This is a genomic window from Candidatus Contubernalis alkalaceticus (assembly GCF_022558445.1).
Classification (GTDB): Bacteria; Bacillota; Dethiobacteria; order SKNC01; family SKNC01; genus Contubernalis; species Contubernalis alkaliaceticus.
This window is the reverse complement of sequence record NZ_CP054699.1, coordinates 2,706,374-2,937,059: the sequence shown is the minus strand read 5'-3', so window position 1 is coordinate 2,937,059 and position 230,686 is coordinate 2,706,374. Positions and strand designations below refer to the sequence as shown.

At 40.5% G+C, this 230,686-nt stretch carries 198 protein-coding genes, 5 pseudogenes, 3 CRISPR repeat arrays and 6 riboswitches (2 of these 212 cut by a window edge); of the genes and pseudogenes, 166 read left to right on the top strand and 37 right to left on the bottom strand.

The features are described 5' to 3' along the window. The 5 genes from HUE98_RS14545 to HUE98_RS14525 form a co-directional block, all read left to right on the top strand. A protein-coding gene (locus tag HUE98_RS14545) for a TrmO family methyltransferase domain-containing protein (RefSeq protein ID WP_241421333.1) crosses the window boundary here: on the top strand, nt 1-427 show its final stretch. It extends 2,924 nt beyond the left edge of the window; only the last 427 of its 3,351 coding nucleotides appear in the window; its start codon lies beyond the left edge, outside the window; it ends in the stop codon at nt 425-427. Between the two features lie 111 nt (nt 428-538). Further along, the gene (locus HUE98_RS14540; RefSeq protein ID WP_241421332.1) at nt 539-1,414 is read left to right on the top strand and encodes an AraC family transcriptional regulator; all 876 of its coding nucleotides are present in this window, start codon (nt 539-541) and stop codon (nt 1,412-1,414) included. A gap of 259 nt (nt 1,415-1,673) precedes the next feature. Then, nucleotides 1,674-2,630: an alpha/beta fold hydrolase gene (locus HUE98_RS14535; protein WP_241421331.1), complete on the top strand. Its 957-nt coding sequence runs from the start codon at nt 1,674-1,676 to the stop codon at nt 2,628-2,630. Between the two features lie 324 nt (nt 2,631-2,954). Continuing rightward, nucleotides 2,955-3,224: a type II toxin-antitoxin system RelB/DinJ family antitoxin gene (locus HUE98_RS14530; RefSeq protein ID WP_241421330.1), complete on the top strand. Its 270-nt coding sequence runs from the start codon at nt 2,955-2,957 to the stop codon at nt 3,222-3,224. Then, nucleotides 3,217-3,489 (top strand): type II toxin-antitoxin system RelE/ParE family toxin, encoded by a 273-nt coding sequence (locus HUE98_RS14525; RefSeq protein ID WP_241421329.1) that lies wholly within the window; start codon nt 3,217-3,219, stop codon nt 3,487-3,489. The genes HUE98_RS14530 and HUE98_RS14525 overlap by 8 nt, the downstream gene beginning before the upstream one ends. A gap of 337 nt (nt 3,490-3,826) precedes the next feature. Here HUE98_RS14525 and HUE98_RS14520 read toward each other — a convergent pair whose 3' ends face one another. Next, entirely contained in the window at nt 3,827-4,864 is a 1,038-nt protein-coding gene (locus tag HUE98_RS14520; protein ID WP_241421328.1) for an NAD(P)/FAD-dependent oxidoreductase, read from the bottom strand. A gap of 672 nt (nt 4,865-5,536) precedes the next feature. Here HUE98_RS14520 and HUE98_RS14515 point away from each other — a divergent pair. From HUE98_RS14515 to HUE98_RS14495, 5 genes are all read left to right on the top strand, one after another. Beyond that, nucleotides 5,537-5,809 carry an NHLP leader peptide family RiPP precursor gene (locus tag HUE98_RS14515; RefSeq protein ID WP_241421327.1) on the top strand — a complete coding sequence of 91 codons (273 nt, stop codon included), beginning with the start codon at nt 5,537-5,539 and terminating at the stop codon, nt 5,807-5,809. Between the two features lie 196 nt (nt 5,810-6,005). After that, nucleotides 6,006-8,948, top strand: a complete 2,943-nt coding sequence (locus HUE98_RS14510) for an NHLP bacteriocin export ABC transporter permease/ATPase subunit (RefSeq protein WP_241421326.1) — start codon at nt 6,006-6,008, stop codon at nt 8,946-8,948. 139 nt (nt 8,949-9,087) lie between these two features. Beyond that, nucleotides 9,088-9,924 carry an NHLP bacteriocin system secretion protein gene (locus HUE98_RS14505; RefSeq protein ID WP_241421325.1) on the top strand — a complete coding sequence of 279 codons (837 nt, stop codon included), beginning with the start codon at nt 9,088-9,090 and terminating at the stop codon, nt 9,922-9,924. Nucleotides 9,925-9,983: 59 nt separating this feature from the next. Further along, a complete protein-coding gene (locus HUE98_RS14500; protein ID WP_241421324.1) occupies nt 9,984-12,185 on the top strand; it encodes an NHLP family bacteriocin export ABC transporter peptidase/permease/ATPase subunit in 2,202 nt (733 codons plus the stop codon). A 616-nt stretch (nt 12,186-12,801) separates the two neighbouring features. Next, nucleotides 12,802-13,197: a hypothetical protein gene (locus HUE98_RS14495; protein WP_241421323.1), complete on the top strand. Its 396-nt coding sequence runs from the start codon at nt 12,802-12,804 to the stop codon at nt 13,195-13,197. Nucleotides 13,198-13,351: 154 nt separating this feature from the next. Here the strand turns inward: HUE98_RS14495 and HUE98_RS14490 are convergent, their stop codons facing one another. From HUE98_RS14490 to HUE98_RS14480, 3 genes and pseudogenes are all read right to left on the bottom strand, one after another. Then, complete coding sequence (locus HUE98_RS14490; RefSeq protein ID WP_241421322.1) at nt 13,352-13,867, bottom strand: HAMP domain-containing protein; 516 nt, start codon at nt 13,865-13,867, stop codon at nt 13,352-13,354. Next, nucleotides 13,864-14,094, bottom strand: a pseudogene (locus HUE98_RS14485) (winged helix-turn-helix domain-containing protein); the annotation flags it as partial. The gene HUE98_RS14490 and the pseudogene HUE98_RS14485, both read right to left, overlap by 4 nt. Then, nucleotides 14,094-14,261 (bottom strand): annotated as a pseudogene (locus tag HUE98_RS14480) (ATP-binding cassette domain-containing protein); the annotation flags it as partial. The pseudogenes HUE98_RS14480 and HUE98_RS14485, both read right to left, overlap by 1 nt. A 1,225-nt stretch (nt 14,262-15,486) precedes the next feature. Here HUE98_RS14480 and HUE98_RS14475 point away from each other — a divergent pair. From HUE98_RS14475 to HUE98_RS14450, 7 genes are all read left to right on the top strand, one after another. After that, nucleotides 15,487-15,918, top strand: a complete 432-nt coding sequence (locus tag HUE98_RS14475) for a LapA family protein (protein WP_241421321.1) — start codon at nt 15,487-15,489, stop codon at nt 15,916-15,918. 562 nt (nt 15,919-16,480) lie between these two features. Then, complete coding sequence (locus HUE98_RS14470; protein ID WP_241421320.1) at nt 16,481-16,690, top strand: hypothetical protein; 210 nt, start codon at nt 16,481-16,483, stop codon at nt 16,688-16,690. A gap of 21 nt (nt 16,691-16,711) precedes the next feature. Further along, a complete protein-coding gene (locus HUE98_RS14465) occupies nt 16,712-16,939 on the top strand; it encodes a hypothetical protein (protein ID WP_241421319.1) in 228 nt (75 codons plus the stop codon). A 380-nt stretch (nt 16,940-17,319) separates the two neighbouring features. Then, the gene (locus HUE98_RS17700; protein ID WP_277623683.1) at nt 17,320-17,451 is read left to right on the top strand and encodes a hypothetical protein; all 132 of its coding nucleotides are present in this window, start codon (nt 17,320-17,322) and stop codon (nt 17,449-17,451) included. A 167-nt stretch (nt 17,452-17,618) separates the two neighbouring features. Next, nucleotides 17,619-18,029, top strand: a complete 411-nt coding sequence (locus HUE98_RS14460; protein ID WP_241421318.1) for a YtxH domain-containing protein — start codon at nt 17,619-17,621, stop codon at nt 18,027-18,029. A 19-nt stretch (nt 18,030-18,048) separates the two neighbouring features. Further along, nucleotides 18,049-18,504 carry a hypothetical protein gene (locus HUE98_RS14455; protein ID WP_241421317.1) on the top strand — a complete coding sequence of 152 codons (456 nt, stop codon included), beginning with the start codon at nt 18,049-18,051 and terminating at the stop codon, nt 18,502-18,504. 61 nt (nt 18,505-18,565) lie between these two features. Continuing rightward, on the top strand, nt 18,566-19,669 hold the full coding sequence (locus HUE98_RS14450; RefSeq protein ID WP_241421316.1) for an AI-2E family transporter: 1,104 nt from the start codon (nt 18,566-18,568) through the stop codon (nt 19,667-19,669). An 82-nt stretch (nt 19,670-19,751) separates the two neighbouring features. Here HUE98_RS14450 and HUE98_RS14445 read toward each other — a convergent pair whose 3' ends face one another. Further along, nucleotides 19,752-20,591 (bottom strand): YihY/virulence factor BrkB family protein, encoded by an 840-nt coding sequence (locus HUE98_RS14445; protein ID WP_241421315.1) that lies wholly within the window; start codon nt 20,589-20,591, stop codon nt 19,752-19,754. Between the two features lie 363 nt (nt 20,592-20,954). Between HUE98_RS14445 and HUE98_RS14440 the strand changes: the two genes are divergently transcribed. Together HUE98_RS14440 and HUE98_RS14435 are read left to right on the top strand one after the other, a co-directional pair. Then, the gene (locus HUE98_RS14440; protein ID WP_241421314.1) at nt 20,955-29,750 is read left to right on the top strand and encodes a GH36-type glycosyl hydrolase domain-containing protein; all 8,796 of its coding nucleotides are present in this window, start codon (nt 20,955-20,957) and stop codon (nt 29,748-29,750) included. Between the two features lie 373 nt (nt 29,751-30,123). Next, entirely contained in the window at nt 30,124-32,817 is a 2,694-nt protein-coding gene (locus HUE98_RS14435; RefSeq protein ID WP_241421313.1) for a cation-transporting P-type ATPase, read from the top strand. A gap of 253 nt (nt 32,818-33,070) precedes the next feature. After that, a CRISPR array of direct repeats spans nt 33,071-33,496; the repeat unit is 30 nt; unit sequence ATTTCCAGACTTCCTATGAGGAATTGAAAC. Between the two features lie 708 nt (nt 33,497-34,204). Here HUE98_RS14435 and HUE98_RS14430 read toward each other — a convergent pair. Beyond that, nucleotides 34,205-35,455, bottom strand: a complete 1,251-nt coding sequence (locus tag HUE98_RS14430) for an IS110 family RNA-guided transposase (protein WP_241421312.1) — start codon at nt 35,453-35,455, stop codon at nt 34,205-34,207. 32 nt (nt 35,456-35,487) lie between these two features. Here HUE98_RS14430 and HUE98_RS14425 point away from each other — a divergent pair, with 32 nt between their 5' ends. Both HUE98_RS14425 and HUE98_RS14420 read left to right on the top strand, forming a co-directional pair. Continuing rightward, on the top strand, nt 35,488-35,661 hold the full coding sequence (locus HUE98_RS14425) for a hypothetical protein (RefSeq protein ID WP_241421311.1): 174 nt from the start codon (nt 35,488-35,490) through the stop codon (nt 35,659-35,661). Nucleotides 35,662-36,083: 422 nt separating this feature from the next. Beyond that, nucleotides 36,084-36,452, top strand: a pseudogene (locus HUE98_RS14420) (helix-turn-helix transcriptional regulator); the annotation flags it as partial. Between the two features lie 167 nt (nt 36,453-36,619). Here HUE98_RS14420 and HUE98_RS14415 read toward each other — a convergent pair. After that, nucleotides 36,620-37,870, bottom strand: coding sequence for an IS110 family RNA-guided transposase (locus HUE98_RS14415; RefSeq protein ID WP_241421312.1), 1,251 nt, complete (start codon nt 37,868-37,870; stop codon nt 36,620-36,622). 32 nt (nt 37,871-37,902) lie between these two features. Between HUE98_RS14415 and HUE98_RS14410 the strand changes: the two genes are divergently transcribed. The 4 genes and pseudogenes from HUE98_RS14410 to HUE98_RS14395 all read left to right on the top strand — a co-directional run. Next, entirely contained in the window at nt 37,903-38,076 is a 174-nt protein-coding gene (locus HUE98_RS14410) for a hypothetical protein (protein ID WP_241421311.1), read from the top strand. Between the two features lie 422 nt (nt 38,077-38,498). Next, complete coding sequence (locus HUE98_RS14405; RefSeq protein ID WP_241421310.1) at nt 38,499-38,978, top strand: GyrI-like domain-containing protein; 480 nt, start codon at nt 38,499-38,501, stop codon at nt 38,976-38,978. Nucleotides 38,979-39,073: 95 nt separating this feature from the next. Beyond that, entirely contained in the window at nt 39,074-39,940 is an 867-nt protein-coding gene (locus tag HUE98_RS14400) for an SPL family radical SAM protein (protein WP_241421309.1), read from the top strand. 75 nt (nt 39,941-40,015) lie between these two features. Then, a pseudogene (locus HUE98_RS14395) lies at nt 40,016-40,543 on the top strand (MerR family transcriptional regulator); the annotation flags it as partial. A gap of 459 nt (nt 40,544-41,002) precedes the next feature. Here the strand turns inward: HUE98_RS14395 and HUE98_RS14390 are convergent. Together HUE98_RS14390 and HUE98_RS18180 are read right to left on the bottom strand one after the other, a co-directional pair. Then, nucleotides 41,003-41,488, bottom strand: a complete 486-nt coding sequence (locus HUE98_RS14390; protein ID WP_241421308.1) for a type II toxin-antitoxin system HicB family antitoxin — start codon at nt 41,486-41,488, stop codon at nt 41,003-41,005. Beyond that, nucleotides 41,482-41,610: a type II toxin-antitoxin system HicA family toxin gene (locus HUE98_RS18180; protein WP_318036560.1), complete on the bottom strand. Its 129-nt coding sequence runs from the start codon at nt 41,608-41,610 to the stop codon at nt 41,482-41,484. Before HUE98_RS18180 ends, HUE98_RS14390 begins: the two co-directional genes overlap by 7 nt. A 454-nt stretch (nt 41,611-42,064) precedes the next feature. On the opposite strand from HUE98_RS18180, the gene HUE98_RS14385 reads away from it, so the two are divergent. From HUE98_RS14385 to cmr4, 17 genes and pseudogenes are all read left to right on the top strand, one after another. Then, nucleotides 42,065-43,144 (top strand): TIGR02710 family CRISPR-associated CARF protein, encoded by a 1,080-nt coding sequence (locus HUE98_RS14385; protein ID WP_277623682.1) that lies wholly within the window; start codon nt 42,065-42,067, stop codon nt 43,142-43,144. Beyond that, entirely contained in the window at nt 43,102-43,572 is a 471-nt protein-coding gene (locus HUE98_RS17695; RefSeq protein ID WP_277623736.1) for a hypothetical protein, read from the top strand. The genes HUE98_RS14385 and HUE98_RS17695 overlap by 43 nt, the downstream gene beginning before the upstream one ends. A gap of 160 nt (nt 43,573-43,732) precedes the next feature. Next, a complete protein-coding gene (locus HUE98_RS14380; protein WP_241421307.1) occupies nt 43,733-43,885 on the top strand; it encodes a hypothetical protein in 153 nt (50 codons plus the stop codon). Nucleotides 43,886-44,068: 183 nt separating this feature from the next. Beyond that, nucleotides 44,069-45,079 (top strand): helix-turn-helix transcriptional regulator, encoded by a 1,011-nt coding sequence (locus tag HUE98_RS14375; protein WP_241421306.1) that lies wholly within the window; start codon nt 44,069-44,071, stop codon nt 45,077-45,079. Between the two features lie 660 nt (nt 45,080-45,739). Next, on the top strand, nt 45,740-46,873 hold the full coding sequence (locus HUE98_RS14370; protein WP_241421305.1) for a hypothetical protein: 1,134 nt from the start codon (nt 45,740-45,742) through the stop codon (nt 46,871-46,873). Nucleotides 46,874-47,271: 398 nt separating this feature from the next. Then, nucleotides 47,272-48,006 (top strand): CRISPR-associated endoribonuclease Cas6, encoded by a 735-nt coding sequence (gene cas6 / locus HUE98_RS14365; RefSeq protein WP_241421304.1) that lies wholly within the window; start codon nt 47,272-47,274, stop codon nt 48,004-48,006. 54 nt (nt 48,007-48,060) lie between these two features. Further along, nucleotides 48,061-50,154 carry a hypothetical protein gene (locus HUE98_RS14360; RefSeq protein ID WP_241421303.1) on the top strand — a complete coding sequence of 698 codons (2,094 nt, stop codon included), beginning with the start codon at nt 48,061-48,063 and terminating at the stop codon, nt 50,152-50,154. A gap of 3 nt (nt 50,155-50,157) precedes the next feature. Then, nucleotides 50,158-51,123, top strand: a complete 966-nt coding sequence (locus HUE98_RS14355) for a CRISPR-associated protein (protein ID WP_241421302.1) — start codon at nt 50,158-50,160, stop codon at nt 51,121-51,123. Between the two features lie 27 nt (nt 51,124-51,150). Further along, complete coding sequence (cas5, locus tag HUE98_RS14350) at nt 51,151-51,861, top strand: CRISPR-associated protein Cas5 (protein WP_241421301.1); 711 nt, start codon at nt 51,151-51,153, stop codon at nt 51,859-51,861. Further along, nucleotides 51,849-54,248: a CRISPR-associated helicase Cas3' gene (gene cas3 / locus HUE98_RS14345; RefSeq protein WP_241421300.1), complete on the top strand. Its 2,400-nt coding sequence runs from the start codon at nt 51,849-51,851 to the stop codon at nt 54,246-54,248. The genes cas5 and cas3 overlap by 13 nt, the downstream gene beginning before the upstream one ends. Nucleotides 54,249-54,306: 58 nt before the next feature. Continuing rightward, nucleotides 54,307-54,813 (top strand): annotated as a pseudogene (gene cas4, locus HUE98_RS14340) (CRISPR-associated protein Cas4). Nucleotides 54,814-54,828: 15 nt separating this feature from the next. Beyond that, nucleotides 54,829-55,821, top strand: coding sequence for a type I-B CRISPR-associated endonuclease Cas1b (cas1b, locus tag HUE98_RS14335; protein WP_241421299.1), 993 nt, complete (start codon nt 54,829-54,831; stop codon nt 55,819-55,821). Between the two features lie 120 nt (nt 55,822-55,941). Then, entirely contained in the window at nt 55,942-56,205 is a 264-nt protein-coding gene (cas2, locus tag HUE98_RS14330; protein WP_241421298.1) for a CRISPR-associated endonuclease Cas2, read from the top strand. Between the two features lie 376 nt (nt 56,206-56,581). Further along, nucleotides 56,582-61,422: a CRISPR direct-repeat array (repeat unit 30 nt; unit sequence ATTTCCAGACTTCCTATGAGGAATTGAAAC). A gap of 294 nt (nt 61,423-61,716) precedes the next feature. Continuing rightward, nucleotides 61,717-62,664, top strand: coding sequence for a type III-B CRISPR module RAMP protein Cmr1 (cmr1, locus tag HUE98_RS14325; RefSeq protein ID WP_241421297.1), 948 nt, complete (start codon nt 61,717-61,719; stop codon nt 62,662-62,664). Then, nucleotides 62,661-64,397, top strand: a complete 1,737-nt coding sequence (gene cas10 / locus HUE98_RS14320; RefSeq protein ID WP_241421296.1) for a type III-B CRISPR-associated protein Cas10/Cmr2 — start codon at nt 62,661-62,663, stop codon at nt 64,395-64,397. Before cmr1 ends, cas10 begins: the two co-directional genes overlap by 4 nt. Beyond that, nucleotides 64,372-65,520: a type III-B CRISPR module-associated protein Cmr3 gene (cmr3, locus tag HUE98_RS14315; RefSeq protein ID WP_241421295.1), complete on the top strand. Its 1,149-nt coding sequence runs from the start codon at nt 64,372-64,374 to the stop codon at nt 65,518-65,520. The genes cas10 and cmr3 overlap by 26 nt, the downstream gene beginning before the upstream one ends. Nucleotides 65,521-65,538: 18 nt before the next feature. After that, nucleotides 65,539-66,438: a type III-B CRISPR module RAMP protein Cmr4 gene (gene cmr4 / locus HUE98_RS14310; RefSeq protein WP_241421294.1), complete on the top strand. Its 900-nt coding sequence runs from the start codon at nt 65,539-65,541 to the stop codon at nt 66,436-66,438. Between the two features lie 344 nt (nt 66,439-66,782). Here cmr4 and HUE98_RS14305 read toward each other — a convergent pair whose 3' ends face one another. Beyond that, nucleotides 66,783-67,652 carry an IS3 family transposase gene (locus tag HUE98_RS14305; RefSeq protein ID WP_407080286.1) on the bottom strand — a complete coding sequence of 290 codons (870 nt, stop codon included), beginning with the start codon at nt 67,650-67,652 and terminating at the stop codon, nt 66,783-66,785. A 29-nt stretch (nt 67,653-67,681) separates the two neighbouring features. Then, nucleotides 67,682-67,969 carry a transposase gene (locus HUE98_RS14300; protein ID WP_241420515.1) on the bottom strand — a complete coding sequence of 96 codons (288 nt, stop codon included), beginning with the start codon at nt 67,967-67,969 and terminating at the stop codon, nt 67,682-67,684. 145 nt (nt 67,970-68,114) lie between these two features. On the opposite strand from HUE98_RS14300, the gene HUE98_RS14295 reads away from it, so the two are divergent. From HUE98_RS14295 to HUE98_RS14285, 3 genes are read left to right on the top strand one after another with little or no spacing between them, the layout of a single operon-like run. After that, on the top strand, nt 68,115-68,381 hold the full coding sequence (locus tag HUE98_RS14295; protein WP_241421293.1) for a type III-B CRISPR module-associated protein Cmr5: 267 nt from the start codon (nt 68,115-68,117) through the stop codon (nt 68,379-68,381). A gap of 14 nt (nt 68,382-68,395) precedes the next feature. After that, nucleotides 68,396-69,601 carry a type III-B CRISPR module RAMP protein Cmr6 gene (gene cmr6 / locus HUE98_RS14290; protein ID WP_241421292.1) on the top strand — a complete coding sequence of 402 codons (1,206 nt, stop codon included), beginning with the start codon at nt 68,396-68,398 and terminating at the stop codon, nt 69,599-69,601. Between the two features lie 3 nt (nt 69,602-69,604). Next, nucleotides 69,605-70,957 carry a TIGR02710 family CRISPR-associated CARF protein gene (locus HUE98_RS14285; protein WP_241421291.1) on the top strand — a complete coding sequence of 451 codons (1,353 nt, stop codon included), beginning with the start codon at nt 69,605-69,607 and terminating at the stop codon, nt 70,955-70,957. 871 nt (nt 70,958-71,828) lie between these two features. Then, nucleotides 71,829-74,683: a CRISPR direct-repeat array (repeat unit 30 nt; unit sequence ATTTCCAGACTTCCTATGAGGAATTGAAAC). Between the two features lie 746 nt (nt 74,684-75,429). On the opposite strand, the gene HUE98_RS14280 is transcribed toward HUE98_RS14285, so the two are convergent. Next, nucleotides 75,430-75,891, bottom strand: a complete 462-nt coding sequence (locus tag HUE98_RS14280) for an SPASM domain-containing protein (RefSeq protein ID WP_241421290.1) — start codon at nt 75,889-75,891, stop codon at nt 75,430-75,432. 280 nt (nt 75,892-76,171) lie between these two features. Between HUE98_RS14280 and HUE98_RS14275 the strand changes: the two genes are divergently transcribed. Continuing rightward, nucleotides 76,172-76,444, top strand: coding sequence for a Nif11-like leader peptide family natural product precursor (locus HUE98_RS14275; RefSeq protein ID WP_241421289.1), 273 nt, complete (start codon nt 76,172-76,174; stop codon nt 76,442-76,444). 227 nt (nt 76,445-76,671) lie between these two features. On the opposite strand, the gene HUE98_RS14270 is transcribed toward HUE98_RS14275, so the two are convergent. Then, nucleotides 76,672-77,049 (bottom strand): helix-turn-helix domain-containing protein, encoded by a 378-nt coding sequence (locus HUE98_RS14270; RefSeq protein WP_241421288.1) that lies wholly within the window; start codon nt 77,047-77,049, stop codon nt 76,672-76,674. A gap of 146 nt (nt 77,050-77,195) precedes the next feature. Between HUE98_RS14270 and HUE98_RS14265 the strand changes: the two genes are divergently transcribed. Then, entirely contained in the window at nt 77,196-77,360 is a 165-nt protein-coding gene (locus HUE98_RS14265) for a Spo0E family sporulation regulatory protein-aspartic acid phosphatase (protein WP_241421287.1), read from the top strand. A gap of 155 nt (nt 77,361-77,515) precedes the next feature. Here the strand turns inward: HUE98_RS14265 and HUE98_RS14260 are convergent, their stop codons facing one another. Then, on the bottom strand, nt 77,516-77,707 hold the full coding sequence (locus HUE98_RS14260) for a helix-turn-helix transcriptional regulator (protein WP_241421286.1): 192 nt from the start codon (nt 77,705-77,707) through the stop codon (nt 77,516-77,518). Between the two features lie 815 nt (nt 77,708-78,522). Continuing rightward, the gene (locus tag HUE98_RS14255) at nt 78,523-79,791 is read right to left on the bottom strand and encodes a D-alanyl-D-alanine carboxypeptidase family protein (protein WP_241421285.1); all 1,269 of its coding nucleotides are present in this window, start codon (nt 79,789-79,791) and stop codon (nt 78,523-78,525) included. Nucleotides 79,792-80,314: 523 nt separating this feature from the next. Here HUE98_RS14255 and HUE98_RS14250 point away from each other — a divergent pair. After that, complete coding sequence (locus tag HUE98_RS14250) at nt 80,315-81,157, top strand: CvfB family protein (protein WP_241421284.1); 843 nt, start codon at nt 80,315-80,317, stop codon at nt 81,155-81,157. A gap of 8 nt (nt 81,158-81,165) precedes the next feature. Here the strand turns inward: HUE98_RS14250 and HUE98_RS14245 are convergent, their stop codons facing one another. After that, on the bottom strand, nt 81,166-81,951 hold the full coding sequence (locus tag HUE98_RS14245; RefSeq protein ID WP_241421283.1) for an RNA polymerase sigma factor: 786 nt from the start codon (nt 81,949-81,951) through the stop codon (nt 81,166-81,168). Nucleotides 81,952-82,547: 596 nt separating this feature from the next. Between HUE98_RS14245 and HUE98_RS14240 the strand changes: the two genes are divergently transcribed. The 9 genes from HUE98_RS14240 (at nt 82,548) to HUE98_RS14205 (ending at nt 90,367) form a co-directional block, all read left to right on the top strand. Then, entirely contained in the window at nt 82,548-83,051 is a 504-nt protein-coding gene (locus HUE98_RS14240; RefSeq protein WP_241421282.1) for an RNA polymerase sigma factor, read from the top strand. Then, nucleotides 83,048-84,442, top strand: a complete 1,395-nt coding sequence (locus HUE98_RS14235) for a DUF4179 domain-containing protein (RefSeq protein WP_241421281.1) — start codon at nt 83,048-83,050, stop codon at nt 84,440-84,442. Before HUE98_RS14240 ends, HUE98_RS14235 begins: the two co-directional genes overlap by 4 nt. Nucleotides 84,443-84,785: 343 nt before the next feature. Then, complete coding sequence (locus tag HUE98_RS14230) at nt 84,786-85,418, top strand: accessory gene regulator ArgB-like protein (protein WP_241421280.1); 633 nt, start codon at nt 84,786-84,788, stop codon at nt 85,416-85,418. Continuing rightward, a complete protein-coding gene (locus HUE98_RS18175; RefSeq protein ID WP_407080265.1) occupies nt 85,411-85,566 on the top strand; it encodes an AgrD family cyclic lactone autoinducer peptide in 156 nt (51 codons plus the stop codon). Before HUE98_RS14230 ends, HUE98_RS18175 begins: the two co-directional genes overlap by 8 nt. A 422-nt stretch (nt 85,567-85,988) precedes the next feature. Next, on the top strand, nt 85,989-86,306 hold the full coding sequence (locus HUE98_RS14225) for an ATP-binding cassette domain-containing protein (protein ID WP_277623680.1): 318 nt from the start codon (nt 85,989-85,991) through the stop codon (nt 86,304-86,306). Nucleotides 86,307-86,405: 99 nt separating this feature from the next. Beyond that, on the top strand, nt 86,406-87,110 hold the full coding sequence (locus tag HUE98_RS14220) for a Yip1 family protein (protein ID WP_241421278.1): 705 nt from the start codon (nt 86,406-86,408) through the stop codon (nt 87,108-87,110). 161 nt (nt 87,111-87,271) lie between these two features. Beyond that, a complete protein-coding gene (locus tag HUE98_RS14215; protein ID WP_241421277.1) occupies nt 87,272-88,000 on the top strand; it encodes a LytR/AlgR family response regulator transcription factor in 729 nt (242 codons plus the stop codon). An 82-nt stretch (nt 88,001-88,082) separates the two neighbouring features. Further along, the gene (locus tag HUE98_RS14210) at nt 88,083-89,354 is read left to right on the top strand and encodes a sensor histidine kinase (RefSeq protein WP_241421276.1); all 1,272 of its coding nucleotides are present in this window, start codon (nt 88,083-88,085) and stop codon (nt 89,352-89,354) included. A 659-nt stretch (nt 89,355-90,013) separates the two neighbouring features. Next, nucleotides 90,014-90,367: an SdpI family protein gene (locus HUE98_RS14205; RefSeq protein ID WP_241421275.1), complete on the top strand. Its 354-nt coding sequence runs from the start codon at nt 90,014-90,016 to the stop codon at nt 90,365-90,367. 182 nt (nt 90,368-90,549) lie between these two features. Here the strand turns inward: HUE98_RS14205 and HUE98_RS14200 are convergent, their stop codons facing one another. Continuing rightward, entirely contained in the window at nt 90,550-91,869 is a 1,320-nt protein-coding gene (locus tag HUE98_RS14200) for a putative polysaccharide biosynthesis protein (protein ID WP_241421274.1), read from the bottom strand. A gap of 668 nt (nt 91,870-92,537) precedes the next feature. On the opposite strand from HUE98_RS14200, the gene HUE98_RS14195 reads away from it, so the two are divergent. Next, nucleotides 92,538-92,723: a hypothetical protein gene (locus HUE98_RS14195; RefSeq protein ID WP_241421273.1), complete on the top strand. Its 186-nt coding sequence runs from the start codon at nt 92,538-92,540 to the stop codon at nt 92,721-92,723. A gap of 143 nt (nt 92,724-92,866) precedes the next feature. Here HUE98_RS14195 and HUE98_RS14190 read toward each other — a convergent pair whose 3' ends face one another. Further along, nucleotides 92,867-94,438, bottom strand: a complete 1,572-nt coding sequence (locus HUE98_RS14190) for a histidine kinase N-terminal 7TM domain-containing diguanylate cyclase (RefSeq protein ID WP_241421272.1) — start codon at nt 94,436-94,438, stop codon at nt 92,867-92,869. 552 nt (nt 94,439-94,990) lie between these two features. On the opposite strand from HUE98_RS14190, the gene HUE98_RS14185 reads away from it, so the two are divergent. Further along, nucleotides 94,991-98,095 (top strand): EAL domain-containing protein, encoded by a 3,105-nt coding sequence (locus HUE98_RS14185; protein WP_241421271.1) that lies wholly within the window; start codon nt 94,991-94,993, stop codon nt 98,093-98,095. An 87-nt stretch (nt 98,096-98,182) separates the two neighbouring features. Here the strand turns inward: HUE98_RS14185 and HUE98_RS14180 are convergent, their stop codons facing one another. Both HUE98_RS14180 and HUE98_RS14175 read right to left on the bottom strand, forming a co-directional pair. Next, a complete protein-coding gene (locus HUE98_RS14180; RefSeq protein ID WP_241421270.1) occupies nt 98,183-100,420 on the bottom strand; it encodes an SLC26A/SulP transporter family protein in 2,238 nt (745 codons plus the stop codon). 258 nt (nt 100,421-100,678) lie between these two features. Then, nucleotides 100,679-101,611, bottom strand: a complete 933-nt coding sequence (locus HUE98_RS14175) for a CobW family GTP-binding protein (RefSeq protein WP_241421269.1) — start codon at nt 101,609-101,611, stop codon at nt 100,679-100,681. A gap of 228 nt (nt 101,612-101,839) precedes the next feature. On the opposite strand from HUE98_RS14175, the gene HUE98_RS14170 reads away from it, so the two are divergent. Together HUE98_RS14170 and HUE98_RS14165 are read left to right on the top strand one after the other, a co-directional pair. Further along, nucleotides 101,840-104,200, top strand: a complete 2,361-nt coding sequence (locus HUE98_RS14170) for an ABC transporter ATP-binding protein/permease (RefSeq protein ID WP_241423572.1) — start codon at nt 101,840-101,842, stop codon at nt 104,198-104,200. 103 nt (nt 104,201-104,303) lie between these two features. After that, complete coding sequence (locus HUE98_RS14165) at nt 104,304-104,891, top strand: hypothetical protein (protein ID WP_241421268.1); 588 nt, start codon at nt 104,304-104,306, stop codon at nt 104,889-104,891. A 143-nt stretch (nt 104,892-105,034) separates the two neighbouring features. Here HUE98_RS14165 and HUE98_RS14160 read toward each other — a convergent pair whose 3' ends face one another. Beyond that, nucleotides 105,035-106,150 carry a hypothetical protein gene (locus tag HUE98_RS14160; protein WP_241421267.1) on the bottom strand — a complete coding sequence of 372 codons (1,116 nt, stop codon included), beginning with the start codon at nt 106,148-106,150 and terminating at the stop codon, nt 105,035-105,037. A gap of 211 nt (nt 106,151-106,361) precedes the next feature. On the opposite strand from HUE98_RS14160, the gene HUE98_RS14155 reads away from it, so the two are divergent. The 16 genes from HUE98_RS14155 (at nt 106,362) to HUE98_RS14080 (ending at nt 118,836) form a co-directional block, all read left to right on the top strand. After that, a complete protein-coding gene (locus HUE98_RS14155; protein WP_241421266.1) occupies nt 106,362-106,706 on the top strand; it encodes a histidine triad nucleotide-binding protein in 345 nt (114 codons plus the stop codon). 135 nt (nt 106,707-106,841) lie between these two features. Then, nucleotides 106,842-107,021, top strand: coding sequence for a 30S ribosomal protein S21 (rpsU, locus tag HUE98_RS14150; protein ID WP_241421265.1), 180 nt, complete (start codon nt 106,842-106,844; stop codon nt 107,019-107,021). A gap of 11 nt (nt 107,022-107,032) precedes the next feature. Continuing rightward, nucleotides 107,033-107,476, top strand: coding sequence for a GatB/YqeY domain-containing protein (locus tag HUE98_RS14145; protein ID WP_241421264.1), 444 nt, complete (start codon nt 107,033-107,035; stop codon nt 107,474-107,476). Between the two features lie 64 nt (nt 107,477-107,540). Further along, nucleotides 107,541-108,851, top strand: coding sequence for an NfeD family protein (locus tag HUE98_RS14140; RefSeq protein ID WP_241421263.1), 1,311 nt, complete (start codon nt 107,541-107,543; stop codon nt 108,849-108,851). A 20-nt stretch (nt 108,852-108,871) separates the two neighbouring features. Further along, complete coding sequence (gene floA / locus HUE98_RS14135) at nt 108,872-109,861, top strand: flotillin-like protein FloA (protein ID WP_241421262.1); 990 nt, start codon at nt 108,872-108,874, stop codon at nt 109,859-109,861. 45 nt (nt 109,862-109,906) lie between these two features. After that, nucleotides 109,907-110,479, top strand: a complete 573-nt coding sequence (locus HUE98_RS14130; protein WP_241421261.1) for a hypothetical protein — start codon at nt 109,907-109,909, stop codon at nt 110,477-110,479. Between the two features lie 203 nt (nt 110,480-110,682). Then, a complete protein-coding gene (yqfC, locus tag HUE98_RS14125; RefSeq protein WP_241421260.1) occupies nt 110,683-110,958 on the top strand; it encodes a sporulation protein YqfC in 276 nt (91 codons plus the stop codon). A gap of 46 nt (nt 110,959-111,004) precedes the next feature. Next, complete coding sequence (gene yqfD, locus HUE98_RS14120; protein ID WP_241421259.1) at nt 111,005-112,261, top strand: sporulation protein YqfD; 1,257 nt, start codon at nt 111,005-111,007, stop codon at nt 112,259-112,261. 55 nt (nt 112,262-112,316) lie between these two features. Then, nucleotides 112,317-113,297: a PhoH family protein gene (locus HUE98_RS14115; protein ID WP_320415618.1), complete on the top strand. Its 981-nt coding sequence runs from the start codon at nt 112,317-112,319 to the stop codon at nt 113,295-113,297. A 25-nt stretch (nt 113,298-113,322) separates the two neighbouring features. Then, entirely contained in the window at nt 113,323-115,488 is a 2,166-nt protein-coding gene (locus HUE98_RS14110) for an HD family phosphohydrolase (RefSeq protein ID WP_241421258.1), read from the top strand. Beyond that, complete coding sequence (gene ybeY, locus HUE98_RS14105; RefSeq protein ID WP_241421257.1) at nt 115,457-115,930, top strand: rRNA maturation RNase YbeY; 474 nt, start codon at nt 115,457-115,459, stop codon at nt 115,928-115,930. Before HUE98_RS14110 ends, ybeY begins: the two co-directional genes overlap by 32 nt. Before the next feature lie 9 nt (nt 115,931-115,939). After that, nucleotides 115,940-116,302 carry a diacylglycerol kinase family protein gene (locus HUE98_RS14100; RefSeq protein WP_241421256.1) on the top strand — a complete coding sequence of 121 codons (363 nt, stop codon included), beginning with the start codon at nt 115,940-115,942 and terminating at the stop codon, nt 116,300-116,302. A 4-nt stretch (nt 116,303-116,306) separates the two neighbouring features. Beyond that, nucleotides 116,307-116,900, top strand: coding sequence for a DUF502 domain-containing protein (locus HUE98_RS14095; RefSeq protein ID WP_241421255.1), 594 nt, complete (start codon nt 116,307-116,309; stop codon nt 116,898-116,900). Between the two features lie 135 nt (nt 116,901-117,035). Beyond that, on the top strand, nt 117,036-118,082 hold the full coding sequence (locus HUE98_RS14090; RefSeq protein ID WP_241421254.1) for a DUF881 domain-containing protein: 1,047 nt from the start codon (nt 117,036-117,038) through the stop codon (nt 118,080-118,082). A gap of 21 nt (nt 118,083-118,103) precedes the next feature. Then, entirely contained in the window at nt 118,104-118,499 is a 396-nt protein-coding gene (locus HUE98_RS14085; protein ID WP_241421253.1) for a cytidine deaminase, read from the top strand. A 163-nt stretch (nt 118,500-118,662) separates the two neighbouring features. Beyond that, nucleotides 118,663-118,836 (top strand): indolepyruvate ferredoxin oxidoreductase subunit alpha, encoded by a 174-nt coding sequence (locus HUE98_RS14080; protein WP_241421252.1) that lies wholly within the window; start codon nt 118,663-118,665, stop codon nt 118,834-118,836. A gap of 123 nt (nt 118,837-118,959) precedes the next feature. Here HUE98_RS14080 and HUE98_RS14075 read toward each other — a convergent pair whose 3' ends face one another. Beyond that, the gene (locus tag HUE98_RS14075; protein WP_241421251.1) at nt 118,960-119,223 is read right to left on the bottom strand and encodes a hypothetical protein; all 264 of its coding nucleotides are present in this window, start codon (nt 119,221-119,223) and stop codon (nt 118,960-118,962) included. Nucleotides 119,224-119,387: 164 nt separating this feature from the next. Further along, nucleotides 119,388-119,571, top strand: a riboswitch (cobalamin riboswitch). 104 nt (nt 119,572-119,675) lie between these two features. On the opposite strand from HUE98_RS14075, the gene cobT reads away from it, so the two are divergent. The 17 genes from cobT (at nt 119,676) to HUE98_RS13990 (ending at nt 139,216) form a co-directional block, all read left to right on the top strand. Next, the gene (gene cobT / locus HUE98_RS14070; RefSeq protein WP_241421250.1) at nt 119,676-120,734 is read left to right on the top strand and encodes a nicotinate-nucleotide--dimethylbenzimidazole phosphoribosyltransferase; all 1,059 of its coding nucleotides are present in this window, start codon (nt 119,676-119,678) and stop codon (nt 120,732-120,734) included. Between the two features lie 421 nt (nt 120,735-121,155). Continuing rightward, entirely contained in the window at nt 121,156-121,632 is a 477-nt protein-coding gene (locus HUE98_RS14065; protein ID WP_241421249.1) for an NADH-quinone oxidoreductase subunit NuoE family protein, read from the top strand. Then, on the top strand, nt 121,613-123,469 hold the full coding sequence (locus HUE98_RS14060; RefSeq protein ID WP_241421248.1) for an NADH-ubiquinone oxidoreductase-F iron-sulfur binding region domain-containing protein: 1,857 nt from the start codon (nt 121,613-121,615) through the stop codon (nt 123,467-123,469). The genes HUE98_RS14065 and HUE98_RS14060 overlap by 20 nt, the downstream gene beginning before the upstream one ends. A gap of 12 nt (nt 123,470-123,481) precedes the next feature. Then, the gene (locus HUE98_RS14055; protein ID WP_241421247.1) at nt 123,482-124,168 is read left to right on the top strand and encodes a 2Fe-2S iron-sulfur cluster-binding protein; all 687 of its coding nucleotides are present in this window, start codon (nt 123,482-123,484) and stop codon (nt 124,166-124,168) included. A gap of 53 nt (nt 124,169-124,221) precedes the next feature. Then, nucleotides 124,222-125,805 (top strand): FMN-binding glutamate synthase family protein, encoded by a 1,584-nt coding sequence (locus HUE98_RS14050; protein WP_241421246.1) that lies wholly within the window; start codon nt 124,222-124,224, stop codon nt 125,803-125,805. Between the two features lie 342 nt (nt 125,806-126,147). Next, nucleotides 126,148-127,731: an FMN-binding glutamate synthase family protein gene (locus HUE98_RS14045; RefSeq protein ID WP_241421245.1), complete on the top strand. Its 1,584-nt coding sequence runs from the start codon at nt 126,148-126,150 to the stop codon at nt 127,729-127,731. Nucleotides 127,732-128,015: 284 nt separating this feature from the next. Continuing rightward, nucleotides 128,016-128,648, top strand: a complete 633-nt coding sequence (locus HUE98_RS14040; RefSeq protein WP_241421244.1) for a LysM peptidoglycan-binding domain-containing protein — start codon at nt 128,016-128,018, stop codon at nt 128,646-128,648. A gap of 166 nt (nt 128,649-128,814) precedes the next feature. Further along, nucleotides 128,815-129,009, top strand: a riboswitch (cobalamin riboswitch). A 91-nt stretch (nt 129,010-129,100) separates the two neighbouring features. Continuing rightward, on the top strand, nt 129,101-129,841 hold the full coding sequence (locus tag HUE98_RS14035) for an energy-coupling factor transporter transmembrane component T family protein (RefSeq protein ID WP_241421243.1): 741 nt from the start codon (nt 129,101-129,103) through the stop codon (nt 129,839-129,841). Nucleotides 129,842-129,845: 4 nt separating this feature from the next. After that, on the top strand, nt 129,846-130,652 hold the full coding sequence (locus tag HUE98_RS14030; RefSeq protein ID WP_241421242.1) for an ATP-binding cassette domain-containing protein: 807 nt from the start codon (nt 129,846-129,848) through the stop codon (nt 130,650-130,652). Nucleotides 130,653-130,932: 280 nt separating this feature from the next. After that, nucleotides 130,933-131,128, top strand: a riboswitch (cobalamin riboswitch). Between the two features lie 208 nt (nt 131,129-131,336). After that, nucleotides 131,337-131,813 (top strand): hypothetical protein, encoded by a 477-nt coding sequence (locus HUE98_RS14025; protein ID WP_241421241.1) that lies wholly within the window; start codon nt 131,337-131,339, stop codon nt 131,811-131,813. A 126-nt stretch (nt 131,814-131,939) separates the two neighbouring features. Next, entirely contained in the window at nt 131,940-132,572 is a 633-nt protein-coding gene (locus tag HUE98_RS14020; RefSeq protein WP_241421240.1) for a CbiM family transporter, read from the top strand. 36 nt (nt 132,573-132,608) lie between these two features. Then, on the top strand, nt 132,609-133,043 hold the full coding sequence (locus HUE98_RS14015; RefSeq protein ID WP_241421239.1) for a hypothetical protein: 435 nt from the start codon (nt 132,609-132,611) through the stop codon (nt 133,041-133,043). Nucleotides 133,044-133,175: 132 nt separating this feature from the next. Next, nucleotides 133,176-134,159, top strand: a complete 984-nt coding sequence (locus HUE98_RS14010) for a CobW family GTP-binding protein (protein ID WP_241421238.1) — start codon at nt 133,176-133,178, stop codon at nt 134,157-134,159. A 5-nt stretch (nt 134,160-134,164) separates the two neighbouring features. Next, nucleotides 134,165-135,784: a permease gene (locus HUE98_RS14005; RefSeq protein ID WP_241421237.1), complete on the top strand. Its 1,620-nt coding sequence runs from the start codon at nt 134,165-134,167 to the stop codon at nt 135,782-135,784. 6 nt (nt 135,785-135,790) lie between these two features. Then, entirely contained in the window at nt 135,791-136,606 is an 816-nt protein-coding gene (locus HUE98_RS14000) for a TIGR03943 family putative permease subunit (RefSeq protein ID WP_241421236.1), read from the top strand. A 74-nt stretch (nt 136,607-136,680) separates the two neighbouring features. Continuing rightward, on the top strand, nt 136,681-137,097 hold the full coding sequence (locus HUE98_RS13995) for a Fur family transcriptional regulator (protein WP_241421235.1): 417 nt from the start codon (nt 136,681-136,683) through the stop codon (nt 137,095-137,097). A gap of 490 nt (nt 137,098-137,587) precedes the next feature. Then, on the top strand, nt 137,588-139,216 hold the full coding sequence (locus tag HUE98_RS13990; protein ID WP_241421234.1) for an ABC transporter substrate-binding protein: 1,629 nt from the start codon (nt 137,588-137,590) through the stop codon (nt 139,214-139,216). Between the two features lie 200 nt (nt 139,217-139,416). Here HUE98_RS13990 and HUE98_RS13985 read toward each other — a convergent pair whose 3' ends face one another. Together HUE98_RS13985 and HUE98_RS13980 are read right to left on the bottom strand one after the other, a co-directional pair. Beyond that, nucleotides 139,417-141,342: a heavy metal translocating P-type ATPase gene (locus HUE98_RS13985; RefSeq protein ID WP_241421233.1), complete on the bottom strand. Its 1,926-nt coding sequence runs from the start codon at nt 141,340-141,342 to the stop codon at nt 139,417-139,419. Nucleotides 141,343-141,456: 114 nt separating this feature from the next. Then, nucleotides 141,457-141,876, bottom strand: coding sequence for a MarR family winged helix-turn-helix transcriptional regulator (locus HUE98_RS13980; protein WP_241421232.1), 420 nt, complete (start codon nt 141,874-141,876; stop codon nt 141,457-141,459). Nucleotides 141,877-142,267: 391 nt separating this feature from the next. On the opposite strand from HUE98_RS13980, the gene HUE98_RS13975 reads away from it, so the two are divergent. From HUE98_RS13975 to HUE98_RS13950, 6 genes are all read left to right on the top strand, one after another. Continuing rightward, on the top strand, nt 142,268-143,899 hold the full coding sequence (locus HUE98_RS13975; protein WP_241421231.1) for an ABC transporter substrate-binding protein: 1,632 nt from the start codon (nt 142,268-142,270) through the stop codon (nt 143,897-143,899). Nucleotides 143,900-144,060: 161 nt separating this feature from the next. Then, the gene (locus tag HUE98_RS13970) at nt 144,061-145,047 is read left to right on the top strand and encodes an ABC transporter permease (RefSeq protein ID WP_318036501.1); all 987 of its coding nucleotides are present in this window, start codon (nt 144,061-144,063) and stop codon (nt 145,045-145,047) included. An 89-nt stretch (nt 145,048-145,136) separates the two neighbouring features. Beyond that, nucleotides 145,137-146,045, top strand: coding sequence for an ABC transporter permease (locus tag HUE98_RS13965; RefSeq protein WP_318036500.1), 909 nt, complete (start codon nt 145,137-145,139; stop codon nt 146,043-146,045). A 28-nt stretch (nt 146,046-146,073) separates the two neighbouring features. Then, nucleotides 146,074-147,819, top strand: a complete 1,746-nt coding sequence (locus tag HUE98_RS13960) for a dipeptide ABC transporter ATP-binding protein (protein ID WP_241421230.1) — start codon at nt 146,074-146,076, stop codon at nt 147,817-147,819. Beyond that, the gene (locus HUE98_RS13955) at nt 147,761-148,006 is read left to right on the top strand and encodes a hypothetical protein (protein ID WP_241423604.1); all 246 of its coding nucleotides are present in this window, start codon (nt 147,761-147,763) and stop codon (nt 148,004-148,006) included. Before HUE98_RS13960 ends, HUE98_RS13955 begins: the two co-directional genes overlap by 59 nt. A 3-nt stretch (nt 148,007-148,009) precedes the next feature. Next, nucleotides 148,010-148,765, top strand: coding sequence for a prolipoprotein diacylglyceryl transferase (locus HUE98_RS13950; RefSeq protein WP_241421229.1), 756 nt, complete (start codon nt 148,010-148,012; stop codon nt 148,763-148,765). 149 nt (nt 148,766-148,914) lie between these two features. Here HUE98_RS13950 and HUE98_RS13945 read toward each other — a convergent pair whose 3' ends face one another. Then, nucleotides 148,915-149,874: an arsenic resistance protein gene (locus tag HUE98_RS13945; protein ID WP_241421228.1), complete on the bottom strand. Its 960-nt coding sequence runs from the start codon at nt 149,872-149,874 to the stop codon at nt 148,915-148,917. Between the two features lie 556 nt (nt 149,875-150,430). Between HUE98_RS13945 and HUE98_RS13940 the strand changes: the two genes are divergently transcribed. The 6 genes from HUE98_RS13940 to HUE98_RS13915 all read left to right on the top strand — a co-directional run bounded on the left by HUE98_RS13940 (nt 150,431) and on the right by HUE98_RS13915 (nt 157,013). After that, the gene (locus HUE98_RS13940) at nt 150,431-151,042 is read left to right on the top strand and encodes an MptD family putative ECF transporter S component (protein ID WP_241421227.1); all 612 of its coding nucleotides are present in this window, start codon (nt 150,431-150,433) and stop codon (nt 151,040-151,042) included. Between the two features lie 13 nt (nt 151,043-151,055). Beyond that, on the top strand, nt 151,056-151,271 hold the full coding sequence (locus HUE98_RS13935) for an MptD family putative ECF transporter S component (RefSeq protein ID WP_241421226.1): 216 nt from the start codon (nt 151,056-151,058) through the stop codon (nt 151,269-151,271). Between the two features lie 20 nt (nt 151,272-151,291). Then, complete coding sequence (locus tag HUE98_RS13930; RefSeq protein WP_241421225.1) at nt 151,292-153,100, top strand: ABC transporter ATP-binding protein; 1,809 nt, start codon at nt 151,292-151,294, stop codon at nt 153,098-153,100. Beyond that, nucleotides 153,097-154,890: an ABC transporter ATP-binding protein gene (locus HUE98_RS13925; protein ID WP_241421224.1), complete on the top strand. Its 1,794-nt coding sequence runs from the start codon at nt 153,097-153,099 to the stop codon at nt 154,888-154,890. Before HUE98_RS13930 ends, HUE98_RS13925 begins: the two co-directional genes overlap by 4 nt. Nucleotides 154,891-155,199: 309 nt before the next feature. After that, complete coding sequence (locus HUE98_RS13920; protein ID WP_241421223.1) at nt 155,200-155,451, top strand: hypothetical protein; 252 nt, start codon at nt 155,200-155,202, stop codon at nt 155,449-155,451. Nucleotides 155,452-156,077: 626 nt separating this feature from the next. After that, nucleotides 156,078-157,013 carry a hypothetical protein gene (locus HUE98_RS13915; protein WP_241421222.1) on the top strand — a complete coding sequence of 312 codons (936 nt, stop codon included), beginning with the start codon at nt 156,078-156,080 and terminating at the stop codon, nt 157,011-157,013. A gap of 170 nt (nt 157,014-157,183) precedes the next feature. Here HUE98_RS13915 and HUE98_RS17690 read toward each other — a convergent pair whose 3' ends face one another. Beyond that, a complete protein-coding gene (locus HUE98_RS17690; RefSeq protein ID WP_277623679.1) occupies nt 157,184-157,312 on the bottom strand; it encodes a hypothetical protein in 129 nt (42 codons plus the stop codon). Nucleotides 157,313-157,460: 148 nt separating this feature from the next. Here HUE98_RS17690 and HUE98_RS13910 point away from each other — a divergent pair, with 148 nt between their 5' ends. The 4 genes from HUE98_RS13910 (at nt 157,461) to HUE98_RS13895 (ending at nt 160,960) form a co-directional block, all read left to right on the top strand. Next, nucleotides 157,461-158,219 (top strand): hypothetical protein, encoded by a 759-nt coding sequence (locus HUE98_RS13910; protein WP_241421221.1) that lies wholly within the window; start codon nt 157,461-157,463, stop codon nt 158,217-158,219. 284 nt (nt 158,220-158,503) lie between these two features. Next, a complete protein-coding gene (locus tag HUE98_RS13905) occupies nt 158,504-158,647 on the top strand; it encodes a hypothetical protein (protein ID WP_241421220.1) in 144 nt (47 codons plus the stop codon). Next, nucleotides 158,640-160,130 (top strand): ABC transporter ATP-binding protein, encoded by a 1,491-nt coding sequence (locus HUE98_RS13900; RefSeq protein WP_241421219.1) that lies wholly within the window; start codon nt 158,640-158,642, stop codon nt 160,128-160,130. Before HUE98_RS13905 ends, HUE98_RS13900 begins: the two co-directional genes overlap by 8 nt. Before the next feature lie 23 nt (nt 160,131-160,153). After that, on the top strand, nt 160,154-160,960 hold the full coding sequence (locus HUE98_RS13895; RefSeq protein WP_241421218.1) for an energy-coupling factor transporter transmembrane component T family protein: 807 nt from the start codon (nt 160,154-160,156) through the stop codon (nt 160,958-160,960). 362 nt (nt 160,961-161,322) lie between these two features. On the opposite strand, the gene HUE98_RS13890 is transcribed toward HUE98_RS13895, so the two are convergent. Both HUE98_RS13890 and HUE98_RS13885 read right to left on the bottom strand, forming a co-directional pair. Continuing rightward, nucleotides 161,323-161,586 (bottom strand): type II toxin-antitoxin system RelE family toxin, encoded by a 264-nt coding sequence (locus HUE98_RS13890; protein WP_241421217.1) that lies wholly within the window; start codon nt 161,584-161,586, stop codon nt 161,323-161,325. Next, nucleotides 161,573-161,806 (bottom strand): hypothetical protein, encoded by a 234-nt coding sequence (locus tag HUE98_RS13885; RefSeq protein ID WP_241421216.1) that lies wholly within the window; start codon nt 161,804-161,806, stop codon nt 161,573-161,575. Before HUE98_RS13885 ends, HUE98_RS13890 begins: the two co-directional genes overlap by 14 nt. 333 nt (nt 161,807-162,139) lie before the next feature. Between HUE98_RS13885 and HUE98_RS13880 the strand changes: the two genes are divergently transcribed. The 19 genes from HUE98_RS13880 (at nt 162,140) to HUE98_RS13790 (ending at nt 180,165) form a co-directional block, all read left to right on the top strand. After that, nucleotides 162,140-163,162: an AraC family transcriptional regulator gene (locus HUE98_RS13880; RefSeq protein WP_241421215.1), complete on the top strand. Its 1,023-nt coding sequence runs from the start codon at nt 162,140-162,142 to the stop codon at nt 163,160-163,162. Between the two features lie 75 nt (nt 163,163-163,237). Continuing rightward, the gene (locus HUE98_RS13875; RefSeq protein ID WP_241421214.1) at nt 163,238-164,125 is read left to right on the top strand and encodes a transposase; all 888 of its coding nucleotides are present in this window, start codon (nt 163,238-163,240) and stop codon (nt 164,123-164,125) included. A 219-nt stretch (nt 164,126-164,344) separates the two neighbouring features. Then, nucleotides 164,345-165,022 (top strand): cytochrome c biogenesis CcdA family protein, encoded by a 678-nt coding sequence (locus HUE98_RS13870; RefSeq protein ID WP_241421213.1) that lies wholly within the window; start codon nt 164,345-164,347, stop codon nt 165,020-165,022. A 51-nt stretch (nt 165,023-165,073) separates the two neighbouring features. Then, entirely contained in the window at nt 165,074-165,676 is a 603-nt protein-coding gene (locus tag HUE98_RS13865) for a TlpA family protein disulfide reductase (RefSeq protein WP_241421212.1), read from the top strand. A gap of 915 nt (nt 165,677-166,591) precedes the next feature. Further along, the gene (locus HUE98_RS13860; protein ID WP_241421211.1) at nt 166,592-167,509 is read left to right on the top strand and encodes a metal ABC transporter solute-binding protein, Zn/Mn family; all 918 of its coding nucleotides are present in this window, start codon (nt 166,592-166,594) and stop codon (nt 167,507-167,509) included. 4 nt (nt 167,510-167,513) lie between these two features. Then, a complete protein-coding gene (locus tag HUE98_RS13855) occupies nt 167,514-168,287 on the top strand; it encodes a metal ABC transporter ATP-binding protein (RefSeq protein ID WP_241421210.1) in 774 nt (257 codons plus the stop codon). Then, a complete protein-coding gene (locus HUE98_RS13850; RefSeq protein WP_241421209.1) occupies nt 168,280-169,125 on the top strand; it encodes a metal ABC transporter permease in 846 nt (281 codons plus the stop codon). Before HUE98_RS13855 ends, HUE98_RS13850 begins: the two co-directional genes overlap by 8 nt. 233 nt (nt 169,126-169,358) lie before the next feature. After that, nucleotides 169,359-169,646 (top strand): DUF2325 domain-containing protein, encoded by a 288-nt coding sequence (locus HUE98_RS13845; RefSeq protein WP_241421208.1) that lies wholly within the window; start codon nt 169,359-169,361, stop codon nt 169,644-169,646. Between the two features lie 60 nt (nt 169,647-169,706). Further along, a complete protein-coding gene (locus HUE98_RS13840) occupies nt 169,707-170,318 on the top strand; it encodes a DUF3793 family protein (RefSeq protein ID WP_241421207.1) in 612 nt (203 codons plus the stop codon). 325 nt (nt 170,319-170,643) lie between these two features. Beyond that, the gene (locus HUE98_RS13835; protein ID WP_241421206.1) at nt 170,644-171,336 is read left to right on the top strand and encodes an NEAT domain-containing protein; all 693 of its coding nucleotides are present in this window, start codon (nt 170,644-170,646) and stop codon (nt 171,334-171,336) included. A gap of 31 nt (nt 171,337-171,367) precedes the next feature. Further along, nucleotides 171,368-172,501 carry an NEAT domain-containing protein gene (locus tag HUE98_RS13830; RefSeq protein WP_241421205.1) on the top strand — a complete coding sequence of 378 codons (1,134 nt, stop codon included), beginning with the start codon at nt 171,368-171,370 and terminating at the stop codon, nt 172,499-172,501. Between the two features lie 107 nt (nt 172,502-172,608). Continuing rightward, nucleotides 172,609-173,358, top strand: coding sequence for a class B sortase (gene srtB, locus HUE98_RS13825; protein WP_241421204.1), 750 nt, complete (start codon nt 172,609-172,611; stop codon nt 173,356-173,358). A 61-nt stretch (nt 173,359-173,419) separates the two neighbouring features. Next, complete coding sequence (locus HUE98_RS13820; RefSeq protein WP_241421203.1) at nt 173,420-174,190, top strand: nucleotide-binding protein; 771 nt, start codon at nt 173,420-173,422, stop codon at nt 174,188-174,190. Between the two features lie 32 nt (nt 174,191-174,222). Beyond that, the gene (locus HUE98_RS13815) at nt 174,223-175,170 is read left to right on the top strand and encodes an ABC transporter substrate-binding protein (RefSeq protein WP_241421202.1); all 948 of its coding nucleotides are present in this window, start codon (nt 174,223-174,225) and stop codon (nt 175,168-175,170) included. Between the two features lie 53 nt (nt 175,171-175,223). Further along, nucleotides 175,224-176,207 carry a FecCD family ABC transporter permease gene (locus tag HUE98_RS13810; protein WP_241421201.1) on the top strand — a complete coding sequence of 328 codons (984 nt, stop codon included), beginning with the start codon at nt 175,224-175,226 and terminating at the stop codon, nt 176,205-176,207. Next, nucleotides 176,204-176,992 (top strand): ABC transporter ATP-binding protein, encoded by a 789-nt coding sequence (locus HUE98_RS13805; protein ID WP_241421200.1) that lies wholly within the window; start codon nt 176,204-176,206, stop codon nt 176,990-176,992. The genes HUE98_RS13810 and HUE98_RS13805 overlap by 4 nt, the downstream gene beginning before the upstream one ends. A gap of 54 nt (nt 176,993-177,046) precedes the next feature. Beyond that, the gene (locus tag HUE98_RS13800; protein WP_241421199.1) at nt 177,047-178,366 is read left to right on the top strand and encodes a nitrogenase component 1; all 1,320 of its coding nucleotides are present in this window, start codon (nt 177,047-177,049) and stop codon (nt 178,364-178,366) included. Further along, entirely contained in the window at nt 178,350-179,624 is a 1,275-nt protein-coding gene (locus HUE98_RS13795; RefSeq protein ID WP_241421198.1) for a nitrogenase component 1, read from the top strand. The genes HUE98_RS13800 and HUE98_RS13795 overlap by 17 nt, the downstream gene beginning before the upstream one ends. Nucleotides 179,625-179,655: 31 nt before the next feature. Then, the gene (locus tag HUE98_RS13790) at nt 179,656-180,165 is read left to right on the top strand and encodes a flavodoxin family protein (protein WP_241421197.1); all 510 of its coding nucleotides are present in this window, start codon (nt 179,656-179,658) and stop codon (nt 180,163-180,165) included. On the opposite strand, the gene HUE98_RS13785 is transcribed toward HUE98_RS13790, so the two are convergent. Then, the gene (locus HUE98_RS13785; protein WP_241421196.1) at nt 180,166-181,251 is read right to left on the bottom strand and encodes an ABC transporter permease; all 1,086 of its coding nucleotides are present in this window, start codon (nt 181,249-181,251) and stop codon (nt 180,166-180,168) included. It lies immediately after the preceding gene. After that, nucleotides 181,248-182,162: an ABC transporter ATP-binding protein gene (locus HUE98_RS13780; protein ID WP_241421195.1), complete on the bottom strand. Its 915-nt coding sequence runs from the start codon at nt 182,160-182,162 to the stop codon at nt 181,248-181,250. The genes HUE98_RS13785 and HUE98_RS13780 overlap by 4 nt, the downstream gene beginning before the upstream one ends. A gap of 460 nt (nt 182,163-182,622) precedes the next feature. Here HUE98_RS13780 and HUE98_RS13775 point away from each other — a divergent pair, with 460 nt between their 5' ends. Next, nucleotides 182,623-182,832, top strand: a complete 210-nt coding sequence (locus HUE98_RS13775; RefSeq protein ID WP_241421194.1) for a hypothetical protein — start codon at nt 182,623-182,625, stop codon at nt 182,830-182,832. A 339-nt stretch (nt 182,833-183,171) separates the two neighbouring features. Here the strand turns inward: HUE98_RS13775 and HUE98_RS13770 are convergent, their stop codons facing one another. After that, nucleotides 183,172-184,884, bottom strand: coding sequence for an IS1634 family transposase (locus HUE98_RS13770; protein WP_241420966.1), 1,713 nt, complete (start codon nt 184,882-184,884; stop codon nt 183,172-183,174). Between the two features lie 565 nt (nt 184,885-185,449). Next, nucleotides 185,450-185,642: riboswitch (cobalamin riboswitch) on the top strand. A 131-nt stretch (nt 185,643-185,773) separates the two neighbouring features. Between HUE98_RS13770 and HUE98_RS13765 the strand changes: the two genes are divergently transcribed. The 19 genes from HUE98_RS13765 (at nt 185,774) to HUE98_RS13680 (ending at nt 206,693) form a co-directional block, all read left to right on the top strand. Beyond that, the gene (locus HUE98_RS13765; protein ID WP_241421193.1) at nt 185,774-185,929 is read left to right on the top strand and encodes a DUF2292 domain-containing protein; all 156 of its coding nucleotides are present in this window, start codon (nt 185,774-185,776) and stop codon (nt 185,927-185,929) included. A gap of 130 nt (nt 185,930-186,059) precedes the next feature. Beyond that, nucleotides 186,060-186,227: a hypothetical protein gene (locus HUE98_RS13760; RefSeq protein WP_241421192.1), complete on the top strand. Its 168-nt coding sequence runs from the start codon at nt 186,060-186,062 to the stop codon at nt 186,225-186,227. A 41-nt stretch (nt 186,228-186,268) separates the two neighbouring features. Further along, entirely contained in the window at nt 186,269-187,267 is a 999-nt protein-coding gene (locus HUE98_RS13755) for a TIM barrel protein (RefSeq protein WP_241421191.1), read from the top strand. Nucleotides 187,268-187,367: 100 nt separating this feature from the next. Then, a riboswitch (cobalamin riboswitch) is annotated at nt 187,368-187,567 on the top strand. 372 nt (nt 187,568-187,939) lie between these two features. Beyond that, entirely contained in the window at nt 187,940-189,127 is a 1,188-nt protein-coding gene (locus HUE98_RS13750) for an ABC transporter substrate-binding protein (protein WP_241421190.1), read from the top strand. A 52-nt stretch (nt 189,128-189,179) separates the two neighbouring features. Continuing rightward, complete coding sequence (locus HUE98_RS13745; RefSeq protein WP_241421189.1) at nt 189,180-190,208, top strand: FecCD family ABC transporter permease; 1,029 nt, start codon at nt 189,180-189,182, stop codon at nt 190,206-190,208. Between the two features lie 5 nt (nt 190,209-190,213). After that, nucleotides 190,214-191,419 (top strand): ABC transporter ATP-binding protein, encoded by a 1,206-nt coding sequence (locus HUE98_RS13740; protein ID WP_241423568.1) that lies wholly within the window; start codon nt 190,214-190,216, stop codon nt 191,417-191,419. 29 nt (nt 191,420-191,448) lie between these two features. After that, entirely contained in the window at nt 191,449-192,594 is a 1,146-nt protein-coding gene (locus HUE98_RS13735) for an adenosylcobinamide amidohydrolase (RefSeq protein WP_241423567.1), read from the top strand. After that, nucleotides 192,587-196,354 carry a cobaltochelatase subunit CobN gene (gene cobN / locus HUE98_RS13730; protein ID WP_241421188.1) on the top strand — a complete coding sequence of 1,256 codons (3,768 nt, stop codon included), beginning with the start codon at nt 192,587-192,589 and terminating at the stop codon, nt 196,352-196,354. The genes HUE98_RS13735 and cobN overlap by 8 nt, the downstream gene beginning before the upstream one ends. A gap of 18 nt (nt 196,355-196,372) precedes the next feature. Continuing rightward, on the top strand, nt 196,373-200,161 hold the full coding sequence (locus HUE98_RS13725; protein ID WP_241423566.1) for a cobaltochelatase subunit CobN: 3,789 nt from the start codon (nt 196,373-196,375) through the stop codon (nt 200,159-200,161). A gap of 1 nt (nt 200,162) precedes the next feature. Beyond that, nucleotides 200,163-201,212: an ATP-binding protein gene (locus HUE98_RS13720; RefSeq protein ID WP_241421187.1), complete on the top strand. Its 1,050-nt coding sequence runs from the start codon at nt 200,163-200,165 to the stop codon at nt 201,210-201,212. Further along, nucleotides 201,212-201,667 (top strand): AAA family ATPase, encoded by a 456-nt coding sequence (locus HUE98_RS13715; RefSeq protein ID WP_241421186.1) that lies wholly within the window; start codon nt 201,212-201,214, stop codon nt 201,665-201,667. Before HUE98_RS13720 ends, HUE98_RS13715 begins: the two co-directional genes overlap by 1 nt. A gap of 3 nt (nt 201,668-201,670) precedes the next feature. Further along, on the top strand, nt 201,671-202,459 hold the full coding sequence (locus tag HUE98_RS13710; protein ID WP_241421185.1) for a hypothetical protein: 789 nt from the start codon (nt 201,671-201,673) through the stop codon (nt 202,457-202,459). After that, on the top strand, nt 202,441-203,142 hold the full coding sequence (locus tag HUE98_RS13705; protein ID WP_241421184.1) for a vWA domain-containing protein: 702 nt from the start codon (nt 202,441-202,443) through the stop codon (nt 203,140-203,142). Before HUE98_RS13710 ends, HUE98_RS13705 begins: the two co-directional genes overlap by 19 nt. Before the next feature lie 60 nt (nt 203,143-203,202). Next, nucleotides 203,203-204,042, top strand: coding sequence for an ABC transporter ATP-binding protein (locus tag HUE98_RS13700; protein WP_241421183.1), 840 nt, complete (start codon nt 203,203-203,205; stop codon nt 204,040-204,042). Nucleotides 204,043-204,044: 2 nt separating this feature from the next. Then, nucleotides 204,045-204,776 (top strand): ABC transporter permease, encoded by a 732-nt coding sequence (locus HUE98_RS13695; RefSeq protein ID WP_241421182.1) that lies wholly within the window; start codon nt 204,045-204,047, stop codon nt 204,774-204,776. A 72-nt stretch (nt 204,777-204,848) separates the two neighbouring features. Continuing rightward, on the top strand, nt 204,849-205,799 hold the full coding sequence (locus tag HUE98_RS13690) for a hypothetical protein (protein ID WP_241421181.1): 951 nt from the start codon (nt 204,849-204,851) through the stop codon (nt 205,797-205,799). Nucleotides 205,800-205,806: 7 nt separating this feature from the next. Further along, nucleotides 205,807-206,214: a cob(I)yrinic acid a,c-diamide adenosyltransferase gene (locus HUE98_RS13685; RefSeq protein WP_241421180.1), complete on the top strand. Its 408-nt coding sequence runs from the start codon at nt 205,807-205,809 to the stop codon at nt 206,212-206,214. Between the two features lie 34 nt (nt 206,215-206,248). Beyond that, entirely contained in the window at nt 206,249-206,488 is a 240-nt protein-coding gene (locus tag HUE98_RS18170) for a radical SAM protein (RefSeq protein ID WP_407080264.1), read from the top strand. Beyond that, entirely contained in the window at nt 206,445-206,693 is a 249-nt protein-coding gene (locus HUE98_RS13680; RefSeq protein WP_241421179.1) for a hypothetical protein, read from the top strand. The genes HUE98_RS18170 and HUE98_RS13680 overlap by 44 nt, the downstream gene beginning before the upstream one ends. Nucleotides 206,694-206,801: 108 nt before the next feature. Here HUE98_RS13680 and HUE98_RS13675 read toward each other — a convergent pair whose 3' ends face one another. From HUE98_RS13675 to HUE98_RS13665, 3 genes are read right to left on the bottom strand one after another with little or no spacing between them, the layout of a single operon-like run. Next, nucleotides 206,802-207,536, bottom strand: a complete 735-nt coding sequence (locus HUE98_RS13675) for an ABC transporter permease (protein ID WP_241421178.1) — start codon at nt 207,534-207,536, stop codon at nt 206,802-206,804. Further along, entirely contained in the window at nt 207,533-208,501 is a 969-nt protein-coding gene (locus tag HUE98_RS13670; protein ID WP_241421177.1) for an ABC transporter ATP-binding protein, read from the bottom strand. The genes HUE98_RS13675 and HUE98_RS13670 overlap by 4 nt, the downstream gene beginning before the upstream one ends. After that, complete coding sequence (locus HUE98_RS13665) at nt 208,498-208,836, bottom strand: ArsR/SmtB family transcription factor (RefSeq protein WP_241421176.1); 339 nt, start codon at nt 208,834-208,836, stop codon at nt 208,498-208,500. The genes HUE98_RS13670 and HUE98_RS13665 overlap by 4 nt, the downstream gene beginning before the upstream one ends. 261 nt (nt 208,837-209,097) lie before the next feature. Here HUE98_RS13665 and HUE98_RS13660 point away from each other — a divergent pair, with 261 nt between their 5' ends. The 3 genes from HUE98_RS13660 (at nt 209,098) to HUE98_RS13650 (ending at nt 211,995) form a co-directional block, all read left to right on the top strand. Next, complete coding sequence (locus HUE98_RS13660) at nt 209,098-210,810, top strand: IS1634 family transposase (protein WP_241420768.1); 1,713 nt, start codon at nt 209,098-209,100, stop codon at nt 210,808-210,810. Between the two features lie 545 nt (nt 210,811-211,355). Then, nucleotides 211,356-211,667 carry a nucleotidyltransferase family protein gene (locus tag HUE98_RS13655; protein ID WP_241421175.1) on the top strand — a complete coding sequence of 104 codons (312 nt, stop codon included), beginning with the start codon at nt 211,356-211,358 and terminating at the stop codon, nt 211,665-211,667. After that, nucleotides 211,654-211,995 (top strand): HepT-like ribonuclease domain-containing protein, encoded by a 342-nt coding sequence (locus HUE98_RS13650; protein WP_241421174.1) that lies wholly within the window; start codon nt 211,654-211,656, stop codon nt 211,993-211,995. The genes HUE98_RS13655 and HUE98_RS13650 overlap by 14 nt, the downstream gene beginning before the upstream one ends. Nucleotides 211,996-212,004: 9 nt before the next feature. On the opposite strand, the gene HUE98_RS18225 is transcribed toward HUE98_RS13650, so the two are convergent. Further along, nucleotides 212,005-212,283, bottom strand: coding sequence for a hypothetical protein (locus HUE98_RS18225; RefSeq protein ID WP_241421173.1), 279 nt, complete (start codon nt 212,281-212,283; stop codon nt 212,005-212,007). A gap of 283 nt (nt 212,284-212,566) precedes the next feature. On the opposite strand from HUE98_RS18225, the gene HUE98_RS13640 reads away from it, so the two are divergent. The 7 genes from HUE98_RS13640 (at nt 212,567) to HUE98_RS13610 (ending at nt 218,919) form a co-directional block, all read left to right on the top strand. Continuing rightward, entirely contained in the window at nt 212,567-214,138 is a 1,572-nt protein-coding gene (locus HUE98_RS13640; RefSeq protein ID WP_241421172.1) for an ABC transporter substrate-binding protein, read from the top strand. 11 nt (nt 214,139-214,149) lie between these two features. Further along, complete coding sequence (locus HUE98_RS13635; protein ID WP_241421171.1) at nt 214,150-215,259, top strand: acetylserotonin O-methyltransferase; 1,110 nt, start codon at nt 214,150-214,152, stop codon at nt 215,257-215,259. A 44-nt stretch (nt 215,260-215,303) separates the two neighbouring features. Next, a complete protein-coding gene (locus HUE98_RS13630; protein ID WP_241421170.1) occupies nt 215,304-215,894 on the top strand; it encodes a class I SAM-dependent methyltransferase in 591 nt (196 codons plus the stop codon). Between the two features lie 249 nt (nt 215,895-216,143). Beyond that, the gene (locus HUE98_RS13625; RefSeq protein WP_241421169.1) at nt 216,144-216,692 is read left to right on the top strand and encodes an RNA polymerase sigma factor; all 549 of its coding nucleotides are present in this window, start codon (nt 216,144-216,146) and stop codon (nt 216,690-216,692) included. A 1-nt stretch (nt 216,693) separates the two neighbouring features. Next, nucleotides 216,694-217,173, top strand: a complete 480-nt coding sequence (locus tag HUE98_RS13620; protein WP_241421168.1) for an anti-sigma factor family protein — start codon at nt 216,694-216,696, stop codon at nt 217,171-217,173. Then, entirely contained in the window at nt 217,166-217,978 is an 813-nt protein-coding gene (locus HUE98_RS13615) for a hypothetical protein (protein WP_241421167.1), read from the top strand. The genes HUE98_RS13620 and HUE98_RS13615 overlap by 8 nt, the downstream gene beginning before the upstream one ends. After that, nucleotides 217,960-218,919, top strand: a complete 960-nt coding sequence (locus HUE98_RS13610; RefSeq protein WP_241421166.1) for a hypothetical protein — start codon at nt 217,960-217,962, stop codon at nt 218,917-218,919. Before HUE98_RS13615 ends, HUE98_RS13610 begins: the two co-directional genes overlap by 19 nt. Before the next feature lie 153 nt (nt 218,920-219,072). Here HUE98_RS13610 and HUE98_RS13605 read toward each other — a convergent pair whose 3' ends face one another. Beyond that, complete coding sequence (locus HUE98_RS13605) at nt 219,073-220,785, bottom strand: IS1634 family transposase (RefSeq protein ID WP_241420966.1); 1,713 nt, start codon at nt 220,783-220,785, stop codon at nt 219,073-219,075. 149 nt (nt 220,786-220,934) lie between these two features. Here HUE98_RS13605 and HUE98_RS13600 point away from each other — a divergent pair, with 149 nt between their 5' ends. Both HUE98_RS13600 and HUE98_RS13595 read left to right on the top strand, forming a co-directional pair. Then, a complete protein-coding gene (locus HUE98_RS13600) occupies nt 220,935-221,075 on the top strand; it encodes a hypothetical protein (RefSeq protein WP_241421165.1) in 141 nt (46 codons plus the stop codon). Nucleotides 221,076-221,398: 323 nt separating this feature from the next. Next, nucleotides 221,399-222,286: an SPL family radical SAM protein gene (locus HUE98_RS13595; protein WP_241421164.1), complete on the top strand. Its 888-nt coding sequence runs from the start codon at nt 221,399-221,401 to the stop codon at nt 222,284-222,286. Between the two features lie 27 nt (nt 222,287-222,313). Here the strand turns inward: HUE98_RS13595 and HUE98_RS13590 are convergent, their stop codons facing one another. After that, nucleotides 222,314-222,883 (bottom strand): TetR/AcrR family transcriptional regulator, encoded by a 570-nt coding sequence (locus tag HUE98_RS13590; RefSeq protein WP_241421163.1) that lies wholly within the window; start codon nt 222,881-222,883, stop codon nt 222,314-222,316. A 151-nt stretch (nt 222,884-223,034) separates the two neighbouring features. On the opposite strand from HUE98_RS13590, the gene HUE98_RS13585 reads away from it, so the two are divergent. The 5 genes from HUE98_RS13585 to HUE98_RS13565 form a co-directional block, all read left to right on the top strand. After that, nucleotides 223,035-225,113 (top strand): efflux RND transporter permease subunit, encoded by a 2,079-nt coding sequence (locus HUE98_RS13585; RefSeq protein WP_241421162.1) that lies wholly within the window; start codon nt 223,035-223,037, stop codon nt 225,111-225,113. After that, nucleotides 225,110-226,981: a hypothetical protein gene (locus HUE98_RS13580; protein ID WP_241421161.1), complete on the top strand. Its 1,872-nt coding sequence runs from the start codon at nt 225,110-225,112 to the stop codon at nt 226,979-226,981. The genes HUE98_RS13585 and HUE98_RS13580 overlap by 4 nt, the downstream gene beginning before the upstream one ends. Nucleotides 226,982-227,167: 186 nt before the next feature. Further along, nucleotides 227,168-227,355, top strand: a riboswitch (cobalamin riboswitch). A 265-nt stretch (nt 227,356-227,620) separates the two neighbouring features. Further along, nucleotides 227,621-228,508: a class I SAM-dependent methyltransferase gene (locus tag HUE98_RS13575; protein WP_241421160.1), complete on the top strand. Its 888-nt coding sequence runs from the start codon at nt 227,621-227,623 to the stop codon at nt 228,506-228,508. A 76-nt stretch (nt 228,509-228,584) separates the two neighbouring features. After that, a complete protein-coding gene (locus tag HUE98_RS13570) occupies nt 228,585-230,207 on the top strand; it encodes an ABC transporter substrate-binding protein (RefSeq protein WP_241421159.1) in 1,623 nt (540 codons plus the stop codon). Nucleotides 230,208-230,314: 107 nt separating this feature from the next. Then, on the top strand, nt 230,315-230,686 hold the 5' portion of the coding sequence (locus HUE98_RS13565; protein ID WP_320415617.1) for an ABC transporter permease. 636 nt of this gene lie beyond the right edge of the window; 372 of the gene's 1,008 nt are visible here — the first part of the coding sequence; the start codon lies at nt 230,315-230,317; its stop codon lies off the right edge, out of view.

Here is a 230,686-nt window from a genome sequence, read left to right as displayed (position 1 = left end):
GGAACTTGAAATTGGTGAAGTAAAAGAGTTGTTTAAATACGAAATAAAAATTTATGAAATTCTTAATATGTTGGACAAAGTAGGGCTTTCATATATCAAGCTAGGTCAAAGCGCTGCTACTTTGTCAGGAGGTGAGTCTCAGAGGATAAAGCTTGCAAAGGAGCTTTGTACCGGCAAGACAAAGGGTGCCATTTATATACTGGATGAACCTTCTTGCGGTCTCCATGACGAGGACGTAAAAAAACTTCTTTTTATCATTGATGAGTTGACGGCAAAAGGTGCGACAGTTATTGTCATAGAACACAATCCTTTACTTATCAGACAGGCAGACTATTTAATTGAAATGGGTCCTGTAGGTGGAGACCTTGGTGGATATGTTATGAGGAAAGGTTGGGGCAGAATAATTAAAAAAACTGTACATCCATAAAGGTGAATGGTTTTAAAAAGAAGGGTTTGAGATACCTCGCTTTTTTGTGCATAAATTGAGAGGACAATAGAATTCTAATCTCTTATACTTTAGATACAAGGAGTTGTTACGATGGAGTGGCTGGACAGGCTAAATCAATCAATAAGCTATATTGAGAATAACCTTGCAGATAAAATAGACTATGAACAGGCCGCAAAGATTGCCTGTTGCTCATCTTTTCATTTCCAGCGAATGTTTTCATATATAGCAGGGGTTTCACTAGCTGAGTATATCAGGCGAAGACGCATGACATTAGCTGCATTTGAGTTGCAAAACAGTGACATAAAGGTTATAGATTTAGCTTTGAAATACGGGTATGATTCACCAACCTCATTTTCACGTGCGTTTCAGAACATACATGGTGTATCGCCATCCGGCGCGAAAAATGAGGGAATTAGTCTCAGAGCCTATCCACGTATGACCTTCTTGATTTCAATTAAAGGAGATGTGGAAGTGAATTACAAAATTGAGAAAAAAGAAGCCTTTCGGATTGTGGGAGTTAAAAAGCATTTTGAGTTGGATATCGATGAAAACTTTAAGGAAGTGCCGCAATTTTGGGGTGAGGTATTTCAAAACGGCGTGTTTGTTGAAATCAGCAAATTATCGAATCAGGAACCATTAGGGGTACTGGGTGTTAGTACTTGTATGAATGGTAAAGATTTTGATTATTATATTGCTTCTGCAACAGACAAACTAATTCCAGAAAATATGTATGAATATGAAGTGCCAGAAACTACTTGGGCAGTATTTGAATGTATCGGACCTATGCCAAATGCTATACAGGACCTACAGAAGCGAATTATCACAGAGTGGTTGCCGACATCAGGGTATGAGTACGCAGATGCCCCGGATATAGAAGTGTACCCAGCGGGGGATATATCTTCACCAAATTATAAATGTGAGGTTTGGCTGCCGATTACAAAAAGTGAACTCGTTTCAGCAAGCTGAAACATCGGGGAATCAGGTGGAGACACTACTCCACCTGATTATAAGCCCCACCTACGCTAACGCTTAGAGGTTGGGGTCTTATACCCTAAAAAAAAGAGATAAAAAGTGAGTTTGTAGACTAAGCTTGGCTATTTGGCTGTTTATGGCAGCTAGAATAATCAAGCGTAGCCTTAAAATAGTATACAACGAGGATTTATGATGAGAGATAAAATAGATTGAAATAGCAAGATAAAGTGCGGTTGTGAGGAGGAAGATAAAAATGTTAAGAATACTAGGAATTATAATAATGATTATATTGTTCATAGCAGTCATTATTGTTTTTGCACTTAAAATTAACCATAATAATCAATTAAGAGAAGAAGCTCAAGAATATCTGCCACCAGGAAGAATTGTAGAAGTAAATGATAAAAAGTTACATGTATACACAGAAGGCGAAGGAGATATTACAATTGTTTTTATGGCGGGGCACGGCACCAGCAATCCAACATTGGATTTTAAGCCCTTATGGATGAGGATGATAGATGACTACAGGATTGCAGTAGTAGAGAAACCAGGTTATGGCTGGAGTGAGACATCAAATAGTCCAAGGGATATAGATACAATGCTTGAAGAAACCCGTAAGATGCTGGAGCTTTCAGGGGAGAAGGCTCCTTATGTACTCTTTCCCCATTCCATGTCAGGATTAGAGGCAATATATTGGGCTCAAAAATATCCTGATGAAGTAAAAGCAATTATTGGCTTGGACCCATGTACGCCTGAAACAATAAATCTAATTCCTGAACCTCAAAAAATACAGCTATATTTTATGTATTTTATATCAAGAATAGGCTTATCCAGATTTATACCGGAATCTGAAGTAGGTGAAAATTTGCCTCTAATGAAATCAAATGAAATATCAGAAGAAGATAAAGATCAATATTTAGCTGTTTTTTATAAAAGTTCTTTTTCAAAAGATATGTTAAGAGAAATAAATTATTTGAAAGATAATGCCAAAACAGTAGCAAAAAATGAAGTTCCTATCAACACCCCCATGTACTTTTTTATTTCCGATGACCAAGAGACTAGTGCGATGGGTTGGAAAGAAGCATTATCTGATTATCTTTCTAATATTACTTTTGGAAAGTATATGCAGCTTGCCACTGGTCATTATGTCCATTATGATAAAGCAGATATAATTGCTGAGGAGGCTAAAGCGTTTCTTGAAGGTATAAAGTAATACTGAGGGTGAACCTTGTTATCACTTTACCTATTAATTTTTTATATCCTCATCGTTTATGGACAGCTATACTTTTGTCAGCGGTTAATGGTTTTTGCCTTACAAATTAATAACAGCGTCTTTTTCACAAGAAAAGAAGCTGCTGACCAGCTGCAAATTTCAATGGATGCTTGATGCCCGGGAGATTTCGGTCCTTGCCCCTGGCAATTTTTAAAGAACTAAATGTAATGACAATGTAATTGCAATGTCATGAATTATTGTATATATTATTGACAATCTGTGAATAATAAAGTAAAATCAAAATACGAAAAGGAGATGATTATTATGGCCAAAACAACAAACCTTAACATACGCGTTGATGAAGAATTAAAACGCCAGGCAGAAGCTATTTTTTCTGAACTGGGACTCAATATGTCTACTGCTATGAACATGTTTCTGCGTTATTCCGTTCGCTACGGAGGTATTCCCTTTGACCTTCGTATTGAAAAGCCGAATGCTGAAACCATGGCTGCAATTGATGATGTCAACAACAACCGCAACATGAGCAAATCCTTTGACAGCGTCGATGCGTTGATGGAGGATTTGCATGCTTAAAATCAGATACTCCAGCCGTTTTAAAAAAGATTTCAAAACCATTATAAAGCGGGGTTATGATGTTAAGCTTTTTGAAGAAGTGCTACGCCTTCTGGTTGAAGAAAAGCCTCTCTCCGCAAAGTATCTTGACCATCCCCTTGTTGGCAGCTATGGCGGGCATCGCGAATGCCATATCACACCGGACTGGTTGCTCATTTATAAAATTGAAAAAGACATCTTAACCTTGTCACTTACGCGAATAGGAACCCATAGCGATTTGTTTTAATCCTCTAGGTAATGCCCGGGAGATTCTGTAAATTGACGAAGGCAAGTGCCTGAATCTCCGGTCATCCTGCGTTATTACGATGATAATTTCTCAAAGACAAAGGTTTCGGGTTACTATCTAAAACCCCTGTTTTTCTAACCAAGACAATGGTCATCCTTTTTTCTTCCAAATCCATCTATGTAAATCAAATTTTTTGTTTCTTTTTTCAATCTCAAAAATCCAGTCAAGTGGTTCATGATATCACTTTGCAGCATGAGGATGATAAAGCGTTAGTGCAAATGACAATAGCTGAAGTAATTTCATCGAGGTCAGCTTAATGCAAAGTTAATAATTATGATCATAATTTCATGTGGTTGAATGTCCCAGACATATGGGCAACAAAATTCCATTGTCGTTTCATATAATTTTTCAATGCAAAAGTGTTGTTCTGATAAAAAGTGTATAGCTCCACTAAATCTATATGGCTGTTCAAATCTATTTTCTCAATTGCCTTTGCAGCCGCATATCCACTTTCCATTCCTGCCGAAATGCCCTCGCCCATAGGGTTTAGAAATCCTGCTGTTTCACCTGCAAACAGCACTTTTCTGTTTCCGTATTCTATAGGACATCCAGGCATAATGTGTGGCATAAGCCATTTTTCTATTTTCTCCTGCTTTTCTATTTTTGCATTATGCTGTTTTCCCATATAGGTAATAAATTTGGAATAATAATCTTCAAGTATACTTGTATCTTTAACTGATACACCGAAAATGAGATAATCATCCTTTACATTAAACCATGCATCATATTCTGAAAGATGGGGTTGCAAATAGGCATAAAAATAGTGATGATCCAAATCAATGGAACCTTTATTGAAGGTTTGATAAGTCGTTATATAACTTTGGGGTGTACGAGTAAGTTTTCGCTTAACAGAGCCTACTGCACCATCACATAAAATAACTACTTTTGCCTTTTCGAAATATATAGAAGTGCCCTTGAGATTTACAAGAACACAGTTTTCTTGTTCCTTACATGACAGGGTGGCGGTTTCGTCGCGCAATTCGGCGCCGGCTTCGGCAGCTTTAGATGCTAGCCAGTAATCAAAGGAGCTGCGCCAAATATTTAACCCTTCCTGTTTAAAGCGGTACTCTCCTTTATCGCTGGTAAAAATCATGCCCCGGTTATCGGTAGGCTTACACATGGTAAACTCCGGCGTATCTTCGCCAAAGTATTGCCGGACCAAATCCATTGACTTCTTAATAAGGATACCCGAGCAGGACTTGTTTCTTGGCAGCTTGAATTTTTCAACCAATAATACTTTATATCCATTACAGGCCAACTCCCGTGCGGCTGTACAGCCTGTTGGGCCTGCGCCAATTATAACTACATCATACATCTTAGTTTCTCCTGTGGAAAATTATATAAAGAGTATGCAGCAAAATAACGAAAAACAAATCAGTCTCAGAGAATTATATCACAATTTACTGCTTTATCCCACAATCCCTGTTCAACAGCGTGTTTAACTTGTGATAATGATATAAGTGTAGATTCCGGCCCTTGCCCCTAGCAATTTCCAGAATCTCTCGAGTATTACTGGAGTAAAAAGCCCTAAAGAAATTCAGACCTTTGAAAAGCAAAAGTGTAATGAAGCGATCAAGTATCTTAAGAAACAGAAGAGGAAATGGTGGGTTTTTGCTTGTTCAAAAACAATAGTTATGTTATCAGCATCCCCGCTTTAGCTAGATTAATTTGTTTTTGTTTCTGTTTCTACAAATAGTATTGTCAATAAAAAATCAAAGACGGTACTGGATTCTTTATTCAGTACCGTCTTTATGATGTTTATGAGTATGAGTAAATATTAGAACATGCCTTTAAATGAGGGCTATTTTTTTCAAAACCATTTTTAGGCAGGATTATATGAGTATTAATAGAAATATTATATATCCTTTTTACTTGAACCAAAATAATTTAAGCTAAATATGAATCATCTGAGCAGCTTGACCCGAGATTTAACCAGTGCTTTGTAAAGTAAAGTATTATAGAAAAGCAATAATAGGAGGTTTTATCAATGAACAGAGAAGAAATGAATAAGAAAATGGGCCAGATTATTGCAAAGGCATGGTCCGACGCAGAGTTCAAAGCCAAGTTATTAGCACATCCAAAAGAGACGCTGAAGGAGGAAGGGGTAGAAATACCAGAAGGAGTCCAGGTGAATGCAGTGGAGAACACCGCCCGGCAGTTCCATTTGGTTATTCCACAGAAACTGGATGAATTGAGTGACCAGGACTTAGAAGGGGTTGCAGGTGGTACTTTTCTGTCTTTAGAACTACCGCTTTGGTAGATTGCCAGGCACTTTATGTGGTGGATTAATTACCTTAAAGTTAGACAGAAGTATAATCATTGAACAATAAATATGCATCGTCAAAGAGAAGCGTAATTGACAGTTTACGAAAAAGATCAGCAAATTAATATCGCTTCTGCAGTCATTTTTTAAAATGGCCGGAGATAACACATAAATTATAAGTGAGGATCAGCATTTGGCCAGGAATATAATTAACTCCAAAAACACCCCAGAGGATTTTATCTCTCTTTCCAGCAATCAGGCTTTGCTCCTGGACAGTTCCCAGGTGGTATGGATGGTCCAGGAGGGGAAAGCAGATGTGTATGCCGTTTCTCTCCGGGATAATATCCCGGTAGGAAGGCTAATACACCTGTTTCGGGCAGAAATGGGCCAGACCTTGTTCGGTCTTGATACCTTCCTGGGGGAAGGGGTAGAAATGGGCCTTTTGGTTACAGGCATACCGGATACTACCCTGATTCGCCGTTTAAGGTCTGAGCTGTTGAAAAAGGCTCGGGAGAAGAACAGCCAGCTTCTGGCTGAATCAGCCGCTTACATGGTGGAAAGCTGGGTAATGGATATGTCCTTGAGTATATTCCGCCGGGTGCCTCCTACCCGTTTTAAGCCCCTGGAACCAGGGGACCAACTTGACGTTAAAGAGGGCGAAGCCTTTCGCCCCCAGGGGAATATTCTCTGGATCCGCCAATGTACCGGGGCATCTCAAGCAGCCGGCAGGAAAGAAATGACCTTGTGGGCGGGAGAAGACTTTTATCCTCTTACCGGGGATACCTGGCTGCAGGCCGTGGAAGATGGACACATCCAGTGCCGGGATACCCTTGGCCTGGTGGATCTGAAGCTGCCGGACAAGGAGACTGCATTGTGGAAAGCTCTGGATTATTTTCACAGCTTTATTTTACCCTGTATTCATAACAACTTAAAAGATCAGGAAAAGCAGGAACGGGAAAGATTGATTAAGGGGGTTAGTAATAATCAGGAATATTTAAGCCAGGCCTTTGAATATCTGGAGAAAGCTGTTTCTTTAGAAGAAGTTTTATCCGGGGAAGCTCTGGCTGATCCCCTGGTGGAAGCCTGCCGTCGGGTGGGTTTATCCCTGGGGATTAAAATAAAAACTCCCCCCGCCTGGTTGATGACCGGCCAGCAAAAACCATCTCAACTGATAGTTGAGGTTGCCCAGGCCTCCAACATTCGCTGTCGAAGAGTACAGCTTACAGATAAATGGTGGAAAAAGGATAACGGCCCTTTGGTGGTTTTTCACAAAGAAACTGGTAACCCCCGGGCAGTTTTGCCTGTGAACAGCAATACATATCATATTTATGATCCCCAAACGGGACAGGAGGAGGTCTTAACCGAAGAAAAGGCCCAGGATATACATTCCCAGGCCTATATGTTGTACCCCTCTTTTCCGGACCGTTCCCTCACAACTCTGGACCTGTTAAAGTTCATTTACCGGAGGGCCTGGCGAAAGGATTTATGGTTGGCAGGCTTAATGGGTATTCTGGGTGGGCTGTTGGGCCTGGTGATGCCTTTTTTAACCGGGGTGCTCTTTGATGGGGTTATTCCTATGGCCGATAAAGGCGAGCTTATTCTTATGGCCCAGTTTCTCCTGGTGAGCGCCCTTGCAGTTTTCTTTTTTAACGTAGTCCAATTACTGGCGGTCTTGCGGGTGGAAAGCAGAGTTGATTTTTCTCTGCAGGCGGCTTTCTGGGACAGGCTTATGAAACTACCCCTGTCCTTCATTCAGCATTTTTCCGCCGGTGACCTGGGAAGCAGGGCCACAGGAATTATGATGATAAGGCATATGATTTCCGGAATGGTGATTAACTCGTTGTTTTCCGGTGTTTTCTCCTTATTAAATTTCATCTTAATCTTTTATTACCTCCCTTCCTTAGCCTGGATAGCCATTACCCTGGTTTTGGGTGCCAGTGTCATTACCATATTATTGGGATCAGCCCAGGCCAGGCTGCAGCATAGTGTAATGGAAATTGAGGGTAAAATATCCGGGCTGCTGCTGCAGGTATTTGGGGGGATTACCCGGTTTCGTATGGCCGGGGCAGAAAACAGGGCTTATTATCTGTGGGCTAAGCAGTTTGGTGAACAAAGGAAAAACCAATATAAGTCCCAGACTATTGGTAATTACTTGATGACTTTCAGTGCAGCTTTTCCCTTTATTGCGTCAACCGTCATTTATATTTCCTTCATAGCAGTCGCAGGGGGGGAAACTGTTTCTACCGGTATTTTTTTGGCTTTTAACGCCGCTTTTACCGGTATGGTAGTTTCGTTAATGTCCCTTTCCTCACAGGTGGTAGTCTTGATGCAGGCTGTTCCGCTGCTGAGACGGCTGCGTCCTATCCTGGAAGGGGAGCCGGAAATAGATGAAGCCCGCTTAGACCCGGGGGAGTTAAAGGGGGAAATAGAGGTAAGCCGGGTAACCTTTCGCTATAATCAGGAGGATTCACCGGTAGTTGATGATGTTTCTTTAAAGATCAAGGCCGGCCAGTTTGCAGCCATCGTGGGTGGCTCCGGCAGCGGCAAGTCTACTCTCTTTAAAATGCTTTTAGGTTTCCTTCGGCCGGAAAAGGGAACGGTATATTTCGACGGCCAGGACCTTTCAACCCTGGACCTGAGTTACCTGCGGAAACAGCTGGGTGTAGTGCTTCAAAATGATCGGCTGCTGCCGGGATCCATCCTGGAAAATATTTTAGGAGCTTCCAACCTGACTATTGATGATGCCAGGGAGGCGGCCCGTATGGCTGGACTGGCAGAAGACATACAAAATATGCCCATGGGTATGCACACCTTCATCGCTGAAGGAGGGTCTACCATTTCTGGAGGGCAGCAGCAGAGAATGCTTATCGCCAGGGCGGTGGTCAAAAAACCCCGTATTCTTTTGTTCGATGAGGCTACCAGTGCCCTGGACAATCGTACCCAGAGTATGGTAACCCAGAGCCTGGAGGGCCTTAAAGCTACTCGCCTGGTAATTGCCCACCGTTTAAGCACGGTCATGAATGCTGATATCATTTATGTATTGGAAAAAGGTAGGATAGTGCAAAAGGGCACTTATGCTCAGCTGATGGCGGAAAAAGGAGTTTTCCAGTCTATGGCCAAACGGCAGTTAGCCTGATTTGAGCCTTAAGTTAGTGTCGGGACATGGACTATAATTTTTTAATTCCAGGAAAAATATCAGTGTTTTGTTCACCTGCGGGAACACTAAAGGGTCTTTTGGAGGCAGGGCACATCTAAAGTTGAGGGGGAATTTATCCATGCAGCAGCCAGGCCTATATCGCAAAGAAGCTTTGAGAAAGCTTTCCTCGCCGGAACAGCTGGACAACATGCTGACCATAACCAGTCCCCGGAGCTGGATGGCTGTAGCAGCAGTGGGTCTCATTTTTTTGTCTTTATTGGTCTGGGGCTGCTTCGGCAGCGTTACCTCTCAGGTGGCCGGCCAGGGTATAATCATAAGGCCCGGGGGTATAGCCCGGGTGGCTTCCAGCACCGGTGGGCAGGTAGTTACTATTAATACTGTTTCAAAAGAAGGCGTTAATCAGGGGCAGATGGTCGTAGAGATAAGAAATTCTGAAGGAGAGACAATACCGGTCTACAGTAATTATGGAGGGCGGGTTTTGGAATTATTTATCCGGGAAGGGGACCTGGTCAGCCCCGGTTCACTGCTGTTCAGTATGGAAGTAGGCCGGGAGGACGATCTGGAAAAGATGGAAACTATACTTTTTGTGCCCGTTGAAGTGGGGCAGAAGATTTCTCCCGGGATGGAAGTTAACATAGCTCCGACAGTAGTAAACAAAGAAGAATTTGGCTTCATGGTAGGAAAGGTAAGGGATGTATCTGAGTTCCCTTCTACCTTTGAGGGCCTCTTGAATATTTTAGGGAATGAAGAACTGGCCATGAGACTGGCGGGCGAAACCCTGTCTGTCCAGGTTACAGTGGAACTGTTAACAGATGAAGATTCTCCCAGTGGTTACCGGTGGACCAGCGGTCAGGGGCCGGATATCTCCATTAACAGCGGAACTATTTGTCAGGGTTTTATTATTACCCAAAAGGAACGTCCAGCTGCTTTAGTCTTTCCAGCTCTTGAAAGGTAACATATCATTTTAGAACTATATGATGACTATAATCTATCCATGAGGGGGAGCAGTTTAAAATGATTAATCCCCACCACCTGAAAAACCACTATACAAGAAAGTTTTCTTCAAAGCGGGTGAAAACCCCCACGCTGCTGCAGATGGAGGCGGTAGAGTGCGGAGCAGCGGCCCTGGGAATAATTCTCAGGTATTACGAAAAATATATTCCCCTGGAGGAATTAAGGGTAGCCTGTGGGGTTTCCCGGGATGGCTCCAAGGCCTTGAATATAGTGAAGGCAGCCCGGAACTACGGCCTGGAGGCCAAGGGATACCGCAAAGAATTGGCAGAACTTAAAGAAATGGACATGCCTGTAATACTGCACTGGAATTTTAGCCATTTCCTGGTGCTGGAAGGAATAGACCGGGGCAGGGTATACCTGAACGATCCCGCCAAGGGCCCTTGTATTGTAAGCGAAGAAGAACTGGACCATTCCTTTACCGGGATAGTCCTATCCTTTAAACCCACCCCTCTATTTCAAAAAAGCCAATATCGCCCCAGTCTGTACGGTTCTCTAAAAAGCCGTCTCTCTGGGCTGAAGGTAGGACTGGTTCTAATTGTTATCCTGGGACTTTATCTAGTCATACCAGGTATTCTTATGCCGGCATTTACCAGAATATTTGTGGATGATATACTCCTGGCAGGCAGGCAGGAATGGCTTGTACCGCTTTTTTTCGGTATGGGGCTAACCATACTTGCCCAGCTAGCCCTATCCTGGTTTCGCCAGTATTACCTGCTGCAGCTGGAAAACAGATTGGCTATCAGCAGTTCAGGCAAGTACCTTTGGCATGTTCTACGGCTGCCGGTGGAATTTTATTATCAGCGGCTGATGGGGGAGCTGGGCAGCAGGGTCCAGGGAAACGATAGAGTTGCTGCCCTTCTTACAGGACAGCTGGCTTCTGCTTTCCTGGATTTACTGGTAATAGGTTTCTTTATGCTAATTATGCTGCAGTATGATATTTTACTGACGGGATTGGCCCTCTTTTTTGCCCTTGTGAACCTGGTATTTCTGGGCCAAATGTCCCGGAAAAGAAAAGATAACAGCAGCAGGCTCATGCAGGAACGGGGTAAAATGATTGGTTATTCCATGGTGGGGCTGCAGATGATTGATACCCTTAAAGCTACCGGCCAGGAAGCAGATTTCTTTGCCCGATGGGCAGGCTATCAGGCAAATGTAGTTAAATCTGAACAGGAACTGGGGCAGTCTGCTCTAATCCTGATGTCTGTTCCTCAGCTGCTGATGTCTTTGGCCGCCGCATTTATATTGGTTGCCGGTGGGTATCGGGTTATGGAGGGAATGCTTACCATAGGTATGTTGGTAGCGTTCCAGGGACTTATGATGAATTTCATGGAACCGGTAACCAGACTGGTAAATTTAGGGACCAGACTGCAGGAAGTGGAAGCCGATATGGCAAGGTTGGATGACGTGATGAATCATCCTTTGGACTCGCAGCTGGAGACACCAGAGGATGGGATGGAGCAAATAGAGGGTTCCCCCGCCAAGCTTTCTGGACAGGTAGAAATTCGAAATGTTACCTTTGGATATAATCCTCAGGCCCCCCCCTTGATCGAAGATTTCCATTTGAGCCTTACCCCCGGTTCCCGGGTAGCCCTGGTAGGAGCCTCCGGCAGTGGCAAATCCACTGTAGCACGCTTAGTTGCCGGTCTCTTTAAGCCCTGGAAGGGAGAAATCCTTTTTGACGGCCAAAAACGAACCCAAATACCCCGCCCGGTAATTAACAGTTCCGTGGCGGTAGTAGATCAAAATATCAGTATGCTGGAGGGCTCGATCCGGGACAACATTACCCTGTGGGACCACGACTTACCGGAGATACACGTTATACAGGCGGCTAAAGATGCAGGCATTGATGAAGTCATATCCCGGAAAAAGGATGGCTACGAGGGCACTCTGAAGGAGGGGGGACGGAATTTCAGCGGTGGGGAAAGGCAGAGGCTTGATATCGCCCGGGCTCTCAGCAATAATCCTACCATACTGATTCTAGATGAAGCAACCAGTGCACTGGATCCTCTCACGGAAAAGATTATCGATGAAAATATCCGAAGGCGGGGCTGCACCTGCATTATGGTGGCCCACCGTCTCAGCACAATCAGAGATTGCGACGAAATAATTGTCATGGAGCAGGGAAAAGTAGTTCAGCGGGGAACCCATGACCAGCTAATAACACAGGAAGGCCTTTATATGAAACTTATTAGCAGTCAATAACCGGGACAGGTCCCTTGTGTCTAAAACCAACACCTGGCAATTTCTAAGGGAAAGAAGAAAACTTTGAAAGATCTTACAGCTTTGTTCAGGAAATGGCCTTTTCCAGGCTGCATGTTTTCAAATATTCTCCCAGGGAAGGAAAGCCTGAAAAGCATTGATTTTCTCTTTGAAAGGAATCCCACAGGGGAAATTTATCTGGATAATTTTGGGTTAAATTTATTTAGCTGAGGGCTAAAATTTCAGTTTTTTTTCAGTCCTATTGGATAAACTCTCTTCAAGAATTAGTGAAGAGGGTTTTTTGCTGCGGAAGCGCGATGTGAAAAAAAGGGCTTCCTTTGCACTTAATTTATCAATGACCATTGGGATACCTATCTAGATTAACGTAGATATTGTAAAGAGAACGTATAATATAAACCCACAGAAAGGATGATGTACAAATGCAGAATCTCCGGGCATAATGATGAAAATTGAATGAATCTTCTGTTTGGTACAGTAAAACCATATTTATCTTTTATGGGAGGTTATGTAATATGTGTAAAATGATTAAAAAGGGTAGTATTTATCTAATCTTAACCTGCCTGTTACGGTACTTATTGGCTGTCAAAATAACACAAGTGTGGCCGAAAATAAGGAATCACCGGGAGCTGAACAAAACCAGCAGCAATCTGGCGGTTCAGAAGCAGAAAGACCTGATAATTCTTCTGGTACAAATCAGTGGCCATCCGACATCCCCGGTTATGTGCCTCAACTAAAGGGTGATTTTTCTTATATAAAAGAAGATAAGAGCACTGAATTATATTCTCAATATTACATGATTATATACGAAAACATTAAAGACACCGCTGATTCCTACGAAGAAAAACTTATCTCCAATGGATGGACCATTATAGTAAAAGATGATTTTGAATGCAGCTGGGTGATAAATGCCAGCTATGGAGATGACATAGCATATCTTACAGTTCACGTGGAGAAGGAAGATAGCAGTAGTTTTGCTTTCGGAATTGTGTGTTAATGTTTTAAGTATTTTCTTTAAAGGTCAATTTAGAATATGATCAGTTTAACTCAGGATGTAGTTTTTCTTTGGGGCAAAGCAGTCATCATCCAAGGGTATTATAGGAGCAAAAAACTCTTTTTTGAGTGAGATTGCTTTATTGAAAAAACTAAAGCTATTTGGAGGAGGCAGGGGTGACAGTGCTTAAAGAAAAAAAGGTAATATTGTGTATTGTCATAGTTTTGTTTTTGATTTTTGCACTATGCATTTCGGGGTGTTCCGGGGGTCCGCAAGGGAAAGAGGATACAGAGCCCGGCAATGGATCCCCGGTCAGCGGGAACAACTGGCCGAACTGGGTGCCGTCCATCATTCCCCCGATTTCATCTTTGCGCATGGAAGGCTTGATAACAATGTTAAAGTGACCCTTTGCAATTTTTTTTGTTGCTTTGGATAAGTCCACAATGGGAGCGGTTGCTCTCTTGGAAGAAAAGGAAATTAAAAAAACGCTGCTGATGATTGTTAGTACAGGGACAAGTAAACCTCTTAGCCGAAAGGCAACTTCGGGAGTTTCTACAAGAAGCTGGGGAAATAGGAAATGCCCAAACAAAAAAGTAAGGAGTGCGGCTGCAAATGAAGATGCCGTTACAATCACAAACATGGTGAGTGCAAAGCGTATATAGAGCTTTTTCATGATAGGAGCACCGCTTTGTAGCCCAGCCCGCGTACCGTCTCGATGGCAAAATTGTCGTAACCCGCAAACCGTTCCCGAAGCCTCTTGATATGGACGTCTACGGTGCGGGGGTCGGTTTCGCTGTCATACCCCCATATTTCATCCATCAATGCTTGACGTGTAAAAATCTTACCGGGATAGGACAGCAGCATTTGCAGTAGAAAAAACTCTTTTTGAGGCAAAACCTGGTATTTCCGCTCCTGTGCAGATCGTGGAACAGGAGTATGATTTCTTCGCCCGTTTTAGAATCTAAATTGCCCGTGGGTTCATCGGCCAGCAAAAGCGACGGGTTTGTGATCAGCGCGCGGGCAATTGCAACCCGTTGCTGCTGTCCACCCGACAGCTCCGTAGGTCTAAAGATTTTAACACATTCGTCAAAGTTATCGTCACTATAAGTGAGTGCCCGGAGATTCAGGCCCTTGCCTTCGGCAATTTACATAATCTCCTAAACCCCACATGCCGTGACCGGCACAATCTATAATGAAAATACAGAATAATTAAAATTTTAGAAGACGCAAGCATAAAAGTTTCCACTTATATGTCAAATGTATTTGGTGTTTCAGGGCGTAAAATATTGGAAGCATTGGTAAACGGTGAAACTATAGAACCCGCAATAGTAGCTGATTTGCCAATAGAAAGGCTGCGTTCAAAAATACCTGATTTAATAATGGCCTAAGTAGATTCTCCTAACCTCGTGGAAGATACATTTTCTACCGAGGTTTTTTGTATAATAAGAACAGGTCCTAACAGACCTTCAGATCAACCTTCAGGATTTTCTTCCCCGACCATCGCCGGAATTGTCCCGAAAGACGATTCCTTCCTGCTTTAGATCAGTTCATAAAATCCTGCGCTGTGGTTTCATGGCTTCCCGGCTCCGTTCCTGCTTGACCCTTCCCTTTGCCTTTCCACCATGTTGCGTTCATCAGGAATGAAATAAAATGAGTGAAAATTTAGAAAAGTGCTAATTGTTATCTGCGCACCATTTTTGATAAGATTTACAAGCAGGACAAACACCAAGTTGAGTTATTAGCCTCAAATTCCCAAAGCCATTTATTTTTGAAAATAGAGAGATACGCCATAATAATAAAAGTAAAGGAAACAGGTGTCTTTGTGGAACGGAAATATTTTAGCGGTAAGATAACTAAACGGCAAGGGGGGATCCAGATGACTAAACAAGTCGTTAACAGGAAAGTCAATAGAATAATACGCGAACCTCTAACCCCCCTCAGACGAGCGAATTTCCAGTTGCTTTTGTTGAAACTTGAGGTCAAATCATACACAAAAAAAAGGATGCTGGCGTGACTTGGTATACCGAACCTCCACTATTTTTCCTGCAAATAAAATATAACTTGCAGACAATTATTGGAGAAGGAAGGATGGATAAAATATGTTATGGGGAGCAACACTCATTCTCTTTACCTTATTCCTTTATCTCATGGTTGTCTCGTTCCGCAACCTGGTCGGAAGCATTAAAGGAGTGTATGAGGAAGCGAAGGATCAAGTAAACAAAGATGCGTATACCAAACTGGGAAAAGGCCATCAAAAATAAATACCGGAAATCGAGGAAAGGAGAACAAAAAATGAGAATAATATTCCTTTTGTTGGCGCTACTGGTTGGTTTGGTTATAGCTGTAGTGGCTATGATCAATAATGAAGTTGTTACTGTGAACTATCTTTTTGGCCAGGGGAGCCTTACTTTGTTTATGCTGATCCTGGGTTCCGCCTTTGCGGGGGCAATGTTTGTGGGCTTTTTGGGTATCTTTCGCAGCATCCATAACTATATGAATTCACAGGGTGATCGCGGCCACAAAAAAGAGTTGGAGCGACGCGTTAAACTTCTCGAGGGTGAGAAGGAAAAGCTGGAAGCCGAGTTGGGCAAGCAGCAGAAAGAACGTGAAGATGCTGCTGCGAAAGCGCATGGTGATTTAGTGGATGAGAAGAAAAAACTTGAAGAAGAGTTAAAAAAGCAGCAGAAAGAACGTGAAGATACTGCTGCGAAAGAGCGTGATTGATATAAATGGAACTGGTGAATTGGCTTCCCTGGTCTGAACTATGCCGAATTCGGCATAGTTCAGACTATGTTGAAAAAGAAACTATGAAGATTTGATTTGACTCGGAATATAAAAAAGAAATGGTTCGTCTGGTGGAGAAGCTAGGCAAGTGGAGTCACATATTTGGCCTCTTTTTGGCCTAAGTAGATTATCCTAACCTCGTGGAAGATACGTTTTCTGCCGAGGTTTTTTGTATAATAAGACCAGGGCCTAACAGACCTTCAGATTAATCTTCAGGATCTTCTTCTCCGACCATCGCCGGAATTGTCCCAAAAAAGACGATTCCTTCCAGCTTTAGATCAGTTCATAAATCCTGCGCTGCGGTTTCATGGCGTCCCGGCTCCGTTCCGGTTTGACCCTTCCTTTTGCCTTCCACCATGTTGCGTTCATCAGGAATGAAATAAATTGAGTAAAAATTTAGAAAAGTGCTAATTGTTATCTACGCACCATTTTTGATAAAATTTACAAACAGGACAAACACCAAGTTGAGTTATTAGCCTCAAATTCCCAAAGCCATTTATTTTTGAAAATAGCGAGATACGCCATAATAATAAAAGTAAAGGAAACAGGTGTCTTTGCGGACATTGGCGAGGATACTGTTTTTGTGGACGGTTCAAAAGATTTAACATCCGGTGTGGATGTTGAGCGAGTTGACGAAAAGATCAAGATAAGGAAGATGTATGCAGTTCTCGGGTATGGAGGCTTATTGCCTTGCTTTCTTGACAGAAGTTAAGATTCCAGAGGATGGTTCCCGATGACAAAAAACAGGGGTAATGGTGAAAGTGCCATGATATTAAGCGAACATACCGCACTTTTGTTATTATTTATTCTTATTTTACCCTTTGTACTGGTGGGTTGTCAGGCTGTGGTGAACCCAGAATATGATCACCTGCAAAAGGTAGATTATATCGGTAACACCATTTCGAATATATTTGAAAAAGCGGTTGGCTGGGCCACATCACTATATTCTTTATTGATATGAAGAAGGGTTCATTCGATTTTGTTCTCGGTCATGTAGGACTCTTTTTGACTGCGATAATCCTGGAGTACTGCCTGTGCAGGCGCCTTGAATTTGGGCTTTTTTATCCTCTTTCGCAGTATCCAGACTCATCTAAAATTTCGAGGAATACACCGTAATCAAGGGGAATTGCAGCGCCGTCTGCAACTCATGGAGAAAGATAAGATGAAGTTGGAAGCCGAGGTGGGCAGGTGGCATATGGAGCATGAAGCCTCTGTTGAGAAAAGAATGTCCACGAAGATGTATCTCATTTAGAAGACAACCCAGAGCCCTGTTAGGCATTTACAAGTAATGCAAAACATTAGAATTCTTTTCTGTCGATACTCATAATCACGCTAAAGAGGATGACCTATTATGACGGTAATAAAGCAGATTTCTGGGCATCTATACGTATTGTGGGCATCTTTGAAGGCATTTTTTCTCAGGTTCCTATCGATGGCGTGGAGACTACTGGGGTCTTTGAGCCTGTAACTTGATTGCGATGGTGGTCGTGGCCGTGATTGTCCGGTTGTGTTGAAGCTGATTATGCCGCGTAACGGCAGCCGTTTTGAAAGGACTGAGTAAATGGAGCTTGACAATCAAAAATAATTAAATATTGGATAGCTTATTTTATTTTCAGTATTAAAAAAGGAGGAGTAAGATTATGTTAAAAGATTATTTGCAAAAGGTTAAGGCCGAAAAAGAAAAGCAGGAGCGTAAAGAGGCTGCGGCTAAGGTGGCTGCCGGTTTTGCCGTGGGGGCTGCAGTGGGTTTAACGAGCGGGATACTTTTTGCACCAAAAGCAGGAGAAGAAACCCGAAATGAAATTAAGGGAAAAGCAGCCGATACATTAAACAAAAGTAAAGAGCAGCTTCAAGAGATTAAAGAAAATATTGCGGAGAAGGTTGAAGGTGTGAGGGATACCGTGACTAGAAAAGTTGAAGAGAAGAAACAAGAAAAAGAAATTATCGTAGAAGCATTTGCCGAGGCTAAAGATGAAATCAAAGATGCAGCGAAGGAAGCGAAGAAAGAGCTGCAGGAGGCAAAAGAAAAGATAGATAAAAAAGCAAAGTAAAAGAAGGTGAGATAAGAAAATGACGATATCATTTACGCTTCAGGAGTTTGGTATTTTTCTTGTACTCCTGGGGATGTTCATAGCCGGGATTTATGCTATTATCACGTTAAGCAACTTCAACAAAGTTGTGTCCGGTATAAATAAGCGTATTGTTGACAATGAGAAAAATATTCAGGATACCATTGATAACGTAACTAGCTCCATGAAGAACATTAATGAGATCAGCAGTTCGCTATATATGAACAAAGACCTTCTTGATGTGCAGATACCCGGAACAATCAACAATATTTACAGCCTGTCCACCACCCTTAAACATACCAGTGAAAAAGTAGATGATTCCGTTGATATGGTGAACGCCAGCTTAATGGAGACAGCCAGTACCGTACAGGAGAATACGGAGGATATTCTTAGTTATGTAAGAATTGTCAGTGAAGGCCTGAGGATATTTTTGGAGATGTTTAGTAAAAAACAGTGAAGGTAATTTAAGGATAGAGCAAGCGCTCTATCCTTAAATTACCTAAAGGAATGATGCGTATATGGACTTTATAAATGCCAAGTCATTTAGAGCAGCTGTCTGGATTCTTCTAATTTTTAGCATTGTTTATATTGGCAGAGAAGTTTCTTTCATTTTTATTCCATTAGTAGTAGTGGTAAGGCTATTGTTTTTACCTACATTTTTGGCACTTATCCTATACTATCTTTTTAGCCCTATTGTTAACTGGTTGGAGAATCGAAAAATTGCCAGGCCTCTGGCCATTGTTATGCTTTATGCAGTACTTGTTTTATTAGCTTTGTTTATGGTTTTAACCGTAGGGATAGTAGCTTATAATCAGTTGTTAGAGTTAATTGAGGCCTTCCCCACTTATATGGACCAAACAATCAATACGGTGGCATCTTTGGAAGATGGTGCCATATTTAAGCGTTTTCAGGCAGATGAAAGGATTTCCCTAGAGACTATTACGGAATCAGTGTCCGATGTGCTGCTCAATGCCCTGCCCAATCTGCAGGACAGTGTATCTGCTGTAATGAGCATTCTAGCTAATGCAGGTCTCATCTTTGTTCTCTTGCCTATTTTTCTATTTTATCTTTTAAAAGACGGTGACAAATTTGCAGGTTATCTGATGAAGCAGATTCCAGAGCGCTACAGAGAAGAAACAGTCAATACTTTTAGGGAAATTGACCGTGGGCTTTCCTCTTTTATACAGGGACAAATAATTGTCAGTGTGTCCGTGGGCGTCCTCATGTATATTGGGTTTTTAATAATTGGCATCCAACATGCACTAATTCTGGCCCTTTTTGCAGTTGTTACCAATTTTATTCCTTATTTGGGCCCGTTTATTGCTACAATTCCCGCTGTAATTGTTGGTTTTTTTACATCCCCTTTAATGGCATTTCTAGTGCTTATTGTGATTGTGGTAGTGCAACAAATTGAAAGCCTGTTTATCACTCCGCAGGTCATGGGCAAAAAGCTTTATATTCATCCACTGACCATTATTATTCTTTTGTTGTTGGCTGGCAGTATGGCCGGTCTTTTAGGGCTAATTTTCGCAGTACCCACTTTTGTTATTCTAAAGATTATTTCTGCCCACATATATGGTTTTTTGCGCAAAAGACTACCGGCTGCTAAAAGCAGCCGGTAGTCTTCATCTTTACACTGGTAAATGGCTAATAAATACAGAATAAGAAAAGCTTCCTAAAGGGGACCGAAAGGAAAAGCTTTTTTTATGCTGAAATATTATTATTTGATTCATGAAGCAGGTAATACAATGTGGCGTTTATTTCTCCTCCCAATAACACCACCACATTACTTATATAGATCCAGATCATAAATACGATAATTCCGCCGATACTGCCGTAGGTTCGGGAGAAATTACCGAAGTTGTTTACGTAAAAGGCAAAAGCCTGAGAGGCGGTAATCCAGGCCAAAGTCGAAAAAATTGCTCCCGGGTAAACATTTTTAAACTGTAATTGGCGATTAGGAGAATATAGAAACAACAGCGTGAAACTTACAAAGATAATAAAGAAGGGTATGGCATAACGCAATACCGACCATAAAACACTAAAGATTGCTGCAAGGCCTAGATACTGAAAGGCCAGTTCACCTATGACTCTACCAAAGACTAAAAAGCTTAGTGTAAACAAGATAACCAGCGCCATAGCAAATGTGGCAAAGATTCCGATGGCATTCAGTTTAAGAAAAGATCTGTGTTCATTTATGTTATAGGTCTGGTTTATACTTTTAATGAGAGCGGATATACCTCTGCTTGCGGTCCAAATCGTAGACAGGATGCTTAGAGACAGTAATGTGAAGTTATCTGCTGCCGCCACTTCTGAGACAATTTGTTCAATAATGGCAAAGGCCGCGTCAGGAAGTAACAGGGAAAGCTGGTGTAATGTATCCTGCTGTGTTAAAGGGGTATAGTCAATAAGGGTAATCAAAAATATCAGAAAAGGAAAAATCGACAGGATAAAAAAATAGCTCAGCTGTGCTCCCCTGGCAGTGGTTTCATTTTTCTGAACTCTTGTATACAGCAGCATGGGGTATTCCTTTATTCGAATCATACTTGTGCACCTCTATTATGAGACCTTATATATTAATTATATCATATGATTTTGTCTTAAAATAACAGAAAGTAATTAAGAGATTTTCTTTGTACCAACTTTGTCTCAGTTTGCAATTCCGCAAAGTCATTAATTTTCCTTCAACACTTGATTTATCGTGCCGGCCAAGAACTGGGTTCACAAAATTCATAAGGGTTCTGCCAGCACAGTGTCAGCATAATTTCCTTTTAGAACCTTCATCTATAAATATTATTTTTCTTAACCCTTACCCGCTTTATATAATGTTTACACACAGAAAGCTATCAAAGGTGTTGTTTTTTTTAACTTGAGTTTTTCATTATAAGATTTGAGGAGATGCAAAAAATGAGTTTTCCATACTTTAATTATACTTTTGAAATTGGTTTCGCACTTCTTTTGGCTATAATATTTTGGGCTGTTTTGCTTAAGATTCGAAAAACCAGGAATATTCATATCCGGGACGCCTCTTTGACAGTGGAAGAACTTGAGGATCATGCCAGGAATATGGGGTTAGAACATGCTGTTACTTCCAAAACAAACATACTGAATTGGCCTTTGACCCGGATGAATGATAATTATAGCTATATTCTTCGTGTCTACAAAGGATTAAACGATGATGTGATGGCGAAGCGAACAGTTCCGCCTGCTGCAGAATGGCTCCTTGATAATTTTTATATTATTGAAGAACAGGTAAAAAGCATCCGACAAGACCTATCAAAGAAGGAATACTTTGGTTTGCCGGTATTAAAAAATGGACCGTATAAGGGTTATACAAGAATCTTTGCCATAGCACTGGAACTGGTAGCCCAGATTGATGGTCAAATTGGTGAAAGTACGCTGCTCAAATATCTCAAGGCCTACCAATCTCACAATATTCTTTTTGAGAGGGAGATATGTATCATTCCCACAGTGATTAGACTGGCTCTCATAGAGAAGATAAGAATACTGAGTGAAAAAATAGAGGAAACACAAAAGCAGTGGAATTTAGCGGATAAAATCGTTGAAGAATGGTTGTCCGAAGATTCTGTTGAATTAGAAAATATTGTAAAGCTATTTGAAAACAATAAAGCAGCCATTGATGAAGCCAATCCATCCTTCGTGGAACACTTATTCTACAGATTAAGAAGATCAGGCCGCCGGTACTCAGATGTTCTAAGATATATTGACGAAAACCTTGATAAATTTAATACCACAGCAGAAATTATTGCTCAAAAAGAACATAATAAGCAGGCTGTTAGCACTGTCTCTATGGGAAACTGCATCGTAAGTCTTAAATATGTTTCAAACCTTAATTGGGTTGATGTGTTTGAGTCAACCAGCTTTTTGGAAAAGATCCTCAGGCAGGATCCCGATAGAACATATACGCTTATGGATACCAACTCCCGTAATTATTACAGGAGGCAAATTGCAAAGCTTGCAAAGGCGTATGGCGTTTCAGAACTTCAGATAGCAAGAGAAGCCATAGGCCTTGCTCAGGAAGCTTACGTAGAAAACATAAATAGAAAAGATGACGAGAACAAATATAGCAGAAGAGCCCACGTGGGATATTATCTAGTAGGGAAAGGGGTCAGAAAACTTGAAAGCGGACAACTTGAAAAGAGAACATTTTTCAGAAAGATAATACATTCAGTAAAAAATAACCCCGCTCTAATTTACATGGGTTCCATAAGCGCCCTCACCATGCTTGTCCTAATATTTCCCATAAACTATGCCCTGAAATTTCTAGATGCAAATTATCTGTTTTATGCAGTTATTGCAGGGTTAGCTGTTCTTATCCCTGCTTCAGAGATGGTTATTTCTATTGTGAATTGGTTGGTCTGTAAAGTAACAAAACCAGTAGTTTTCCCACGGCTTGAACTAAAGGATGGGGTTTTAGATGCCATGAGCACCATGGTTGTAATCCCAGCCCTGCTTCCAGATGCGAAACGGGTAACAGAACTATTGGGAAATATGGAAAATCATTACCTGGCAAATACCGAAGATAACTTATACTTCGCCTTAATTGGCGCATTTCAAGATGCAGCTGAATCAAGCAAAGATGAAGATGAGAGTGTTTTGCTGGAAGCCTTTGAGGGAATAAAGGCTTTGAATAAAAAGTATGCAAAAGAAGAACAGGACATTTTCTTTTTTTATAACAGATGCAGGAAATACAATGCAGGTGATGACCTCTGGACAGGATGGGAAAGAAAAAGAGGTGCATTAATAGAACTTAATGACATGCTACTTGGTTCAGACGAGACTAGTTTCTCCTTTTATTCCAACACATCCATTCCCACCCATATCAAATATATTATAACCTTAGATGCGGATACGGTTTTGCCCCTGGGGATGGCTAAAAAAATGATTGGCACCATGGCCCATCCTCTCAATATGCCTGTCATTGATCATAGGAAAGGTATTGTTACCGAAGGGCATGGTCTCATGCAGCCTAGAATTTCTTTTGATATGGACAGCTCCAACAGGTCCATCTTCTCAAGGATTTATACAGGGCAGGAGGGGATAGACCCCTATGCCAGTGCAATATCCGATGTGTATCAGGATCTTTTTGGAGAAGGGATTTTTACAGGTAAGGGTATTTATGATTTAAGAGTTTTTCAAAGTATATTAAAAGAGGCAGTACCTGATAATGCCATCCTCAGCCATGATTTATTGGAAGGCTCTTATGTAAGAGCTGCACTGGTCACAGACCTGGAACTGGTGGATTCTTATCCATCTAAATATAATTCTTATATGACAAGACTTTATAGATGGATAAGAGGAGATTGGCAGTTAATACCATGGTTACGGAGTAATGTTAATGATAGAAATAATAGGCTCATAAAAAACCCACTGTCATTTATTTCCATCTGGAAGATTGGGGACAACTTAAGAAGAAGTCTCTTGGCGCCTTCTATAATGGTTTTGATTTTTCTAGGCTTTAGTGTTCTTCCAGGAAGCAGCTGTTTTTGGACAGGCTTTGGTATTGCTGCACTTTTAGTCACTTTTGGCATAAGTTTATGGGAGCAGATGTTTGCTGGCGGGCTGAAATCAGACAAAATTAAGAGGCATATTCCAGGCTTCTTTGGACTAAAGGCTGCATTCTACCAATTCTTGCTAGCGATCATTTTTCTACCATATCAGGCAAAAAGGGCCTTAGATGCTATTGTGGTCACACTAGTCCGTGTCCTTATCACCAAGAAAAACATGCTGGAATGGGTAACCTCCGCCGATGCTGATAAGTATCAAAGCAGTTCTTTAAAAAGTTATTTATCTGCCATGTCAATAAGTGTTATTCAGGGTTTCGCCCTTGCTGTTTTGGCCTACTTTTTTAAGCCGGAAAGTTTACATTTAAGTTTAGTATTTTTGGTTATATGGGGGGTTTCTCCCTTTATTGCCTACGTTATCAGTAAAGACATTAATATTGAGCAGGAAAAGTTAGGTCAGGAAGCTTTGTTAGAGTTGGGTAAAATAACAAGAAAAACGTGGCGGTATTTTGAAGAGTTTGCAAACGCCAAAAACAATTTCCTTGCTCCAGATAATTTTCAGGAAGATCCTCCAAGAGGAATTGCCTATAGAACATCTCCAACCAATATCGGATTAGGGCTTTTGGCCTCTCTTTCGGGAAGAGATATGGGGTATACAGGGATACTGGAAACCTTTGAAGCAATTTCGAAAACGGTAACTACTATCGAAAAAATGGAGAAGTGGAATGGACATTTATATAACTGGTATGATACCAGAACTCTTGAACCACTAAAACCCCTTTACGTATCTTCGGTGGATAGCGGTAATTTTGTTTGCTACTTGATTACCCTGGCTCAAGGTTTGAAGGAGTATTATTCCAGACCTCTGGTGGATGCTGTCTTTGTCAAAGGAATTAATGATACTCTTCGAAATGGCCTCCAGGAGGCAGAAGAGCTTCCCGGTTTTTCCTGTTTTGATTTTGTGAAAAATGAGAGCGATATCAACCCAATGTCATGGAATCAGGCATTGGATGAGTTTATTGAGGGCACTGTGGTTACCCATATTAAGAAGCCAGCATGGAAAACCAAAGTGGAGCGAATGGCTGAAATTTTTAAAAAGGAACTGGAGATATTTGTCCCCTGGGTTTATATGACAGAAACTATGCCCGAAGATATGCTGTCAGAGGGTTTGTTGGTGGAGACAAATAAATTACTGGACATCCTAAAAACAAACGTATGTTTAAAAGATTTAGCTGAATTTAACAGTCGTGTGCTAACAAGAATTGACCAGTTATTAGAGGAAACAGAGAAAATGGAGGGGGTATCTTTTCAGGAAGGGCTGGCCTGGCTTCATGAATTAAGAAATGCTGTAATAGAATCTAACGACTATACTCTAGAATTTTTAGAAAAGTATTATCAATTAATTGAGCGAATAGATGTTTTGTCACAAGATACTAAGTTCACGTTTTTGTATGACCAGAGAAGGCAGCTTTTTTCCATTGGTTACAGTATCAATGACAAAAAGCTGACAAATTCATATTATGATTTATTGGCATCAGAAGCCAGACAGACCAGTTATATAGCCATAGCAAGAGGAGAGGTTCCCCCCAAGCATTGGTTTATGCTGGGGAGAGCTCTTACGGTGGTTGATCATTATAAGGGTCTCATTTCCTGGAGTGGAACCATGTTTGAGTATCTCATGCCGCTGGTTATCATGAGGAGCTATAGAAACACCCTGTTAGATGAAACTTACTCCTTTGTAATAAAAAGTCAGAAAAAGTATGGTAAGCAAAGAGGAATGCCCTGGGGGAGTTCAGAGTCTTCTTTTAATTTAATGGATATAAACCTTGATTATCAGTACAAAGCCATTGGAGTTCCCTGGCTGGGACTAAAAAGAGGTTTGATTGAAGATGCGGTAACTGCACCCTATGCCACCTTCTTAGCACTGATGGTAAACCCCGGGGATGCGTATAAAAACATTCAATATTTAAAAGCGGAGGGTTTAGATGGGCCCTATGGTTATTACGAAGCAGCAGATTATACGCCGGAACGCCTTGGTTCCCAGTCTGAAAGAGTAGTAATCAGAAGTTTCATGGCACATCATCAGGGTATGAGCTTATTGGCTCTGAATAACTATTTAAATAAATATACCATGCAGAAGCGGTTCTCCAGGGATCCCTATGTGAAGGCAGCAAGGCTTCTTCTACAGGAAAAAGTTCCTTTGAATGTGGTCTTTACCAAGGAGAACAAGGAAAAAGTAATTCCCCGTCAAGGAATGGTCTATGAGGATAAGGCCGCACATAGAAGATTTAGAGCGCCGAGCCTTGGTCTTCCCAAGGCCCATATTTTATCCAATGGCCTTTACTCTGTTATGCTAACGGACAAAGGAACAGGTTACAGCAGGAGCAAAACCGTTGACATATCAAGGTGGAGACAAGACCCTATTCTTGATAACTATGGAATGTTCTTCTATATCAAAAATATTGATAAAAATCAAAAGTGGTCTGCTGCCTATGCTCCCCTGCAGGTTCTCCCAGACAATTATGAGGTGGTTTTTTCGCCGGATAAAGCCACCTATAGACGGACAGACGGAGACATAGAAACCTTTACGGAAGTTGCAGTTGCCTCGGGGGAAATTGCGGAAATTCGAAGAGTCCGGCTCAAAAACAATGGAACCACTCCCTGTGTTATAGAGGTGACCAGCTATTTTGAACCTGTTTTGGCTCCCCAGGAGTGTGATCTGGCCCATCCTGCCTTTAGTAATCTTTTTGTGAGAACAGAATTTAATTCTGAGTATAAAGCGCTGTTGGCCAATCGGCGGCCAAGGAGCCCAGCAGAAAAAGGAATGTGGATTGCAGAAATACCAGTGATTGATGGGGAAATGGTAGGGGATATACAGTATGAAACCGACAGAATGAATTTTATTGGCAGAGGCCATACGCTCAATAATCCGACAATCATTGAGCGGGATAAACCTCTATCTAACACAGTGGGGGCAGTGTTAGATCCAATATTCAGCCTTAGGGCAAGAGTCAAGATTGAACCAGGAAAGGCAGCCCGAATTTCCTTTGTAACCACAATGGCCGATAATAAAAAGTCCCTTATGGAACTGGTAGAAAAATATTCAAAGGTAGAGACATGTGATGCTGCATTTTGGCTGGCGATTACCAGAAGTCAGGTCGAGACCAAGTATCTAAATATTAAGGAGTCACAGATGGAATTGTATCAAGAAATGATCTCTCATATCCTGTTTATCAGTCCCCTCAGGGTGCGGCACCAACAGCTCATCAAAGAAAACCGTATAGGGCAGTCATCTTTGTGGCCATATGCAATCTCTGGAGATAGACCCATCATTCTTTTGATTCTCAATAACATAGAGGAAGTAGAAATCCTCTATGAGGTGCTAAAAGCTCATGAATACTGGCGGTTGAAAGATTTGAGGGTGGATTTGGTAATTCTTTGCAAGGAGGAGAATAGTTACACCAATCCGTTGTTTTCGCTGATCAAAGAGGTTGTATATTCCAGTCAAACCCATGATGTTTTAAGTTCTTGCGGGGACGTGTTTATTCTGAATACAAATAATATGTTAACTCAGGAGATTAATCTTTTTTCTGCCACAGCCAGGATGACATTTAATGGCCAAGATGGCACCATGGAAGAACAGATCAAAAACGTATCTAGTATAGAGCTTCCGCCCTTAAGAGACACTGTTGAAAAGGATTCAAATGATGATCTGTTTACAGAATCTAAGGATGAGCCACTAGAACAACGGCTTTTCCCAGAGCCTACAGCCGATGAAAAGGAACTATCCTATTTCAATGGTTTAGGGGGTTTTGACAGGGAGGGCAAAGAGTATGTCATAAGGCTTGAACAGGGTCAAACAACTCCAGCGCCTTGGGCCAATGTGATTGCCAATCCGGAATTTGGGTTTATGGTTACGGAGTCTGGCGGGGGATTTACCTGGTGCGAAAACAGCAGAGAAAACAAACTCTCCCCATGGTCAAATAACCCAGTCATTGACAATCCCGGAGAAATATTTTATTTAAGCGATAAATCGGGGAAACCATGGTCCATTACGCCCCTTCCCATACGAGAAGAGGAAGCTTACACCATCAAACATGGATTTGGGTATTCTGAATTTGAACATGTGAGCCATGGGATATCACAAAGTTTGGTGCAGTTTGTGCCCGTAGAAGGTACGGTTAAAATCAGTATTATAAGTTTGCGCAATAACAGTCCCACGGCCAGAGATTTAAACATAACCTATTATGTAAGTCCTGTTCTGGGAGTAAATACGCAAGAAACTGCCAGGCATCTGGTAAGCGCCAAAACTAATCGAGGAACCTTAATCATTGAGAATCCCTATAATAGAGAATTTGCAGATCGGGTCTGCTTTATGGATACATCTATTGAAGAACGTTCTATAACGGGAGACCGAAAAGAGTTCTTTGGAAAAGGCAAAATAGAATCGCCAGAATCCTTAAAACGAAAGTATTTGTCTGGGACAGTCGGAGCGGGCTATGACCCCTGCGCTGCTATGCAGGTAGATATTGGAATGAAGGCCTATGAAACAAAGGAAATTGTTTTCGTATTTGGAATGGCTGGGAATTTGAAAAAAGTCCATGAATTAGTAGAAAAGTTTAATAGTGTACATGGGGCAAAGAAATCTTTAACTGATGTTAAGAAGTTTTGGCAAGATAAACTACAGGTTATCCAAGTAAAAACGCCTGATACAGCCATGAATATTATGCTGAACGGGTGGCTTATATATCAAACGATTTCCTGCAGAATGTGGGCAAGATCTGGTTTTTATCAAGCTGGCGGTGCCTTGGGATTCCGAGATCAGCTGCAGGATTGTTTAGCTATTGCTGCAATCTGGCCGCAAATTGCTAAGAAACAGATTTTACAGCATGCCCGGCATCAGTTTGTGGAAGGCGATGTTTTGCATTGGTGGCATGAACCCGCCGGAAAGGGTACCAGAACCCGGATTTCTGATGACTATTTGTGGTTACCCTATGTTACGGCAGAGTATGTCAGGATTACAGGAGATTTTGATATTTTGCATAATAGGATTTCATTTTTGGAAGAGGATATTTTAAAAGATCATGAGGATGAGAGATACTGTCAGCCCAAAATTTCTAAAGAGATTTCTTCCCTTTATGATCATTGTATTCGGGCATTAGAAAACGGTTTGAAATTTGGCGAACGGGGACTGCCATTGATGGGCGGGGGAGACTGGAACGATGGGATGAACACGGTAGGGATTGAAGGAAAGGGTGAGAGTGTATGGCTGGGATGGTTTTTACACACAACACTAGAAATGTTTATTCCAATCTGCCAAGAAATGGGAGAAGTTGACAGGTCAGATCGTTATCTTGCGTTAAGTGGAAGAATCGTTAATGCCATTGAAGAAAATGCCTGGGATGGCAATTGGTACAAACGGGCCTTTTTTGACAATGGGGCACCTCTGGGTTCGATAAACAATAGGGAGTGCAAAATTGACTCCATAGCTCAAGCCTGGGCGGTGATTTCAGGTGCGGGGAATGATGAAAGGGCTGCAAGAGCGATGGATTCCCTTGAAGATTACCTGGTAATGAGGGATGACGGTTTGATAAAACTGCTGACCCCTCCTTTTGATGAGGGGGATATGGAACCTGGATATATTAAAGGTTATCCCCCCGGGGTAAGAGAGAATGGTGGTCAGTACACCCATGCGGCTGCCTGGATTGTTACAGCATTTGCCATGCTGGGTGATGGAGATAAAGCCTGGGAACTTTTTGGGATGTTGAATCCCATTAACCATACCCGTACTGATAGAGAGTATGCCACCTACAAAGTAGAGCCCTATGTAATGGCTGCGGATGTATATGGTGAGCATCCCCACATAGGACGAGGAGGATGGACCTGGTATACTGGATCCGCAGGTTGGGTGTATCAGGCTGGCTTAGAAGATATCCTCGGATTCAGCAAAAATGGTGACCAACTAACCATAGAACCCTGTATCCCTAAGAATTGGACAGAGTATTCTGTGATATATCGATACGTAGAGACAACCTATGAAATCAATGTTAGAAATCCCAAAAGCCTAAATCAAGGGGTATTCAGTATATCTGTAGATGGAGAAAACCTGGAGGATAGTGTTATAAAGCTGTCAAATGATAAAAAAACACACTATATTGAGGTGCTTATGGGTTCCTGAGAAAAAGGAATTAGAATTTACTTTAGAACGAAAGAATTGTAAATCTTTTTTGAACAAAGCGCCCTGTATTTGCAGAGCGCTTAGAGATACGAAACTTCACGCTGCCAACATTGCTCGGAGATTTATGGAAGGATTACCCTTCCATAAATCTCCAAAAGGGTCTGTCCCTCAGCATGTTATCTTCCATCAGTTTAAGCAAGCACTAATTTCCTTATTGCTTGTTTAAAAACAATAGTTATCAGTATCGAAATCTCCGGGCATCAAAATATTGAATTTTTATGCTTGGTAAAAAAATCCATTATTTTGTGTTATCTAATATTATCGCCTTGGAATTACTGGTATAATACTATGGAACAGAAAAGGGGTACATATTATGGGACCAACAGAAAAAAACAGTATAGTCGATATAAAGTGGTATAGCATGGAAGCTGAAAGTGTGCTGAAAGAGTTGGATACTTCAACAGAAAAAGGTTTATCCGAGGGTGAAGTACAGAACCGTTTAAAAGAGTTTGGTAAAAACAAGATACCTGAAGCTAAAAGGCGGAGCGCGTTAATGCGCTTACTTGCGCAATTCCACAACACACTTATTTACCTGCTCATAGGGGTAGCAATTATAACCGCGATTATGGATCACTGGATCGACACCTTTGTCATTATTGCGGTAGTCGTGATTAATAGTCTTATTGGTTTTATCCAAGAAGGGAAAGCAGAGCAAGCACTTGAAGAAATCAAAAAAATGCTTTCTCTTGAGGCCATAGTAATTAGAAGTTCAAACAGGCAGAAAATAAGTGCTGAAGAGATCGTTCCTGGAGATGTAATCATTCTAAAATCTGGAGATAAGTTACCTGCAGACCTGCGAATTATCAAAGCCAAAAACTTAAGGGTTGAAGAATCGCCCCTTACAGGGGAGTCTACAGATGTAAATAAACACACAGAGCCCATCGTGGGAGATGTAGTCATAGGGGACAGGAAGAATATGGCTTACTCAGGAACCATGGTTACCTATGGGGAAGCCACAGGCGTGGTTGTAACTACTGGTGAAAACACCGAATTGGGAAAAATCTCGCGGATGATGAAAGAAGTGGAGGAAATTACCACGCCCCTTCTTCAAAAAATTGATCGCTTTGGAAAAGTAATATCAGTCATTATCGTATTTATAGCAGCTGCCTTTTTTGCCTTTGGCTATTATTTTAGGGATTACGCCTATGTGGAACTTTTCATGGCCACGATAAGCTTAGTTGTGGCGGCCATACCAGAGGGCCTTCCAGCCATCATGACAATTACTCTGGCCATTGGTGTGCAGCGAATGGCTGGAAGAAACGCTATCATTCGCCGTTTGCCTTCTGTTGAGACTTTAGGATCTGTTTCTGTTATCTGCTCAGATAAAACGGGGACACTCACGAGAAACGAAATGACAGCCAAGACGGTAATTACCGCAGATTCCTGCTATGAAGTTGAGGGTTCAGGCTATAAGCCGGAGGGAGAGATCTATAAAGAAAACGATCAAGTAGATGTTGAAAAAGAGAGCGTCTTGAATAAGCTTATTCAATGTGTGCGTGTTTGTAATGATTCTGACATTGTTAAAGATGATAGTGGTGAATGGAAACTTATTGGAACGGCTACGGAAGGCTCCCTGCTAACCCTTGCCTATAAATCCGGTCTTAAGGAATATACTCCAAAGCGCATTGATTATATACCTTTTGAATCAGAGAATAAATACATGGTAACCTTAAACCAAATTGAAGGGAAAAGCGTTGTGTTTGTAAAAGGCGCGCCCGAGAGATTACTTGCTATGTGCAGTAGGCAACTATCAGCGAATGGAGAAGAAGAGCTTAATCTGGACTACTGGGAAAAGAAGATGAATTCTGTAGCAGAGCAGGGCGAGAGAGTCATTGCCGCCGCGTTTAAAAATGTTGACACTTCTGTTCAAGATTTAAGTGATGATACACTATACAAAGAAGAACTGGTTTTTCTCGGTTTTATTGGGATTATTGATCCTCCCCGCGATGAGGCATACGCCGCAATCCAAGAATGTAAAAGCGCGGGTATACGTGTCATAATGATTACTGGCGACCATGCTGTTACAGCAAAGGCCATAGCTAAAAAACTAGATTTAGGCGAGGATAGAGAAGTAATAACAGGTACTGAAATTGGAAAGCTAGATGATGCTTCCCTTGCGCAAGTGGTTATGAAGCATGATGTTTTTGCCAGGGTAGATCCCGAACACAAACTGCGCTTGGTTAAGGCGCTGCAGGCTAATAATTTAATGTGTGCCATGACAGGGGATGGTGTGAATGATGCGCCCGCGTTAAAACAAGCTAACATTGGTATAGCCATGGGGATTAAGGGGACAGAGGTTTCAAAGGAGGCCTCAGAAATTATCCTGGTGGACGATAACTTCGCTTCAATAGTTAACGCTGTTGAGGAGGGACGTACGGTATATGATAATATTCGAAAAACCATCCTCTTCATCCTGCCAACAAATGGGGCAGAGGTTCTTGTTCTTATAGGTGCAATATTAGTGGGAGCTACCCTGCCGATAACTCCCGTACAGATCTTATGGGTAAACATGGTCACGGCTGTAACACTTGCCCTGGCCCTTTCCATAGAACCCATGGAAAAGAAGGTTATGGAGCTGCCTCCTAGAAATCACAAGGAACCCATCCTGGGCAGCTACTTTTTATGGCGTATTCTTTTTGTTTCTGTTTTAATCGCTGGATTAACCGCACTTGGATATTGGTGGTCAATAGTCAGCGGAAATGATCTTGACACGAATCGGACAATTGCTGTTAACATGCTGGTGGCCGGACAGTTATTCTACCTGTTTAACTGTAGGAAGATTAATGAAACCAGTATAAGTGGAGATTTTTTCAATAACAGGCATGCTTTTTTGGCAGTGCTGGTTTTAGTTTTGCTCCAACTGGTCTTTACCTATGCGCCTTTTATGAATGAACTCTTCGGTACTGCCCCAATTAAAGCCATCGAGTGGATGATACCCATAGCTGGAGGTTTTATGGTTTTCCTTATGGTTGAGGTGGAAAAATATTTTACCAGGAAAATATCATAATTTTGCTCAACCGTCGACCTTTTTTTCGGATGATTAGCTTCGTCTCGATTAAGTCCAGAATAATGTGTATAAATATTTTCACGAGGAAACTGACCTATACCAGATGACTTTTTTTCCCCAGGCAAGCTATTAGAAAAGTACGGTTAGGTATACGCTTTTGAATCCTTGTAACAATTGAAATTACAGATACAAAGTAGGTGTGTCTGTAATAACTTGTAAAGTCACGCTAGTTCAGAATTAGAATTGTTTATAAATTTCCAGACTTCCTATGAGGAATTGAAACCCCTGCAAAACATTAACAACCACGGCCCTTCTGCGGATTTCCAGACTTCCTATGAGGAATTGAAACAAAAACTCAGTAAAAGATTCTCGCAACGCCTCTGAATTTCCAGACTTCCTATGAGGAATTGAAACACACGCCGGGCACGTGTGAACACTTAACTGTACATACATTTCCAGACTTCCTATGAGGAATTGAAACAGATCCGCTTTTGGATTCGTGCTGCCTTTTAGCATTTATTTCCAGACTTCCTATGAGGAATTGAAACTAAATTCTCAAGTCCTCAATCTTTCCATAATCGTGAATTTCCAGACTTCCTATGAGGAATTGAAACATCCGCATAAAAGAAAATTTCCTTTTGGTGAAATGATTTCCAGACTTCCTATGAGGAATTGAAACTGAATTTCCTCCTTCCCTTTGATGACCGGGGGAATTTATGGAAGGGACTCCTTCCATAAATTCCCATAAGGGGTCTGTCCCTCAGCATGTTACAGTGTTAAACGGAATTTTGAAAGAAGCAATCAATGCTTTTTAAGTATTTCTTTTAGAAAGATTTGCATTTTCCATCAGTTAAATCTAAGTGTTTTAGCTAAGCTAAAACACTTAGATAATGAATTACTTGAAAGGTCCGGGAGTAATATTTATAGAAATAAGCCCCTTGCTTTGTCCTTTTAACGCGGTGAGGGACAGGTCCCTTTTGGGAGTTACTGGAAATTGCCGTAAGGCAAGTTACGGAATCTCCGGGCATTTAATTGAAATGGGTCCTGAAGGGGAAGATCTTGGTGGATATGTGATGAGGGAAGGTTGGGGCAGAATTATTAATAAAACTGTACATCCATAAAGGTAAAAGGTTTTAAAAAGAAGGATTTGAGATACCTCGCTTTTTTGTGCATAGATTGAGAGGACAGTATTATTTTTACCCCTTATACTTTAATTATAAGAGCAGCGGTGTGATGTCAAGTAGTTAACTGGAAATTATTTAAGAAATTCGCTGCTGTTAAGGGGGTGCTTGCCCAAAAAAGGCATCACTTAACTAAGCCACCCAAATTAACAGTACTAAAATTACATTAACGGTAAATTATGGGTGGATGGAATCGCAGCTAATCTTTATAATATTTCTTGTTGGTTTCCTCCTCTCTGTTGGTAGAGTTGGTTCGTCTTTAGCAGATGAAAGACCAACCGTACCAGTTTACGTGCTGTAAGAGCAAGGGCCCGTTTATGGGCGAACTGTTTCGGCTCTGCCTTTTTCTTGGCATAATACTCTGCAAAAACAGGGTCGTGCACCCGAACACTGTTAGCCGCCTCCATTAAGTAATATCGTAAATAGCGGTTCCCAGAGTGAATTAGCCGTGTTTGGCTGGCCGTAAAGTTTCCCGATTGATTCTCAGTCCAGGCAATGCCCGCATGCTTAGCCAACTGCTTATGGCTGGCAAACTGGTGGATGTCACCAATTTCAGCCAAGATACCAGAAGAAAAGATAGGACCGATACCCGGGACAGAATCTAGAGTTTGAGGAATCGTTTTTAAATGGTCTTCAATAGCCTTTTTTATAGACTTAATCTGTTCCTGAATTGTCCGAATGACCCGAATACTGGAGGCCATAGCTAGGTTAACAGAATCAGCCATAGCCTTAGATAATCGGTAAGAAGAACGAGCTGCTTTCTGTAACTCCTTAGCCACAGATTGAGGATCATCAAATCGATTTTTACCATGCTGGATTAAAAATTCCACCAGCTGGTCCACAGAGATTTCTGCTAAAGCTTCTGTGGATTCAAACTCCTCCATGACGGCCAAAGAAGTTGCCGACAGCTTGTTTTCAAAAACAAGCGTGTAATCGCTGCATTTTAAATACAGGTTGGTCATAAGGAAATTACTTTCTCTTACCAGTGCCTTCATGAGATGGTACCTGGTCCGGGTCAGCCGCTGCAGTGCCATCATCGGTTCACTCCAGGTGAAGGGATGAGGTAAGTGGCCGGACCGAACCTTGGCGGCAATATACCAGGCATCCACCCGGTCATTTTTAGGGGGGGAAAGGAAATGAGACTTTTTATACTCCTTAATTAGGCTCGGGTTAAACATATAGACTTTAACATTAGAGCACCCAAAATCTAAATGCCGATGTAAGTATATGGCGGCGTGAGTCGAGTAGCAGCCGGTATGTTCCAGTCCAAAACGAATTTCATCAAAACTATGCTTATCTACCAGCTGATTAATCCGTTTCTGCAGCTCCATGATACCGGGTCGGTTATTTAGAACAGTAAAGCGGCATAAAGCTCGTTTCTCTTCTTCATCGGTTAAACAGCATACTACATTTTCCTTGCTGCTTACATCAATACCGACAAACAAAGGGATAGTCATCGTCGTTTTCACCTCCTTAGAAAAAGGATGTGATGTCTACAGTCCTGGGATGTCCCTGGGAAACCCATGAACGACAGCCTTGCGAGCTATTGGAATACACCGGTTCCCCTCGGTGCACTGGTCTCCCTCTGCTGGCAGGAGAGAGGGGCAACCGGGAAACAGTCAGCGTGTTGGTCTATAACATGGGGCCAGGGGAACACTCTTAAAAAGGAAGACACCCGATAACGGGGCAACGGGAGAAAATTGAACATTCCCTTGGTAGACACCTATGGCTATATTTTCCCAAAGACATCCCAGAACTGTAAACCCTTTTTTCAATTAATTTGACATGATACGCGGAAACGTATTGTTTGATAGGCTTGTGAATATGCCGCAGTTGTGGATTCTGATGGATAACTCTTCGAGTTACCCACAGACCCCACGAACTGCTTGGACAACGCTTCGCGTTGACCACATATTCACAACCCCTGCTGCTAATTTTTTTAATCTTTTTTTAAAAAGATCATAAGTAAGTTAGATAACAAGATTTGATTCTGTATAAAGTTTTCAAAGAACAAATGAGCACCATCCGAACTGGAAATTTACGTCCAAATCGTCTGCTGCTCATAGTATACAAGGAGTTGATACAATGGAGTGGCTGGACAGGTTGAATCAATCAATAAGCTATATTGAGAATAACCTTGAAGGGAAAATAGACTATGAGCAGGCGGCAAAAATTGCCTGTTGTTCATCATTTCATTTTCAGAGAATGTTTTCATACATAGCAGGTGTTTCATTAGCTGAGTATATCAGGCGGAGGCGGATGACATTAGCAGCATTTGAACTTCAAAACAGTGACATAAAGGTTATTGATTTGGCTTTGAAATACGGATATGATTCCCCAACCTCATTTTCCCGTGCCTTTCAGAACATACATGGTGTATCGCCTTCTGGTGCAAAAAATGAGGGCGTTAATCTTAGAGCCCATCCCGGTATGACCTTCTTCATTTCAATTAAAGAGCAGCGGTGTGATGTCAAGTAGTTAACTGGAAATTATTTAAGAAATTCGCTGCTGTTAAGGGGGTGCTTGCCCAAAAAAGGCATCACTTAACTAAGCCACCCAAATTAACAGTACTAAAATTACATTAACGGTAAATTATGGGTGGATGGAATCGCAGCTAATCTTTATAATATTTCTTGTTGGTTTCCTCCTCTCTGTTGGTAGAGTTGGTTCGTCTTTAGCAGATGAAAGACCAACCGTACCAGTTTACGTGCTGTAAGAGCAAGGGCCCGTTTATGGGCGAACTGTTTCGGCTCTGCCTTTTTCTTGGCATAATACTCTGCAAAAACAGGGTCGTGCACCCGAACACTGTTAGCCGCCTCCATTAAGTAATATCGTAAATAGCGGTTCCCAGAGTGAATTAGCCGTGTTTGGCTGGCCGTAAAGTTTCCCGATTGATTCTCAGTCCAGGCAATGCCCGCATGCTTAGCCAACTGCTTATGGCTGGCAAACTGGTGGATGTCACCAATTTCAGCCAAGATACCAGAAGAAAAGATAGGACCGATACCCGGGACAGAATCTAGAGTTTGAGGAATCGTTTTTAAATGGTCTTCAATAGCCTTTTTTATAGACTTAATCTGTTCCTGAATTGTCCGAATGACCCGAATACTGGAGGCCATAGCTAGGTTAACAGAATCAGCCATAGCCTTAGATAATCGGTAAGAAGAACGAGCTGCTTTCTGTAACTCCTTAGCCACAGATTGAGGATCATCAAATCGATTTTTACCATGCTGGATTAAAAATTCCACCAGCTGGTCCACAGAGATTTCTGCTAAAGCTTCTGTGGATTCAAACTCCTCCATGACGGCCAAAGAAGTTGCCGACAGCTTGTTTTCAAAAACAAGCGTGTAATCGCTGCATTTTAAATACAGGTTGGTCATAAGGAAATTACTTTCTCTTACCAGTGCCTTCATGAGATGGTACCTGGTCCGGGTCAGCCGCTGCAGTGCCATCATCGGTTCACTCCAGGTGAAGGGATGAGGTAAGTGGCCGGACCGAACCTTGGCGGCAATATACCAGGCATCCACCCGGTCATTTTTAGGGGGGGAAAGGAAATGAGACTTTTTATACTCCTTAATTAGGCTCGGGTTAAACATATAGACTTTAACATTAGAGCACCCAAAATCTAAATGCCGATGTAAGTATATGGCGGCGTGAGTCGAGTAGCAGCCGGTATGTTCCAGTCCAAAACGAATTTCATCAAAACTATGCTTATCTACCAGCTGATTAATCCGTTTCTGCAGCTCCATGATACCGGGTCGGTTATTTAGAACAGTAAAGCGGCATAAAGCTCGTTTCTCTTCTTCATCGGTTAAACAGCATACTACATTTTCCTTGCTGCTTACATCAATACCGACAAACAAAGGGATAGTCATCGTCGTTTTCACCTCCTTAGAAAAAGGATGTGATGTCTACAGTCCTGGGATGTCCCTGGGAAACCCATGAACGACAGCCTTGCGAGCTATTGGAATACACCGGTTCCCCTCGGTGCACTGGTCTCCCTCTGCTGGCAGGAGAGAGGGGCAACCGGGAAACAGTCAGCGTGTTGGTCTATAACATGGGGCCAGGGGAACACTCTTAAAAAGGAAGACACCCGATAACGGGGCAACGGGAGAAAATTGAACATTCCCTTGGTAGACACCTATGGCTATATTTTCCCAAAGACATCCCAGAACTGTAAACCCTTTTTTCAATTAATTTGACATGATACGCGGAAACGTATTGTTTGATAGGCTTGTGAATATGCCGCAGTTGTGGATTCTGATGGATAACTCTTCGAGTTACCCACAGACCCCACGAACTGCTTGGACAACGCTTCGCGTTGACCACATATTCACAACCCCTGCTGCTAATTTTTTTAATCTTTTTTTAAAAAGATCATAAGTAAGTTAGATAACAAGATTTGATTCTGTATAAAGTTTTCAAAGAACAAATGAGCACCATCCGAACTGGAAATTTACGTCCAAATCGTCTGCTGCTCATAGTATACAAGGAGATGTGGAGATGAATTACAGAATTGAGAAAAAAGAAGCCTTTCGGATTGTGGGGGCTAAAAAGCATTTTGATTTGAACACCGAAGAAAACTTTAAAGAAGTACCGCAATTTTGGGGTGAGGTATTTCAAAACGGTATGTTTGGCGAAATTAGCAAATTATCCAACCAGGAACCATTGGGTGTTTTGGGTGTAAGTACATGTATGAACGGAAAAGATTTCGATTATTATATTGCTGCTGCAACAAACAAACCAATTCCAGAAAATATGTATGAATATCAAGTGCCAGAAACTACTTGGGCAATATTCGAATGTGTTGGACCTATGCCAAATGCTATACAAGACCTTCAGAAACGGATTATCACAGAATGGTTACCGACATCAGGATATGAATATGCAGATGCCCCGGATATAGAAGTGTATCCATCGGGTGATACATCTTCATTAAATTATAAATGTGAAGTTTGGTTGCCGATTACAAAAAATAAATAAATGCTATTTGCAGAGTAAGCTTGGTTATTTGGCTGCATAATGGCATCTAGAATAATCAAGTTTACTCTTAATAGTATACAAAACGAGGATTCATGATGAGAGATAAAATTTATAAAGATATTAGTTGTGAAGTTGCTTTAAACAGGCTCAAAAGGCAGATGCCATATTGCTGGGATTTGAATATTTATCGTGGTTGTGAACATGGTTGCAAATATTGTTACGCAATCTATTCCCATGATTATCTTGACTCTGAAAACTATTTTGGAGATATATATGTAAAAATAAATATTATAGAGCAGCTTGAAAAGCAACTGCGTAATCCTAATTGGAAAAGAGAAATAGTTAATATTGGTGGTGTAACTGACAGCTATCAGCCAGCTGAAAAGCATTACAAATTAATGCCAGAAATTTTAAAGCTTCTAATCAAGTTTAAAACCCCAGCAATTATTTCAACAAAATCGGATTTAATTCTAAGAGACTTTGATTTAATTGATGAATTGTCTAAGTTAACATATATTAATGTAGCAGCTACAATTACAACAGTTGATGAAGAATTGAGAAAGCTAATTGAGCCGGGAGGAGTTGAATCAACTAGGCGTTTTAAAATGCTTAAAACCTTTAAGAAAACAAATGCTTCTATTGGATTGCATGTAATGCCAATTATTCCATATCTGACAGATAGCTATGAGAACATTGATTCACTTTTTCATATAGCAAAAGACAGTGATGTTGACTATGTTTTGCCGGGGACTCTATATCTGAGAGGAAAAACAAGGACTGTATTTTTTGATTTTATTAGAAAGGAATTTCCAAACTTTTATTATGACTTAGTTGCACTTTATAAGACAGGTGGAGCAAACAAGGAGTATAAAAATATCTTGTATAAAACTGTAAATGAGGTTAGAGATAAGTATTCTCTTTCAAGTAGTTATTCTAAGCCAATGAAGGAAAAGCTAAAATGATTATTTTGGCTAGGATAATGTGCGGTATTACAGCAATTTAAAGCCTTTTATTTTTTCTATTCCCTTCACCTCTGGACCTCCGCTAGTGTAGATTTTGACAAAGCATTATATCTTACAGAATGTTATTTACAGCAAATTAAAAAAGAACAAAAAAACGCCGAAGAAGCTATAACGATTGTGGAGCAACTAATAAGAGGTAGTAAACAAATTAATAACAGCGCCTTTTTCACAAGAAAAGAAGCTGCTGACCAGCTGCAAATTTCAATGGATGCTTTAAGAAATTGGGAAATGAATGGTTTGCTCACAATTAAGCGAAAACAAAACGGCTATCGAACATATTCAGATGAAGATATCAGGCTGATCAAAATCATTCGATCCCTGCGCTGTGCAAATTATTCTCTTGCGGCAATTTTGCGAATGTTAAATGCTCTGTCCAACAATCCCAGAATAAATATTCGTGAAGTTATTGATACACCAAAAGAAAATGACGACATTATTTCCGCATGCGATCATCTGCTTACATCTTTAAAAAATGCCGAAAGTAACGCCAACAACATGCTTCACCAACTTAGAAAGATGCCCGGAAGATTTCGGCCCTTGCCTTCGGCAATTTCCAGAATCTCCCTCTCAGGGCCAGTCCCCCACAACTTTATTGAGCCAACTGCATTAATTTTCTTAGGTTATCCTGCCAAGGGTTTTTTGTGTCCTGGCCGCCATAAAACCGAGAGAAAACCGCTTGAGAACACACAGTAATGTATGAGAACTATAGCGAGGGCAGGTCGCTAAACTAAAAGGGAAGCCCTTCAAATGAGGGTAATGTTACAATATGCACAGATAAGAATGTTTTGACTTTTGGTATAACTAAAGCTACGGGAACTGTTACGGGTGCTGTTGATGGTCCTTATGTGTATTTCAAAATGGATATTGTCACAAATGGAAAATAGTCAATAATCAAGTCTCTGTTAAGGCGGATAAAAAACGTGCTAGACCCGTTAGAATGGATTGAAACGGCTAAAACAATATTTCAAGAAAAGCCCGGAACCGATGTCCGGGTAAAATTTTTTAAGTTTTCTTTTTTGCTTTGTAGTGACCGGGTGGGTTCGAGATGTTGAGCTTGAGCCGTAGTGCTGTCTGAAGTGACCGTGAAAAATTAACGTTGGCGCTCTCAGCTGCGTCGTTTAGCCATTTCGGTAGTGTAACAGTCTTTCTGACGTATTGTTGTGCCATTTCATCACGAATGATAGGCATATAAACTGAAATTAGAGAAATGAAAGCATTCTGGTAATCCAAGAGGATGTCTGACGGATTAGAGGCTGCTGGAATTTTTTCTTCGTCCTCTTCCAGGCCGTAAAGTGTCAATTCTAAAAGTTCTTTAGCCATATCAAATGCCTGCTGGATGTTTTCGCCTTGTGTGGCCACATCGAGGTCGGGAAAAACAACGCAGTAATCAAGTCCGTCTTGTTCAGGCGGATAAAATATTGCTGGAAAAAGATAACGATCTATCATTTTTTGCACTCCTTTATTATAATAAGCTTGCTTTTTCACCATTCCCAGCCTGCTTGTCGGTATATGCTTCTGAGAGTATGACCGTATATTGACTTTTTTGGATGTTGAACTGTTACAGTTCCTGGTTTTTCATTGTGTTTGTATTGATGATGTGAGCCTTTTATGCGGACAAGATATCATCCTTCCCTTACCAGTCTTTCGATGATATCCTTTGAGTCCTCGTTCCGCATAATTAACTTACACAAACCTTTCCAATAATAATTATAGCAATGCTAACACGTGTTTTCAATACGCACAAACAATTGTTTTCCGGTATTTGTTTTAAAGAGCTAATGTCAAAGATCCTCGGCTGTGGACAAGTTGCGGTAAAGGGGAGGTATGACGTAACAGTGTTAAACTCTGGTTTAGCGCAGCTGAGGGCGTCCCTGTACTGATCTAAAAATATTGTTGATAGCCGCTGAACGTTTCAAGAATTAGAGAGCGGATGTGGAGCGGATAGTAACAGGCACTTAAGTTATTATGAGGGTGGTGAATACTCAAAATAGAGTAGTAGAGGAAACGCTTAGCGTAATGGTGTTATAATAAATATATCTTCTATCTGGAAAGGAGATGCTCATCTTGGATGACTATTTAAAAGATTTAGAAAGGCAAATTGCCGTTAATGCCCGTGAATGGGAAGCTCTGCCAAAAATCACCTCTGAAGAAATAGCCCAGGCAAAATATTTTTACAAAGAAAAGGTGTTTTTACCCTCCCGGGAATTGTTTAAGACAAGGGAAACCCATAAGATATATAATTATGAAGTTTATGGTTTAATTCTTACTTTAGGTTTTTCCTGGGAACCCCTTGTGCTGACAATCTCAGTCTGTCAACCGGAAAGGGTATTTTTCTTATGCACTCCAGAAACAGAACATTTGCTGGATGAAATTATTGATATTACCAGGTTGAAGTTCTCCCAAATAGATAAAGAAACTGTCCGGGGTATTGATTCTCTGCCTATCTATCAGCAGGTGCTGAAAGTTTGGGATAAGTGGGGGCGTCGCAAGGATTTAGCAGCAGATATTACCGGTGGAACCAAGGCAATGACGGGTGCCCTGTCCATGGCTGGAGCGCTGCTGGGAATAAAACTTTTGTATGTTCATAATAAAGAATATGATAAAGAGCTTCGAAGACCCAAGCCGGGGACAGAGTGCCTGGAAAAAATTCATAATCCCTATACAGTTTTTGGTGTGCTGCAGGAAAGGGAGATAGAAGAACTATTCCGGCGAAAGGATTACCATGGTGCCGGCAGGTCACTGGCCCAACTTGTGGAAAAAGTACCGGACCCACGGAAATTTGAAGTAACGCTGTATTTGTCCCGGGCTTACGAAGAATGGGACGGCCTGAACCTGGTGGATGCTGCAAAAAACCTGGAAACAGCGTATCAGCTGCTGGCAAGGGCATGTTTATCCAGCGAAGAAACGGAACTTTTGGAGGCACAGGTAGAAAAGCTAAAACATCTTGCCGGACTGATGCCCTTAAAACCGGGGAATTCAACTCTTCCTCTATTGCAGGATGGGAATGCAGTGGAAACCCTTGTATTTACCGTTTACCAGAATGCCATACGTATGGAGGAGCGGGTAAATATGATAATGCCTCCCTCTATCTTTACAGGCTCCTGGAAATATTTGAACAGAGAAGGTTTGCAATGTACGGCATAGATACATCTAACCCCGTTTATACTCTTCTTTTACAATCCATGCATGGGGAATCTGAAGGATCCCTACTGGAAAAAATAAATCAGATTAAAAAAGAACTAAAACAACCAGCAGCAAAGCAACTGCCCGGGCAAATAGCCCTGGTGGAAGGTTACATGCTTTTGGAATCCATAAATGATTCATTCCAGTTAAAAAAAGTATCTCCTAAACCGGTTCACTGGGGCTGGTTTGTAAACGAAACCCAAAAAAGAAATCACAGCATTCTGGCCCATGGATTTGTGTTTGTGTCGAAGGAGCAGTATAAAAAGTTTAAGGCAATGGTAGAAAGCATTTTTGACCTTTTCTGCCAGGTTGAAGAAATGGATATAAAAGAATGTGCCCGGCAGTACCAATTTATTGAGGATCCCTTTAATGAAATTTTTTTGCTTTAAGCAGTTATAAGGGAGAGTAAAATAATTGAGATATGAGTCTTTAAAACTAAATATTAGAAACACAATAGTTTTAACTGCCAGCTTTCAATATTTGATGATTAACACAACTATATAAATCCATAAAAAAACCGTTCTCAGAGCTAATCTGAGAGCGTTTTTTATGGACTCAATTATAAAACATGAAATGATTATACTAAACGATAAAAACTTGTTAATATTTAACAAGGACTATAACCTCCTGAACCACCTGGGAGACGACCTGGGCTTTCAATACCTTGCCGTTGAGAAACGCATTCTTAATGCCCTGTGTTAGTGCTTTACTGAAAAACAAAAAACCCTAGAATAGGGTTTTTTTGATGTATTTTGCAGGAAATAATATGTAATTTGTAGAAAAATAACCAAATAAGCTATAAAGTGTTTTATTATGTTAAATGTAGTAAACTCATTAATAAGTGAACTTTAACTCCTGAGTTAAATGATTTAATGGGGTGGGTAAATGATAGATGTCTCAAATTACAAAGCTTCAGCGGTAGATCGGGCACGCTTTGCCCGAATCTATTATATTCATCAACAGCTTATTACAAAGTGTTATCCAAATGTACCAAAGTTAGCGAGCAAGCTTGAAGTTACCCAACGTACCGTAGAGCGGGACATTGAATACATGAGAGACCGGTTGGGAGCACCTATTCAATATATTCGCAGCAGAAGGGGTTATCACTATAAAGATAATAGCTTTCAATTACCACCCATTTGTTTAACAGAAGGGGAATTGGTCGCTATTTTTCTTGGACAAAAACTCCTAGCCCAATGTGCCGGCACTCCTCTGGAGGGAGTTATACGCAGTGCTGTTGAGAAAATTGCTTTGCTAATGCCCGATGGAATATCTGTTGATACAAACTCGCTGGATCATTTAATTTCATTTGATGTCAAAACCCTTCGGGGCAATGAACAAAGACTGGCAGAAATATATAATCAAATAGCCGGTGCACTGGAAAATAGTAAAACGGTATGGATGAAATATTATGGAATCAGCCGTGATGAAGTGAATGAGCGAAATGTGGATCCGTATCACCTGCGCTATTTTCAGGGGGCATGGTACTTAATAGGGTATTGTCACCTAAGGGAGAACATACGAATATTTGCATTAGACCGAATTCAGGAATTACAACGAACTTCGCTTTCCTTTGAAATGGCCCCCGGTTTTAATGTTCAAGAATTTCTCTGCAGTACATTAGGTATACAATTTGATTCTGAACCCCAGGAAGTTGTAATTAAATTTGACAGCCATCAAGCCCGCTGGATTCGGGAACGAAAATGGCACAGCACACAAGAAATCAATTACGAACCAGACGGTTCTCTTATTTTGTCTTTGAAAGTCTGCGGCATGGGAGAAGTCAAGCGGTGGGTGTTAGGTTTTGGCCATCACGCAGAGGTGATTATGCCGGTGGACCTGAGGAAAGAAGTACAGTTAGAGATAGAAAAGATGAATTTAAATTATAAAAAGTAAACCAAACACCTGCTCCCGACACGGTGGGTCGGGGGTGGTGTGGTATGCTGTGGTAAAAGACGTCTTAGAAAATCAATTCATGAAGGTTAAGGAAGTAAATAGTTAATAAGGTATGTCATAGATAAAAAAGAAGATATTTCTCTTAAAATTGAATTTGCTGACTTCCTATGAAACAACTAGAATGCAAAATAATTCCTTATAGGTAAGCTAAAATAAGGCAGCATGCAAACTCTACCATCTCAATATTTCAATTCCTCTTAGGTATTTATCTCATAAATTGTATTATAGCCTAAACTGTTGGATAATAAAAGAAAATATTTAAAAGATAGTTGACAAAATATAGCAGGTGTTGCTATAATTAATTTGAACTCTACCATATCAATTAAAAATAATAAGAGCATCGAATTAAGTGCCAGGGATTGACAGACTATGGCCTTTATTATAAACATCATTTCTTTAACCACAGTGCAGCCGTGTTGCTGGCTAAACTTCATGGAAGCACGACCATTTTCCTCACCAGTTTCAAGGTTATGGCCGGAGAAAGGTTCTATAGTGCCGGGGTTTGAGAGGTTGTAGAAATAATAAGTCTGCAGAAAATACGGGAATCAGCAAGGGAGACGCGCTAAGGTTGGTAATCAGTATTTTGAAAGGAGGGGCAATATGCCTTGTGCTATAATTTCTTCTTTGGGGACAAGCCTATTAACAAATTTTGCAACCAATGGAGTAAAAAAGATTGTTCATTTAACTGCCAACAGTAAATCAGGGGAAATACAAAAGGAGCAAATAAGAATTATTGAAGAACTTAGAATTAAGGTTGAATCTAGATTAAAAGAAAGTAAACCACAAGTATTTCGGAAATATAGCGCTGAACTGAATGGTATATACGGGTACTATGAAGTATCCGGCTTAAAAGATGAAAGCCTGGAGAGGGATGTACATTTTCTAATAGCTTCAGATACCTACCAGGGTCAGTTAACTGGGAAATTAATAATGAATCATTTAAAATGCACAGGATTCAAACATGTAGAAATAATTACGCCAGAAGGTTTTAATACTAAGAATACAAAGAACTTTAAAAATGGGGTAAGCAAAATTGTAAAGTGGTGCGAAAGTACTGTTTCTCCTTATAGGGAAAGCAGGTATCATATTGTTTTTAACCTGGTGGGTGGATTTAAAAGCCTACAGGGTTACTTAAACACTTTGGGAATGTTTTATGCAGATGAGATTATCTATATTTTTGACGGCGTTGGGTCAGATCTTATTCGTATTCCAAGGTTACCTGTAAAAATGGACGAATTTCCAGTGCTTCGGGAACAAGCTGTTCTTTTTGCATTAATGGAGCACGGATATTTTGCTTGTAAAAATGAAGTGCAGGGGATTCCGGAATTGATGCTGGAGGATGATGGAGATTGTTATACTCTGGATCCAGTTGGATTGCTGCTGTGGGAACGAAACAAAGTTGAAATACTTGGGAGTTCTGAGTTATTATCATTCCCAGGCTTGCTCATGCAGGACAGCTTTTCTAAAGACTTTAACAGTGTTAAAGAAAATAAAAAGAAAGCCGTGATCCAAAATGACTTGGCTAAAGCTTCTTTATTATTTAAAGAGAAAGGACTTGCGGGACTGAGATCTGACGGTGGATTTCTATACGAAACTTACAAAAATGTCAAGGGAAATGTTGGTCACTTTCGCTTGGACCAAGACTGGAGGATATCCTGCTTGCCTGATGGGGATATTTTGAGGCTACGTCATGTGGGCAATCACGATTATGTTAACAACATGGAAACCCGTTAGAAGTAAAGCATGTGTTAAGTAGAAATTTTTTTTCAGCTGTAATGGTGTTAAATGTTCCGCTTGCTCCTGAAAAAGCTTTCTAAAGGGTGAGAACCGGCTAACACCCGTTATATGAGCATTGAAGAATTTAGGAGTCGCCCTGTGCTGCCAAACCCGTCTGTTTTTGGAGGGCTGACTAGGAATCTTGAGATAACATTAGTTGTTGATGATAAGACAGGAAAAGAAACTGAAGGGAGAAAAATTAACAAATAAGCAAAAATGTATAATATATCTGTTACAAATTATGATTTACTTGATTAAAAGCATACCTAATTTGTTTATGTTAGCAGATTATTTATTTTTTTTGTATTATCTGGATGTTGTCTAGAATTAAATAACCGTTTTAAAGGGGGTTGGTTATGCACTTAAAAATTTTTTTCAAAAGTAACACCGAAGTAAGAATGCCCGTTCACTACAACAGAATAGTACAGGGGATGATATACAATAACATTTCTAAAGAACTGGCAGATTTTCTACATGATAAAGGGTTTCCCTATGAAAAAAGGTCTTTCAAAATGTTTACTTTTTCAAGGATTATGGGCAGGTCCTATTTGGACAGGAAAAATAATCAATTCGTCTTCCCGGAAGGGTTTAATCTAACTATAGCTTCGCCGCTGGAACCTTTCTGTGTGGAGATAGGAAATATACTTATGTTTTCCGACAAAGTAGATTTTAGCCATAATTCCATGCAGGTTGAAAAGGTAGAAGTGTTAAAGCCGGAAGTAACAGAGGGTAGCGTAGAGTTTAAAGTCATGTCCCCTGTAGTAACCTATAGCACATTTATAAAACCGGAAGGGGGGAAGTATACCTGTTATTACCAACCCGGGGAAAAGGAATTTGAGCAGCAAATTGGAGCAAATCTTCGGAAAAAATATGTTTCGCTGTATCAAAAAGAACCGCCGGCCGGTGAAGTTAAAGTTTTAAAACATGGGAAACCCCGGCAAAATATTGTTAAATACAAGGATTTTACGGTAAAAGGATATACCTGCTACCTCAGCATGTCGGGCCCAAGAGAGCTGCTGCAGATGGCTCTGGATACAGGGCTGGGTTCAAAAAACTGCCAGGGTTTTGGATGTGTAAGTTTAAGAAGTTAAAAGAAGCAAATGCCAAAAAAGTATATCAAGAAAGCAGTACAAGGAGGTGAGAAAATGCTGATAGAAAGCCTGATCAGGCTGGGACGACCTATGATTTTGGGAGGCTTAACCCCAGGAGAAATAATTTTGCAGGTTTCTGATATCCACAGTGACAAAGCCAAGGGTTTTTTTGAGCATATTTTTATCGTAGAAAAGTTAAAGGATGAGATTGCAGTTCATCCCACTGCAACCTGGAGAAATTTTGAGGAAATTAAGGGTAAGAGGTCCAGCAAACAGAAATTTATTCCGGATGTTGATAAGGCGATAGCGGCTCCTTTTGTCATGCCTTCGGGGGGAAATCCTACTAAACCTCAAGGGGTATATGGTTTTCCTGTTTACATTATCTATGACAGGCAGATAAAAGAGTTTTTTGAGTCACAGGAAAACATTTATAGTTTTTTAACAGGAAGGCTGGCAAAAACTTTAGAAGCTGATTTTGGACCGGAAATAGTTGAAAAAATTGCTGCCGGGGTACATCATGAGGCTTCAAAGCTTAACCTGAATGATAAAAGAAAACATATGGGGCTGCTTATACTGGTAGACCTGGAAAAAGAGAGTCTATACAGATTAGAAAAAAAAGGAGAAATTCTGAAGGATCTTAATTATTCTCTTTTAGCCTCCAGTCTATTGGAAGAGGAAAAAAACATTTATGTTAATTTGAACAAGTTAAAAGACTTATTATGGCTGGCCAAGGCAGAGGAAGGTTCAGGGAAAGGAAAAAAGGAAGCAGGTGGAATATGTTTCTTCTGCCCATATGGGGGAATGGTTATATCCGCCTATAATAAGGCTTATCCCTGGCTGACTACTACCTGGAAGGCTCCGCTGCCCCATGGCAAAAGTGATGATCAGCTGGTAGAAGGAATAGCCCTGTGCCCGGAGTGTTATGGTGCCTTAACTTATGGTGCAAACATATTTGACAAGCTGACAAAAACTTTGGACAACTGGCTTACGAAAGAATTGTTTGCTCCCGGAACCAGCCCCAAAGGTAGAGAGTACTTCCGTAAATCTGATAAAATTTATGGCAGTATGTTAGCATTACCGGTTTTAGATGGTTTTTTGGAAGAGGAATTTGACCGGGAAGAATTTGTACGGGGCATCAGTACTATGATGGCTGTTGATGATTCTGATAAGGACAAGGTGAAAAGGTATCTGGGTGCTGTAACCGGCATAGAATCTTATTTGCCCGAGGGTTTTGAAAATGATAACTATCGTCTGCTGCTTCTTTACCATACCGGAGACCTCAGCCGGGGGGATCCTCATCTTTTAGCATGTATTGAAGATGTGCTCCCTTCCACCGTAAAAGCTTTGAGGGACATTTCATTTGAAGTGGCCGGTTATGCGTCAGAAATATACAGCAGCCTGCCTTACCAGGTGTCGGAAAAGAAGCTGGCGTATGTTAATAAAAAGTATAGTTCGCTTCTGTTTCTTTTATCTATGGCCTATGGTTATCCTTATCTTTGGAGCAGCTTAGAGAAAGCTTTTCATAGAAACAGTTTGAGCGAAAAAAGATTTCTTATCAATGCCGCCAGCCGGTTTAATGAGCTGTCCAAGAATGTAGATCAGAACATTTACCAAATTCAAGAGGAGTCTATTTTTTATCTTTCGTTTAAATATTTTATTAAAATCTACAGTAAAAACTTAAATAAATACTCAGGAGGTGAAGGTATGAGGGATTGGAAAGAACTGCTTGGGATAATAGATGAAAATTCTCTGGAAGGGATGGAATTTCAGGATGTAGAGGAAATCGGTTTTGTTACCGGATGCCTTATTAGAAGATTTTCAAACCAATACTACCAGGAAACCAAAACCGGAGAAAGAGGAAAAGATTTTATTAAGCATCGTCTGATGACTTTTGGCAGCAGCTTAACACCCGAAGTTATATGGAAAAGAGCATTATCAAGAATTGAAGAATATGCCAGGCTTCTTGATATGAAAATTTCAAAGGATTTACTACAGAAAGTCGGAGTAATGAGTATGCTTTACATGAAGAACAGGGAAGACATTGCTAAAAAGAAGGATGAGTTTATGGCAGCCTTTTGGTCCGGGTACGCTTTGTATTCATGGGACAAGAAGAAAGAAGGGAACAATACCAGTGAGGAGGTTTCTTAAATAATGAGTTCAATTAATACCAGCGAAATCATTTTTGTGAAGAGTGTTAAAGATGGAATACCCAACAGGGATCCTTTGGCGGAGAGCGATGCCCGGAGGCTTTTTGGTGAGGAAGATGGCAGGATATCCCTTTCTGATGTCAGTATTAAAAGAGACGTAAGGGACTATGTCCTGGCCAAATATCCCGACGGTGGGAAAGAAAACCGCTTCCATGTTTTTGTGCGCCAGGAAAGAACGCAGGAAGGCAAGCTGCTGGGGAGGAAGAGTCTCGCAGAAAAAATTTTAGAAAAAGTTGCATCAAAGGATGCTAAGAATAAACAGGAGGAATTACTCAAAGCCTCTTTTGATATGAGAATTTTTGGTGCTGTTTACAGTGTGGAAAAAGAAAATTTTAGCCAAACTGGACCGGTGCAGTTCGGCTGGGCCCATTCTATGCATCCGGTAGAAACAAAATATGTACAGGGGACGGTAGTTATGCCCAGCAGGGATGTAAAAATAACTTCGGAAGGTAAAGAAGAAGGAGCAGGACAGGGGACCATCTGGACAATCTTTACACTGCCTTTTGCAGTTTTTTCTATGCCGGCGGTCATAAATGGGAATATTGCCAAAGACACGGGTATGAACCAGGAGGATGTTAATATGCTGTTGGAGGGTTTATGGTTTGGCACTTTAAACCGGCAGGCCAGGGGCCGGGGTATGCAGAAGCCTCTTTATCTCCTGCAGGTTGAATATAATGACCCGTTTTTCAGAATTGGATACCTGGAGGAATATATCTCCCTGCTGCCGGAAAGGGAACAGTGGCAGTCAGGCAGGATACCTACCTCGGTGGAAGGCATCACTCTTGACGTAACCAAACTGGCAGAAATTTTATCAAAATACTCGGACAAGATTGCAAGCCTTAAGTTGAAAGTGCAGGATGGCCTGCAGGTTAAAGGGGTATTACCGGTTGAAGCGGACGAACCCTTTTAAAGCTCCGTTTAATGGAGGTGCTTTCTCATGAAAATTATTGCTTTTGATATCAGAGGGAAAACAGGTCATTTTCGACGTCCCGATACTACCGGAGCCCATTTGACTTACCCTTTTATAACCCGAACAGTAACCCACGGCCTTATTGCTTCTGTATTGGGAATGGAAAAGCTGGAAGGGGAAGCCTGGATTGGCATACAATTATGCTCCCCTGTAAAATCCAGGTCCCAGGAGCTGTCCATGCTGGGGAAAGGCTGGTTAGGTGGAGGAGACACTTTTAACCGTCCTACGTCAGTAGAACTGGTAGTGAAGCCCCATTACCGTATATATTATGCTGGGGACTTCGGAGAAAAGCTGGAGGAAATGTTAAAGGAAAAAAAGAGCCATTATCACACTTACCTGGGCTCTGCTTACTGCTTAACATTTCCTGAATACATTGATTCCTTTTATCTGGAGGAGCTGTATCCTCCCTTTCCCGAAAAACTTTCTTCTTATACCGTAGTGCCGGTTCATGCCATCGAAACTCTTTCCATATTAGAAGGAGCGAAATATGGTAGAGTTGGAGGCATGCATTATGACTATCTGGGGGACAGAAAGTTTAATGGGACAATTAATATCGTTTACGACTATGAAGGCAAAATAATAGTATTTGAACCTAAACCTATCAGAGAAGGGGAATCAAATCTTAATCCCTTTAGGTTTTTTAAAACGGCGGAGGGAGAAGTTATATGTCTGTGGTAAAACTGGAAAAATGCCTGGCAAGGCCGGCTTTTGAAGGAAATTATCTATTGACCGAACACCTGGAAGAAACCGCTAAAAAAATGGGTAACAGGGAAGGCAGCTGGCAGGAAAAACTGAAGTACCTGGCGGGGCTGGTTCACGATGCCGGAAAAGCTCGATCCACCTGGCAAAAGTATATCACCAAGGGAGGGACCAGGGGAGAAATAGTTCATTCTCCCCTGGGTTCTGCCCTGTTTCTTTTTCTTGCAGGAAGAATTGTTGACCAGGCTGATCTAAAAGGGGAGAGCCGGTATAAAGCCTATTTAATGACTGTTAGATTAGCGTTAGATATAGCAAATCACCATGGTCGTTTGGCAGATCTGGAAGCCGATTATCCCCCCTGGAGCAGCCATCCTGTGGATAAACATATTCAAGAGTGTGATTTTTTAGGGTTACTATCTTTTGTAGAAAAAAAACTAAACCTGGTGGTTGATGAAGAAGACTTTTATGTCTGGTTAAAAAAAAGTCGGAATCATTGGCAGAATCAGGTGAACCGGGCAGTATCTTATGTTAACGGCAGGATGAATCGCAGTATTAATAAAAGCGAGGAAGCAGCTTTTTTTTGTTTGAGAGATGTTACGGCAGGATTAATTGCCGCGGATCGTTATCATGCTGCAAATTTAAAAGAAAAACGGCTTCAACATGATGAGGCAGATAAAGCTTTGGCAGAACTATTAAGGGGCTGCCAGGATAAAGCCCGGGAAGCACAGGACAAAAAATTAGTTTCAAAACAGATGCTGAAAATGCGCCAGGAAGCCCAGGAAGAAGTAACAATAGAATTTAAGAGTAAAATTGACAGAAGATTTTTTGGACTGGCTTTACCTACAGGCCTGGGTAAAACTATAACAGCCCTTCGCTTAGCCCTGGAAGCTGCAAAAAATCAAGGGGTTTCTCGTATCATTTATGTTGCTCCTTATCTGTCAATTTTATCTCAGGCTGCCGATGAAATAGCAAAAATTACCGGTTTAGAGGTTCTTCAGCATCACCATCTTTCTCTTTTAGAACACGAAGAACTTGATGATGCCGGTTTTTTAGCCCTGGAATCCTGGCAGTCGCCGGTGGTGGCCGCTACTTTTAACCAGCTATTTCTGGCACTTTTTCCGGCAACCGCCCAGCAGGCCATGAGAATAAAGGGTTTGGAAAAGTCTTTTGTAATAATTGACGAACCTCAGATAATAAACAGCGATATATGGAACATGTTTTTAAAACAGTTAAAAGTTTCAGCTGAGCGATATGATTTCAAGATACTGTTTACTTCGGCAACTATACCTCCAGTGATAGAGGGGTTGGGAGAGGACCTGGTAAGGTTTTCACCGGAATTAGAACTTCCCGACAGATACCGGTGTGTATTTGTTGAGGAAAAGCTAGACCAGGAATTATTAGCGGAAAGAATTATAAAAACTTCAGAACAGTTATCCAGCACGGCTGCTATTTTAAATACCGTAAAAGATGCGTATCTGGTTTTTAGGGAAATTAGTAAACGAATAGAAAATAATTTTCCAGTTAAAAGCAATTTAAACTTGTTTTTTCTTTCCGGACAGATGACTCCTCTCCATAAAGCCAGGCGCATAGAAGAAATAAGATTATCCCTGAAAGAGGGTAAGCCTACTATTGTAGTATGCACTCAAATCCTTGAGGCAGGGGTAGATTTAAGTTTTAGGAAAATCTTTAGGGCTGTGCCAATAATACCATCTGTCGCTCAGACGGCGGGGAGAGCTAACCGGCATGGGGAAGGCCCCCTTTCTGAAGTAGAAGTTTTTATTTTTCTAAGAGATGGGGAGCATGACAGCAGTCCTTATATTTACAAATGCACTTATTCCAGAGAGGAAACATTATCAATATTAAAAGAAACTGGAAGCTTTAGTGAAGTCAGAACGTCTCCTTTGGTAGAAGATTATTACAAACGGGTTTTTAGCCGCAATCCTTATACCTCATCGTATATTAAATTAGAGCAGGCGGCTTTAGGAAACTGGTCCCATATAGCCAGAACACCTCCCTTTGAAGAGCAAAACAATAATATAGAAGTGTTTGTTCCTTGGGGAGAGGAATACCTGACCGGTACCAAGGAACAATTACTGCAAAAGTTTGCTCCAAATGGAGCAGAGGAACTTTATGATAAATACCTGGACAAGGGGTTTATACATACCCTGGATTTCTTGGAACGGAAAAAATTTATGTCTCTGCTCAATGCATTTACTCTTTCTTTATACAAAGAAGATGCTTACATAATTGTAGATGTTACTGCGGGCAAGCAGATTACCAAGTTGAAAGATATCTCACTTTATCATGAGGATAGCGGCCTGTCATATTTACGGGGTGGCAGAGATATATCTGCCAGAATGCATTAAAAAAAAGAGACGTTAAATACCGTTACTTGCCCAAGATTGATTCAAAGGAGGGGCTAATATTAATAATAATGAAGTTAAAATAACAGGGACCTTAGTATGGTACTATTATATTTGTCCCAGAGAGGTTTGGCTGATGGCTCGGCAGATTGTACCCAATCAAGATGATGAGAATTTGTTAATAGGAAGGTTCTTACAAGAATTCAGCTATAAACGGGAAAAAAAGGAAATAGCTCTAGAAAACGTGAAATTTGATATCGTTAGGAAAAAGCACGGTAAGGTAGTGGTAGGTGAAATAAAAAAAAGCTCAAGATATTTAAAAAGTGCTAAAATGCAGCTGGCTTATTACCTTTTGTAGTTAAAGCAGAGGGGAGTGGAGGCGGAGGGTGAATTGTTGATCCCAGAGGAAAGAAAAAAAGAGCATGTTGTGCTGGTCGAAGCTTTGGAAAATGAACTGATAGCGGTAGAGCAGGAGATTAAAGACATAATTAACAGTGGAAAACCCCCTTTACCTGTCAAAAATTCTTTCTGCAGAAAATGTGCTTACGGAGATTTTTGCTGGATATAGAGAGAAGGTGTAAAAATGAAAAAAAGTTTATATATTTTTTCCCAGGGAAAGTTGGCCAGAAAGGATAATACCCTGTGTTTTGAAACAGAACAGGGCAAAAAACATATACCGGTGGAAGATACCAGTGACATATTCGTTTTTGGAGAAGCTGATATCAATAAAAAACTATTGGAGTTTTTATCCCAGAAGGAAATACTCATGCATTATTTTAATTATCATGGCTATTATATGGGCACTTTTTATCCGAGAGAGCATTTAAATTCAGGTCATATTATTTTACAACAGGCCAGTAATTATATTGACCATGATAAAAGAATTGTAATTGCCCGAAAGTTTGTACAGGGTGCACTACAAAATATACTTCAGGTTCTAAACTATTATAACAATAGAGGCAAAGATGTAAAAGAAAAACAGGAAAAAGTGAGGAAACTGCTTGAAAATACCGATAGTTACCAGGAAATATCACAGCTAATGGCATTGGAGGGCAATGCCCGGGAGCAGTATTATGGCTGTTTTGATTCTATACTAGAGAATTCTAGTTTTACTTTTGGAGCACGATCAAAAAGACCTCCCCATAATGAATTAAATAGCCTTATTAGTTTTGGAAATACCATGCTTTATACTGTCGTTCTTTCTGAAATATATAAGACCCACCTGGATCCCCGAATTGGTTTTTTGCATGCTACAAACTTTAGAAGGTTTTCTTTAAACCTTGATATTGCAGAAATATTTAAGCCTATTATAATTGACCGTATAATATTTAAGCTGCTGGCAAAAAAGATGATAACTAAAAAAGACTTTGACAAAAAATTAGAAGCCATTGTAATAAAGGATAAAGGTAAAAAAATCTTTGTTGAGGAATTTGATCAGAGACTGGAAACTACTATTAAGGTTAGGGAACTAAATAAAAAGGTTTCCTACCGTTACCTTATTCGGCTGGAGTTATATAAGTTAGAAAAACACTTAATGGGGGAAAAAGAATATCAGCCGTATGTAAGCAGGTGGTAAAATGTCAGTTTATTACAAATTATTGTAAAAGTTTTAAAGTTTTTATGGGTTATACTTATTTAATGAAATTGTTATTTTTGTCATGTGCAATCGTTTAAAGCTGATGCAGGAGGTAAAAAAATGTATATTATTATTGTGTATGATGTTAACCAGAAAAGGGTAAATAAAGTATTAAAAAAATGTAGGGAATACCTTTACTGGGTACAGAATTCTGTGTTGGAAGGAGAAATTTCAGCTGCAAATCTTAAAAAAATGAAACTTGAATTGTCAACAATTATAAATAATAAGGAAGATTCAGTGATTATTTATAATTTAAGAACTAAAAAATATTACAGCAGGGAAATCATGGGTGTGGAAAAAGGAGGAATGGAGAAAATAATATAATTTTTTTCAGGCATTGTCTGTAATTGGAAGAAAAATCATTCCGGTTGTGTCACCTTAACTATATACCTGATTGGTTTCAGTACAAAGTTTCTGTATTTTTTAGTTCTTTAATAAGTCATTGTATCGGAAGTTTCATCGCCATCATCTTTGAAGCCCCTATTATTAAACTGAAAACTAAAGTAGTGGGATGTCCACTATTTTGTCGTCGATTATCAGTAAAGCAAAAAACCCTGGGCATAGACGACAAATATTTTTGCTAATAATAATTAAAAAAACCTTTATTTGTTTATGTTACCTACCTTTTTTGATATTTATATGGACATGTTAACTATATTGCTATAAGATTAAAAATATAGATATTTCGGTAAAAAAATGGATTTCCAGACTTCCTATGAGGAATTGAAACGTCAGCGGCTGGAACTGGCCCGTGCCCTTATTAACATTTCCAGACTTCCTATGAGGAATTGAAACTATCATAGTTGATTATGATAATATCCCCGGTTAAATTTCCAGACTTCCTATGAGGAATTGAAACCGGTTTCGTCTAATGAACCAGAAAATAAATGCATTATTTCCAGACTTCCTATGAGGAATTGAAACTGTCCTCTTGTAAGCAAACGCATTTCTCCATGACACTATTTCCAGACTTCCTATGAGGAATTGAAACTCCCAATATAGGCTTTGTCCTCATGGCTCATTTCAGTCATTTCCAGACTTCCTATGAGGAATTGAAACTTCTCTTTCCAGTCCCATGGTTCGCAGTTTGTATTTTCCATTTCCAGACTTCCTATGAGGAATTGAAACAAGTTCGGAAAGAGTGGGTTCAACTTCTTTAAAATTATTTCCAGACTTCCTATGAGGAATTGAAACCTGTAAAATATGGTAATACATGGTATATACTGAATAATTTCCAGACTTCCTATGAGGAATTGAAACCAATTTCACCACTATTAAAAACCTTAAATTCTCCTATCATTTCCAGACTTCCTATGAGGAATTGAAACGATTTCGTAAAGGTCAGGGGGGCGCTGGATGGCAGATTTCCAGACTTCCTATGAGGAATTGAAACCCGTTAAATAACCAAACGTTCTGCCCGTCAAATCTTTAATTTCCAGACTTCCTATGAGGAATTGAAACGCGACATTCCTTGGGTCAGCTCAACCCCCGGTATTTCCATTTCCAGACTTCCTATGAGGAATTGAAACTATTCAAGTGCGCATACGTCAGCCTGGCTACATTGAGGATTTCCAGACTTCCTATGAGGAATTGAAACGAATGTAAAGTTTGTTGCTATGGAATTTGTGGTATGTATTTCCAGACTTCCTATGAGGAATTGAAACTACAGTTCTTACGTAATCATCACAGTATGGGCAATAGATTTCCAGACTTCCTATGAGGAATTGAAACCAGAAATAACGGGTCTACCATCTGCAATTTTTAAAAATTTCCAGACTTCCTATGAGGAATTGAAACTTGTTAAATCATAATCTAACATTTCTCCTTCCCATCCATTTCCAGACTTCCTATGAGGAATTGAAACATGAAGTTCCTTGGGTCAGTTCAACCCCCGGTATTTCCATTTCCAGACTTCCTATGAGGAATTGAAACAATTGACCTGACAGGAATTCGCATACTGTTGATAAATTTCCAGACTTCCTATGAGGAATTGAAACACGGGCTAGATGAAAGCGTTCTAAAAACTATATTAATTTCCAGACTTCCTATGAGGAATTGAAACAGAGGTTCAGCAAAAGATGGACAACTAGCTATAGGAGAATTTCCAGACTTCCTATGAGGAATTGAAACTGCAACTCGGGGAGGCTATGAAGTATGCCTCAGGAGATTTCCAGACTTCCTATGAGGAATTGAAACACTATAGCTAAGTTAGCATTATTAGCTCCTATAGCTCTATTTCCAGACTTCCTATGAGGAATTGAAACGGTTGGGGTCCTGCTGATACGCCTGCCAAAGCTCAGATTTCCAGACTTCCTATGAGGAATTGAAACACGGATAGGGATAATGTAACTGTATCCGGCCAAGGCGAATTTCCAGACTTCCTATGAGGAATTGAAACACAGGCCCACAGCAAATGGAGTAGGATGGGATGCCTGCATTTCCAGACTTCCTATGAGGAATTGAAACTAACCTCCTTTTATACTTCACGTTCAAACTTTTTGAATTTCCAGACTTCCTATGAGGAATTGAAACACAAACATACCGAATGGGCACTAGAAAGAGCGGACAAAATTTCCAGACTTCCTATGAGGAATTGAAACCGTGTTTTGTGAGTTTGACTTCAAGTGTGTTATTTGTCATTTCCAGACTTCCTATGAGGAATTGAAACTTTTATATTAGTGTTTTATTTTAGGTATTCTTGTATTATTTCCAGACTTCCTATGAGGAATTGAAACTGTCCATTTATGAATTCCTTTGAGAATTTACCTTCATTTCCAGACTTCCTATGAGGAATTGAAACAGAGGTTGTAAGGGTATATTGTAGGGTATATGGTATATTTCCAGACTTCCTATGAGGAATTGAAACCATAATCTTTGTTGACTGTTTGCAGATTCTTGGATATTTCCAGACTTCCTATGAGGAATTGAAACAAATCTGTGCTCCTGCATCTACGTACACAGATTCCGGATTTCCAGACTTCCTATGAGGAATTGAAACTTTTTACTTTACTTTGATAACTTCTTTTAGAATTATTCATTTCCAGACTTCCTATGAGGAATTGAAACTTGCTGGCGATGGGGATGATATTTTAGCGCACGCCAGATTTCCAGACTTCCTATGAGGAATTGAAACTTTCACCTCCACGGGGCCACCGGCTATGGGATGAGAAAATTTCCAGACTTCCTATGAGGAATTGAAACTGTCAAAAATAACACTATTCTACATAAGGTTATTTGTCATTTCCAGACTTCCTATGAGGAATTGAAACCATATTTCTTCATATACAAAACCTTCTATATTGTTATTTCCAGACTTCCTATGAGGAATTGAAACCTATACCTGTCAGATTCTACAATAATTAATTCTTCATTTCCAGACTTCCTATGAGGAATTGAAACTTGCGTCTATGAAGTCCTCCTGATCTTCCCAAGGATAATTTCCAGACTTCCTATGAGGAATTGAAACTCACACCAATTACATATTTTTTCCATGTCATAACCTCATTTCCAGACTTCCTATGAGGAATTGAAACGTCTTAAAATTGGTTCGTTAGCTGATTCACACTTTTATTTCCAGACTTCCTATGAGGAATTGAAACCCTAACTGCAAAACAAAAAAAAAATGTCAAAGATGGATTTCCAGACTTCCTATGAGGAATTGAAACATTCATTTGAACGCAGAAAATACTTCGCTGAGTTTAAATTTCCAGACTTCCTATGAGGAATTGAAACAATAATCAGCAAGGGGTAGGGGGAGATATGCCCCTACCATTTCCAGACTTCCTATGAGGAATTGAAACACTGGTTTTAAGGATACTGGTCACAGCTTTGCATACCAATTTCCAGACTTCCTATGAGGAATTGAAACTGGGTTCTTTGCGCCAGGGACTTGGTAACTTTGCCCGGGATTTCCAGACTTCCTATGAGGAATTGAAACATTCTTGATACAAGGAATAAATAGTGTCTTTTTCTATTTCCAGACTTCCTATGAGGAATTGAAACATTCTTGATACAAGGAATAAATAGTGTCTTTTTCTATTTCCAGACTTCCTATGAGGAATTGAAACCCAACTGCTCTACCAGGCCTTGATACTGCTGTTGAAGCATTTCCAGACTTCCTATGAGGAATTGAAACCCCGGCCCCCGGCGGGGTTTCCTCTATAGTTTCCGCATTTCCAGACTTCCTATGAGGAATTGAAACATTCTTGCGAACGCATCAGACGTCCGTATTTTTTGGATTTCCAGACTTCCTATGAGGAATTGAAACATTCGCTGTACTTTTTTATTGTTAGGGGAAAATTCTATTTCCAGACTTCCTATGAGGAATTGAAACAAATATTCAAGGAAGGTAAAAGGGAATAAATATTAATTTCCAGACTTCCTATGAGGAATTGAAACTTGGATTTGTTAAGCCACCCCTGCCTATTAGTATGATTTCCAGACTTCCTATGAGGAATTGAAACGGGTTGTGCTGCCTTCCGGCTTTTCGGAAGGTTTTATTTATTTCCAGACTTCCTATGAGGAATTGAAACTATGTGGGGCTAGCACTGTCCGTGTCTTTAATCTGGATTTCCAGACTTCCTATGAGGAATTGAAACATTTTTAAGGGGGCCTTTGCTGGCCCCGGCGGCGTACTATTTCCAGACTTCCTATGAGGAATTGAAACTATTCTATGCACGACCGACTCGCAAAAACTATTACCATTTCCAGACTTCCTATGAGGAATTGAAACTCTTCTCTGCCTGCACTAATTTAGCACTATTAGCTTATTTCCAGACTTCCTATGAGGAATTGAAACGTTTTTCCAACGCCGTGCACCCCGGTTCTTGCAACTTATTTCCAGACTTCCTATGAGGAATTGAAACTTGAATATCCTAGCCCTTTTTCCATCTGATTTATACAATTTCCAGACTTCCTATGAGGAATTGAAACATTTTTAAGGGGGCCTTTGCTGGCCCCCTGGGTTTGTCATTTCCAGACTTCCTATGAGGAATTGAAACCCAAATGTCAATCAGCTTCAACAAGGTTTCCAGCGGCGGATTTCCAGACTTCCTATGAGGAATTGAAACTATGCTACCCATACGGTTTCTGTTTCGTTCTCGGTCTCATTTCCAGACTTCCTATGAGGAATTGAAACCCAGGTGCATTGATGGTTTTGGTAGATATGGGCACGTTTATTTCCAGACTTCCTATGAGGAATTGAAACGCTTTCTTGATAGGAATATTTTCAGCAGTTTCTGGAGCATTTCCAGACTTCCTATGAGGAATTGAAACCATGTATGTATCTTCCCCATTTTGGAACGATGCAGACATTTCCAGACTTCCTATGAGGAATTGAAACAGCAGCTGCCGGGGGACTTTGTGGAGATACTTATTTCATTTCCAGACTTCCTATGAGGAATTGAAACCCTCTTTTTCATTATTTGCATAAAACTTTCCGCTTCATTTCCAGACTTCCTATGAGGAATTGAAACGATTCTGATACCCTAGAATAAAAGTTTGTAAAAATGTATTTCCAGACTTCCTATGAGGAATTGAAACATTCTCAGCATTAAGGAGTATTCATGTTAATTCGAAGCCAGCGATTAACATTTTAAGTTTTAAGAACAATTTAGAAGGGTTGAGGGAGAGAAAAGTTTTCAGGAAAAAGTTTACACAGAGACATGTTAGCAAATAAAAGCAATATAAAATAATCAGATTAACGACAAATTACAACAAAATGTCTGAAGGGAATAACCTGTTAGATTAAGAATATAGTTACAATTAATGAAAACTTTGTTGTTATATATGTTTATAGACGACAAAAGTTATTAGTTTAATAGAGGAGTTGTTTATTTGATTGATATTGATATTGAAATGTTGAGGACGGTATCTTCTATAAGAAAGAAAATATTTAGAGTGAATGTATTAACACCACTTTTAATGCATGGATGGCTAGAAAGTTATGGAAATAATAAGACAAGGCCATTGAAATCGGAAATACGAACGACCTCAATAAAAGGTGTTTTAAGGTACTGGTGGCGGTCTCTTTGTTATGACTGTTCATGGCAAGAACTTCTAAAAGAGGAACAAATTTTTTTTGGTGGTAGTAGTGGCAGCGAAGAAGGCAATCGTTCACCAGCTGCATTATCTATTGAAAATTCTGACAGGGGTTTAAGTGATTTTTCCATTTGTCCTCATAAAGGTCAGCGCTTCCCAACTAAAGGGATTAATCCACAAAGTAATTTCAATCTTGTTTTGAGTGTGCAAATCAAGGATAACGAAAAGTATGATTTTTACAATAATTTGATAATTTTCACCTTGCACCTGGCAGGTTTTGGACAACGATCACGAAGAGGAGCGGGATCACTGCAGTGGCATCACCACCAATGGCAAAATGGAGTCGAATTTGTTTATTCCTTGAAAACAATAATAGAGGAATTAAGAAAGGAGATGTATTTCAAATTCTATAGTAGATCAAATGGGCTTATATTGGATCGTGTCAAAGGTAAAGGCAATCACCCCGTTCTTGCCGGAATTTGGCTCGGGCAGTGTTTTGGTACTCAGGAAGATGCTCGCAAGAAGATTAGTGAAGCTGGACATGTTGCAAATTCTAATGATAAAAAACAATTATTAGGGATGTCAAATCCCAGAAAGGCTTCACCATTACACGGTAGCATAAGAAAGTTTGGGGAAAATTATGTTCCTGTAATTTCTGAAGTAATTTCAGATAAGGAGCGAGAAAACGAGTCTTATATTATTGCAAGAAATAAGTTTTTAGAGCACTTGGGGGTTATTGTATGAAAAAAAACAGTTTAATTGGTTTTAATGTAGGTCCGGTTCAGTCTTTTATAGCAGCAGCAAGAAAAGTCGAGGATCTATGGAGTGGAAGCTACTTACTTTCCTATCTAACTGAAACAGCAATGAAATCAGTTTTGAAACAAGCTAAAACTAAAGGAGTAGAGGCCAAGATGGTCTTTCCCGACCGAACCTTAGATATGCTTGATTCAAACCAGTGGGGAGATGAAGTGGAAGTGGCTTCTCTTCCCAATCGCTTTGTTTGCTTAATTGAACAGGGTCAGGAAGAATCGGCACAGTTTTGTATTGTAGCCAAAGAAAGGGTGTATGAGGAATTCTTAAATTTATGTAAGTCGGGTGTAGATGAAGTTTTCAAAAAAAGCAATGTAAATATTAATGTGCTAAAGGAAATGGTTCAAAAACAGGTTGAGGCTACCCTAGAAGTTTTCTGGGTTGTAGAAGAGTTAGGACATGATTACAATGAAACTCGACATAACTTAGAAAGGCACCTGGCAGCCATTAAAAATAATCTTAAATATCCACAAGTGCGTCAAGAAGGTATAATTTGTTCCGTTTGCGGAAGCCATGAAGCATTACGGGAAAATATACCACAAAAAGATGACACAATTTATTTGATTAAAAAGGAACTAAAAAAAACATGGAATAAACGGAATGAAACATATAAGTCAACAGAACCGGAAGATAATGGTAGAATAAAAAATAATGAATTCTTGTGTGGTGTTTGTCTGGGGAAGAGAACTTCAAGAGAATTTTTTAGAAAGAAAAGAAAGGTTTCTGATAAATATTTTAATTATTTTCCTTCCACAATAACATTTGCAGAAGGTAATAATTATTACGGTATACTACTGGCTGACGGCGACAATATGGGCAAATGGTTTAAAGGAGATATTTCACTTTTAAATACCGGCAGTCCAGGCATAGAATTACAACAAAAAATTAGTAAACGATTGACAGACTTTTCACAGAACACTGTTCCTAAATTGGTAAAAAAGTTTGGAGGAAGACTGATTTATGCTGGAGGAGACGATCTGTTGGCATTTGTGCCAATGTCAAACATTTTATCCCTGGCCTTAGAGCTAAGAAACGCCTTTGGGAGTAAAGAAAAAGGCTTAGCTCCGGAAGCCACTATGTCAGCTGGTATTGTTATTGCTCACGTAGAAGCTCCCTTAAAACGAACTTTAAACTTTTTGAGAGATTTGGAACAAACTTCAAAAAAATATATTAATCCCCTTACTGGCCAGGGGAAGGATGCACTATCCTTAGCAATTCTAAGCAGAAGTGGAGAAATGCGAACATCTACCATTCCTTGGGTTATAAATGGCAACTCTTTTTCAGGTAAACTTGAAGACTGCACAGTTACATTATTTAATACTATTATAAAAGCGATGCAAGAAGACTTGTCGTCTACTTTTCACTATAGATTTGCATCAGCCTTTTTGCCTCTATTAGGATCTAATGTAATGAAGAAAAAAATTGCCGTTTTTTCAGACGAAAAGAATAACAGGGAACTAATAACGATAGAAATAGCAAGGCTATTAAAGCGTTCTCTTAAAGAAAACTCAAAACAATTTGATATTAATGATTTAGCCAGCAAGTTGGTTATGCTTTACGAAAATATGCCATCTACCTTACAGTTTATACACCTGCTACAAATTGCAAAATTTTTTGTAAGACAAGAAGGAGGGGATAAACTTGAAATTGCTTTTAAATCCAGTTGACACCTTCTTTTTTCGCGATCATTTACCGATGGCTGCAGGGGAAGACAGTGCAGCAACAAGTATTTTTCCACCAAGGCCCGGCACAATTTATGGCGCTCTGAGAAGTGCGTATATTCATAATGAAGGAGATTTTATATCCTTTCAAAAAGGATCTGACCGAGATTTAAAAAAATGGATGGGTACAACGGACACCCTGGGAGAATTTAAAATAAAAGCAGTATTTCTTCATGACGGGACTGATACACTACTACCACTTCCATTTGACTATCAGGTTCTAGAAGCAAAATATGGTGAAAAGAAGGTTGAACGGGGACATATTCACAATCTCCAACAAAATAATTTTTTTTCCTCAGACGATGCAGGTTGGAAACTATTGAGTTTTAGCGAAGATAAATCCTCCCAGAAAGGTGATTTTTATTGTAAGATAAACAGCTGGAAAAAGGAGATGCTAAATCCCAATGGAGTTGAAGTTATAAGAAGTGAAAATTTTTTAACTTCGGAGCCCAAGATAGGAATTAAAAGAGATTGGCAAACCCGTCGTAACCAGGAAGGGATGCTTTATCAAATAGAAATGAACCGTTTTCAGGGAGTAGAACCAACGAAAAGCCCTGGTATAATAGTACACTGTGAGAACAGCCCAGATTTTTCGGAAGTAAAGTATGCAAGACTAGGTGGACGTAATCGACCTTGGAGAATAAGTGTCGTTGAAGAAAAAACAGAAATTATTACTCAGGAAGAAAAAGCTCAAATTATTCAACAGCTTAAAGAAACGGGAATTGCTAGGATTATATTGCTAACTCAGGCAATATGGAAGCATGGATTTAGACCTGGCTCATGGAATAAAAATGATAATATGCTTGACTTAGGTGATGGAATAAATGTTGAGGTTTTAACTGCTTCAATTAAAAGGCCTGTTACTATAGGTGGATGGGATATTGCGAGAGTTCGACCTAAGGAACGAGTAAATGCCGTGCCTGAAGGTTCTGTTTTGTATGTAAAAGTCCAGAGGGAACAGGTTGAGATGTTTGTAGAAAAAACAATAAATGGAATATTAACTGATGAGTTAGCACATGAGGGGTATGGCTTAACTGTTTGTGGAAGTTATCCAGTAGTAACCAAGTGAAAGGAGTTGTAATATAAAATGTTTACCAATGCAAAGCCGTTTCTTTTGTACGCTTTATCATCGATTCATGCAGGGAGTGGCAGTGAAATAGGAATAGTTGACCTGCCTGTCCAAAGGGAAAAGCACACTGGATTTCCTAAGATAGAAAGCTCTTCTCTAAAGGGTTCAATTCGATCAGCTTTTGCTGAAGCAGTGGAAGCAAGTGGAGATCCGGATAATAAGAAGAAGCTTGAAAATGTATTTGGCAGCGATCCAGATAATAGCGATACCCAGGCAGGTGCTATAGCCTTGGCTGATGCCAGAATAATATTGTTTCCGGTAAAGTCTATTTCAGGAGTATTTGCCTGGGTAACTTGTCCTTTAGTTTTGGAACGGTTTAATCAGGAATTGTTTATGTATTCAGATAATCCAACTACTTTACCTGTTCCTGAAGAGAATGTAGTTTCTTCTAATGTTTTGATTGTGGGTGAAGGAAAAATCGTTTTAGAAGAATATACTTTTCCGGTGAAGATAGACAAAGAAGCTAATGAACTTGCAGAGCGTCTACAAGCCTGGATTTTTGATGGTTTTAAAGTGAACTTAAAAGATCGTTTAGTAGTATTAAGCAACGATGACTTTTCAGATTTTGTTAAGCTCTCTACAGAAATTAATGCCCGTATAAAAATAAATCCTGAAACGGGGACCGTAGATAAAGAAAAAGGTGCGCTTTGGTATGAAGAAAATGTGCCCCCTGAAACTGTTTTTTACAGTTTTCTTTTCACAGGCAAAGTCAGGAAAAATAAAGATAATAATATTCTATTGAATTCTGAAGACGATGTTCTGGCCTTTATGAAGAATAGTGAACTTTTTCCTGGAGTCTTTCAATTGGGGGGCAACAGTACTCTGGGCAAAGGGTTATTACGTCATATTTGGATATAGGGAGGATGAAAAAATGCAAAGTACACGGATAGAAAAGATAGAAAACGGCCGAGCTGCTTATGCTTATACAAAAGTAAGATTGGAGTTGTCAAATTTGGGTTAGCCCCAAAACTCGTAATTTTTGGATTCGTTAATAAATGGATTCCTTTTGGAAATACTATTTACGGCTCTTATCTACAGGCAGAATAGTGCTCTGCTGGAGAGCAACACGAGCGGCCTGTAGAGTTCTGCCAGGGATAGCCAGGGGAATCGTTTAATAAACCCTGGTTGTCTTCTTTTCTATCCCTGGGAGAACCAAAGCGAAAAAACTCCGGGGGTTCGGGGGCAGAGCCCCTGAATACTGTTTACCCTGCCTGGGATAAGTTTTCCTGATAATAGAGCGAACGCTTGACCAAGGGTGGGTAGCCTCCATTTGTAGTGTAAATTCTTTTTCGGTTGTAGTAGATTTCAATAAATCTAAATATGATGCTTTTGACGGTTTCCATTTTCATGGTTTCAGTTTTAAATTTGTAGATGCTTTCTTTTTTCAGTGTGGCAAAAAAAGACTCCATCCGTGCGTTGTCAAAGCATTTACCTGTGTTGCTCATGCTTTGTATTGCTCCATATCGGGCAAGGGTTTGACGGAAAAGTGTGCTAGTGTATTGACTCCCCCTGTCTGAATGGAAAATCATACCATATGCCTGATGTTTTTTGACACCGGCTGTAAAAGCTTCGACGCAAAGCTCAGCGCGCATGTGATTAGCCATTTTTAGTCCGACAATGCTTCCATCAAAACAGTCCATTACGGCGGCTACATAAAGCTTACCGTCAGCCGTTGGAATTTCTGTAATGTCACTCAGCCATTTTTCATTAGGTGATTCAGCTGTAAAGTCTTGCTGGATCAGGTTTTCACTAGCTTGTGCAGCAAGATCAGCCTTGGTTATCCCCTTGCTGTGACGTTTTTTCTTCAGCATTAGATGGTGTTTTTTACAGAGCGCGAGGATTAGATAATAACTGCCCTTATAGTCCTGAAAAAGTTGTAAATGCAGATATATCCTATACGCTCCATAGTCCGGGTTGTCTGCACGAATTTGAAGAATCTTTGCCAAAAGAGCATCATATTTGTAGGGCCTGGACTGTCTTTTTAACCACTTATAAAATCCGTTTTCACTAACCCCTAATACCTCGCACATGGTCTTTATGCTGTGCTTAGATTTTCCTTGGGTTTTTTCCAGGCATATCCACTTAAACAGTTCTCGTGCAGCTACTTCTTTTGGCTCATTGCGAAAAAAGCCAGGGCTCTTTTCAAAATATCATTGGTTGCTTCAAGTTCCTTGAGTTGTTTTTCTAATGCTCTGATTTCAGCGGTTTTTGGATCTACACGCTTATGACCACTGCCGACAATAGCCATATTTCCATAACGATTTGCATTGCTTCGCCATGTGTAAAGAGTAGTGACTGGAATTCCCAGCTTTTCAGCAGCTACTGTCGGACCTACTTCACCGGACAGCTTAATGGCTTCTTCTTTAAATTCTTTATCATATACTCGCATCTGGACACCTCTTTCTTTTTGGGTTATTATTTCCAGAATTACGAGTTTTGTTACTTAACTAAAATGATACCACTCCAGATATTATTTAGATAATAACAGAGAACAGGGAAAGGAATATCGTTCCTATATTAAGAAAATGCCAGCTATGATTCAAGTAAATGGATTGGGACAGGTTTTTGCTTTTTGTTTTGCTAAAAAGGGAGTATATGGCCATATATTTGAACAAATTGAAGGTTGGATCAGAGAACATCACCACTCAATCATGAACAAGTATACGAACCAGGGGCATAAAGATTTTATGAGTATTATGGTAAATATGGAAAGTAGAGATTATAGAATAATAATGGCAGAAACGATTGCCTTGCTTTTATGGATGAGCAGATTTGCTGATGGGATTGTGAAGGAAGACTAAAGGGGGTGACAGAGTTGTTCTACCATCCAAAAGATACGAGGGATATTTACGAGAATAATCATAATAAAATAGATCAGCTTTGGTATAGAGTCCATTATTTTCAACAAAACAGCTTACAAAAGGATAGCGATAAACGGTTGGTTAAGCTTAATAAAAAAATAAGCCTTTCTTCCAGAGCAAAGTTAATATTAGAGGAAATACTTAGTGTGAAGCAATTTATTGCTAGCAAATATTCCAGTTGTCATGAATTCAAGATTTATGAAGGAAGGCTGCAAAATAAAATGGTGCACGGCATGGGTTCTGCCCATGTTAGAGAAACATCCATAACCCTTCATCCTCTGTATGGTATACCATATATACCAGCGTCCAGCATTAAAGGAATTGTTAGAAACTGGGTTATTCAGGCATACTTTAATGGGAAAGAGGATTTTTTAATAATAGAAGAAGACCACCTATCAGAAGATCAAAAACAAGTAAAAATTCTATTTATTGACTTATTTGGAACGGAAGAAAGTAGGGGGGCAATTTGTTTTTACGATGCATTTGTAGAACAAAATGTTCAACTGGTTCCAGATGTATTGACCGTTCACTTCAAGGATTATTACAAAGGAGAAGCACCGCCTGGGGACGATCAATCAACATTGCCATTGAGTTTTTATGTAATTGAAAATAATTCTTTTGAGTTTGTGTTATCTGTAACAAAAGGATGTCTTAAAACAAAACACTCAGGCCTGTTACCATCACAGTTGGCAGAGGTAGCAGGTGTATGGTTAGAGAAAGCCTTGACTGAGCAAGGAGTTGGCTCAAAAACTTCATCTGGTTACGGATTATTTAGTAGCTTTGAAGACATCACTTCACAGAGGTTGGAAGAATATCAACAACAAGCAAATAAAATAAACCATAATAAAGAAAAGAATGAAAGGGAAGCTCAAAAAAAAGCACAAGAAGAACAACTTAAAGCTAAAAAAGCAGAAATGTCTTCTTCTGATTACTTAGCTTTTAAAATAAAAAACTTAGGGGATGACAATGAAAGTCAGGCACTAAGTAAAGATGAGATATATAAAAACGTTCTTTCATTTGTTGAAAATTGTGAGGTAACTCCGGCAAAAGCTTTAAAAGAATACTGGCAAAGGGTTGGCAGTTGGGAAGTTAAAAAAACAAAGAAAAAACAGCAAATTAAAGTAAGTAAAATTGAAAGTATTTTAAATGGAGAGGATTAATATATGAAGGAGAAAATGAATAAGATTCTTATTCTGACTGTGGGGAGTTCCTGTGAACCCTTGGTCACAGCAATTAACATGCATAAGCCCGAATATGTGTATTTTCTCTGTTCAGATGATTCAAACCTGCCTCATAAAAAAACGGCGGGAAGTTATACTACGGTAGATGGAGAGGGATTTCCTTGTAAAGAGTGGAGTGGTAAGAATAAACCTTCTATTGTTAATCAGACGAAATTACAAGATAACCAGTATGAAATAGTGCTTATTCAAAATAAAGATAACCTATCGGATTGTTATTATGCTAGTATTGAGGCTTTTAAAAAAGCCAGAGATAATATTCCTTATGCAGAAATTTTAGCTGATTACACCGGGGGAACGAAATCTATGTCGTCAGGATTAGTTGCAGCAGCTTTAGATGATGGTGAAATTTCTTTATATATAGTAGGAGGAGAACGCCTGGATTTGGTTAAAGTTCGTTCTGGAAGTCAGCGTATCATGAAGTGCAGTTGGATGCCCCTCCTATGGCGAAGGCGCATTATTACATTAAAAGCACTTTTTTCAAAGTATGATTACAATGGTTGTATAGAATTTATTCGCCAAGTCAGTTCTGAAGTATTAGTAGGATCAGAAGAGGATCGAGTTATCCAGGTTTATCTTACCGTAGCTCATGCTTTTTCTGCTTGGGACAACTTTAACCATGAAGGGGCTTTAGAAGATATCTTACCTTATACTAAATATTTTGTTCAACATAAGATATTCTTGGAGGACATCATTCGAACTAAACCGGCCCTTACAGATAGTTGTGAAACTAATTTAAGTTTTTCTCCAGTTTATGATGTCCTATTAAATGCGCAGCGTCGGTTATCGCAAGAAAATTTTGATGACGCAGTTGCAAGAACTTACCGGGCGTTAGAGCTTTTAGCACAAATCTGTCTGGCATTTTGTAAGCCACCTATTTATACTGGGATTGTTGATCCAAATGATTTACCGGAAAAATTGCGTGAAAAATATGGCTTTAATCAAATGAATATGGTTAAGAATAAAAAAGAAAGTGGTGCTGTTTCATTACAGTTAGGTCTTGTCAGGTCCTACGAACTATTAAGTGAATTAAATCATCCTACAGGTATTTTAGTAATGAGTAAGCAGTCAAGAATGTTAGATTTGTTAAAAATCAGGAATGAATCTATTCTGGCACATGGCTTTTCTCCAATTAATTCCGAGAAGGCCCAGGAATTTTATAAATTTGTAGTTAGTCTTGTTTTAGAAACTGAAAAATTATTAGGCATAAAAAAAGGTTTTTATACAGTATTCCAGTTTCCTTTGAGTATAGAGCAAATTACACAGGAAACAGAGTAGATTTTATGCGTAGAGTAACTAATGACACGGTTTGGACAAGTAATTAAGGTGTTGGAGATAAGGAAAACAAAGGGACAGAGATAATTGTTTTTTTAGCAGGGGCTAAATCTTCTGTCAACAATGGCGATATAAGTTTCATTCGTTCTGCAGCAATCTCTTCGGCTTTCTTTTGGTTCTTCTGTTAATTCCTCCTTGTAAGGCCTTAACATGATTCTATAGCCTGTCTACCCGGACAGGAATGCAGAACGGTTATGTATCTCAGAAGTTAATTTTACAATGGGTCGGACAACTCTGGCTAGCCAACGGGTGTGTTACCCACATGCCATCAAATATTTTGGAGCGGAGATAGGGGAAGATAGGATACACCTTCTACAGAACTATCTCCATAACAGATAGCAATAGAGACTAAACAGCTTGTAAAATGATTTAATAAACCGGAAAACCACCGTTTTGGTGTTGTTGTAGAGAGCTACACATTTAACAGGGGCGTCTTTCCTTTCTATATTCTTATGGTCAATACATCAATTCTTGGACAGGCAATACCGTCAGCTTTCGGGTTTTTAGCTTAGCAGAAACAATAAAGTTCCTGCATTTTTTGGTTTTTTAATGAGTCACTGATCGGAAATACCATCGTTATTTTCTTTGAAGACCCTCCTTTTAAACTGAAAGCGAAGCTGGTGGGAGGTTCACTACTTTGTCGTCGATTATCAGTAAAGCAAAAAACTCTGGGGATAGACGACAGATATTTATGCGAATAAAAATTAAAAAAACCTTTATTTGTTTACGTTACCTAATTTTCGTGATATTTATATGGACATGTAAACTATGTTACTATATGATTAAAAATATAGATATTTCGGTAAAAAAATGGATTTCCAGACTTCCTATGAGGAATTGAAACCGGACCAAGGCACTAAAGGTGCGGCTGCAGGCGAATCATTTCCAGACTTCCTATGAGGAATTGAAACATTAATGTACAGTATGTACAGTAAAAGACAACTGTTCATATTTCCAGACTTCCTATGAGGAATTGAAACTGAAAATCTTCTCTCTGGTGTCGTCCCAATCATCTCTGATTTCCAGACTTCCTATGAGGAATTGAAACTGAAAATCTTCTCTCTGGTGTCGTCCCAATCATCTCTGATTTCCAGACTTCCTATGAGGAATTGAAACTTATCTTATATACTTTATAGGGTCAATGTGTAAACCCATTTCCAGACTTCCTATGAGGAATTGAAACCTCACCAACTAACCAATATCCCAACAAATGTAAATTATTTCCAGACTTCCTATGAGGAATTGAAACCTCACCAACTAACCAATATCCCAACAAATGTAAATTATTTCCAGACTTCCTATGAGGAATTGAAACCTCACCAACTAACCAATATCCCAACAAATGTAAATTATTTCCAGACTTCCTATGAGGAATTGAAACTTGAACGATAAAAGACTGGAAGTTACCTATAGAAATATTTCCAGACTTCCTATGAGGAATTGAAACCATCAGTAATTCCTGCAACTTTCTGTTGGTCTACCTTTATTTCCAGACTTCCTATGAGGAATTGAAACTTTACCTTGTTACCGTGACTTCCTGTGCCACTGGCGCATTTCCAGACTTCCTATGAGGAATTGAAACCCACATCATCAATCAGAGTGTGCCTCATATCGAACCCGATTTCCAGACTTCCTATGAGGAATTGAAACCGCTCCATGGCCGGCAGGTAATCAAACGCCTTCACCATTTCCAGACTTCCTATGAGGAATTGAAACCCACATCATCAATCAGAGTGTGCCTCATATCGAACCCGATTTCCAGACTTCCTATGAGGAATTGAAACCGCTCCATGGCCGGCAGGTAATCAAACGCCTTCACCATTTCCAGACTTCCTATGAGGAATTGAAACTGCCGGTAAGTGATAGGCATGTCCAAGTAAGTTTTAGATTTCCAGACTTCCTATGAGGAATTGAAACAGAGAGGTGGCGTAAAAATATGTCTTTCCCCAAGGCAGATTTCCAGACTTCCTATGAGGAATTGAAACCCATATTGCCTTTCTTGGTCTGCTATGTATATAAGAATTTCCAGACTTCCTATGAGGAATTGAAACGGTATCAGATGGGCTGATACTGCTGCGGGACCTCACGCATTTCCAGACTTCCTATGAGGAATTGAAACATCGTCCATATTTATCGCCTTTTTTCATCGGTATACCTCATTTCCAGACTTCCTATGAGGAATTGAAACCCACCTGAAAAGCTGACTATATGTTTCATGGCTGCCCCATTTCCAGACTTCCTATGAGGAATTGAAACCCCCGCTGACCGTGACGGGGCGGAGCATCTGGTAGAAGATTTCCAGACTTCCTATGAGGAATTGAAACAAGTTGGTTACTACTGTATCAAACTGCACTCGGAATATTTCCAGACTTCCTATGAGGAATTGAAACATATAAAATTAAAAATAAAAAGGAGTGCAAAAAATGAATTTCCAGACTTCCTATGAGGAATTGAAACCCGCATACTGGACAAGGAATTTCTTCTAGTATGTTAAAATTTCCAGACTTCCTATGAGGAATTGAAACATGACCAGCTTCCAGTCCAAGTCGCATATTCTTTTTTATTTCCAGACTTCCTATGAGGAATTGAAACCCAAAAATCTTTACTAGTGATGTATTAATTTGCCCTATTTCCAGACTTCCTATGAGGAATTGAAACATATCCGCCAGAGTGCCGGAACCTTTGGGGCGAAAGTTCATTTCCAGACTTCCTATGAGGAATTGAAACCAGTACCTGCCCAGCTCAGCCCCTTCACCAGGTAATATTTCCAGACTTCCTATGAGGAATTGAAACCAGTACCTGCCCAGCTCAGCCCCTTCACCAGGTAATATTTCCAGACTTCCTATGAGGAATTGAAACTAGGTCGCGATCTGCGGAAGGTCCATAGAGGCCAAAATTTCCAGACTTCCTATGAGGAATTGAAACGAAAACAGGTAAGTCAGGGGGCGGGGGCAAGTGTCCGATTTCCAGACTTCCTATGAGGAATTGAAACTCAACCCTTTCATTTTAAAATAATATCCACCCTAAGATTTCCAGACTTCCTATGAGGAATTGAAACATGTCCTTCACCGTCAAATCATAAAGCTTACGTAAAAATTTCCAGACTTCCTATGAGGAATTGAAACTGGACAGCGAAAAGATATTCACATCCATATTTGAAGATTTCCAGACTTCCTATGAGGAATTGAAACTGGACAGCGAAAAGATATTCACATCCATATTTGAAGATTTCCAGACTTCCTATGAGGAATTGAAACAGCACAATGCAGGCCTTATTTGAGAAGCCTTTGACCTATTTCCAGACTTCCTATGAGGAATTGAAACTTACCGATGCCACAGGTGCAATCGTTAGGCTTAAATACAATTTCCAGACTTCCTATGAGGAATTGAAACATCGTCTGAACAGAAAGCCTGCGTGCCAGACCCTCTTTCATTTCCAGACTTCCTATGAGGAATTGAAACTTACCGATGCCACAGGTGCAATCGTTAGGCTTAAATACAATTTCCAGACTTCCTATGAGGAATTGAAACATCGTCTGAACAGAAAGCCTGCGTGCCAGACCCTCTTTCATTTCCAGACTTCCTATGAGGAATTGAAACATCGTCTGAACAGAAAGCCTGCGTGCCAGACCCTCTTTCATTTCCAGACTTCCTATGAGGAATTGAAACTTCCACAATAGGGTTTAAACTTACTTTCTAGATATGCGAGTAATGATAAAGAATTAAAAGAAGAGGCCATTAAGCTGTCCGGTGAAGTAGATCCGACAGTAGCTGCTGAAAAGCTTGGACCAGTATGGGGATTCAATTTATATCGTAATAGGTGACCCTAATGGTATATTATGGATATTTCCTTAGGCAATGGCCTGAATATACCGGGCAGCCTACCTAAAAGGAATTGAAACGACATCTAGAGCTTATTACCGTCCGGTTCCGGTGGGATTTTCATTTAGAACTGTGAGCTTGTAATTGACGCTAGGGATGGGCAATCTGTGGTCAGTTAAAAGCTTGCTCTTTTTTTAAAGCATCAAGATGCAGATATTTAAATTTTTTAAGGCAAAAAGATACAGTTCTACGCTTTCTTTAGAATGGCACCCATGTTGCCTCCCAATTTTCGAAGCACGCTAAAAAAAGTATACCACTTTTTTGGTATACTTTTCCGATATCATTGGTGTCCTTTTTGGTCCCCTTGAATTGTAGCGGATTCACCGTAAGCTCCGGTGACGCTGGAACAATAGTCCCCATGGCACTGATTATATGCCAGTTTTAGAGGAATTGTTAAAACCTGTCTGATTTTTTTCTACTAAAAATCAAATGGGCATGGTTTTGGATGAAAAAATTTTCCCTCCTCTAGGAAAGATTGTCCTCAGGCTTTAGACTGCAGATGTTGTATGCGGCCAGTTCCAGTTCACGACATTTTAGCCTGCGGAGATCCTCAGACGGGCTGTAATGGAACCGCAGGAACCGGCATTGTCATGTTTGCATCCACCGGCAAAGTAATACTTGGCAAAACAGGTGGAGCATGCCGTGCTGCCTGAGGTCGGACTTTTTTGGTATTCTTCCCGGTTCAGGCCTTTGGTGAAGATGCTTCCTAATTTATATTCTTCTCTACCTACAAAACGATGACATAAATATACATCCCCTGAGGCGGATATGCCAACTAATCCTAATCCGGCTCCACAGCTGTAGTATTTTTTGCTGTTATGCATCAATGAAATAATAGGATAATATAAACCACTTTTAGTCATGAGGCTCTTTAAGGTCTTGTGTTCTCTTTTTTGGGTAAGGCGTATCCATGTTTCCGCTTCTTGTTCCAGTTCCTTAAGAAGGCCAGGGATGCCTCGGGCTTTTCTAATTTTATCCGTATCCTCATTAAACAAGGACCGAGATGCTGAAACAACGGATACTTGGGTAAATCCGATTTTTTGAAGGACCTCCTTGACGACTTGGGAAGCAGTATCGCCCACCAACACAGCATGACCAGGGGTATTGGGTACTGCTGTTAGCAGTTTTTTAATCTTGGGGACTGTATTATTATATGACCCTTCTCAGTTTGCGTAAGACCGCTGTACGTCCTGCAGCTCCTTTGTACCGTCAAAACTTAATGAGTAGAAATAATAAAGGTTAGGAGGTGAAAAAAAAATGAGTAAGTAATCAGCAATGGCTTTCCCCGAAAGAATGAAGACGGACCAAGAATTCGCCAGAAAGGTAATTGCCTGTAAGGATAAGGAAGAACGGATGGCCATGGTAAAGGCAGAGGGTTTTGATTTTTCCTCTGAGGAGCTTAGTGAATTCAAAGATTCTGTGCTATCGGATGAAGATTTGAGTAGGATTGTTGGCGGTGAAGACACCGCCTGCAAGATATATATTTACAATCCTGTGAATGGTTGTACTGAACTAAGATACCCTCCCGGTCATTCACAGTTTGGTTAGGGACGCGGGACAGAGGATGGACAGGGGGACAGATCTCTTCTCTGTCCTCTGCTCTAAATCTTAAATCCCAAACCCTGGTAATTTCTAAGGGGAAGTGGGTTGAGATTATGAAGATAATAGAAATTAATGGAAGTCCTCATGAAGACGGAAATATTTATATTGTCTTAAAACGTATGGGCTTTTTAATTACAATTAAGCTGAAAAATCTGAGATTTTAGCATTACAACTTAGTTTATATAAGGAAGGATAGTTTTAATCAATTTCTTAAATAAATGCAGTTCGTTAAAGGAACATTTGTTGAGCAAATCATTTAGTTCGTTATCTTTGTTGTTTGTTTCATAAATTTTACCAGAATCATTAATAAAGCCTGCTTCGTTATAGGACTTACCAAAAATTAAGTAATCTAAAGATACATGCAGGCAATTAGAAATATTTACTAGAACCGGAAGGCTCATCTGCCGCTCCCCCCGTTCAAGCTGACCGATATAGTAATCTGAAAGGCCAACGAGCTCTGCAAGTTCTCCTCGAGAAATTCCAAGCTTTTCTCTTTCTTCACGCATCCTTTGACCAACAGCTTCCTGGTCTATTTCCACTTTTTTTCTCATTTTTAACTCACTCCCACATGTTCACTTTATCTAAATTTAACCATCTGCAGAATTGGCAATAAGCTTAATAATAATATTTGCAATAAGGCAAGGTATAATGTAAAATCATGTTATTATAGTTTTGTTTTGCAGGGAGTGAACCTAATTTGAAAATAGAAGATAAAATTGAAACAGCAAGGTGTATTCTTATTGGTGCAGCGAACATGAATGTGAAAAAAGAAATTCTTTTAAAGATAAGTGAAAAAATGGATAATTATATCCTTGAATACTATCGTCATACTGAAAACTCAAAAAAAGAATCAAATGAATAGAGATTAAATGTCCTACTGGAAAGCAAAAAAACCCTAAAATAGGGGTTTTATGCTGTATTTTCAAAAAAATCATATGTATTTCTATGAAGGTTGAGGTATGGGTGAAGTCAAGCAGTGGGTGCTGGTATTGCCCTCCTTGACACCAATAATTACACCTAATTATCAAAAAACAACTCTTCAATTTTAACATCGAAAAACCGGGCCATCTTAAAAGCTAATTTTAAGGAGGGATCATAGCGCTCTTTTTCGATGGCGTTGATGGTAGCCCGGGTGACTCCTAACTTGAAAGCTAAATTCTCCTGAGTCAGATCATGAATTGCTCGATAAACCTTCAGTTTATTTTTCATTATTTTTTAAGCTCCAGAACAATCATGGTAGTAATCCAAAAGACTATTCCTGCAATTAAAGCACCTATCCAAAGCCTAAAATTATCTAAAGGTACCCAGGGTTGTGATAAGGCTCCAACAATTAAGCAGTTTAATATAAGAAATGACCAGGCAGCAGACCAGGCGATATGGTTTAAGCTTCTTTCATCTATAGGAGGCTCTTTAACTTTACCAATAAAAGGCCAGATGTTACTGGAATCTTTTTTCCCTTCAGCATTATTTCTAAAAAAATATTTATGGCCGTGTAGAAATAAAAGGGTAGATATAATTAGAAGACCTGTAACATAAAGTATTATAAGCGCCCATCCTGTTAGATGTATAGAAAATAAGGATAACAACTCAGAGAGCAGACCAACAAAGATTATGGGTATTGACAAAATCGCTATGAAAAGTAAACTCCAGAAGAAGTAAAGGTGTTTATAAATCATAAAGTATACAATTAATACTCCTATAAATGAACCTAATAAGAAAAAAGGACTAATACTGCTGCCAAAAAATACTGTGCAAGAAGGCTTCCAATGACAGTGCCAACAAAAAATAAAAAAAACCAAATGAATCTTTTCAATGAGAATTCTTCCTTTCATTGTTTTTCTTTATTATAATTTAGTGTCAAAATATTGTAAAGCATACTAGACAAAAAGTAAATAAAGCTTTACTTTATATTCAGCTAAAAGGTATACACAACTGGGCATGGCTTTGGAGGGACCAATGAAAAATTAAAGACGGTATTGGGTTCTTTATCAATTACCGTCTTTCCCATGTTTATGAGTAAAGTATTAGAACCTGCTTGTAAAAAAATGTTCAGGTCTTTTTCTCCTTCTTATAAGAAAAATTAAGATTAAGAGCACAAAAACCAAAATTAATCCTGTTAAAAAATAGTTTGGGTTATCTTGGGGAGGATTTTCTATATTTTCTTTAATTGTTTCTATCTCAAATGTTAGAAGTATCTCACCTAAGCTTTCGTACATGAAATTACTGGGTTGTTGTAAGTTTAGAAAATAATTTACTGTAATTTCGCAGTCAGTATTGTCAATAATTTTATAACTTGTCTCTAAATCATCAATAGTTAAGCTATTATGTAAAAGTCTTACTATAACATCATCAGGTTTGATATTTACACTTTTTGCATTATCAAAATGCAGGGTGGGTATCAGTGTTTTTAAGTCCTGCACATCAAAGGTTACATCAAAGAATTCTTCGAATCCGTAGTCCAATAGTTTCATTGTATCTTCATACTTCCCAATTGATACTTCGTTATTTAATACTACTACAATAAGTTCTCTATTTCCCTGTCTGGCTGCAGTTACCATGGTATGATTGGCCAGACTGGTCCAACCTGTTTTACTGGCTATGATTTCATCGTATTTATATTTTCCATTCAGCAAAGAGTTACTGCTGTGAAAATATCTTGTTTCCGGCTGTAAGTTTGTAGGCGGCATTTCATATCGTTGTTTACTAAATATTTCAGTGAATACAGGTTCCTTTATGGCCTTCATCATTATTAAAGCCATATCATATGCAGTGGTATAATGATCAGGGTCCGGTAATCCGTGTGGATTGACAAAATTAGTATTGTTAGCGCCAAAATCTAATGCCTTCTTATTCATAAGCCGGGCAAAAGCTTCAATGTCTCCGGAAATATACTCAGCAATGCCATTTGCAGCATCATTTCCTGATTCAATAGAAAGTGCATATAATGCTTGCTCCAAAGTTAACTCTTCTCCCACATCAAGAGCTATATGAGATGTATTTCTTCCTATGGAAAAAACTGCTTCATTACTCATTGTAATGGTATCGGCTAAATTTCCTTTTTCCAGTGCGATTATACCTGTCATTATCTTTGTTATGGAAGCAGGGTACAGCTTCTTATTCATATTTTTATCAAAAAGGATTTGTCCTGTTTTAGCATCCATTAAAACAGCAGCTTCAGAACTTAATTCCGGGTATATGTTTGATTCTGCTGCCGTAGTATCTGGATTTGTTAAAATAAAAACAATTGATGTTATTAAAAGAAAAATAGTGATTATATGATATGTTTTTCTCATGAAATCCTTCTCCTGGAGTATCGGTCAGATTCACATCTATTTTAACATAAAAGAAAAGGAGTAGAAAAATATTTTTCTACTTCCCTTATTAGGAGTTCTTGAAACAAAAGCAAATTCCTTGGAATTTCTCATGGTAATCATTACCAGTAGCATGATTTTTTCTTGTGCTGTTTTTTTATGGTTTTTTACGGCTGCTATTTGACATTCCCTGTATACTATTTTTTTTCACGGTATAAATGTCTTAATTATATATACTTGCTTAACAAATGCCGGCCGTTACCATGGCTCAAAATGCTCAGATTATTAATTAAATGACAAAACTAGATAATTTACTACAAAGGGAATTCGACAAGTTTGCAGAAATTAGATGCAATTAGAATCATTATCCATTAAATATCCCCAAATTCACTTGGAATCAATGAAGAAGACGGAGCAAAAATAGTTTCTACCTCTTTTAACAGAAGTTCGAGTATTTATGGCAGAGGAATTGAAACTATAAATTAATAAAAGAGGGAGGTATAAGATGATAGAATTAGGTAAAATGCAAAAATTAAAAGTAATTAAAATGACTGAGATGGGGGCGTATCTCAATTTTGAAGATGCGGAAGGTACCGATGATATTTTACTGCTTAAAAATCAGATTCCACAGGAATGTGAGATAGGTAATGAAATAGAAGTATTTGTTTATAAAGATTCTGAGGACAAAATCATAGCTACGGTTAGAAAACCAAATCTTACAATTGGAGAAGTGGGTCTTATAAGGGTAGTAGAAACCACAAAGTTTGGTGCTTTTTTAGACTGGGGTCTAGAAAAAGACTTGTTATTACCTTTAAGGGAACAAGTGGGTCAGGTTATAAAAGGAGATTTATGTTTGGTGGGTTTGTATATTAATAATGGTGATAAAATATGTGCGACTATGTATATATATGATATGCTGGGCACCGAATCACCATATAAAAAGAATGATAGAGCCTACGGAACCGTTTACAGTATCAATAAAGAAATGGGAGTTTTTGTAGCGGTAGATAATAAGTATCATGGGTTAATTCTTAATAAAGAATTGTACGGCAGTTATCAAATAGGTGACAATTTAGAAGTAAGAATAAAAAATGTAAGAGATGATGGTAAGTTGGAATTAAGTTTGAGAAAACAGGTTCAAAATGAAATAGAGAGTGATGCGCAAATGATTATAGAGCGTTTGAAGTTAGGTGGTGGCAATTTACTGCTCAACGATAATAGCTCTCCTGATCAAATAAAGGCAGAGTTGAACATAAGTAAAGGTGCCTTTAAAAGGGCTGTGGGAAGACTTTTAAAAGAAGGTGCAATTGAAATTACAGAGGAAGGCATTGAACTAAGGTGGAAATAGCCGGATTTCTACAATTTCCGACATTCTCGGTGTGGGAGTAGTTCAATTTCCGGGCTGACGAATTCTTTAAAAAGATGAAATTCTTCAGGTTCAATATGTGCCAGCGACTTATGGTTTTCTCCTGAGGTGATTGACCGGGAGTTCTCAACTAACGCATGGCTGTAATTTTCCAGTTTGCCTGCTTCGGCAGTTATATCTTTTATTAGCTGCTCAAGCTCTGGAGATTCGTAATAGGCCAGCTTTTGTGAAGTTACATTTTCTATAAATTCTCCTTTTTTGTAAGCCAGTATTTTGGAATATCGTTTTCCCCTAACCTCATAAGTTAACCAGAGGGTTGCTTCAGCCCCTTGGATTCCCTTATTTCCGGGACCCACCTCTTTTAGTTTCATTTCCCTGACTGAATTACCCATAGACTCCCGATGTTCCTCACTTCTAACCTCAAAAATATGCTTGCTAAATCCGGTGGCAGAGTTAGTGCTTATCTCAAACATGATTTCTGGTTCATTTAAGCCTATGCTAAAATTAGTGGGTATTGTGCTTTCAGCTTTGTTGACATAGCTTACTGCATGGACTTTAAAAGAGCCAATTATCAACAGAGGGAATATTAAAATCCGGTAAAGCCAGGTTTTAAAACTTGACCTGCCCTGGAATTTGTCAATTGCTAAGTACACTTTTAAAAATACATCCTGCGAGATCTCTTCAGCAGCGGTACGTTTGCCTGAGAGATAGTAGACATAGGAAAAAATCGGTTCCTTATATTTTTGGTATAGAACTATGAAATCTTCATCCAACATACTTTTTCCTTTCCTGCATTGCCGGCAATTACTTTTGGGTTTACCTGCAGCAAAGTATTAAATTATATTATATAGACTAAGATAACATAAAAAAGTTACAAAATATAAAAAAATCAGTATATTGATTGCTCACCTTCAACAGTGTGGGTTTGTTTCCTTGTTCTTAAGTGCAGCTGCCGGTGTCTTGATAATAGAAGGGCTGCGTAAAATAGCTTTTTTAATAACCTCTAGACAAATAAGGAGCTATCTTTACGGCAAGCTAAGAATGATTATGGCTGCGCCCATAGTCGTAGGAAGCCTGATAGCCATAGCATTGCCTTAAATCTTCGCAATATTGTTGAAATGAAGATTTCCAACTCAATTATTTTAAATAACAGTCTGATGGTTACCGCTATGTATTGGGGATTTATGCTGTTATACTATTACTGGCTACTATATCTAAGACCTATAATAGTTCACCTTCAGAGAACAGACTCATGTGTGTCCGACAAATCGGGTATAGGCAGATTTTTGCAATGTTTTTTCAATATCATTGAAACTTTTTACTGTATTACTTTGTCAGTTGGGTAGAAAGGTGTTGTGAGAGGAGTGGTTAATTGCAGGAAAAAGAGTTCTTGGAACTTTTACATAAGGAAGAAGGTAAGCTTTTACGGATTGCCTGGTCAATTCTAGGCCAGGAGAGTGATGCCTGGGATGTCCTGCAGGAGTCGGTGGAAAAAGCCTGGAGCCATAGGCAGGATTTAAGAGGCGGGGCCAGAGCCTTTCCCGGCTGGATACGTAAAATTGTTGTGAACAGTGCCCTAAATCAGCTGAATTTTAAAAAACGTATAGTGCCTATGGAAACTGAGAATATTTCACATGAAGATTTCGGGCCTTTTCCTTCACCGGAAAAAGTGCTTGAAGACCGGGATGTTTGGCTGACTTTGGCATCATTAAGTGAAAGCCAGAGGCAGGTAGTCATTCTGCGTTATTTGGGTGATCTGTCTTTGTGTGAGATTTCAGAGGAACTGGAAGTCCCTTTAAGTACTGTAAAATCCCGATTATACCGGGCCCTGACCCGGCTGCGAGAAAATTGGGAAAGGAGTGGGGCTGCGTTATGAGAAACAAAGAGTTTGATACAGACATGGATATAAGGTTCAAAGAAGTTTTAAATAACTGGGCTGCCGGGGGCAGTTTATCCCAGGAGTATTCAAACAAGCTCAAAAAAAATGTAAAAAAGATGTCTCGTATGGAGGAAAAGAAAAAGAAACCTCTGCTGATTTGGATAAGCAGCACTGCTGCAGCCGCTGTATTGTTGTTCGCCGTTCTGGTTATGAATGTTCCCGAAGTGCGGATCTGGGCTGCTGAAAACATACCCATAATTAACAGATATATTTCGGAATGGACTGAAATAGAAAAGGGTTGGCAATGGGCTGAGGAACACGATATGTTCCAGGAAGTCCTGGTGAGCACAACGGATAAGGGTTATACTTTAAATATACATAAGGTGCTGGCGGACCCTATTAAAACTACTGTTTTTTATTCACTGGAGGGCAGCTCCCCAAAGGCTGTTTACTTTAACGAGATATTGTTCAATGGAAGCAAGTTTAATACGGGCATGGGGGCCCGGGGAGATATAATGGACGGTGTTTATGTAGGCAGCATGGAATTTGACCCTCTGCCGGAAAATAGTGGTATGCTGACATTAATATTAGACAGTGTCAAAGATATAAAGGGAAACTGGCAGGTATCGTTTTCCGTTACCAGGGAACCATTAAGCCAGCTTACCAGGAGCGTTTTAATCGATAAAAAGTTCGAAGTTCCCACAGGTTTGATTACTGTGGAAGAATTACGGCTGGCTCCTACCCAAACAGAGCTAATAATAACATTTCATGGAGAATTTCATGGACCTGACCTGTCATCAAGGTTTGTAACCCTTTCACTGGACGGAAAGGAGGTAGAGTCTAGAGGAGGTGGGGGACAGGGAGCACTGCAGGAGGATGGAACCTGGAAAGAACAGTATCAGGTGCACTTTCAACCCCTGGAAGGGCTGTCTCATGACTCTGTAGTGACCATCGGGCTTTCGGGTTTATTATATTATGAAGGGAAGACATTTGTACCTTTCAAAGGTGACAGGTTTTCACAATCTCCAGATGGGCGCAGGGTGGAAATAATAGAGTTCGATACAAATAATGAAAAAGGAAAGGCGGTCATCAGCGTTGAGGTAGATGAAAAAAACCCGGACCCATTTTTAATGAGTTACTGGCAGGTCATAGATGATAAAGGTAGTATACATTTGACGGAATTCCCAAGGATTACCGGCCAATCAGAAACCACAGCCAGGTTCGTGTTACCCGGAGAAGAACCAGAGGAAATACAGGAAAGAAGCTGGGAAATCCATTGGGAACTTCCTGAGGGCCGTACAGCTGCAGCCTTAATTAATATGGGATACTGGGCTTATGATGATATCGGCACAGTAATTCTGGAAATACCGCCGAATATACTAGAATAAATTGGTTATGGTAATATATGGATTTAACTTATAAGGGGGGGGGGTAAATATTACTCCCCTTTAGGATTCATGTTGGAATTAACAGCTTTGTAATTGGCTGCCCGGGAGATTTTGGCCCTTACCCCGGCAATTTTTTAAATCTCCCTCTCAACCCCTTTGGGAAGAACCAATTGGGGTTATGTTATGGCCCTGCCGATATGGAAGGGCTTTTTTAGTTTTGAATACTTAAATATACATTTTCAGGCATAAAAATGAGCATGTTGCGCCATATTTTGTACCTGTTGCGCCCAAGGTATTGTAATTATATGATAATTTGGTATTATTATATAAAGGAGGAAGTAACTTGAAGGATATAGTTGTGAAAACCATGGGGAATAAGTTGGGTACTATGGTTGCCCACAGAACAGGACAACCTCACCAGGGAGAATTGTTGAGCTTCGGAGCAGAAATTATAATTGGCTGTTCCATAAAACTGGTCTTTTTGTTTCTCCTGTCGTCTGTGTTTGGAGTAGTGCGGGAAACTTTTTTGATTCTTTTTGTCACAGGTTTTCTTAGAACTTTTTCTGGAGGAGCTCATTGTAACTCATACTACAAGTGTTTAATGGTAAGTTCTTTCGTCATTCTGGGTTTGAGTATAACCGTCAGCAGGCTAGAAAGTTATTTAATCCATCTACCGCAATATATAATTCTCCTGGTCTTACTTTTATCACTGATTCTTTTTCTAATTTATTCCCCTAAAGCTCCCTTAAATAAGCCCCTGAAAAATGAAGCAGAAAAAAAGAAATTTTGGTTGTTATCTATTCTGTCCGCTGCCCTGTTTTCTTTCTTCGTTCTCAAAACAGGGTCAAAAAATATTGGAAGCTGGTTAATCGCAGCGGGTTTACTATGGCAGGCTTTTACGTTAACCCCGGCAGGTTTTCATTTTATTGAGTTATTTAACTTATTCAAACAGGAAGGAGGTGTGGATAATGTTTAAGGATATATCTTTGATAGACAAAACAAGTCATAAGTTCCTTATGCTCCTCAGTTTCTTATTATTTGCCGCTGCAGCAACTAACATTAGCACTAACAGTTTATTTATGTTACATCAACCAACGCCCCCGTCTGGCATTGACAAGGATTAGCTTCAAAATTATTTCTATTCTTAATTAGTCCGGCTTATCTAAAGAACAAGCATCTTTTGATGGACCCCAATGTCTAAGACCAAATTTTCGTTTTAAGCGATACGAGAGATTTTTATTAACAGCACAAGCTGTGGGATATGTTGGCACCAAGCAGTAATGTCCAGGCAGGTGTGGATATATGGTAACCAAATAAATCCACACCTGCGGCATATCCATGACTCGGGTTAAACAGTCTGTTTCTGCTGTCAGTAAGAATGGGCATCATATATATCGGCAGGCTTGCACTAATTCAGAGATTGATGCCCCGTTTATCATTGTAATAGCGGATAAATTCATCGAATCTCTGACATTTAAGATATCATATAAGCCGCTTTTTTAAAGACGAGAGCGGCTTTTTGGGGTGAAATGACCTTACCTGCCTGTTGGGGCCGTCAGGTTCTGGAAAGTCCACCCTCCTTTACCTGCTGGGGGGATTGGAATCTTTATCTGGAGGACAGATTACCATTGGGAAAACGGATATTACCCAGATGGACCAGAATCAGCTGAGCCTGTTTCGAAGAAATCATATCGGCTTTATCTTCCAATCGTTCAACCTTCTCCCCCAGTACAATGCTTTGGAAGATGTGGATATACCTCTTTTTTTTGCCCGGATACCCAAAAGGGAAAGACGAAAAAAGGCAGAGGAGGTACTTAACGAGCCATTGCCCTGGTGGTCTTTATCATCATTTTTGCTGTGGTAGTGGGTATGGTTTCTGGTCTTTATACGGCAATCAAGGCCATGAAATTGAGCCCCCTGGAGGCAATCCGGCATGATTAAAAAATGAGAAAGGATGATTAATATGAAAGAAGAAATTATCACGGAAGAAAAAATTGAGCATCAGGGTTTGGGCAGCAGTTTAAAAAACATATTATTTAAACCATCTGCAGCCTTCAAAGGGGCAAACTTCAAAGGAATTATTATTTTTACCATCATAATGATGCTGGTGGGGGGGCTGCTAGCCGGTTGGACCGGGGTATCTTTTATTACGCAAAATCCCGAGGTACCATTAGATGAAGTGAGGGAAATGGAAGGCATGACAGAGGAAAGTCTGGCAGACGTTGAAGAACTGATGACCAGCGAAACAATGTCAATGGTCATTTCAATATCTATTGCTGTGGGAAGTGTACTGGGCATATATGTGGGATGGTTGATTAAGGGAGGAATACTCACCCTGGCATTTAACCTTATGGGGGGAGAGGCTAAATACTCTAAGACCCTGGGAGTACTGGGTTTGGCCTGGATACCTTTCTTTTTACGGGAAATTGTCCGAAGTGCATGGTATATATCCACCGGCGAAATGGCAGCCACAGCGTCTCTGCTGCATAATCATGCAGATATTTTTGTCCTGTGGAATGTGCTCCTGTTAATTTTCGCCTTTTCAGCTGTTTGTGGCCTTTCTAAAAAGAAAACTGCAGCGGCTGTATTGGGGTACCAGGCTTTAAATATTGTACTGAATCTGGGGCTCTCTTCCTTTAATAACATGTTTACCGGAGGCATCATGTAATTATTACCGGCAGGCGTCCGCCTGCCGGTTTTGTTTTGATATTAGACAGCTTTCTTCTAAAATTTATTGTCTCATTTTCCTTTTAAAGAGGTATTTGCCATATTTTGTAGAAATAAAAATATGTTATGGTAAAAGCTTTGAAACAGAAAGGATGGATGGGAGTGACCCTCAAAATAGTCATAACAGATGATGAAGCAGGTATTTTGATGGTCTTAAATAATATAATATCTACACTCAAGGGAGCAGAAATTTTTGGAGAAGCCGGCACAGGGAAAGATACTATAGAACTGGTAAAAAGATTAAATCCTGATGTCGTTTTTTTGGACATAGACCTTCCTGATATTCATGGTATCCAGTTAGCCAAAAAACTGTTACAGATTAAACCGGAATTATATATTGTGTTTGTGACTGCTCATATCAACTACATGTGGGACGCGATAAAAATTTATTCTTACGATTACATAGTAAAACCTATTAATCGGGAACGGGTAAAGGAAACGATTGAAAGGATACAAAAGCAGTTAATGATTGAAAATGAGCATAATAAGTCCATTCATGAAGTAAAAATTCCTATAAAAGATAAAGACTCAACTGTTTTTATCAATATTAATGATATCTATTATCTTGAAAAGGCAGGCAAGAAAATCACTATCCACTCCACCAGGGGAAAGTTTGAATTAAATAAAACCCTTAAGGAGTGGGAACAAAAGCTTGGAGTTTCCTTTTTCCGGAGTCACAAGTCCTTTATCATTAATATAAGAAAGATCGAAAAAATCGAAACAAATAACAGGACATCATATCTAGTCAGCTTTTTTGATTATGATTATTCTGCGTTATTGAGCCGGAATGTGGTTCATATTCTATATGACAAGATGCAGATAATAAAATGATGAGAAAGGCAAATAAATGTATTTCTTGCCCTTTTTTATATTTATATCCGGGTCATTGCCCGAAAGTTTTGTATTATATTATTTGAGTACTGCCATAATTGGGAAAAAACCTGGTTTTCTTACTCTGGTCAACATATCTTTTTTGACTACAATTGTTTCTTATTTTATCAGGTTGTTACCGGCAGTATTTGGGCTGCACACAATTACCCAACTAATATTCATGATTATCATACAGAGGGTATTGTTACAAGTTCCCTGGAGCAGGTCTACTTTTGGAACTTTATTTTCAGGCTTTTTATTAGCAATGGTAGAAAGTATAAGTATTCCCTTTCTGGCAAATTTATTTAGCTACGACATTAAAGAGGTACTAAATAATCCAATTTTAAGATTATTATTGTTTACCCCTCACCTGTTTATATTAATCGGATTTAGATACCTGGCGTTAAAAAGGGAATGGTTTCCAATATGTTTTGAGGGTTTTTTAAATGACAAAGCCTTTAAGCAAAGGGCTTCATACCAGCTTTACCTGTTAATGTTTTGTCTGATTCAAATATTTGTCCTGGCTTTTCTTAATATTAACTTATACATCTATAATGCTGGAATTTACCGGAGCTTTACTTTAAGCACCCTGCTAATTGTAATTAATATAACTATTTTTACCAGTATAGCAACCAGCATTCTTATGGTCCAGAACCTGTTAAAAGTGACAAAAAAACAGGTACAACTGGAAAGCCAGCTGTCATTCACTAAAGAGTTACATACTTTAAACACAAAAATCCAATCTCAGCAGCATGACTTTCTGAACCATTTAACCGCCTTATATGGATTTATTTACGTGAAGGAATATACTAAGGCACAAAAATATATGGAGTCTCTGTATTCCAATGTTACTCATCTAAGGGGAATGTTAAAGATAAGGCCCCCTGAGCTGGGAGCATTATTGAGTATAAAGAAGCGGAAAGCGGAAAAAAAGAATATTGATTTTCAGTGGAAAATTCGATGGGATAATGACCGATTCGTCCTCTCAGCGGACGAACTTGTCCAGGTGATCGGAAACCTGCTTGACAATGCAATAGATGCTGCGGAACAAGCTGCGGAGAAAAAAATTAATTTAACAGTAACGAGCAACAATTTAGGAGTCAGAATCGTTACGGTCAACACATGCAGCCCGATACCGGACAGTACCTTAAAGAATTTATTTAATGCAGGCTATACCACAAAGGATAAAAGCACTAACAGCGGCTTGGGTTTGTATATTATAAAAGAAATCGTTGAAAAATATGGGGGAGATATTGATATGCAGATGATCCCCGATAATTCCAGCCTTCAGATAGCCACTTTTATTCCCGGTTAACCAATTGTCTCTTGTGGCCCTGCCGATATGGAAGGGCTTTTTTAGTTTTGAATACTTAAATATGCATTTTCAGGCATAAAAATGAGCATGTTGCGCCATATTTTGTACCTGTTGCGGCCAAGGTATTGTAATTATAAAACAATTTGGTATTATTATATAAAGGAGGAAGTAAATTGCAGGATACGGTTGTAAAATCATGGGAAATAAGTGGGTGCTAAACCCTTGTGAATAAGCATTTATTGGTAATTTATTGTAGTCTATATATCTCTCAAGGTTGTGCTTTTGCTGGTAATACAAAACATTTAATGGGTTTGTTTTAATAGACTTACGTTAGTACAATAAAGTTCAGAGGTGTTATCAACAAATCTTTGGTTGCGCTAATCACCTCATTTTTTTGTGATGAATTAATTGGGGAAGGCGAACTGCCAAATCTCATTAACAAAATGATTAAGAGATTGGTTAAGCCTGCAGTGACAGACATATATAAGATAAGGATTAATCAAATATCAGGGCATGAGCATAATGCAATAGAACTGTTCAAAATACTGGGGTTTGAGTTGGAATGTACGCTTAAAAATGAAATTCAAGGCAAAAGTCTGAGTATGTACACTTATACACTTGTGAGATAAGAAAATAAACAGAGATAGGAGGCGTATGTAATGTATGACTTTTTAAAGGTAGTAGTTTCTCCCTTAGTATTGTTCATTGCGGGGATTCACTTTACTTTCCGTCCACCGATGAAGCAGAATAATATTATCGGATTCCGAACGAAGCTGTCTTCTCGAACAGACGATACATGGAAATTCGCAAACGATCTTGCTGGAAAATTCATGCTAGTATTAGGCGGTGGGTTGATTGTCATCATGTCAATAAGCTATTTTCTCTACTTGACTGATATTGAGCGACTAATTAGTTTTGCTGCACATGGAACAGTACTATCATTACTGATAACAATAATATTTGTTCAAGTCAATTTGAAAAACAATTATACAAAGGATGGTCTTAGAAAATGAATATACTAATTTTATGGATGAGTTACGTATGAAGTTAAAAAAAATGATTAACAGGGTTGAAAAGCTTCGAATTGTTTGATTTATCAAAACATCTAATGCAACTGCTCGGGGATTTTGTAAAGCTATGTCTAGAAGGATTTCCAGGCCACTCTTAATACTTGAGTTTAAAAAAAACAGAAGAATTATAATTTTTTAATACCATAATATATCAACACCAGGACAACTATGGCACCAAAGAAAAAGGAAATGTTCAATGCCCAAACGGCTCCCTGAATTCCCAACTGTGGATTTCCCACAAGAAAAAAAACAAGTGTCAAAAAGGCGATATTTGAAATTATATCGGTGAAGAAGGCCTGCCTGGGCAAACCTATTGCGTTTAGGATTGCTAACCCGGTAAACTGAGTATAGGCGAAGGGAACAGCAGGGGCCATCCCCACGACCAGGGGAGCAACGGCAGGAGTATTATAGAACAAATTAACCAGTTGTTCCGGAAATAAGAAAAAAATTACTGACGTTATGCCTCCCAGTAAAAAGGTGAGTGAAAAAGCAAAGTTTATCAGTCTTTTAGTGAGTTGACGGTTGTGAAGGGATACGGCAGACGTTATGGTAGGAACCAGTGTTGTGGACAGGGGCATAATTGCTACCGTAGGAAGAAACAGCAGAGGAAGTGCCATTCCCATCAACTTACCGAATAGTGAAGTAGCCTGGGCAGTGGTAAAGCCGGCTTGAATTAATCGTGCTGGAATTAAAAAAGCTGCAATACTGCTGCTTATACTACCGCTGAAACGGATCATAACTAAAGGGAGGGCAAAGTAGAACAATTCACGTAATGTAGCAGAATTGGTTGCCCTGGGGCGGTATATAAAGGGAATATAACGGCTTTTATCATACCAGCGCATAACTGCAAAACAGCAGGCCTCCCCTAAGGCATATCCGGTAACAGAGCCTAAAACGGCAGCCTCCAGCCCCCGGGGCAGCAGCATATAAGCTCCTGAGATACTGGCGCCTACCCGGAAAAATTGTTCAACAATCAGTGATACCGCTGACGGCGTCATGTTGTTTAAGCCCTGGAAATATCCCTTTATGGCCGAAGACGGGCCGATAAACAATAGAGCCGGGGACATTGCTTTGAACATTAATTCTACTCTGGGATCAGGTAGAAAATAACAGGCCAGCAGTGGTGCCCCCAACCAAAGTGCTGCAGCACTCAATACTGATGTTACAATCACTAAATAGAGGGATATCCTTCTTACCTGTTCCACACCGGCCTTATCCCCTTGGGCCATTCGGTTGGAAATAATTCTGGACATGGCTCCTGGCATGCTTAAGTTAGCCACTACAGTCATCAGCATGTAGTATGGTAAAGCCATTTGAAACAGCCCTAAACCTTCGGCGCCAATGAGCCTTGAGAGGACCATGCGGTTGGCTAATCCCAATATTCTTGTTATAAGTGATGCTCCGGTAAGAATAATGGTACCCTGTATCAGCTTTTTTTTGTACATCATATTCCTCCCACAGGTTAATCTAATTATATGATTATTTGTGGGAGGTGTATTTAATAACTAAAAAAATCCTCTTTAAATCTCACAGAGGTTTACAGGTTATAAATAAGCAAGTTCTCCTGTTCTATTCCGTTAGGAAAAATGCGTGGGGAATTATAGAAGGAGCAATCCTTCCATAATTCCCCATGCATCTTTAAAAGGTTTTTTGCTCTCTTCAAATGATATACATCTTTAATTGTCTACTTTATCCGGCCGGTCACGATACGGTTTAAGGGGGAAGGTGGCCAAAAACGATGTGCTATGTCACTTTAGATTAATTAGTATTTTATATAAGGAAAAGGAAGGAGTAACCAATAATATGTAGAATATTGTCTTATGAGTTAGCAGAAGGCCTTTCGTCATTAGCACCAGAGGAGTATAAACATGAGACGATTCTTGTTAAGAATATTATGATTTTCAAATAAGTAAGACACGAGATACAAAGTTTTGTTTGTGTTTTCCGATATATAATTCGAAGAGTGAGATTGTATCGATTGTATCTTTAGACAGTGTATATGGTATTTTGATACCACAAGAAAAAGAACAGTCAATTGCAGATAAAATTATGATTTTTTCCCAAGATTTGTGCAGTCATTTTCCCGTATTAACTAAATAGGGAGGTGCGGATTGTGGCAAAGACATTAACTCCAAGTAATCATCCTAATAAAAAAGACTTCTTAGCTGAAATTGGAGATGCGAAATATAACAAAATTAGTTCTGGTATACATCCTATCTCAAGTTCATCAAAGAAGCGAGATTGTTTTTCTCAATATAAGAAAAGTATAATTCTTCACGGAAAGAAGGATAAAGAATAGGTTAGAAAAAAAGGAGAAGAAACTTAAACATTTTATCAGCCGTTCAGGCTGTTTTATTTTTTTAAATCTTGAATTATCCTACTGTTAAGGGCAGGAATTTATATTTTAGCAGAGGATGACCTGGCAGAAAGTGATATTATCAATTACCCCGATGAAAAGGATGAACCCTGGTGCGCTTCTCGTTTTTTCGCTTTGTACATCAGTTGATCTGCTATATTTAAAAATTCATCGAAATCAAGGTTGATGATTGGTACTTCCTGCGAAGATACAACTCCCAAACTTATTGTAATAGCAATGTTTTCTTCATTTAGGGTGGGTATTCTCATTTGATCGATGTTTTTTATAATTCGTTTAGCTGCAGCTACTGCGTCTTTTGAGGAGGTGTTGGGCAATATAATGGCAAACTCATCCCCACCCAATCGTCCAAAGATATCGTATGGGCGAATACTTTTTTTGCATGTTTCTGCAAAGTCTTTCAGTACCTGGTCTCCCACGGCATGACCATACATGTCGTTAATATTTTTAAATTTGTCTAAATCTATCATGATGATTGATATTTGAGTTTCCGGATTCCGCTTGATTCTGTTTAGTTCTTTTTGGCCCAACTCAAGAATATGTTTTCTGTTAAATGTTTCAGTTAAGCTGTCTATGATTGCTTGTTTTTGAATTCTCTTAAACAAGTTAAACTCCTCTGTGCAGTCACGAAGCGTTACGATACTGCCCTTTACCTGCCCCAGCTGGTTTTTAATATAGGAAAAACGAAATTCGAAAACACAAACCTCGTTTGTATCTTTCATGGTAATGTCAACTTTATTTTTTTTGTTTTTTCCGGAAGAAATTTCTTCAATTGTATGATTGATTACCCCGGGACAAACTTCTGAGAGCAGCCTGCCTACACATTGGCATGTTATTCCGGTGATTTTCGTTCCAGCCGGGTTTATATCCAAAATTCTTTTCTTTAAATCTAAAACAATTACACCGTCATCCATGTTTTCGATAACAGCATCACGGGCCATGGGTAGCAAATCAAGAAAATTATGTCGATAAAGTGCCCAGACAATTATCAGGCATGAAAGGCTAAATACCGCCGTAGTAAAGTTAATATAAGGTATGGGTGAATAACCCAAGACATAGAACAGATCAGTCATGGAAGGAATTGTTATGGCAGCAATCATCATGGCCACCTGGGGCCGGTACACAGCATGAATCCTAAAAAATCTTCTAATAAGTAAAGAGATAGAAACAAGCATAATGATGTAACTATAAGGTGCATGCACAAAATAAAACCAAAACCCGTAATGGTAATCTATTGTTGCGAAGGGGATAGAATCACCGGTGAATATAACCTCGCCCCAGAACCAGTTAGGCCTGGGGAAAAACCATAAAATAGTGTTAGTGATTATAGGAATAATCATTAATGTAAGCCATTGAGTTTTTGACCTGATGTATCCCAAATAATCCAGGACAATATTAAGCCATGCCAGTGGTAAGAAGGCTATGGCAATAAATTGGAACTTAACCATAAGTACTTTTAGCGGCAGAGTTTGTGCCGTTATTTCAAGGGTAAAGCTTACCGTCCATAATAATGCCAGGCAGAGCAGAATAAGAAAGGCATGTCCGCTGTAAAGGTATCTTTTCTTCCAGATTACAGAAATTAATGCTAAAAGGATACCTGCTGATATAATAAATATCCAAATTTCTGGTAAATAAATCATATAAACTCCTGTTCACTTATAAACATATTGGTTTTTAAATATTTGGAGCTTTCCACAACTCTATCGCTTTTTTAATTAAACAGTTACTAATGTGTAATTTTGCCTATATTTCCCTATAATTACATTATATCATAACCAATTATGAAAAAACCCCCTTATAAGCTGATTTTATTTCATCAATTGAGAGGGGGTTTAGCAGTTAACATAAACCTTACTATTTTTAAGAAAATTCTGGGTTTTAGAAGGAATATGTCTAAAATAAGTGGAATTAAATAATATATGAAAAGAAATGTTGTAAAAAACGCCAGTTTAATAGTTTGCCTTCCTCAAAAGAGCCTTGAAGAGCTTGAAAGGAAAAGTTTGTGTTCAAATGCGGCTTTTTTATGGAGCAGAGCAAGAGCCCATTAAAAGAATATGCTAATTAAATTCCCCTGCCTTCGTTAAGGTGGGGATTATTTTACTCTTCCATAAAAAATAATTTTAGTTATGATAAAACACTGCTTTTTTCTGATAATATTCTCAAAGATTAGTCAAAAAGGAGTCAAAATAGAAATGCCTTTGTCATATATTTTTTCATTAGTATTTTTCATCACTTTTGCTTTCTATTTTTTTTCCGGGCAATATATATTATCTCTTAATGCTGAAAACAAGCTGAACCGTGTTTTCTTTGCCGTCTGCCTTTCACTGGCCCTTTGGACATTCTCTTTTTCCATTGCCAACAGTGCACCAGATTATGAGGTGGCTTTGTTCTGGCGCCGGGTGTCTTCTTTTGGTTGGGGAGTTTTATATAGTCTTCTGCTGCATTTTTTCCTCATCCTGACAGAGAGAAGCACAATTCTCAACAGCAGATGGCATTACATGCTGCTGTATCTGCCTGCGGCGGTGACAATTTTTGTTTTTGGTTTTTACAGTGAATCAGCCAGAGCACAGTATAATTTGGTCAACACTGCTGCCGGTTGGACTAATGTGTCTGCAAATAATTGGTGGGACTGGTATTTCAATGTTTATTATGCCGGTTATGCTCTTGCTGGATTGTGCTTACTCTGGTTATGGGGAAGAAGGTCAAAAGAGGCTGAAAAGAAAAAGCAGGCATATCTTTTGATCGCATCCTTTACTATGGCCTTATTATTGGGAACGATGACAGACCTTGTGGTGAATACATACATGTCATTCACTATCCCTCAGATGGCACCTATAATTATCATATTTCCCATCATGGCAATTTTTTACGCTATAAAACAGTACGGCCTGATGAACCCATCCATAAAAAGTCAAAGGGCTGAACCAGGACAGATTTTGAGCGATGACAACCGTGCCAAGTTCTATCAGGTTATTTCGCTGTCCTTTATTCTTGGAAGCATGATAAATATTGTATCTCAATATTTTTTCTATAAGGCACCTTTGAATTCTGTGCTGTTATTTAGTACTGCTCTTTTTATCATTGGATTGTTCCTGCAGAACATTCAACGATTACCGATTAAGGCGGATCATCAAGATGGTGTTTTTGTTTTTCTTGTGTCAGCATCTGTTCCGCTGATTACACTTAGGTTTATTGAATATGCAGGTATTACCGTATGGGCGGTACCTATTGTTTTTGTGATTATTTCCGTTGTTTATAATAAACAGCGAATGATTTTTTTGTTAGGTGCTTTTATTTTACTCACACAAATATGGGTGTGGGTTAAAGTGCCAACAGCTGCAGTGCAGATTGGCGCATCAGATCATATTGCAAGAATTGGAATTCTTAGTATCACCCTCTGGTTGGCATATTATGTTAATCGAGTGTATGTGCAGCGGTTGGGGGAAAATGAAGACCAAATTAAGTTTCAGAAGATGGTCTCACATATTTCGGCTGACTTTGTCACCGTCACTGAATCCAATCTGGATGAAAAAATCAATGGGATGCTGCAGTTGATTGGCAGGCATTACCAGGTAGACCGCACTTATCTTTTTCTCTTTTCAAAGGATCAGAAAATGGTGACATACACTCATCAATGGTGTAATGAAGGTATTGAACCATCTATTAATTCTGTTAAAGATATTTCCATAGAATATATATCCTGGTGGATGGATCAGATTTTGCATAATGGGGTGGTGCATATCCCTGATTTGGAAAGTCTCCCCCCTGAAGCTGCTCAAGAAAAAAGGCTGTTTAAAAAGCAGCAGATTCAGTCGCTGCTCTCTATTCCTGTTACCAACAAAGGCAAAATTCTGGGGTTACTGTGTTTTGACTCAGTGAAGGAGACAAAGACCTGGCGGGAGGATCACCAGGAGTTTCTGAGAATCCTGGCAAATCTATTGGCGGACGCACTGGTAAAAGTTAGAGCGGAAAAAGAGATTAACTACATGGCGTATTATGACCTATTGACAGGATTACCTAACCACACATTGTTTAAAAATCGTTTAGAACAAGCGATCCACTTAACCCGGCGGACCGAAAAATTTATAAGCGTGATGTTTATGGATTTGGATTCTTTTAAAAATGTCAATGATACTATGGGCCATGAGGGTGGCGATGAGCTTTTAAAACAGGTGGCCTCCAGGATATCTGGATGTGTGCGCAAGCATGATACTGTTTGCCGTTTTGGAGGCGATGAATTATTATTATTGCTTACCAATTTTGCCAGGGCAGAAGATATTAGCAGGGTTTGTGAAAACATTATGGTAGCTTTTGAAATGCCGTTTAAAGTTAACGACCGGGAACTGTTCATCACCGCCAGTGCAGGTATCGCCGTTTATCCGGTAGATGGGGAGGAAGGGGAAACTCTGATTAAGAATGCCGATCTGGCGATGAATGCCTCAAAAAATAAGGGTAAAAACCAGTTTACCTTATGTTCTCCAGTCATGAGAGAAGATATAATGAAAAAAATGCAGCTGACAAACAGTCTGTACAGGGCATTGGAAAGAAATGAATTGATGCTGTATTATCAGCCGCAGGTTAATGTTGTAACTAAAGAGATTATCGGTCTGGAGGCTTTGGTCCGCTGGAATCATCCGGAATTAGGGATGATTTCACCGGGTATTTTTATTCCATTGGCGGAGCAAACGGGCTTGATCAACTCAATTGGCCAGTGGGTATTGTTTAAGGCCTGCCATCAAAATAAGCTGTGGCAGGACATGAACCTGCCTCCCCTTCGTATGTCGGTGAACCTGTCCGTTGAACAGTTCCGAAATGTGAATTTAGCTAATCTGGTTGCCAACACTTTAAGTAAAACTGGTTTGGATTCTAAATATCTTGAACTGGAAATCACTGAAAGTACCGCAGTTAAGGAAGCGGGTTATATTATTGGAGTGCTCCAAGAATTGAAGGAATTGGGTGTGACCATTGCTATTGATGACTTTGGAACAGAGTATTCGTCTTTGAGCCGGTTAAAGACATTGCCTGTGGACCGGATCAAAATTGATATGCAGTTTGTTCACGGTATTTCAGAAGGCAATAAAGATGAAGCTATCGCAAAGATTATCATCCAACTGGCTAAAAGCTTAGAGCTTAAAGTCACAGCTGAAGGAGTTGAAACAGAACCGCAGGTAGAGTTTTTTAGCAAACAAATGTGTGATGAGATCCAGGGGTTTTACTATTATAAACCGATGTCTGCTTTAGAACTGGAAAAGATCCTTTTAAATCAGTTGGAGAGGAAATCATCAACATTTAATTAATCATGAGTTTTTATTGTCATGACACCTCTTGGCGGGGGTTTTGTTAATTGGGAACGGGCTGAAACAAACCAGTTTCTTGATTAATTGTTAATTTTTTAAGATGCAGAAGTTCTGGATTACTATACGATGTACCTCCAAAGCCAGGGCAGGGGCATCCGTTTCCAACCGCTTTAGGGCATCTGGTGTGAGAATGCTGAGCTGTACGTCGGTTTTGGCCAGGTAGCTAAAAGGTGATGGCCATTGGCCGTAGGGAGCCATTTCGGCGAACACCGTGCCGGAGCCCAAATCTCTAATGTGTGTGCTTCGGTTGTTTCCCACTTCTTTGACTTCAGCAACAACACCACCTTTGACCAGATAGAGACCTTGAGCTGCTTGGGATTTAGAAAGCACGACCTCCTCCTTTGAGTAGTTTTCATCCGTCAGATATTTCCCGAGCCTCTCCAGCAATTCTTCCACATGTGCCTGAAGATCCAGGCTGCGCAGAAGTTCATCGGAGATACTTTCAAACAGGTTATCTCTTGCTGTTTTGCATCCTTTTGAAAAAGAACTCAAAACCTGCTGCTGCTGTTCTAAAATTCGGTCTTCAGCCCACTGCAGGGCACTTTCCAAATCTGGAAAAAATTTAAGAGAACGGGAGACCTGTTCGTCCAGATTCTTAGTCAGCAATTCATTGAATCCATGTGGGGTTTCTGCAAAAGCAAAGAGAAGATCACTTTGGCTATAGCGATTAAGCAGCCTTACAAAATTATTCACAGAGGAAATATCGAAACCACTCACCTTTTTGAAATTTAAAATGATGACGTCAACTGGAACCCGTGCAGGGTTTTTGACCGTCGAAGAGATGCCGTTAATCAATGTGGTGACCGAACCGAAAAAGATATAGCCCTCCAGTTCGTAGATGGTAGTTCGCTCTCCATGCATAGCCAGTAAGCGCTGGTGCGGTATGGACCGGCCTTTCATACTGTGCACCAGTGACCCGGAACTAACGCTGCGCAGCAGAGGGATTCGGCTGAACCTGATTACGAAAAGAATCATGGTGGTGAGCAGTCCAAAGAGGACTCCATAGAGATAACCAAACACAATAATAATTAAAAATATGGCCCATATCATCAGATAATCGCTGTAGGGCATTTTTTTGCGGGTGTCCACTAACCAGTCGAAGAGAAAAATAAGCCCCATCAGCATCAGAAGCCCACCCAGAAGGGCTTTGGGAAAAAACGCCAGCAGCCGGCTTCCTAAAAGCAATGTTCCCCCCAGCATTAACGCTGCAGTGAGGCCCACCAATCTGGTGTCCGCCCCAATTTTCAAGCCAAGCATGGAGAGACCCAGGGCAGTGAATCCAGGATAGGTGCCGGTCATTCCCATAAGGGTATTGGCTGCTCCACTGACCATCAGCTCTCTATTCATATCGATCTCTTTTTTGCTTGCCAGCTCAAAGCTCCCCGTATTCAATAGCAGGCCAATCATGGATATAAAAGGGATAACAGCGATTGCTGGAAGCTGTTTCAGAATTAGAGGCCACTCAACCTGCTGAAAATCCTGTAAGCTGAAAGCCGGCCACAAACTGCCGGCAGCAAAAGAATCAAACAGCGCGCCATGATACTGGGCTTCAGAAATGGATATTCCTGTAAGCCAAAGGGCTGTATAGTATAAAAATATAGCTGCAATCAGAGACCCGGGAAGTATGAAATAATGTGAATAGCGGCGTAGAATCAGAAATAAGGTGAGCGCGTAGGCTGCGCCCGGAAGCCAAAGGGCGATGGAAATAGTTGATGTTAGCTGTACAATTGAATCAAGCGTCAACGGGGTTCCGGTCATTACTTCCAGGCTTCCCTTGGTCAGAAGCCAGCCGGTGCCGGCCAGGAATCCACTGACTACAGGATAGGGCATGAAGCGAAAAAGCTCAGCCAATTGAAAGTGTCCTATAAAATAGAAAAAAATTCCCGAAATCAGACAAGAACATATGAGAGCGGCAGTAATGGTTATAAAGACAGCTGTTCCTTCCGTTTCACCAATGCTGGCGGCAATACCGGCTGCCACCACTGCAAGCAATACCACCGGCGCATCCTGGGGCATGGCAACCAAGGAACGTATATTGCTGAACAGGGCTGTGACCATGGTGATAACCAGTGTTCCGGCCAGGGCCATACCTATGCCCCGGCTTATATGCACTTCCAGCGGTCCGGAAAAAATCATTGAAGCAAAGGAAACCTGATAAACCACCAACATCAAACCAACTATCAGTCCAATACTGATTCCCTGCAGACATTTGGGGGACCGAAGATCAGAGAGTATTTCGCGAAAAACGGTATCTAGGTGAGACATTGTCTAACCTCCACAGGTGAAAATGATTATACAGCTTAAGGGTTTCATCAACAGAGGTATGCTCATCCATTAAGGGGCCTGTAAAATGAGCAGAGACGTGTTGTTATTATTGCTTTTTAGATAATTTTCAACAAAAAAAAGTATTTACCTGCAATAAAATATAAACTATAAACGAATCAATCTCCCGGCGGAAACTCCGTCAACTGGATGGCTTATAGAAGATATTTGGACTTCCCTGCCGGGAAGAAGTAAATATTTTTACCGCAGCTTCATAGGAATGTTAAAGGTTTCTTCCCAAGCGGCAAAAATAGGTTTAACAATTTGAAAGCCAACTTTAGAAATAATAACAAAATGAGAGCCTTGAGCTTTTTCTTCGGAATCCTTAAAATCAATTATGCTGCCCACTACATCTACTTGCTTCCAACCGGTTTCAAAATTAATAAAACCTTTCATACGATAGATATCTTTTTGAAAGACCTTAAGGAATTTTGTAAAATCATCTTGTGAAACAGGGCTGTCAAAGGTTAAAGTTAAGGTTTTTGGTTTGTTCTCCGGCGTATTGGTAGTATCTTCTGTTTCCACCCAGGTAGAGGCCATTAGATTTTCATCAAGAAAACTCTTTTTGTAAACACCATTTTCAGATTCTATAATATCAACTTTGGAATTTACCTGTTTGATTTTTAAGATTACATCCTCTTTTTGCTGTTTTGAAATTAAGTCAGTTTTAGTCAAAATTACTAAATGACAAAACCTTAATTGTCTTTCTACCGTCTCAATTTCTATCAGTTGTTCTGGAAATTGAACTCCATCTACAATACAAATAGCACCGCTATAATCATAAACTTGTCCTTTTCGTTTTTCTACCAGCCTAAGAAACTCCCCGATATTAGAAGGGTCGGCTAAACCGGAACTTTCTACAAAAACATAATCCATATCCTGTTCCACCATTTCTAATAAGGCAGATACAAAAGAAAGTTCTAAACATGAACAGAAAATTGACCCTCGATTAATTTCTACTAATTTCAAATCATCTTTTCTAATGATCTCTCCATCAATACCGACTTTCCCAAACTCATTCATGATAACTGCAACTTTTTGGTCCTTAAGTTCTTCCAGTACCTTCATTAAAAAGGTAGTTTTCCCTGCTCCGAGAAATCCAGTGAGTAAATAGAGTTTAATTTGTTTTTTCATTTGTAGGTTCCTTTCTTGTGCGGTATAGTTCATTTTGTAACAACTAATATAATCATACTATTTCCTGTTGTGTTTTTCAATTATGAAATTGTTAGCTATTATTAAACTCTTGAAAGGATTTTAGCTGTAAGGAGGGTATGTGGCTGTAAACAAAAGTAAAAACGTATAATTATATTTTGCAATTTGACGGGAATAATAAACAGGATTAATTTTGAAAGGATGAATCAAATTTTAGAACTAATAGATATATCAAAGAGTTATACCACAGGCACTTTTACTCAAAAAGCTTTAGATGGTGTTTGTTTAAAATTCAGGCAAAAGGAATTTGTGGCAATACTTGGGGCAAGCGGATCGGGCAAGACTACCTGTTTAAATATAATAGGCGGCCTGGATAGATATGACAAAGGGGATCTTATTATAAACGGCAAGTCTACCAGAGGCTTTAAAGATGCCGAATGGGATGCTTACAGGAACAATAGTATCGGCTTTATTTTTCAAAGTTATAATCTAATTGCCCATTTAAGTATCCTGGAAAATGTGGGAATGGGTATGGCCTTAAGCGGCATACCCAATTCCCAGAAGTTTAAAAAAGCTGTTGATGTATTGGAAAAAGTGGGTTTGAAAGATCATATGCATAAAAAACCAAATCAATTATCTGGAGGCCAGATGCAGCGGGTGGCTGTTGCCCGTGCCCTTGCCAATGACCCTGACATCATTCTTGCCGACGAACCCACGGGTTCTTTAGATAGTGAGACCAGTAAACAGATCTTGGATTTGATTCGCGAGATGGCCAAGGATAAACTGGTAATTATGGTTACCCATGACACTGAACTTGCCCAACAATATTCTGATAGAATTATAAATTTCCATGACGGGGAGGTGGTTGGTGACAGCAATCCGCCGGAGGCGGTAGATATGAATTCTCAGTACAAACTGAAAAAGACAAGCATGAGCTTTTTAACAGCCATCAAGTCCTCAGGTAAAAATATTGCCACCAAGAAATGGAGGACAGCTTTGACCGCCTTTGCCTCCAGTATGGGCATTATTGGAATCGCGTTGGTTCTTTCCCTGTCTAATGGATTTGACAGTCAAATTAAAAACATGGAGAGCGAAACCCTTGCAGGATTTCCCATCATGATTACTCAAAGCGCATTGGAAATAAATATGTCTGAAGGCCGTCATGGCATGTTTGGGGATTCAATAACTGTAGAGAGTAACGACAGCCGGTATATCTATCCTTATGACCCTGATGAAGATAATGTTACCCATACAAATGTATTTACTGATGAATACCTTACTTATTTACAGGATATTGATTCTTCTTTGTTGTCGGGTATTACTTATACCCGTTCTGTAAACAAGAATCTGCTGAAATTACATGGTGAGAAAGCAGCTTCGGTGAACACAGCATTAATAAACTTTACGCCGTACCCAACCAATTTAAACTCCAAGAAATCAGGATATCTTGAAAACAATTATGATTTACTGTCCGGTAGATTCCCGGCAGAAATAACTGACCTGGTTTTGATCGTTGGCAGCAACAATAAGTTGAAGCATTCCATTGTTGAAGCTCTGGGTAAAGATGTTGGGGCAGATAAAATCAGCTTTGATGATATAATCGGCTATGAGCTCAAAATAATTCTAAATGACGATTACTATGTACAAAAAGGTGATTACTTTGTGGTAAACGGTGTGCCCGGCAATTTGATTGAATTATACAACAGCGAAAATTCTATAACTTTAAATATTGTGGGCATTGTACGCCCCGGGGAGGATATTACGTTGACTATCCTCTCTCAAGGGATTGCTTATTCAGACGCATTGTCTTTATTTTTTATTGAAGATGCTCAAAACTCAGAAATTGTTAAAGCACAGCGAGAGGCGGATTATAATGTGCTCACCGGCGAGACCTTTGCCGTATCTGAAACCACAGGGATGACAAGGTCAATGAGTGGGATGTTTGGGAGTATTAGCGGAAAAGCAGCTACAAAAGAGCAGGTTTTGTCAATGCTTGGCGCTGACGGAACTCCCTCTATGATTACATTGTATCCAACTGATTTTTCTGCAAAGGAAAGGGCTTTGGATTATTTGGATGCATGGAACGTGGATAAAGTTACAGATGATATGGTTGTTTATACAGATTTAGCATCTACCCTTACATCACTGATGGGGGGAATTCTAAATGCAATCACTCTGGTCCTGGTTGCATTTGCGGCAATTTCTCTAGTGGTTTCTTTTATCATGATCGCCATAATTACTTATATATCGGTTCTGGAGAGAACAAAGGAAATAGGTGTTTTGAGAGCTTTAGGGGCGAGAAAGAAAGACATTACCCGGGTATTTAATGCTGAAACCTTTATTATTGGAACTTCTGCCGGCCTTCTGGGAGTTTTCATTGCATATATTTTGACCATTCCAACTAATATAATTCTACAGAGGCTAACGAACCTTTCCGGTGTGGCGCAGCTTAACCCGTTATATGCAATTCTCCTGGTGATTGTTAGTGTGACGATAACCATGCTTGGTGGATTAGTTCCTGCAAGAATAGCTGCACAGAAAGATCCTGTTGAAGCATTGAGAACAGATTAAGATGCGGCAATTTTATGTGGTTGATTTTTAATTTTTTTTAACATTTTTTTCTAAGGTATATTTAACGATTATATGAATATTAATTATAGAAAAAACTAAAGGGGTGGGGAAGATTAAAGGGAAACTTTTTGTAGTTGAAGGAAGGCGTCTAATTCCTCTGGCATTTTTGTTGATTTTGCTGGTTACTCTTTCAATATATGATAATTTTAGGGTGGATACTACTGCCAGGGTAGTGGAAGAAGTCAAGGTGGAAAATGAAATACAATTCTCCACTACGGATAAAGGCCAGAAAAAGGTTAGCCCTACCCTTCGAGTGGCGGCCCAACAGGAACAGTGGGCGCTTTTTGCCAAGGAATTTAAGCTGGAACTGCCTGAATATCCTTTTAACCCTCATGGTGAAATCGGTCTTTTCGTTTATAATGGAAAAATCAGGCATATTGAGATTTTGCCCCAGGCGGATAAACAGGTGCAGGTTCGTATAGCCGTTGATGTTAAAGATGATTTTTATCACCTGGCTACAATTGAGAAAAAGGACTTTTGGCAGGAGGATAAGGATTATCTTTGGGTGTTGACGGACCACAAGGGTAAAATTATCGAAGAAGTTATATTAGAGGAAAAGAAATCTGAAGATACGGAAGAAAAAGATGAGGAAGATGAGGAAGATGAAGATCAGGAGAGCCAACAATCGTAAAGGGTAACTTAAATGTAAGTTTTGGAATAGAAAGAAAGCCATAAAATTCCTGGCTTTCTTTTTTTAATATTGATGAACCAAGATATTTAAATAATAGGCAGGGTTTACGTTTCAATGATTAATTTTTATAATTTAGCCGCTTTCTAATGGACACTGTATTGTAATGTTTTTTGGAGCAGTTGTTCTGTCAGCCGGTCCAGTTCATTGAAGTTTTGTGCAGAGGAATAGTATTTTTCAAGCTTACCGTGGCAGATTCTGGCCCGTTCAATATTTTTTACTGCTAATTTTATCAGGTTCCAGAATCGTTCCCGGGTATCCTGAATTTCTATGTTAAATTTTCTAATCTTTCCCTGGTCTATATATAAGGATAGGTCGAAAGTGGATACTTTGTTTACATTTTTAATATCTGAAAGGCAAAAGTTATGGGGATAGCAGTGTTTTATCACTGCGGTACTTATTTCTGGCAGTACTATGGCATCTAACCGTTGGGGGTCAAAGCCACAGTGATATGCTTCAATATTTAGCCCTTTTCTTTGGGCCATCAGGTAAATATGCTTAAGAAGTGTGGACTTACCGGTTCCCGGTTCTCCCAGCAGCAAGTGAAAGTTCTTAATATCCTGTAAAATTAAATCATATTTATTTACAGGTCCCTCGGGAGTTATGGCACTGGCCAAAAGTCTTTGTTCTTCCGACAGCTTTTCTAACCTTCTAACTTCATCGAATATTTCAGTGATAAAGCTATTTTGGCTTTTTACGGCTTCTTCTACATTTATGCAGTGATTGAAAAAGAACTGCCACTGTTCATAGGCAATTTTTGCTTCCTTAAGATAACGGTAAGCAATATCAAAAGAAGTGCTAATTTCTTTTCGGTAGTTTTGAATTTCTCCAAAATGGTTTTTTAGAATATCTTCATTCCAGTAACTGCCTAGATTTATGATTTCATCCCGCACCCCAGGCAGCTCCGGATCTATAACATGTGGGTATGTACCGTCCACCATCACCACCCCCAGGGAAGGTACGCATAAACCGTCCAGGGAACGATTATCGGAGGCACAGCAATATAGTTCTACAGAATATCCTTCCTTCACCAGTCCCTGGCATACGGTTCTAAACAAAGTAGATTTTCCGGTTCCTGGACCTCCCTTTATAATGAAGAAACGGTTGTAACCTTTTTTAAACAACTGCTGATGTCTGGAGTAAAATCCCCTACAGGTGTTGCTTCCGAGAAAATATTCTTTTAATTTATATGTTACGGACATATATTCCCTCCTTTCTTAATTGCCCATTATCTTATATAGTTTATGGCTTACACGGTGGTTTGTGCTTGTCTTTATGAAAAGGTTAGCAAATAATATTAGGGTAGAGGTGGGGCTTTAGAGGGGCTTAACCTTTCTTGATATCCCTATATATAAATGGTATAATCAGATAAATGTTTTGGAATTAGATGGCAAAAAAAGGGAGGTGTTATTTGTGAGTGATTGCCTCTTTTGTAAAATTGTCAGTGGGGAAATTCCCAGTGATATTGTTTATCAGGATGATAAAATTATCGCTTTCAAGGATATACAGCCTCAGGCTCCAGTTCATGTTTTGGTGCTGCCCCGGGAACATATTCCCACGGTTATGAATATAACTGAGGAAAGCTCTAATTTAATCGGATATCTTCACCTGAAGGTAAAAGAAATTGCCGAAATTTTAGGGGTTGCTGAAAGTGGGCTCAGGCTGGTGTGCAATTATGGTAAAGATGGAGACCAGATTGTACAGCACATACATTTTCATTTAATGGGAGGACGTCCGTTAACTTGGCCACCGGGCTAGTTGACAGCCTTTTCTGCACAGTGTATAATTTATTATATCGAATTGTTTGTTTACATATAGTAAGATTTTAAAAGGTTGATAATCTTACTGTACAAGGTTTTTGTGAATGCGGTTTTTGGCGAGGGGAGGGAAATTGTGGCGGAGATCAAAGTAGGTAAAAATGAAACTCTGGACAGTGCTTTAAGAAGGTTTAAGAAACAATGCGCCAAGGCTGGAGTTCTGGCAGAGGTGCGGAAGCGTGAGCATTATGAAAAACCCAGCGTTAAGCGGAAGAAAAAGCAGGAAGCAGCTCGTAAAAAGAAACGTTTCTACTAGGGGGAAGGTTTATGGCCCTAAATGAGTTAATCAATGAAAATATGAAAGCTTCCATGAAGGCAAAAGATAAGTTCACACTTTCCGTTTTGCGAATGATGCGTTCTGAAATTAAGAACGAGGAAATAGCAAAAAGAGAGAAATTGAGTGATAATCAGGTTGTACAGGTTTTAAGCCGGGAATTTAAAAAAAGGAAAGATTCTGCAGAGGAATACAGAAGTTATAATCGTGAGGATATGGCTTCGGATCTGGAAAAAGAAGCACAAATTATCCTTTCTTACCTGCCGGAACAGATGTCTGAGGAACAAATCACAGAGATTATAAAAGAAGCTGTGGAGACGACTGGTGTCCATAGTAAAAGGGATATGGGCAAAGTGATGGGTGTTGTAATGCCTAAACTTAAGGGTAAGGCAGATGGCCGCTTGGTTAATAAAATAGTGCAGTCGTTTTTGGAATAAACATATGGACTTGGTGTGTGTAATATACACCAAGTCCTTTATTTGAAATCAGGGGGGAGTTTTTGTGGTAAGGCGGAAAGGCCTAATTGTTGCAGTTTTTCTTCTATTATTATCATTTTCTTCCCTGTTGATGGCGGCAGAGGAAATGGTTTACTTTGTCCCTGTGCGGGATGCCGTAGAGCACAGCTTGAAAATATTTTTGGACCGTTCCTTTAAGGAAGCCGAACAGAATAATGCATCAGCAGTGATCCTGGAGTTCAATACTCCTGGAGGCAGAGTAGATGCTGCTCAGGAAATCAAAGACCTTATTTTACAGACAGAGGTTCCGGTATATGCTTATGTCCGTCCCCAGGCGGTGTCGGCGGGAGCTTATCTGGCCATGGCCTGTGACAGGCTTTACATGTCCCCGGGCAGCACCATTGGTGCTGCAGAACTGAGACAGGGTATTACCTCTGAGGAGGTTACCGATGAAAAGCTTCTCTCTAATTGGGAAGCGGAGATGCGGACTGTGGCCGAACTTAGGGGTAGGGATCCTGAAATTGCTGCTGCCATGGCCAGAAGAGAGATCAGCATTCCCGATGTAGTGAATTCCGGTCAGCTTCTGACTCTGACTACCGGCCAGGCTCAGTCCCTGGGCTTTATTGATGGAGTTTTTAACAGCAGGGCTGAATTATTAGAGCATTTGGGTTTAGAAGATGCTCAGGTAATAAATAAGCAAATGTCTTCCGCTGAGAGGTTGGCCCGGTTTGTTACCCATCCGGTTACCTCTACTATTCTTTTGACCATTGCCTTTGCGGCCTTGATTATTGAAATCTTGACTGCCGGGTTTGGAGTGGGCGGAAGTATTAGTATTCTTGCTTTTACGCTTTTCTTTGGCGGTCATATAATTGCCGGCCTGGCCGGATATGAGGTGGTGATCCTTTTTCTCATGGGCATTCTTCTGCTTTTAACTGAGGCTTTTATTGCGGGATTTGGCATACTGGGGTTGGCGGGCATTGGCTCCCTGATTGCTTCTATCCTTCTTTCAGCGGCGGAAACCGGAGAGATGGTAACAAACTTAGTAATAGCATTGATTTTATCATCAATTATTATTGGTGTTTCACTGCGTTATCTGGTAAAAAGTAAATTTCTCAGTAATATTATTCTCAGTTTTAAGGAGGATAAAGATCTGGGTTATGTGGGCCCTCAGCAGGCATTTCAGTTGTTGGATAAGGAGGGCATTACCTTGACACCCTTAAGACCCTCCGGTACAGCTGAATTTGATGGAAGTAGAATAGATGTGGTCAGTGAGGGGGGCTTTATTGACGTGAATTTAACGGTTAAAGTGGTTCAGGTGGATGGTCCCCGGGTTATTGTAAGAGAACTAAAAAAATAAGTTTAAGGAGGTAATATTAAATGCCTGATTTTGTTTTTCTTTTGATCATTATTGCCCTGGTGTTCGTGGTTTTTTCCTTCATTCTCAGTATTATACCTCTGGGATTGTGGATATCCGCCCTGGCGGCCGGGGTTAATGTCCGTATTATCACTCTGATAGGAATGCGCCTGCGGCGGGTGCCGCCGGCCAAAATTGTGAATCCACTGATTAAGGCCAATAAGGCTGGACTGGATTTAAGCGTGGATAAACTGGAAGGTCACTATCTGGCCGGAGGTAATGTGGACCGGGTTGTAGATGCCCTGATTGCTGCTCAGAGGGCTAATATCCCCCTGGGTTTTGAAAGGGCTGCCGCTATTGACCTGGCCGGTAGAGATGTTTTAACTGCTGTGCAGATGAGTGTAAATCCCAAGGTAATTGAAACGCCTATTGTAGCTGCTGTAGCTAAGGATGGTATTGAAGTGAAGGCTAAGGCGAAAGTTACTGTTCGGGCAAATATTGACCGGCTGGTAGGGGGCGCCGGAGAGGAAACCATTATTGCCCGGGTAGGGGAAGGAACGGTTACTTCTATCGGTTCTGCTGAAAGCCATAAAGCTGTACTGGAAAACCCTGATTCTATTTCTAAAAATGTTTTAAATAAGGGGCTTGATGCAGGGACAGCCTTTGAAATACTTTCCATTGACATTGCTGATGTGGATGTGGGTAAGAATATTGGTGCCATGCTGCAGACAGACCAGGCGGAGGCAGACAAGCGCATCGCTCAGGCCAAGGCAGAAGAAAGAAGGGCTATGGCTGTAGCACAAGAGCAGGAGATGAGAGCCAAGGTGCAGGAAATGAGGGCCAAGGTGGTAGAAGCAGAAGCAGAGGTGCCCAAGGCTATGGCCCAGGCTTTGAGGGAAGGAAACCTAGGTGTTTTGGACTATCAAAATCTTCAAAACATCATAGCAGATACAAAAATGAGAGATTCCATTGGTAAATCAGACGATTTGGGAAAAGAAAAGGGAGATAAATAAATAAACAAAACATAGTTTTTTATTAAGAACGGTGGTGAAGGTTCAATGGAAAACCTTGGGATTGTAATTTTCTTCATTATTTTCTCCCTGGTGAAGAGACTTCTCCAGCCTAAGAATGAAGCTCCGGTACCTGGAAAGGTTCGGAGGCCTATACCTTCTGACAGGGAACAAGAGGGTTATCCTGTCCAGATGAGGGAACCAAAGAAGTCAGGGGGCCTCTTTGATGAAATAGAGGAGCTCTTAGAAAGTATTTCAGGATCTGGATCAGGTCAAAGGCCAAAGGAGAAATCTTATCCCGTTTCAGACACCGGGAGTGTAATCAGGGACAGAAAAAGGGAAAAACCTGTCTTAGAACAGAGACAGTTGAAATTAGAAAAAATGAAGGAAGAAAGAGCCCGGGCAGTGCTGGATAAAAAGGAAAAAATTGTGTCTTATGCAGCGTCTGCAGATCCCATATCTCTAGAGGTAGGACCGGAGGGATCCTCTCTCTCGGGATTTAGGGTTACTAAAGACAACTTGGCTGCAGGGATTGTATTTTCTGAAGTATTGGGTCCACCCCGGTCCAGAAAGCCTTTCTCCCTCAGACAGTCCAATATAGTGCAGAATTCAAACAGTTAAATAGAATAGACCGTTTTTCAAAGATCAAGTAGAGAGTGTGGAAATACACTCTCTACTTTTTTTGCAGAAAATTCAAGTTGATAACAGGACGAGACATTGGATTTACTGCAGGAGGTTCGTCCTTTCGACCTGGGGATTAAAGTTTCATACTTTTAAATTCAAGCGCATAAAACTAGTAAGAGAGATTAGGGGAGGTTGTCGGCTTGAATTTTAAAAAAAGCTTTAGAAGTTCCCTTGCGGAGGCTTTTGAACTCCCCAAGGAAATACTGCTGGATCTACCCCGGGTTACCCTGGTGGGAAATGTGCAGATTTATGTACAAAACCATAGGGGTGTGGTGGAGTACTCTGACAAGATAATCCGGGTCAGTGTCAGTGGGGGTGAACTTATTATAAAAGGGGAAGGTATGACCATAAAAAATATTTATTCAGAGGAGATTTTTGTTGAGGGTATAATTTACAATCTGGATTATGCTGTTTAAAAACAATAACTAAAGGTGCGGTAAAACGGAAAAGGGGGTATGACTGGTGTCGTTAATTGATTTATGGTATTATATGAATGGATATATTACAATCTCTATACGGGGGAATCGTAGTGAAAGGCTGATCAATCTGGCCATTAACCGGGGAATTATCTTACGGGATATTCGCCGTTTTGACGATACTGCCTATATGAAGATAGGTATTGAAGGGTTTAAAAAAATAAGGCCCTTAGCCCGCAGGACAAGGTGTAAGGTAAAAATCGAAAAAAAAGCCGGTATTCCCTTTTTTGTATACCGATTGGTGGTGAGAAAAGGGTTTGTGGCCGGGGCAGTGCTGTTTGTTGTTCTGCTATACCTTTTATCTTCTTTCGTATGGTATGTGGAAATCGTAGGTACAAAAGAAATAGACCCCCAGGAGGTTATTGAGATATCCCAGGAACTGGGTTTGAAACCCGGTGTTTTTAAAAATACACTGGATGTGGAAAAGATTAGTAATGAGATTGTTCTAGGGATTCCTGATATATCTTGGGTAGGAGTTGAGCTTACCGGGGTTCGGGCCAAAGTAGATGTGGTTGAAAAAGTAAAAGGGGTAGAGCCTGGAGAGGAATCTTTTACTCATATTATTGCTTCAAAAGATGGTTTAATCACAGAAATAATGGTGATATCGGGAATGGCAGATGCAAAAGTGGGGGATACAGTTACTGCCGGACAAGTTTTGATCAGTGGGATTATTCGTCCCATTACGGAAGAGTTTGAAGAGGATGATTCAGAGGAAGAAGAGAATACCTTTGAGGATAGCAGTCCAAAGGAAAGCTATACAAGAGCTCGAGGTACGGTGAAGGCCAGGGTCTGGTATGAGGGTTTGGGTGTTTCTACTCTGCAGGTGAAGACCTATGAGCCTACGGGTGAGAACTATACAAGTTCATATATAAAAATCGGAGAGAGAGAAGTTTATATGGAAGGGGATGGCCAAAATCCCTATAATTATGCCAGGTTAAGTAAATCCAAACGCACAATGCACTGGATGAATTATAAATTTCCTATAGAAGTAATCTATCTTGAGTATAAAGAATTAGCTTTAATATTAAAAGAATTAACTCCTGAGGAAGCTTTGGCGAAAGCAAAGCAGCAGGCAGAACAGGAGGCAAAAAAACAGCTTCCTTCCCAGGGGGAAGTGATTGATGAATATATGGAAGTACTGGATACCGAAGATGAACAGGTTATAAAGGCCAGGTATGTTATTGAAACCATTGAAGAAATTGGTCAGGAAAAAGAGGTGTTTATGGAGGGTTTTCCTGAATAATAACGCATAATAAGACAAAGGGGATAATAACGATTCTAGAGGAGGGAAATGCTTTTTGACCCTGGACAATATTACACAGAAAGAGCACAAAATTTTATTTAAAAATCAGGAAGAAGCTTTGACTCTGATGGGCAGGTTGGATGAGAATTTGAACCTTATTGAAAGTGCTTTTAGAATTACCTTAATCCCCAGAGGAGAATATCTTCTTCTTCAGGGACAACCCCAGGAGATTAAGATGGTTACATTTTTAATGGAGCGGCTTAAAGAACTGCTGACTAAGGGTAATACCCTAACGCCGTCGGAAATTAGTTACGCCATTAATATGGTAAAGCAGAACCAGGGGGACAAACTGGAGGAGGTTTTTTCCCAATTAGTATATGTTACCACCCGGGGGAAAAAGATTAAGCCTAAAACCTTGGGACAGAAAAAGTATGTAAATTCAATTAAAAATAACGATATAGTATTTGGAATTGGGCCTGCAGGAACCGGCAAAACCTACCTGGCTATGGCTATGGCCATTGCCAGCCTTAAGAACAAAGAAGTGCAGAAGCTGGTATTAACCCGTCCGGCAGTAGAGGCCGGGGAGCATTTGGGATTTTTGCCCGGGGATTTTCAGGAAAAAATTGATCCCTACTTGAGGCCATTATATGATGCCTTATATGACCTTTTAGGGGTAGAGACGTTCCAAAAATATATGGAAAAGGGTATTATCGAAGTGGCCCCTTTGGCATACATGAGGGGAAGAACCTTAGATGATTCCTTCATTATTTTGGATGAAGCCCAAAATTCAACCTCTGAACAGATGAAGATGTTCTTAACCCGGTTAGGGTTTGGTGCTAAAGCGGTGGTTACCGGGGATATTACCCAAATTGACCTTCCTAAGGGAAAGTTCTCCGGGTTGGCCCAGGTACCAAAAATTATCAAGAACATTACTGGAATTGAAATAGTATACTTTACAGAAAAAGATGTGGTCAGGCATCCATTGGTGCAGCAGATTATTAAAGCGTACGAGAAATATGAGGAAAATAAAGAGTAAAGGTATAAAAAGTGAGGAAGCTAATATGATATCTAAAACCCCCATCAAGGGGCCTAAAAAAGGTTTTCCCGGCTTACATCAGTTACCTGGGGTCAGTTTTTTAAAAAAGGATTGTTTGTGGCAGCGTCTTTTATTAGCTTCTGCATTATTTATTGTGGTTTTTTTAATTCTTTATTTTTCTGTGCTTCCAGATCGGGTTACTTTAGACGTAGGTAGGCCAAGCCCTACCACAATTTATGCACCCAAGGAGGCGGTAGATTATCATGCTACGGAACTGTTCAAGGAAGAAGCAGCGGAGGCAGTTCCTGAGGCTTTTGATTTTGAGCCGGCAATCATGAGTGAAATAAATAAGGAATTTGATTCTTTTATCTCAAGTATATATGAAATTAGACAGATGGAAGTACCGGAGGAGGAAAAGGTTCAGCAGCTGGTCAATCTGTTCCCTTTCGAAATAGATTCACAGTCGGCGGAAGCATTTATCACCACAGAACGAAGTGAACTGGAGGCGCTTCAGTTTGACATTGAAGGTATTATTTATGACATCATGGAGCAGGGAGTCAAGGAGCAGGGTCTGGAAAATGCCCGCAGGCAGGCGGTTCAAGAAATAGAACTGTTGGCCTATCAGAAGGAATTAAAGGATAACATAGCGGAAGTGGTTAAACCCATGGTCCGGGCCAATATGATTTATAATGAAGAGGTAACTGTGAAAGCCAGGGAACAGGCCCGGCATGACGTGGAACCGGTGAAGATTCTGAAAGGCACTCGAATCATCGGCGAAGGGGAGATGGTGACAGAAAATCATATGGCACAAATGGATTCCCTGGGGCTGCAGAGGGCAATGGCCGATTATGATATATTTTTTGGTTTGGCCCTGCTTTTACTGGCCATATTTCTGGTGGGAGGGATATATCTCTATATCCATGAGAAAGAAGTATTTTACAGCCCGTCTCTGCTTTTATTGTTGAGCATTATTATTATTATAACTCTGATATTTATTGTAGCTGCCAACTTTTTTTCCGGATTTTTAATTCCTACTGCTATGGGAATAATCTTAATTACGGTACTTTTTAATTCCCGGTTGGCTATTTTATTTAATGTTATCCTGGCCATCTTTATCGGTATTATCACCGGGGGAGAGTTCAGCTTCATGGTTATGGCTCTTCTGGGAGGGCTGGTTGCGGCCTACAGTGTTACTAAACTATATCATCGTTCTGATTTGACTAAAGCCGGTTTATATGTGGCCCTGGTGAATGTGCTGGTGATTTTATCCACATTCCTATTTTTCAGTGGATTTAAACTGGAGTATGAGTTTATTAAAGAGTTCATTTTAGGTATGATATCTGGAGTGGGCAGCGGCTTGTTTTCTTCTGTGATGGCTATAGGGCTGCTTCCCTTTTTGGAAAGTGGTTTTGGATTGACTACCTCTGTAAGTTTACTGGAACTGGCCAATCCTAATCAGCCCTTATTAAAAAAACTGCTGATTAAGGCGCCGGGAACTTATCATCACAGCATTATTGTGGCTAACCTGGCAGAAGCCGCAGCGGAGGTGGTGGGGGGAGACCCCCTGTTAGCCAGGGTAGGTGCCTATTACCATGATATTGGAAAAGTGAAACGTCCTTATTTTTTCATAGAAAACCAACTGACCAATGATAATCCTCACAATAAGATTTCTGCCAGTTTGAGTACGTTAATTATTACAGCTCATGTTAAGGATGGGGTGGAGATGGCCCGGGAGGCGAAGCTGCCGGAAATCATCACCGATTTTATTTTACAGCATCATGGGACCAGCGTAATTGCCTATTTTTACCATCAGGCTACAGAGAAGGAAAAGAAGGATGACGTTTGTGAGGAAAATTTCCGCTATGAAGGCCCTAAACCCCAGACCAAAGAGGCGGCTATTATCATGATATCTGATGCCGTGGAGGCTGCGGTTAGAGCCATGTCCAAGCCTACCTCGGGAAGGGTAGAGGGGTTGATTAGAAAGATTATTAAGGAAAAGCTAAATGATGGTCAGCTGGATGAAAGTGACCTGACCTTGAAGGACTTGGATAAAATTGCTGACGCATTAACCAGCATTCTTTCGGGTATTTTTCACTCCCGAATAGAATATCCGGAGAAAGATTTGAAAGCGGAAATCGAAAGGGGGGCACAAAAAACAAATGCCGTTATTAATAAGGGACCTTCAGGATAAAATACAATTAGAGGACAAGTTGTTGTCCCAGTTGGAACTAATTACCCAAGAGATGCTGAAGGAGGAAAAGCTTTCCCATGATATAGAGGTCAGTCTTTGTTTTGTGGACAATCATTATATAAGAGAGTTAAATAAACAGTATCGGGGAAAAGACCAGGCTACCGACGTCCTTTCTTTCCCTCTGGAAGAAGATAAAGGTGAGGAATTTTTCCAAGAGCCCGAAGTGCTTCTGGGGGATATTGTAATATCTTTGGAGGAAGCAAAGGCGCAGGCAGATGAAGCAGGACATTCAATAAATAAGGAAATAGCCCTGTTATATATTCATGGCTTTCTTCATCTTCTGTCATATCATCACTCAAGTGAAGAAGAATATGAGCAGATGTGGAATAAAATGGGGAAAATTATGGAAATAATAGGTTATCAAGGGTATAATATAAAATAGGGTGAGAAAATGTTCAAGAAAATTATAAAAAGCTTTCCTTATGCCATTCATGGTATTGGTTACTCTATAAAAACTCAGGTAAATTTTAGATTTCATGTTATGGCTGCTTTTTTAGCTCTTGTTTTGAGCTATTGCTTGAATGTTTCTACGGTGGAGTTTTTATTTGTTTTAAATGCTATTTTTATGGTTATTACGGCGGAGCTTGTGAATACTGCAGTGGAAAAAACTGTAGATTTATGTACCAGTGAAATTTGTTCCCTGGCCCAGGTGGCGAAAAATGTTGCCGCCGGTGCGGTTTTAACTTCCGCAATTTTTTCTGTGGTAACAGCTTTAATTATTTTTGTTCCTAAATTAGTAATGTTGTGGAGGTAGTAGTATGATTAAAAGGATAAGAAATTACTTTATTGCTGGTCTGGCTGTTTTAATTCCTTCGGTGGGTTCCCTTTATGTTTTTTGGCTGCTTTTTAATTTTCTAGAGGGCATGTTGTCTTCTCTCATAACCAGTATTTATGGAAGTCCACTGCCGGGATTAGGCTTCATTATCACTATATTATTTATTTTACTGGTGGGCTATTTGACTTCTAATTATTTGGGAAGAAAAATACTGGGATTAATGGATCATATTTTTTTTAGGATTCCGCTGCTTAGAAATGTATACTCGTCTTTTAAACAGATTGTGGATTCCTTTATGAAGCAGAATAAAACTGCCTTTAAAGAGGTGGTTATGATAGAGTATCCTCGGAAAGGTATTTATGTTTTAGGTTTTTTGACCGGTGAGAGCCGGGGGGAAGTTCAAGATAGTACTCATTCTAAAACTTTAAATGTGTTTATCCCCACTTCTCCTAACCCTACCTCAGGGATGCTGGTCTTAGTTCCCAGCCAGGAGGTAACCCTTTTGAAAATGTCTGTGGAAGAAGGACTCAAGCTGATTATTTCCGGTGGAGTTTTTAGCCCTGAAAACAACCTTTAAGAAACCTTATTATTTAAAATTCTTTTTTAGTAGGGTTCTTGCCAGAAATGTCGAACTTAAGAATGAGTCTTCAAACTTATAATTTTTCTATTTTGTTTTACTAAGATTATTTTGCTAGGGGGATTCAATGCCTGGATGAAAACTTTAACCGTTCATGTAAAGGAGAATAAGCTCTTACTTTTTGCTATTTTTCTTTTGATATTAAACACATTTCTACTAACTATAGGGATAAATTTCTTGCGACCTGTACAGTCGGAAATTTCTGATAATCTAAGCAGCAAGAAATTATTGGCTGAGGAAATTGTTCAGTACAACCGCCGGCAGGCAGAAAAGCTGGAGGTTGATCAACGGCCCAGGGTGATGGAAACTTTATCTCGGTTTTATTATGATATAGAGTTGGCAACAGGGAACGAAGAATTATATAAGATAATCTTATCAAACGCCCGGACTGTTCAGGAAACTATTTCTAGAGAGTATGAGAGTTATCAACAGGAGTTAATCCTGTCATTGATAAATAAGGATTCAAAAATCAGGGAGATAAAATCCAACTTAAATGTTACCATTACCTATGATTTCGAAACAGGCATAATTGTGGAGCCGGAAGGTGTAATTGAAGAAAAAACTTTAGAGGAAATTAACAAAACGGCTTTTCAAAGTGATTTTTCCCCCCGGCAGATTATTGAAATAGAAGTGGAAAACGGCCAGGGCAAACCGGTGGCTACCCATAACCCTCTGGATCAAGTTAATGTGCTGACTAATGAATTGAATTCACTCAGAAATATACTTTATGAGACCAGGGTGGCGGCAGGGCTTGCGGAGATGACGGGAGCAGGTATTATTATCCGGTTATATGATAAAGAAAATGGCCAAACTTCAGAAGAAATCGTCCACGATACTGATATTAGGAATTTGGTACATGAACTATTTAACTCTGATGCTCAAGGTGTGGCTGTAGGGGACCAGCGCATTATAGCTACCTCTCATATTCGGTGTGTTGGCTCAATTATCAGAGTGAATGATGAGAGTATACCTGTAAACCCTGTGGTTATAAAAGCTGTGGGTAATCCGGAGATCCTGGTAGGCGGTATGACTCTAATAAAAAGTCAATTAGAGATACGTTATGGACTCCGTATGGATATTGAAAAGGTGGATAACCTTACTTTACCCGCATATTCCGATTAAGCATTAGGAGAGAAAAGAATATTGGATTATAAAGATTTATTAAAAAAAGCGGAAGCAGCCAGGGAATTTGCCTATGCTCCCTACTCAAAATTTAAAGTAGGGGCTGCTCTGCTTACAAAAGACAATTTAATATTTACCGGCTGTAATGTAGAAAATGCTGCTTATGGCTCTACCATGTGCGCGGAGAGGGTTTGTGTATATAAAGCCGTTTCTCAGGGAAGCCGGAAATTTATAGCCATAGCTATACATGCCGGGTCGCATAGTGCTACTCCTTGTGGGGAGTGCCGACAGGTTCTGGCGGAGTTTGGGGCAGATATTCAGGTAATCATGGGGGGATCATCAGGTTTTACCGTTAAATCTATAGTTGAGCTTCTCCCCTGTAGTTTTACATTAAGAACTAATGAAAAGAAGGATTAAAGCACGGCTATGAAGAAGTATTTTGAGAAGTTGAGAAGACATAACAGTGATTTCAAAAATTACTTTTTTATTCTTGAAGGAATTATTTAATTCGTTGTCGAATAGGGATTTTTATAGTGCTTGCGCACTAAAATAATTATTAAATAATAGAAGGAGGGATATAATGGCAGCGTTAGTTGATAAGGCAAAGTGTACTGGTTGTGGAAGCTGTGTTGATGAGTGTCCGGCAGAATGTATTACTATTGAGGATGACATCGCGGTTGTAAATAATGATGAGTGTACAGATTGTGGCACCTGTGAAGATGAGTGCCCTGAGGAAGCAATCAAGGTTGAGTAATATTTAAACACACAAATATTCTTTGTTTAAAATAACAAAATTTTCTAACTTCAAAAGCTTCATCCGCTGCTGCAGATGAAGCTTTTTATTGTAACTTTCCTGTTTTTAGTTCTGGTTGGAGGTCTAGTGAAGATAGACTTCCCTGACTCCCTCCTTTTCAAAAAGGTCTTTTATTCTGTCTACCTTATTGTCCGGAACTTTAAAACCCATCATAAAGCTGTTGTCATCAAACTGCTGGTAATCAATATTTTGATCCAATTCACGAAAATTATCTCGGTCATCCAGCTCAGATATATGAATATCTGAATCATTAAATCCCTCTGTTTTTAATCTGTCATATAGAGCTGCTAATCGTACTTCTTCGGAAACAATTGCAACTAATTGCATCTTTTTCACCTCCATTAGATTCATTCTAATTATAGTTTTGACTTAACTTAGAAAAATAAACAAAAAATTATATAGCCATAAAAAGCCATAAAAAACCAGTAATTATATCTGGTTCACTTATTGACAACACTGTAATTGATTTATATAATCTTAATAAATAATAGAATAGTAAAACTAAAACAGGTGCCGTTATGGAGAATAGGGAACCGGGTTAAAATCCCGGGCGGTCCCGCCACTGTAACCGGGGAGTCCTCTGTAATAAACCCACTGTTCAAGGAATTATAGAATGGGAAGGGATGGAGGATGATGAAAGGGAGCCAGGAGACCTGCCTGTATTAGAGTTAGTTTTCCCCGTGGAGAGGAAGACTGCTGAAGGATAATGGTAAAATCCTCGGCCTAGTTTTTATTTGGCTGGGGTTTTTTATTTATTTAAAAAAAGGAGGAAAAATAAGATGCAGAGATTTGAGGAAATTCTTAAAAAAATTTCACCAATTGATGGAGAGGTAATGGAGAAAACTCAAGGTAGATTGGATGACCTGACCAAACCCCCGGGAAGCCTGGGGGTAATGGAATGTATTGCTAAAAAAATTGCCGGGATTACCAAAGTAGTAAAACCGGGGCTGCCAAAAAAAACCAGCATAATCATGGCTGGGGATCATGGGATTGTGGAAGAAGGGGTAAGCGCTTATCCCAGTGAAGTCACTCCTCAGATGGTTATGAATTTTATTTCTGGTGGTGCGGCCATGAATGTGTTGTCCCGTCACGTGGGAGCAGAATTAATTATTGTAGATATCGGAGTGGCCAGTGACCTGCCGGATATGAAAGTTTTAATTAAGAAAAAGGTAGCCTATGGAACGGATAACATGTGCAAAGGTCCGGCTATGAGCAGGGAGCAGGCGGTGAAAGCCATAGAAAATGGAATTGAAGTGACAGAAGATTGTTTTGCAAAAGGGACCGCTTTGATAGGAATTGGAGAAATGGGTATTGGAAATACCACCCCCAGCACAGCCATAATTTCATTGTACTCTAAAAAAGAAGTAGAAGATGTAGTGGGTCGGGGGACTGGAGTGGATGATGAAAGGCTGAAGATTAAGATAAATGCCATAAAACGCGCTGTAGAGGTAAACAAGCCTGATATTGATGACCCTATTGATGTTTTATCTAAAGTTGGCGGGTATGAAATCGCCGGCCTGGTGGGGGTAATCCTGGCATGTGGAGCCAACCGGATTCCTGTGGTAATTGACGGATTTATCTCTGGGGCGGCCGCCGTAATTGCTGCGGCGTTAAAAAATGAAGTTAAAGATTATCTTATTGCCTCCCACCTTTCAGAAGAACCGGGTCATAAGGCGATGCTGGACTATCTGGGGTTAAAACCAATGCTTCATATGAATATGCGATTGGGTGAAGGAACAGGGGCAGCTCTGGCTATGAACATTATTGATGGCTCTTTAAAAATATTAAATGAAATGGCCACTTTCTCAGAGGCAGGGGTAACAGGTAAGACGGAGTAAAAGGAGGAATGAAGGGAGGGACAAAGAGGGACAAGGGGGACGGGCCCCTTGTCCCTTCCGCTGTCATGCGTTTTTGTATAATGAAAGAGGCGGTTGCATTGTGAAAAAATGCACACATTTCATAATGTGAAAGCAATTTTCTTGACAGTTAGTTTTATGGCAGTTTATAATTTAGGAGTATGCTTGAAACCTTTTTGCATCATGTAAAAATTATTTTAAAAGATGAGCGGAGTAATAACTTGCTTCTTGCAAAGACGCAAAAGCCTTTATCCTCTGTTTTTTTATAGGCTTTTCCGCCTTGTAATGGGTTTTTGCTCAAGCAATGGGGCTTTCAGCAAAACTTTTACAAAGGAGAAAAGGAGGGAGAAAGGTAAGTGTTTTGGGTTTTCGGACAAACTCTAAAACAAGTTACCGCAGCTAAATGAAGGTAGACTTAACAAAGATTGACCAGATGATTGATAAGTACAGTAGTGAAGAAGACGTACCTTACATTTCTATTTTGCAGGACATCAACGATGAATACCGTTATCTGCCGGAAGAAGCTCTGCACCGGGTTTCAAAGAAGTTGGCAGTATCTATGAGCCAGCTTTACAGTCTCGCTACCTTCTACAAATGTTTTAGTTTAGTTCCCAAAGGGAAACATGAGGTTCAGGTGTGTATGGGGACCGCCTGTCACGTGAGAGGTGCTCCTCGAATCTTGGAGAAGGTATGCCAGGGATTTAAGGTAAGCCCAGGAAAGACTTCTGAGGATGGAGAGTTTTCCCTGGAGACGGTGAACTGTGTAGGTGCCTGTGCCTTGGGTCCTCTGGTAGTAATGGACGGCAAATATCATGGGAAGCTGACCCTAAATAAGATTGGTAAGCTTATGGGGGGATATCATGAAAAAGAAGATAACTAGTCCATGGGATTTAGAAATATTGAGAGAATCCATAAAGGAGAACAGGGTGTCAGGAAAGCCCTGTGTATCTGTCTGCTGTGGAACAGGATGTATGGCTTCCGGAGCTTTGGAAGTGTTATCCTCTTTTAAGTCTCTTTTGAAACAAAAGGGATTAGACTTCCAGTTGGATACAAAATTAACCGGTTGCCATGGTTTTTGTGAGCAGGGTCCCCTGGTAGTTATAACACCGGGTGATATTCTTTACTGTAGGGTTCAGGAAGAAGATGTTGAAGAAATTATTGAAAAGACTATTATTAAGGATGAAATAATTGAACGTCTTTCATATGTGGAGCCTGTTTCGGGAAAACAGATTATTAAAGAACATGACGTGCCTTTTTATAAAAAACAATACCGTCTTTTGATGGCTAACAATGGAAAGCTGGTGCCGACGGAGATTGAAGACTATATGGCTTTAGGGGGATACAGCGCTCTGAAAAAAGTGCTGGAAAACATGACTCCAAAGCAGGTTATTTCGGAAATCAAGACCTCCAACCTGAGAGGGCGGGGAGGCGGGGGATTTCCCACGGGGGTAAAATGGCAGTCCTGTTTTAATGCTCCGGGAGATCCCAAATATTTGATCTGCAATGCGGACGAAGGTGACCCCGGTTGTTTTCAGGATAGAAGTATTCTGGAGGGAAATCCTCATTCTGTTCTAGAGGGTATGATTATCGGGGCCTATGCCGTGGGAGCTAACCAGGGTTATATCTATGTCCGCAGGGAATATCCCCTGGCCATAGAAAATTTTGGACAGGCTATTGAACAGGCTAAAGAATATGGTCTGTTAGGTGAAGGTATTATGGGAATGGATTTCAATTTTAACGTTAAGATAAACCGGGGGGGAGGCGCTTTTGTTTGTGGTGAATCCAGTGCTTCCATTGCTTCTATTGAAGGAAAGGTGGGGGAACCCCGGGATAAGCATACCCATGCTACGGAAAAAGGGTTATGGGACAAACCTACTGTGCTCAATAACGTAAAAACCTGGGCTACGGTGCCCATTATTATGGAAAAGGGTGCGGAGTGGTTTGCTTCCATTGGCACGGAAAAAAGTAAAGGAACTATGATTTTTTCTTTGACGGGTAAAGTAAACAATACCGGTCTGGCGGAAGTGCCCATGGGGATGAGTTTAAGAGAGCTGGTTTTTGATATCGGCGGCGGAGTCCCCAATGGGAAGAAGCTAAAAGCCGTACAAACCGGGGGGCCTTCGGGAGGCTGCATACCTGAGAATCTATTAGACCTGCCGGTGGATTATGAAAAATTGTCGGAGGCCGGTTCTATGATGGGCTCCGGCGGTCTTATTGTTATGGATGAAGATACCTGTATGGTGGATGTGGCGAAGTATTTTTTAAGTTTTACCAAGGATGAGTCTTGTGGCAGCTGTTTTTCATGCCGAGAGGGAATTACCCGAATGCAGGAAATGATTGATGATATTACCCGGGGGAAGAGTTCTTTGGAACAGTTGGAGCTGCTGAAAGAATTGGCTCAGGTGGTGAAGGACACATCCATGTGTGGGTTGGGACAGACTTGTGGTAACCCCATTTTATCTACCATTCGCTATTTTGAAGAGGAGTATCTGGCACATATTGTGGAGAAGAAATGCCCTGCAGGGGTATGCCGGGATCTGATTAGTTTCAGTATTGATTCAGAACTTTGTACCGGATGCGGAAGGTGTTTGAAAAACTGTCCGGTGGAAGCAATACAGGGGGAGAAAAAAGAACCTCACGTAATCCTGGAAGACCAATGTACAAAATGCGGCATCTGCAGAGAAGTTTGCAAATTTGATGCCGTCATTAAAATATAAGAGGTGTCCACCATGATTAATATGAGTTTGAATGGAATAGATGTATCGGTAGAAAAAGGAACAACTCTGCTGGAGGCAGCCAGGTTTTATGGGATAGAGATCCCAACCCTATGTTATAACGAAGGATTAAGTCCCTATGGGGCCTGTAGATTATGTCTAGTTGAAATCGGTCCACCTGAGCGTTCCCGGTTGGTCTCTTCCTGTACGTATCGGGCCCGGGAAGGATTAATTGTAAGAACGGGGACTAAACGGGTGCTAAAAAGCATCAGGCTTTTGATCGAACTATATCTGGCCACCTGTCCCTCCTCAAAAGTAATTCAGGACTTGGCCTCAAAATATCATGTAACGTCGGTTCGTTTTCATCAGAAGCATGAGGATTGTATCCTCTGCGGCCTTTGTGTCCGTATGTGTGATGAACAGATGCAGGCCAATGCCATAGGATTTGTTCACCGGGGAGGAAACCGGCTGGTAGGTACTCCCTATAATAAGAAATCTGATGACTGTCGTTATTGCGGAGCATGTATGTATATCTGCCCCGCCTGTCAGGCCAGGTGTCAGGGACCTCAGGAGGAAAGCGGTGTGTGCAATGCCTGTTTGAATTTATCGCCCCCCTGTCTGGATAATTTCGATGCCATGATGTGTTATATGGATCCTTGTGTGGCCTGTGAACAGGGAATTGACAGAAAACCAAAGAAATAAAGCTTTCAGCCTTAAAAATATTGTAGAAACTATTGAATGAGAGGAGAATGACCATGAGTTTATCCAGATTGAATGCTTCGGCAGCAACTCTGACCAAAAATAGAACTGAAGGCTCTGTAAGTCCCTTCAGTGGTATGTGTACCACCTGTGTAGATGGCTGTGTGGGAATGTGTGAAATTGGAAAGTCGGCTTATCGGGGGCATGAAACCATTTATCCTCAGCCCTTTGGCATTATAACTACTGCTTCGGAGAAAGATTATCCGGTAGATTATTCGCATTTTTCCATCATGGGAACCACCGTGGGGGCTGTAGGAATTGAGGCGGACAGTGATAAGGCTATTTTCCCTGCTGCCACGCTTAAAACCAAAGTAGGAGTTAACGGCGGCATTAAACTGAAGCTGCCCATAGTGATTCCCGGAATAGGTTCTACCAACGTGGCCAAGGAAAACTGGGAAGGGTTGGCGGTTGGATCAGCCCTGGCCGGCACCATTTTGACTATCGGAGAAAATGTTGTAGGTATGGACGAAAAATCTGAATTTAAGGATGGACGAATCGTAAAGACTGTTGACCTGGAGCAGAGAATAAGGATGTTTCAGGATTGGCAGAGGGATGGCTACGGTGCTATTGTGCTTCAGGCTAATGTGGAGGACACACGGTTGGGAGTACAGGAGTTTGCCATTGAAAATCTGGGAGTAGAAGTGGTAGAGCTGAAATGGGGCCAGGGGGCTAAGGACATCGGGGGCGAAGTTAAAATAAAGAGCCTAAAAAAAGCTCAGATGCTGCAAAGACGAGGGTATATCGTCCTTCCGGATCCGGAAAACCCTGCTGTAATTAGTGCTTTTCAAAAGGGAGCCTTTAAAGAATTTGAGCGGCATTCCCGGGTAGGGATGGTTGAATTTGAGGCCTTTATGAAAAGGGTGGAAGAATTGAGAGCCGCCGGGGCCAAGCATATCACCTTAAAAACTGGAGCTTACCGTCCTGCTGACCTGGCAAGGGCTGTGAAGTTTGCCTCAGAAGCAAAATTGGATTATCTTACTGTGGATGGAGCCGGGGGCGGAACAGGGATGAGCCCCTGGAGGATGATGAACGAGTGGGGGGTACCTTTGGTAGAGCTTCATTCTCTTACCTATCAGCTTTGTAAGATGCTGGAGGATGAAGGAAAATTCGTGCCCGACATTTGTTTTGCCGGCGGGTTCACTTTTGAAGATCAGATGTATAAGGGTATTGCCCTGGGGGCTCCCTATGTAAAATTGATTGGTATGGCCAGGGCCCCTATTGCTGCGGCTATGGTAGGTAAGACCATTGGTAAAAAGATTAATGAGAATAAGCTTCCCGTTTATGTGGAGCGGTTTGGCGCCGATGTGGAGGAGATCTTTGTAACTGCCGCTGATCTTAAAGAAGAGCTGGGAGCTGAAACCTTTAAGAAGGTGTCTCCGGCAGCTTTGGGAGTATATACGTACTATCATCGATTAGAACAGGGCATGCAGCAGTTAATGTGCGGAAGCCGTAAATTTGCTCTGGAGTATATTACCCGGGATGATATCTGTTCATTGACCCGGGAGTCGGAAAATATTAGCGGTATTACCTATGTGATGGATATGGACAAAGAAGAAATTGCTAAAATAATGAAAGGGTAATATGGAACAGGGAATAAGAAAAAGAGATTCTCTCTCTCTCTCTCTCTCTCGAAAGTAAGGGTTAGAGATGGAAAATAATGATGTTACAGGATTTGAGTTTGGAGACTGCCTAAAAAAGGCGGTCTCTTTTTTGTGTCCAAATGAACATAACTATCATAGAATAAATATTACTAATTAACCATGGAAAGGGTTAAATGATAGTCATTGGAGGGGAATTTATTAGCATAATTTCATATAGCAAAAATTTATTTTAAATGGTGATATAATTATTGACGATTTCTGCGACGCCATGTATTATTATAATATGAAAACATGTTTTACATATTGGAAGGGAGAGGGAATATGACTTATTCAAGACCTAATGCTTCAGCGGCGACGCTGACCAAAAACCGTACTAAAGATTCAGTAAGTCCGTTTAGTGGATTATGTACTACTTGTATTGAGGGCTGCCCGGGATTGTGTGAAGTAGGAATGTCTTCTTTTCGGGGGCATGAGAATTTATACCCCCAACCTTTTGGGACGACGACGTCTGCCTCAGAGAAGGACTATCCTGTTGATTACTCACATTTCAATATCATGGGCACCGCGGTTGGTGCGCTGGGCATCGAAGCTGACAGCGACAAGGCAATTTTTCCAAATGTTAACCTGGAGACGAAAATAGGAACGGGAGATGGAGTAAAGGTAAAACTTCCCATTGTCATTCCGGGAATCGGGTCCACAGATATCGCCCATAATAATTGGGAAGGACTGGCTGTGGGCGCTGCTTTAACCGGAACCATCATTACGGTGGGTGAGAACGTGGCCGGAATGGATCCAGAAGCTGTATTTAAGGACAACAGAGTAGTAAGTACTGTTAATCTTAAATATCGGGTAGAATGTTTTAAAAACTGGCAGCGGGATGGATACGGCGCTGTAGTGGTACAGGAAAATGTGGAAGACAGCCGGTTGGGTATTTTAGAATATGTGATTAATGAACTGGGAGTAGAAACAGTAGAGCTTAAGTGGGGTCAGGGAGCCAAGGATATTGGCGGAGAGGTCAAAATCCGAAGCCTGGAAAAAGCTCAAATGTTAAAGCGGCGGGGTTACATCGTACTGCCGGACCCCGAAAACCCCAGAGTTATAGAAGATTTTAAAACCGGAGGGTTTAATGAGTTTGAAAGACATTCCAGAGTTGGAATGGTTAGCTTTGACGCTTTCATGAAGAGAGTTGAGCAGTTAAGAGCCGCCGGGGCTAAAAATATATTCCTGAAGACCGGGGCTTATCGTCCGGCGGATCTGGCCAGAGCTGTTAAGTATGCTTCCGAGGCTAAATTAGACCTTTTGACTATTGACGGGGCCGGTGGCGGTACTGGTATGAGCCCCTGGAGGATGATGAACGAGTGGGGAGTACCCATGGTTGAGCTTCATTCTCTGGCCTATGATTACTGCAAGAGATTGGAGTCTAAGGGGAAATATGTGCCTGACCTTGCTTTTGCCGGTGGATTTGCACTGGAAGATCAGATGTATAAAGGGTTAGCTTTGGGTGCTCCCTTTACTAAGATGATCGGCATGGCCAGGTCACCTCTGACCGCTGCAATGGTAGGTAAAACATTAGGGCAAAAAATCTCAGAGGGGAGCTTACCCTCTAGTGTAGCAAAATACGGTGATACTTTAGAAAGGGTGTTTGTATGCACCGCAGAACTAAAGGATGAGTTGGGAGCCGATACCTTCAATAAGATTCCTCCTGCAGCTTTGGGAGTATATACTTATTATCATCGCTTGGCTCAGGGGCTGCAGCAGCTTATGTGTGGAAGCCGTAAATTTGCCCTGGAACATTTGGATAGAAACGATATTTGTGCGTTGACCCGGGAATCATCGGAAGTAAGTGGGATCATTTATGTGATGGATCTGGATAAAAAAGAAGTAGACGATATATTGGATGCGTAACTACTTTGTTTAAAGAAATAATTGTTTGTTGTAAGGGGCTATCCCAAGATTTTAATTGGGTTTAGCTCCTTTTTTATATTTTTGGCTGTCCGCTTCCCTGTTGTAATTTGATAAGAAGATAGATGCCTGTTTAACTCATTTCTTTTTTCCTGCGGCTCAGTTGAATTTATTTCTTCAGATATATAACACTTTTAGTATCTGTCACATAAGATATATAAAATATATCAATGTAAAATAAAATTGTAATTCCTTAAGAAAGTATTTTAAGGAAGGAGGTAATTAATTTGGTATCCAAAAAGTATGTGGAGGAAGAAATTGTGGAAGATGTTTTTGAAGAAGATGAGAAATGGCCAAAAAAAGATAAAGTTTTAGATGATATTGAAGGCGAAAAAATGGTCAGAAGATTGTTAAACATTGTAGTCCGTCCTGGTGACTCCCTGTTTTTCTTTGCTCAGACCTTTGGGGTTAGTGTACATGAAATATTAGCTGTTAACCCCGGGATTACCAATCCTGATTTGATATTTCCCGGACAGATTGTTAGAATTCCGGCTCGTCCTTTAGTGGGTCCGGATCCGGGGTTCGCCCGGGCACAGTATCTGGTAAGGCCGGGAGATTCTTTATTTCTAATCGCTCAGATGTTTGGACTTACGGTAAATCTGTTAATACAGGAGAATCCTCAAATCGCCGACCCTAATCTCATTTTCCCCGGACAGGTGATAAATCTGACGGTAACACCGCCGCTGCCTCCCAAACCTCCCAAGGGTACAATACAAATTTATGTTAGTGTTGGAGAAACACTGTCCAGCATTGCCAGACGTACCGGTGTCTCTGTTCAGGCAATTATTGATGCCAACCCACAAATCAAGGATCCTAATTTGATATTCGTAGGACAGATTATTAATGTTCCTTTAAGCTAACCATAAAATAACCTCCCAGGATTTACTTTTAACGATTTCTTTTAAAAAGAAATCGTTTTTTTTATTTCACAACCTTTACATGGGTTGACATAAATAAGCTTGTTTTTTTTGTGCAAATATAATATTATAATGAACATAGCATGTACTTAATAAGTTGATTAAATTTCATATATAAATGTTGAATGAATTTCTCTCCAGAGGGGAGATAAGGGAAGCTGGTGCAATTCCAGCGCGATGCCGTCACTGTAAAGGCGAGGCTTTTTACATTTGCCACTGACAAGGACTTGTTTATTGTTGTCGGGAAGGCGTAAGCAGCTGATGAACCTAAAGCCAGGATACCTGTCAGTCAATTGTTTCCAAATACCCACGGTGCATGGGTTAAAGGAGTTACACTACTAAAAACCTTTATCCTTACGTCGATAAAGGTTATTTTTTTTAAGGAGCTGATTCACTTGGGCCGATATCATTTTAAAGGAAATCATATTGCTGGGGTAAATACTTGGGGGCGGGCCTGGGATACTCGGGCTAAAACTGCTGCTGCGTTACTTTTTGTTTTTGGAGTGGTCAGTTTAAATACTCCAGTACTGGTTTTAGCTGCTCTGTTTTTTGCATTGATTTCTGCACTACTTATGGGATTATCTTTTTCTTTCCTGATGAAAAAACTCTTACTATTGGTGCCTTTTTTAGCACTAATGTCTGTGCCCATTATTTTGGGGGGAGGGCTTCCCCCTGCAATGGACCGTTACTATTTTGCGGCGTTACTATCTCTGAAAGCCTTAGCCTCCATGACTGCTATGATTGTTATGCTGGTGACCCAGCCCATAGAAGAGTTTTTGGAAGGCTTATATCATTTAAAAGTGCCTTATATAATCATCACTGTTTTGTTTTTGGCTTATCGTTACACATTTTTATTTATGCAGGAGATTAAGAGTATTCAAAGGGCACTGGCCTCCCGGCTTTTTTCTGGTGGTATTCATATCAATGCTTTAAAAGTTTATGGAGAACTTTCGGGGGGGCTTTTTATAAAATCTGTGGACCGCTCTGAACATGTTTATAGAGCCATGTCCTCCCGTTGTTTTCAGGGGAAAATGCCCGTAAGCAGTCCTTCCCCTATTACCTCCATGGATATGATAAAAACTATAGTTACAGTGTTTGTAGTTGTATTTTTAATCGTTATAGAACAGGTGGTGTAATTAAATGAATGCTGTGGATATAACAGGCCTTACCTATAATTATGACGATGGTACTGAAGCCTTGAAAGAGATCCATTTGAAAATAGAAAAAAACAAAAAAACAGCGATACTGGGTTCTAATGGAAGCGGGAAGACCACTTTAATTTACCACTTAAACGGGATATTTTTGCCCCAACAGGGACAGATTACAGTAATGGGTTATCCCCTAAAAAAGGAGAATATATCTAAGATTAGACAAATGGTGGGACTTCTTTTTGATAATCCCGATAATCAGCTTTTTTCCACCACCGTATTTAATGATATTGCTTTCGGGCCAAGGAATTTAAAGCTTTCAGAAGAAGAGGTTTTATCTAGAACCTTAAGTGCCATGAAGAGAGTAAACATTGAAGTTTTAAAGGACAAACCCCCTTATAATTTAAGCCTGGGTCAAAAAAAGAAAGTGGCCATAGCGGGACTGTTGGCCATGGAACCGGAAATGATGGTTTGTGATGAGCCTTTTTCCGGCCTGGATCCTTATTCTACCGGTCAAATGGTGGAAATCTTAAACGATTTAAATTCAAAAGGAGCCACCTTGATTCTCAGCACCCATGATGTTAACCTGGCTTTTACCTGGGCTGATCAGGTGATTATTATGAAAGAGGGCAAAGTGTTGGCTGCGGGAGAAGTGGAATTGTTAACAGATCGGGAATTGATGCTTCAGGCATTTTTGGAAGTTCCCATGCTGGCGGAGATTTTTAAAGGCACTGGATTCAAACCCCGGAATGCAGAAGAAGCGGTAGATGTAATTAAGTTTTATATCCAAAAGGTTTAAAATTTTTAGTCCAACTTTAAAATCTTAAAAGGGAAATCTAAAGCTCAATTGATACTGATGTAAAACATGAAAAAGGTAATATAAAAAAGATTATTTTATATTATAATCTCAGGGGACATTTGAAAATGTATACTAAAATGTTTAAAATTTTTGAGTAGATAGAAAATTTAAATAATGCAATTCACTTGCAATTACACATAATTTATTGTATTATAGAAGTAAGATTTTTTAGCAGTGTTATGAAGGAAGTAAGTGTAAGTTTAATATATTAATTAATAATTGAATATATAAGGAAACGAGTTTTTGCGGAATTAAAAGGGAAGCTGGTGAGAGTCCAGCACGATCCCGTCACTGTGATGGTGAGCCTTTTACACATACAGCCACTGGCAGTAGAGGTAATCTTTTAACCTCTGCCGGGAAGGCGTAAAAGTGTGATGAACCTAAGTCAGGAGACCTGCTTGTTTTCTCTTTATTAAAGTACCCACGGTGTATGGGGGTAGTTTTTATTTTTATTGATGTTAAGACCTTTATACCCATTACGGGTATAAAGGTTTTTTTATTATGGTGAAAGATGGAATTTTTTAGGAGGTGGTTCTTTATTTAATAATTTACAGCACTATGATGATGGTATTATAGGCAATAATTATTATTTATTTAAAAAAGAAAGAGGGGATTTTTTAAAAAATGAAAAAATACTGTATATTGTTTGTCATCCTAATTAGTTTATTGGCTTTTGCCGGCTGTGGGGACGATCATGGTCATGACCATGGGGATTTACCATTTGAATGGAGTGGTGAATTTACTTTTGAATTGGGCGTTTATAACCTGGAATTTATGGAAAGCGGTGATCCCTCTTGCGATATAGCTTTTGTATTGAATGAAGGAGATATGGAGGATATTGCTCATCATGCTCATCATATTTTGGAAGAAGAGGATATAACAGAGATTCAGCCCGGAGGTGATTTTATAGCTCTGCCGGACTATGGTTATACCTTGGTTTTAAACCCCGATCAAACAACTATTACCTTTGAGATAACGGAAGCAGGGGAGTATGTAGTGTTTCTTGAGCATTTTCCCTCTGAGTTTGACTTGAAAGTGTTAGACAGCAGCGGAAATGAGCTTACGGCTAAAAACCCGGTTGAGTATGAAGACGACCACTAGGTGTTAGATAAGAAATTGATGAGATAAGGTAACAGTTTTAATGTCTTTTGCAATTTCCACATTACATTAATGCTTCTGTTTTATAAGTGGCAGTGATGTCTATACGTTTTAAGAGGAGGTAATGAAGTGCATTTAGCCGATGGTGTTTTAAGCTTGCCGGTAGCAGCAGCAGCATTTGCGGGCGCAGGAGTTCTGGTAGCTTATTCTCTTAAAGGGGTCCAGGAGGAAGAGATCCCTATGATAAGTTTGATGACCGGAGGTTTTTTTGCTCTTTCTTTGATAAGCATTCCTGTAGGGCCTTCAACTATCCATCCTGTACTGGGAGGGCTTTTGGGTATAATTTTAGGAAGGCGGGCTCCACTGGCATTCTTTGTGGGCCTGCTGCTCCAAGCTATATTATTCCAGCACGGGGGCCTTTCTACTCTGGGTGCCAATACTCTTATGCTGGCTTTGCCGGCACTGGTGGTTCATAAAATGTTTCAAAGTATTCAAAAACGTTCTGTTTTTTTGGGGGGAGCCCTGTCAGGAGGGGTGGCCATTGCAGGTACGCTGGTGCTGTTGATTTCATTTTTATTGTTAAGTGACCAGAGATTTGCCGATGGGTTTTTCTCTGTGGTAAACCTTTTAATTGCCGGTCATCTGCCTTTAATCTTGGTAGAGGGTTTGATTACAGGTTATGCTGTTAAGTTTTTATATAATTCCAGGCCTAGTATGCTTAAGATCCCTGGAGTATCTGTTACAAACAATTCATCAATCTAGGGACAGCACCGGGAGATAAAGGGGTGGTATTTGTTAATGCACAAAGGTTTTAAGAGGTTTTTGATTTCCTTTCTTTTAACTACATTAATGGTTTTTCTTCTCTCTGCGCCGGTATACGCCCATCGAATGATTGTGGAGCAGGTGGAGGAAGGTATAGTTAAGGTTATATATGACGGGGGACGAATCGCCAGAAGAGCCGAAGTTGTTGTGTATGATGACATAGGCATTGAAATTGCTAAGGGAAGCCTGGATGAAAACGGACATTTTCAGTATCCTTTAGACCGGGGAGATGTCCTGGTGGTAGCTGATGACGGTTTAGGACACAGGGCAGAATGGAAAACCGGTGATTCCCATGGTGAGTTACTCCCCAGGGCTGTAACAATAGCTTTAGTGTTACTGGGATTTGTGGCTGTTGCTGTTTTTTTCAATAATCGGGTAAAAAAGAAAGAGGATGCACGTAAGCAATTATAAAGTTATAATTAAAATAAGAGAGCCAGAGGAACTATAAAAGCCCCTGGCTTTTTTTGAATTTATCGTTTGAAAAAAGTTCATGCAAACAGTATAATTCTCGTATAAGAATTATATGATTACAGGAGGAAGATATTGAAAGTAGACATTATTTCTGGATTCTTGGGTTCTGGAAAAACTACATTAATTAAAAAGTTTTTAAAAGAGGAGTTCTATCAGGAAAAACTAGCTATAGTTGAGAACGAGTATGGGGAAGTAAGTATCGATGGTCCCGTTCTTCAACAGGGTTCCTATTATGTAAAAGAAATTATGTCTGGCTGTATTTGTTGTACTTTGGTGGGAGATTTCGTGGATTCTATGGAGAAAATTATAAAGGATTACAGCCCTCAACGGATAGTTATTGAACCTTCTGGAGTGGCCAAGCTGTCGGAAGTTATCAGCGCGGTAAAAAAGTTAGAATTAAAATACCAATTGGAAGTAAATTTGCTCATTGCTGTGGTAGATGTATTGAAGTATAAAATGTATTTACAAAATTTTGGTGAGTTCTACCGAGACCAAATTGGCAATGCCCGCATGGTGGTTTTGAGCAGAACCGGGCAGGTAAACTCAAAGGATTTGAAAGTTGTAGTAGACAGCATAAAAACTATAAACAACAGCGCTGGAATCGTCACTACACCATGGGAGCAGATTACTGCAGGAGACATAACTGCTGCAGCAGAACCACTGCAGGAAGAAAACATATTAAGTGCTGCTGACCTGGACAGGGTTTTTGGCATTTTGGGGGGAACTATTGAGGATTTTAAAAAACCGTCGGGCTCCAGGGTAAAACATACTGCCGATGAGGTATTTGATGTGTGGGGGGTGGAGACCCCGGTTATTTTCGAAAAATCAAAATTGATGGAAATATTGGATGCCCTGGATACCAGCCGGGAGTTTGGCACGATTTTAAGGGCTAAAGGGATCCTTCCTGTTAACGGAGGCTCTTGGGTTTTGTTTGATTTTGTTCCGGGAGAAAAAGGGATGCAGGATACCTCCTCCACTTATACCGGGCGTATTGCAGTAATTGGAAAGTCTCTGCAAAAAGAAAAATTAAAGCAGTTATTTCAAGTAGAAAGGTAAAAAAAATGTCTATACCGGTAGATATCATTACAGGGTTTTTAGGTTCAGGAAAAACTACTTTAATAAACCGGATGATTCACCACTGCCTTTCTCAGGGGGAGCGGGTGCTGCTTATCCAATATGAAGTGGGTGAGGGTACCATATGGGAGAGTTCTAAAGAACAGGCAGGACTGATAACTGAAAATTTGGCAGTGGGGGAAGAGGGGCCCAATGATAAAGACTTATATGAATTACTGGAAAAAAATAAACCCTCCAGGATAATAATAGAATATAATGGGATGTTACTGCTGGAGCCTTTGCTGCAGCAGCTGGAAAAAAAACCGCTGCGGAAAAATATTTATATTCATGGGATTGTTAATGTAGTTAATGCCTCTACCTTTGAAAGTTATGCTCTTAACCTGGGGAATATTTTCTTGGAACCCCTGGCTAAAAGCGGCTATATTGTGTTTACACATTTGGCAGGAGAAAACAAAAAAGAGTACTCCCGGATTAAAAAACAAGTAGAAAAATTAAATCGTAATGCAGAGTTATATTTAGTTCCCTCATGGGAAGATACAGGTGATTTTTCTGAATTAGATTATTTTAAGTCTGAGGAATTTGGTTTTCGTTTTACCGTGGACCATCTGGCTGCTTTTTTCATTCTTTATATTCCCTTTCTTCTATCATTTATTTCTATTTGGGCAGCTAATTCGGGGATGGACCAAGGGCTGCTGAGACAGTTACAGGCGTTTAATACTATATTTGTCAGTATTTTGGTGCAAGCTTTTCCTTTTTTGTTGGCAGGGGTATTAATTTCTGCACTTATTCAAATTTTTATTCCAGAATCTTTGATTCACAGAATTTTTTCTCAGAGAATTTATCTGGCCATGGGAGCAGCAGTGATTGCTGGAGTATTCTTTCCCGTTTGTGATTGTGCTATTATTCCGGTAATGCGGAGGTTGGTCCAGAAAGGGATCCCTCTGGCAGCAGCAGTTACCTTTTTGTTGGCTTCTCCCATTGTGGATCCCGTAGTAATTGCGTCAACATTTTATGCCTTTCCACTGCAGCCGCAGGTGGCACTATGGAGGATAATCTTAGGGATAACTATCGCTTTAGCTGTAGGTAGTGTGTTTTTACTGTTTCCATATCGGAAAAAATTGCTCTTGGAAGATCCCGGTATGGGGTACTGCCAGTGCGCTTACTGCAGTCAATATGGAGATAAAGAAAGCAGCCTGCTGAATAAAATTAAGGGAGTCATTTCCCACGCTGGCACCGAATTTTTTGATGTGGGGAAGTATTTAATAATTGGAGCAGCTTTTTCAACTTTTCTTCAAACCAATGTGTCCAGAGAGACCGTTTTACTCTTCAGCGGGACTAATTTGGGGTCTCTGTTGACTATGATGTCTTTTGCCTTTGTTCTTTCAATATGTTCAACTTCCGATGCTTTTATTGCCATGAATTTTGCCAATACATTTAACCTGTCTTCTGTTCTAGGTTTTATGGTTTTTGGAGCTATGCTGGATATTAAAAACCTTATGATGCTATTAAGCGGTTTTAGAAAAGCCTTTGTCATACGTTTGGTGGTGATTATAATAATTATTTCCTTTTGTGTCCTTTTAACTTTTAGTTTAATTATGGGAGGATAATGAAAAATGAATTTTTTTAAAAAACGTATTATAAATATTGAAGCACTGCTTAAAATTGTTGTTCTCCTGGGGTTTTTTATTTTTTTACTTACATCGATAAATTCAGGCCAGATTTATCTTTATATAAATCCTAAAATGGTTATTTATGTGAAGCTGGGCATGGTGGTTATGTTTATTGTTGCAGTGGTAACCTTTGGCGAAATCTTTAGAATACCCAGGAAGAAAACAAGCTTTACCACCTTTGCACTTTTTTTTCTTCCCTTAATTACATTGGCAGCTTTTTCGCCGGTTTCCATTCAGTCATCTGATCTTCCCGGCAGAGAAATAAATGTTGGCAGGTCTGAGAATCGGCAGGTACAAGAGGATGACTATGATGAGTATTTCGAAGATGATCAGCATGTTGTCCAAGATATAGAGTTAGATATAAAGGAGTGGGAAGAAATCCAGACAGAGGATAGTATTGTTTTAGATGATACAAATTATTACAGCTGGCTTTTTGTAATATACTATGAAATAGAAAAATATGTGGATAAAGAAATAGAATTGGTAGGATTTGTATATAGAGATGATACACATACAAAAAATGAATTTGTGGTGGCTCGCCTTGCCATGGTATGCTGTGCAGCAGATATGCAGGTGATTGGCCTTTTGGTTCGCGATGAAGAAGATTTACACCTGGAACAAGATACCTGGGTTAAAGTAAAAGGGATTTTAAAAAAAGATGAATTTATGGGAGATACTCTACCCATAGTTGAGCTGGTGAGTGTGGAGGAGGTGGAGAAACCACAATGGGAGTATATTTATCCTTTTCCCACAGAATAGGAATAAGTATCTTTTACGTAGACTATTTTGTGATATAATTTAGGTGCTGTATAATTTGACTGAAGGTGAATTTGATGAACTCAGATACTGCTCGTTCTATGTTACAAAAAAATGGGTTTAAGTGTACCCCTGGAAGAATAGCTCTAATTAAGCTTCTTTTGAAAACAAAACAACCGCTGTCACAGCAGGAAATTTCCAATCAATTATTGGAGATTGATTTTAATTTTGTAAGTGTTTACCGGTCCTTGAATGCTTTTTTGAAGGCAGGCATTGTCCACCGAGTGGAAACCGGTGACCGGATCTGGCGGTTTGCCCTGACGGATACTAAAAACGGGGAGGAACATCATCCACATTTTGTTTGTAAGTCCTGCGGCATCGTGGAATGTATAAAAGAAATGAAGATTCCAGAGCTTTCAGAGCTCAGGCCAGGTTACACTGTGGAGGAACAAGAAATATTTATTAGAGGCCTGTGTGATAAATGTGCCCGTTAATTAGTGGACTTGTAATATTTTAGAGTGTAAAGGGGAGAGCTTAAATAGTAAAAAAGTTTATTCGGCAAAATAATTTATTTTTTTTGAATTTGAAGGTGCGCATTTCTTTTTAAATGAAAATAGTATCCTTTTTTGTGTTGAAAAAATCAGTAAGTTACCACTTACTGATTTTTTTCTTTTTAGAAGAAGTAAAGGTAAGGTCATCCAACTATTTAAAAGCCATTTGAATTTGCAGATTAAAGTTTGACCAGAACCGGTAAAAGAGGGATTAGAAATATAATATTAAAAAAAAAGGGTTTTTAAAATAAATGTTGAAAAGTAATACGAAAATAAAATTAGTAGTACCCTGTTATTTGTGTTTATTTATTATCATTTTTTATAATCAGGCCATGAAGGTCAATATAGCGTGAGAGGAGGAAGAAGATTAGAAAAGAACCATTTGAGGTTTGGAAAGAGAAACGTAAGGCAGAAAATATTAGGAGGTTCAATTATGATTTTTTTTACCAGGAAGGTGTTTAAACCTATAGTAAAAAGTGTATTGTTCTGTTTATTAGCCCTTTTACTTGTCATGTTCAGCGCTGCAGGATGTCAAAAGGAAAGTGCCGAAGGGCCGGCAGATACTTCGGATCAAGATATCTCTCAAGAGGAACCGGAAAATAAGGAACCATTGGTGATACGTTTAGAAGGCGGGGACTGGGGTTATTCTTCCCCTTACACCCATTATTCCAGGGGCCCCGGAATTTTTAAAATGCGTCTGGTTTTTGATTCCCTGCTGGAAAAAGATGAAGAAGGATTCATCCCCTGGCTGGCCGAGAGCTGGGATATTGAAGATGATGGGAAAACCTATATTTTTAATCTGCGGCAGGGGGTGAAGTGGCATGATGGTACTGAGATGACTGCTGAGGATGTGGTCTTTTCCTTTAATTATTTCCAGGAACATCCTCCCGTATCTATTGGGAGTATTATGTCGGACAAAGGTTTTTTGATGGAAATGGAGGCGGTATCTCCTTATCAGGTTAAAATAACTACAGCGGAAGCCGATGCTACTTTTTTGGAGCAGGCGGGTACAGCACGGATTATTCCAAAGCATATCTGGGAAAATGTAGATAATCCCCAGGAGTATCTGGAACCAGAGGCTGTTGTGGGATGCGGCCCCTATATCCTGACTGATTATAACAAGGAGCATGGAACGTACCGTTTTGAGGCTTTTGAGGATTATTGGGGCCCTGAGCCTTTGGTGGATGTAATTGAATTTGTGCCGGTAAGTGACTCCATCTTAGCTTTTGAGAATAGAGAAATAGATCAGACCTCAGTAACTACTGATTTATTGTCAAGGTTTGAGAATGATCCAGAATTCAGTGTTGTAGAAAGCCCAGGATTTTGGGGGTATAGAATTATATTTAACATGGAAAACAATGAAATATTCCTTAACAAAGCAGTCAGGCAGGCATTTTCTTACGCTGTAGATTCTCAAGAACTTATAGACAAAATAGAAAGGGGTGCAGCTATACCTGGTAATCCCGGTATACTTTCCCGGCACCATGTAATGTATAATCCCAATGTTTCTGAATATGATTTTGACCCTGATAAGGCCAGAGAGCTTATTGAGCAGGAAAACTTAAATAACGATCTGTCATTTACACTGCTGGTGGGAGATGACGCTGAAGTACGTATTGGAGAATTATTAAAAGAGCAGTTTTCAAAAGCTGGAATTGAGATTAAAGTGGAGTCAGTGGATATGAAGTCCAGAGATTCCCGTATTGCAGAGGGACAATACCAGATAGCCCTGGTGGGACATGGGGGATGGGGTGGTGACCCTGACTATCTCCGAACTCGTTTTTCCAGCGAATTGAGCCACTGGTACAGTGGAACACCGGGTTATGTTAACGATGAGGTGGATAGGCTTCTTAGAGCACAGATTCAGGAGACTGATGCACAGAAAAGGAAAGATATGATTTTTGAGCTGCAGAAAATTTTGTCAGAGGATGTTCCAGAAATTCCTTTATACAACACCACCGGATATACTGTCTTTTCTCCGGACCATTACGATGGTTGGATGTTCATGTTTGACCATCACGCTTTGAGCCACAGCAAGCTGTCATATCTTACAAGAGAATAGGCTCCAGGAAAAATAGTGAATTGTCAAGGGGGCGGTTCTTCCGACAACCAAGGTTATGCTATTTTATGGATTGTCAGGAGAACTGTCCCCTTGACAACTTAAGACCCCAACCTCCAAGCGTTAGCGTAAATGGGGCTTTTAATCAGTTGGAGTAGAGTCTCCACCTGATTCCCCGATTTTTTTAGCTTGCTGAAACGAGTTTACTTTACGGGGACTTGTCTGGAGACTTGTTTTTGGGAGTATTTATGGATTAATACAGGTTTTTTTTCTGAGAACCTGAGAAGCAGTGCTGAATTTACCACTACCAGGATTGACCCGATGTTGTGGGTGATGGCGCCGGTTACGGGGTTTAGCAGACCGCTGCCTGAGGCAATCAGGGCTAACAGGTTAAAGAACAGGGCAAAGAAGATGTTATAATGTATGGTTTTGACTGTTTGTTTTCCCAAAAGAAACAGAAAGGGTAGTTTGGTCAAATCATCTCCCATTAAAGCGATGTCTGCAGACTCAATGGCAGCATCGGTTCCCATTACTCCCATAGCGATTCCTACGTTGGCGGTGACCAGGGAGGGGGCATCATTTACTCCATCTCCCACCATGGCTACCTGGGCGTTTTTTTCTTGAATATTCCTTAGAAAAACCAATTTATCCTCCGGCAGCATATCCCCCATGAAATTTATAATTCCTGCTTTCTCAGCCGTTGTACAGACAGCCTGCTGCCGGTCTCCGGACAGCATATATATTTGACTAATTTCTGTTTTCTTAAGGGAATTTATTACTGCAGGAACCTCTGGACGCAGTTCTTCCCGCAGGTGAATAAATCCCAGCAGAGAATCATTTTCTTTCACGGATAGAATTTTCTCTAAGTCCATTATTTCAAAATATTGTTCTGTTAACAGGTTTAATTCCTCTGGCGTGGGGGAACCAACAAAAATTTTATGACTCTCTACCTGCGCTTCGATCCCTGCTCCTGGAAGGTTTATTATGTTTTCGGCTTTGTGCAGTGTTAGATTTCTTTTTTTTGCTGAAGCTGTCACAGCTTTGGCCAGGGGATGAAGGGAACATTTTTCCACGGCGGCGGCCCGGGAAAGAAGATGCTCCTTTGATATCCCCGGCACTGGTGTGATGGCTGTTACAACAGGCCTGCCGGTAGTCAGGGTCCCGGTTTTATCGAATATTAGGGTATCTACCCGAGATACTTCCTCCAGGATATCCCCTCCCTTAATCAGCACCCCTTTCTTTGAGGCATTTCCCAAAGCAGAAACAATAGCAGTGGGAGAAGCCAGGATAAAAGCACAGGGACACCCCACAATCAGTACGGTGATTGAACGGTGAAAATCTCCGGTAAAAAGATATACTGTCAGGCTAATGGCCAGTATTACCGGAGTAAAATACCGGGCATACCTGTCCGCTGTCCTTACGATAGGAGCCCTCTGTTCTTCCGCCTTCTGGACCAGTCGAACCATATTCCCCAGAGCAGTATTTTCTCCTATAGTTTGGGTTTTAATCTCCAGCAGGCCTGAGTGAACTATCGTTCCGGCAAAAACTTCATCTCCGGGGTTTTTTTCTACAGGCATGGATTCCCCTGTAAGGGAGGCTTGGTCCAGCAAGGCGTTTCCCTGTGCCACTAAGCCGTCTACGGGAACTTTATCCCCAACCCTTACAATCACAATGTCCCCGGGAGTAAGCTCTTTTATGGATATGGAAATCTCTTCTTTACCCCGGAGCAGGCTGGCCTTTTCTGGTTTAAGCTCCATCAGGGATAGGATAGCCGAACGGGCCTTTTGGGAAGTAAACTGTTCCACCAGTGAGCCCAGCACCATGATAAGTGCCACTATGGCAGCTGCCTGGTATTCTCCGGCCAAAACTGAAGCGATGATGGCCAGGCTGACCAGTTCATCCACATTAACCTCTTTTCGAAGAAGGCCCCGAACAGCTTCAACAATAATGGGGCCGCCCAGGAGGGTGACGGCAGAAAGGGCTAGCAGATTAGCCAAAGGGAAGGTTGTTTTAATGTCCCCCAATAAAAATGAGAGTATTATTAACAACAGCCCTAATGAAATTGTATAAAACTCTTTTTTTTGCAGCAGTTCTTTATATTTTTTTACCTCAGTATACCTTCCGATCATAAGTTCTGAACACTTCCTTTCTAATCTAGTTACGGATTAAATCTGATTGCTGTCAAGTGTTAAGAGCATGTGCTAAGGGGACGGTTCTTCTGACAATCCCCCTCTTTGGCACCCTTAAAAGACCTCCCGGTTTATTTTTTTTAACATGTCCAACAGTAAAGAACTCTCTTCATCGGAAAGTGTAGAAATCATCTGTTCTGTCAAGCTGAGGTGATAACGGTGGTGTTCTTCAAAAGCCTTTGTTCCCTTATCGGTCAGACTGATGAGGTTTACCCTCCGGTCCTCCTTAATGGATTCCCTGCGGGCATAACCCCGGGTTTCCAACCGGTCTACGGTAACAGTGGTGGTTCCGGTGGTGACGCCTAGTTTTTGGGACAGCTGTTTCATGTTCATTTTTCCGTATTGTCCCAGTATTTCTATGGCATGGGCTTCGGAAACTGTTAAATCACTGGAACGAATTACAGAGCTTTCCCAGGAAGCGAAACCGTTAAAAAAACAGAGCAGTTCATCGGTAAGCTGTTCTAAATCTTTCATGGCAATCTCCTTTGAATATAATATAGTAAGATATTAATATTGTTTGAGATTCAAGTAATATAATATCCGAAGTGTTTTCTGCTGTCAACTAAAATATTAAAGTGGTTCAATGATTTTAAAAAGGTTTTGCCTACAGCGACTCTTGCAGCTAACTGTCCCCACGGCTTAGTGCTGTAGTTCAAAATAATTAACCTTTCGCTGTATTGTTAGGTAAATAAAAAATTTATAAATATTTGGCAGGATAATTAGAAATTTTGTAGAAATAAATATGATAGTGTTACAAACAAAAATTGCGTAATACCATAGACTTGTTTAAGTGTTTTTTTGCATAATTTAGTCGTTTTAAATAGCTAAAATTATTTTGTAGTTTTAAAAAAGAGGAGGGGATGTTTTGTTTTTGAAGTCCAGTTTTTCATGTAAGGCAGCTGTATTGTTAATGGTTATCTTTCTTATTTTATCTTTGTTGGTGGGTTGTAATGGAGATACTGAAGGGGATGCTACTTCAAATGAAGCGGCATTGGAAAATGGAGAGGTTGAAACACCTAAGGAGCCTGTAATCGTAATACTTGAAGGGGGAGATGCTGGATTTCCTTCTCCCTTTGGACATCTTCCCCGAATGAGGGGTACCGTTATGAAATATGTCTTTGATTCTCTTTTGGAGCCTGACGAGGATCAGTGTATCCCCTGGTTAGCGGAAAAATGGGAAATTAGTGAGGACGGAAAAACCCATGACATTACCATAAGGGAAGGGGTTAAGTGGCACGATGGGGAGAAAATGACGGCAAATGACGTGGTATTTTCCTTCCAATATTACCTGGAGCATCCTCCGGTATTTATCGGAGAGGTGATTACCCAGTCCGGTTATATTCAAGAAATAGAGGCGGTCAACGACTACCAGGTAAAGATTGTTACCTCTGAACCTAACTCAACTTTTTACTGTGAAGCAGGAATGTTGAGAATCATTCCAGAACATATATGGAAAGATGTTGATGATCCTTATGGTTTTACAGATGAGGGTTCAGTTATTGGCTGCGGACCTTTTATATTGACCGATTACAGCAAAGAGCATGGCACTTACCGTTACGAGGCTTTCGAAGATTACTGGGGACCTAAGCAGCGGGTTGATGTAATAGAAATGGTGCCGGTGAGTGACGAGATTCTGGCTTTTGAAGGCGGAGATATTAGCATTGCCAGGATTACTACAGATCTTCTCGGTCGCTTTGAAAACAATGAAGAGTTTTTTATACTGGAAAGCCCCGCTTTGGCTGGGACCATGATTAGTTTTAACATGAATAAAAATGATTTGTTTAAGAAAAAAGAGTTCCGGCAGGCTTTTACCTATTCAATAGATAAAGAGGATATTATTCAAAAAATACAGCGGGGGGCAGCAAAGCCCGGCAGCCCTGGAATACTTCCCATAGACCATCAATGGTATAATTCAAATCTGCAAAAATATGATTATAACCCTGAGAAAGCTTTAGAATTATTAAAAGAGGCAGGGGTAGAGGGTAGTCTCTCCTTTGAGCTTTTAGTATCAGAGGGGGCTGAAGTCCGTGTGGGAGAACTGCTGAAAGAACAGCTGGCCAAGGTTAATATTGATTTAACGGTGGTGGCTGTAGACAATCAGTCCCGGGATGCCCGGGCTAACGAAGGGAATTACGAAATAGCTATTTTATCCATGGGCGCCTGGGGGTTAGATGCTGACTATTTAAGGACCCGGTATTACAGTGAACTGGAAGAGGGCGCCGGTGGTTCAGCCACAGGTATCCTGGGGTCTGATCAGGGATATGTAAATCCTGAAGTAGACCGGCTTTGTGAGGACCAGCTAAAGGAAACGGATCGTGAAAAACGGAAGCAGATTATATACAATCTTCAGGAGGTTTTGGCGGAAGATTGTCCGGAAATTCCATTATATAATAACTACTATATTTATGTTTTCAGACCCGATGAATACGATGGGTGGACCTTTATGTTTGATCATGCAGTGATGACCCATGCCAAGTTGTCTTTCCTGGAAAAATGATAACCTTCTGTTTTAACCATATTTTGTTCTACTGAAAAGTGCTGTTATAGGTTTAGTATTCTGCCTTTCCTGGCTTTAATAAAATAAGCCAGGAAAGGCTTTAAATTGATTAATTAAAGGATAACAATTTTTTTAAAAAAGCATTTCTAAGGGGTATTGATGTGAAAAACGCAGGGTGGACCTCCCGTATAATGGAATATATTCTTACTTTTATGGTTATTATTACCTTAAATTTTATGCTTCCCCGCATGATGCCAGGAGATCCTTTTCTTCATCTTTCTGCGGAGGGAGGAGAAGAGGTGTGGGCCTTTACTGCTGAACAGCGTCAGTATTTTCTTGAGTATTACGGGTTGGACAGGCCCCTGCCGGAACAGTATGTCAGGTATGTTACAGGCCTGGTTCAGGGAGATATGGGAATGAGTTATTATTACAAGGAGGATGTATCCTCCATCATAATGCGAAGGCTTCCCTGGACTCTGATGATTGTAAGCGGGGCGACCTTTTTAAGTTTGTTTTTGGGAATTGTACTGGGGAGTTTTTCTGCTTTTAATCGGGAGTCTTGGAAAGATAAGAGCCTTTATTTAACTATGATTGTGTTTTCCGAAATACCGGCTTTTCTGCTGGGGATTGTCTTGTTAATTATTTTTGCGGCAGGGATGGGTTTGTTTCCCCTGGCTGGAGCTATGAGCCACTTTGCTAATTATACTGGATGGGAGCAGATAAAAGATGTCCTCCATCATGCCGCACTGCCCATAGTTACCCTGGCCATGGCCCGGGCAGGAGGAATTTATTTGCTGGTAAGGAATACTTTCACCACGGTGATGGGGAAAGACTATATCCGTACTGCCCGGGCCAAAGGCCTCTCTAAAGGAAGAATCCGTTATTACCATGCTTTAAGAAATGCACTGCTGCCTCTGGTCACCCGGATAGCCCTGCAGATGGGGGCCATGGTAGGGGGAGCCGTTTTAGTGGAGAATGTTTTTGCCTATCCGGGTCTGGGAAGGCTGATGAGAGAAGCAGTATTTGTGAGGGATTATCCTCTGCTGCAGGGAATATTTCTGGTTTTGGCTTTTGGTGTTTTAGGGGCCAATCTGCTGGCAGATTTGCTGTACAAGGTGTTGGACCCTCGAACCCGGGGGCAGGAATAGTTTTTAATAAATTATCATAAATAGCGTGTATTTTTTAAAATGGATTAAGTTAATTAGTGTTAGAAAAATAAATTAACTGGAGCGTAATTATGTTTCAAGCCCAGACTATGATTCCTCAGATTCTATTAAAGGCATCCGGGGAATTGTTAAAAAAAGGGATAATGTTTTGGAAGAGCCTTTCTATTTTTGGAAAGGTGGGGTTTGCAGTTATCGTGGCTATGGTCATTATGGCTGTTGGGGCTCCTGTTTTTACCTGGCTCCCCCATAATGTGTCCTCGGGGCCTGCGCTGGTGCCCCCGGGGGGAGATCATCTTATGGGAACTGATGAACTGGGAGTAGATCTTTGGTCTCAGATTTGTTATGGGGCCAGGGTTAGTCTTTTGGTGGGATTAGGAACTGCTCTTCTGGCGGGAATGGGAGGCGGTATTATTGGTATTTGGGCCGGTTACCGGGGAGGATGGATAGAGCGGATTATTATGCGCTTGATTGACATCATGATTGTGCTCCCGGATCTTCCCATTATGGTTATTCTGGCTGCTTTTTTCGGGTCCAGTTTAAGAAATATTATTATTGTCCTGGCCCTTTTTTCCTGGTCTCATCCGGCCAGGATTATCCGTGCTCAGGTTTTGTCGTTAAAAGAACAGGGATATATTAAGATGGCTGAGAGTTATGGAGCTGGGGATTTGTATATAATTTTTAAACATTTTCTGCCAGAGCTTTTTCCAATCCTGGCGGTCAGTATGATTCGCCTTTCGGGAATGGCTATTGTAACGGAAGCAGCCCTTTCCTTTCTGGGGCTGGGGGATCCCACATCCAAAAGCTGGGGGCTGATTATTAATCATGCCCTTAATTTTCGAGGAATCTATTTTACTCCCTTCTGGAAGTGGTGGCTGATGTATCCCTGGGCATTTTTAACCTTACTAATTACCTCTTTGGCCCTGTTCGGCAGAGATTTGGAGAAAATTGCCGACCCCAGGGTGGCAAAGGGAAATAAATAAGGGAAATAACCGTGAGGGAGGTAAAGTCATGGGTGTGCTGGAGGTTCGAGATTTAAGTGTTACATACCAGGCAGAGGAGACTCCTGTAAGAGCGCTGCAGCAGGTTTCTTTTTCTTTAAAAAAAGGGGAAACCTTAGGCGTTATTGGGGAGTCTGGAAGCGGTAAAACTACACTGGCTTTGGCCCTGATGGGTTTGATCAGCGGGAAAGACCCGGTGGAGGGAACCGCATATTTTAAAGGCGCTGAATTTCTTTCTTTCAATGATAAGGAAAAAGAGGCGCTGCGGTGGAAGCACATTGCTCTAGTTTTTCAAAATTCCCTGGAGGTTTTAAACCCGGTCTTAAATATAGGGAAACAGGTGGGAGAACCTATTAAAAAACATCTTCTTCTTAAGGGCAAAGAGCTGGAGTCCCGGGTGGATGAACTATTAGAGTTGGTAGGGTTGGATCCACAGTGGAAAGAAGCTTTCCCCCATCAACTTTCCGGAGGTATGCGCCAGCGGGTGCTGATAGCCATGGCTCTTTCCTGCAGGCCGGAACTGCTGCTGGTGGATGAACCTACCACATCTCTGGACCCTGTGTCCCGAAAAGAGATGATTGACTTATTGGAGAGGCTGCAAAAGGAGTATGGGTTTACCCTGGTGGTTATATCCCATGATTTATCCTGTATTTCCCGGCTTACCTCCCGGCTTTTGGTGCTGTACAGTGGTCGTGTGGTGGAGGAAGGTCTCACGGGAGAGCTTCTAGATGATCCTTTTCATCCATACACCCGAGGGCTTATCAATTCTTCGCCCCATTACTTTGCTTATAAGGACTTGTGGGGGATTCCTGGTGAGCCTCCTACCGGAGAGGAAAGGGGATGCTCTTTCCAAAGGCGATGTTCCCAGGGTCTGGAGAGCTGCCTGGAGGGAGTTCCTGAACTTCAGCAGGCCTGCTGTGAAAGGCGGGTGGCCTGCCACCGGGGAGGTATTGTAACCGTCCTGGAGGCTGAAGGCTTGAAGAAGGAATACCGCTTGAAGAAACGGGTGGTGCAGGCGGTAAAGGGAGTGAGCCTTTTCGTTAAAGAGGGAGAAGTAGCTGCCCTGGTTGGGGAGACGGGGTCCGGCAAGTCTACCGTAGCTCAAATGCTGGGGAGATTGATGAAACCTACTGCGGGAGATATTACTTTTCAGGGTGAAAAGTTTAACGATAGTGTAACCCGGCAGGAGGGGGGTATTCAGATTGTTATGCAGGATCCTTTTTCCTCCACCAGTCATCGTTTAACTGTGGAGCAGGTCCTGCGGGAACCCTTGGACATCAATAAAATCAGCAGTTCACAGGATAGGATTCAAAGGGTGAAAGAGGCACTGGAAAGAGTTCAACTTTCATCAGGGAAAGATTTTTTAAAGAGATATTGTTTTGAGTTGAGTGGGGGGCAGCGGCAGCGTGTCGCTATCGCCAGGGCCCTGGTTATGAAACCGGCCCTGCTGCTGGCGGACGAAATTACCTCTATGCTTGACCCTTCTACCCAGGCAAACCTGCTAAGGCTTTTGAAGGGCCTGCAGAACTCCCAGGGTTTTGCCATGCTGTTTATTACTCATGATTTGGATCTGGCCCGAAAGGTGGCGGACCGTGTCATGGTGATGAAGGATGGGGAAATTGTGGAATCTGGTTCTTCCCGCCGGATGTTTAGCGATCCCTGCTGCTGTCATACCAAAGAACTGATGGAGGCAGCCTTTGGAGATCATAACCACAGGAATCATCATCACCATAACCATCATCATCATGAACATTAACGGAGGGACATTTTGTGTCTTTTCTTGTGTTTCTTTAGTGCAGTTGGAGAGAACGAAGCAGTGTAAAAATTTGAACATAAGTAGGGAAAGACATATGGGGAATCCCGGGGAGACATTGACGTCTGGGGAAAGTAAAAGTATAATTATATGGTTAAAGGAATTATACAAAGAGTTATGGGTGGGGTAAAAAATGTTTATTGAAGGAATCAATCCTGTAATATTTACCATAGGCCCCCTGACAGTGCACTGGTATGGCCTTATGATGTCCATTGCTGCTGTTATAGGATCCCATCTTTTTTTGAGTAATGGTAAGAAGATGGGAATGGATGAAGATAATCTATTAAATATAACTATACTTACCATCCTGGGAGCTTTGGTTGGTGCCCGGGCTCTTTTTGTTCTTACCAACTGGGGTTTTTACTCTGCCAATCCTCAGGAGATTATTCGGGTGGATCATGGTGGATTGGCCTTCCATGGGGCAATATTGGGAGGTATTTTGTCAGCCTGGGTGATGTCTAAAAGGTACAGTTTTGATTTTGGAAATATTTTAGACTTGACCGTTCCCGGAATATCTATAACTTATATGCTGATCCGTATTGCCAATATTTTCAACCAGGAACTGCTGGGGCGTACCGCAGAACTGCTGCCTTTTGAAAGACATCCCGCTCAAATTTATGGTTTTTTCATCGGTCTCAGCATGCTTTTACTTCATAACTATCTGGTGCGAAACCGCAGTTATAAACCCGGCGGCTTTTTTTGGGCATTTTTTCTTGTTTATTCTTTTTTCCGGGGTTTTATTGAAGAAACCTTTCGGGTAATGCCCCTACCTTTTTGGGGTTATGTTAACGAAGCTTGGGGCGCAGGCTTTATCTCATTAACTCAGCTTATGACCCCGGCCCTGATGCTTTTAGGCTGGTGGATGTTTAAACGAAGCCAACATGTATGATAAGTATAATATCTTTAGAAAAATTGTAGAGAAATCATCCTGTCTTTGTAACCTGAGTCGGGAAATGAGACTTTTAACGGTAACCATTCGTTGGGTTGTGTTGAAAGTTTTTTCATATGCAAAGGTATGTTCATGTATGGGATTTTTTGCTAAAAACTATCTTTTGTTATTTCAGGTTCCGGCCACCATTGTTTCCGGAGGATGAAAAGCATGATTTGGGATATTACGAACAGAATTGGCAGTTCAATCAGGGATTCAACGGCTAAAACCAGGGAAATAAGAGGGCGTTCAGGGAAAACGGCAGCGGCAATAGTAATTGCCAGGGGGGCGTTTCGGGCCAGGGTAGTAAAAATTAAGCTTGCACCTTCCTGGTATGTTAATTTGAAAATGCGGCTCACAGCTTGGCCTACTAAAAAATTAATTATAAAAAAGAGGGTGACGGGAATTAAGAGACGTAGTAAAATATCTGAGTTTTCGATTAAAACAGTTCCTTGGGAGGCAAACATGGCTGTAATTGCCAGGATAAGGAAGGTTGCCTGTAAGGTTCCGATGTAGTTTAGAACTTTCTCTTGATACCATTGTTCCCCTTTAAGGCTTAGGATTACTTTTCTTGATAACACAGCCAGCATAAAAGGAATGATCAGCACTCGAAAAAAACTCTGCAGAAAAAATAATGGCTGTATTTCTACCACAGTTCCTGCAAAGATTAACAGGTAAACGGGAAGCAGAACCAGCTGTAAAAGCAGGTTCCAGGGGAGCAGGGCGGTGGAGAGGGCCAGGTTGCCGCCGGCAATGCTGGTAAAAACCAGGTACCAGTCGGTGCAGGGGGTGACCATATCCATAATTAAGGCAGTATAGATATCAGGGGCATCCCGCAGAAATAAGTAAGCCAGGCCGAAGGCCAGTAGAGGCGTCCATAAAAAATTAATGGCCAGGCTTAACCCTGCAGCTTTTATGTTCATAAAACCTTCTTTTAAGCTGGCAAAAGTTATCTGAAGAAAAGTGCCAAAGAGTATTACCATTAGAAAAGGAACAATAAAGAAAGAAGCCAGGGCAGTAATGCTATTTACTTGTCCCAGTCCAAGCCCGATGAAAATTGCAACTATCATAAAAAGCTACTGAAACCGCTCTAATGTGTTCATATGTCACCGTATCCTTTTTAATTATTTCTAATTATAGTCTAACGGTACCAGACTTGTTGTTAAGCTTTCAGTTTAAACATATGCAAAAAAGTTGGTTCTAATCTGTGGGTACTTCCACAAAGCCAAACAGTATATCAATTATTTCATCCAAAATATCTCTGGGAGTTTTTTTTAACCCTAGGGGTTATGGTTACATAAAATATGAATTAAAAAAACCCACAGAATGCTATTGTGTGGGTTTTTTAATATTTTTAAACTCAGAAAAATTGAAACAACAAGATAGCTAAACCCGGCCAATAGTACAAGAGCTGTGATCAATATAATCCCGGCAAGCTTTATTGGAAAAAAAAATTGGTTATGTTGTGTTGGCGAAAAATATAAAACTTCATGAAGTATTTTAAAATACTGTTTGCCGCCAAAGGAATCCCTTTTGGCGTAGAATAAGGTGGTAAAAAATAATATATTTAACCCAGGGGAGAGCATGATATTTCTCTGTCAACAAAGAAGGGAGTGAAGCCATAATATGGAAATCAAAGCAAACGTTAAACTGGAAAGGCTTCAAGTAAGAGATTTAATTTCTCTGGGGGTGCTGAATGCGGTATTTATTGTTATATTTTTCGCCATAGGGATGACCCTGGGGATGATCCCCCTGACCTATATTTTTATGCCGGCAGCTGCAGCGGTCCCTTTAGGGGTGGTATTCATGCTTATTGTTTCAAAGGTTCCTAAAAAAGGGGCAATTCTTATCAGTGGTATAGTGCAGGGGGCAGTGTTCCTTCTGTTAGGTTCCTATTGGCCCATGGTCCTGGCGATAATGTTGGCTGCAGCCATGGGAGAGTTTATTGCCGGGTCAGGGGTATACAAAAGCTTTGCAAAAATCTCTTCCGCCTATGCGCTTTTAATTTGCGGGTATTTTCTTGGGGCTTTTATACCGGTTGTGTTCTTCGCGGAAAGGTACAGGGAAATGACCGTGGGCAGAGGTTATGAGGAGGCGTATATTGACAGCCTTATTTCTTTATTAAATGCACCCTTGTTATTAATTATTATGGGGGTATCAGCGGTCGGCGCTGTCCTGGGGGCTTTTCTGGGGAAAAGGATTTTGAAAAAACATTTCTTAAAAGCAGGCATTGTGTAATAGGAAATATCCCATGATATTTTTAACAGACCGTTATATGCAGGTGATGGTGGCTAAAGAAGGCGGAGTTTACCTGGAATGGTTCCAAAATGTCCTGGCGTATTTAAATACCGGTGTATTTATGGGAATTGTGGTAATCAGTGCCATGGGGGCTGTTCTCGGGGCCCTGCTGGGAAGGAAGCTGCTGGCGAAACACTTTATCAAAGCGGGGATTGTCCAGCCAAATTAAAAAGTGAGGTGAGGTAAAAGATGCAGCAGCGGGAGGGAGAGAAACAAAAAAAGGGATTGTCCAGGCTCCTCCAGATTGCCGGGACCAAAAAAATACTGATTCTTATATCTATGTTTTTATCTGTGCTGGCCACCATGGCGCACTTTGTGCCTTATATAGCCATTTATCTTCTCATTCAGGAGCTGTTGCTCCACCTGCAGGACATCAGTGCTGTAAACACTTCTTATGTGTGGCGTCTGGCTCTTATAAGTATTGGTTCCATAGGTTTATTTGGTGTTATTCTTTATACCGCGTTTATGTTTTCCCACGTGGCGGCATTTAACATTCTTTATGAAATCAGGGTGGCCTTAGCGGAAAAATTATCAAAGCTGCCCATGGGGTATTTTACCGGCAGGGCCTCGGGAGAAATTAAGAAAGTGATGTCGGAGGATGTGGAAAGGGTGGAGCTTTTTGTTGCCCACCATATACCGGATCTGACCGCCGCCGTGATTTTTCCCCTGCTGACCCTGGCTTATCTTTTCTTGATGGATTGGAGGCTGGCCCTGGCTTCTTTCTTCCCCATTCCTTTGGCTTTAGCGCTTCAAAGCAGCATGTTTTTTTCTAAAAAAACCGGGGAAATAAACAGGGGATACCAGACAGCCCTGGAAAAAATGAACGCCTCCATTGTAGAATACGTGCGGGGGATGCAGGTGGTCAAGGTTTTTAATCAGTCGGTGGATGTTTTCCAGCGGCTGAAAAATGATATCTATTCATACCGGGATTTTACAAATCATTTCACAAAGCTGTACAGCTACCCCTATCCCGGTTATTTAGTGCTGATTTCCACTTCCCTTTTGTTTATACTCCCCACAGCATTGTATATCCTGGCGGTTTCCCCGGATTATACTTCTGCCGTTTCCGTGGTATTCCTGTTACTGGTTCTGGGGGCCGGGCTGTATTTTCCCATGCTCAAGCTGATGTGGATGGGGGGGCTTTTGAACCAGATATCTTTAGGGGTGGACCGTATTGACGATATTCTTTTCAAGCCGGAAATCCCTGAGGCTCGGAATCCCCAAAAACCGGCGGATAACTCTGTGGAGTTTAAAAATGTTCACTTCTCCTATGTAGATACGGAGGTGCTCAGGGAGGTAAGTTTCAGGGCAGAGCCGGGAACCGTAACGGCACTGGTGGGGCCTTCGGGTGCCGGCAAGTCCACCATTGCGTATTTAATTCCCCGGTTTTGGGATATCACTCAGGGGGAAATACTGCTGGGAGGGGTCAACATTAAGGATATAAGCACGGAGGAATTGATGGAACAGGTTTCCTTTGTGTTTCAAGACGGCTTTCTTTTCTTTGATAGTATTGAGGAAAATATCCGGGTAGGCAACCGCAGTGCATCCAAACAGGAGGTCATGGAAGCTGCCCGGGCGGCGCAGTGCCATGAGTTTATCCAAAGCCTTCCCATGGGTTATGACACCCTGGTGGGGGAAGGGGGAACCTATCTCTCCGGAGGGGAACAGCAGCGTCTGGCCCTGGCCCGGGCCATATTAAAAAATTCTCCGGTAGTGGTGCTGGATGAAGCCACCGCATATACAGACCCGGAAAATGAGGGGAAAATGCTCACCGCCTTTTCCCGGCTGATAGAAAACAAGACGGTGATTGTTATTGCCCACCGGCTTTCCACTATTACTGATGCGGACAGCATCCTGGTGGTAGACCAGGGGTGCATCGGGGAGAGAGGTAAGCATGGGGAGCTGCTGGAGAAAAACGGCCTTTATAAGCAGATGTGGGAGGATTATCATAGTTCACAAAGCTGGGTGATGCAAACCAAGGAAGGGGTGATTTCATGAATTTCTTTTCAATCATCAGGGCTGCAACCCTGGGGAGTCCCGGGAAAACCAGAAGGATGATCTTGTTGAGCATATTGGAATTTGCCGTAAGGGGCATGCCCTATGGAATTTTAATCCTGGCAGTGTGGGAGTTCATGAATCCTCTTATGAATCCCGGAACACCGCTGGATATAAACAAAATAATATATCTCTGCCTGGGCCTGCTGGCAGTCACTATACTCCTGTTTTTTGTCACCCGGGCCTCTTACCTGGCAACCAACATAGACAGTTATAACATAGGGGCCCAAGGGAGGGTGGCCATGGCAGAGCATATCCGCAGGCTTCCCATGGGTTTTTTTAACTCCCGGGACCCCGGGGATGTAACGGCCTATCTTTTGAGCGATTACAGCAACATCGAATTTATGCTGAGCCACCTGGTGCCTCAAATCATTGGAGCCATGGCCATGCCTCTCGTGATTCTAATTTTTCTCAGCACGGTGGATTGGCGTATGGCCCTGGCTGCCGCCGCGGTGATTCCCCTGGCGGTTCCCATCACCCTTCTTTCGGGGAAAATTATTACCTACTTCGGCGGCAAGCATCAAAAGACCAAAATAACTACTACCTCTCGCATGTTGGAATATCTTGCGGGGATACGGGTTATCAAAGCCTATAACTTACGGGGAGTACGGTTTGAAAGGTTAAAAAATGCCTTCAACCAGTTGAAGAAAGAAAGCATTTATTTGGAGGCAGGAGCAGGGCCCACGGTGATTTTGGCAGGGGTTGTTTTAAACGGGGGCCTTTCCCTTCTCATGATTCTGGGCCTCTACCTGCTGCTGGGGGGCACCTTGAGTATCCCCGTGTATATAATGTTTTTGATTATCGCCACCCGGATTTATGAGCCTATAACCTCCTCCTTTATGCTGATGGGTGAGCTGAACTACTTTAAACTGGGGGTAAAGCGCATTGAAGAACTAGAGAGCAACCGTCCCCTGCCGGAACCGGCAGAGGACCGGGAGCTGGAGCATTTTAATATTGAATTTAAAGATGTAACCTTCCGCTATTACAACACAGAGGTATTGAAGAAGGTCAGTTTTACGGTGGAGGAAAATTCCCTCACCGCCCTGGTGGGGCCTTCGGGCTCAGGGAAGACCACGGTAACCCGGTTAATCGCCCGGTTCTGGGATACGGACACCGGGAGTATCCTCATGGGGGGAAGGGACATCAAAGAGCTGAAAACGGAGCGCCTTCTCTCTTATATCAGCATCGTCTTTCAGGATGTCTACCTGTTCAACGACACCATCTACAACAATATTAAGGTGGGGAAAAAGGAGGCCTCCCGGGAAGAGGTCCTGGAGGCAGCTAAAAAAGCCCAATGCCTGGAATTTATCGAAAAACTGCCGGGAGGTTTCGAAGCCATGGTGGGAGAGGGGGGCAGCACTCTTTCCGGTGGGGAAAAACAGCGCATATCCATTGCCCGGGCCCTTTTAAAGGACGCCCCCGTTGTCCTGCTGGATGAGGCTACCGCCTCCCTGGATCCCGGTAATGAAATATCTATCCAGCAGGCCATACAGGAGCTTCTAAAAAATAAAACGGTGATTGTCATTGCCCACAAGCTGAGAACCATACAATATGCGGATAATATCATCGTCCTTAACCAGGGGAAGGTGGAAGAAAGTGGGAAGCACCAGGAGCTGCTGGAGGCAGGTGGATTGTATGCCCACCTGTGGAGAGAACAGCAGAAGGCCGGGGGCTGGAAGTTTGGGATGAAAGAAGCCCTGGGGCAGGCTTCAGGAGGTATTCAGTGTGATTGAAATAAATGATGTGAGCTTTCCCATGAAGAACGGGCCAGAAGGGACTGAGGTGCCTATTTCCAGAAAAACTGGCATCCGGTGCCGTTGATAGAAAGGGCAGGGGAGAAGAGACGGCTTTTGATATCAAGAATCTCTGTTTTGCTTATGAAGGGAATCAGCCCTTTTTGGAGGGCTGTGCTTGAAGGCAGGGAGAAATGAAGTGCAATTTGAAAAAAATAGAAACATTAATCTATCAAAACATATGGAGTTATAATAGATGGCAGGAGAACAGCGATTTATCTGGAGGGAAGGCAAAGGGGCCTGCAGGATATGGACCCCCGGATGAAAATTCTTATGTCCTTAGTTTTCAGCACCATGCTTTTTTTAACTGCGCAGAAAATGACTATGTTAATTTCACTTGTGGCGGCTTATTTTGATCTGCTGCTTTCGGGAAAGGGCAGGACCGGCATAAAATTGCTGGCTGTTTACGCTTGTTTTTTCCTGGTAGACACCATGATAGTCCTGGCAGGGAGTGAACAGCTGAGGCTGCCCCGGTCTGTAATCATTCCTGAGATGTGTTAACAAATTTTGAAAAATTGAACCAAAAAATTGTAGTATCTTCAATCGTTGTAGAAGTAAATACTTTTAAAAAGTTAATTATTTAAAAGCAAACCGTAATCGTCAGAGATAATCGGATAATAGCTAATCAGCTACTAATCAGCCAAATAGTATTGACATTTTTGCCCTTAGTAGGCTATAATGAAATTATTAACTTTTTTTAAAAATAATAACCAATATGACAATTAAAGGATTATTTCTGAACTGGATTCTTATTTGTAGAGCAGTAAAAATTAATTATGCATGGGAGGTGATATTAACAGATATAACTAAAATAGCTGTTATGTTGACGTTCTTGACGGTTATAGAGTTTGATATCAACTTTTTAATAATCATGGTCTACTTAATTCTACTAATATTTAAAGATACTACAGCTGTTTGTTATTTAAACTATCGTACTGTAGGTTCATACTTTCGCTACAAATTCATTTCACCCTTGACTTGAGCAAAGACGCCTATGTTTACAGATAAATGTAAGCCTTCAAATTATATCAAACTCTACCATGCTCTTGGATAATTGGTGGTTTTGAAATTCTAAGATTAAGTGAGTAGGTGCAAGAAAATTAATTTATAGAAGGGGGTTATATGTAATGCGATCTTTAGGCAAAATTATATACCTTTTAACTTTACTATTACTAGTCATAAATTTTCTGTTCATAACTGTTGCTTTTGCAGAAGTGAATAATAGCCAAGAAATAATACAGTACGACTTTGAAAAAATAGCTGAACATGAAATAATCAAGGCACGTGAAAATGGGGAGAATATTTATCAATATTATGTGCCAGACTTTGATAATATTCCTGAAAAAGATAGAAGGACAATTGCTAATAAATTCAATGAATTATATTTTGCAGAACAAGAAATCGTCAATATGATAAACATGACGCCAGTCGCTGATGACGAGCTTTCTAAAGATGAAATTCCCGCAATGGAGGGCCTTTTATCTTATTATCATATCCCTAGAGGGACAGATAGAAACTTGGGCATGTCATTTGGTACGAGTAATGGTAACAGCGGTGGTTGGGGCTTTCAGCGTAGCAGTACTTGGAACGCTCATACCAATCTTCATTCATTACGAACCAATAATACTGTAAGGTTTACTGCGGGCTCTTGGTCTTGGGGCGTTTTAGAAAGAAGGATATGGATTACAGGGTCAGGTAGTCAATGGGCTGGCATACATTTTGGCCCAATAGATTATTGGCAAGAACTCGCAGTAAATGCATTAGGTGATACTGCAGCTGTAAAAATAAGGGTGGAATTATGGGATGTAACATCAAGCCCGGTCACATTATTAGCAAGCAGTAATGTGTTAAATGTATCGAAAAATTCAGGGTGGCCACAGCAATATAGTGGAAGTCCAAGTCGTTCGCTATATTATGAATTGCAGGCCGGAAGGGCATATGCAATTCGTCTTGTTCAGGAAGGTAGTGCTGGTTGTGTTGGCTCTGAATATTGGAATGGGCAGAAATCATTAGGTTGGACAACAAAGATGGCAAACTTGTGGATTAACTGGTATAACTGGTAATATAGTTTAGTATTTTGTTTTCAAACAATTGGAAGAACTAATAAAGTTAGTTAAGTAAAGTGAAGAATACCGTAGTAATGGTTTATAAAAATAATCACGTATTCATCGGCGTTTTTGGTTTTTTCTCTTCACCAACGCCGGATACCTTTATCAAAAGAACGGTATTGGGACTAATTAAGGCGGGTATCTTTGTCCTCCCAATTCTGATATGCCATGGTAAGGGCATATGTTGTCATAGTCAACATAACGTGAGCTACCATAGCTTCTGCAGTTTTCTTAGGAAGAAGTTCCAGGTGCAAAACCTCCTTGTTTTCGAGAAAAAGTAACTCTTTAAGCCCACTACCTATCATGCGCTTGTAATTCATCTTGAGCTAACTTGATATTTATGTTAGTTTATAGTTGAACGTCCATTAACTAATTTATTATTAAATAAGAGGTAAACTATGTATGCTTAAAAATATTTTAATTCAAGTAATTCAAAATCCCCTCTATATGACAGCAAGTTTAATCTCTGTTATCACTCACAGATTTATAATCGCTTATCTTCCATCGTATATTGGTATTAAACCGGGTATTTATAACTCATTTATTTATGGCTTTCTAAGGGAGGCATTACTGTTGATTGCTGCTTCCTTGTTCATGGCTGGTATCGGCAGTCTTTTGAAAAAAATTACTAATAAAGGAACTGCAGGTCCGGGTGATTTCATTGAAGGAATTAGTAATTATTTTTCCAAGGTGCTTAAGATCAACCTATTAATTTTTGTTCTTTCACTGTTCGGTTTTTCTGCCATAGTGAAACCAAACATGATCATGGGTTTTATGCTTCCTATGTTTACATTTAACTTTCATTCAGCCGTAATTTTATTGCTATCACCTTTTTTTATTTTATGGTACCCGGCCATGTTTTTGGACGACTTTGGAGTAATTGAAAGCATCAAGAAAGCTATTTCTATCGGAACAAAGGCCTATTTGAAACTAGTTTTGGCTGTCTTCATTCCACTGATTCCACTTTTTATACACGCAGGCTATCATGATTTTTTAAGATCTTTAAATACTTATCCTACAATTAACGTCTTCTCAGCAGGGTATTATATGATTTTTAGTGTGGTATTTATACTATCGCTTTATGCCCTGCTATATATATTCAAAGTTTATCATCTTAGCGAGAAGACCTCTTCCTCTAATCAAAGCGAAGGTAGGGGATGAATTGCTTTTCTCTATTCTTAGGCAGAAGATTTCCATCCTCTACAGGGGGAGATGAATGCCGAATTAAACAAGAAATCCTGCGAACTACTATTCCCCTTCAAGTATTTTGAAATACTGTTTGCCGCCAAAGTAATCCCATTTCGCGTAGAAAAAAGCTGTCAAAAATAATATATTTACCACAGGGCAGAGCATAATATTTTTCTGTCAACAAAGAGAGTAGTGGAAGCCACAATTGGAAAGGTACAGGGAAATGGCCGTGGTCAGAGGCTACGAGGAGGTGTACATTGACGGTATTATTTCTTTATTATATGCACCCCTGCTATCAATTATTACGGGGGTATCAGCGGGCGGAGCTGCTGGGTAAAAGGATTTTTTTAAATCCTGGGAGGGTTGCCGGGCAGGCTTCAGGAGGTATTCAGTGTGATTGAAATAAATGATGTGAGCTTTCATTATAACGACTGTGAAGAGGAAAGCATATCCAATATTAATTTAACCGTTAAAAAGGGTGAATTCCTTTTGCTCTGCGGTCGAAGCGGCTGCGGCAAGACCACATTGACCAGGCTGCTGAACGGACTGATTCCTCATTTTTACGAAGGAACCTTGAAGGGTGAGGTTTTACTGGAGGGCCGGAGGGTAGCTGATTTGAAAATGCACCAGACAGCCAGGCAGGTTGGCTCCGTATTTCAGGATCCCCGTTCCCAGTTTTTTACGGTGGATACCATCTCTGAAATCGCTTTTACCTGCGAAAATCTGGGTATGCCCAGAGAAGAAATAAAGAGAAGGCTGGAGAACACGGCGGTGTTATTAAAGATGGAAAAACTGATGGACCGAAGTATATTCAACCTGTCCAGCGGAGAAAAGCAGAAAATTGCCGTTGCTTCGGTTCACGCCGCCGCCCCCTGCGTCTATGTCCTGGATGAGCCCTCGGCCAATCTGGACCCCCGGGCGGTGGAGGAGCTGCGGGAAGTACTTACCCTGCTGAAAAATAAGGGGCATACCATTATTATCGGTGAACACCGCCTGTACTACCTGAAAGATCTAGTGGACCGGGTCATTTACATGGAGGGGGGCAAAATTAAGGCGGAGCTGGACAGAGGGTCTTTTCTTTCTCTTTCCCATGAAGAACGGGCTCAGAAGGGACTGAGGTGCCTATTTCCAGAAAAACTGGCCTCCGGTGCCGTTGATAGAAAGGGCAGGGGAGAAGAGACGGCTCTTGATATTAAGAATCTCTGTTTTGCTTATGAGGGGAATCAGCCCCTTCTGGAAGGGCTGTGCCTGAAGGCAGGGAGAAATGAAGTGATTGGAATCATAGGGGATAACGGAGTGGGCAAAAGCACTTTTGCCCGTATCCTATCCGGGCTTATTCAGGAGAAACGGGGGACGGTAGAATTAAATTCCGTCCGGGCAAAGGCGGGCCGGCGCTTAAAAAACTCCTATTTTGTCATGCAGGATGCGGATTACCAGCTTTTTACCGAGAGCGTGGAGGATGAGCTCAAGCTGGGGAATGAGGCTGTTTTTGACCTGGAGGAAAAGGTGGAAAAAACATTAAAGGCTCTGGGACTTGACCGGTTCAGGGAACGGCATCCGGCATCCCTGTCCGGAGGGCAGAAGCAGCGGGTGACTATTGCAGTAGCCCTGGTCCGGGATTCGCAAATTGTGATATTTGATGAACCCACCAGCGGCCTGGATGCGGAAAACATGAAACGGGTTGCCGCCATGCTGCTGAAAATTGCCGGTGAGGGCAAAACCGTTTTTGTCATCAGTCATGATTATGAGTTTATCCTACATTCCTGTACATGGATTGTATATTTAAAGGAGGGGAAATTTATAGAGGACTTTCCTTTGAATGAAAAAAGCCTGGAGCGGCTGTGGGATATTTTTAACGGCAGCCCGGCGGATCAGGTTTTATGAAAAATATGGAGAGGTACTGAAATTTGAAAAAAATAGAAACATCAATCCATCAAAACGTATCCGTAGGAATAATAGAGGGCAGGAGAACAGTGATTTTTCTGGAGGGAAGGCAAAGGGGCCTGCAGGATATGGACCCCCGGATGAAAATTCTTATGTCCTTAGTTTTCAGCACCATGCTTTTTTTAACTGCGCAGAAACTGACTATGTTAATTTCGCTTGTGGCGGCTTATTTTGTTCTGCTGCTTTCGGGAAAGGGCAGGACCGGCATAAAATTGATGGCGGTTTATGCTTGCTTTTTCCTGGTAGACACCATGATAGTCCTGGCAGGGAGTGAGCAGCTGAAAGTACTGCTGGGTGTTTTTATTTACAGCGTCATGAAATTTATACCCATCATTATGCTGGGAAGCTGGATAGCCTCAACGGTTAAGGTAAACGAATTTATCGCTGCCATGGAGCAGATGAGGCTGCCACGGCCGGTAATCCTTCCCCTGGCGGTTATGCTGAGGTTTTTACCTACGGTGAAGGAGGAACTGGGATATATTAGGGATACCATGAAAATGCGGAATATTGAGCTTTCCCTGAAAGGGATTCTTTTTCATCCCTTAAAGACCATGGAGCATATTCTGGTGCCGCTCTTGATGAGAAGTGTTAAGGAGGCGGACGAGCTCTCGGCGGCGGCCTTGACCCGGGGGGTTGACGGGGATAATAAACGGACCACCCTGAGAGATGTCCGGATCCTGTTTGTCGATGTAACCGCAGCTTTATTATTTATTACTTTGACGGCAGTGCTCTGGTATCTGGACAAGAACTGGTTTGCAGGTTTTTTATAGAAATCGCTTAAGTTTGTTTGCTTATAATGTAGACCCTCTTGTTTGTCTGAAGTGTACCGGTGCCTGTAACTTCCCTTTGGAATAAATGCGCAGCCAGGCGCGATGCTGTCCCGTATACTATGGCATGATATCAGTTATTTTTAGATCCAGACCCTGCAAAACAGTCGATTTAATTATATCCTCTATTCCCAGCGTATTTAAACAATGGGTTTTATCTCTGAAATAGTTATTAAAATGCCAGGCTATTTCATTTACCGCAACCTGATGTTTTGGGACATTGGGTCCAGACACCTATTAGGTATATTTGGAAGGGATTATCCCTCCCAAATATACCTAAGCAAACCTCCGAGGGAAAACCTGCTTCAAGTTTGTTTATAGACTTCTCGCCTATGACCAACCTTAATAACAATAATTATATGCTCCTCATCATTAATCTCATAAATAATACGATAATCTCCTTGACGCACACGGTACCGCTCTTGTGCAGAAAGTTTTTCACAACCAGTTGGACGTGGTTCATCTATTAAAGTGTCAATACGTCTAAGAATTCGTTTTATGTCTTTAACAGGCAGCTGCCGAAGATCCTTAGCCACTGATTCTTTAAAACGAATATCAAATTTTATCATGGGTTTTTAAGTTCTTCAATAGTGCCTCATAGCTTATTGTTGGCTCAGCAATACGCTCTTCATAAGCGGCCAAATCCTCCAGATCTTCCCGAAGAGCTTGCTGCATAGCTTCATTTACCAGATCAGATATGGAGCGGTTTGTGGATGCTGCCTTTAACCGTAAAGCTTTATGAATTTCAGGCTTAAAGTAGACTGTGGAACGCTTTAACTCATTACTCATGAAAAGTCACCTCTCTTTGACATTATAACGTTATAACGTTATAATGTCAAACGTTAACATACTTAGGAACTGGGGTCAGGCTTTTAGCACTACTTCGACTAAATTTTTAAAAAGCTCAGGAAGAAAAATATTGAAATGAAAAAATTTTTTCAGGCAAACAGAATATTTTCTGGGCTGCTGCTCTCCATGGAAAGGCGGTAGTGTGTGCTAACACACTACCGCCTTTCCGATTATATAAAGACTTAGCACATGAACTAATATTTCCTATTGACAGATGGAAAAAACAAACTATAATTAAATTGAGACTCAATATCTAAAAGGAGATTAAATATTATGCCTGGTTACCCCGCTGGAGCCTTTGAAATCAGAAATATAAGAAATGAGTATTGTCCTTTGTGTGTTATGCTTAACCACATTTACAGCAGAAGCAGTACTTTTGAAAGAGAAATGATAATACCTGCCAACATTGGAAAAGGCAGCTTTCGGAGAATTGTAGTGGGGCCTGCAGTGGATATTTTCATTCATGATATGACCCTGAAGGAAACCAGAACCATGACCGGTTGGGTTAACGATTCCATTTATGAGCTGGCCTTTTGCCTGGGAGAGGGGCTTCAGTGGACAGCAGGAGGGATAAAAAAGGAATTTGAGATAGATACCGGGGAAAGCTGCCTGGTCAGCGGAAAGCTTGTAAACGGCACCTGCAGGTATGATTCCGGGCAGTATTTTAATGGGTTGAGTATAAAAATAAGCAGCACACTGTTTCAGGAAGGGCTTTTGAACCGGGCCAATGTAAAGAATAACCAGGTTACCTGGTTAAACAGCAGCAGTCTTTTTTATAAAAGCAAGACCACCGGCGTCATGAAACGGATTCTTCATGATATCTTTCACTGCCGTTACTCCCAAAATGTAAAAAGGATTTATCTTGAGGCAAAAGTATTGGAGCTTTTTGCCGTTTATGTGGATGAAATAATGCTGGAAAATGGTACAGAGAATGTTTCAGTTCAGCTTTCCAGGGAAGATGTGAAAAGCCTCCAAAATGCCAAAAAGATCCTTGATAAAGAGGTAGTAAGCCCCCCTACCCTCAGGAAGCTGGCAAAAAGGGTATGCCTGAATGAATACAAATTAAAGACTGGTTTTAAAGAGCTTTTTGGCCTGCCGGTTCATGCCTATGTTATCGATAAAAGGCTGGAAATGGCCCGGCTTTTGTTGGAGGATAAAAAAATGAGGGTTACGGAAGCCGCTCTGATGGTTGGCTACAGCGATGCCAGCCATTTTGCAGAGAAATTCAGGAAAAAGTATGGGATTAATCCCTCTGAATACATGAAAAGGGAAAAAGAAGGGGTCAGGCTTGAATAATTCCCTAAGGAAAAAGAAGGGGTCAGGCTTGAATAATTCCCTAATTAAGGGTATAATATCCAAGGTGATTATTATATGGCGAGAAAACCACGTATTCATTATCCGGGAGCCTTATACCATGTAATGGTTAGAGGTAATAATAAAGAAAAAGTATTTCTTGATGATGTACATAAGAGTAAGTATTTGTTTCTGCTGGCCCTGTACAAAGAAAAACTGGGTTTTATGCTGTATGCATTCTGTATTATGGACAATCATGCACACCTTTTAATAGAAGTAAAGGATGTTATGTTGTCTCAGATTATGCAGCGAGTTCAGCAGGTGTATACCCAGTGGTTTAACCGTAAATACAGCAGGACAGGACATGTATTTGAGCAAAGGTATAAAGCATTGCTTTGTGACAAAGACAGCTATTTGCTGCAGCTGATAAGGTATATTCACTATAATCCCGTAAGGGCAAATTTGGATGATGGGATAGAATATAAATGGAGCAGTCATATTCATTATATTGGGAAAGAAAAAGGTAATTTAGTCGATACGTACAATATGCTAAGTATGTTTTCAGAGAACAAAAAAGAAGCTATAAAGCAGTATTCTTACTTTATGGGTCAAGAATCAGAAGAGAAAAATTTAGAGGAATTCCAACCTAAGATACAGCTTAACGATAGAATAAGAAAGAAAGAGGGAGAAAAGAAGTTAAGCATTGATGAAATAATGGAAAAAGTATGTATCAACGAAAATGTCAATATTAGCGAAATCATTAGAAAGACAAGAATTCAAAGGATATCTGATATTCGAAAAGCTATAGTACTATTAAGTGAGAGTTACTGTAACATATCAAATACACTGTTGGCAAAAAAGCTTAATTTACCACTATCGATGATATCAAAAATTAAGTCGGGTGTGTGTAAGCGTACAACTTATGTGGAAGATGTGATTCGAAGATGGGAAGGTGGGAACAAATAAAATAAATAAGGGAATTATTCAAGCCTGACCCCCTTTTTACCCTTTTTAGCCTGACCCCCTTTTTTCCCCTTTTTTCCTCTTTTTCAATTATTCATTACTGCAAAAAATTTAGGTGTTATAATAAGTATGATGATGTTTATGATTAAATCTTTTGGCCTCAGTAATAACTAATAATCTTACATTACTCTTTTCCATAATTGTTAACAGGAGGCGTTCTTTTTGCAGGATTTAAATATTTTAATCGCTTTTACGGCAGGAATCTTATCCTTTTTTTCACCCTGTATCCTACCTTTGATTCCCGTTTACTTGACTTCTATGGGAGCCTGGGCTTTTCAGGCGGAAAACCCGTCTGGAAAATTTTTCTCTCAAGGCCGGGCCTTACTGGTTTCAGTTTCTTTTATATTGGGTTTTACTCTGGTTTTTGTAATTATGGGTGCTTCTATTGGTTTTCTAGGAAAAGTGTTCCTGGAATACCGACAAATTTTATATAGAACAGGAGGTTTGCTGGTAATTTTTCTGGGATTAAAGCAGCTGGGTCTGATGAAAGTCTCTTTCCTGGAAAGAAGCTGGAAGATTTCCGGAAGTGTCGGCAGGACATCTGGATTGATGGGTGCTTTTGCCCTGGGGGCTATTTTTTCCATAGGATGGAGTCCCTGTGTTGGACCTGTTCTGGCAGGGATATTACTTCTTTCTCTGGCAGCACCCAGCCCTTTTACTGCCGCGGGGTATCTTTTCGTTTATTCCATGGGGTTTGCGGTACCTTTTATTATTATTGCTTTATTTTTAGAAGGAATTACAGGAAAGTTAATGAGGCTGAACCGTTATCTTCCTTACTTTAATCGGGCAGCAGGGCTGCTTCTGATTATTATAGGGGGGCTTTTAGTCAGTGGATTATAATAAAAATTGTTGTAAGCAGAGTATTAAGATCTTTAGGGAGATGCAACCAAAATGAAAAAGACGAATTTTTTTTCTAATGCACTATTTAAAACAGCTCTTTTTGTAATCGTTTTTTCCCTAGGGGTTTTTTCTGTTTACTATTTCTTTGGGCAGGCCGAATCTGAAGCACCGGAGGGAGAGAGCGCTGATAGAGAATCTCCGGAAGATGATGTTTTGGAAAGCCTGGAAACAGCACCCAGCGTAGGAGCTCTAGCTCCTGACTTTTCGTTACAGGATTTGAAGGGGCAGGAGATAATGCTGCAGGAATATAGAGGCCGCACCATAATATTGAATTTTTGGACCACCACGTGCCCTTATTGTATAGATGAGATGCCGTTGATGGAAGCCCTGCATCTTTCAGATCCAGAAATAGCTGTATTGGCAGTTAATGTCCGGGAGGGAGAAGGCAGAGTGAAAAGTTTCATTGAAGAGAAAGAACTTACTTTCCCGGTACTGCTGGACACCAAGGCAAATGTTGCTGGGGATTATCTGGTTCGGGCTTTTCCAACTACTTATGTGGTGAATGCTGAAGGGGTGATTGCAGCAGTAAAAATTGGAGCTTTTTTTGATGAAGAAGGGTTGGCGCAGTTGGTGGAAAGCGCCAGGAACAATTAAGCCGCGGATTTTTCCGGGTTAGAATTTGAGTATTTAATTTGAGTATTTAGGGAATGAAAAAAATTTAAAAATTTTTTTAAAATTAAAAAGGAGTTATGACTTAGGTGTAGAATATAAATAAATAAAGGTAATACAAATTTTATAATAGTAACACAGAAAGCGAGATATTTTTTTAACCTTATAGTGCTACAAAACTAAAATAGGTAACACATGGGATCCGGTATGAAGATAAAAGTAACTGTAATTTCATTTGAAAAAGGTAGGACGAATATAAAAATATAATTAGTTCGTCACCTTAAAATATTTTGACCAGGAAGGTCAAAATCCTAACCTCTTTAATAAGATCATTCCTCCTTATTAAAGTTTTTTGCGGGCAGCTTAGCAGGCCTGCCCGCCTCCTTATTTTTTACCAACAAAGACAATAGTTTTTACCTATACAAGAGAAATAGCCGTAGATACACTACCATGAGTAAAAATTATTAAATAAAAAGTTTGTTCCATCTATCACCTCTTTACTTTAGCAAATAATTCTTTCAGCCTTATTTGCTAAAGATAATTACAGGACCAGGAAGGTCCTTTTTTTTTTTGTTAATTTTCTTATGATGAAAGCGGAAATTAAAAGGTATTATTGGTGCAAAATTTTATTTCACAAATTCATGCATAATAAAATTTAATAAAGTAAATATAATTAGGTAGTAGTAAACTTTTCCAACTACATAATTTTGTATCCGTAAAATCGTATGTACTTGTTTTTATAGTGACGTTTTATCAATTCGAGATAATTATCATAAGGTAATCAAATTCTGTTCAAGAGATAATTGACAATAAAAGGAACAGGGCGTATAATTAAAACATGCGAATGCAAATCACTAACATTAAGGTTTTTTTAAAATTATTTGAAGGAGATGAACAAATTTGTTAAAAAATATCAATAAATATTTACCTTTCATACTGCTGGTGTTTATTATCGGGTCTCTTTGGGGGTGCAGTCAGGTTCGGGATGAAGATATTCTTGCAGACGAGATAGTCGCTGATGAAGCTGTTTCTGAAGATAAATTAACGGTGGCTGTATCTATCGTTCCACAGGAGGCTTTTGTTAAAGCGGTAGCCGGTGACCTGGTGGAAGTGGTAACTATGGTCCCCCCTGGCAGCAGTCCGGCAAACTATGAGCCTGCTCCTAAGGAAATGGAAGGGCTCAGCAAATCTCAAATATATTTCAGCATCGGTGTTCCTACGGAACAGGCAAATATACTGCCCGGCCTAAAAGATTTAAATGAAGACATAAAGATAGTAAGCCTGGCTGAAGAAGCAGCCAAGATACACCCTGATCGTGAACTGGCTCCTGGGAAAAGGGACCCTCACATCTGGCTTTCGCCAAAAAGAGCTAAGGTTATGGTTGAGACTATTTATAATGAACTAGCGGCTTTAGACCATGAGAACCAAGACATTTATCAACAAAATGCCCGGGAGTATTTAGCTCAGCTGGATGAATTGGACCAAAAGCTTAAAGAATCGGCTGATAATCTGACCAGCAAAGCTTTTATTGTGTACCATCCGGCTTTTGGATATTTTGCCGATGATTATGGCTTAACCATGATAGCTTTAGAAGAAGATGGTAAAGAGGCAACGGCTCAGCGATTACAGGAAGTTATAGATATGGCGAAAGAAGAAAATATTAAAGTGATTTTTTATCAGAAAGAAATCGACAGTAAACAGTCAGAGGCTTTGGCGGAGGAGTTGGGCGGTAGGACAGAACAGGTTGCTCCCCTATCACCTGATTATATAGGCAATTTAGAAAAATTTGCTGCAACTTTAAAAGCTGTAATGGAGTAACTTAATGGATAATATCATTGAAGTTAAAAACCTTTATGTTTATTACAATAATCATTGTGCTTTAGAAGATATAAACTTAGAGGTAAAACAAAATGATTTTCTTGGGCTTATAGGTCCAAACGGTGCAGGGAAAAGCACCCTGCTTAAAGTTCTCCTTGGATTGGTAACCCCGGGCCATGGGAAGGTAAAGATATTTGGAGAAAGTCCCCAAAAGGTTCGGGGGAGGTTGGGTTATGTTCCACAGCATGTAAATTTTGATAAAAGATTTCCCATCAAAGTTATGGATGTAGTTTCTATGGGAAGGATAAATAAAAGTTCCAGCATATTTAACAGGTATTCCAGGGCGGACCTTACGCTGGTTGACACAATTCTGCAAAAGCTTGATATTGGTTTTTTAAGAAACCGGCAGATTGGACAGTTGTCCGGGGGTGAACTTCAAAGAGTACTGATAGCCCGGGCCCTGGTTGCAGAACCTGATATATTACTATTGGATGAACCTACAGCCAGTGTAGATGCTAATTCCAAGAGCCAAATTTATTCTATATTACAGTCTTTAAATAATGACAACATGACCATTATTTTAGTAACTCATGACATAGGGGTCATATCTTCCCATGTAAAAACAATAGCCTGCCTAAATGTAAATATGTACTATCATGGGGAAGCTGAATTTAGTGGTGATGTAATAGAGCAAATCTATGGCTGTCCAGTTGAATTGGTTGCTCATGGTTTTCCACACCGCGTTTTAAAGCCTCATGGGGAGGGAGAACATGTTTGAGGCTATAATGGAATATACATTTATGAAAAATGCCATTTGGAGTGCAGTAATGGCCAGTATTGCTTGTGGTATAATAGGTACTATTATTATTGAAAAGAAATTAGTGATGATGAGCGGAGGGATAGCTCATACAGCTTTCGGTGGTGTTGGTATGGGTTATTTTTTAAATATTGAGCCCATTTTTGGTGCTCTTTTTTTCTCCATTTGTGCGGCCTTAATTACTGTCACTATAAAACGAAGAAACGATACAGGGACAGACATTATTATAGGTTTGTTATGGTCAGTAGGAATGGCTCTGGGTATACTTTTTATATCCTTTACTCCTGGATATACCCCTGATATGACCTCTTATCTCTTTGGAAATATTTTAACAGTTACCCGGATGGACCTTACTATAATGGCAGCACTTAATTTAATTATTATTATTACTATTATTTCTCTATTTAATGTTCTGAAAGCTTATATGTTTGATGAAGAATTTACTTATGTTATGGGTATTAATACTGGATTATTGGACTATCTGCTTTTAATTCTTATTGCTCTAACTATTGTGATTTTAATAAGGGTTGCCGGAATTATATTGATTATAGCTCTTTTGACAGCTCCTCCGGCCATTGTAAAAAAATTTACCCATGATTTAAAAACTCTTATGGTAGGTTCAATTTTTGTAGGTATGATATTTTGTGTATTAGGATTATGGATTTCGTATGAACTAAATATCGCTTCAGGAGTTTCTATTATACTGTTGGCGGGATTTAGCTATTTAGTTGTTTCAATTTTTTCCGGGTTTAAAAAGAGCTCAAAAGAAAGCATGCAAAGGGCAAACAAACAATATTAAGTATCCCTTCCTGCCTGTTCTGTCTAATCCTGGGGTTAATATAAAATAAGGTTTAAAAAACCTACACAATGGACCTTTTTTTGTAAGATGAGGTGCATTGTGTGGGTTTTTTCATATTGTCAAATATCCCCCAAACTTTTAAATATATGAAAGTAAGGCATTGACAAAGTTGAAATTATAGATTATTATTATGATATTGAGACTCATTATCAAGGTAGAGGGGAGCCAAAGATATGTCTATTGTAGTGGTAGGAGGAGATCATTTGGGCAGCATACCTGATAAACTGCGGCAGAAAGGATTCACAGAGATTCAGCATTATCAAGGTCGCAAGGTTTTAAAATTTAAGGACAAGATAAGTTGTTCTACAGACCTGATTCTGGTTCTCACAGATTATGTAGGGACGGACCTGGCTAAAGTGGTTAAAGCCGAGGCTAAAAAAAACAAATTGAAAGTGATTTTTTCCAGGCGCTCCTGGGCTAGTATTCAAAGGGAATTTAACCGTTTTGGTTATTCAGCCTGATAATGAGAAAACAGCCTAAAAATTTTTATAGAAGAGGCCTACTTTCAAGGGGGTGTTTTGTTGAACAGTACATATGATACTTGTGCTAACGATTATTTAACCTGTCTGCTGGGAAGGATAGGAGCAACTTTAGCAGGGGTTAAGCCTGCAGAATTGATAAATGTTTCTTCCGGTGATGATGCTTTTGGTCAATGGCAGCATGTCAAAGCAGCCATAAAAAACTTTCATGACATGGATTATATTGTAATCAAGGTGAAGAAGGGAAGAAGGCAGGTCCTGTTTTATCATGGTGCAGCCCTTGACCAAACCCTTAATAGTTACTCTGTTCAATTATTTCTAAAAAGCCTGGGTTACCCTGAGAATTACACGTTAGAAGGTTATTTAGATTGTCTTGTTGAGAAATTAAGAGGAGAATCTTTTCCCCATGAAATTGGTGTTTTCTTAGGTTATCCTTTAAAGGATGTAAAGGGCTTTTTAGGTTATTCTTCTCTGGAAATGGTCCAGGTTAAGGGATGGAGAATTTATGGAAACAGGGAACCTTCCCTTGAGACGTACCATAAATTTAAAGAAGCAAAGGAAGAATTTCAAAATCTTCTTATCTTGTGGGGGGAGGGGGGAAACAATAAAAGCATCGAATCAGATGGTTTTAGAGAAAGTAAGAGAGCTTTATGAGTCTCTTTTTCAGCATGACGGATATGGGGAGCTGAAAATTGAAATAAGGATTTTAAAAAAGGGGCAGAAAGAAGTAATTATACACTGTGGAAAGCAGTACAGGTATATTCTAGACTATTATGATCAGGCAAAGAAAACATGAAAAGGTTTTTATATAACTTGATTTTAACGAAGGTGCTTCTGTGGGTGAACCCTTCCAAGGAACAATGTTCTTGGGGAGGGTTTTTTGTTGAAAATAATCAGATAAAGATAAGGGGGATAGTCAAGGTTAAGAGGTGAGATATATTTTTTGTGCTTTTCAAATAACAAGACTGGAGGAATGTGAATGAAGTGTTCAGTTAAGAAGGTTTTTGCCAGCTTATGCACCCTTTTAGTGGTATTTGTATTTTTAATCGGAGTTGTATCAGCAGCAGCTCTTGAAGATGGTGAATATACAATTCAGGCATCGGCTATAAATGCGGCAACCGGTGCCCCTTCTATGGCTAAGGATAATATTAAAAACCCGGTTAAGATAGAGGTAAAAAACGGAAAAATTAATATATTTCTAACAATGAGTGGACAGGAGGTAACAAAAGATTTCAGCTTTGATAGTGGGTCGGGTAATTTTGTATTAGCGGAAGTTATTAGTGATAGTGGAGATATAAAGACATATAAGTTTCCAGTTGCAACAATCCAAGAACCAACTATGATGCAGACTTATGTTACAGCTGCCGGCATGACTGTTGAATTCAGGCTTTCTTATGATACAGCTACTTTATCTAAGGTTGCAGCCACCGGCACTAACGAAAATACTGACGATGATAATTCTACCACCGGTATTACCGGCAGTGATAATACTGATAACGTTAATAACGGTGACAGTAACAAAGTATCCTCACCACAAACAAGTGACAGTCAACTTACTGTACTGACTAAATTACTCCATGCCTTTGTATTTGTGACTATGTTATTAACTCTGTATTTTAGCAATGGGAAAAGGTTATATGTAAGAGATAAAATGCGGGGGCAAAAGGATTAACTCTTTATTATTAAAGATTGGAGTGAAATTTATGAAAAGATTATTTAGAAAGTCGTATTCTATCATTCTTGTTTTACTTATACTATTTATATTTATCCCGGTAATTTCTGCGTCCTCAATAGTAGATCCTAAAAACCTTGAAGATGGTAAATATGAAATTAATATATGGGCTATGCGTGCAGATAATGAAAATGTTTCAAGTGCGGATAGTGATTTATTAAAGCCATCACAATTGGAGGTTATTAACAGTAAATTATATGCGTATATCACAATGCAGCGTGCTGATGTTATATCTGATTTCAGTTACCAAAACAGTTCCGGAGATTTTATTTTGGCGGAGGTTATTGAGGAGAACTTAGAGGGGGAGAGTAAGACAAGAACCTACAAGCTGCCTCTTACAGATCTTGACAGCACAACCCTTGTACGGGTGAAAATTGATAGAGGCCCTGTGATGGGCCCTATGACGGTAGATTTTAGACTGGTGACAGACAATGACACGTTAGTTTTATTAGAACTGACACCTAAACCAGAAGATCCAGCTTCGGAAGAGATAGAAGACGGAACATATCACCTTCAGGCAATGTTTATGCATGAGACATTAGACCAACCGTCAATGGCCAATGGAAATTTAGTTAACCCGGTTACGTTGGAAATAAAAGAGGGGAAAATATTCACTATTTTTACCATGACCGGAGCCGATGGCATGACAGATTTACAGGTTAAAGTTAACTCCTTTGTGCCAGTGGAGATAATTTCTGAAGATGCCGCAGCCAATAGTAAAACCTATAAGCTGGAAGTAGTAGATTTTGATACTCCAGTTACGTTACAAGCACATATTCCCGTTATCGACATGACTGTCAAGTTTAGAATGATATTTGATCTGGATACACTGGTAAGTGTGGCGCCGGGAACACCACATAACCCGGCCATACCGGTAGATGCAAATACCCCGGTAACGGGAACACCAAATGATTCAATCTATGATACATCAAATAAACCTGTAGAGGGAACACCTTCAGAGGGTGATAACAACAATAATAATCAGGTCAAAATCCCCAAAACAGGGGATAGCGCTTCTTTTAAGATGGTCATAATCATATGGGGTTTAGCCATGGTTACTATGGTAAAATATGTAATACGAAAAAGTGAAGCTTTAAATAGCTAACTACTGCCTGTTTAGAAAGCCTTAGTTGACAGGGGCAAGGCGGGAAAGAGGAAGTGCATATTCTTCTTCCCGCTATATATATTTTTTGGCTTTGAGGGAGAGTTAAGATGAAGAAAGCGTTAGCTGTTGTTTGGGTTTCTTTATTGATTGCCACAATCTATGGGGTGTCCACATATTACTTTGATAGTGTTAGCAATAAGAGATTATATGAAGAAGTAAAAATGCAATATTATGAGGGGATATCTCAGGAAGATAATGTAGAAAAGAGTGCAGTGGTCATTTCTAATGATGAAAATAGTTCTGCCATTATGGATAGGTATCTTTTTATAATGGAAGAGAATCAGGATATTGTCGGTTGGATTACTATACCTGAAACCAGAATCAATTATCCGGTGGTAAAAATAGATAACAATGATTTTTATTTAGACCACAATATCAATAAAAAGCCTGCCAAAGCAGGAGCTATATTTATGGATTTTAGAAATGAGGGCAAGGGTGAAGATTTGCATACCGTTTTATATGGACACAACATGAAAGATGGATCTATGTTTAAAGACCTTTTGAACTATTCAAATGAAAGCTTTCTAAATCAATACGGAATCATAAGGTTTGATACTCTGTATGAAGAGATTGAATGGGAAATTTTTTCTGTATATGTGACGGATACAGATTTTTATTATATTGAGACGGAGTTTGCTTCCGGTGATGATTATTTGCTCTTTTTAAAGGGTATCAGCGAAAGATCTTTGTTCAAAACAGATATCCATCCCTCAGTGGATAACGTAATATTGACTCTTTCCACCTGCAGCTATGATTTTGAAGATGCTCGATTTGTTGTCCATGCCCGAAGAATTTAATAACAGCAGAAACAATAAGAATAAATATGAGAATGAATTTCATTCTTTGCGGAGGCATAAGATGAAAAAAATTGCGATTTATGGTAAGGGAGGCATAGGTAAGTCTACAACTACGTCAAACCTGTCTGCCGCTTTATCTGTTTCAGGTCTGCAGGTTATGCAAATTGGTTGTGACCCAAAAGCTGATTCCACAAAAAACTTAATGAGGGGACAAATGGTTCCGACAGTTTTAAATAGCATCAAATTGAAAAAAGAAGATATTTGCCTTGAGGACATTGTTTTTAAGGGTTTTAATGACATTCTATGCGTTGAGGCAGGAGGGCCTACTCCTGGGATCGGTTGTGCCGGCAGAGGAATTATTACTGCTTTTGAAAAGCTGGAGGAGTTAAAAGCATTTGAAACATACTTACCGGATGTGGTAATTTATGATGTTTTAGGTGACGTGGTGTGTGGAGGTTTTGCTATGCCTCTTCGAAACGGTTATGCGGAGGAGGTTTATATTGTAACTTCGGGGGAATTGATGTCACTTTATGCCGCAGCAAATATTTCCACGGCAGTTAATCAATTTAGAAGTAAAGGATATGCTTCCTTAAGAGGCCTTATTTTAAATGCTAAAGGGGTTGAAAATGAAAGAGAAATTGTACAAAAGGCCGCAGATGATATGAATTCCACTGTTATTCAATATATACCTCGAGACGGGCAAATACAAAAAGCTGAGAATATCGGATACACGGTTGTGGAAGCATTTCCTGAATCTGAAATGACCTGTAAGTATTTAGAACTTGCTAAAAAAATTGTGAATGAAAAGAAGCAAGCCCAAGCCTGCAATTGATAATTACGTAGTGTTGAAATGGAGGGTGCTGAATGGCTAATAAGTATGTTTTAGTCTGCTGTTTTATAATTATAGCTATGTTTCTATTGGGTGGGTGCCAGGGAACTACTTTGCAGCCTGAGTTGGGTGTTAACTCAGATAACACAATGTTCAGGTTAGTTGAATCAGACGGAACTGAATTTGTTAGAGATACTATACCTGAACGAATCATTGTAATTTCCTTTCCTACAGCAGAAATTATGGATCGATTGGGGATTGAACTGGTAGGCGTAACTAAAACAACCCGTGAACTTCCAGATAATTTGGCCGGTTTACCAACCGTAGGCTTTCCAATGGAGCCCGATATTGAAGTGATAACAGCGCTGGAACCTGACCTGGTTATTATATCTTCAGATTTTAAGGACACTCATAAAGATAAAATGGTTCAGAACAATTTACCGGTATACTTTCTGGATAATCAATCCTATGAAGATACTTTCAACAGTATTGAATTGCTGGGGAAAGCTTTTGGTAAAGAAGAAACGGCAGGTCAATTGATAAAAGAAATGAAAGAAAGAGAAAAAGAAATTGTAAACTCAGTAAAGGGTAAACCTTCGCCTAAGGTACTCATTTTATTTGGTACCGGTGAATCCTTTATGATGGGGACAGAAACTTCATATCCTGGAGGTTTGGTTAAAATGCTGGGGGGGCAAAATGTTACCCAGGGGGTTAATATCCCTCTGGAGTCCGGTTACATCCCCTTAAGTATTGAGCAGGTGGTTGAGTTGAATCCGGATATTATTTTACGAGTTGCTCATGCTTCACCTGAACATACACAGGCACTTTATGAGTATGAGTTTTCCAGAAATCCAATCTGGGATTCTGTTGCAGCTCATCAAAACAACCGGGTATATGATCTACCGCAAAATTTATTTTTTGCCAATGCAGGTTTGTATGTTGTTGACGCGCTGGAATACTTAGTAGAAATATTGTACTTATGATGAGAACTTTGTCAGCTATAATAAACCTAAATAAACAAGAGGTAAACCCCCGGTTGTTTAAGCGGACGGTTATATTTATCAGCAGTATAATCCTTTTAGTTTTGGCCTGCATTTTATCGGTTCGATTCGGAAGTGTAAACTATTCTACTTCTGAAATATTTTCCGTCATTAGAAGTCAGCAGTCCTCATCAGTCAGTACGGTTATTATGAATATTCGAATACCCAGAACCATAATTGCCCTTCTTGTGGGTTCTAATCTGGCCATGTCTGGGGCTTTGCTGCAGTCAGTTATGCGAAATCCATTGGCGGATCCCGGTTTGACAGGGGTATCGGCCGGGGGTGGGTTAGCTGCAGTGATGATTATGCTGGCTTTTCCAGAGTTAACTGGTTATGTCCCCATTGCAGCTTTTATCGGAGGCATTGTGGCGGCTTTTATGGTTTACACCCTGGCCTGGAAACAGGGAATCGATCCTATCCGGATTATTCTGGCCGGTGTTGCTGTAAATGCTATATTGGGCGGGGGGATATCTCTTTTATCCATTTTATACAGTGATAGAATACAAGGTGTATTAATGTGGTTAAATGGTTCTGTAGCTGGTAAAAGCTGGTACCATGTAGAAACCTTGGTGCCATATAGTATTGTGGGCTCGATTGCAGCGATACTGTGCATTAATACTGCCAATGTTCTGTTGTTGGGTGATGACGCAGCCAAAAATCTGGGGATAAGAGTGAGTTTTGCCCGGGGGATACTGTCCCTGGTTGCAGCCTATTTGGCAGGTATTTCTGTAGCTGTTGTGGGTTTAATTGGTTTTTTGGGGTTAGTGGTCCCTCATATTGCCAGGCTATTAGTGGGGACTGATTATCGCTATATGCTGCCTATCAGTGCAATTCTCGGAGGAACCCTGCTGGTATTAGCAGATACCGGAGCCAGGGCAGTTTTTAGCTCCATAGAACTTCCTGTAGGCATTCTTATGGCTATCATTGGCGGACCATTTTTCCTTTACTTATTAAGAAGAGGAGGGGCTTATAGAGTATGATTTTAGTTTCCAATCTAAAAATCGGATATGACGATAAAATAGTGGTAAATGAATTTGGTTTTGAGATAAGCCAGGGTGAAATTGTTTCCTTAATTGGGCCCAATGGTTCTGGCAAGTCAACGGTATTAAAGGTCATTTCCCGTTTAATGAATAAGATGGAGGGGCTTGTTCATTTGGATGGCAGTGATATTCATAGTTTGCCTACAAAAGAGGTAGCCAAAAAACTCTCTATCCTTTCACAGTATAATGTAAGCCCACCTGATTTTACCGTGGAGGAGCTGGTTGGATACGGAAGAATGCCCCATCGTAAGTGGTATGAGCAAAAGAGCAAAGAGGATGAAGATATTATTAAATGGGCAATTCAACAGACGAAACTAGAAAGTCTGGCTGACAGGCTTATTAACAGTTTATCCGGTGGAGAGAAGCAGCGAACATGGATTGCTATGGCTCTTGCCCAAAAAACCAAAGTTTTGCTTTTAGATGAGCCCACTACTTACCTGGACATCAGCCACCAGATTGAAGTTATGGAGCTCATTGTAAGGCTAAATAAAGAGTTTGGCATGACCGTTATAATGGTATTACACGATTTAAATCAAGCGGTACGATACAGCCATAGACTTATGGTAATAAAAAACGGCCGGCTGGTTACTGAAGGTGCTCCTATTCATGTATTAACCAAAGAAATGCTCAGGGATGTTTATAATGTGGAAGCTGAAATTGCAATAGACAAACATATGGGGAAGCCTGTTTTTTTCCCTATTGGTCTTGCCTGTATAAGTGCTTAACCGACTAAAGACATAGTCAATCGCTTAGAAAATAAACAAAAGTGAGGGATGAAAATGGCTGAATTTCAAATACTTGAATCTTTAAACCGTGTTTCTAAAATTAACACGGCAAAAGATATAAAACAGCTTTCCCATGCCCAGTTTCCAGGAACCCACTGCCCATTATTCGGCGTGGCCCTGACTGCGGGGTATATCAATGGCCTGTTTGCCCTTGTGGTAGGTACAGATGAGTGCTCCTACTACACAAAAAGCTTTATTATTGACCGTAAAAACGGTACGGAAGGATTAAGTGACAATTTTTTAAGTTTTGCTGTTAACCAGGACGATGTTGTTTTTGGCTGCCATGATAAACTACAGGAAACAGTAATCAAAATTGATCAGCAGTATAGGCCAAAGGCGATTCTACTGGTAACAACCTGCATTCTGGAAGTGATTGGTGAGGACCTGAAAGCGTTAATCTATTCCGTTAAGGAGAAGGTTCAGGCAAAGCTGGTCCTGGTTAAGACAGAGCATTTCAAATGTAACAGCCATATTCCGGGTATTGAAAGGACACTGGAAGCATTGGTTCAGTTGATGGAAGAACAACCGGTTAAAGAGAGGACTATTAATCTCTTGGGTCACCGTTACAATGGAGCGGAAGAGACAGAATTAGTAAAGTTACTGCAAAGTAGAGGAGTTCAAATACATACGGTGCTTCCTTCCAGGTGCAGTATTGATCTGATAAAAACTTCGCCTTCTGCAGCCCTAAATATTGTCACTGATTTTACCGCACTGACTCTGGCAGAAAAAATTGAAAAAAAATTTGGCACCCCTTATGTATATTTTGACAAATACCTTAACTTAAGTAGAATTGAACAGGGGTACCTGGCGGTGGCAGAAAAGCTTGGACTAAACCTATCTTCGGAGATAAAGCATATGAAGGAGCAGGCGGTAAAGGCACAAGAGAAGTATCAGGCCTTATTAAAAGGTAAAAGTTTTATTTACGCCAACACCCCCTTGTTAGCCTTTGAATTCTGCGGATTTTTAACTGGTTTGGGGATGAAACCGATTCTGATTCAGGCCAGGGATTTGTATGTAAATGATGATCGGTATTTACAGGAAATTCTGGAGTTTGGTCAGGATCCCTATGTGTCCCGTATTGCCAATATTGCTCCACTGCAGGCATTGTATGGTCAACTTTCTCCTGATTTCTATATCGGGCACGAAAACCCCATGCTGTTAATGGAAAAGGGAATTGTGCAGGTGGTTCTAGATGGCGTAGCGAAGAAGCTGGGGTTTGAAGTGCCGGTTCTGGTGATGAAGACATTGGCTGATTCTCTGTATAAATTTAAGTTTATGGCAGAAGGAGGCGGGCATCATGCAGCAGTTGTATAAATATTTTCCCCTTCCGTCAGACAGAATGGGAGTGCTGTGGACGTTGGCACCCATAAAAGATGCTTGTATTTTGGAATATGGTCCGGCGGGCACCACCCATTACGCGGTAGAAGGGCTGATGCAGTTGAATACAGAGTTGAAAGCCAGGCTTTATACAACTCATATTGATGAAAACGATATTATTATGGGAGACAGTTCCCGCCTGAAGGTGACTATTAAAGAGATAGATCAACAGTATAAACCGCCGGTAATCTTTGTTCTTGCTTCCACAATTTCTTCTGTTGTGGGGATTGATATTTTGAGTATCTGTCAGGATTTTCAGCCTGAGGTAAGTGCAAAGCTTATCTGTTTTACCGGTGGTGGTTTTCGGGGAGATTATACGCATGGTATTCAGGAAGTGCTTACTATATTAGCTGAAAAAATTGTTAAAGAACCGCAGGAAAAAATAAAGGGTACCTATAACATCATTGGCAGCAATATCGACTGTTTCAACTTTGCCTCTGATATTCAGGAAATTCAGAATATCATGTCTGAAGGTTTTGGCTGCACTCTCCATACGGTATTTAGTGCTAAAACTTCTGTTACAGAAATCGAAGAAGCCTCTAAGGCCGAGTTTAATCTGGTGATTCGTTCGGAAGGGATTGATTGTGCAAAAATTCTTGCAAGTAAATTCCGAATACCTTATGCAGCAGGAGCTCCCTATGGCGTTCACGGTACATATAAGTGGATTAAAACTATTGAATCTGCGTTCTCAATCAAAGCAAATGATATTTTTTTTGCCCGACAGGCTGAGAAAGCCCAAAAGAATTTGTTTAAATTCAACCACGCTGCATTCATCTATGAGAATCTTACAGGGATCCTTTCTGGAAACCTAGATTTTGTCCTGGATATTTTACCGTTACTTAGGAATGAAATGATGCTGGACATCAAGAAGATTTTTGTCAATCATAAAGATTATGGTATGGGGCGCAAAATTCCGGAACAACTTAAAGAAAAGGTGCTTTTTAACTGTGATGAGGAAGAAAAAAACCAAATGATTAAGGAAGCTAACCCCTCTCTTTTGGTAGGAGATGGTGTGCTCTTAGAATTGGGTGCCCACATTCCCATGCAGGTGCAGGTGGCAAACCCCAATATTAATCACGTGATTAAAATCTATGAACATACTCCATTTATGGGGTTCAACGGAGCAATTTATTTAACGGAAGTGCTGCTGAACCAACTACAAGCTAACCGAAAAAAACTTCAGGCTAGAACATGATGTTAAATATAGGATGAAAGGTGAGGGTTTTATGAAATCAATGATTGTTTATTCCAGTAAGACCGGAAATACAAAAAAAGTTGCTGAGGCAATTTTTGATGTAATGCCCATGGGAACGGATATTTTTGCTGTGGAGGATGCGCCGTTACCGGATGGCTATGATTTTATAGTATTAGGTTTTTGGGTAAAAAGGGAAAATGCTGATCAGAAAGCCCAGGGTTACATGGGTACTATTAAAGGCAAGAAAGTGGCTTTATTTGCTACCCTGGGTGCTGAACCGGATTCATCCCATGCCCAAAAAAGCATGCTGAATGCAAAAAAATTGCTGGATTCGGATAATAAAATCATGGGAGAATTTATTTGCCGAGGGAAAATTGATCCCAAAGTAACAGAATCGTTAATGAAACTGGCTGCTGATAATCCTCACGCTATGACTCAGGAGCGTTTAGCTCATCACAAGGCAAGCAGTAATCACCCAAATATGGAAGATTTACAGAACGCTCGAAAAGCATTTAAGGAAATACTAAGACGAAAAAACTGATTACTCCCAGCGCCAGAATCGAATGGCAGCAGACAAGCTTATGAAAAGCCAACCACAAAGCACCAGGAGGTTGGTGGTGAGGCCAAATTCAGAGGGTATCCCCACCATTACATTTCGCAGCAAATCCCCCAGGTAAGATAGGGGTATCGCTTTGACAACAGGTTCTAAAAATTCCGGCAGGAAATTGAGAGGGAAGAAGATTCCCGATAAAAACATCATGGGAAATTGGACTACCTGAATAATTCCCATACCGCTTTCCTCTGTTTTGGAGAATGAAACCAGCATATAACCCAGGCTGACGAAAGTTGCCGCACCCAATAGGATAACTCCCAGAACCTTCCACCAGCTGCCAATTATGGTGACTCCAAAAACCAGGTGGCCAATAAGTATGATTAAAACCGTCTGGACCACTGCCATAAGCAGGCGAACGGCTACTTCACTTAACACCAGGTGGGTGCGGGGCAGGGGAGTTGCTCCCAGAGACTTGAGAATTTTCTTTTCACGAAGTGAAACCAATCGCAGGGAACCGAAAAGGCCCAGCTGCATTAGAGCCATGGCTATTATTCCAGGCAGTAAAAAATCAATATCTTTCAAAGGTTCCGTCTGGACCGGTTGGGCATCAATGCTGAAAAGGCGGGGCCGCTGTTGTATCTGGCGTTCGCTTTCATCGAAGATTTCTCGAATTACCGAGAGCATAATATGATTTGTAGTCTGCTGGGAGGCATCATAGTATACAGGTATGATAATACCCTCAGCCATGGGGCTGAGAGAGGAAATTTCTTCAGGCAGTACCAGAACGATAGACCGTTCCCCATTTTCCAGTGCTTCCAGTTCATCATCCAAAGTACCCTGGTAGAGGGTAAGGGCAGGGGCTTGATTGAGATTTTCAACGAAGGCTTCTGTTAAGACACTGTCTTGCTCCACTACAACCCCAAGATTAATATCAATATTTTGGGTGTCCCCGGAAAAAATAAAACCAAATAATATAATAAACAATACCGGGAAAAGCAGGAACCAAAAAATAGTCATCTTGTCCCTTACCATGTCCTTTAATGTTGCGATAAATAAATGACCGAATATTTTCATTCCCGAATGCTCCTTCCTGTGAGTTTTAAAAATACATCTTCAAGACTGGCCTTACGGATGGATAAATTGGTCAGGGCCGGCCCACCGGCTGTTTCCTGGTTAATGAGATGACGAATTGTATCCTCTACTTTACTGGAATACAGGGTGATTTTATCGGTTGAAGCTTGTACCCGGTTGACTCCGGGGATAGAAGAATAGTTATTAGCATCCACAGAATCTGTAATAGAAAGCTCTACTGCCTGTTCCTGAAAATGTAGTTTTATCAGGTTATTGGGAGAATCCAGGGCTATAATTGAACCATGATCAATGATGGCTACATGGTCACAAAGCCGCTGCGCTTCTTCCATGTAATGAGTGGTCAAAAAAATCGTTTTGTCTAATTTTTTTAACTTCGTAATTACATCCCATAAACTTCGTCTTGCCTGGGGGTCAAGGCCGGTGGTAGGTTCATCCAAAAATATAATATCCCCCTGCCCAATGATGGCCGTACCCACCGCAAGCCGCTGGAGCTGTCCCCCGGATAATTTATGGGTCAGGGATTTTTCTTTATCCTTCAATCCAATCCACTCCAATATCTGGTCCACAGGGAAGGGATCTGGATAGAAACTGCTGTTTAACAGTAAGCTTTCCCGAACTGTTAAACGGGGAAACAGAGAGGGCGTTTGCAGTTGAACGCCAATTTTTTGGTGCAGTTGTTCTTTTTGTGTGGTAGGGTTTAGGCCCAGAATGTTAATGCTGCCGCTGTCGGGGCGTCTTAATCCCACAAGGATTTCCACCGTGGTGGTTTTGCCTGCGCCATTAGGCCCCAGCATGCCGAAAATGTCTCCCTGTTTGATGGAAAGGTTCACATTGTCTACGGCTTTAAGAGTTCCATAGTTTTTGCTCAGTGAGGATACTTCGATACTGTTCAAAGAATCACTTCCTTTTTGATATGTAAGAAATACTGGTCAACAAGTCCTTTTTAAGCTGTTCTGGTATCTTATGAAATTTACCTTTTGTTTCTATATATGCATCTTAACTATAACATTTTTTTGGGATTATTTCTCTTCAAATTTATGTAATTTATGAGTTGTTGTTGTTTCAGCTGTTCATTAAAAGAGGATTAGATTTCTTGTTTCTGTATAATTGTGATCATCACAATTTACCGCGAACGGAAAAAAACTGAGCTGCTTTTGTTAATATATACACGGTGGAAGGTTGTAAGTTGCAGATATGAGGTTATTTTTATCTTTTTTTAAAATAATTTCGCCAGTTAGATAGTGAATAATGCTTATAATAGTTAGTATATCTTGTAAACGGCATTACCTCACAGCCCCCTTCTTGGTCCCGGGGGACTGCTTTATTTAAGTTTTTATGGCAGGAAACTGCTCTATGCCTCAGTCAAGGGCATGCCGGTGGAGCCCGGATAAGAAACACCCCTGGTCTGTTTCCCTGGAAATTATCTTCGGTGATGTGGGTGTATACGACAAAAGTGCCAAGCTGGAAATGAACAGTCCCTATACTTTTTTAGGCTGTTGTTCGAGACTAGTATGGGCAAGAGGTGCCGGGGCAAAATATTTATTTCGAACCCAGCATGGCTAATCATTTTGATGGAAATGTCTACATCCCCGCCGTCACCGGGGTGGTTACCATTTCAGCGATGTTAAATGTCAGGCAAATATACCATAATATAAATAAATAAGTAGCCCCAATTGAATAAATAAGTAGAAAAAAAGTGAAAATAAATTATTGAAACCTGTGTCCAAATGTTATAAAATGGTAAGAAGATCAAGAAGATAATGGTGAAATAAGTTATGGTGTTTATAATAAACCTGTGGTAAAATCTCGTCTTTGACAGTTGTTACAAGCAAAAAGCTTGATGATCCCTGATTTACAAGGATTATCAAGCTTTTTTTGTATTCAAAAAAGTGAGTAATGTTTTTATTTTTTTGTCGCTTTAAAAATTTTTTTCATTTGTTTTGTTTTTATAATCTGGTAGTCTGTACGGAAATCAAATGCCTCATGTAAATCATCAGTAAAGTCAGTTCTCGTATATGTTGGAGTGTAACCCTCCCCCTTTATTTCATGAAAGTTCATATCCTTTAATCCTCTAATTATTTCACTGCAGGTATATTTCTCACCAAGCTTTTTTTCCAATAATCTGTAAATAATTAAGGATATAAAGCAAGTTGTAAAATGTGCTTCTATTCTGTCATCACGGCTTAAATAAACAGGTCTGGCTTTAAATTCACTTTTCATAATTCTAAAACATTCTTCAATCTCCCATCGTCTATTGTTTACTTTAATTATTTCAGAAGCATCATCCTCAAGGTTTGTACATACAGCATAAAACCCATCAAAGGCTTCTTCTTTAGCGATAACCTCTGTATCAATACTGTATATTTCTTTTTCAGCAATTTCTCCATCAGGAGTAAAATTAGTTTTTTTAATAAATCTTCTGCAATCATTCTGATTACATTTTTTTATTTTTGTAGGATTTGAATCTATTGTTTTTTGTGCACGTTCTATCTGTGAATTACGGATTTTTCTTTGATAATCTCTATACTTGATAGAGTACGTCACAATGATTTTTTGTTCAAGGTCATTTTCTTTAATCCAACGTTCTTTGTAAAACATTTTATTTTTAGCTTTCTCATCATCTAGTTTAGAGATGTCATAGGTTTTTACATCGTTAGAGAGGTGCCATTCGTTTGGATCAAGTGCCCATTTTTTTAGATGTGCTTTTAATTTCTTAATTGATTGAGTTGTAATAAATGCTCGTTCTTCCCTGTCGTTAAATTTTCTGTTATTTTTGGACGCTAGACCGGCATCGGTACATACGATAAATTTAGAAAGATTAAAATCAGATAGAATTTTCTTTTCTAAGGGTTTTAGTGTTAATTGTTCATTTGTATTTCCTTTGTTGATGCTAAATGCAAGAGGGATACCGTCTCCATCCATAAATAGGCCCATTTGAATGATTGGGTTTGGTCTATGCTCTTTTGATGGACCGTATTGCTTATCGCCATCTGCCTGTTCAATTTCAAAAAAATAATTGGTGCAATCATAATAAAGTACACCAGTATTTCTCTTAGAAACTTTTAAACTGTTGTTGTACAAGGATGATTGTAAAAAATCCGTTTCCTTAGCAATAACTTCAAGAGCTCTGTATATATGTTGAAGTTCAAAGTTAGGTTGTTCTATAAATCTTGAGGAAAGTTGGTAAGTGGCGAGCTTAGATGAAGGGAAGATTATTCTTCCGTAAATCAATCTGGAGAGTATGGAGTTTAGGTCATATGTAACCTTGTATTTTCCTAACATTTCTTTACATATTTTGTGAAGGCCAAGTTGATAGTATATTTGTTGAAGAAAAAGATAACCACCGTTAAAAGAGCGCTGTTCATCTTTCGTAATGACCTTGGAAGGTGAGTACTTTACCAACACATCAAGCTTTTCTTCCTTCTCTTTTTGATTCAGCTCTGCTATGTATTTCTTTGCCCATTCAATGGGATCCTGGCCGTTTAACTTTTTACTCAAATCATTAACTGTTCCAAGTTTTTCAACAATCTTTGATGAATGTACACCATTCTCATAAGTTGATTTAATTACGTAAAGAGATGTGGAATTTTTTGATTTCGAAATAGACAATCTCATATTAACCCCCCAATCCCTTATATTATAACATAATACTCAATAATACTCAATAGAAATAGGTGAAAAATTGACAAATTTGCAATAAAAAAAGCCCTATTTTCAAGGCTTTTAAGACATGTGTTCATTATTCAACTGTCAAAGACCCGTGCCAAGCTGGAAATGAACAGTCCCTATACTTTTTTAGGCTGTTGTTCGAGACTAGTATGGGCAAGAGGTGCCGGGGCAAAATATTTATTTCGAACCCAGCATGGCTAATCATTTTGATGGAAATGTCTACATCCCCGCCGTCACCGGGGTGGTTACCATTTCAGCGATGTTAAATGTCAGGCAAATATACCATAATATAAATAAATAAGTAGCCCCAATTGAATAAATAAGTAGAAAAAAAGTGAAAATAAATTATTGAAACCTGTGTCCAAATGTTATAAAATGGTAAGAAGATCAAGAAGATAATGGTGAAATAAGTTATGGTGTTTATAATAAACCTGTGGTAAAATGAATAATAGGTAAATTAATTGTTTAAAATTTTTTAAACTTAAGAGGAAAGATTTTTGAAATCTATTAAAAAATAAATAATATGCTCGGGTGTTTCTTCATTATTTTTAGGAGAATAACAGGGAACCAGGTGTAAATCCTGGGCGGTCGCGCCACTGTAAACGGGGAGTTTGTTTCTTTAATGCCACTGGACTTAATTCCGGGAAGGCCGAAGCATGCTACGATCTGTAAGCCAGGAGACCTACCCGCTGTATTACACGTAACCTTCTTCGCAGGAAAGGAGGGGTGTATGTGATAGACTTTGTATAAGTTTAGTCTCGTGTACCTTAGTTCTTCCGTTGAAGAACTAAGGTTATTTTGGTTAAGTTAAATAAATTTTTACGGGGGGAGCGGTTTGGAACGTAATAATTTTATTAAAATTGATTTAAGTGAAAAGGAAAAAAATCTTATATTTTTAATACGTAATATTAATTTTGGTGAAGTAAAGGTTATAATTCAGGATAAACAGCCTATTAGGGTTGAAGAGCTAAAAAAATCTATTAAATTATAATTCAAAGTTTAAGTTTACAGAATAAAAATAGTACTGACTGGAAAACCAGAGGTGCCATTTCATTATGGTATTTCTCTGTTTTTTTTTGGGTGGCAATACAAATACAATATTAAAAGAAAGGGGGAGAAAAATGAACGTAAGTACAGCATACGGTATTTATAAAAGAATGTTTGTGCTGCTGCAGCACGGAAGAAATGTTCAAGAAATACGAGAGGATATAGACAAACGTTATCCTACAGTGAAGGGAGACAGTCTTGAGGATGTATTAGAAAGAATATCTGAAAATATTTCCCGTTAAATAATCTTATTGGATGTTTTTTCCGAAAGGATGTTTCTATTATGAAGCACCTGGTTAATTTTTGTACCTTTAAAAACAGGATGGCTTGGTTTAATCACAACTGGGATACAATAAAAAAATTTATAAGTAATAACCAGCTGGATGGATTGGAATTAATAATTCACGGCGGCTGCTGCAGAGTTGAAGATATCCCTGAAGAAATAATACAAGGTATCCATCTGTGTTACTGGCCCATGTGGCTGGATTTTTGGAGGGGAGACCATAAGGAACTGTTGAGGCAGTTCAAATCTTTGGATAATATAAAAAGTTTCTACGGTGGATTAGAGCCGGAAGTTATGGTTGACCAATACAAATTGGAACTGTCAAAAGCGGTGGCTTTAAAAGCAGATTATGTAGTTTTTCATGTAAGTCACGTTGATATCGAACATATTTATTCCTGGGAATTTACATATAGTGATTGGGATGTGCTGGAGGCTGCTGCCCAGCTGGTTAACCAGGTCTTCGGTAAGGAGGATTTGGGGGTGGATCTTCTTTTTGAAAATTTGTGGTGGCCGGGTTTGACATTTTTAAATCCGAAGCTGATAGAAAAATTTTTGGAAAAAGTTCAATATCCACGGAAGGGATTTATGCTGGATACAGGACACCTGTTAATTACCAATCCGGAAATTAAAAATGGTCATGAGGCTTGCAGATATCTTTTAGAAAAGGTAAATAACCTGGGAAGTTTAAAAAAATACATTCGGGGTATTCATTTAAATAAAACGCTGCCGGGAAGTTACTTGAAAAGAAATTTTACTGAAAATCAACAAATACTGATGGAAACAGAAGACATTTGGGAGCGTTTCCTGCTGGCAAGAAAGCATATTCAACATATAGATCAGCATCTTATCTTTGACCATGAAGGTGTTAGAAGTTTTATCCAGGCGGTGAAGCCTGAGTATCTGGTATATGAAGTATTAACTGGATCTTTAAAAGAACTGGAGCACGCCATCCAATTGCAGAATAAGGTTCTCGGGCGTAACGGTTGCGTTCTAACATAGGTCTAACTAATTACCTATTGCAAATTAATTGCATTTAGCTTATAATCATCCTACATAAAGGTAGATTTTTTAGAATATAACATGAGTTAGAATAAATCTAACTATCAATAGTGCTTCAGGTGCCTCTTATATATTTTTGAGGGTAATAGGGAACCAGGTGAAAATCCTGGGCGGTCGCGCCACTGTAAGCGGGGAGTTCCGTTTTATTAGTTGCCACTGGTTTTAGATAAAATCCAGGAAGGCGAAAAACAGGAACTTTGATCCGTAAGTCAGGAAACCTGCCTTAAGCATAACACATAATACGAAAAACCTTCTTCGCAGGAAAGGGGTGCTGCATATTGCCAAACTTCTTTATTGATGTTTAGGTCTATGTTCCTCAGTTCTTCCTAAGGAAGAAACGGGGAATTTTTTGTTTTAGCCGTGAACAATCCTGGTGTACAGCCGGGAGGTACAGGGTGACAGGGAATTTGTGTATTTGAAATTAAGACAGGAGGGACAAGGAACCTGTTACCTTTTCCATCCCTTGTCCCCCTTGTCCCGAATAAGAAAACTTTAGAGTTGTACTGACTGGACAACCAGAGGTGCTATTTTTTTTAATTATGCATTTCTGGTTTTTTGTATTAAGATTTCTAATCATGCTTAATAAGTTTAAACAATGAGGAGGCTTATAAAATGTTAAAAAAAATGTTAATGGTAATTTTAATCACATTTACTTTTTTTATGATTATGTTTACACCGGGCTGCACTAATCAATCTGAAGAAAAGAATGCCGGGGATGTCGTAGAGGAGCAGGTGGAAGAAACTCAAAAAGAAGAAGTCGTTGAGGATACAGCACAAGTTAATGTAGAGTATGGCGCCGATTTTAGCATCGAATATTTGGAAGATAATGTTAAGAGAGTGGTTGATGGGGAAGGAAGAACATTGATATTGGTTCCCCGGGATGCAGTAGTGCCTGACGGATATGATGCTGACCAGATTATATATACCCCGGTGCAAAATGTTCTGGTTTGTTCAACAACATTTGTATCTCTTATGAATCCACTGGGTATTTTTGACAATATTTCCGGGGTAACTTCAGATACAGATGAATGGTTTATTGAAGAGATAAAACAGGGACTGGAGTCGGGAGATATCTCATATGTGGGCGGAAGCGGTATGGGAGAACCGGATTATGAGCTGGTACAAGCTCTTAACCCTGAACTGGCCATGGTTTATACTGGATCATCCGGGCAGTACTCATTAATTGAAAAATTTAAAGAACTGGACATTCCTTATGTGGTAATTAATGATTATACCGAGGATGAACCTATGGCCAGAATGGAGTGGATGAAGTTTTTGTCAGCCTTTTTCAATAAAGAAGAGGAGGCCAATAACTATTTCGCTGAGATTGAAGAGGCTTTGGAATCTATAAAAGAGAAAATCCCATCAGGAGAGAAGACCCGGGTTGTTTGGGGAATGGTTTACGATGGCAATGTATATGTGCCCAACGCCGGTTCTTACGTTGGGAAAATGATAGAAATGGCCGGCGGAGATTATGTCTTTAAAGATTTTGGAGTAGATAAAACAGGGAGTGAACCTATTACTTTGGAGGAATTTTACGCCCGGGCAGCGGAAGCGGAGGTATTTATTTATTCTTCAACTACCACATGGATGCCTTCTTTAAATACGGTTATTGAAAATGCACCAATTTTAGAGGATATAGAGACTGTTAAGCAGGAGAAAGTTTGGGTATTTCAACCCTGGTACTACCAGGCTCTGGAAAAAACCCATGAACAGATTGAAGATTTGGCAGCAATCTTTTATCCTGAAGCTTTTAGTGGATATGATTTAAAGCACCATTCACAGCTTATTAGTGAATAGTGAAAAGGCAGGTGTGAGAAGAAAAATTGGAGAGAAAGGCAGAGAGCATTATATGGAATTAGGTAAAGTCAGGAATACAAGGGTAGTTACAATATTTATTTTTCTTCTCTTTTTGCTGTTAGTATCTTTTATTATTAACATAAGCCTTGGTTCTGTAGGTATCGGAATCGGGGAAGTTGTAGACATTATTACGAAGCAGCTGTCCGGGGAGGGGGTTCATCAGGCAATTATCTGGAAAATTCGGTTTCCCCGAACGTTAGCTGCAATCCTGGGGGGGGCATCATTGGCAGCGGCGGGCCTGCTGCTGCAGGTGTTTTTTAGAAATCCTATTGTGGGGCCTTTCGTTTTGGGAATTTCCTCCGGGGCTACCTTAATGGTGGGTTTGGTGATTTTGGCTGGATTCACCTTTGGCATGAAAACTGTCTCTCCCTTTTTAATTGTAGGGGCTGCTTTTTTGGGAGCAATTTTAGTTATGGCAGTGGTTCTGCTGGTTTCAAGTAAAGTAAAAAGTATTGTTACTCTACTGGTGATTGGTTTAATGGTAGGGTATTTATGCAGTGCCGTAACCAGCTTGCTGACGGCTTTGGCGGAAAAAGAGAAGGTGCATGGATTTGTAATGTGGTCTATGGGCAGTTTTTCCGGTTACACCTGGCAGCAGGTGGGTATTGTGGCAGCCATAGGAATCCCCTTACTGTTGGCGTCCTTTTTCATATGTAAACCCTTAAATGCATTTTTGTTGGGGGAGGATTATGCCAAAAGCATGGGTATTAACATAAAATCCTTTCGTTTTGTTATTGTTTCTATTTCCAGTGTCCTGGCTGCATTGATAACGGCTTTTACAGGGCCGGTAGCTTTTATCGGAATGGCTGTGCCCCACATAGCCAGGATGCTATTTCAAACCTCCGATAACCGGGTTCTTATACCGGGGACTATTCTGCTGGGAGGCATTATCACCGCCTTGTGTGACCTCACGGCCCGGATGCTTTTAAGCCCTGTGGAACTGCCGGTCAGCGCTATCACCTCATTTTTTGGCGCTCCCATTGTAATTATGATGCTTTTAAAGAGGAGGAACGCAATGTGAATGTAATGAATACGCAGGAACTGGCTGTAGGGTACGGCAAAAAAATAATTATCGACCAGATTAATCTGGAGGTGCTAAAAGGTCAACTGATCTGCCTTCTGGGCCCCAATGGGTCAGGAAAATCAACCATCTTAAAGTCACTGTGCGGTTTTTTAGCCCCGGTACAGGGTACCGTTTACTTGAAAAATCAAAATATATTCAAGGTTAAGTCTTCTGAGCTGGCTAAAAATATGGCTGTTGTCCTGACAGAACGCCTGTCTCCAGGATTGATGACCAGTTTTGATATTGCTTCCATGGGGAGGCATCCTCATACTGGCTTTTTCGGTTACCTTACGGACAAAGATGTTGAAAAAACCAGGGAGGCGCTGCGTATGGTCAATGCTTGGGATATTGCCTACCAGTTCTTTAATGAGCTGAGCGATGGGCAGAAACAAAAGGTTATGCTGGCCCGTGCCCTGGCTCAGGAACCGGAGATAATTGTTTTGGATGAGCCTACCACTCACCTGGATGTCCGTCACCGCATCGAAGTGATGGGAATCCTGAACAAACTGTCCAGGGAGAAGGGGATTACCGTAATACTGTCCCTGCATGAGGTTGACCTGGCATTAAAAAGCTGTGAAATTGCTATACTGGTTAAAGATAACAAAATACTGGCCTGCGGCCCTCCAGAGGAGATTATTAAAGAAAACACTGTAACGGAACTCTTTGATATCAACTGTGCTCATTTTAACAACATACTGGGCTCTGTAGAACTTTGTTCCAATAATTGCAGCTCTTCCATTTTTATAATTGGGGGCGGGGGCAGTGCCACTGGTCTTTATCGACTGCTCTCTAGAAGGGGTTATGGAGTAAGCACGGGGGTTATCCATGAAAATGATGTGGATTACCACGTGGCAAAGGCCACTGGAGCAGTAATCAGCAGTGAAAAGGCTTTTGAGCCAATAGGAGACGGAGCTTTTAAAAAAGCCAATTCTTTAATTAACAGTTCAAACCTTATCATAGATTCCGGTTTTCCCGCAGGGTTTCTTAATAAACGCAATATAAGCCTTGCTGAACTGGCCATTAAGAAGGGGAAAAGAATTTACGCTCTCCGGGATGAAGCAGGCTGCAGGAAAATATACGGCGCGCAGAATTGGGACAGCATAATCTGCTGTAAAAACAGTGGAGAGCTTTTTCACCACATAACTCCTGATTTAGTGAAAGCAGTATAATTTAATCAGCATGGGAGGAATTAATTTTGATGATTTTTAAAACGGACCTGGGGGATGAAATTCACCGCTACCAAAAAAGTCTCGTGGTTCTATTCAAGGGAAAGAGAAAGGTGCTCAGCACATCTCCTATTAACGGGGGGTATAATGAGGATTTGAAGGCGGTTTTTAACAACGACTGCAACCCGGGAGCCGGCATAGCCTGTGAGTTAAAGGCGCCTACCTATGAAGAACACATGGAGTTAATAGCTGAAGAACTGGGCCTAAATTCCAACTCTGCTGCCGGTATTGGGACGGCTGCTTCAATGGACAATGTCTCTATACAGGTGGAAAATCATGAGGGCCTAAGCGTTACAGCTGTTGTTACGGGAGGAGTTGAGGTCAACGGCGGTAGAGTGGGGGATCCCGCCTCATATGATGAGAGGAAAGAGCTGGCGGAGGTAAAGAAGGCCCGGGGAACGATTAATATTATTTTGGAAATAAACGTAGATTTAACCCCTGCTGCCCTTACCCGGGCTCTGGTTACCTGCACGGAAGCAAAAACAGCTGCCCTTCAGGAATTGATGGCCCCCAGCCGATACTCTACAGGGTTGGCAACAGGCAGCGGTACTGACGGCACCATATTGATATGTAATGGAGATTCACCATATTTGCTGACTAATACGGGAAAGCATTCCAAGCTGGGGGAACTCATAGGCAGGTCAGTCAAGAGTGCGGTAAAAGAGGCACTTCATAAGCAGTCCGGCTTGAACCCAAAGGACCAGCGAAGTGTCCTTAAGAGGTTTGACCGCTACGGGTTAACAGAAGAAAGCCTTTGGCGGAGATACTGCCATTTGGCCGGGTCCCAACCATTACAGAAACCGGATTTTATTCATAACCTTCATGTCCTGGAGAGAGAGGCTAAGCTGGTTGCTTACGCCTCCCTGTACATCCATCTGCTTGACCAGTATGACTGGCAGCTTCTAAATCAATGGGAAATTGAGGAAACCGCCGCCGTTATTTTAGAAAATGTCCAAAAACTATTGAATGTAAAAGCACCGGAAGAGATTACTATTTCAGGGGATGATCATCTCATCGGGCGCTTAACAGGTTATTTTGAAGAAGTTATGGTCCGGGCTGCGGGGAAGTTAGAGGAAAAGCCTCCTCACAATATCCCGGGAGGTGACGGTGATGTATAGAGTTTTGTTTATTTTTGGCGGCCATGATTCTGCCTATCATTTACAGGAGGCCAGGCAGATTTTAGAACAGCAATATCCGGGACAATTTGAATTATATTTCATGGATACCTATAAAATAGATGATGATCCTAAAGAATATACCCGTTGTGTGCAGCAGGCCCATGACTGTGATTTTATATTTTTAATTATCCATGGAGGGTTAAGCTATTTTAAAAAGTTCAAAGATTTCTTTGAGAGCTGCTGTGGTAAAAAGAAAATATTTATTAATTCAGGGATTGAAGATGAAGTTGAGGAGCTGATGGATAGAACCGGCTTAACCCCCCGGGAGTATAGTAATATCTATCGTTATTATGCTATGGGCGGCAGTCAAAACGCCTTTAATTTGATTTTATGGCTGGCTAATCGGTTTAACCAGGGCAAATTTGTCATTGAAGAGCCCATAATGCCCAGGTGGGAGGGGCTCTATGACCCGGATGAAGAAATTACCCATGAGGAAAGCCATATAGGGATAATAGCCGGAAAAAATAAGCCGGTAATAGGGGTGCTCTTTTATACTAACAAAATTCAAAACAATAATTTGGAGCATATTGACTGCATAATTAATCAGATTAAAGCTCTGGGAGCAGTACCCCTGGCAGTTTATACTTCCATTACCAAAAATGACTCCCTGGGAACTAAGGGGATAGATTGGTCAATTGATAATTACCTGATGAAAGATGGAAGGCCTGTGGTGGATGCAGTAATTAATACTGCAGGTTTTTCTCTGAGTATTATGGCTAACCCTGGTGACGGTACCAAGGTGGTAGAAGAAAGCATACTGGAGAAGTTGGGAGTTCCGGTTCTGCAGGCCATGACCACATTTTTCACCCTGGAGCAGTGGGAGGAGTCCTTGGCAGGACTGGATATGATGTCTTTAAGCAGCAGTGTCTACCAGCCGGAATTTGATGGTCAGATTATCAGCGTTCCCGTGGCCTACAGCCAGGTGGTCAAAGACCATGTAGGGGAAAAGCGGATTTTCCGGCCTATTGAAGGGAGGGTAGCCAAGGTCTGTCGCCTGGCAGTAAATTGGGCCCGTCTGCGGTATATTCCTAACCATGAAAAAAAAGTGGCCATTATCTTTCACAATATGCCCCCCAGAAATGACATGATTGGCTGTGCCTTCGGCCTGGATTCACCGGCGGCGGTCTATAATATTGTAGAAAGCCTGAAAGAGACGGGCATTAAAACGGACTATAATTTTGCCGATAGTGCTGAAATTATAAACAGAATCATTGATGGAGTAACTAATGATACCCGCTGGCTGCCATCGGAGAAAATATTGGAGAACAGCGCTGCCGTGGTGGAGGGCCGCCGTTATAGAGACTGGTTTTCTCAGTTCGGGCAGAAGGTGCAGGAGAAAATGATTTCTGACTGGGGAGAGCCTCCAGGAACGTTTATGGCCTGGGAGGATAAGATGTTCGTGCCGGGGATTTTGAACGGCAATATCTTTATTGGACTGCAGCCCCCCAGGGCCTTTAAAGAGAAGGCGGAGGAAAGTTATCACAGCACGGATATGGTATGCCCCCACCAGTATCTGGGTTATTATCGATGGATTAAACATGTTTTTGGGGCAGATATCATTATCCATATGGGCACCCACGGTACCCTGGAATGGCTTCCGGGAAAAGAAATTGCCCTATCCAGGGACTGCTATCCCGACCTGGCCATTGATGACCTTCCTCATCTCTACCCTTACATTATTAATGTGCCGGGGGAAGGAGTACAGGCCAAAAGAAGGTCTTATGCGGTTATTTTGGATCATTTAATCCCCTCCATGGTGGAGAGCGATACATACGATGAACTGGCTTCTGTAGACGATCTTATTAAAGAGTATTACCATGCTCAGAAAGGAAGCCCGGGCAAAATCCCTTATTTACAAGAACAGATCTGGGAGCTGGCGGAGAAGCTGGAACTGAACATGGATTTGAGAGTGGATAAACAAAAAGCCCTACAAGATTTTGAAGCTTTTATAGATGAGCTGCACACCTGGGTGAATAGAATTAAAACTTCCTTAATTAAGGACGGATTACATGTCTTCGGAGAGGTTCCACCGGGAGTACGGTTTAAAAATATGCTGACCAGTCTGGTACGGCTGCAGAATGGAGAAGTGCCTTCGCTGCCGGAATCTATTTGTCGGGCCAAAGGATTGGATTATGAAAAGCTAAAAAGTGATCCCACCTGTACCTGGGAAGCAGGAAATACCAGCCTGATGATCCTGGAGGAAATTCAACGACAGGGCACGGAGTTAATGGATGAGCTGGAAACCCGGGATTACCGGGAACATAAAATCACTGAAGTCATTGAGAAAGTTTTTGCAGGCATTTATACCGGGGCTGAGGGAACTGACTTAAGCCCTCTGGAAAACTGTTTGCGTTTTATATGCAGTGATTTGAAGCCCAGGCTGGAGGACACGGTGGAGGAACTAAAATATTTAGTTAAAGGGGTAAATGGGGAATTTGTGACACCAGGGCCTTCCGGCTGCCCTACCCGGGGGATGGCCAGGATACTGCCTACGGGCCGAAACTTTTTTACCATCGACCCTTCGGCTGTTCCTACCCGGGCCTCCTGGGAAGTGGGGAAAAGGCTGGGGGATGACTTAATACAAAGGTATTTAAAAGAAGAAGGTAAATATCCTGAAAGTGTGGCCATTGTCATCTACGCCGGGGAAACCATGAAAACCTGTGGAGATGATATTGCGGAAATTTTGTATCTGTTGGGCATAAAACCCTGCTGGCTGGGGAGCACTGAACGGGTTATTGGAATGGAAGTAATCCCCTTGGAGCAGCTGGGGAGGCCCCGGATCGATGTAACTCTCAGGATCAGCGGGCTTTTCCGAGATACTTTCCCTAACCTGATAGGTTTCATAGAAGATGCTATAACTTTGACGGCGGGATTGGAGGAGGACCTAAAATCCAATTATGTGCGTAAGCATGTATTGCAGGAGGTAGGAGAACTGGTCCAGCAGGGGATTTCTAAAAAAGAGGCGGAAAAACAGGCTTCCCTGCGTATTTTTGGCTGTCCTCCGGGAACATACGGGGCCGGGGTGGATATTTTAATCAACAGCAAAAAATGGCAGGAGGTGGGTGACCTGGGCAAGGTTTATACCCTCTGGGGAGGCCATGCCTACGGCCGGAAAATTCATGGGGACAAGAAACAGGAAGTCTTTGCCCACAGGTTGGCCAACACCCAGATTACTGTAAAAAATGAGTCCTCCATGGAAATTGATATGTATGATGACGATGATTATTATAATTACCACGGGGGAATGATTGCGGCGGTGAGGACATTCAGCGGGAAAAAACCCCGTTCTTACTGTGGAGACAGCGCAGATCCCCAGCGTCCCGAAATTCGGGACACCAATGAAGAAACTGCCAGGATTATGCGGGCCCGGGTTTTAAATCCCAAATGGTTGGAGGGCTTAAAAAAGCACGGCTACAAGGGAGCCCAGGAGGTATCCGGCCTGGTTGACCGGGTTTTTGGTTGGGATGCTACGGCAGATGTGGTGGAGGATTGGATGTACAACAGGATTACCGAATTCTATGTGTTTAACCCGGAAAACCGGGAGTGGATCCAGGAGCAGAATCCCTGGGCTCTGCATAACATCGTGGAGAAGCTGATGGAAGCCAACCAAAGGGGGATGTGGAACGCCTCTGAAGAAGACCTGGAAAAGCTGAAAAAAATATATCTGGAAATTGAAGGGGATGTAGAGGAATATCTTTAGGAGGAAGAGACTTTGAAAATGCACATTATTGCTGCTGTGGGGTTGGATTTTGAACAGGAAGAATTAATGAAAGCTGCAGAGCTTGTAAAAAACATAAGTATAAAATTTTTTTCGGCAGCCCTTATCAATAACACAGATCAGAGAAAGGAAATCATTGATTTTGTTAGAGAAAAGGCTCAGGCAGTAATTATTACTGACCATGCCTGGCATACCGCTTCCGATAATTTTTGTCAGGACATAAAGGAGTCGGCGGGGGATATACCGGTGATTCCAATCGGTTCTGAATTGATTCAAAATCATATATATAATGCAGATTTACAGGTTATCAGTGAGAAAAATCGCTATTTCATTTATGGCGGGCCCCAAAATATGAAAAATGCCCTTCATTATATAGGGGTTAAGTTGTGGGGTATAGACGTCCAGGGGGTAGTTGAACCTGAAGGGGTTGCTCTGGAGGGAATTTTTCACCCTGACTCTGAACTTGTTTATGATTCCCTGGAGAGTTTTACCCGGTGGTATGAAAACCGCCCCTGCTGCGGGAAAGGCCCTTGGGTGGGTTTAATTATTCATCGCAGCAGCTGGATCTCCAATAATTTAGAAGTGGAAAAAGCCTTGATTAATGAGTTGGAAAATAATGGCTTAAAGGTAATCCCGGTTTTTACTTATGGTTATTGGGACTCAGAACTAAAAACAAAAGACTTTGATGGGATGGTGAGAGCTTACTTCTCTTTTCAGGGCCGGCCAGTTATAGAGGGTCTGATTAATCTCCAGGTTTTTGTGCTGAGAACCGTTGGGGCCGGAGGAGATGTGTTTCAGCAGGCGGTGGATAAAATGCAGCAGCTGGATATTCCTTTGTTTAGGCCTTTAATCAGTTTTTTTAGCAGCAGGGAACGCTGGGAAGAAAGCCCTCAAGGACTGACAATGGAGATTCCCTGGTGTTTTACAGTGCCGGAAATGCAGGGTATGATTGAACCCATGATTCTGGGCTGCAGGGAAGAGAATGGAAAATCCCTTCCTATTTTGGACCGAATAAATAAATTTGCCAGCAGGGTTAAAAATTGGATTTACTTGAGAGAAACTCCCAACCATGAAAAAAAACTGGTTATTATCCTCCATAATGCCCCCTGCTCAGGGGTGGAAGCAACAGTGGGCATGGCGGCAGGATTGGATGCTTTTGAGAGTACTGTTGGGGTTATGAGGGAGCTGCAAAAAAACGGTTGGAGTGTAGAAAACCTCCCCGGGGACGGCAGTCAGCTGCATAAGATGATTATGGAGAAAAAAGCCTACAGCGATTTTCGCTGGACTTCGGTGGAAGACATCATAGCCAGCGGCGGCTGTCTTTACTCTATGCCTATGGAGGGAAGTGATGGCTACCTTGGTTTTTATGAAGAACTGGAGGAACAGTGCAGAAAAAAGATGGAGGAATTTTGGGGGCCGCCTCCCGGTGAAGGGATGGTTTATGACGGCCGGTTAATTATTACTGGAATAAAGTTTGGAAATGTTACTGTTTTAGTGGAGCCTAAACGAGGATGTTACGGAGCTAAATGCACCGGAGAGGTCTGCAAGATCCTACAGGACCCCAGCTGTCCGCCGCCCCATCAATACCTGGCTGCTTTTAAGTATATAGAGGATATTTACAAAGCCCATGCTGTCTTACATGTAGGTGCCCACGGCAGTGTAGAGTTTTTACCGGGAAAGTCTAACGCACTTTCCAAAAGTTGTTTTCCGGATATTGTTTTAGGCAATCTTCCCAATCTATATATTTATAATGCCGGGGTTGGAACCGAAGGAATATTGGCTAAAAGGAGGACCAGTGCGGTAATTATAGATCATCTGCCGCCGGTCTGTAGTTTTCAGAAAAAAGAAGTAATGGAGCTGGTGGATTTAGCCAATGAATACCGGGAAGTTTTGTGTATGAAGAGCCAGCAGGTTCCGGTAATGGAGCAGCGGATAAGGGAACTTATCGCCTTGATTCCCGGGGCCCAGGAAATTATGCAGGGGGAAGGTCCCTTTCTTGAGAGTTTGGAAAAATTAAAAAACAGCTTAGTCCAGTCGGTCTGCCGTCCCAGAACTGAAAAAACCCATGTCTTTGGCAGAGAATTAGCCTTTGAAGATGCCTGCAGCTATATCCGGGAAGTGGTGCAGTCTGATTTGAAGGTTATGGAACTCTTAAGAAAATATTGGGAGCAGGATTACCAACTGCAGCTTTTTTTAATGAAATTTATTGAGAAGACTTTAAATTGCCGGAAGTTGGGAAGTTTGACGGCTAAATCATTATGTTCACAGGATTTAAATAGCGATTTGGCACATGCATTTGACAATTTGGGAAAAGAAGTTCAGGAAATATTTAATAAATTACAGTTAATCCCCCAGGAGATAACAAATCTTTGTCAGTCCCTGGAGGGGAGATATGTTCCTCCGGGACCCTGCGGTATGCCTGATGACAACGGGAAAAATATCATCCCAACCGGCAGAAATTTTTATCTCATGGATATAGAAAAGGTTCCTACCAGGGCTGCCTGGGAGGTGGGAAGCAGCCTGGCTGAACAGCTGATCCAGAGATATATAGAGGATGAGGGGCAATACCCTGAAAAAATTGCTATGAACATGATATCCTTAGACATTTCCCGGACTAAAGGGGAACAGCTTTCTCAAGCTCTATATTTAATGGGTATGAAGCCGGTTTGGGATCCCAGAGGCAGGGTAGTGAATCTGGAGGTTATTCCTTTGGAACAGTTAAATCGCCCCCGGATTGACGTAACGATCAGGGTTTCCGGCATACTGCGGGACTGTTATCCCCAGGCTTTGGGATTTATTGATTCTGCCGTTTGTAAGGCAGCAGCGCTGCCTGAACCGGAGGAGTTAAACTTTGTGAGGAAGCATACTCTGCAGATTGCTCAGGTGTTAAAGAAATCCGGGGAGGCTTGGGAATTGACAAGACAGTCCACAATTCGCATTTTCGGGGACCGGCCGGGCACTTACGGCGCTGGAGTGGATCTGGCTTTAAAAGCCAGTGCTTGGAAAAATGAAAGGGACCTGGCTAAAACTTTCGTATATTTTTCCTCCTATGCCTATGGGAATGCCCTGGCGGGACAGCCGGCAGCCCTGGAATTTGTAGAAAATGTAAAAGCTGCTCAGTTGGCGTATGATACTACTACTTCCAAACGTTGTGATATCCTGTCTTCGGGATTTGGTGCTTCGGTTCAGGGTGGGTTCAACCTGGTTAAGAAAGTCATGCATGGCAAAGAACTGAAGCAGTATCATGGTTCCCGGGAAAATCCCGAAGAAATAAAAGTCAGCAGCCTAGAAGAAAAGATGCAGGAAAACTTGGAGGAAAAGCTGTTCAATCCCTTATGGAAAGAAAGTGTTAAGGAGAAAGGGTATCTGGGAGCTTCAGAACTGATGCAGAGGATGCAGAATGTTTTTGAGTGGCAGTGCGTAACTGAAATATTTCCTGACACGGTACTGGACCGGCTGGTGGAGGAGTATGTAAACGATGATGAAATGAGGGAGTGGTTTTTAGAACACAACCCTTTTTCTGCTGAGGAAATCGCTCGAAGATTTTTGGAATTGTTTCAGCGGGAAAAATGGCAGGCAGATTCCGTGGTACTGCAAAAATTAAAGAGCAATTACCTGAAGCTGGAGGGAGACCTGGAGGAACGTCTGGGAGAGAACCAAGGGGAAATACAAGCCGGTACCATTGAGGTTATCAATGATGCAGAGGTTGAAGAATGGAAGGAAAAGCTGGAAGGCGTGGAAAAGCTTTTTAAAACAAATGATTTAAACTCAATCGGGAAAGGAGACTGACATGAAAAACAAAAAAAATACCTATCCCTTCTGTGCTATCGTGGGGCAGGAACAGATGAAAAAGGCACTTATTTTAAATATTATTAACCCTGCCCTGGGAGGGGTACTCATCAGGGGAGAAAAGGGTACTGCAAAGTCTACGGCGGTACGAGCCCTGGCGGATCTGCTCCCGGAAATGAAAGTAATAGAAGATTGTGTTTTCGGCTGTGACCCCCGGGAAAAAAGCACCATGTGCCAGAGCTGTCTGGAGAGGAGCAAAAAGGGAGAAACCCTTCCGGAAAGCACCCGGAAGATGATGGTAATAGACCTGCCGGTCAGCGCTACGGAGGATCGGGTGGTGGGCACCCTGGACATTGAGCATGCCATAAAAAAAGGGGAAAAGAAATTTGAGCCGGGGATTTTGGCTAAAGCAAACCGCAGCATTTTATATGTAGATGAAGTGAACCTGCTGGATGACCATGTGGTAGACGTTCTGCTGGATTCCGCCGCCATGGGGGTGAATACCATTGAAAGGGAAGGGGTTTCCTACTGTCACCCGGCAAATTTTGTTTTAGTGGGGACCATGAACCCTGAAGAGGGAGATTTGCGCCCTCAGTTGCTGGACCGGTTTGGGTTAGCCGTAGATGTCCGGGGAGAGGGGGAAACGAAGCAGAGAGTTGAAGTGATCAAAAGAAGGTTGGATTATGAAAAAAATCCTTCGGAATTTGATTTGAAGTATAAAAAAGAGCAGTCTGAACTGGGAGAGCAGATTCTAAAAGCCAGAGAAAATTTAAAAAAGGTGGTATTTTCGGATCAAATATTGGAGTTATCAGCTAGAATCTCTATTGAAATGGGGGTTGACGGACACAGGGCAGATATCAATATGATTAAAACAGCCCTTACCATTGCTGCTTTTAACGACCAGAGGGAAATAACTGCAGAGCATTTGTTGGAAGCCTCAGCGCTGGTCCTGCCCCACCGCATGAGAAGAAGGCCCTTTGAAGATGGAATGTTGGAGTTTTCAAAAGTGGAAGGAATTGTAAAGGATTATCAGGAAAGGAGCATTGCTTAATGTCCCGGGAATATGTTTTCCCCTTTTCTGCGGTAGTGGGTCAGGAAAAAGTGAAGCAGGCGCTGCTCTTAAATGCCGTTAATCCTAAAATCGGTGGGGTTTTAATAAGCGGGCAGAAAGGTACTGCCAAGTCTACTTTGGTCAGGGGCTTGTCGGGGCTGATTGCGGGAATGAAGGTGGTTGACCTGCCTTTAAATGTGACGGAGGATCGTTTGATTGGGACCATCGATATTGAAAAAGCTATCGCTACTGGAGGTAAATATTTTGAACCAGGTATCCTGGCCAATGCAGATGGAAATATCCTTTATGTAGATGAGGTAAACCTGCTCAGTGAATATATTGTAAACAGTCTGCTGGATACTGCTCAATCGGGAATCAACGTGGTGGAAAGGGAGGGGATCTCCTGTTCCCACAAGGCGGAGTTTGTTTTGGTGGGGACTATGAATCCTGAATAAGGGATGCTGAATCCTCAGTTTTTAGATCGTTTCGCCCTTTATGTAGAAGTTAAAGGAGAGCAGGAGGTAGAGGAAAGAAAGCAGGTGATTTCAAGGCGCCTGGAATATGAGCAGTTTCCTGAGCAGTTTAAAAATAAGTACCAAACCCAGCAAAAAGATCTTACGGAAAAAATATATGCTGCCCAAAAGTTTCTGGAACAGGTGGAGGTTTCCGAAAATATTATCAAAATGGCAGCAGAAATTGCTCAGCAGGCTTACTGCCAGGGGCATCGGGCAGATTTAGTAATGGTGGAAACCGCCCGTACTATTGCAGCATTACAGCATCGCCTTAATATTACCCTGGAGGATTTAAAGGATGCAGCGGAGCTGGCTTTACCCCATAGGGTTTGCTCCCCTCCGGTGAATAAAAATCAGTCTCAGGAAATGGAGCAGGAGCAGCCGCCGGAGGAAATGGAGACAGAGGAGGAAGAAAATAAGCAGGGCCAAGATAACCAGCAGGACATCGATCCGACTGCCGGGGAGCAGGAAGTGAAGCCTGATGGACCGAAAAATCATGGGGAGCAGCCTGAAGATCTACAAGGTTTTCCAGAAAACCAGGGAAAACAGGAACAGCAGACAATTCCCAGTCCGGAAGGCCTGGTGGAGGAACCCGGAGAGGCTTTTAGAGTGAGCACCATTGGGATTGATCCTTTTGAAAGAAAAATCAGGGAGGCAGCGGCAGAAGGAGCAGGACTAAAACCACTTCCCGTCAGGGAAGGTACATTCGCTACCGGATGCCGGGAGATAAGCTGATAGACCTGGCTTTTGACGCCACATTGAGAGCGGCAGCCGTATTTCAAAAGAGCAGAAAAAGCAGCGGCAGTGCTATTATCATTGAAAAATGTGATTTCAGAGAGAAAGTCCGGGAAAAGAAAATCGGCAATACACTGCTGTTTGTGGTTGATGCCAGCGGTTCCATGGGAGCTAATCAACGTATGAAGGCTACCAAAACGGCTATTTTATCTCTTTTAAATGATGCCTACCAGAAAAGGGATATGGTAGGACTGGTGGCTTTTCGAAACAGTTCCGCGGAAATGTTGTTGGGAATTACCCGAAGCGTACATCTGGCCAACAAAAACTTAAAAGAGCTGCCCACGGGGGGAAAAACCCCTTTGGCTGCAGGGCTGGCTCTAGGGTATGAGATACTTAAATCTAGAAAAGTTAAAGATCCTGACATGGTGCCGGTGTTGGTTTTGGTGTCCGACGGAAGGGCCAACGTATCCCTGAAGGGGGGAGATCCGGTGGAGGAGGCTAAAGAACTGGGTAGAAAAATGAGGGCTGAAGGGATTAATGGATTGGTTATCGACAGTGAAAATGATTTTATTGAGTTGGGGCTGGCTAAAGAACTGGCAGAGGTGATGGAAGCTAGATACTATAAACTAGAGGATTTAAGGGCCCAGGAAATAGAAGGGGCCGTTAGAAGCTTTTTGAGATGATGAGAATAGTGAAGCAGTAGCTAAGACCGAAAATTGTCAAAAGACAGAGGAGGGTACTTTTTGATTGAGTTACAGGGGGTTACCAAAAAATTTAATTCACTTACTGCAGTGGATAACGTAGATTTATTTATAGAAAAGGGTGAAGTATTTGGTTTGCTGGGCCCTAACGGGGCCGGCAAAACCACTATTATCCGGATGTTGACCACTCTGGCCCGCCCTACAAGCGGGAAGGTGATAATTAATAATTTGGACCTGACCCGTCAGCTGACCGGGGTTAAGGCACAGATTGGGGTGGTGCCCCAGCATATAAACCTGGACGGGGATTTAACCCTATGGGACAACCTGGAATTACATGGCCGGCTTCATAAGATTCCCAAGCAGGAGCGAAGTAAGCGAATTGAGGAACTTATGGCTTTTACCCAGCTGGAGGAAAGAGCCCGGGACCGGGTTATGGTCTTGTCCGGGGGAATGAAAAGAAAGCTGATGATTGCCAGAGCCATGTTTCACCGGCCTCAGATTCTGTTCCTGGATGAACCCACCGTGGGCTTGGATGCCCATTCCCGAAGAAAAATATGGGTTTTAATAAGGAAGATGAACGACCTGGGATTAACAGTGCTTCTAACCACTCACTATATCGAAGAAGCGGAGACTCTGTGCAGCCGGGTGGGATTAATTGATAAAGGGAAGTTGATTGCTCTGGGAACCCCGGAGGAGCTGAGGCACCAGGTAGGGGATGTGGTTATTGAAAATATTATAAATGGAGATACCAGCTATCAATTTTTCCCAGACCGGGAGACGGCAGCTAAAACTGCGGGAGAATTAGCAGGGAAGGTTATCATCCGGGAATCTAATCTGGAAGACGTTTTCATAAAATTGACGGATCATAAGGTGGGTGAATAAGCATGGATTGGCATACTATTTTTTGGAGACAATGGCAGATATTTAAGAGCAGGTTTTGGAAAATATTAGGCTCTACTTTAGTCAGCCCTCTGCTATATATGGTAGCTTTTGGGTGGGGGCTGGGACGAAGCATCAGTGTTGAAGGAGGAAGCTACATGCAGTTTGTAGTCCCAGGGATTATTGCTTTAACCTCCATGAGCGTAAGCTTTAACAGTGTGGCCGTCCCCTTAAATATCAGCCGTCTATATTATAAGACCTATGAAGAATTTGTCATAGCCCCCATCAGCCCTGTTTCCGTTGTTTTAGGAGAAGTAGCTGCAGGATGCGGCCGGGGGATATTCGCCTCCATCATTGTATTGGGGCTTTCATTTTTATTCGGAGCTCAGTTAATCATGCCTCCGTTGTTCTGGCTGGTAATGCTGTTAAACAGCTTTTTATTTGCTTCCCTGGGGGTTTTGGCTGGGATGATTATTAATTCCCACGAAGATATGGGATCTTTTACTTCTTTTGTTATTGTTCCCATGTCTTTTTTGAGTAACACCTTCTTTTCCATCGATGATTTACCTTCGGGAGTCAATGTGCTTATTAATTTCCTGCCTTTAACCCATGCCAGCAAGGCGCTTAGGGCAGTAGTTTTGGAAAACCCGTTTCCCTGGGCATCCCTATGGATTATGCTGGGGTTTGCGGTAATTTTCTTTTGGGCAGCCGTTAAAGTTACTCTGCGGGTGGAGTGAAAAACCTCTTATCATCTAAGCATATTGAAATCTCTAATAACAGGAAAAACGTATTAACTGGGGGCTTCGGGGATGGAAACACAGATAGAAATTATTTGGGAAGTTATTCTGTTCAGTGTAAGGATTTTTGCTCTCATTATTCCGGGCATGTTGTTTGCCAATATTCTTTTAGAATTGGGCTTTTTTAAAAAAATTATGGCGCCGGCAGGTTATTTTTTCGGCCGTTTTTTCCATCTGCCCCAAGAAGTTACCGTGCCCTTTGTATCCAGCTTTGGCAGCGCCTATTCTGCCGGGGCCATGCTGATAAACTTTCGGGATCAGGGATTAATTGACGAACGGCAGGCTTTTCTTTCGGCCCTTACTTTCTATATACCCTTTCATATAAGAGAGATGTTTACCTTTTATATCCCCGTGGCCCTGCCCCTGTTGGGGATGGTTCTGGGGTCTATATATCTTTCTGTGCATACCATTAGTGTAATTATAGTGGTTATGGTAATCATATTCCTGGGCAGGTTCACGCTGCCCGAGATAGCAAAAACCGGTGAACTTCGAAAGGATGAACAGGAAAGCTCACCAAAAAACTATTGGGAGATCCTTAAGCGCAGTATGATCAGCAGTGTGACGTCTTTAAGACGTATGGCCTTAACCATACCCCTTACTGCACTGGTGTTTTTTCAGCTTATTTCCCTGGGGGTTTTTGATTCCCTGCCTATAAATGTTGAAGTTCTGGGATTGCCCCCCTGCAGCACAGCCTGCATTGCAGCTTATATGACCAATACTGTTATAGGGCTCACATCTCTGGGGACATGTTTTCAGGGAGGGGACATGACTTTGATCCAGGCGGTAAAAACTATGCTTTGGTCAAGTATCTTAGCTTCTCCGGTATTTTTACTAAAGTATTCCGGTGCTTATTATGTTGGAGTATACGGCTTAAGGTTGGGTGCCAAACTGGCCCTAACCTCTTTTTTCCTTAACGAAGTTGTGTACATCGGCTTATTGGTTATAGTGCTGCAAGTTGGATAATAAGTAATTGTATTTTTTTCAGTTCGGCAAGGGCTGTCCTTACTCCTCCATGATTCGCAGCGGGTTTATGCACTGCGGTGATTGTGAGGGGGACTGTTTTAACAGCCAGAGCAATGTGGAGGAAAAGAGAGAGCATGCCCTGATGGTTTATGAATTTTCTCGGGAGGTTCTAACCGGAGGAAAATACGATCTGGTTATCCTGGACGAATTTGGAAATGCCCTGAGATTTGACTTGCTGAAGGTTTCCCACGGCCTGGAACTGATTAAACTAAAACCGTCCAGGGTTGAGCTGGTCTTTACCGGCAGAGGGATACCTCCGGAATTAATTGAAGCAGCGGACCTGGTTTCAGAAAACAATGCGGTGAAACATCCTTTAAAAAGTGGGGTTAAGAGCCGTCGGGGAATAGAGTATTAGTGATTATTAAAACCTGCGTATTTTTTCAAAAGGGGTGCCAGAAATCATTAACAATTTATCTTACGTAGTTCTCTGGCTGACCAGTGACTGTAATCTAAGGTGTAAATACTGTTATGCTCGGGCAGGGGAAAAACAAACCTATATGTCCTTTGATACAGCAAAAAAGGTATTGGGCAGTATTCCTAACCCTTTTAAAGTGCAGCTTTCGGGGGGAGAGCCCCTCTTAAATTTTGAACTGGTCCGGCAGATATCTTCATATAGGGACCGTTGGTAACCCTGCATTAGAATTTAAAGGGATAAACATAAAAAACCAGCGGTCATTAGAGTGCCAACAATGCAGGTTCAATGCTTTCTGCCCCAGGGGCTTCCCCGCCCGGGCCATTCTCAATGAGCCAACCCATCATTTTTCATACCAGGACTGCGCGGTAAGAAAAACAGCTTTTGAGATAGTAGAGCGGGAAAAGCTGGGAATCCTTTAGCTGTTTTTTTCTATGGTACCCTGTGGGAACATTTGAATTCATCAAAATCCTTCAGGTTATTTTGTGCAATAAAATTAATTATCCAAAAAATAATTTATATATCAGGGGCTAATAAATCCACTTCCTTTGAATATTGCGGGTGCTGACCAGAAACAGAAAAAGGCTGAAGCCGAGAAGCACCGGGAAGCTTATCAGGGGTGAAATAAAACCGGTTCCGTTAATTGCAGTTTTTAGAATATCTGCACCGTAGGTCAGGGGCAGGGCATAAGAAAGGGGCCGGATCAGGGCCGGCAGGTTTTGAATGGGGAGAAACAGGCCGCAGAGAAATATCATGGGAAAGCGGAAAAAGTTGGAAAAGGTCTGGGCTTCAAAGACCTCGCTGACGGATACGGAGATAAAGAGGCCCAGGAAGGTAGAGGTTACGGCAATGAACAGTATGCTGAAAAAAGCTGTTGTCCAGTTGATGCCGGACAGGTCAATGAAAAATGAGGCAAAGAACACCGGGACCAGCGCATTCAGTACTCCAAAGATGATGGCTCCCGTGGTTTTGGCCAGCATGAGAAGATTCAGGCTGATGGGCGCCAGCAGCAGCCTTTCAAAGGACCGGCTTTTCCGTTCAAAGGTGATGGTTACGGCCAGCATGGAGGTGGTACCGAATAATACGGATAAAGCCATAACTCCCGGTAAAATCTCCCTGATATTTACGGCACTTTCTGAGCGGATAAAGAACATAAGGGTCCAGGCAAAGGGGAATATAAGCCCCCAGCTGATATTGGGCGGTTTTAGGTAGTAGGTTTTCATATCTTTCATCAGTATGCTCCAAAAGGCTATGTATTTTTTCACTTTTTCCTGCCCCCTTCTTTTTCTTTCTTCATGTTAGCTATTTTAATTCCGGTTACTTTTACAAAGATTTCTTCTAATGAAGGCCGGATGATCCTGGCTTCCCTGACCAGAACATTTTTTTCGTCAAAGTGTTTCATAAAAGGCATAAGGTCTATCTTATCCCTGGAGAAAATTCGAATCACATTCTCGTTAAATTTATGGACACGGATATCCGGAAAGGCATCGGTTAAAGACTGGTTTAAGGGGGCGGTATTATTATCGAAAACAAATTCCACCGCGTTCTCCCTCTGTGCTTCCTGCATGAGTTCACCGGTTGTCCCGATTTTTACGATTTCCCCACCTACAATAAATCCAATGCGGTGGCAGAGCCTTTCGGCCTCTTCTATATAATGGGTAGTTAAAAAAATGGTTGTACCGCTGTTATTGAGGGTTAAGACCAGTTTTCTGATCTGCCGGGCGCTCTCCACGTCAATGCCGGTAGTGGGTTCATCCAAAAAAAGAATCTCCGGTTCATGAATGATGCCGGCTGCAATGGTCAGCTTCCTTTTCATCCCTTTGGAATAAGCCTTAAAAGGCCTTGAGCCCGTATCTGTCAGGCCAAACTGCTCCAAAAGTTGTTTGGCTCGGGTTTCTCTTTTCACCTTATCTATTCCATATAGAGACGCACAAAAGATCAGGTTGTCCAGTCCGCTCATTTCATCGTACAGGTTGCTTTCGTCCGGAACAATACCTATGAGCTGCTGAACTTTTTTTATGTCTTTTATACCGTCTTCCCCTGCCATTTGGATCGAGCCGGAGGAGGGCCTGGCCAGCCCGGTCAGCATGTTTATGGTGGTGGTTTTCCCAGCCCCGTTGGGGCCTAGAAACCCGAAAATTTCCCCTTTTGTAACGGAAAAACTTGCTCTCTTAACGGCGGTAAAGCCGTTATAGTTTTTTGTTAGCTGCGCCGCCTCTATAATATTCAAATGGGATCCCCCTCTTTACAGCACGGCTGATTGCTAATAGTGTTTTTCCTGCACTTGTTTTCTGCAGGGGCCAGGGTTGAGAGCGTAACAATGCTGGAGGCAGCTTCTCTAAGGAGTTCTCGATCTACGTAATAATGAGTATAGTATCCTCTTTTTTCTCCCTTGACAATGCCTGCCGTTCTCAGCACTTTCAGATGCTGGGATACGGCGGATTCCGTGATATTCAGCTGTTTTGACAGTGCCCCTACGCAGTAATTATGCTGCAGAAGCAGTTGGATTAGGGCAAAGCGGGTTTCATCAGAAAGAGCCTTCAGGATTGTAATCAGTTCCGACAAGAAATCACCTCATTTTAATTAAGCTAATGCTAAAATAAATAATAGCATACTTAATTGTAATTATCAAGAGCTCAAACGTAAATATGTGAGCTTTAGAGTTTCGAGCTGAAACCTTTCCACATTACGGGTCTTTGACAGTTTAATAATAAAAAATCGCTCAAGCCTTTGAAAAGGCTTATTTTTTTTGTCAAATTTGCCAAGTTTATCTTTCGTAATGCCTCGTAATGTGGTATAATATAAGGGATTGGAGGAGTTGACTTTATGAGATTATCGTTTTCAAAATCTAAAAATGCCACTTCACTTTATGTAATAAAAGATGTTATTGAAAAGAATAAGCGCACTACTAAAATTGTAGAAAAACTCGGAACCATTACAGAGTTAGAGAAAAAATTAAACGGCCAAGATCCCATTGAATGGGCAAAAAAGTATATTGAGGAGCTTAACGAGAAAGAAAAAGAAACAAAACGAGAAGTGCTGGTTAAATATTCTCCCTCAAAACTGATCAACAAAGATGAACAGCACTCTTTTAACGGTGGATATCTTTTCCTGCAAAAAATTTACTATGAACTCGGAATACATAAGATTTGTAAGAAAATAACTCAGAAGTATAAATTCAATTTTGATTTGGATTCAATTCTTTCCAGACTGATTTATGGCAGGGTTATCTTCCCTTCTTCAAAACTCGCGACTTATCAACTTTCTAAGAAGTTTATAGAGCAGCCGAATTTTGATCTCCATCAAATATATAGAGCTCTTGAAGTTTTGGCTAAGGAAACAGATTTTATACAATCCTCATTATATGAAAACAGTTTAAAGGTTTCCAAGAGGAATACCGGTATTCTTTACTATGATTGCACCAATTACTTTTTTGAAATTGAACAAGAAGAAGGCAAAAAGCAATACGGCCCATCAAAAGAGCATAAACCAAACCCTATTGTTCAAATGGGTCTATTTATGGATGGGGACGGTATTCCTCTTGCTTTTAGTATTAATAGGGGAAATATGAATGAACAGCTCACATTAAAACCTTTAGAAAAGATGATTTTATCCGATTTTGAGCTTTCTAAGTTTATCGTCTGCACCGATGCCGGTCTTGCTTCTGAGGCTAATCGAAAGTTTAATGATAAGGATGATCGAGCTTTCATTACAACCCAGTCTATAAAAAAATTAAAAAAACACCTTAAAAAATGGGCACTTGCTACAGATGGCTGGCAACGTTCGGGAGATATGAAATCTTATGATATCTCCAAACTTGATGAGAATAAGGATAAAAACAAAGTCTTTTACAAGGAGCGCTGGATTAAAGAGAACGGTTTTGAGCAAAAACTTATTGTAACATACTCCATTAAATACAGGGATTATCAGCGCAAAATCCGCAATTCTCAAATAGAACGAGCTCAAAAAACAATAGATACTAACCCTGCAAAAATAAAGAAATGCAGGCAAAACGATTACAAAAGATTTATTCATAAAACAAACTGCACTCCAGACGGTGAAGTTGCAGAAAATGAAATATATCATATTGATACCGTTCTTATCCAAAAAGAAGAAGCATTTGATGGTTTTTATGGGGTTTGTACCAATCTTGATGATGATGCCACTGAAATAATTAAGGTGAATCATAGAAGATGGGAAATAGAAGAATGTTTTAGAATTATGAAAAGCGAGTTTAAAGCAAGACCTGTATATTTAAGTAATGATGATAGGATAGAAGCACATTTCAACACTTGCTTTATATCATTAATTATTTATAGATTACTGGAAAAGAAGCTTAGTGAAAATTTTACATGTCATGAAATTATTAGTGAATTGCGCGAAATGAATTTCAAAGTAATTAAGGGTGAAGGTTATGAACCAATATATACAAGAACAGATTTTACTGATGCCTTACATGAAGCTTTTGGCTTTCGCACTGACTATCAGATTGTTACTACAAGTATGATGAAAAAAATTTTTAAAAGTACAAAATCATAAAAACATTACGCACTTTTTACATTAACATGAAATCCTGCAAATACCCTAATATCAAGGTGTTGCAGGATTTTTATTTCTATCAAGTGTCAAATACGGGAGCATACTTAATTGTAATTATCAAGAGCTCAAACGTAAATATGTGAGCTTTAGAGTTTCGAGCTGAAACCTTTCCACATTACTAACGACTATCTGTTTAATTTGGTTCGCTTTAGCCCACCTGACAAATACAGCTGGTTTTTTAAAAAAATCCACTTCCTTTGAATATTGCGGGTGCTGATCAGAAACAAAAAAACTGAAGCCCAAAGCACGGGAAGTTTATCAGGGATGAAATTAACCGGTGCCGGTGATTGTATCTGCACAGTGTTGTGGAAAAATATCACTAATATATCTGTATTTGCCTGTGCCTTCCATTGCGTTCCTATGGTAAATAATGTATAATATAATTGCTATTAGCACTATTAGGCTCGGAATTTATGTGCTTATAGGGCAAGCAAAAAACTTTAAACTGCAGTATTTCTGTATAAAAAATGAAGGGAGTGTTAAAAGTGATCAAAAAATTAAAAATAAATATACCTAAGCAAGATATTGTTTCATTTTGCCGTAAACACAATATTAAAAAGCTTTCTATTTATGGTTCTGCCTTACGTGGTGATCTTAAGCCGGAGAGTGATATAGATATACTTGTTGAATTTTATAAGGAATTTATTCCAGGCTTCTTTAAATTAGTTGATATGGAGGAAGAACTTTCTCTTATTTTCGGCGGTCGGAAAGTAGACCTGAGAACTCCTAATGACTTGAGCCGTTATTTTCGCAATGAGGTTTTAGAAACAGCGGAGGCGCTTCATGTTGAATCCTGATTTAGTAAGAATTAAACACATGATAGATGCTTCAACAGACATATTGAACTTTACATCAGGAAAAAGCCGGAATGATTTGGAAAATAATAAAATGTTGAGTTTGTCAGTTGTTCATTTGTTAGAAATCATAGGTGAAGCAGCCAGCAAAATTTCCAACAACTTCCGGAATAAACACGACGGTATCCCCTGGAATTCCATTACAGGAATGAGAAACCGCTTGATACATGGATATTATGATGTTGACCTGGACATTGTATGGAAAACTATCACTAATGATATTCCACCTCTACTAAAAGAGCTTAGGAATATTGTAAGATTAGAGGAATAAGGTCAATATTTATGTAGAAAATACGCTCTCCACGTTAATGCCGGTATTGGAGGCAGCCCCTACCCCTTTTTCGGAAAAAATCATGCCTGGTAGTTTAATCCTCTTTCGCCATGCAAACACGGCAAAGAAAGCCGCTTTTCCCTGGGATGCTTTTTCCCAACGCAAGCACATCGGTAGCAGGAGCACTTTTAGATATTGAATTTGTTCCACTGTCCCTGCGGCAGCGGGAAAAAGTATAAAAAGTGCTGCGGAAGATGACCAGGCATTTCTAAATTCGTTAAACCCCATTTTTTACGGCCCGGTTTTGAGACCTTAAATATTTCTTCATAGAAAAAAAGAAGGAATTACAATGAAGGAAGTCGAAAGTATGACACGAGAACTAGAATAGTAACACAACGTTGCTATCCCTGTGTTAGATGATAATAAAAATATTATTTTCTAAGATATTAAAAGATCTGGAAATAGAAAAATAATAATATCTAATAATCAAAGCCATGAAGGCTTCCTTATACAAGGGGCCTTTTTGCTTTTTTATTCTATAAATTATAAATTTTATAAAGGGGGTAATTAGTTGAAGGTTTATAAAAAAGGAGTATTAATTATTTTTGCGGTATTGTTTTTCTTAATTTCCATAGTGGGTTGTGGGGGAAATGATTCGGAGCTTGCAGCGGAAAAGAAAGCAGAAGATGAAATAGAAAAAGTTTCCCAGGAACTTACAGTTGCCATTTCTTCTGATGTCATGACCTGGGAAAGGGTTAACTTTCCGGGAGGAGATTCCCGCTTTGTTTGGTCACAGATTTTTGAAACATTGGTGCGTCTGGACACAGAACTAAATCAGATACCGGGTCTTGCCACCTCTTGGGAGGCCTCAGAGGGTGGAAAGGTATGGACTTTTTACTTGAGGGAAGGGGTTCAGTTTCACGATGGGACACCCTTTAATGCAGAAGCAGTAATTCATTCTTACGATGAAGAATCTTATGCTGCCAGGACTACTGTTCCGGTGGAGGAAATCATAGCAGAAGATGAGCATACAGTCACCTTTGTGCTAAGCCGGGTGGTGGACCTTCCTACCTACCTGACTCACGTGGCCTGGCCAATAATGAGCCCTGCCAGCTATGACGACAGCGGCAGTTTTAAGGGCCCTTCCGGCACCGGGCCTTTTTCCCTGGAAAAACATATTACGGATCAGGAAGTAATTGTGGTAAGGAACGAGAATTACTGGGGAGAAAAAGCAACTTTGGATAAGGTAATTTTTCAGGTTATCCCTGATCCCTCTACTCGAGTGATGGCTTTGGAGGCTGGCCAGGTGGATATGGCTTTGAAGCTGAATGAGTCGGATGCTGAGCGATTAAGAGAAAACCCTGAGATTGAAATAAATACAAAACTTTCCACCTTTACCGATTTTCTTCAGTTCAACACTAAGAAGGCTCCTCTGGATGACTATAGGATTAGACAGGCCATCTCACTGGCAATAGATACGGAATCCATTGTAAGTGAATTGTTGGTTGATATTGGGGTGCCGGCTATGGGCCGTCCCCTGTCCCCCGTTATGAAGTACAGCAATACTGACCTTAAGATACAGCCTGACCCACAAAAATCCCGAGAGATTTTAGATGAGGCGGGTTGGGAAGACAAAAATGGAGATGGAATATTGGAAAAAGACGGTACAGTTCTGGAGTTGACTGCCATTCTCTCTGCCTGGAGCCCCCGCCAAAAAATTAGTGCTGAAGCGATTCAGGGGCAGCTGAGAGAAGTAGGGATTGATTTGAAGTTATTAATTATGGAATCCGGGGCAGAATCTGAGGCGGAGGAAAGAGGAGATTTTGACATTTTAGTGAGGACCGGATACTTAACCTGGGGAGATTATCCGCATCATTTAAAAATGCATACGTCTCATCATCCTTTCAGCCATTATGCCAACGAGGAATATGATCCACTGGTGATGCGGGGGGAATCAGCTGATTTAACCGAGGAGGAGAAATGGGAGGTATATGAACAGGCCCAACGGCATCTAATGGAGTTTGTGCCCGCTGTTTATCTCATCCATGAGGAGAAAGTGGTAGCTGCCCGCAGCAATGTAAAGGACTATCAGATCAGCGCCGAGGATCCATGGCTGAATCTTATGGGAATTACCATTGAATAGGGAGGCAAATAATGGAAAATGAGAAATTGTTTAACAGTCTGGAAGCCGAGTTTCATTTGAAGTTTTTTTGTGAGGAACCATATATTAATGCTGAACCTTTATATGAGATTTTGGAGAATTATTCAAGCAGCTTTAAAAAATATCATATTCTTTTAACTGCTATAAATATTGGGATGTTTAAAATTTTAATTCATCCAACCACTTTAACAGATCTTACTCAACAGTTGAAAATTGATTTTAATTTTGTTTTTAAGATCTGTCAAGGTCTAAAGATGCTGGGATTAGTGGTAGAAGATAATGGAATTTACCAAAATACTGAAGTTAGTAATTTATATTTGCTTTCTGATTCACCTTTTTACCAGGGAAGTGTTTTTGAAAATATACAGAATGGTTTAGTGTTGTGGCAAAATCTCACCAATACACTAAAAAATGGTTCAGTTAAAATGCGAGAAGAAGTATTTTTTGCAGACAATCTAATCCATTCATTAGCAGAGGAAGCTTTATGTGGGGAAATGCAGAGAACTGTAAGTATTGTTACAGAGCTGCCTCAATTCAAGAAAGCGAATAAATTACTTGATCTTGGAGGAGGTCATGGTTTATATGCCATAGCATTTTCTAAGTTAAATTCTAATCTGCAGGCGTATATATATGATTTCCCAAATGTTATTGAGGATACAAAGAAATACATTGAGAAATACAATGCCAATAGGGTGGAGGTTATTCCTGGAAACTTTTTTAAAGACAGTATAGGGAATGACTATGATATTATATTTTTAGCCTCTAATCCTGGGGGAAAGAATTCAAAACTTGTTCTAAAAATATTTGAGAGCTTAAAAGCTGGAGGTATTTTTGTCAATAAACACAGCTTTTATAGTAAAAAGGAAGAATCGAAAAATATTTTACTGGATATAGAGTGGAATTTAACTGCTTTTGAAGGTATTTCCAAGGGAAACAAAGTATACAGTTTTGAAGGAGATCTATCTTATGAGGAATACATGGAGCTGTTAAAAGAACATTTTGTTGTAGAAAAAGTAATTGATGCGCCTGCTTTTGCTGGTTATCCCTTGTCTAAGATTGGGGACACATTAGATTCAAAAATTATAATTGCTGTAAAGAATTGAATTATTCCCTTGTTTAATATTACAGTAATTGGGAGGCGTGAAAAATGGAAAATAGGGAATGGTTTAATAATCTGGCAGCTGAATGGGATTCTATGTTGACAGATGAAAAGGTTAAAATCTTAACTGATATTATCAAAAGGCTTAATATACCTGAAAACAGTAGTGTTTTAGATGTTGGCACCGGAACAGGGGTACTTGTACCCTGGTTGAAAGAAGTCGTTGGTTTTGGCGGCAGGCTGGTAGCCCTGGATTATGCTCCAGAGATGGTAGCCAAAGCCAGGGAAAAGTATGGCAGTCAAGCAGTATTTCTGGTAGCTGACGTTCATTCATTGAAATTTTCAGACGAATCTTTTGATAGGGTTATCTGCAACTCTGCTTTTCCTCATTTTTCCGACAAACCAAAGGCGATGGCGGAGATGAGCCGCATTTTGAAAAAAGGCGGCAGGCTGCATATTATTCACACATCTACCCGGGATGAATTGAACAAGTTTCACAGCAGCTTGGATGGTCCAGTTTCAAAGGATATGCTTCCCGATGATGAAGAGATGGCTGTTTTAATCCGGGAGGCTAAAATGGAGAAAATAGAAATACAGGATGGTCCAGTTTTCTACCTGATGACCGCCGGTAAATGTTAAAGAAATATAGTTAGGGCAATTCAAATGCTTTTTTTAAAAAGGAAAAACGAAATACGAAATATATTAGAGTAACGAAACCAGAGTAAACTTTGGTTTCGTTTTTTTTTGACTAATACTACAGCTAAAACTGGTAAATAAGTGGTGCCATGGGTGTCACGGGGACATCAGGTATATTTCCATAATTTTTTTAAAAAGTTGCAGTGTTTTGCTCATTTTTTACGTCTATAATAGAGGGGGAAGGAGGGAGCTATGAAATCAGAGGACAATCTCATCAAAGCAGCTTTAGCAAAAGACCAGGAAGCTTTCAGGGAAATAGTTGATATATATCAGGCCTTTGTCTTTGCCATTATACTTAATATTATAAGAGATTATCAAGAAGCAGAAAATATAGCCCAAGAGACTTTCATACAGGTATACCGCTCCCTGCCCCAGTATCAATTTAAAGGTTTTAAGACCTGGATTGGTAGGATTGCCACCAATAAGGCAATCGATTTCAAGCGAAAGCGTATGAAGGAGAAGGAAGGACAGTTGAGTCTATCTGATCAGCTTTTAAACCAGGATTTATCAAAACAAGATTTATTGGAAGATAGAATTATCAGAAAAGAAGAGTTAGAAAATATGGAAAGGCTGATTAACCGTTTACCGGAAAAATACCATAATGTAATGATAAAACACTTTATACAAGCTAAAAGCTATCAGAAAATAGCGGATGAAGAAGGGGTAAGCATAAGGACCGTTGGATCCAGGCTTTACCGGGCAAAAAAGCTCATGCGGCAGTATAGGGAGGAGGGGGGATAAAATGAAACATTACAGTAAAAAAGAGTGGCAGCTTTATATTAATGGAGAAATTGGAATAAAGCAGCAGACTGAGATGGAAGACCATTTAGTTGATTGTGATAGCTGCCTGAAAGAATATTTATCTGCAGTAGAGGCAGCTGAATTGGCTGAAGGGGACAGCTTAGTAAGTGCTGGTTTTACTGATAATGTAATGGCAAAACTTAAAATTTTAGAGATGAAAGTGCCGGAAAAATCAAAGAAAAAAAGATCCAGATCCTCCAATATCCTTATATTCTATACTGCGGCCGCCTGTATTACATTGGTATTTCTCAGCTGTGGGGTGTTTGACTCGATTGGTCATTATGTGCCCAAAACAACTTATCAAATGGTAGATTCTACGAATCAGACTGATTTCTTAGCAAGTGGTTGGTCGGAGCGTTTGTTAGATTTTGTGACGGTGGAATTAAGTAATCAAGATAAGAGGGGTGAAGAGCTTGAATAAGAAAAGTAAACTGTTAACCTTTATACTGTCTATTATTCCCGGCCTGGGCCAAGTCTATTTGAATTATACTGTTCGAGGTTTAATCTTTCTTTTTGCAGTAGCTGGAACTATATTAGCTAGCTTTATTATACATGAACTTTTTTATGCCGGTCAGATTTTACTTATTTTCTTACCGTTTATATGGCTGGTTGCCATGGTGGACAGCATGATATTAGTTGACCGAATTAATAAATATGGGGTAGAAGATAAATATGAACAGAACCAATCAGTTCATATAGAGCTGGAAAAACAGAACAGAAAGATTATTGCCATGATGCTGTCTATAATTCCAGGGGCTGGACATATGTATCTTGAACTGCAAAAGCAGGGGATACAGTTAATGACTATGTTTTTCTTTGTTATTTTTATTATCGATTTTCTTCAATTAAGTTTCCTGATGTTTGCCCTGCCTATCATCTGGTTTTTTGGGGTGTTTGATACCTTAAAGAAGGTGTCCAGCCAGGAGCCTTTAGTAGATGAAGATATACTGCTCTTGTCTTGGATCAATGTGGAAAGAAGCCGGTCTATTTCCAGAGACAGGGTTATTGGATATGGATTAATAGGGATTGGCGTTATTTTAATCTTTAACCGCATAGCCGTTCCCTTCATCCAAGAATTTATTCATTGGCGAGTAAGCCAATACCTCCGGACCGGGTTGACAGCTTTACTATTTATTATTGGCGGGGTTAAGATGCTGGCAGGAAATAAAGAAGAGGAATCTGAAGAAAATAATGGAGGTGCTAACTTATGCGACAGTGGCGAGTAGGCAGCATGTCTATGGGAGTGCTTTTGATCTCTTTTGGTATCCTGCTGCTGGCGGCACTTATACAGCAGACACCGGTTATCAATCTTATATTAGACTGGTGGCCGGTAGTGCTAATTATATTAGGATTAGAGGTAGTTGTATATCTTTTTCTATCTAAGGAAGAGCATCCAAAAATAAAGTATGATCTTTTGAGCATGTTTTTAATATTTGTTACAGGGATTTTCAGCCTTGGTATGTATACAGTTTCCAGTATTGGGCTTATTCCCAGGGTAACGGCTGCTATAGCCAGTCAGGAATATACTGTTGTGGCACCTGAGTCAAAAATAAGGGTTTCCTCTTCGGTAGAAAAGATAGAATTTATTCTTCCTAATGCTCCTATAAACTTTAAAAAGGGAGAAGAGGGCCAACTGGTTATTTTCGCCAGGGGACAGGTTACCGCAGAAAGTATGGAAAGGGCTGAGGAATTAGCGGTTCAAGGAAAAGTGACAGCTGATCAAGTGGGGGAGGTGCTGTATGTTCAATTTTCTGATGTGCCGCAGGCGAAAAGTTTTAACCTGGGAGCTGCAGATTTTACCTATACAGTATTCCTGCCGGAGGATAAATTGGTAGAAATAAAGAGGCAGTATTTCTATAATTCATACCATTATTATCCTGTGGAAATAGATAGTGATGCCGTGAGCAATCATTTTATGGTAGATGTTTCAGGCAGTGTTAGGCTTAGAGTTAACAGTCAGGCTGATCTGGCCGTTACCGCTGTGGTCATCGGCCCAAATTCTTTAAGAGGAAACGTGGATTGGAGCATGGAAACACAGTCCGAAACCCACGAAACTGTGGGGAATGTATCCTTTGGTTCGGGCCTTCACCGGGTAAACATAGTAAACCAGGGTGATGTGGAAGTAATTTTCTTTGATTATGTGCAGGTGGAAGAAACATTTTTTTAGAGTTTTGGAAATTATGACATACTGTTGTCATGTTATCATTGGTATAATGTTAAAATCTCGTCTTTGACAGTTGTTACAAGCAAAAAGCTTGATGATCCCTGATTTACAAGGATTATCAAGCTTTTTTTGTATTCAAAAAAGTGAGTAATGTTTTTATTTTTTTGTCGCTTTAAAAATTTTTTTCATTTGTTTTGTTTTTATAATCTGGTAGTCTGTACGGAAATCAAATGCCTCATGTAAATCATCAGTAAAGTCAGTTCTCGTATATGTTGGAGTGTAACCCTCCCCCTTTATTTCATGAAAGTTCATATCCTTTAATCCTCTAATTATTTCACTGCAGGTATATTTCTCACCAAGCTTTTTTTCCAATAATCTGTAAATAATTAAGGATATAAAGCAAGTTGTAAAATGTGCTTCTATTCTGTCATCACGGCTTAAATAAACAGGTCTGGCTTTAAATTCACTTTTCATAATTCTAAAACATTCTTCAATCTCCCATCGTCTATTGTTTACTTTAATTATTTCAGAAGCATCATCCTCAAGGTTTGTACATACAGCATAAAACCCATCAAAGGCTTCTTCTTTAGCGATAACCTCTGTATCAATACTGTATATTTCTTTTTCAGCAATTTCTCCATCAGGAGTAAAATTAGTTTTTTTAATAAATCTTCTGCAATCATTCTGATTACATTTTTTTATTTTTGTAGGATTTGAATCTATTGTTTTTTGTGCACGTTCTATCTGTGAATTACGGATTTTTCTTTGATAATCTCTATACTTGATAGAGTACGTCACAATGATTTTTTGTTCAAGGTCATTTTCTTTAATCCAACGTTCTTTGTAAAACATTTTATTTTTAGCTTTCTCATCATCTAGTTTAGAGATGTCATAGGTTTTTACATCGTTAGAGAGGTGCCATTCGTTTGGATCAAGTGCCCATTTTTTTAGATGTGCTTTTAATTTCTTAATTGATTGAGTTGTAATAAATGCTCGTTCTTCCCTGTCGTTAAATTTTCTGTTATTTTTGGACGCTAGACCGGCATCGGTACATACGATAAATTTAGAAAGATTAAAATCAGATAGAATTTTCTTTTCTAAGGGTTTTAGTGTTAATTGTTCATTTGTATTTCCTTTGTTGATGCTAAATGCAAGAGGGATACCGTCTCCATCCATAAATAGGCCCATTTGAATGATTGGGTTTGGTCTATGCTCTTTTGATGGACCGTATTGCTTATCGCCATCTGCCTGTTCAATTTCAAAAAAATAATTGGTGCAATCATAATAAAGTACACCAGTATTTCTCTTAGAAACTTTTAAACTGTTGTTGTACAAGGATGATTGTAAAAAATCCGTTTCCTTAGCAATAACTTCAAGAGCTCTGTATATATGTTGAAGTTCAAAGTTAGGTTGTTCTATAAATCTTGAGGAAAGTTGGTAAGTGGCGAGCTTAGATGAAGGGAAGATTATTCTTCCGTAAATCAATCTGGAGAGTATGGAGTTTAGGTCATATGTAACCTTGTATTTTCCTAACATTTCTTTACATATTTTGTGAAGGCCAAGTTGATAGTATATTTGTTGAAGAAAAAGATAACCACCGTTAAAAGAGCGCTGTTCATCTTTCGTAATGACCTTGGAAGGTGAGTACTTTACCAACACATCAAGCTTTTCTTCCTTCTCTTTTTGATTCAGCTCTGCTATGTATTTCTTTGCCCATTCAATGGGATCCTGGCCGTTTAACTTTTTACTCAAATCATTAACTGTTCCAAGTTTTTCAACAATCTTTGATGAATGTACACCATTCTCATAAGTTGATTTAATTACGTAAAGAGATGTGGAATTTTTTGATTTCGAAATAGACAATCTCATATTAACCCCCCAATCCCTTATATTATAACATAATACTCAATAATACTCAATAGAAATAGGTGAAAAATTGACAAATTTGCAATAAAAAAAGCCCTATTTTCAAGGCTTTTAAGACATGTGTTCATTATTCAACTGTCAAAGACCCGAGCATGGAAACACAGTCCGAAACCCACGAAACTGTGGGGAATGTATCCTTTGGTTCGGGCCTTCACCGGGTAAACATAGTAAACCAGGGTGATGTGGAAGTAATTTTCTTTGATTATGTGCAGGTGGAAGAAACATTTTTTTAGAGTTTTGGAAATTATGACATACTGTTGTCATGTTATCATTGGTATAATGTTAATATAGTTTACTCTAACATTATGTCATAGTGTATAATACTGTCCTGAAAACTGGAAAATAAGCGGTGCCATGGGGACGTTTCCAGCGTCACCGGAGCAAGAGCGGAGGTCCGAAGGCTTGGACGATGGAAACGTCCCCGTGGCTTAGCGGTGTAAGATAAGCAGCCTTTTGTTATAGTAATAATGGGAGTTAGAGTAAAATAATTAGACATCAGGAAATGTTGTTTGAGCAGCAGATATTTTAAGAAAGTCTTTATACGAGGGGATATAAAGTGCAATTTATTCCGGCAAAAACCATCATTTCAGGATATGCTGACAACAATTCCTGGTTTGGTAATAACTACAACATGAATATTTACAAGGGTTGTTGTCATGGCTGCATATATTGTGACAGCCGCAGTGAGTGTTACCATATAGAAAAATTTGATGAGGTAAGGGCAAAAGAAAATGCTCTTGCGATAATTGCCCGTGAGCTTCAATCAAAACGCAAAAAAGGTGTGGTTGGAACTGGAGCAATGAGTGACCCTTATAATCCATTTGAAAAAAAGTATATGCTCACAAGAGGGGCGCTGGAACTGATAGACCGTTATGGTTTTGGTGTATCTATTGCTACTAAAAGTGATTTGATCGCCAGGGATATAGATATTTTAAAAAATATTGCGGTACATTCTCCAGTGCTGATTAAGATGACTATCACCGCGAAAGATGATAAATTGTGTAAAATAATTGAACCCAATGTGGCTCTATCATCGGAAAGATTTGCGACCATAAAAAAACTGACAGACCAAGGTGTTTTTGCTGGAGTATTATTAATGCCGGTACTGCCCTTCATAGAAGATAATGAAGAGAATATCAAAGGCATTATTGAGTATGCATGCAAAAATGGAGCAAAGTTTATATATCCTGCTTTTGGTGTAACCTTAAGGCAGAATCAGAGAGATTGGTATTACCAAAAATTGGAAGATCTCTTTCCAGGCCTTAAAGAAAAATATATTAAGAAATTTGGAAATACCTATGAATGCCGTTCTCCAAAGGGTAATGAGTTATGGAATTTATTCCGAGGCCAATGTGACCAGTTAGGAATTCATTATAAAATGGTTGATATTATTAAATTGTATAAGAAAGGCTATGGTTATAAGCAGCTTTCAATTTTTGATTAAAATATTATTTTGTGAGTTTTTTTCAATTTATGGCAAATCTCTTGTGCAGTTTGCCATAAGTTTTTCAGCCAGTGCTGCCATTTGTTCCGGTGATTCCGTCATCCCGTTATCAAACCAGCGGCGCAGCAGGGCGACGCAGCCGAAGGCAATAAAAGAATAATAGTATTCGTAATACTCATCCTTATCGCTGGCAAAAAGACTTTGCCATTCCTTATTATTTTGTGGACGGCACATATCAATTACCTGGTTTAAGAAGGTGGTTTCTTTTGTTCGAAGAATGGCGATGAAAATTTGAGAATTGGCAGCGAAATATTTAAACGCTTCAAGCAAAACCGGCATCAAGGGTACCTGAGTAAGTTTTCGGTATTTGGTGATGATTCCAATAAAATCATCCATTATTTCTTTTTCTATCTGCTCAAACAAGTCATATAAATCCTTGTAATGTAGATAGAAAGTTCCTCGATTAATATCCGCTATTTCAGTTAATTCGCTTACGGTGATATCCTTTAAGTCCTTTTCCATCAATAGCTGCGTTAGGGTTTTTCGAATAATCACTTTTGTCTTGCGTATGCGTCGATCATCATGTGATTTTTTCATGAGCATTTCTCCTGGTATCAAACAATTTATTCACATATGTCCAATAATCAACATATGGACAGTAATTGACTATTGTTTTTTAAATTATAACTTATTATAATATACAAGAGTCTAAAATTCAACACTTGTTAATTTTGAGTGTTTTTTTGAGGTGAGTAATCTGGAGAAAATTGCTGATACTATATTACGGCAAAAAAACGTAGTGTTAATTGTTTTTTTATTGGTAGCATTGGTTTGTGCAGCATTAATGTCTTTAGTCAATATTAATTACAAGCTCTCCGATTATTTGCCGGAGGATAATCCTTCTACCACAGCTTTGCAGGTTATAGATGAGAATTTTGATGAAGAGATACCAAATCTTTCGATCTTTATTGAAGACATTAGTATTCCTGAAGCTCTTCAAATCAAAGAGCAGATTAAGGAAATGAACGGTGTGGAGAGTGTGCTTTGGCTTGATGACGTGATTGATGTTTATAAGCCACTGGAGATAGAGGATTCTGCCACGGTTGAAGCATGGTATAAGGATGGCGGTGCGCTGTTTTCCGTGTCTGTGAACAAGGATCATCTGGTTGAGCACATCGATTCTTTGACAGAATTTGTTGGAGAGCGTGGAGTGATGGCTGGAGAAGCATTCAATCAGGCCATGGCACAAAGTTCCACCATGGAAGAAATCCCAAAAATTATTCTATTCGTTGTGCCTTTGGTGCTTATAATCTTGTTGTTTTCTACCAGTTCGTGGTTTGAGCCGGTACTTTTTTTGATAACCATTGGAGCTGCTATTTTGATTAATGAGGGTACCAATATTTTTTTAGGTGAAGTATCCTTTGTGACTAGATCCACCAGTTCCATATTACAGCTGGCGGTATCCATGGACTATGCTGTTTTTTTACTGCATAGTTTTGCCCGACTTCGGAAGAAGAATGTGAATATCCAACAGGCCATGTCAAAAGCCATGGTTCAATCCTTTTCCTCCATTTCAGCCAGTGCAATGACAACTATTCTCAGTTTTTTAGTATTGGCATTGATGCGGTTTAAAATCGGGCCCGATATGGGGATGGTGCTGGCTAAAGGTGTATTAACCAGCTTCATTAGTGTAATGGTTCTTTTGCCTGTTTTAGTAATTTCAACTAGCGGGCTGATGGATCGTACTCACCACCGTCCACTGCTGCCTTCTTTTGAAAAATTCAGCAGAGTTGTTGTTCGGCTTTGTATACCCCTGTCCATAATTGTAATGATTATAATGGTTCCTGGTTATTTAGGACAAAAAAATAACCAATTCATCTACGGCTCCTCTGGGATGAACAGTGCTGATTCCCAGGCTAAAATAGACATGGATAAAATTAACAGTGTTTTTGGGGAATCGGTACAGATGGTATTACTGGTTCCTGAAGGTGATATCGTTAAAGAGACACAGTTGGGGAGTGCTTTGGAGCAGTTGGAAAATGTGACCTCTGTGGTGTCCTATTCCCATATGGTAGGGGCTCAAATTCCTGAGGATTTTCTGGCAGCTGATCAACTGGCACATTTTCGTTCCGGTCAATACAGTCGATTGATTCTTTATGTGAACACATCTGATGAGGGTGAAGATGCTTTTCGGGCAGTGGAAGCGGTGCGGGAAACAGCAAAAAACTATTACTGGGAAGAAGATTATCACCTGGTGGGGCAAAGTGTTGTCAATTATGATCTTAAGGATACAATTGTTAAAGATAATCAGGTAGTTAGTATTGCGGTAATTCTAGCCATTGGGTTGGTGCTGCTCTTGACATTCCGCTCCCCATCCATCGCTATAGTTTTACTTTTGGCAATAAAAGGGGCAACCTGGTTGAATCTGAGTATTCCCTATTTTGCCGGTTATCCCCTTAATTATCTTGGTTATCAGATTATTAGTTCTGTGCAATTGGGGGCTACTGTGGATTATGGCATCTTATTTGCACAACAATACACATGGAATCGTAAAATTATGGATAAACGAAGTGCTGCAGGCAGGACGATTTCCGATACAGCGGCTTCAATTCTTACTCCCGCAAGCATTTTAACCATCGCGGGGCTTATGTTGGGTTTAGTCTCCAGCAATGGAATCATTAGTCAAATGGGTGCTATTCTGGGCCGGGGAGCCATGCTGTCCGCCGGGATGGTGTTATTGGTACTGCCGGGAATGCTAATCTTGTTTGATAAGATTATTCAGAAAACCACAGTAAAAACAGCTCATAAGGAGGAAATAGAAGGATGAGACAAGTATGTAAAAAAACAGCTGCCATTGTTTTAGTGGGAATCCTGCTGAGCATTATGCCGGCAAATATTTTAGCGACGGAGCTTGAAATACAACCGCCCAAAGAAGAAGTAATCTATGTTAAACTTTCTTCCGATGGTTCAGTAATAAGTGCCTATGCTGTCAACAGCTTTGAACTGAACCAGGGGGGGCAATTTGTGGATTATGGCGACTATGAAGAAGTACATAACTTAACCACGACAGATAAACTTTCAGTGGTAGACAATGCCGTCAATATTATTGCCCCAAAGGGAAAGTTTTACTATCAAGGGAATCTTAAGAAAGCGGAATTACCATGGAATGTAGCAGTCAGCTACCAGTTGGATGGCGTGCCTATTACAGCGGAAGAGATATCAGGTGCATCTGGAAAACTAAAGATTGAGCTTACTATTAAAGATAATTCATATGCAAATCCTGTTTTTGTAGAGAATTATTCTTTGCAGATTTCTATGACACTGGATACCGACCGCTGCAAAGCTATTGAGGCGGAAAATGCCACCATTGCAATGTCAGGGAAGGATAAAATCATTAATTTTGTTAAAATGCCCGGGGTCAATGGACAGTATATCGTTTCCATGGATGTAATTGATTTTAAGATGGCGGGGATACAAATCAGCGGCATTCCTTTTTCCATGAGCTTTGATTTGCCCGATATCCATGGATTTACCGGCGACCTTTCCTTACTGCAGGACGCCATAAAAGAACTGGATGAAGGTGCTCAGGAGTTAGCGAAGGGTACTGGAGGCCTAAAAGACGGATCTAACCAGTTTCATCGCGGCTTGCAGGATATGCAAGGGGGGATGGAGGATTTGAAGAATGGCCTCAGGCAGCTGACCGGCGGTAATGCTGAATTGGAAAACGGTTCAAAGCAAATCTTAGATGCACTGACCATCATACAGAGTAGTTTAGCCGATTATAACGCTGCCGACATGGATTTTCGTCAATTAACAGAAGGTTCTTCTGCTATTTTGGGTGGAATCAATCAATTGTCCGGAGGGCTGGATGCTTTACAGGGAAGTTTTTCCCAAGTTGACGCAGCTATCAGTCAACAAACCGGGGGTGCTTATCCCGGTCTCAAGCAGGCTAATGAAGCCACTATTGTCTCCTTAAATCAGCAAATAGAGGCGTTATATGCCAATCCCGAAGCTAACGCCCACCAAATTCAGCAGCTCACTATGATTGTCGGACTATTGTCCGCTAATAACCAATTGGTAACAGGATTGAAAACCGGAATCTGCGGCAGCGGCACAGCGGAAAATCCAGGCCTGGCTTCGGGTGCCGGTGCATTAGCGTCCCAATATGTGCAATTTGATGATACAATTCAAGCTATGCCTGTTATGCTAAATGAAATGGTCAGTGGTATTTTGCAGTTGAAAGATGGGATTGACCAACTGACTATGAACTATGGGGTGTTTCATCGTGGAATAGAGCAATATTTATCTGGAACCGCGGCAATATATGATGGATACAGCAGGCTATCTAGTGGTTTTAATGATGTGGTTGCCGGAAGCGCAGATTTAAACTGGGGCGTAAATTCCCTGTTCGATGGTATGCAGGACTTTGCTCATGGCACTATTGAATTGAGACGGGAAACCTCAGATATGGATGTTAAAATTGAGGAAGAAATTGATAATCTTATGTCTGATTTTATACCCGGTGATTTCGAAATGGTATCGTTTACTTCCGCAAAGAATACCGAGGTTAATTTGGTACAATTTGTGATGATGACTGATGGGGTTCAAGCTGAGGAGAATGAAGTAACTGAAACGCCTGAGCCTGTTGAGCAAACCTTGTGGCAGAGAATCTTGGCTCTCTTTGGAATACTCTAAACGATTAACATTATTGTTTTGCGAAAAGCTTATGTAGAAGTGCTGAAAACAAAAAGTTGTTAATAGAGTGCATACAGATTATAATAATTTAATTATTGTAAATCAGGTGACTCTATATTATAATTATTATAGTTTGGGTGGGAAAAAATTTATTTGAAATTATTATTTTTCCATGTTTTATAATTTAATAAAGTATTGCTTCAAGGTGCCTCTAGTTTTTTTGAGGATAATAGGGAACCAGGTGTAAATCCTGGATGGTCGCGCCACTGTAAGCGGGGAGTATGTTTTTTAAATGCCACCGGACTAAAATCTGGGAAGGCCGAAACAGACACTGATCCGTAAGTCAGGAAACCTGCCTTAAGCAGAACACAGATTGCCTTCTTCGCTGGAAAGGGGTGCTGCATATTGCTAAACTGATTTATATAGGTTTAGGTTAAGGTTCCTCAATTTTTAATGAAGAAAATGAGGAATTTTTTTATTTATTTTTTAGGTTTAAGACAGTTTAAATATTATTTAAAGTTGAAGACCGTACTGACTGGAAAACCAGAGGTACCATGGTTATGGTATTTTTGGTTTTTTTTGTGGTTACAAGTTAGTAGAGTATGAATTTTTTCTAGGTACAAGAAGGAGGAAAATGATGTGGGAAATGAGCAGATTCAAATTAATCATCAAATCAACAGCCCTGAACTTTGGGAGGAGATATGGAACAGGGCCAGGGAAGAATCTTTATTGCGACGAAAAAGGAAAAGTCTAAAAGATACGGTAAACCATTGGAATAAAAGGGCGAAAAAATTTGAGAAAAATGTTACGGGAGAAAAAGGCAGGAGAAGGATAGGAAGGGTTTTTAACTGGCTGGAAAACCAGGGAGTAAATTTTGACAATATGAGGGTTCTGGATATTGGGGCCGGGCCTGGTGCTTTTGCCCAGGCTTTTGCCGGGAGAGTGAAGGACGTGGTGGCTCTGGAGCCGGCAGAAGCCATGGTGACTTTTTTAAAAGAGCAGATTGAAATAAATAAAATAAACAATATAAGGGTAATTCAAGATACCTGGGAGGAAGTTAACCTGGAAGAACATAATTTGGAACAACAATTTGACCTGGTTTTTGCTTCCATGAGCCCAGGGATAAATAACAGGGATACTATCGATAAAGCACTGCGCTGTGCCAAAAAATACTGTTTTATTAGTAGTCATGCTGGTAAGAGGCAGAACGATGCCCTGTCGGAACTCTGGCAGACTCTGTATGGCGAAACAATTCCCTCCTGGCCCGGTAATATCGTTTACATTTTTAACTTTCTTTATGCCAGGGGTTTTCAAATGAGTTTTGAAGTATGGGAGGAAAAGCGGATGCAGGAAAATACCCCGGAGGAAGCAGTGTCTTCCTTGAAAGAAGAGCTGCTTTTGTATGGGGTGGAGGATCCTTTTAAAGAGGATGAAAGAATAATAGAATTTGTTAATAATAAGGCGGTAAATGGAATATTTAGACAGGAGCATACAGTCCGTCAGGGTCAGTTATTGATTAAGCTGTAAAAATAATTTGTTAGGCATGTTACTTTTGTCCAATTAGAATATTTGCATAAACACATAAAATTGGGAGGTGGCGTAAATGTCAAGGAAATACTTATTATTATTTTTGGCACTGATTATTTCCGCAGGTCTTCTTTTATTTGGCTGTGGAACAAATCAAGTAAATGATGCTCAAAAACAGGATGCAGCCAATGGTGAAGAGCAGCAGGAGGAGAAAGATGAAGAACAGCAGGTTGATTTGATTAAGTTGAGCGGGGGAGATTGGGGTTATCCCAGTCCGTATGCCCATTATCCCAGGGGCCCTGGAACCCGTAAGATGCGCCTGATTTTTGATACTCTGTTAAATAGTGATGCTGATGGAAACGATTCGCCCAGGTTGGCCAGTGATTGGGAGGTTAGTCCAGATGGCCTGGTCTATACTTTAACCCTTCAGCCCGAGGCAAAGTGGCAGGATGGCCAGCAATTGACAGCTGATGATGTAGTTTTCAGTTATGAATATCAAAATCAGTTTCCCCCGGTTAATGTTGCTGATTTTTCTTCCATAAATAAAGTGGAAACCGTGGATGACAAGACGGTAAAGGTTGAACTGGAACAGCCGGATCCTTTCTTTTTAGAAAATATGCGGAGTTTTACCATTATTCCTAAACATATCTGGGAAGAAGTCACTGACCCCTATAATTTTGTTGCCTCTGAGGCTGTGGTGGGAACAGGGCCTTACAGGTTAACCGATTACAGCAAAGAGCACGGCACCTATCGTTTTGAGGAAAATGAAAGTTACTGGGGGAGTAAGCCCAGAGTTAAGGCCATCGAGCTTATTCCGGTGAGTGAGGATATCATGGCTTTCGAGCAGGGAGCGGTTGACCGTATCAGTGCCACCCCTGATATTTTGCCCAAGTTTGAAAATAACCCGGAGTACCGGGTCATGCAGTATGAAACAACCTGGTCTTATCGGCTTTACTTCAATATGAACCAGCGGCCGGAGTTGGCTGATAAAACTTTGCGCCAAGCCCTGGCTTATGCCATTGACCGTCAGGAGCTGGTGGATATGGTGGAGCGGGGGGCTGCGGTGCCGGGGAACCCGGGGGTTTTACACCCCAGTAATGAACTTTACAACGCTGAAGTGCCTCAATATACCTATAACCGACAGAAGGCAGAAGAACTCTTGGACAGCCTGGGCTATAAAGATAACAATGGAGATGGGATAAGGGAAAATAGTGTAGGTGAGAAGCTGAGTTTCCGGCTGCTGGCTGACGATGGCAGCGTCCGCATTGCAGAGTTAATTAAGCAGCAGCTTGCTCTCATAGGTATAGAGGTTAATGTCCAGGTAACCGACAATATGACCAGGGACGCCCGCTTTGAGGAGGGGGATTTTGAACTTTGTATCAATGGCAGCGGTGGCGTAGAAAATCTTTCAGAAGTTACCACTATTAAAGAAGAGACCAGGGCTACCTCTACCACAGCAGATGTAATAGGTTACAGTAACCCCGAGGTGGACAGGTTGTATTCTGCTCAGGAGAAAGAAACAGATTTAGAAAGAAAAAGGAAACTGATGGAGGAGCTGCAGCAGATTGTGGCGGAAGAGCTGCCCAAGCTTACTATTTACTATAGAAACGACATTTCTGTGCACCGCCCATCGGTATATGACGGCTGGAGTCTGGAAACTTATCATAATGATCACCGGCTGAACTTTGTGGCTGATTAAATGATTTAATAATGATGTAAAGATAAATTATTGTCAGGGCGTCTGCTTCCAGACTATCATTGAAGCGGCTAAGATGAGTATATTGTCAATAGATGGAGGATTATAACGTGAGGCAGAAAAAGACCCCCTTAAGGTTTTTGGAATATGCATTAACAATCTGGATAGTGATTACCTTAAATTTTTTTCTACCCAGGATAATACCCGGTGATCCTTTCCTAATAATTTCTTCAGATGGCCCTGCAGATGAGGAAATTGTCCTGACCCAAGAGCAGCGGGAGTTTTTTTTCAGCTACTACGGCCTGGACAAACCGATGAGTCAGCAGTATGTGTCCTATCTGGGGGAATTGCTTCAAGGAAATTTAGGATACAGCATTTATTACAAGGAGCAGGTGAGCCAGATTGTTTTACGCCGGCTGGGATGGACTGCTTTTATGGTAATTTCGTCATTACTGTTAAGTACCGCTATTGGTACTATCCTG

Excerpts from the sequence above, each read along its gene's own strand:
- HUE98_RS14540 (WP_241421332.1), top strand. The coding sequence starts at position 539 with ATGGAGTGGCTGGACAGGCTAAATCAATCAATAAGCTATATTGAGAAT.
- HUE98_RS14535 (WP_241421331.1), top strand. The coding sequence starts at position 1,674 with ATGTTAAGAATACTAGGAATTATAATAATGATTATATTGTTCATAGCA.
- HUE98_RS14530 (WP_241421330.1), top strand. The coding sequence starts at position 2,955 with ATGGCCAAAACAACAAACCTTAACATACGCGTTGATGAAGAATTAAAA.
- HUE98_RS14525 (WP_241421329.1), top strand. The coding sequence starts at position 3,217 with ATGCTTAAAATCAGATACTCCAGCCGTTTTAAAAAAGATTTCAAAACC.
- HUE98_RS14520 (WP_241421328.1), bottom strand. The coding sequence starts at position 4,864 with ATGTATGATGTAGTTATAATTGGCGCAGGCCCAACAGGCTGTACAGCC.
- HUE98_RS14515 (WP_241421327.1), top strand. The coding sequence starts at position 5,537 with ATGAACAGAGAAGAAATGAATAAGAAAATGGGCCAGATTATTGCAAAG.
- HUE98_RS14505 (WP_241421325.1), top strand. The coding sequence starts at position 9,088 with ATGCAGCAGCCAGGCCTATATCGCAAAGAAGCTTTGAGAAAGCTTTCC.
- HUE98_RS14500 (WP_241421324.1), top strand. The coding sequence starts at position 9,984 with ATGATTAATCCCCACCACCTGAAAAACCACTATACAAGAAAGTTTTCT.
- HUE98_RS14490 (WP_241421322.1), bottom strand. The coding sequence starts at position 13,867 with ATGAAAAAGCTCTATATACGCTTTGCACTCACCATGTTTGTGATTGTA.
- HUE98_RS14475 (WP_241421321.1), top strand. The coding sequence starts at position 15,487 with ATGAGAATAATATTCCTTTTGTTGGCGCTACTGGTTGGTTTGGTTATA.
- HUE98_RS14465 (WP_241421319.1), top strand. The coding sequence starts at position 16,712 with ATGACAAAAAACAGGGGTAATGGTGAAAGTGCCATGATATTAAGCGAA.
- HUE98_RS17700 (WP_277623683.1), top strand. The coding sequence starts at position 17,320 with ATGACCTATTATGACGGTAATAAAGCAGATTTCTGGGCATCTATACGT.
- HUE98_RS14460 (WP_241421318.1), top strand. The coding sequence starts at position 17,619 with ATGTTAAAAGATTATTTGCAAAAGGTTAAGGCCGAAAAAGAAAAGCAG.
- HUE98_RS14455 (WP_241421317.1), top strand. The coding sequence starts at position 18,049 with ATGACGATATCATTTACGCTTCAGGAGTTTGGTATTTTTCTTGTACTC.
- HUE98_RS14450 (WP_241421316.1), top strand. The coding sequence starts at position 18,566 with ATGGACTTTATAAATGCCAAGTCATTTAGAGCAGCTGTCTGGATTCTT.
- HUE98_RS14445 (WP_241421315.1), bottom strand. The coding sequence starts at position 20,591 with ATGATTCGAATAAAGGAATACCCCATGCTGCTGTATACAAGAGTTCAG.
- HUE98_RS14440 (WP_241421314.1), top strand. The coding sequence starts at position 20,955 with ATGAGTTTTCCATACTTTAATTATACTTTTGAAATTGGTTTCGCACTT.
- HUE98_RS14435 (WP_241421313.1), top strand. The coding sequence starts at position 30,124 with ATGGGACCAACAGAAAAAAACAGTATAGTCGATATAAAGTGGTATAGC.
- HUE98_RS14430 (WP_241421312.1), bottom strand. The coding sequence starts at position 35,455 with ATGACTATCCCTTTGTTTGTCGGTATTGATGTAAGCAGCAAGGAAAAT.
- HUE98_RS14425 (WP_241421311.1), top strand. The coding sequence starts at position 35,488 with ATGTCTACAGTCCTGGGATGTCCCTGGGAAACCCATGAACGACAGCCT.
- HUE98_RS14415 (WP_241421312.1), bottom strand. The coding sequence starts at position 37,870 with ATGACTATCCCTTTGTTTGTCGGTATTGATGTAAGCAGCAAGGAAAAT.
- HUE98_RS14410 (WP_241421311.1), top strand. The coding sequence starts at position 37,903 with ATGTCTACAGTCCTGGGATGTCCCTGGGAAACCCATGAACGACAGCCT.
- HUE98_RS14405 (WP_241421310.1), top strand. The coding sequence starts at position 38,499 with ATGAATTACAGAATTGAGAAAAAAGAAGCCTTTCGGATTGTGGGGGCT.
- HUE98_RS14400 (WP_241421309.1), top strand. The coding sequence starts at position 39,074 with ATGAGAGATAAAATTTATAAAGATATTAGTTGTGAAGTTGCTTTAAAC.
- HUE98_RS14390 (WP_241421308.1), bottom strand. The coding sequence starts at position 41,488 with ATGGTGAAAAAGCAAGCTTATTATAATAAAGGAGTGCAAAAAATGATA.
- HUE98_RS14380 (WP_241421307.1), top strand. The coding sequence starts at position 43,733 with ATGGACTCAATTATAAAACATGAAATGATTATACTAAACGATAAAAAC.
- HUE98_RS14375 (WP_241421306.1), top strand. The coding sequence starts at position 44,069 with ATGATAGATGTCTCAAATTACAAAGCTTCAGCGGTAGATCGGGCACGC.
- HUE98_RS14370 (WP_241421305.1), top strand. The coding sequence starts at position 45,740 with ATGCCTTGTGCTATAATTTCTTCTTTGGGGACAAGCCTATTAACAAAT.
- cas6 (WP_241421304.1), top strand. The coding sequence starts at position 47,272 with ATGCACTTAAAAATTTTTTTCAAAAGTAACACCGAAGTAAGAATGCCC.
- HUE98_RS14360 (WP_241421303.1), top strand. The coding sequence starts at position 48,061 with ATGCTGATAGAAAGCCTGATCAGGCTGGGACGACCTATGATTTTGGGA.
- HUE98_RS14355 (WP_241421302.1), top strand. The coding sequence starts at position 50,158 with ATGAGTTCAATTAATACCAGCGAAATCATTTTTGTGAAGAGTGTTAAA.
- cas5 (WP_241421301.1), top strand. The coding sequence starts at position 51,151 with ATGAAAATTATTGCTTTTGATATCAGAGGGAAAACAGGTCATTTTCGA.
- cas3 (WP_241421300.1), top strand. The coding sequence starts at position 51,849 with ATGTCTGTGGTAAAACTGGAAAAATGCCTGGCAAGGCCGGCTTTTGAA.
- cas1b (WP_241421299.1), top strand. The coding sequence starts at position 54,829 with ATGAAAAAAAGTTTATATATTTTTTCCCAGGGAAAGTTGGCCAGAAAG.
- cas2 (WP_241421298.1), top strand. The coding sequence starts at position 55,942 with ATGTATATTATTATTGTGTATGATGTTAACCAGAAAAGGGTAAATAAA.
- cas10 (WP_241421296.1), top strand. The coding sequence starts at position 62,661 with ATGAAAAAAAACAGTTTAATTGGTTTTAATGTAGGTCCGGTTCAGTCT.
- cmr4 (WP_241421294.1), top strand. The coding sequence starts at position 65,539 with ATGTTTACCAATGCAAAGCCGTTTCTTTTGTACGCTTTATCATCGATT.
- HUE98_RS14300 (WP_241420515.1), bottom strand. The coding sequence starts at position 67,969 with ATGCGAGTATATGATAAAGAATTTAAAGAAGAAGCCATTAAGCTGTCC.
- HUE98_RS14295 (WP_241421293.1), top strand. The coding sequence starts at position 68,115 with ATGATTCAAGTAAATGGATTGGGACAGGTTTTTGCTTTTTGTTTTGCT.
- HUE98_RS14285 (WP_241421291.1), top strand. The coding sequence starts at position 69,605 with ATGAAGGAGAAAATGAATAAGATTCTTATTCTGACTGTGGGGAGTTCC.
- HUE98_RS14275 (WP_241421289.1), top strand. The coding sequence starts at position 76,172 with ATGGCTTTCCCCGAAAGAATGAAGACGGACCAAGAATTCGCCAGAAAG.
- HUE98_RS14270 (WP_241421288.1), bottom strand. The coding sequence starts at position 77,049 with ATGAGAAAAAAAGTGGAAATAGACCAGGAAGCTGTTGGTCAAAGGATG.
- HUE98_RS14260 (WP_241421286.1), bottom strand. The coding sequence starts at position 77,707 with ATGAAAAATAAACTGAAGGTTTATCGAGCAATTCATGATCTGACTCAG.
- HUE98_RS14255 (WP_241421285.1), bottom strand. The coding sequence starts at position 79,791 with ATGAGAAAAACATATCATATAATCACTATTTTTCTTTTAATAACATCA.
- HUE98_RS14250 (WP_241421284.1), top strand. The coding sequence starts at position 80,315 with ATGATAGAATTAGGTAAAATGCAAAAATTAAAAGTAATTAAAATGACT.
- HUE98_RS14245 (WP_241421283.1), bottom strand. The coding sequence starts at position 81,951 with ATGTTGGATGAAGATTTCATAGTTCTATACCAAAAATATAAGGAACCG.
- HUE98_RS14235 (WP_241421281.1), top strand. The coding sequence starts at position 83,048 with ATGAGAAACAAAGAGTTTGATACAGACATGGATATAAGGTTCAAAGAA.
- HUE98_RS18175 (WP_407080265.1), top strand. The coding sequence starts at position 85,411 with ATGTTTAAGGATATATCTTTGATAGACAAAACAAGTCATAAGTTCCTT.
- HUE98_RS14220 (WP_241421278.1), top strand. The coding sequence starts at position 86,406 with ATGAAAGAAGAAATTATCACGGAAGAAAAAATTGAGCATCAGGGTTTG.
- HUE98_RS14205 (WP_241421275.1), top strand. The coding sequence starts at position 90,014 with ATGTATGACTTTTTAAAGGTAGTAGTTTCTCCCTTAGTATTGTTCATT.
- HUE98_RS14200 (WP_241421274.1), bottom strand. The coding sequence starts at position 91,869 with ATGTACAAAAAAAAGCTGATACAGGGTACCATTATTCTTACCGGAGCA.
- HUE98_RS14190 (WP_241421272.1), bottom strand. The coding sequence starts at position 94,438 with ATGATTTATTTACCAGAAATTTGGATATTTATTATATCAGCAGGTATC.
- HUE98_RS14185 (WP_241421271.1), top strand. The coding sequence starts at position 94,991 with ATGCCTTTGTCATATATTTTTTCATTAGTATTTTTCATCACTTTTGCT.
- HUE98_RS14180 (WP_241421270.1), bottom strand. The coding sequence starts at position 100,420 with ATGTCTCACCTAGATACCGTTTTTCGCGAAATACTCTCTGATCTTCGG.
- HUE98_RS14175 (WP_241421269.1), bottom strand. The coding sequence starts at position 101,611 with ATGAAAAAACAAATTAAACTCTATTTACTCACTGGATTTCTCGGAGCA.
- HUE98_RS14160 (WP_241421267.1), bottom strand. The coding sequence starts at position 106,150 with ATGTCCGTAACATATAAATTAAAAGAATATTTTCTCGGAAGCAACACC.
- HUE98_RS14145 (WP_241421264.1), top strand. The coding sequence starts at position 107,033 with ATGGCCCTAAATGAGTTAATCAATGAAAATATGAAAGCTTCCATGAAG.
- floA (WP_241421262.1), top strand. The coding sequence starts at position 108,872 with ATGCCTGATTTTGTTTTTCTTTTGATCATTATTGCCCTGGTGTTCGTG.
- HUE98_RS14130 (WP_241421261.1), top strand. The coding sequence starts at position 109,907 with ATGGAAAACCTTGGGATTGTAATTTTCTTCATTATTTTCTCCCTGGTG.
- HUE98_RS14110 (WP_241421258.1), top strand. The coding sequence starts at position 113,323 with ATGATATCTAAAACCCCCATCAAGGGGCCTAAAAAAGGTTTTCCCGGC.
- ybeY (WP_241421257.1), top strand. The coding sequence starts at position 115,457 with ATGCCGTTATTAATAAGGGACCTTCAGGATAAAATACAATTAGAGGAC.
- HUE98_RS14100 (WP_241421256.1), top strand. The coding sequence starts at position 115,940 with ATGTTCAAGAAAATTATAAAAAGCTTTCCTTATGCCATTCATGGTATT.
- HUE98_RS14095 (WP_241421255.1), top strand. The coding sequence starts at position 116,307 with ATGATTAAAAGGATAAGAAATTACTTTATTGCTGGTCTGGCTGTTTTA.
- HUE98_RS14090 (WP_241421254.1), top strand. The coding sequence starts at position 117,036 with ATGAAAACTTTAACCGTTCATGTAAAGGAGAATAAGCTCTTACTTTTT.
- HUE98_RS14080 (WP_241421252.1), top strand. The coding sequence starts at position 118,663 with ATGGCAGCGTTAGTTGATAAGGCAAAGTGTACTGGTTGTGGAAGCTGT.
- HUE98_RS14075 (WP_241421251.1), bottom strand. The coding sequence starts at position 119,223 with ATGCAATTAGTTGCAATTGTTTCCGAAGAAGTACGATTAGCAGCTCTA.
- cobT (WP_241421250.1), top strand. The coding sequence starts at position 119,676 with ATGCAGAGATTTGAGGAAATTCTTAAAAAAATTTCACCAATTGATGGA.
- HUE98_RS14065 (WP_241421249.1), top strand. The coding sequence starts at position 121,156 with ATGAAGGTAGACTTAACAAAGATTGACCAGATGATTGATAAGTACAGT.
- HUE98_RS14060 (WP_241421248.1), top strand. The coding sequence starts at position 121,613 with ATGAAAAAGAAGATAACTAGTCCATGGGATTTAGAAATATTGAGAGAA.
- HUE98_RS14055 (WP_241421247.1), top strand. The coding sequence starts at position 123,482 with ATGATTAATATGAGTTTGAATGGAATAGATGTATCGGTAGAAAAAGGA.
- HUE98_RS14050 (WP_241421246.1), top strand. The coding sequence starts at position 124,222 with ATGAGTTTATCCAGATTGAATGCTTCGGCAGCAACTCTGACCAAAAAT.
- HUE98_RS14045 (WP_241421245.1), top strand. The coding sequence starts at position 126,148 with ATGACTTATTCAAGACCTAATGCTTCAGCGGCGACGCTGACCAAAAAC.
- HUE98_RS14030 (WP_241421242.1), top strand. The coding sequence starts at position 129,846 with ATGAATGCTGTGGATATAACAGGCCTTACCTATAATTATGACGATGGT.
- HUE98_RS14025 (WP_241421241.1), top strand. The coding sequence starts at position 131,337 with ATGAAAAAATACTGTATATTGTTTGTCATCCTAATTAGTTTATTGGCT.
- HUE98_RS14015 (WP_241421239.1), top strand. The coding sequence starts at position 132,609 with ATGCACAAAGGTTTTAAGAGGTTTTTGATTTCCTTTCTTTTAACTACA.
- HUE98_RS14005 (WP_241421237.1), top strand. The coding sequence starts at position 134,165 with ATGTCTATACCGGTAGATATCATTACAGGGTTTTTAGGTTCAGGAAAA.
- HUE98_RS14000 (WP_241421236.1), top strand. The coding sequence starts at position 135,791 with ATGAATTTTTTTAAAAAACGTATTATAAATATTGAAGCACTGCTTAAA.
- HUE98_RS13995 (WP_241421235.1), top strand. The coding sequence starts at position 136,681 with ATGAACTCAGATACTGCTCGTTCTATGTTACAAAAAAATGGGTTTAAG.
- HUE98_RS13990 (WP_241421234.1), top strand. The coding sequence starts at position 137,588 with ATGATTTTTTTTACCAGGAAGGTGTTTAAACCTATAGTAAAAAGTGTA.
- HUE98_RS13985 (WP_241421233.1), bottom strand. The coding sequence starts at position 141,342 with ATGATCGGAAGGTATACTGAGGTAAAAAAATATAAAGAACTGCTGCAA.
- HUE98_RS13980 (WP_241421232.1), bottom strand. The coding sequence starts at position 141,876 with ATGAAAGATTTAGAACAGCTTACCGATGAACTGCTCTGTTTTTTTAAC.
- HUE98_RS13965 (WP_318036500.1), top strand. The coding sequence starts at position 145,137 with ATGTTTCAAGCCCAGACTATGATTCCTCAGATTCTATTAAAGGCATCC.
- HUE98_RS13960 (WP_241421230.1), top strand. The coding sequence starts at position 146,074 with ATGGGTGTGCTGGAGGTTCGAGATTTAAGTGTTACATACCAGGCAGAG.
- HUE98_RS13950 (WP_241421229.1), top strand. The coding sequence starts at position 148,010 with ATGTTTATTGAAGGAATCAATCCTGTAATATTTACCATAGGCCCCCTG.
- HUE98_RS13945 (WP_241421228.1), bottom strand. The coding sequence starts at position 149,874 with ATGATAGTTGCAATTTTCATCGGGCTTGGACTGGGACAAGTAAATAGC.
- HUE98_RS13940 (WP_241421227.1), top strand. The coding sequence starts at position 150,431 with ATGGAAATCAAAGCAAACGTTAAACTGGAAAGGCTTCAAGTAAGAGAT.
- HUE98_RS13935 (WP_241421226.1), top strand. The coding sequence starts at position 151,056 with ATGATATTTTTAACAGACCGTTATATGCAGGTGATGGTGGCTAAAGAA.
- HUE98_RS13930 (WP_241421225.1), top strand. The coding sequence starts at position 151,292 with ATGCAGCAGCGGGAGGGAGAGAAACAAAAAAAGGGATTGTCCAGGCTC.
- HUE98_RS13925 (WP_241421224.1), top strand. The coding sequence starts at position 153,097 with ATGAATTTCTTTTCAATCATCAGGGCTGCAACCCTGGGGAGTCCCGGG.
- HUE98_RS13920 (WP_241421223.1), top strand. The coding sequence starts at position 155,200 with ATGGACCCCCGGATGAAAATTCTTATGTCCTTAGTTTTCAGCACCATG.
- HUE98_RS13915 (WP_241421222.1), top strand. The coding sequence starts at position 156,078 with ATGCGATCTTTAGGCAAAATTATATACCTTTTAACTTTACTATTACTA.
- HUE98_RS13910 (WP_241421221.1), top strand. The coding sequence starts at position 157,461 with ATGCTTAAAAATATTTTAATTCAAGTAATTCAAAATCCCCTCTATATG.
- HUE98_RS13890 (WP_241421217.1), bottom strand. The coding sequence starts at position 161,586 with ATGATAAAATTTGATATTCGTTTTAAAGAATCAGTGGCTAAGGATCTT.
- HUE98_RS13885 (WP_241421216.1), bottom strand. The coding sequence starts at position 161,806 with ATGAGTAATGAGTTAAAGCGTTCCACAGTCTACTTTAAGCCTGAAATT.
- HUE98_RS13880 (WP_241421215.1), top strand. The coding sequence starts at position 162,140 with ATGCCTGGTTACCCCGCTGGAGCCTTTGAAATCAGAAATATAAGAAAT.
- HUE98_RS13875 (WP_241421214.1), top strand. The coding sequence starts at position 163,238 with ATGGCGAGAAAACCACGTATTCATTATCCGGGAGCCTTATACCATGTA.
- HUE98_RS13865 (WP_241421212.1), top strand. The coding sequence starts at position 165,074 with ATGAAAAAGACGAATTTTTTTTCTAATGCACTATTTAAAACAGCTCTT.
- HUE98_RS13855 (WP_241421210.1), top strand. The coding sequence starts at position 167,514 with ATGGATAATATCATTGAAGTTAAAAACCTTTATGTTTATTACAATAAT.
- HUE98_RS13850 (WP_241421209.1), top strand. The coding sequence starts at position 168,280 with ATGTTTGAGGCTATAATGGAATATACATTTATGAAAAATGCCATTTGG.
- HUE98_RS13845 (WP_241421208.1), top strand. The coding sequence starts at position 169,359 with ATGTCTATTGTAGTGGTAGGAGGAGATCATTTGGGCAGCATACCTGAT.
- HUE98_RS13835 (WP_241421206.1), top strand. The coding sequence starts at position 170,644 with ATGAAGTGTTCAGTTAAGAAGGTTTTTGCCAGCTTATGCACCCTTTTA.
- HUE98_RS13830 (WP_241421205.1), top strand. The coding sequence starts at position 171,368 with ATGAAAAGATTATTTAGAAAGTCGTATTCTATCATTCTTGTTTTACTT.
- srtB (WP_241421204.1), top strand. The coding sequence starts at position 172,609 with ATGAAGAAAGCGTTAGCTGTTGTTTGGGTTTCTTTATTGATTGCCACA.
- HUE98_RS13820 (WP_241421203.1), top strand. The coding sequence starts at position 173,420 with ATGAAAAAAATTGCGATTTATGGTAAGGGAGGCATAGGTAAGTCTACA.
- HUE98_RS13815 (WP_241421202.1), top strand. The coding sequence starts at position 174,223 with ATGGCTAATAAGTATGTTTTAGTCTGCTGTTTTATAATTATAGCTATG.
- HUE98_RS13805 (WP_241421200.1), top strand. The coding sequence starts at position 176,204 with ATGATTTTAGTTTCCAATCTAAAAATCGGATATGACGATAAAATAGTG.
- HUE98_RS13800 (WP_241421199.1), top strand. The coding sequence starts at position 177,047 with ATGGCTGAATTTCAAATACTTGAATCTTTAAACCGTGTTTCTAAAATT.
- HUE98_RS13795 (WP_241421198.1), top strand. The coding sequence starts at position 178,350 with ATGCAGCAGTTGTATAAATATTTTCCCCTTCCGTCAGACAGAATGGGA.
- HUE98_RS13790 (WP_241421197.1), top strand. The coding sequence starts at position 179,656 with ATGAAATCAATGATTGTTTATTCCAGTAAGACCGGAAATACAAAAAAA.
- HUE98_RS13785 (WP_241421196.1), bottom strand. The coding sequence starts at position 181,251 with ATGAAAATATTCGGTCATTTATTTATCGCAACATTAAAGGACATGGTA.
- HUE98_RS13775 (WP_241421194.1), top strand. The coding sequence starts at position 182,623 with ATGCCTCAGTCAAGGGCATGCCGGTGGAGCCCGGATAAGAAACACCCC.
- HUE98_RS13770 (WP_241420966.1), bottom strand. The coding sequence starts at position 184,884 with ATGAGATTGTCTATTTCGAAATCAAAAAATTCCACATCTCTTTACGTA.
- HUE98_RS13760 (WP_241421192.1), top strand. The coding sequence starts at position 186,060 with ATGAACGTAAGTACAGCATACGGTATTTATAAAAGAATGTTTGTGCTG.
- HUE98_RS13755 (WP_241421191.1), top strand. The coding sequence starts at position 186,269 with ATGAAGCACCTGGTTAATTTTTGTACCTTTAAAAACAGGATGGCTTGG.
- HUE98_RS13750 (WP_241421190.1), top strand. The coding sequence starts at position 187,940 with ATGTTAAAAAAAATGTTAATGGTAATTTTAATCACATTTACTTTTTTT.
- HUE98_RS13745 (WP_241421189.1), top strand. The coding sequence starts at position 189,180 with ATGGAATTAGGTAAAGTCAGGAATACAAGGGTAGTTACAATATTTATT.
- HUE98_RS13740 (WP_241423568.1), top strand. The coding sequence starts at position 190,214 with ATGAATACGCAGGAACTGGCTGTAGGGTACGGCAAAAAAATAATTATC.
- HUE98_RS13735 (WP_241423567.1), top strand. The coding sequence starts at position 191,449 with ATGATTTTTAAAACGGACCTGGGGGATGAAATTCACCGCTACCAAAAA.
- cobN (WP_241421188.1), top strand. The coding sequence starts at position 192,587 with ATGTATAGAGTTTTGTTTATTTTTGGCGGCCATGATTCTGCCTATCAT.
- HUE98_RS13725 (WP_241423566.1), top strand. The coding sequence starts at position 196,373 with ATGCACATTATTGCTGCTGTGGGGTTGGATTTTGAACAGGAAGAATTA.
- HUE98_RS13720 (WP_241421187.1), top strand. The coding sequence starts at position 200,163 with ATGAAAAACAAAAAAAATACCTATCCCTTCTGTGCTATCGTGGGGCAG.
- HUE98_RS13715 (WP_241421186.1), top strand. The coding sequence starts at position 201,212 with ATGTCCCGGGAATATGTTTTCCCCTTTTCTGCGGTAGTGGGTCAGGAA.
- HUE98_RS13710 (WP_241421185.1), top strand. The coding sequence starts at position 201,671 with ATGCTGAATCCTCAGTTTTTAGATCGTTTCGCCCTTTATGTAGAAGTT.
- HUE98_RS13705 (WP_241421184.1), top strand. The coding sequence starts at position 202,441 with ATGCCGGGAGATAAGCTGATAGACCTGGCTTTTGACGCCACATTGAGA.
- HUE98_RS13695 (WP_241421182.1), top strand. The coding sequence starts at position 204,045 with ATGGATTGGCATACTATTTTTTGGAGACAATGGCAGATATTTAAGAGC.
- HUE98_RS13690 (WP_241421181.1), top strand. The coding sequence starts at position 204,849 with ATGGAAACACAGATAGAAATTATTTGGGAAGTTATTCTGTTCAGTGTA.
- HUE98_RS13660 (WP_241420768.1), top strand. The coding sequence starts at position 209,098 with ATGAGATTATCGTTTTCAAAATCTAAAAATGCCACTTCACTTTATGTA.
- HUE98_RS13650 (WP_241421174.1), top strand. The coding sequence starts at position 211,654 with ATGTTGAATCCTGATTTAGTAAGAATTAAACACATGATAGATGCTTCA.
- HUE98_RS18225 (WP_241421173.1), bottom strand. The coding sequence starts at position 212,283 with ATGGGGTTTAACGAATTTAGAAATGCCTGGTCATCTTCCGCAGCACTT.
- HUE98_RS13635 (WP_241421171.1), top strand. The coding sequence starts at position 214,150 with ATGGAAAATGAGAAATTGTTTAACAGTCTGGAAGCCGAGTTTCATTTG.
- HUE98_RS13630 (WP_241421170.1), top strand. The coding sequence starts at position 215,304 with ATGGAAAATAGGGAATGGTTTAATAATCTGGCAGCTGAATGGGATTCT.
- HUE98_RS13625 (WP_241421169.1), top strand. The coding sequence starts at position 216,144 with ATGAAATCAGAGGACAATCTCATCAAAGCAGCTTTAGCAAAAGACCAG.
- HUE98_RS13620 (WP_241421168.1), top strand. The coding sequence starts at position 216,694 with ATGAAACATTACAGTAAAAAAGAGTGGCAGCTTTATATTAATGGAGAA.
- HUE98_RS13610 (WP_241421166.1), top strand. The coding sequence starts at position 217,960 with ATGCGACAGTGGCGAGTAGGCAGCATGTCTATGGGAGTGCTTTTGATC.
- HUE98_RS13605 (WP_241420966.1), bottom strand. The coding sequence starts at position 220,785 with ATGAGATTGTCTATTTCGAAATCAAAAAATTCCACATCTCTTTACGTA.
- HUE98_RS13600 (WP_241421165.1), top strand. The coding sequence starts at position 220,935 with ATGGAAACACAGTCCGAAACCCACGAAACTGTGGGGAATGTATCCTTT.
- HUE98_RS13590 (WP_241421163.1), bottom strand. The coding sequence starts at position 222,883 with ATGAAAAAATCACATGATGATCGACGCATACGCAAGACAAAAGTGATT.
- HUE98_RS13580 (WP_241421161.1), top strand. The coding sequence starts at position 225,110 with ATGAGACAAGTATGTAAAAAAACAGCTGCCATTGTTTTAGTGGGAATC.
- HUE98_RS13570 (WP_241421159.1), top strand. The coding sequence starts at position 228,585 with ATGTCAAGGAAATACTTATTATTATTTTTGGCACTGATTATTTCCGCA.